206 protein-coding genes and 4 pseudogenes (2 of these 210 only partly in view) are annotated in these 230,686 nt (G+C 44.3%); 145 read left to right on the forward strand and 65 right to left on the reverse strand.

Annotated features, from left to right (window positions below; genetic code table 11):
* From IQ294_RS01380 to IQ294_RS01395, 4 genes are all read right to left on the reverse strand, one after another.
* Positions 1–1,202, reverse strand: partial view of an S-layer homology domain-containing protein gene (locus IQ294_RS01380; RefSeq protein WP_203332226.1) — the 5' portion only. 829 nt of this gene lie to the left of the window's left edge; 1,202 of the gene's 2,031 nt are visible here — the first part of the coding sequence; it begins with the start codon at positions 1,200–1,202; the stop codon falls past the left edge of the window.
* Positions 1,203–1,260: 58 nt separating this feature from the next.
* On the reverse strand, positions 1,261–3,126 hold the full coding sequence (locus IQ294_RS01385) for an N-acetylmuramoyl-L-alanine amidase (RefSeq protein WP_203332227.1): 1,866 nt from the start codon (positions 3,124–3,126) through the stop codon (positions 1,261–1,263).
* 255 nt (positions 3,127–3,381) lie between these two features.
* The gene (locus IQ294_RS01390; protein ID WP_203332228.1) at positions 3,382–4,293 is read right to left on the reverse strand and encodes a C40 family peptidase; all 912 of its coding nucleotides are present in this window, start codon (positions 4,291–4,293) and stop codon (positions 3,382–3,384) included.
* Between the two features lie 242 nt (positions 4,294–4,535).
* Positions 4,536–4,709, reverse strand: a complete 174-nt coding sequence (locus IQ294_RS01395; RefSeq protein ID WP_203332229.1) for a hypothetical protein — start codon at positions 4,707–4,709, stop codon at positions 4,536–4,538.
* Positions 4,710–5,142: 433 nt separating this feature from the next.
* Between IQ294_RS01395 and IQ294_RS01400 the strand changes: the two genes are divergently transcribed.
* The 4 genes from IQ294_RS01400 (at position 5,143) to IQ294_RS01415 (ending at position 11,362) form a co-directional block, all read left to right on the forward strand.
* Positions 5,143–6,294 (forward strand): polysaccharide pyruvyl transferase family protein, encoded by a 1,152-nt coding sequence (locus IQ294_RS01400; RefSeq protein ID WP_203332230.1) that lies wholly within the window; start codon positions 5,143–5,145, stop codon positions 6,292–6,294.
* Positions 6,291–7,385: a glycosyltransferase gene (locus IQ294_RS01405; protein WP_203332231.1), complete on the forward strand. Its 1,095-nt coding sequence runs from the start codon at positions 6,291–6,293 to the stop codon at positions 7,383–7,385. The genes IQ294_RS01400 and IQ294_RS01405 overlap by 4 nt, the downstream gene beginning before the upstream one ends.
* Positions 7,378–8,865 carry a murein biosynthesis integral membrane protein MurJ gene (murJ, locus tag IQ294_RS01410; protein WP_203332232.1) on the forward strand — a complete coding sequence of 496 codons (1,488 nt, stop codon included), beginning with the start codon at positions 7,378–7,380 and terminating at the stop codon, positions 8,863–8,865. Before IQ294_RS01405 ends, murJ begins: the two co-directional genes overlap by 8 nt.
* Before the next feature lie 307 nt (positions 8,866–9,172).
* On the forward strand, positions 9,173–11,362 hold the full coding sequence (locus IQ294_RS01415) for a 5'-nucleotidase C-terminal domain-containing protein (protein WP_203332233.1): 2,190 nt from the start codon (positions 9,173–9,175) through the stop codon (positions 11,360–11,362).
* Between the two features lie 224 nt (positions 11,363–11,586).
* On the opposite strand, the gene IQ294_RS01420 is transcribed toward IQ294_RS01415, so the two are convergent.
* Positions 11,587–12,924 (reverse strand): O-antigen ligase family protein, encoded by a 1,338-nt coding sequence (locus IQ294_RS01420; RefSeq protein ID WP_203332234.1) that lies wholly within the window; start codon positions 12,922–12,924, stop codon positions 11,587–11,589.
* Positions 12,925–13,028: 104 nt separating this feature from the next.
* Positions 13,029–13,781, reverse strand: coding sequence for an acyltransferase family protein (locus IQ294_RS01425; RefSeq protein WP_203332235.1), 753 nt, complete (start codon positions 13,779–13,781; stop codon positions 13,029–13,031).
* Positions 13,782–14,714: 933 nt separating this feature from the next.
* On the opposite strand from IQ294_RS01425, the gene IQ294_RS01430 reads away from it, so the two are divergent.
* From IQ294_RS01430 to IQ294_RS01445, 4 genes are all read left to right on the forward strand, one after another.
* Complete coding sequence (locus IQ294_RS01430) at positions 14,715–16,058, forward strand: S1C family serine protease (protein ID WP_203332236.1); 1,344 nt, start codon at positions 14,715–14,717, stop codon at positions 16,056–16,058.
* Between the two features lie 1,801 nt (positions 16,059–17,859).
* Positions 17,860–18,879: an acyltransferase gene (locus IQ294_RS01435; protein ID WP_203332237.1), complete on the forward strand. Its 1,020-nt coding sequence runs from the start codon at positions 17,860–17,862 to the stop codon at positions 18,877–18,879.
* Between the two features lie 1,172 nt (positions 18,880–20,051).
* On the forward strand, positions 20,052–23,681 hold the full coding sequence (locus IQ294_RS01440; RefSeq protein ID WP_203332238.1) for a S8 family serine peptidase: 3,630 nt from the start codon (positions 20,052–20,054) through the stop codon (positions 23,679–23,681).
* Between the two features lie 218 nt (positions 23,682–23,899).
* Positions 23,900–24,124, forward strand: a complete 225-nt coding sequence (locus IQ294_RS01445) for a hypothetical protein (protein ID WP_203332239.1) — start codon at positions 23,900–23,902, stop codon at positions 24,122–24,124.
* A gap of 123 nt (positions 24,125–24,247) precedes the next feature.
* On the opposite strand, the gene IQ294_RS01450 is transcribed toward IQ294_RS01445, so the two are convergent.
* Both IQ294_RS01450 and IQ294_RS01455 read right to left on the reverse strand, forming a co-directional pair.
* Positions 24,248–25,168, reverse strand: a complete 921-nt coding sequence (locus IQ294_RS01450) for an LCP family glycopolymer transferase (protein WP_203332240.1) — start codon at positions 25,166–25,168, stop codon at positions 24,248–24,250.
* A gap of 822 nt (positions 25,169–25,990) precedes the next feature.
* On the reverse strand, positions 25,991–26,911 hold the full coding sequence (locus IQ294_RS01455; RefSeq protein WP_203332241.1) for a hypothetical protein: 921 nt from the start codon (positions 26,909–26,911) through the stop codon (positions 25,991–25,993).
* 1,203 nt (positions 26,912–28,114) lie between these two features.
* On the opposite strand from IQ294_RS01455, the gene IQ294_RS01460 reads away from it, so the two are divergent.
* The 20 genes from IQ294_RS01460 to IQ294_RS01555 all read left to right on the forward strand — a co-directional run bounded on the left by IQ294_RS01460 (position 28,115) and on the right by IQ294_RS01555 (position 50,569).
* A complete protein-coding gene (locus IQ294_RS01460) occupies positions 28,115–28,882 on the forward strand; it encodes a tyrosine-protein phosphatase (RefSeq protein WP_203332242.1) in 768 nt (255 codons plus the stop codon).
* A 191-nt stretch (positions 28,883–29,073) separates the two neighbouring features.
* The gene (locus IQ294_RS01465) at positions 29,074–29,802 is read left to right on the forward strand and encodes a YveK family protein (RefSeq protein WP_203332243.1); all 729 of its coding nucleotides are present in this window, start codon (positions 29,074–29,076) and stop codon (positions 29,800–29,802) included.
* A gap of 3 nt (positions 29,803–29,805) precedes the next feature.
* Entirely contained in the window at positions 29,806–30,510 is a 705-nt protein-coding gene (locus IQ294_RS01470) for a CpsD/CapB family tyrosine-protein kinase (protein WP_203332244.1), read from the forward strand.
* Positions 30,511–31,017: 507 nt separating this feature from the next.
* Entirely contained in the window at positions 31,018–32,856 is a 1,839-nt protein-coding gene (locus IQ294_RS01475; RefSeq protein WP_203332245.1) for a nucleoside-diphosphate sugar epimerase/dehydratase, read from the forward strand.
* A 45-nt stretch (positions 32,857–32,901) separates the two neighbouring features.
* Complete coding sequence (locus IQ294_RS01480; RefSeq protein ID WP_203332246.1) at positions 32,902–34,014, forward strand: DegT/DnrJ/EryC1/StrS family aminotransferase; 1,113 nt, start codon at positions 32,902–32,904, stop codon at positions 34,012–34,014.
* A gap of 2 nt (positions 34,015–34,016) precedes the next feature.
* A complete protein-coding gene (locus IQ294_RS01485; RefSeq protein ID WP_238942580.1) occupies positions 34,017–34,673 on the forward strand; it encodes a sugar transferase in 657 nt (218 codons plus the stop codon).
* Positions 34,670–35,230, forward strand: a complete 561-nt coding sequence (locus tag IQ294_RS01490) for a GNAT family N-acetyltransferase (RefSeq protein WP_203332247.1) — start codon at positions 34,670–34,672, stop codon at positions 35,228–35,230. Before IQ294_RS01485 ends, IQ294_RS01490 begins: the two co-directional genes overlap by 4 nt.
* A 2-nt stretch (positions 35,231–35,232) precedes the next feature.
* Complete coding sequence (locus tag IQ294_RS01495) at positions 35,233–36,300, forward strand: DegT/DnrJ/EryC1/StrS family aminotransferase (RefSeq protein WP_203332248.1); 1,068 nt, start codon at positions 35,233–35,235, stop codon at positions 36,298–36,300.
* A 34-nt stretch (positions 36,301–36,334) separates the two neighbouring features.
* Positions 36,335–37,396: a GNAT family N-acetyltransferase gene (locus IQ294_RS01500; RefSeq protein ID WP_203332249.1), complete on the forward strand. Its 1,062-nt coding sequence runs from the start codon at positions 36,335–36,337 to the stop codon at positions 37,394–37,396.
* A 74-nt stretch (positions 37,397–37,470) separates the two neighbouring features.
* Entirely contained in the window at positions 37,471–38,574 is a 1,104-nt protein-coding gene (locus tag IQ294_RS01505; protein ID WP_203332250.1) for a glycosyltransferase family 4 protein, read from the forward strand.
* Between the two features lie 89 nt (positions 38,575–38,663).
* On the forward strand, positions 38,664–39,983 hold the full coding sequence (locus IQ294_RS01510; protein WP_203332251.1) for a glycosyltransferase family protein: 1,320 nt from the start codon (positions 38,664–38,666) through the stop codon (positions 39,981–39,983).
* Positions 39,984–40,112: 129 nt separating this feature from the next.
* Complete coding sequence (locus IQ294_RS01515; RefSeq protein ID WP_203332252.1) at positions 40,113–41,174, forward strand: EpsG family protein; 1,062 nt, start codon at positions 40,113–40,115, stop codon at positions 41,172–41,174.
* Positions 41,175–41,299: 125 nt separating this feature from the next.
* Positions 41,300–42,448, forward strand: a complete 1,149-nt coding sequence (locus tag IQ294_RS01520; RefSeq protein WP_203332253.1) for a glycosyltransferase — start codon at positions 41,300–41,302, stop codon at positions 42,446–42,448.
* A gap of 80 nt (positions 42,449–42,528) precedes the next feature.
* Positions 42,529–43,554 (forward strand): nucleoside-diphosphate sugar epimerase/dehydratase, encoded by a 1,026-nt coding sequence (locus tag IQ294_RS01525; protein WP_203332254.1) that lies wholly within the window; start codon positions 42,529–42,531, stop codon positions 43,552–43,554.
* Complete coding sequence (locus IQ294_RS01530) at positions 43,551–44,663, forward strand: polysaccharide biosynthesis C-terminal domain-containing protein (protein WP_203332255.1); 1,113 nt, start codon at positions 43,551–43,553, stop codon at positions 44,661–44,663. Before IQ294_RS01525 ends, IQ294_RS01530 begins: the two co-directional genes overlap by 4 nt.
* Before the next feature lie 2 nt (positions 44,664–44,665).
* Positions 44,666–45,790, forward strand: a complete 1,125-nt coding sequence (wecB, locus tag IQ294_RS01535) for a non-hydrolyzing UDP-N-acetylglucosamine 2-epimerase (RefSeq protein WP_203332256.1) — start codon at positions 44,666–44,668, stop codon at positions 45,788–45,790.
* 43 nt (positions 45,791–45,833) lie between these two features.
* Positions 45,834–47,165 (forward strand): nucleotide sugar dehydrogenase, encoded by a 1,332-nt coding sequence (locus tag IQ294_RS01540; protein WP_203332257.1) that lies wholly within the window; start codon positions 45,834–45,836, stop codon positions 47,163–47,165.
* Positions 47,166–47,203: 38 nt separating this feature from the next.
* The gene (locus IQ294_RS01545) at positions 47,204–48,139 is read left to right on the forward strand and encodes a glycosyltransferase (RefSeq protein ID WP_203332258.1); all 936 of its coding nucleotides are present in this window, start codon (positions 47,204–47,206) and stop codon (positions 48,137–48,139) included.
* A 17-nt stretch (positions 48,140–48,156) separates the two neighbouring features.
* A complete protein-coding gene (locus tag IQ294_RS01550) occupies positions 48,157–49,569 on the forward strand; it encodes a lipopolysaccharide biosynthesis protein (RefSeq protein WP_203332259.1) in 1,413 nt (470 codons plus the stop codon).
* A gap of 376 nt (positions 49,570–49,945) precedes the next feature.
* Positions 49,946–50,569 (forward strand): DUF7686 domain-containing protein, encoded by a 624-nt coding sequence (locus IQ294_RS01555; protein ID WP_238942581.1) that lies wholly within the window; start codon positions 49,946–49,948, stop codon positions 50,567–50,569.
* Between the two features lie 2 nt (positions 50,570–50,571).
* On the opposite strand, the gene IQ294_RS01560 is transcribed toward IQ294_RS01555, so the two are convergent.
* The 5 genes and pseudogenes from IQ294_RS01560 to IQ294_RS01575 form a co-directional block, all read right to left on the reverse strand.
* Positions 50,572–50,808, reverse strand: coding sequence for a hypothetical protein (locus IQ294_RS01560; RefSeq protein ID WP_203332260.1), 237 nt, complete (start codon positions 50,806–50,808; stop codon positions 50,572–50,574).
* 134 nt (positions 50,809–50,942) lie between these two features.
* Entirely contained in the window at positions 50,943–51,548 is a 606-nt protein-coding gene (locus tag IQ294_RS01565; RefSeq protein ID WP_203332261.1) for a transposase, read from the reverse strand.
* A 6-nt stretch (positions 51,549–51,554) separates the two neighbouring features.
* Positions 51,555–51,962 (reverse strand): magnesium chelatase subunit ChlI family protein, encoded by a 408-nt coding sequence (locus IQ294_RS01570; protein ID WP_432419944.1) that lies wholly within the window; start codon positions 51,960–51,962, stop codon positions 51,555–51,557.
* Positions 51,960–52,162 (reverse strand): annotated as a pseudogene (locus IQ294_RS16470) (ATP-binding protein); the annotation flags it as partial. The gene IQ294_RS01570 and the pseudogene IQ294_RS16470, both read right to left, overlap by 3 nt.
* Positions 52,163–52,206: 44 nt before the next feature.
* The gene (locus IQ294_RS01575; protein ID WP_238942583.1) at positions 52,207–53,178 is read right to left on the reverse strand and encodes an ATP-binding protein; all 972 of its coding nucleotides are present in this window, start codon (positions 53,176–53,178) and stop codon (positions 52,207–52,209) included.
* Between the two features lie 113 nt (positions 53,179–53,291).
* On the opposite strand from IQ294_RS01575, the gene IQ294_RS01580 reads away from it, so the two are divergent.
* Together IQ294_RS01580 and IQ294_RS01585 are read left to right on the forward strand one after the other, a co-directional pair.
* Entirely contained in the window at positions 53,292–53,597 is a 306-nt protein-coding gene (locus IQ294_RS01580; protein ID WP_203332263.1) for a DUF7713 domain-containing protein, read from the forward strand.
* A 161-nt stretch (positions 53,598–53,758) separates the two neighbouring features.
* Positions 53,759–53,902, forward strand: coding sequence for a hypothetical protein (locus IQ294_RS01585; protein WP_203332264.1), 144 nt, complete (start codon positions 53,759–53,761; stop codon positions 53,900–53,902).
* A gap of 138 nt (positions 53,903–54,040) precedes the next feature.
* Here the strand turns inward: IQ294_RS01585 and IQ294_RS01590 are convergent, their stop codons facing one another.
* A complete protein-coding gene (locus IQ294_RS01590) occupies positions 54,041–54,493 on the reverse strand; it encodes a VanZ family protein (protein ID WP_203332265.1) in 453 nt (150 codons plus the stop codon).
* Between the two features lie 550 nt (positions 54,494–55,043).
* Here IQ294_RS01590 and IQ294_RS01595 point away from each other — a divergent pair.
* Positions 55,044–55,616 (forward strand): competence protein ComK, encoded by a 573-nt coding sequence (locus IQ294_RS01595; RefSeq protein WP_203332266.1) that lies wholly within the window; start codon positions 55,044–55,046, stop codon positions 55,614–55,616.
* A 1,286-nt stretch (positions 55,617–56,902) separates the two neighbouring features.
* Here the strand turns inward: IQ294_RS01595 and IQ294_RS01600 are convergent.
* Positions 56,903–57,676, reverse strand: coding sequence for an acetoin reductase (locus tag IQ294_RS01600; protein WP_203332267.1), 774 nt, complete (start codon positions 57,674–57,676; stop codon positions 56,903–56,905).
* Between the two features lie 420 nt (positions 57,677–58,096).
* Between IQ294_RS01600 and IQ294_RS01605 the strand changes: the two genes are divergently transcribed.
* The 5 genes from IQ294_RS01605 to IQ294_RS01620 all read left to right on the forward strand — a co-directional run bounded on the left by IQ294_RS01605 (position 58,097) and on the right by IQ294_RS01620 (position 63,192).
* On the forward strand, positions 58,097–59,449 hold the full coding sequence (locus tag IQ294_RS01605) for a ribonuclease E domain-containing protein (protein ID WP_203332268.1): 1,353 nt from the start codon (positions 58,097–58,099) through the stop codon (positions 59,447–59,449).
* Between the two features lie 28 nt (positions 59,450–59,477).
* On the forward strand, positions 59,478–61,625 hold the full coding sequence (locus IQ294_RS01610) for a hypothetical protein (protein WP_203332269.1): 2,148 nt from the start codon (positions 59,478–59,480) through the stop codon (positions 61,623–61,625).
* A 12-nt stretch (positions 61,626–61,637) separates the two neighbouring features.
* Positions 61,638–62,222 (forward strand): class D sortase, encoded by a 585-nt coding sequence (locus IQ294_RS01615; RefSeq protein ID WP_203332270.1) that lies wholly within the window; start codon positions 61,638–61,640, stop codon positions 62,220–62,222.
* 47 nt (positions 62,223–62,269) lie between these two features.
* Positions 62,270–62,395, forward strand: a complete 126-nt coding sequence (locus IQ294_RS16390; RefSeq protein ID WP_255536163.1) for a hypothetical protein — start codon at positions 62,270–62,272, stop codon at positions 62,393–62,395.
* A gap of 341 nt (positions 62,396–62,736) precedes the next feature.
* The gene (locus IQ294_RS01620; RefSeq protein ID WP_203332271.1) at positions 62,737–63,192 is read left to right on the forward strand and encodes a hypothetical protein; all 456 of its coding nucleotides are present in this window, start codon (positions 62,737–62,739) and stop codon (positions 63,190–63,192) included.
* A 501-nt stretch (positions 63,193–63,693) separates the two neighbouring features.
* Here the strand turns inward: IQ294_RS01620 and IQ294_RS16395 are convergent.
* Entirely contained in the window at positions 63,694–63,822 is a 129-nt protein-coding gene (locus tag IQ294_RS16395) for a hypothetical protein (RefSeq protein WP_255536164.1), read from the reverse strand.
* A gap of 228 nt (positions 63,823–64,050) precedes the next feature.
* On the opposite strand from IQ294_RS16395, the gene IQ294_RS01625 reads away from it, so the two are divergent.
* Positions 64,051–65,436 carry an alanine/glycine:cation symporter family protein gene (locus tag IQ294_RS01625; protein ID WP_203332272.1) on the forward strand — a complete coding sequence of 462 codons (1,386 nt, stop codon included), beginning with the start codon at positions 64,051–64,053 and terminating at the stop codon, positions 65,434–65,436.
* A gap of 488 nt (positions 65,437–65,924) precedes the next feature.
* Positions 65,925–66,128 carry a hypothetical protein gene (locus tag IQ294_RS01630; protein WP_203332273.1) on the forward strand — a complete coding sequence of 68 codons (204 nt, stop codon included), beginning with the start codon at positions 65,925–65,927 and terminating at the stop codon, positions 66,126–66,128.
* 148 nt (positions 66,129–66,276) lie between these two features.
* On the opposite strand, the gene IQ294_RS01635 is transcribed toward IQ294_RS01630, so the two are convergent.
* From IQ294_RS01635 to IQ294_RS01650, 4 genes are all read right to left on the reverse strand, one after another.
* Positions 66,277–67,236 carry an NERD domain-containing protein gene (locus IQ294_RS01635; RefSeq protein ID WP_203332274.1) on the reverse strand — a complete coding sequence of 320 codons (960 nt, stop codon included), beginning with the start codon at positions 67,234–67,236 and terminating at the stop codon, positions 66,277–66,279.
* Positions 67,237–68,083: 847 nt separating this feature from the next.
* The gene (locus IQ294_RS01640) at positions 68,084–69,748 is read right to left on the reverse strand and encodes a formate--tetrahydrofolate ligase (protein ID WP_203332275.1); all 1,665 of its coding nucleotides are present in this window, start codon (positions 69,746–69,748) and stop codon (positions 68,084–68,086) included.
* Between the two features lie 417 nt (positions 69,749–70,165).
* Positions 70,166–72,463, reverse strand: a complete 2,298-nt coding sequence (locus IQ294_RS01645) for an MMPL family transporter (RefSeq protein WP_203332276.1) — start codon at positions 72,461–72,463, stop codon at positions 70,166–70,168.
* A gap of 33 nt (positions 72,464–72,496) precedes the next feature.
* A complete protein-coding gene (locus IQ294_RS01650; RefSeq protein WP_203332277.1) occupies positions 72,497–73,105 on the reverse strand; it encodes a TetR/AcrR family transcriptional regulator in 609 nt (202 codons plus the stop codon).
* A 1,754-nt stretch (positions 73,106–74,859) separates the two neighbouring features.
* Here IQ294_RS01650 and IQ294_RS01655 point away from each other — a divergent pair.
* Both IQ294_RS01655 and IQ294_RS01660 read left to right on the forward strand, forming a co-directional pair.
* Positions 74,860–75,891 carry an S-layer homology domain-containing protein gene (locus tag IQ294_RS01655; RefSeq protein ID WP_203332278.1) on the forward strand — a complete coding sequence of 344 codons (1,032 nt, stop codon included), beginning with the start codon at positions 74,860–74,862 and terminating at the stop codon, positions 75,889–75,891.
* A 121-nt stretch (positions 75,892–76,012) separates the two neighbouring features.
* Positions 76,013–77,500 (forward strand): glycine betaine uptake BCCT transporter, encoded by a 1,488-nt coding sequence (locus IQ294_RS01660; RefSeq protein WP_203332279.1) that lies wholly within the window; start codon positions 76,013–76,015, stop codon positions 77,498–77,500.
* 115 nt (positions 77,501–77,615) lie between these two features.
* On the opposite strand, the gene IQ294_RS01665 is transcribed toward IQ294_RS01660, so the two are convergent.
* Positions 77,616–78,308 (reverse strand): response regulator, encoded by a 693-nt coding sequence (locus IQ294_RS01665; protein WP_349291313.1) that lies wholly within the window; start codon positions 78,306–78,308, stop codon positions 77,616–77,618.
* A 545-nt stretch (positions 78,309–78,853) separates the two neighbouring features.
* Between IQ294_RS01665 and galU (IQ294_RS01670) the strand changes: the two genes are divergently transcribed.
* On the forward strand, positions 78,854–79,735 hold the full coding sequence (gene galU, locus IQ294_RS01670; protein WP_203332280.1) for a UTP--glucose-1-phosphate uridylyltransferase GalU: 882 nt from the start codon (positions 78,854–78,856) through the stop codon (positions 79,733–79,735).
* A gap of 62 nt (positions 79,736–79,797) precedes the next feature.
* Here the strand turns inward: galU (IQ294_RS01670) and IQ294_RS01675 are convergent, their stop codons facing one another.
* Positions 79,798–81,162, reverse strand: a complete 1,365-nt coding sequence (locus IQ294_RS01675) for an aspartate kinase (RefSeq protein ID WP_203332281.1) — start codon at positions 81,160–81,162, stop codon at positions 79,798–79,800.
* 124 nt (positions 81,163–81,286) lie between these two features.
* Between IQ294_RS01675 and IQ294_RS01680 the strand changes: the two genes are divergently transcribed.
* The 8 genes from IQ294_RS01680 to galU (IQ294_RS01715) all read left to right on the forward strand — a co-directional run bounded on the left by IQ294_RS01680 (position 81,287) and on the right by galU (IQ294_RS01715) (position 89,557).
* Positions 81,287–82,579 (forward strand): homoserine dehydrogenase, encoded by a 1,293-nt coding sequence (locus IQ294_RS01680; RefSeq protein ID WP_203332282.1) that lies wholly within the window; start codon positions 81,287–81,289, stop codon positions 82,577–82,579.
* The gene (gene thrC, locus IQ294_RS01685; RefSeq protein WP_203332283.1) at positions 82,576–83,637 is read left to right on the forward strand and encodes a threonine synthase; all 1,062 of its coding nucleotides are present in this window, start codon (positions 82,576–82,578) and stop codon (positions 83,635–83,637) included. Before IQ294_RS01680 ends, thrC begins: the two co-directional genes overlap by 4 nt.
* On the forward strand, positions 83,634–84,539 hold the full coding sequence (gene thrB, locus IQ294_RS01690; RefSeq protein ID WP_203332284.1) for a homoserine kinase: 906 nt from the start codon (positions 83,634–83,636) through the stop codon (positions 84,537–84,539). Before thrC ends, thrB begins: the two co-directional genes overlap by 4 nt.
* A 162-nt stretch (positions 84,540–84,701) precedes the next feature.
* The gene (locus tag IQ294_RS01695; protein WP_203332285.1) at positions 84,702–85,523 is read left to right on the forward strand and encodes an alpha/beta fold hydrolase; all 822 of its coding nucleotides are present in this window, start codon (positions 84,702–84,704) and stop codon (positions 85,521–85,523) included.
* Between the two features lie 593 nt (positions 85,524–86,116).
* Entirely contained in the window at positions 86,117–86,518 is a 402-nt protein-coding gene (locus IQ294_RS01700) for a hypothetical protein (RefSeq protein ID WP_203332286.1), read from the forward strand.
* Positions 86,519–86,596: 78 nt separating this feature from the next.
* Positions 86,597–86,749, forward strand: a complete 153-nt coding sequence (locus IQ294_RS01705) for a hypothetical protein (RefSeq protein ID WP_203332287.1) — start codon at positions 86,597–86,599, stop codon at positions 86,747–86,749.
* A gap of 240 nt (positions 86,750–86,989) precedes the next feature.
* On the forward strand, positions 86,990–87,940 hold the full coding sequence (locus IQ294_RS01710) for a ribose-phosphate diphosphokinase (RefSeq protein ID WP_203332288.1): 951 nt from the start codon (positions 86,990–86,992) through the stop codon (positions 87,938–87,940).
* Between the two features lie 738 nt (positions 87,941–88,678).
* Positions 88,679–89,557: a UTP--glucose-1-phosphate uridylyltransferase GalU gene (gene galU, locus IQ294_RS01715; RefSeq protein WP_203332289.1), complete on the forward strand. Its 879-nt coding sequence runs from the start codon at positions 88,679–88,681 to the stop codon at positions 89,555–89,557.
* Positions 89,558–89,610: 53 nt separating this feature from the next.
* Here galU (IQ294_RS01715) and IQ294_RS01720 read toward each other — a convergent pair whose 3' ends face one another.
* Positions 89,611–91,476, reverse strand: a complete 1,866-nt coding sequence (locus IQ294_RS01720) for an LTA synthase family protein (protein ID WP_203332290.1) — start codon at positions 91,474–91,476, stop codon at positions 89,611–89,613.
* Positions 91,477–91,728: 252 nt separating this feature from the next.
* Between IQ294_RS01720 and IQ294_RS01725 the strand changes: the two genes are divergently transcribed.
* From IQ294_RS01725 to IQ294_RS01745, 5 genes are all read left to right on the forward strand, one after another.
* Complete coding sequence (locus tag IQ294_RS01725; RefSeq protein WP_203332291.1) at positions 91,729–92,670, forward strand: glycosyltransferase family 2 protein; 942 nt, start codon at positions 91,729–91,731, stop codon at positions 92,668–92,670.
* Positions 92,667–94,406, forward strand: coding sequence for a DUF6020 family protein (locus IQ294_RS01730; RefSeq protein WP_203332292.1), 1,740 nt, complete (start codon positions 92,667–92,669; stop codon positions 94,404–94,406). Before IQ294_RS01725 ends, IQ294_RS01730 begins: the two co-directional genes overlap by 4 nt.
* Positions 94,399–94,737: an EamA/RhaT family transporter gene (locus tag IQ294_RS01735; RefSeq protein WP_203332293.1), complete on the forward strand. Its 339-nt coding sequence runs from the start codon at positions 94,399–94,401 to the stop codon at positions 94,735–94,737. Before IQ294_RS01730 ends, IQ294_RS01735 begins: the two co-directional genes overlap by 8 nt.
* Positions 94,724–95,068, forward strand: coding sequence for an EamA family transporter (locus IQ294_RS01740; protein WP_349291315.1), 345 nt, complete (start codon positions 94,724–94,726; stop codon positions 95,066–95,068). The genes IQ294_RS01735 and IQ294_RS01740 overlap by 14 nt, the downstream gene beginning before the upstream one ends.
* Before the next feature lie 214 nt (positions 95,069–95,282).
* Positions 95,283–96,338 carry an S-layer homology domain-containing protein gene (locus tag IQ294_RS01745; protein WP_203332294.1) on the forward strand — a complete coding sequence of 352 codons (1,056 nt, stop codon included), beginning with the start codon at positions 95,283–95,285 and terminating at the stop codon, positions 96,336–96,338.
* 100 nt (positions 96,339–96,438) lie between these two features.
* Here IQ294_RS01745 and IQ294_RS01750 read toward each other — a convergent pair.
* The 3 genes and pseudogenes from IQ294_RS01750 to IQ294_RS01760 all read right to left on the reverse strand — a co-directional run.
* Positions 96,439–96,819 (reverse strand): annotated as a pseudogene (locus IQ294_RS01750) (alpha-L-glutamate ligase); the annotation flags it as partial.
* 131 nt (positions 96,820–96,950) lie between these two features.
* The gene (locus IQ294_RS01755) at positions 96,951–97,631 is read right to left on the reverse strand and encodes a hypothetical protein (RefSeq protein WP_203332295.1); all 681 of its coding nucleotides are present in this window, start codon (positions 97,629–97,631) and stop codon (positions 96,951–96,953) included.
* A 2-nt stretch (positions 97,632–97,633) separates the two neighbouring features.
* Positions 97,634–97,894 carry a hypothetical protein gene (locus IQ294_RS01760; RefSeq protein ID WP_203332296.1) on the reverse strand — a complete coding sequence of 87 codons (261 nt, stop codon included), beginning with the start codon at positions 97,892–97,894 and terminating at the stop codon, positions 97,634–97,636.
* Between the two features lie 170 nt (positions 97,895–98,064).
* Here IQ294_RS01760 and IQ294_RS16400 point away from each other — a divergent pair, with 170 nt between their 5' ends.
* The 4 genes from IQ294_RS16400 to IQ294_RS01775 all read left to right on the forward strand — a co-directional run bounded on the left by IQ294_RS16400 (position 98,065) and on the right by IQ294_RS01775 (position 101,210).
* The gene (locus tag IQ294_RS16400; RefSeq protein WP_255536166.1) at positions 98,065–98,193 is read left to right on the forward strand and encodes a hypothetical protein; all 129 of its coding nucleotides are present in this window, start codon (positions 98,065–98,067) and stop codon (positions 98,191–98,193) included.
* A 459-nt stretch (positions 98,194–98,652) separates the two neighbouring features.
* The gene (locus tag IQ294_RS01765) at positions 98,653–99,381 is read left to right on the forward strand and encodes a YveK family protein (protein WP_203332297.1); all 729 of its coding nucleotides are present in this window, start codon (positions 98,653–98,655) and stop codon (positions 99,379–99,381) included.
* A 6-nt stretch (positions 99,382–99,387) separates the two neighbouring features.
* Entirely contained in the window at positions 99,388–100,071 is a 684-nt protein-coding gene (locus tag IQ294_RS01770) for a CpsD/CapB family tyrosine-protein kinase (RefSeq protein WP_203332298.1), read from the forward strand.
* A 41-nt stretch (positions 100,072–100,112) separates the two neighbouring features.
* Positions 100,113–101,210 (forward strand): glycosyltransferase family 1 protein, encoded by a 1,098-nt coding sequence (locus IQ294_RS01775; RefSeq protein WP_203332299.1) that lies wholly within the window; start codon positions 100,113–100,115, stop codon positions 101,208–101,210.
* Between the two features lie 158 nt (positions 101,211–101,368).
* Here the strand turns inward: IQ294_RS01775 and IQ294_RS01780 are convergent, their stop codons facing one another.
* Positions 101,369–102,376 carry a GNAT family N-acetyltransferase gene (locus IQ294_RS01780; protein ID WP_238942584.1) on the reverse strand — a complete coding sequence of 336 codons (1,008 nt, stop codon included), beginning with the start codon at positions 102,374–102,376 and terminating at the stop codon, positions 101,369–101,371.
* 397 nt (positions 102,377–102,773) lie between these two features.
* On the opposite strand from IQ294_RS01780, the gene IQ294_RS01785 reads away from it, so the two are divergent.
* The 9 genes from IQ294_RS01785 (at position 102,774) to IQ294_RS01825 (ending at position 112,417) form a co-directional block, all read left to right on the forward strand.
* Positions 102,774–103,694 (forward strand): glycosyltransferase family 2 protein, encoded by a 921-nt coding sequence (locus IQ294_RS01785; protein WP_203332301.1) that lies wholly within the window; start codon positions 102,774–102,776, stop codon positions 103,692–103,694.
* A gap of 61 nt (positions 103,695–103,755) precedes the next feature.
* Positions 103,756–104,868 (forward strand): DegT/DnrJ/EryC1/StrS family aminotransferase, encoded by a 1,113-nt coding sequence (locus tag IQ294_RS01790; protein WP_349291316.1) that lies wholly within the window; start codon positions 103,756–103,758, stop codon positions 104,866–104,868.
* 12 nt (positions 104,869–104,880) lie between these two features.
* Positions 104,881–105,768 carry a glucose-1-phosphate thymidylyltransferase RfbA gene (gene rfbA, locus IQ294_RS01795; RefSeq protein WP_203332302.1) on the forward strand — a complete coding sequence of 296 codons (888 nt, stop codon included), beginning with the start codon at positions 104,881–104,883 and terminating at the stop codon, positions 105,766–105,768.
* Positions 105,769–105,782: 14 nt separating this feature from the next.
* Positions 105,783–106,796 (forward strand): dTDP-glucose 4,6-dehydratase, encoded by a 1,014-nt coding sequence (gene rfbB / locus IQ294_RS01800; RefSeq protein WP_203332303.1) that lies wholly within the window; start codon positions 105,783–105,785, stop codon positions 106,794–106,796.
* A 46-nt stretch (positions 106,797–106,842) separates the two neighbouring features.
* Positions 106,843–108,117 carry an O-antigen ligase family protein gene (locus IQ294_RS01805; protein WP_203332304.1) on the forward strand — a complete coding sequence of 425 codons (1,275 nt, stop codon included), beginning with the start codon at positions 106,843–106,845 and terminating at the stop codon, positions 108,115–108,117.
* A 61-nt stretch (positions 108,118–108,178) separates the two neighbouring features.
* Positions 108,179–108,919: a WecB/TagA/CpsF family glycosyltransferase gene (locus tag IQ294_RS01810; RefSeq protein WP_203332305.1), complete on the forward strand. Its 741-nt coding sequence runs from the start codon at positions 108,179–108,181 to the stop codon at positions 108,917–108,919.
* Positions 108,920–109,039: 120 nt separating this feature from the next.
* Positions 109,040–110,335, forward strand: coding sequence for a lipopolysaccharide biosynthesis protein (locus tag IQ294_RS01815; RefSeq protein ID WP_203332306.1), 1,296 nt, complete (start codon positions 109,040–109,042; stop codon positions 110,333–110,335).
* A gap of 205 nt (positions 110,336–110,540) precedes the next feature.
* The gene (gene galU, locus IQ294_RS01820) at positions 110,541–111,431 is read left to right on the forward strand and encodes a UTP--glucose-1-phosphate uridylyltransferase GalU (protein ID WP_203332307.1); all 891 of its coding nucleotides are present in this window, start codon (positions 110,541–110,543) and stop codon (positions 111,429–111,431) included.
* Positions 111,432–111,496: 65 nt separating this feature from the next.
* Positions 111,497–112,417, forward strand: coding sequence for a glycosyltransferase family 2 protein (locus IQ294_RS01825; protein ID WP_203332308.1), 921 nt, complete (start codon positions 111,497–111,499; stop codon positions 112,415–112,417).
* 94 nt (positions 112,418–112,511) lie between these two features.
* On the opposite strand, the gene IQ294_RS01830 is transcribed toward IQ294_RS01825, so the two are convergent.
* On the reverse strand, positions 112,512–112,832 hold the full coding sequence (locus IQ294_RS01830) for a hypothetical protein (RefSeq protein WP_238942585.1): 321 nt from the start codon (positions 112,830–112,832) through the stop codon (positions 112,512–112,514).
* Positions 112,833–112,867: 35 nt separating this feature from the next.
* Here IQ294_RS01830 and IQ294_RS01835 point away from each other — a divergent pair, with 35 nt between their 5' ends.
* Positions 112,868–113,014, forward strand: coding sequence for a hypothetical protein (locus IQ294_RS01835; protein ID WP_203332762.1), 147 nt, complete (start codon positions 112,868–112,870; stop codon positions 113,012–113,014).
* A 101-nt stretch (positions 113,015–113,115) separates the two neighbouring features.
* Here IQ294_RS01835 and IQ294_RS01840 read toward each other — a convergent pair whose 3' ends face one another.
* The 4 genes and pseudogenes from IQ294_RS01840 to IQ294_RS01855 form a co-directional block, all read right to left on the reverse strand.
* Complete coding sequence (locus IQ294_RS01840; RefSeq protein ID WP_203332309.1) at positions 113,116–114,066, reverse strand: ATP-grasp domain-containing protein; 951 nt, start codon at positions 114,064–114,066, stop codon at positions 113,116–113,118.
* 12 nt (positions 114,067–114,078) lie between these two features.
* Positions 114,079–115,137, reverse strand: a complete 1,059-nt coding sequence (locus tag IQ294_RS01845; RefSeq protein ID WP_203332310.1) for an LLM class flavin-dependent oxidoreductase — start codon at positions 115,135–115,137, stop codon at positions 114,079–114,081.
* Positions 115,138–115,814: 677 nt separating this feature from the next.
* Positions 115,815–116,633: pseudogene (locus IQ294_RS01850) on the reverse strand (nuclease-related domain-containing protein); the annotation flags it as partial.
* A gap of 295 nt (positions 116,634–116,928) precedes the next feature.
* Positions 116,929–117,789 carry a metallophosphoesterase family protein gene (locus IQ294_RS01855; RefSeq protein ID WP_203332312.1) on the reverse strand — a complete coding sequence of 287 codons (861 nt, stop codon included), beginning with the start codon at positions 117,787–117,789 and terminating at the stop codon, positions 116,929–116,931.
* A 180-nt stretch (positions 117,790–117,969) separates the two neighbouring features.
* On the opposite strand from IQ294_RS01855, the gene IQ294_RS01860 reads away from it, so the two are divergent.
* The 3 genes from IQ294_RS01860 (at position 117,970) to IQ294_RS01870 (ending at position 119,211) form a co-directional block, all read left to right on the forward strand.
* Entirely contained in the window at positions 117,970–118,140 is a 171-nt protein-coding gene (locus IQ294_RS01860; protein WP_203332313.1) for a hypothetical protein, read from the forward strand.
* A gap of 40 nt (positions 118,141–118,180) precedes the next feature.
* Positions 118,181–118,750: a DUF488 domain-containing protein gene (locus IQ294_RS01865; RefSeq protein WP_203332314.1), complete on the forward strand. Its 570-nt coding sequence runs from the start codon at positions 118,181–118,183 to the stop codon at positions 118,748–118,750.
* Between the two features lie 134 nt (positions 118,751–118,884).
* A complete protein-coding gene (locus tag IQ294_RS01870) occupies positions 118,885–119,211 on the forward strand; it encodes a hypothetical protein (protein WP_203332315.1) in 327 nt (108 codons plus the stop codon).
* Between the two features lie 70 nt (positions 119,212–119,281).
* Here the strand turns inward: IQ294_RS01870 and IQ294_RS01875 are convergent, their stop codons facing one another.
* Positions 119,282–119,749, reverse strand: a complete 468-nt coding sequence (locus IQ294_RS01875) for a ribosomal eL19 family protein (RefSeq protein ID WP_203332316.1) — start codon at positions 119,747–119,749, stop codon at positions 119,282–119,284.
* A gap of 178 nt (positions 119,750–119,927) precedes the next feature.
* Between IQ294_RS01875 and IQ294_RS16475 the strand changes: the two are divergent.
* Together IQ294_RS16475 and lexA are read left to right on the forward strand one after the other, a co-directional pair.
* Positions 119,928–120,737 (forward strand): annotated as a pseudogene (locus tag IQ294_RS16475) (UvrD-helicase domain-containing protein); the annotation flags it as partial.
* A gap of 63 nt (positions 120,738–120,800) precedes the next feature.
* The gene (lexA, locus tag IQ294_RS16480; RefSeq protein ID WP_432419945.1) at positions 120,801–122,348 is read left to right on the forward strand and encodes a transcriptional repressor LexA; all 1,548 of its coding nucleotides are present in this window, start codon (positions 120,801–120,803) and stop codon (positions 122,346–122,348) included.
* A gap of 53 nt (positions 122,349–122,401) precedes the next feature.
* Here the strand turns inward: lexA and IQ294_RS01885 are convergent, their stop codons facing one another.
* The gene (locus IQ294_RS01885) at positions 122,402–123,778 is read right to left on the reverse strand and encodes an LA2681 family HEPN domain-containing protein (protein ID WP_203332318.1); all 1,377 of its coding nucleotides are present in this window, start codon (positions 123,776–123,778) and stop codon (positions 122,402–122,404) included.
* 184 nt (positions 123,779–123,962) lie between these two features.
* Between IQ294_RS01885 and IQ294_RS01890 the strand changes: the two genes are divergently transcribed.
* Complete coding sequence (locus tag IQ294_RS01890) at positions 123,963–125,753, forward strand: S9 family peptidase (RefSeq protein WP_203332319.1); 1,791 nt, start codon at positions 123,963–123,965, stop codon at positions 125,751–125,753.
* 263 nt (positions 125,754–126,016) lie between these two features.
* On the opposite strand, the gene IQ294_RS01895 is transcribed toward IQ294_RS01890, so the two are convergent.
* Positions 126,017–127,684 carry a DUF2207 domain-containing protein gene (locus tag IQ294_RS01895; protein ID WP_203332320.1) on the reverse strand — a complete coding sequence of 556 codons (1,668 nt, stop codon included), beginning with the start codon at positions 127,682–127,684 and terminating at the stop codon, positions 126,017–126,019.
* A gap of 263 nt (positions 127,685–127,947) precedes the next feature.
* Between IQ294_RS01895 and IQ294_RS01900 the strand changes: the two genes are divergently transcribed.
* Complete coding sequence (locus tag IQ294_RS01900) at positions 127,948–128,925, forward strand: GNAT family N-acetyltransferase (RefSeq protein ID WP_203332321.1); 978 nt, start codon at positions 127,948–127,950, stop codon at positions 128,923–128,925.
* Between the two features lie 144 nt (positions 128,926–129,069).
* Positions 129,070–129,540 (forward strand): VanZ family protein, encoded by a 471-nt coding sequence (locus IQ294_RS01905; RefSeq protein WP_203332322.1) that lies wholly within the window; start codon positions 129,070–129,072, stop codon positions 129,538–129,540.
* A 59-nt stretch (positions 129,541–129,599) separates the two neighbouring features.
* Here the strand turns inward: IQ294_RS01905 and IQ294_RS01910 are convergent, their stop codons facing one another.
* The gene (locus IQ294_RS01910) at positions 129,600–130,097 is read right to left on the reverse strand and encodes an antibiotic biosynthesis monooxygenase family protein (protein ID WP_203332323.1); all 498 of its coding nucleotides are present in this window, start codon (positions 130,095–130,097) and stop codon (positions 129,600–129,602) included.
* A gap of 205 nt (positions 130,098–130,302) precedes the next feature.
* Between IQ294_RS01910 and IQ294_RS01915 the strand changes: the two genes are divergently transcribed.
* The 7 genes from IQ294_RS01915 to IQ294_RS01945 all read left to right on the forward strand — a co-directional run bounded on the left by IQ294_RS01915 (position 130,303) and on the right by IQ294_RS01945 (position 136,591).
* Positions 130,303–130,458 carry a hypothetical protein gene (locus IQ294_RS01915; protein WP_203332324.1) on the forward strand — a complete coding sequence of 52 codons (156 nt, stop codon included), beginning with the start codon at positions 130,303–130,305 and terminating at the stop codon, positions 130,456–130,458.
* A 399-nt stretch (positions 130,459–130,857) separates the two neighbouring features.
* A complete protein-coding gene (locus IQ294_RS01920; protein WP_238942622.1) occupies positions 130,858–131,511 on the forward strand; it encodes a sugar transferase in 654 nt (217 codons plus the stop codon).
* 17 nt (positions 131,512–131,528) lie between these two features.
* Entirely contained in the window at positions 131,529–132,317 is a 789-nt protein-coding gene (locus IQ294_RS01925) for a WecB/TagA/CpsF family glycosyltransferase (protein WP_203332326.1), read from the forward strand.
* Positions 132,318–132,351: 34 nt separating this feature from the next.
* A complete protein-coding gene (locus IQ294_RS01930; protein WP_203332327.1) occupies positions 132,352–133,362 on the forward strand; it encodes a glycosyltransferase family 2 protein in 1,011 nt (336 codons plus the stop codon).
* Between the two features lie 99 nt (positions 133,363–133,461).
* Positions 133,462–134,481, forward strand: coding sequence for a UDP-glucose 4-epimerase GalE (galE, locus tag IQ294_RS01935; RefSeq protein ID WP_203332328.1), 1,020 nt, complete (start codon positions 133,462–133,464; stop codon positions 134,479–134,481).
* A gap of 106 nt (positions 134,482–134,587) precedes the next feature.
* A complete protein-coding gene (locus IQ294_RS01940; RefSeq protein ID WP_203332329.1) occupies positions 134,588–135,913 on the forward strand; it encodes a UDP-glucose dehydrogenase family protein in 1,326 nt (441 codons plus the stop codon).
* Positions 135,914–136,039: 126 nt separating this feature from the next.
* Positions 136,040–136,591: a DUF4126 domain-containing protein gene (locus tag IQ294_RS01945; RefSeq protein WP_203332330.1), complete on the forward strand. Its 552-nt coding sequence runs from the start codon at positions 136,040–136,042 to the stop codon at positions 136,589–136,591.
* 111 nt (positions 136,592–136,702) lie between these two features.
* Here IQ294_RS01945 and IQ294_RS01950 read toward each other — a convergent pair whose 3' ends face one another.
* Positions 136,703–137,926: a LysM peptidoglycan-binding domain-containing protein gene (locus IQ294_RS01950; RefSeq protein WP_203332331.1), complete on the reverse strand. Its 1,224-nt coding sequence runs from the start codon at positions 137,924–137,926 to the stop codon at positions 136,703–136,705.
* 425 nt (positions 137,927–138,351) lie between these two features.
* On the opposite strand from IQ294_RS01950, the gene IQ294_RS01955 reads away from it, so the two are divergent.
* Positions 138,352–139,389 carry a WxL protein peptidoglycan domain-containing protein gene (locus tag IQ294_RS01955; protein WP_203332332.1) on the forward strand — a complete coding sequence of 346 codons (1,038 nt, stop codon included), beginning with the start codon at positions 138,352–138,354 and terminating at the stop codon, positions 139,387–139,389.
* A 415-nt stretch (positions 139,390–139,804) separates the two neighbouring features.
* On the opposite strand, the gene IQ294_RS01960 is transcribed toward IQ294_RS01955, so the two are convergent.
* Positions 139,805–142,960: an efflux RND transporter permease subunit gene (locus tag IQ294_RS01960; RefSeq protein ID WP_203332333.1), complete on the reverse strand. Its 3,156-nt coding sequence runs from the start codon at positions 142,958–142,960 to the stop codon at positions 139,805–139,807.
* Positions 142,961–142,972: 12 nt separating this feature from the next.
* Positions 142,973–143,791 (reverse strand): TetR/AcrR family transcriptional regulator, encoded by an 819-nt coding sequence (locus IQ294_RS01965; RefSeq protein ID WP_203332334.1) that lies wholly within the window; start codon positions 143,789–143,791, stop codon positions 142,973–142,975.
* Positions 143,792–144,059: 268 nt separating this feature from the next.
* On the opposite strand from IQ294_RS01965, the gene IQ294_RS01970 reads away from it, so the two are divergent.
* Positions 144,060–144,581, forward strand: a complete 522-nt coding sequence (locus IQ294_RS01970; RefSeq protein WP_203332335.1) for a GyrI-like domain-containing protein — start codon at positions 144,060–144,062, stop codon at positions 144,579–144,581.
* 243 nt (positions 144,582–144,824) lie between these two features.
* Here the strand turns inward: IQ294_RS01970 and IQ294_RS01975 are convergent, their stop codons facing one another.
* Positions 144,825–145,292 carry a competence protein ComK gene (locus tag IQ294_RS01975; protein WP_203332336.1) on the reverse strand — a complete coding sequence of 156 codons (468 nt, stop codon included), beginning with the start codon at positions 145,290–145,292 and terminating at the stop codon, positions 144,825–144,827.
* 238 nt (positions 145,293–145,530) lie between these two features.
* Here IQ294_RS01975 and IQ294_RS01980 point away from each other — a divergent pair, with 238 nt between their 5' ends.
* Positions 145,531–146,034, forward strand: coding sequence for a sigma-70 family RNA polymerase sigma factor (locus IQ294_RS01980; RefSeq protein ID WP_238942587.1), 504 nt, complete (start codon positions 145,531–145,533; stop codon positions 146,032–146,034).
* Between the two features lie 89 nt (positions 146,035–146,123).
* Positions 146,124–147,392 carry a sensor histidine kinase gene (locus IQ294_RS01985; protein ID WP_238942588.1) on the forward strand — a complete coding sequence of 423 codons (1,269 nt, stop codon included), beginning with the start codon at positions 146,124–146,126 and terminating at the stop codon, positions 147,390–147,392.
* Between the two features lie 64 nt (positions 147,393–147,456).
* Here IQ294_RS01985 and uvsE read toward each other — a convergent pair whose 3' ends face one another.
* Positions 147,457–148,338, reverse strand: coding sequence for a UV DNA damage repair endonuclease UvsE (uvsE, locus tag IQ294_RS01990; RefSeq protein ID WP_203332337.1), 882 nt, complete (start codon positions 148,336–148,338; stop codon positions 147,457–147,459).
* Between the two features lie 99 nt (positions 148,339–148,437).
* Here uvsE and IQ294_RS01995 point away from each other — a divergent pair, with 99 nt between their 5' ends.
* Entirely contained in the window at positions 148,438–148,926 is a 489-nt protein-coding gene (locus IQ294_RS01995) for an SRPBCC domain-containing protein (protein ID WP_203332338.1), read from the forward strand.
* A 120-nt stretch (positions 148,927–149,046) separates the two neighbouring features.
* Here the strand turns inward: IQ294_RS01995 and IQ294_RS02000 are convergent, their stop codons facing one another.
* Positions 149,047–149,811: an NRDE family protein gene (locus IQ294_RS02000; RefSeq protein WP_203332339.1), complete on the reverse strand. Its 765-nt coding sequence runs from the start codon at positions 149,809–149,811 to the stop codon at positions 149,047–149,049.
* Positions 149,812–150,069: 258 nt separating this feature from the next.
* Here IQ294_RS02000 and IQ294_RS02005 point away from each other — a divergent pair, with 258 nt between their 5' ends.
* The 14 genes from IQ294_RS02005 to IQ294_RS02065 all read left to right on the forward strand — a co-directional run bounded on the left by IQ294_RS02005 (position 150,070) and on the right by IQ294_RS02065 (position 164,395).
* Complete coding sequence (locus IQ294_RS02005; protein ID WP_238942625.1) at positions 150,070–151,746, forward strand: putative bifunctional diguanylate cyclase/phosphodiesterase; 1,677 nt, start codon at positions 150,070–150,072, stop codon at positions 151,744–151,746.
* 109 nt (positions 151,747–151,855) lie between these two features.
* Entirely contained in the window at positions 151,856–153,523 is a 1,668-nt protein-coding gene (locus tag IQ294_RS02010) for a sensor domain-containing protein (protein WP_203332341.1), read from the forward strand.
* Between the two features lie 252 nt (positions 153,524–153,775).
* Positions 153,776–157,081 (forward strand): ATP-binding protein, encoded by a 3,306-nt coding sequence (locus IQ294_RS02015; RefSeq protein WP_203332342.1) that lies wholly within the window; start codon positions 153,776–153,778, stop codon positions 157,079–157,081.
* Positions 157,078–157,773 carry a response regulator transcription factor gene (locus tag IQ294_RS02020; protein WP_203332343.1) on the forward strand — a complete coding sequence of 232 codons (696 nt, stop codon included), beginning with the start codon at positions 157,078–157,080 and terminating at the stop codon, positions 157,771–157,773. The genes IQ294_RS02015 and IQ294_RS02020 overlap by 4 nt, the downstream gene beginning before the upstream one ends.
* A gap of 129 nt (positions 157,774–157,902) precedes the next feature.
* Complete coding sequence (locus IQ294_RS02025; protein ID WP_203332344.1) at positions 157,903–159,054, forward strand: YeiH family protein; 1,152 nt, start codon at positions 157,903–157,905, stop codon at positions 159,052–159,054.
* A 154-nt stretch (positions 159,055–159,208) separates the two neighbouring features.
* On the forward strand, positions 159,209–159,706 hold the full coding sequence (locus IQ294_RS02030; RefSeq protein ID WP_255536167.1) for a polyphosphate polymerase domain-containing protein: 498 nt from the start codon (positions 159,209–159,211) through the stop codon (positions 159,704–159,706).
* Entirely contained in the window at positions 159,646–159,960 is a 315-nt protein-coding gene (locus IQ294_RS16405) for a VTC domain-containing protein (protein ID WP_255536168.1), read from the forward strand. Before IQ294_RS02030 ends, IQ294_RS16405 begins: the two co-directional genes overlap by 61 nt.
* Before the next feature lie 13 nt (positions 159,961–159,973).
* Positions 159,974–160,654, forward strand: coding sequence for a DUF4956 domain-containing protein (locus IQ294_RS02035; protein ID WP_203332345.1), 681 nt, complete (start codon positions 159,974–159,976; stop codon positions 160,652–160,654).
* Positions 160,655–160,713: 59 nt separating this feature from the next.
* On the forward strand, positions 160,714–161,043 hold the full coding sequence (locus tag IQ294_RS02040; protein ID WP_203332346.1) for a hypothetical protein: 330 nt from the start codon (positions 160,714–160,716) through the stop codon (positions 161,041–161,043).
* Positions 161,044–161,168: 125 nt separating this feature from the next.
* On the forward strand, positions 161,169–161,474 hold the full coding sequence (locus IQ294_RS02045; RefSeq protein ID WP_203332347.1) for an antibiotic biosynthesis monooxygenase family protein: 306 nt from the start codon (positions 161,169–161,171) through the stop codon (positions 161,472–161,474).
* Positions 161,471–161,824 carry a hypothetical protein gene (locus tag IQ294_RS02050; protein WP_203332348.1) on the forward strand — a complete coding sequence of 118 codons (354 nt, stop codon included), beginning with the start codon at positions 161,471–161,473 and terminating at the stop codon, positions 161,822–161,824. The genes IQ294_RS02045 and IQ294_RS02050 overlap by 4 nt, the downstream gene beginning before the upstream one ends.
* Positions 161,825–161,840: 16 nt before the next feature.
* Positions 161,841–162,488, forward strand: coding sequence for a cobalamin B12-binding domain-containing protein (locus IQ294_RS02055; protein WP_203332349.1), 648 nt, complete (start codon positions 161,841–161,843; stop codon positions 162,486–162,488).
* Positions 162,475–163,257 carry an STAS domain-containing protein gene (locus tag IQ294_RS02060; protein ID WP_203332350.1) on the forward strand — a complete coding sequence of 261 codons (783 nt, stop codon included), beginning with the start codon at positions 162,475–162,477 and terminating at the stop codon, positions 163,255–163,257. Before IQ294_RS02055 ends, IQ294_RS02060 begins: the two co-directional genes overlap by 14 nt.
* 127 nt (positions 163,258–163,384) lie before the next feature.
* Positions 163,385–164,395, forward strand: a complete 1,011-nt coding sequence (locus IQ294_RS02065; RefSeq protein ID WP_203332351.1) for an LLM class flavin-dependent oxidoreductase — start codon at positions 163,385–163,387, stop codon at positions 164,393–164,395.
* A 97-nt stretch (positions 164,396–164,492) separates the two neighbouring features.
* Here the strand turns inward: IQ294_RS02065 and IQ294_RS02070 are convergent, their stop codons facing one another.
* Complete coding sequence (locus IQ294_RS02070) at positions 164,493–164,666, reverse strand: hypothetical protein (protein WP_203332352.1); 174 nt, start codon at positions 164,664–164,666, stop codon at positions 164,493–164,495.
* Between the two features lie 151 nt (positions 164,667–164,817).
* On the opposite strand from IQ294_RS02070, the gene IQ294_RS02075 reads away from it, so the two are divergent.
* Positions 164,818–165,609: a serine hydrolase gene (locus IQ294_RS02075; RefSeq protein ID WP_203332353.1), complete on the forward strand. Its 792-nt coding sequence runs from the start codon at positions 164,818–164,820 to the stop codon at positions 165,607–165,609.
* 40 nt (positions 165,610–165,649) lie between these two features.
* Here the strand turns inward: IQ294_RS02075 and IQ294_RS02080 are convergent, their stop codons facing one another.
* From IQ294_RS02080 to IQ294_RS02095, 4 genes are all read right to left on the reverse strand, one after another.
* Positions 165,650–166,537 carry a hypothetical protein gene (locus IQ294_RS02080; protein ID WP_203332354.1) on the reverse strand — a complete coding sequence of 296 codons (888 nt, stop codon included), beginning with the start codon at positions 166,535–166,537 and terminating at the stop codon, positions 165,650–165,652.
* 189 nt (positions 166,538–166,726) lie between these two features.
* The gene (locus IQ294_RS02085) at positions 166,727–167,449 is read right to left on the reverse strand and encodes an ATP-binding cassette domain-containing protein (RefSeq protein ID WP_203332355.1); all 723 of its coding nucleotides are present in this window, start codon (positions 167,447–167,449) and stop codon (positions 166,727–166,729) included.
* Positions 167,442–168,101: an amino acid ABC transporter permease gene (locus IQ294_RS02090; RefSeq protein WP_203332356.1), complete on the reverse strand. Its 660-nt coding sequence runs from the start codon at positions 168,099–168,101 to the stop codon at positions 167,442–167,444. The genes IQ294_RS02085 and IQ294_RS02090 overlap by 8 nt, the downstream gene beginning before the upstream one ends.
* A gap of 78 nt (positions 168,102–168,179) precedes the next feature.
* A complete protein-coding gene (locus IQ294_RS02095; protein ID WP_203332357.1) occupies positions 168,180–168,950 on the reverse strand; it encodes an ABC transporter substrate-binding protein in 771 nt (256 codons plus the stop codon).
* A gap of 166 nt (positions 168,951–169,116) precedes the next feature.
* Between IQ294_RS02095 and IQ294_RS02100 the strand changes: the two genes are divergently transcribed.
* Complete coding sequence (locus IQ294_RS02100; protein WP_203332734.1) at positions 169,117–169,773, forward strand: pyroglutamyl-peptidase I; 657 nt, start codon at positions 169,117–169,119, stop codon at positions 169,771–169,773.
* Between the two features lie 21 nt (positions 169,774–169,794).
* Positions 169,795–169,995 (forward strand): hypothetical protein, encoded by a 201-nt coding sequence (locus tag IQ294_RS02105; protein ID WP_203332358.1) that lies wholly within the window; start codon positions 169,795–169,797, stop codon positions 169,993–169,995.
* 57 nt (positions 169,996–170,052) lie between these two features.
* Here the strand turns inward: IQ294_RS02105 and IQ294_RS02110 are convergent, their stop codons facing one another.
* Positions 170,053–170,718 carry an HAD family hydrolase gene (locus tag IQ294_RS02110; protein WP_238942589.1) on the reverse strand — a complete coding sequence of 222 codons (666 nt, stop codon included), beginning with the start codon at positions 170,716–170,718 and terminating at the stop codon, positions 170,053–170,055.
* Between the two features lie 138 nt (positions 170,719–170,856).
* Between IQ294_RS02110 and IQ294_RS02115 the strand changes: the two genes are divergently transcribed.
* Positions 170,857–171,147 carry a hypothetical protein gene (locus tag IQ294_RS02115; protein WP_203332360.1) on the forward strand — a complete coding sequence of 97 codons (291 nt, stop codon included), beginning with the start codon at positions 170,857–170,859 and terminating at the stop codon, positions 171,145–171,147.
* A 228-nt stretch (positions 171,148–171,375) separates the two neighbouring features.
* Here IQ294_RS02115 and yhfH read toward each other — a convergent pair whose 3' ends face one another.
* Genes yhfH through aceA form a run of 3 tightly spaced genes read right to left on the reverse strand, consistent with a single transcriptional unit; the run spans position 171,376 to position 174,418 of the window.
* Positions 171,376–171,507, reverse strand: a complete 132-nt coding sequence (gene yhfH / locus IQ294_RS02120) for a protein YhfH (protein WP_203332361.1) — start codon at positions 171,505–171,507, stop codon at positions 171,376–171,378.
* A gap of 19 nt (positions 171,508–171,526) precedes the next feature.
* The gene (gene aceB / locus IQ294_RS02125; RefSeq protein ID WP_203332362.1) at positions 171,527–173,119 is read right to left on the reverse strand and encodes a malate synthase A; all 1,593 of its coding nucleotides are present in this window, start codon (positions 173,117–173,119) and stop codon (positions 171,527–171,529) included.
* A 6-nt stretch (positions 173,120–173,125) separates the two neighbouring features.
* The gene (gene aceA / locus IQ294_RS02130) at positions 173,126–174,418 is read right to left on the reverse strand and encodes an isocitrate lyase (protein WP_203332363.1); all 1,293 of its coding nucleotides are present in this window, start codon (positions 174,416–174,418) and stop codon (positions 173,126–173,128) included.
* 173 nt (positions 174,419–174,591) lie between these two features.
* On the opposite strand from aceA, the gene IQ294_RS02135 reads away from it, so the two are divergent.
* Together IQ294_RS02135 and IQ294_RS02140 are read left to right on the forward strand one after the other, a co-directional pair.
* Positions 174,592–175,242: a LytTR family DNA-binding domain-containing protein gene (locus tag IQ294_RS02135; RefSeq protein ID WP_203332364.1), complete on the forward strand. Its 651-nt coding sequence runs from the start codon at positions 174,592–174,594 to the stop codon at positions 175,240–175,242.
* 71 nt (positions 175,243–175,313) lie between these two features.
* Positions 175,314–175,808, forward strand: coding sequence for a cupin domain-containing protein (locus tag IQ294_RS02140; protein ID WP_203332365.1), 495 nt, complete (start codon positions 175,314–175,316; stop codon positions 175,806–175,808).
* A gap of 591 nt (positions 175,809–176,399) precedes the next feature.
* On the opposite strand, the gene IQ294_RS02145 is transcribed toward IQ294_RS02140, so the two are convergent.
* Positions 176,400–177,824, reverse strand: coding sequence for an NAD-dependent succinate-semialdehyde dehydrogenase (locus IQ294_RS02145; RefSeq protein WP_203332366.1), 1,425 nt, complete (start codon positions 177,822–177,824; stop codon positions 176,400–176,402).
* Between the two features lie 224 nt (positions 177,825–178,048).
* Here IQ294_RS02145 and IQ294_RS02150 point away from each other — a divergent pair, with 224 nt between their 5' ends.
* The 6 genes from IQ294_RS02150 (at position 178,049) to IQ294_RS02175 (ending at position 182,163) form a co-directional block, all read left to right on the forward strand.
* Positions 178,049–178,345 (forward strand): MarR family transcriptional regulator, encoded by a 297-nt coding sequence (locus IQ294_RS02150; RefSeq protein WP_203332367.1) that lies wholly within the window; start codon positions 178,049–178,051, stop codon positions 178,343–178,345.
* 384 nt (positions 178,346–178,729) lie between these two features.
* Positions 178,730–179,395 carry a YveK family protein gene (locus IQ294_RS02155; RefSeq protein WP_203332368.1) on the forward strand — a complete coding sequence of 222 codons (666 nt, stop codon included), beginning with the start codon at positions 178,730–178,732 and terminating at the stop codon, positions 179,393–179,395.
* Positions 179,396–179,591: 196 nt separating this feature from the next.
* On the forward strand, positions 179,592–180,440 hold the full coding sequence (locus tag IQ294_RS02160; protein ID WP_203332369.1) for a GNAT family N-acetyltransferase: 849 nt from the start codon (positions 179,592–179,594) through the stop codon (positions 180,438–180,440).
* Positions 180,441–180,480: 40 nt separating this feature from the next.
* Positions 180,481–180,945 (forward strand): hypothetical protein, encoded by a 465-nt coding sequence (locus tag IQ294_RS02165; protein WP_203332370.1) that lies wholly within the window; start codon positions 180,481–180,483, stop codon positions 180,943–180,945.
* Positions 180,946–180,979: 34 nt separating this feature from the next.
* Complete coding sequence (locus IQ294_RS02170; RefSeq protein WP_203332371.1) at positions 180,980–181,303, forward strand: MGMT family protein; 324 nt, start codon at positions 180,980–180,982, stop codon at positions 181,301–181,303.
* Positions 181,304–181,428: 125 nt separating this feature from the next.
* Positions 181,429–182,163, forward strand: coding sequence for a gamma-glutamyl-gamma-aminobutyrate hydrolase family protein (locus IQ294_RS02175; RefSeq protein ID WP_203332372.1), 735 nt, complete (start codon positions 181,429–181,431; stop codon positions 182,161–182,163).
* Positions 182,164–182,254: 91 nt separating this feature from the next.
* Here the strand turns inward: IQ294_RS02175 and IQ294_RS02180 are convergent, their stop codons facing one another.
* Together IQ294_RS02180 and IQ294_RS02185 are read right to left on the reverse strand one after the other, a co-directional pair.
* On the reverse strand, positions 182,255–182,755 hold the full coding sequence (locus IQ294_RS02180) for a hypothetical protein (RefSeq protein WP_203332373.1): 501 nt from the start codon (positions 182,753–182,755) through the stop codon (positions 182,255–182,257).
* Positions 182,752–184,059, reverse strand: a complete 1,308-nt coding sequence (locus IQ294_RS02185) for a helix-turn-helix domain-containing protein (protein ID WP_203332374.1) — start codon at positions 184,057–184,059, stop codon at positions 182,752–182,754. The genes IQ294_RS02180 and IQ294_RS02185 overlap by 4 nt, the downstream gene beginning before the upstream one ends.
* Positions 184,060–184,432: 373 nt before the next feature.
* On the opposite strand from IQ294_RS02185, the gene IQ294_RS02190 reads away from it, so the two are divergent.
* Positions 184,433–185,041, forward strand: a complete 609-nt coding sequence (locus IQ294_RS02190; RefSeq protein ID WP_203332375.1) for a YflT domain-containing protein — start codon at positions 184,433–184,435, stop codon at positions 185,039–185,041.
* 130 nt (positions 185,042–185,171) lie between these two features.
* Entirely contained in the window at positions 185,172–186,200 is a 1,029-nt protein-coding gene (locus IQ294_RS02195; protein ID WP_203332376.1) for a YflT domain-containing protein, read from the forward strand.
* A gap of 104 nt (positions 186,201–186,304) precedes the next feature.
* On the opposite strand, the gene IQ294_RS02200 is transcribed toward IQ294_RS02195, so the two are convergent.
* The 4 genes from IQ294_RS02200 to secA2 all read right to left on the reverse strand — a co-directional run bounded on the left by IQ294_RS02200 (position 186,305) and on the right by secA2 (position 190,294).
* Entirely contained in the window at positions 186,305–186,493 is a 189-nt protein-coding gene (locus IQ294_RS02200) for a CsbD family protein (protein ID WP_203332377.1), read from the reverse strand.
* 100 nt (positions 186,494–186,593) lie between these two features.
* Entirely contained in the window at positions 186,594–186,902 is a 309-nt protein-coding gene (locus tag IQ294_RS02205) for a hypothetical protein (protein WP_203332378.1), read from the reverse strand.
* Positions 186,903–187,037: 135 nt separating this feature from the next.
* A complete protein-coding gene (locus IQ294_RS02210) occupies positions 187,038–187,937 on the reverse strand; it encodes an accessory Sec system S-layer assembly protein (RefSeq protein ID WP_203332379.1) in 900 nt (299 codons plus the stop codon).
* Complete coding sequence (secA2, locus tag IQ294_RS02215) at positions 187,937–190,294, reverse strand: accessory Sec system translocase SecA2 (RefSeq protein WP_203332380.1); 2,358 nt, start codon at positions 190,292–190,294, stop codon at positions 187,937–187,939. The genes IQ294_RS02210 and secA2 overlap by 1 nt, the downstream gene beginning before the upstream one ends.
* Positions 190,295–190,538: 244 nt before the next feature.
* Between secA2 and IQ294_RS02220 the strand changes: the two genes are divergently transcribed.
* Entirely contained in the window at positions 190,539–191,615 is a 1,077-nt protein-coding gene (locus IQ294_RS02220) for a glycosyltransferase family 4 protein (protein ID WP_203332381.1), read from the forward strand.
* A gap of 81 nt (positions 191,616–191,696) precedes the next feature.
* On the opposite strand, the gene IQ294_RS02225 is transcribed toward IQ294_RS02220, so the two are convergent.
* Entirely contained in the window at positions 191,697–192,737 is a 1,041-nt protein-coding gene (locus IQ294_RS02225; RefSeq protein WP_203332382.1) for an LCP family protein, read from the reverse strand.
* Positions 192,738–192,890: 153 nt separating this feature from the next.
* Complete coding sequence (locus tag IQ294_RS02230) at positions 192,891–193,526, reverse strand: YigZ family protein (protein WP_432419940.1); 636 nt, start codon at positions 193,524–193,526, stop codon at positions 192,891–192,893.
* A 155-nt stretch (positions 193,527–193,681) separates the two neighbouring features.
* Here IQ294_RS02230 and IQ294_RS02235 point away from each other — a divergent pair, with 155 nt between their 5' ends.
* From IQ294_RS02235 to IQ294_RS16270, 6 genes are all read left to right on the forward strand, one after another.
* Positions 193,682–194,827 carry a sensor histidine kinase gene (locus tag IQ294_RS02235; protein WP_238942590.1) on the forward strand — a complete coding sequence of 382 codons (1,146 nt, stop codon included), beginning with the start codon at positions 193,682–193,684 and terminating at the stop codon, positions 194,825–194,827.
* Positions 194,828–194,854: 27 nt separating this feature from the next.
* Entirely contained in the window at positions 194,855–195,529 is a 675-nt protein-coding gene (locus IQ294_RS02240) for a response regulator (RefSeq protein ID WP_203332383.1), read from the forward strand.
* A gap of 137 nt (positions 195,530–195,666) precedes the next feature.
* Positions 195,667–196,224 carry a YybH family protein gene (locus IQ294_RS02245; protein WP_203332384.1) on the forward strand — a complete coding sequence of 186 codons (558 nt, stop codon included), beginning with the start codon at positions 195,667–195,669 and terminating at the stop codon, positions 196,222–196,224.
* An 88-nt stretch (positions 196,225–196,312) separates the two neighbouring features.
* Positions 196,313–197,149, forward strand: coding sequence for a DegV family protein (locus IQ294_RS02250; RefSeq protein ID WP_203332385.1), 837 nt, complete (start codon positions 196,313–196,315; stop codon positions 197,147–197,149).
* Between the two features lie 74 nt (positions 197,150–197,223).
* Entirely contained in the window at positions 197,224–198,552 is a 1,329-nt protein-coding gene (locus IQ294_RS02255) for an ATP-dependent helicase ComFA (RefSeq protein WP_203332386.1), read from the forward strand.
* Positions 198,549–199,205 carry a ComF family protein gene (locus IQ294_RS16270; RefSeq protein ID WP_238942591.1) on the forward strand — a complete coding sequence of 219 codons (657 nt, stop codon included), beginning with the start codon at positions 198,549–198,551 and terminating at the stop codon, positions 199,203–199,205. Before IQ294_RS02255 ends, IQ294_RS16270 begins: the two co-directional genes overlap by 4 nt.
* A 38-nt stretch (positions 199,206–199,243) precedes the next feature.
* Here the strand turns inward: IQ294_RS16270 and IQ294_RS02265 are convergent, their stop codons facing one another.
* Complete coding sequence (locus IQ294_RS02265) at positions 199,244–199,951, reverse strand: SDR family NAD(P)-dependent oxidoreductase (RefSeq protein ID WP_203332387.1); 708 nt, start codon at positions 199,949–199,951, stop codon at positions 199,244–199,246.
* A gap of 129 nt (positions 199,952–200,080) precedes the next feature.
* Here IQ294_RS02265 and hpf point away from each other — a divergent pair, with 129 nt between their 5' ends.
* From hpf to IQ294_RS02325, 12 genes are all read left to right on the forward strand, one after another.
* Positions 200,081–200,647 (forward strand): ribosome hibernation-promoting factor, HPF/YfiA family, encoded by a 567-nt coding sequence (gene hpf / locus IQ294_RS02270; RefSeq protein ID WP_284699712.1) that lies wholly within the window; start codon positions 200,081–200,083, stop codon positions 200,645–200,647.
* Between the two features lie 350 nt (positions 200,648–200,997).
* Positions 200,998–203,511 carry a preprotein translocase subunit SecA gene (gene secA / locus IQ294_RS02275; protein ID WP_203332388.1) on the forward strand — a complete coding sequence of 838 codons (2,514 nt, stop codon included), beginning with the start codon at positions 200,998–201,000 and terminating at the stop codon, positions 203,509–203,511.
* Between the two features lie 65 nt (positions 203,512–203,576).
* A protein-coding gene (gene prfB, locus IQ294_RS02280; protein ID WP_203332739.1) for a peptide chain release factor 2 occupies positions 203,577–204,678 on the forward strand; the annotation gives its coding sequence in 2 pieces (ribosomal slippage) (positions 203,577–203,648 and positions 203,650–204,678; 1,101 coding nt in all).
* Positions 204,679–205,037: 359 nt separating this feature from the next.
* Positions 205,038–205,862 (forward strand): YitT family protein, encoded by an 825-nt coding sequence (locus IQ294_RS02285; protein WP_432419946.1) that lies wholly within the window; start codon positions 205,038–205,040, stop codon positions 205,860–205,862.
* Between the two features lie 45 nt (positions 205,863–205,907).
* Positions 205,908–206,243 carry a cytochrome c551 gene (gene cccB / locus IQ294_RS02290; RefSeq protein ID WP_203332390.1) on the forward strand — a complete coding sequence of 112 codons (336 nt, stop codon included), beginning with the start codon at positions 205,908–205,910 and terminating at the stop codon, positions 206,241–206,243.
* Between the two features lie 274 nt (positions 206,244–206,517).
* Entirely contained in the window at positions 206,518–207,204 is a 687-nt protein-coding gene (gene ftsE, locus IQ294_RS02295) for a cell division ATP-binding protein FtsE (RefSeq protein ID WP_203332391.1), read from the forward strand.
* On the forward strand, positions 207,194–208,078 hold the full coding sequence (gene ftsX / locus IQ294_RS02300; RefSeq protein WP_203332392.1) for a permease-like cell division protein FtsX: 885 nt from the start codon (positions 207,194–207,196) through the stop codon (positions 208,076–208,078). Before ftsE ends, ftsX begins: the two co-directional genes overlap by 11 nt.
* A 77-nt stretch (positions 208,079–208,155) precedes the next feature.
* Positions 208,156–209,463 (forward strand): murein hydrolase activator EnvC family protein, encoded by a 1,308-nt coding sequence (locus IQ294_RS02305; protein WP_203332393.1) that lies wholly within the window; start codon positions 208,156–208,158, stop codon positions 209,461–209,463.
* A 195-nt stretch (positions 209,464–209,658) separates the two neighbouring features.
* Positions 209,659–210,234 (forward strand): redoxin domain-containing protein, encoded by a 576-nt coding sequence (locus IQ294_RS02310; RefSeq protein ID WP_203332394.1) that lies wholly within the window; start codon positions 209,659–209,661, stop codon positions 210,232–210,234.
* 12 nt (positions 210,235–210,246) lie between these two features.
* Complete coding sequence (locus IQ294_RS02315) at positions 210,247–211,353, forward strand: trans-sulfuration enzyme family protein (protein ID WP_203332395.1); 1,107 nt, start codon at positions 210,247–210,249, stop codon at positions 211,351–211,353.
* A 120-nt stretch (positions 211,354–211,473) separates the two neighbouring features.
* Positions 211,474–212,628: a PDZ domain-containing protein gene (locus IQ294_RS02320; RefSeq protein WP_238942592.1), complete on the forward strand. Its 1,155-nt coding sequence runs from the start codon at positions 211,474–211,476 to the stop codon at positions 212,626–212,628.
* Between the two features lie 49 nt (positions 212,629–212,677).
* Positions 212,678–212,935 carry a DUF2198 family protein gene (locus IQ294_RS02325; protein ID WP_203332396.1) on the forward strand — a complete coding sequence of 86 codons (258 nt, stop codon included), beginning with the start codon at positions 212,678–212,680 and terminating at the stop codon, positions 212,933–212,935.
* A 12-nt stretch (positions 212,936–212,947) separates the two neighbouring features.
* Here the strand turns inward: IQ294_RS02325 and IQ294_RS02330 are convergent, their stop codons facing one another.
* Positions 212,948–213,253, reverse strand: a complete 306-nt coding sequence (locus tag IQ294_RS02330) for an AzlD domain-containing protein (RefSeq protein ID WP_203332397.1) — start codon at positions 213,251–213,253, stop codon at positions 212,948–212,950.
* A complete protein-coding gene (locus IQ294_RS02335; RefSeq protein ID WP_203332398.1) occupies positions 213,253–213,945 on the reverse strand; it encodes an AzlC family ABC transporter permease in 693 nt (230 codons plus the stop codon). Before IQ294_RS02335 ends, IQ294_RS02330 begins: the two co-directional genes overlap by 1 nt.
* A 395-nt stretch (positions 213,946–214,340) precedes the next feature.
* On the opposite strand from IQ294_RS02335, the gene IQ294_RS02340 reads away from it, so the two are divergent.
* The 7 genes from IQ294_RS02340 to IQ294_RS02370 all read left to right on the forward strand — a co-directional run bounded on the left by IQ294_RS02340 (position 214,341) and on the right by IQ294_RS02370 (position 226,332).
* Positions 214,341–214,949: a TVP38/TMEM64 family protein gene (locus IQ294_RS02340; protein WP_238942593.1), complete on the forward strand. Its 609-nt coding sequence runs from the start codon at positions 214,341–214,343 to the stop codon at positions 214,947–214,949.
* 74 nt (positions 214,950–215,023) lie between these two features.
* A complete protein-coding gene (gene addB, locus IQ294_RS02345; RefSeq protein WP_203332400.1) occupies positions 215,024–218,500 on the forward strand; it encodes a helicase-exonuclease AddAB subunit AddB in 3,477 nt (1,158 codons plus the stop codon).
* On the forward strand, positions 218,478–222,095 hold the full coding sequence (addA, locus tag IQ294_RS02350) for a helicase-exonuclease AddAB subunit AddA (RefSeq protein WP_203332401.1): 3,618 nt from the start codon (positions 218,478–218,480) through the stop codon (positions 222,093–222,095). The genes addB and addA overlap by 23 nt, the downstream gene beginning before the upstream one ends.
* Positions 222,096–222,106: 11 nt before the next feature.
* The gene (locus IQ294_RS02355; protein ID WP_203332402.1) at positions 222,107–223,285 is read left to right on the forward strand and encodes a DUF418 domain-containing protein; all 1,179 of its coding nucleotides are present in this window, start codon (positions 222,107–222,109) and stop codon (positions 223,283–223,285) included.
* 42 nt (positions 223,286–223,327) lie between these two features.
* Positions 223,328–224,227: a fumarylacetoacetate hydrolase family protein gene (locus IQ294_RS02360; RefSeq protein ID WP_203332403.1), complete on the forward strand. Its 900-nt coding sequence runs from the start codon at positions 223,328–223,330 to the stop codon at positions 224,225–224,227.
* Positions 224,228–224,296: 69 nt separating this feature from the next.
* Complete coding sequence (locus IQ294_RS02365; protein ID WP_203332404.1) at positions 224,297–224,671, forward strand: YisL family protein; 375 nt, start codon at positions 224,297–224,299, stop codon at positions 224,669–224,671.
* Between the two features lie 197 nt (positions 224,672–224,868).
* Positions 224,869–226,332, forward strand: coding sequence for an alpha-amylase family glycosyl hydrolase (locus IQ294_RS02370; protein WP_349291321.1), 1,464 nt, complete (start codon positions 224,869–224,871; stop codon positions 226,330–226,332).
* 89 nt (positions 226,333–226,421) lie between these two features.
* On the opposite strand, the gene IQ294_RS02375 is transcribed toward IQ294_RS02370, so the two are convergent.
* Both IQ294_RS02375 and IQ294_RS02380 read right to left on the reverse strand, forming a co-directional pair.
* Positions 226,422–227,276: a DegV family protein gene (locus tag IQ294_RS02375; RefSeq protein WP_203332406.1), complete on the reverse strand. Its 855-nt coding sequence runs from the start codon at positions 227,274–227,276 to the stop codon at positions 226,422–226,424.
* A 16-nt stretch (positions 227,277–227,292) separates the two neighbouring features.
* On the reverse strand, positions 227,293–228,102 hold the full coding sequence (locus IQ294_RS02380; protein ID WP_203332407.1) for a Cof-type HAD-IIB family hydrolase: 810 nt from the start codon (positions 228,100–228,102) through the stop codon (positions 227,293–227,295).
* Positions 228,103–228,257: 155 nt separating this feature from the next.
* Here IQ294_RS02380 and IQ294_RS02385 point away from each other — a divergent pair, with 155 nt between their 5' ends.
* The 3 genes from IQ294_RS02385 to IQ294_RS02395 all read left to right on the forward strand — a co-directional run.
* Positions 228,258–229,037 carry a serine aminopeptidase domain-containing protein gene (locus IQ294_RS02385; protein WP_238942594.1) on the forward strand — a complete coding sequence of 260 codons (780 nt, stop codon included), beginning with the start codon at positions 228,258–228,260 and terminating at the stop codon, positions 229,035–229,037.
* Positions 229,038–229,105: 68 nt separating this feature from the next.
* Positions 229,106–229,414, forward strand: coding sequence for a metal-sulfur cluster assembly factor (locus IQ294_RS02390; protein WP_203332409.1), 309 nt, complete (start codon positions 229,106–229,108; stop codon positions 229,412–229,414).
* A gap of 196 nt (positions 229,415–229,610) precedes the next feature.
* On the forward strand, positions 229,611–230,686 hold the 5' portion of the coding sequence (locus IQ294_RS02395; protein WP_203332741.1) for an ATP-dependent Clp protease ATP-binding subunit. The gene runs 1,006 nt beyond the window's last position; only the first 1,076 of its 2,082 coding nucleotides appear in the window; its start codon is at positions 229,611–229,613; its stop codon lies beyond the right edge, outside the window.

A 230,686-nucleotide genomic window follows, 5' to 3' on the forward strand; every position in this document is an offset into this window, starting at 1 on the left:
TCATAGCTGTAATGTTTAACGCCTTGTGCCATTTCTGCAGGAGCTGGTCCGATGGAATGTGTCGCCCCGGATTTATTGACATAGTTATATTGGTAATGCTCTAATGTACCCCACTTGTTTTTTATATAATAATCACGATTCGTAATCATTTCATAAGGGACAAAATTCACTTCGTTCTGCTTCACATAGCCGATAGTTCCACCAGCCTGTACTTTTACATAGTCCGCGTTCGAGCTGATATACCGCAGTTCGCGGCCATGTTCAATGTAAGTGGCTTGCTGTGTGAAACGAGTGTCATAATAGACTGTAGTGACTTGTTTGACACCATTTCTCACTGAATCTCCGTAAAGAACACCACTCTTGATCTGGATAATATCATTTCCTTTGATGATGGCTTTGGCAGTCGGTGTGCTGCTGAATGATGATGCAGCGTCTGCGTAGTCTTTATGGCCATATTCCTGCTTCACTAATTTGCCATCCACTACATACCCAAGGTGAAAAAGGTTGCTTTCAACCGGAGTTTCAGGTTTTTCCGGCTCTTCTTCCGGCTCTTCCGGAGGTTCCGGGGCAGGGCGCTCACCCAGAGCTGCAGCCAATAAACGTGAAGTGACAGATGCTGCGTGGCCTCTCGTTGCGTTTTCGAGAGGACGGAAATAAACTTTGCCGTTGATGGTTTCACCATGGAAAATGCCATAGGCCACATTATTGCTGATGGCTTCCTGATAAGGTTTTATAAGGGTGGAGATGTCTTCAAAATTCATTGTTGCGGGTTTTTCTCTCATCTGCAGAAAAACCATGGCCCGCTTCACCAATACTGCCATGTGCATACGGGAGATAGGCGCGTCGGGTTTAAATGAACCGTCAAGATATCCCGTGATCAGTCCGACGTTGGCAGCAGCCAAAACTTCGTTATAGACACCGGATCTTTTAGTGAGATCTGTAAAGGAGATGCCTTCCGGAGCAGGCTCCAAATTCAATGCGCGGGTCAGAAGTGCAGCGAATTGACCGCGTGTAATATCTGCATGGGGCTTGTAAATACCATTGCCGTAACCATTCATAATTCCTAAAGCGGCCAATTCACGGATTTCCTTTTCATGCGTATTGCCGGTAATGTCATCTGTGGCCAAAGCCGATTGGGCAAAAGATGCAAGCAGTAAAGTGAATACCAGGAGAGTCGTGAAAATCTTTAATCTGGCTGTCATATGAAAACTCCTTTTTCAAAAAAATTTTCCCGCCGGATTTAAGCCGGCAGGAATGGGGTTATGGTGCTGAATAATATTCGATAATCCCGTCATAAATTGCCTGAGCGTACTTATCCAGGTAAGCGGAACTTGTCAATTTCGCAAAGTCAGGAGCGTGAGTCAGGAATCCAAGCTCGACAAGAACAGCTGGGATGTCCTGGTTTCTGATGACATGGTAATTGCCGTCAGCTACCCGGCGGTAATGCATATCTGCATATTGAACGATTTTATTCTGGATATCCAAAGCCAGATATTTACTTTCAACTGCATTGGCATTCTGTGAATTGTAAAAGACTTCGGAACCTTTCGCGGTGGAGTTACTGAAAGCATTCACATGGACACTGACAAAAACCTCTGCATAATTCTGTCTGGCAAAGTTGACGCGGTCCTGCAATGAAGGGAATGCGTCCGTTTTTCTTGTCATCAGGACATTGGCGCCTGCTGCTTTAAGTTTTGTCTCTACGCGTTTTGAAACGTCAAGTACGATATTCTTTTCCATTACGCCGTTTTTTGCAGCTCCTGGATCTGATCCGCCATGACCGGCGTCAATCACGATAATGCGGTTTTTCAGTATATGGCCAGCGTTGTTCAGCAATTTTAAATACGATTTATGGGCATAACCCGTAACTGAGCCGAATTTGACCTTCGCCCAGTATCCATCGATGGACAGAACCGTCACTTTATCACCTGTATTAAGTTTGCCTACAATGGAAGAAGTGGCATTGGCCTGGCTGCGCACATTCAAGGAGTTGACCGTCACTTTGCCTGTCACAGTGTTATTCGTTACAGGCGTTACAGGCTTTGTCGCATTATAATTTACAGTATAGCTTTTGCTGATATAAGCGGGCATGTCATTGAATAAAACGAGATACCAGCCATTTGTTTCACCGTGGACTTCAATGATATCGTTATTCTTGAATTTCCCCATATATGTAGCAGAAGCATTCGGTGCATTCCGTACATTCAATTCAAAGGTGTTGATTTTGACGAAATGAGTGGCAAGTCCGACAGGCTTTAAGTCAGCGTCCAGAAATTCGATAAACCCTTTATGGACATAAGCAGGACCTGTAGAATAAGCAATCTCAACCCAGTCTCCATGGTCTTTGACGACAGAAACTGCTGCGCCGTTTTTCAGCTCGCCAAGAATTTTACTGGAATCCGCAGGTGTGGAACGGACATTCAACGTATCTCCGGGAATTGACAGTTTCACTTTTCCTCTGGCAAGTTCCGTTTGAGAAGATGCGGAAACGGGTAAAGTGAATTTCGGTGACAATGCGCGTGCCAGGAACATGGAAAATTGAGCACGGGACAATGAATCCGAAATCATGAATTTCCCCTGATCTCCACGGGTAATTCCTTTATAGTACAATCCGTTGATTTTAGAAGCATACTGATTGCCTGCAGGGACATCGCTGAAAGCTAGTGGCTTAGCGGATGTGACAGCCTCGTCGATTTTAAAGGCATTGGCAAGGACCTTGCTCATCTGGCCTCGTGTCAGAGGTTCATTAGGTTTAAATGTTCCATCTGGATAACCTGAAAAGTATCCTAATTTAACTGCCTTGCTGATGTAGGAATAGGCTTCCAAATTTTTGTTGACATCTTTGAACGAAAGAGCAGATCCCTGAATGTTTTCATTCCCTGTTGCAATGACCAGCATTTTAGCGGCTTGGGCTCTTGTTACTGCATTTTGTGGTTTAAAGAGGCTTTTTCCGTTTTCCTGGTATCCTTTAATGATTCCGAGATTATGTATGTAAGCAACTTCCTCGGTGTATTCGGCCTTGGCTGGAATGTCAGTGAACACAGTGTTTGCACTTACCGATGATGCTGTTGAGAAGAAAACTCCTCCGGTAAGCAGAAAAGCTAGAAGAACGCAAACCTTTCTCATTATTACTATTACCTCCCAAATGTCTGTCTATATAAGATAATAACAATATAAGTGAGCAATTGCTATCATACATTTATCCTCCTTATTACCTGAAAATCAAACTTTCCGCATTGAAACTGCGTAAAAAGGCTTGGAAGATAAATGATTCTTATATGTGAAAATATGCAGAAATTGTCATCGATATAAAATAGAAGAACATAGATTCAGTTTGTTGTAGAAAAAAACCTTTTCCCGCACTTGGGAAAAGGTTTTTAATTAATTGGCGCGATCCATGAACTTGCCGAATTGAACTTTTGATACATTCTCATTCAATCCGTACGTGCCTTTTTTATCGCCGATTGTATAGCCGGTTGTAATTTCATTAGCGTAAAGAGTCGAAATGTAATCACTTGCCCAGTGGCTCTTGCTTACGTCTTTAAAGTTTGGATCCTTTTGACCTTTTAGATTATATGCTTCAACTAAAACTTTGGCCATGTGTGCACGTGTCAATTTGCTGTTCGGATTGAACTTGCCATTCGAACCAGTGAAAATTCCTGCTTCATACATAGCATTGATGTATTTGATCTTCGGATGAGTTGAATAGACATCCGAGAAGTACGTTCCGTTATAAGTACTAGATAGACCCAACTCTTTTGCAATTGTTTCTGCAATCTCAAGTCTTGATACATCATTATCAGCTTTAGCAGGTGCTTTTGCTGAAGTTTTAACCACTTCACTTGCTCCGAAGTTCTTCACTCTTTTAGCGCCGATATATTTGCTGCCCCAGTAGTAAGGGTCGTTAATGGAAGAAACCATTACGCCTTTGCTAGTGGAAGCGTGGATGAAGTTGTTGCTGCCGATGTAAATTCCGACGTGTGATACGCCTTTACCGGAAGTATTGAAGAAAACAAGGTCTCCAGTTTGCAGGTTGCCTTTTGAAACTGCAGTTCCAGTGTTGAACATAGCGCCGGTTGTGCGTCCAAGTGATACGCCGTTTTTCGCGAATACAAATTGTACGTAACCAGAGCAGTCAAAACCGGCTGTAGTTGTGCCGCCCCATTTATATGGAGTACCCAGATATTGTTTAGCTGTTGAAACCAGTTGGTTTGATGTTGAAGCTTCAGTGGCAGTTGGTAAGGTTGGAAGTATCAGGAAGACCGCTAGCAACGAGAGTAGTAGACGTTTCATACTTTTACATTTCCCCTTAATGATTTTTATTTTTCTGTCTTATATTTCTAAATTTCCTGTTTGAAGCATAGCATAATCGGGTATTACTTTAGGTTACATTTGTGTAACAAAACAATTACACCCTGAAATAAAGCGCTACAGAGCCTGTTCTCATGCGATTTATGTTAGTGTGAAATAACTTGTGATTTGTGATGATTGGATCAGAGAAATTTCAAAACAGGGAAATTTTAAATCGATATTCCTCAAATCAACTTCGCTTTCCAGCGGGCTTCCGTCCAATCCTCCTCGTCCGCTGCGAAAAGCGATGCTCCACCAGCGCTATGCGCTTCGTCGGAGTCTTCGTTGTTTTGCTCCATATCTTTTGACATCTCTCTTAACATCGACTGGATATATTGAATGCTATTATTTAAGTTCAACTTACATAACCCTTCTGGAAATCCCGTTCCTATTCTATGAAATCAAATATTATCTGCTTTTAGAGGGTAACCAAAAGAGGTTTGCGCTGATCAAACTCGGACCTTTGTCCGAGTGGGTGTTCCATAATATGCCGCCATTTAGGGGAGTCTTTGCTGCTTCACTTCAACTTTAGAAGTGGACCCCAGCGAAGGAGCGCCGCCGGACCGGCTGGAGCAATAAGACGAGTGTTCTTCTCGGCTTATTGTGGGAAGCAGGTCCAAGCGACGAAGCGAAATACAAATATCGTTTTGAAATTTAATTTATATAGAAGAAACCCCCCCTCAATCATGCACTAGAGCAAGAGTCCCATATTGTGGCGTAACCTTTCCACTTATGCGACAATGTGGTATATTGTAAAAATAATAATAGGTTTACTAAAGGAAGATTTCGATAATGAGAATTGGTATCGTAGGAAACTATGGCAATAACAATAATGGCGACGAAGCGATCTTGGCTGGCATCATTGTGCAGCTCGAGGAGTTCTATAATATTCCAAAAAAGAATATTGTTGTCTTCAGCAATAATCCGCCGCAGACTTCCAATCGTTTTGGGGTCAGCTCATCGCCTCTATACTATAAAAGGTCCTCTGCAATTTTGACATTCATGGAGACCATGAAGATAAACTCTCCACTGATCCGGGAACTCGATTTTCTCATCATCGGCGGTGGGGGTATTTTAATGGACTTTTATAACCGTGAAGCGCAACTCTTCGGCTCTTACGGCATGATGGCAAAACGTGCAAAAGTACCATACATAATCTACAGCTGCGGCGCAGGCCCGCTGAACTCTACAATGGGGAAATGGTTTATCAGACATCTGCTCAGCAATGCGGCAAGTGTTTCTGTCCGTGATCCGAAATCCCGTCAGCTGCTCAAAGCCATCGGTGTCAAAAGAGAGATCGAAGTGGTGGGGGATCCTTCATTCGCGTTGGTCCCGGTCCGCACAAAAGCACCTACTCCAGGCATCAAAAAAATCGGCGTCACCGTCGTCCCTTACTATAATCTGGCATACTGGCCGGAAGCGGATCATATCAAATACGATAATTACGTACAGAGCATGGCGACCAATCTTGACGCGCTGATCGAAAATCAGGATGTCGAAGTTACGCTGTTTTCAACAAAATATCCCCACGATGTCGATGTTACTGAAGACGTCTTTAAACGCATGGTCCACCAGGAAAAAGTCAGTATCAACCGCGACAACCTGACACCGCAGGAACTGATCGAAATCAGTGCGGAGCAGGATCTTGTCATCGGCACCCGTCTGCATTCCGTCTATCTTGCGGTCAACGCAGAGACGCCGGTCGTTGCCATCGCGTATCACCATAAAGTGCGCGATTTCATGGAAATGGTTGAGCTCGGTGACAATTGTGTGAGAATCGAAGATCTGATTAAAGACGATACGATTCTGTCGAAGAAAATTGACAACATTAAACTCGACTGGCAGGGGACCAATGATAAAGCTGTTGAACTAGCAGCTATGATGAAAGCGAAAACGAAACTGGGAATGACCCAATTCATCCCGGATCCAGAGGAGAAGCTATGAAAAGGATTGTCGTTGCGAGTAATATGTTTCCTTCCGAAAAACATCCGACCTATGGCATCTTTGTCCACAACCAGGTGGAGCTGCTGCGCAGGAATGGTGTAGATGTGGCGGTCATCGCCAATGCCAACCCGGACAAAGGGAAAGCGAATCTTCTTCGTAAATATGCAAGCTGGTTCATGGACTACATGAAATACGTATCTGCCAACCGGAAAAGCATTTCGGCAGTGCATGCGCATTACATTTTCCCGTCAGGCGTCCTCGCGATGCTGTCGAAGAAAATCTGGAATATCCCATATGCAGTGACGGCTCACGGCGGCGATCTCGATCAGATGCCGAACAAGAGCCCGCTGATCCGAAAACTCACGGCATCCATCATGAAGAATGCGGATGAGTTCATCGTTGTCGGCGAAGCGTTGAAAGACAATGCCCTGTCACTCCAGCCGGTTCCAGAAGACAAGCTGCACGTCATCTCGATGGGCGTAGATACGGAAATCTTCAAACCGCTTCCGGCACCTGAAACGGCGGGTCTGATTCCGTCGGCTGGCCCGGCAATCCTCTATGTCGGCAATATCATCCGCGCTAAAGGCCTGCTGGAACTGGCGGATGCATTTAAAGCCGTCCAGGCCCAGACGCCTGAAGCTGCGCTCTATTTGATCGGGTCGCGTAAAGACACAGGATTCACAGAAGAGCTGACCCAAAAAATCGGGGAACTCGGACTGAACAACGTCCGCTTCATCGACCCGCAGCCGCAAGCCGAGATCAACCGCTGGATGAACGCGGCGGATGTTCTGGTGCTGCCTTCGCACATAGAAGGATTCGGACTGGTGGCGCTGGAAGCGATGGCTGCCGGTTTACCGGTAGTGGGTTCGGAAGTCGGGGGACTCAAATTCCTGCTGGCGGAAAAACGCGGTGTTTTATTCCAAAAAGGGGATTCTGAAGGTCTTGCCGCTGGAATCCAGTCGGTTCTGACAGATAAAGAAATGCACCTCGATGAAGAGAAAATCCAGGAAGCCGTTCAGGAACACAGTTTCAGCACGATAGTGGCGAAACTCCTGCGCCTTTATAAAGGGATGGGTTCTTCCAATGACTAAAGCAAATATTTTAAAAGCGATTGGGACTGTAGCGGTGATCAACATTTTGGCCAGGTTACTCGGTTTTATGCGCGAATTGGCGATCGGTTACCAATTCGGCACGAGTGATGTGGCTGATTTGATCATCACCGTTTATACAGTACCCAATTTTTTGTATATCGTCGTAGGGGGAGCGGTCACGACCGCCTTCATCTCGATCTATATGTCCGTCACGGACGATAAGGAGAAATTCCTGGGTGACTCCCTGAAATTCATCGGCACGATCGCTCTGATCCTGACTGCCGGTGTATTTGCCGTGCTGTGGATTTTCCGCGGCACCCTGTTCAGCTCTTATATAGAAGAAAACGAAATACTGCTGAACGGCTTATTGCTGTGGATGATCCCGTCGACGTTCTTCCTGATCATCTCTACATGGATGAACGGTGTGCTCAACAGCCGCCAGAAATTCGGCATTTCGACGTTTTCATCATTGATCTTCAATCTGGTGTTCCTTTTGGCCGCCGTCGGATTGAGTTTCCTCATCGGCCCGATTGCATATGGCATCGGGGCGCTGGCCGGCGCCATCTTCATGGTCTTTTACCTGAACCATCATATCGGTCTGAAAAAGATTTTGACGCCGTTGGAGCGCCTGACGATGACGCCGGAAATCAAACGGATGGTGTGGCTCGCCCTGCCGATCATCCTCGGCGGTGCAACAGTCCAGTTCTATTTCCTGATCCACCGTTATTTTTCGCTTCAGCTGACAGACGGTTTTGTAGCGGCAGTGAATTATGCATCCAAATTGACGCAATTCCCGCAGGCGCTGCTCATGACGATCGTGACGACGGTCCTTTATCCACTGATCGCAAAGGGCGTGAAACAAGGCGACAAGCTATTCGTGTCGTCCGTCTATTTCCGGGGTTTGCGCATGCTCGGCTTGCTGCTGATACCGGCAGCGATTTTCCTCTGGCTGTTTGGTACGGAGCTGGTCCAAGTAATCTATGAATACGGCAATTTCACTGAGGAAGCTACAACCATGACTGCGCCGCTGCTGAAAATTTTCGGCTTATCGCTGTTCTTCATCTCGGCGAACACGTTCATGACCCGATTCTTCTATGCAAATGAAATTTCAATGACGCCCGTCCTTATCTCGATCTCCTCCGTCTTTGGCGTCAATATCCTGGTGATCCTTCTGTTCATCGATCAATACGGAGCGGCGGCCATCGCCTGGGCGACCGTCATCAGCAGCGGGTTCCAATTCATCCTTCTGCTCTTTTTCTCATTCCGGATGCTCGGATTGAAGTCGGCAGAAAATGCATGGCTCCTGAAAGACCTTGTATTATTTGCGGGAATACTAACGGCATCACTCCTGTTTAACCACTTTGCAATCTTCGAATCTCCCTATATCACAGTAGCTGGCGGCCTTCTGGTTCTGCTTTTGGCATTTCTTTTAGGCATTAAGATACTGAGAATTCAAATTAAACAAATACTTAACAAATAATTTACGTAGATTCTTCTGAAAATATGCTAAAATGGAATCGAATGGCTGTTCATCCCGGTTTATGGCATAGAGAAGAATTACCTATATGTGTTGGAAATTTTATATCGGCATGTGAAATCGCTTCTGCGCAAATGGATTAAAACAGCAATATCAGCCAGGAAATTTCGATTTCTTGGTGGCTTATTGTCATTGCGGGTAAGCGGTTCGAATAAGCTGATAATTCTTTTTAACTTACATACCTTATTTACACAGCCGCCCGATAAACAGGGAATCAGCAGTTATTAAAAAAACACAAGGATGGTGTCCAATGAAAGGGAAAATGTTTAAATCAGCTGTAGTTGCTACTTTGGCAATCAGTGCAGTCGGTATTCAGTCACCATTAGCGGCCAAAGCAGCCGAAGGGGATTTCAACCTGACGATCATGCACACGAACGACACGCACGCAAACTTGGATAATGTAGCCAAGCGCGTAACGCTCGTCAACCAGATCCGTGAGGAAAACCCGAACAACCTCTTGCTTGATGCAGGGGACGTATTCTCAGGCACGCTTTACTTCAATACTTATGAAGGTCAAGTCGATCTAGAGTTTATGAACCTCATGAAGTATGACGCTATGACATTCGGAAATCACGAGTTCGACCTTGGGGCAAGTGATGAAGGGCATAAGGCACTTGGTGAATTTGTCGGCGGTGCAGACTTCCCTTTCGTAGCAGCTAATGTGGATTTCTCAGAAGATGAGTATTTAGGTGATTATGAGAATAATACGTATACGGCAGAGTTCAATAATGGTGAAATTTATAATGGAATCATTAAAGAAATTGATGGAGAAGAAATCGGCATTTTTGGTTTAACAACGGAAGAAACTGCTAATATTTCAAGTCCAGAAGCTATTTCCTTCTCGAATTATATCGAAGCGGCAGAAGAAGCGGTAGCTGCTTTTGAAGCTGCCGGGGTAAACAAAATTATCGCATTGACACATATCGGCTACAACGATTCAGCTGCATATGATAACGACTTGCTTCTCGCTGAAGCAGTTGAAGGTATCGATGTGATAGTTGGAGGGCATTCGCATACTGAATTGAAAGAGCCATTCATTTACTCGGTACGCGAAGAACCTACAGTAATCGTACAGGCTAACGAATACAATAAATTCTTGGGTCAGTTAGATATTACTTTCGACACTGATGGAGTCATCACTTCAAACGAAGGACAATTGCATAATGTTGGCGAAGCGGTAGCGGATGAAGCAGCAACAGAAAAGCTCGCTCCATTTAAAGAAGAAATTGAAATCATTAAAGAAACTTCAATTGGAGTTGAAGCTTTAGTCCCGTTGAATGGAACAAGAAATGCTGGAGGCGTTCGCGCATCCGAGACAAATCTTGGGAACCTTATCACTGATGGGATGTTAGCTACTGCTAAGAAAATCGATCCTGATACTGTTATCGCCGTACAGAATGGGGGCGGTATTCGCGATTCAATCAATGCTGGTGACATCACAATGGGTGAAGTCCTTAAGGTAATGCCATTTGGTAACGCGCTTGCAATTATGGATGTTACAGGAGCGGAGTTACTTGCAGCTCTTGAACATGCAGTTAAAGACTATCCAGCAGAACATGGCGGATTCCTTCATGTATCTGGCATGAAATTCTACTTCAATCCAGCTGCTGACTCTGGTTCTAGGGTTACAGAAGCTTTCGTTGAAACTGAAAATGGTCTTGTTGAGCTTGATCTTGAGGCGAACTATAAAGTAGCAACAAATACATTTATTGCTCAAGGCAGAGATGGATTTGCTTCATTTGGTGAAGCATACAAAGACGGCCGCGTCAGCGAACCAGGGAACATTGATTTCCAAATGTTTGTAGATTATCTTCAAACTTTTGATGCGGTAAACCCACAAATGGAAAATCGCATCAACCCGGTTTATTCACCATTCAAAGATATTTATACACACTGGTCGAAAGAGTATGTTGAAGATCTTTACCTGCGTGGTGTTTTCAAAGGGACTTCACCTGAAACTTTCTCACCAAATCTTTCATTAACTCGTACACAAGCAACTTCTATAATTGTGCGCGCATTGGACCTGGATGTTGAAAACGCACCAAAATCACCATTTGGAGACATTTCGAGTTATGCGTCTGAAACACAAAAAGAAATCGACGCAGCTTATGACGCAGAACTTGTAAAAGGCATCGACAATAATTTCATGCCTAATAAGAATGTAACCCGCTCTCAATTTGCGTTAATGTTATACCGTGCAATGGAATACATGGGATATGAATATGAAATGGGCGAAATAGCCGATTTCAAAGACATCAGCGGATATGATACCGAAGCACAAACAGCGATTACAATGCTGTATGATCTTGAAATTGCAGAAGGTATCGATCGGAACTTCCTTCCAGGATACTCAGCCAGCCGTGCCCATGCAGCGAAAATGCTTTCCAACTTCATCGCTAGCTTTGAAGAAGAAGATGCAGCAGAAGAACCAGCAGAATAATATTAAAGCCTGAAGCTCCCGAGCTTCAGGCTTTTTTTATCGGGCAAGGGCGTACGTGGAAGCCGACTCGTGAGATAAAATGGGTTATCCGTTAAACAATTCGCGCTATCCGTGAAACAAATCGAACCATCCATGAAATACCCACACTCCATTCAAGATCTAGCAACAAAAAGAAGCCTGCCTCAAGGAGGCAGGCTTCAATCACCACATGATTTATTGATTTATTAGAGTTCCTCTGCAGTCGGATCCAGCTCACGCTCCGCTAGGACTCCCAGCAGCGCCAGGCCGATGACCAGGTAGATAGCGACGCCCGGTGCGAAGATTACATGGCCCGCTATGAACGAGATACCGAGGATCAGGATGATCGACAGCAACAGCGAATACATGAAGCTGTTTTCTTTGCGGCCGGAAATGCGCTGCCAAATGGCTTTCAGGATGCGCACTGCGGGTTTGAAGAATGCAGCAATCGTGAGCAGCAGTCCTACTATGCCGAATGAGAAGAAGAAGTCGAAAAAGTCCATTTCGGTAATTTTTGCTTCTTTATCATAGTCGGCTGCGTACCCCATGCCGAATGCGATGCGCGCAGGATGTGCCTCGATGTACTTTTCATAGTGCTGGATAACAAAGAGGTCACGCGAAGAAACGATTTTCGTAATCATCGGATGGCTCAATGTTTTCAGTCGCTCAATTTCTTCGAGCTTCTGTACCTGTTCAGCATCATAAATTTCATTTCTGTTTTCAAAACGCTGTTCTCTCGCTTCAAGGTCAACCCGGACATTTTCGATATTCTGGACGGCAGGCGCCTGGCTGATTGTCACCAGCAACACGAGTAAAGGAATGAAAACAATGAAGAATGGCATGCTTAGGCGGAATCTATTTCTCGCCAGAATATAAACAGAGAAAATGACAAGCACCAAGATTGCAGAACCTAATGACACTTTGGTACCGATCAGAAAGGCGGTAGCTATTGCTGCAAAAATTGTGGTGATTCCAAGCCAGCCCGTTATTTTCTTATACATGCCCCATATAGCAAGCGGTGTAAGGAAAGCGACGATGGCACCGATTTCATTGGCGGCATTGAACCAGCCGATTGTTCCTTCGTAGTATTCGTTGTAACTTTCGAAAGAAATGTTGAAGATGGTCGGTAAAATAATGAAAGCCGATATCGCGAGTAAGTTGATTGTCATCAATTGCACAATCTTTTCCTTAGTCAGCCATATATTTTTTACAAGTATGTAAAAGACAAAGAATAACTGGACTGGATAGGCAGTTTTGGCGAGAAATTCTGCTTCTGCCATAAAGCTGAAACTATCTTTAAAAAGGAAGTTGACGATAAAATTCAACGCAAGATATCCATAAAGCGCAAGATTGAAGAGCATCAGCTTCTTCTCATTATGCTTCAGGAAATAATTCATGGCGAACAGCAACGAAATTGCCAGGAAAATCATGCGTACGACAACGCCGATCGTAACCGGGAAATCAAAATTCTTCAGGATGAAGTTTGTGGCTACATCCAAAAACGGTTGTAAAAGTATAAAATATATCCATATATTTCTCTTCAAAAGCTCACCTCTAATTTTCTCACCTAATTCTATATCGTTTTCCAGGTGATTTCAATTGATACTTCTATTTATTTCCGAAATTTTATAAAAATCAATTCCTGTATTTACATATTGCCTGCTTTTATTTCCAGAAGAGCGTAGCTTTCTTCGGAAGTTTTCGAAAAAGGAACAAAGCGGTGGAACGCCCATATCGTGAAATAACAAAAAACGATGGTCAGTACGTAATGCAATGGGAACATCGAATGCCAGGATAGTCCAAAATCCCGGATTGGCAAATACAATTCTATTCTCGTAATGATGAAAGGATGAACAAGGTAGAAGCCAAACGAATAAAATGCCAGTCTTTTCACTTTTTCAATAATAGAATCTTTCAAATGGAGCACCAGCTGTTCCGATAAAAAGATGAAGAAAAAGCCGTCAACTATTAGAAAGGAGATATCTAGAAGTTTATGTACTTCGGCTGGAATCAATTCGATACCGTTATAAACTATTTCATGGCGCAATAAGATGTTAGGAATGGCGAATAATAAAGTAAGTACACCAGTCAAAATCACTTTTGACTTCGTCGCAAGCGCTGCAACTTTTTCATAATGAAGTCCGATCCAAGCACCTAATAAAAATGGACTTAAAATGGTCATGAAGAAAGGCGCAGTAGTAAAGCGGTATTCCATGTTCAGGAGATAATAAACATATTCAGCTACAATGCCTACGATCCACAGGTATTTTCTTGAAAATGCGGATTTCTTCACTATGTAAAGAAAAATCGGGAAGAGCAAGTAGAATTGTACCACCAGGGAGATGAAATGGAGTTGGTATTTACTGTTACCGGTAAGTATATTGTTGACAATCGCATTCAAATCGAATTCCCGGGTGTTTCAGTAAATAGCGTCACCCTCATAAATCAGAGACCAAAGTATATACGGAATCAATATAAAGACAACGTGGTTTCTAAAATATCTCAACAACTCCGAGGCAGTCATTTCCCTGTTCGGGTAACTATAGAAAAAGACAATTCCGATAAGCATGATAAAAATCCTGCTTCAACGTGGACGATTCTATTCAGAAAATGATAACCCATATGCTGGATCGTCTCTGTTTCAAACAATCACCCGAAAGGTGTGGTGGTATGAACCAGCAAAACCATCAATATTGCAAAAACTATTATAAAGTACACCGATTTTATTTCTTTCCTCAAAGAATCCCTCCAATAATCGGCCGGTATATATAGCAGAATCCAATTTCTAATAAATCTCCAAATAATATCTTATCACAACTTATTACGAAATAGCATTCGTATCCAAAGACACTACATTTGTAATGGAGCAAGCAGGAAAATAATGTGGAATTTGATCGATTTCCTTCTATAGAATATATAAAATAGATTGTGATCATATAATAAGAAACTACTCTCCTCAAAATGTGAGTGGAATTTTTTTAGGGAAAATTAAAAATTCATAAGCTAAGAACCTTGAAGCGTAAGTAACCGTCTTTCTAGCCAGTCCCGCGTAGTGGGCTGCTTTCCATCTGACTGCACTTTTCTTATAGAAGAAACTCACTCAAAGAGGGACTCGTTAGATAAAATCCGCTATCCGTTAAATAAACCATGTTATATGTTAAATAAATCCCTTCATCCGTCAAACAAACTCTGTTATCCATCAAACAAACCACCGCACGCTCACAATCGGGATCCTTTTTAACATTCCTGTAATCTTTTGAAAAGTTTTTGAAACTATACTTACGGTTCAACCGTCTATATAATAGGCAATGAATGAGAAAAGAGAGTTGATGACATGAATTCAAGAGTGGATATGAAAAAAGGTAAATCCAAACGGATCAAAGCGGTCCTTGTTTCTATATTATTTTTAGCGGTGATCGGTATTATTCTGGCGAGTTATTTCCCGGGAAATAATGAAAGTGCGGAAGTTGCCAAGGAGTCACTTGAGAAGACTTCCTTCGAGGGGCGCGGATATAACAGCCAGCCGGAAATCGAGGTTCCGGGGAATATTTCCACTGATGAAGAAACAAATACGGAAGGCACTGTGACCAATAATATCGTTGGCGAGGCAGAACTGGAACTTTCAACTGAGGTCGAAGAGATCACGGAGGACTCTGACGTCGTCATTCCGGATGAAGAGGAAAAGATTCAGCCGGTCAATCTTGAGACGCTGATCGAGAACTCGAAATCGGCGGTTTACACGGTTTATACCGATTATGAGCAGGGTTCAGGATTTTTATTCAATCAAAAAGGTGATATTGTCACGAATGCGCACGTTGTGAAAAGCTCGTCTTATGTAACGGTGATGAGCAGCAACGGCGAATTTTATGATGGCCGTGTGCTCGGGATTTCCGACACGACGGATATTGCTTTGATTCGCGTGGAAGGCCTGGCGGGGAAAAATCCGCTGTCGATGGAAATGAACCCGGTCCCAGTGAATACACCGGTATTCACATTGGGCAGCCCAGGGAATGTCAATAATACATCTACCATCGGGGAAATCACGGCTGTCGGGAAGAATTTCTCGGATGTCTATCAATATGATGGATTATATGAAATAAGCGCTGAGATCAAACTGGGATCGAGCGGCGGGCCGCTGATTTCTGCGGTTGATGGAAAAGTGCTGGGCATCAATTCGATCGTCCTCACAGAGAATCCGAAAATCGGCTTTTCCATTCCGATTTATTCCGTTAATGCACAGCTGGAAGAGTGGGCGGCACTGGATGCGCCGACAGATTCGGGCGAAGTTGTAGTTCCTGATATCCAGGAGGCGGAACTTACGGAAGAATTGCTGCGCAGTTTCATGACGGATTTCTATGATCTGATTGCGCCGTCATTGGAATACCAGGAAGGCAAGTTCTATAAATTCTTCCTGCTGTCAGGCAGCCAGGCGGAGACGGCGGTAGTGGAAATGGTCGAGTCCATGAAGACGGAAGACCGGATCTTCCAGTCGGTCGAGTCGAATATCACGGATGTGAAGGTCAACGAATTCACTGCGGAAGTTTCCGTTTCAGGGAAATTCACATTCATCGACAAAGCGGATGGCACATTGGTGACGATCAATCACAGTTTTGTCTACGAAGTGGTCATTGACCAGTTCGGGGATTACCAGATCCAGTCCATCCGTAACCAAAACTAATAAATACGAAGCGCCGCGGCATATTGCCGGTGGCGCTTTTTCTTTTCTAAAAGAATATTTTAATACTGGTAAAAATGAAGGAGGGGTGTTAATGGCGCTTCGTCGCTTTGGACCGCCTTTTCACAATAAGCCGAGAAGGGCACTCGTCTTATTGCTTCAGACGGTCCGGGCGCGCTCCTTCGCTGGCGTCGTGTTCTGGAGGTGATAGGAAGTTGAGATTTTTCTGTATTAAGTGAAGGGGAAGATGTACTCGGACCACGGTCCGAGTGGTGAAGTCGAATAGAAGGGGTTTTGTGAATAGTCCGCTTCGTCGCTTTGGACCGTGCAAAGATTGTGCTCCACCGCTGCGCTCGTCGCAAAGGTGGGCCATCCATGTATGGCGACCTTTCATTTCACAATAAGCCGAGAAGGGCGTTCGTCTTATTGCTTCAGACGGTCCGGGCGCGCTCCTTCGCTGGCGTCGTGTTCTGGAGGTGATAGGAAGTTGAGATTTTTCTGTATTAAGTGAAGGGGAAGATGTACTCGGACCACGGTCCGAGTGGTGAAGTCGAATAGAAGGGGTTTTGTGAATAGTCCGCTTCGTCGCTTTGGACCGTGCAAAGATTGTGCTCCACCGCTGCGCTCGTCGCAAAGGTGGGCCATCCATGTATGGCGACCTTTCATTTCACAATAAGCCGAGAAGGGCACTCGTCTTATTGCTTCAGACGGTCCGGCCGCGCTCCTTCGCTGGCGTCGTGTTCTGGAGATGAGAGGAAGTTGAGATTTTTCTGTATTAAGTGAAGGGGAAGATGTACTCGGACCACGGTCCGAGTGGTGAAGTCGAATAGAAGGGGTTTTGTGAATAGTCCGCTTCGTCGCTTTGGACCGTGCAAAGATTGTGCTCCACCGCTGCGCTCGTCGCAAAGGTGGGCCATCCATGTATGGCGACCTTTCATTTCACAATAAGCCGAGAAGGGCACTCGTCTTATTGCTTCAGACGGTCCGGCCGCGCTCCTTCGCTGGCGTCGTGTTCTGGAGATGAGAGGAAGTTGAGATTTTTCTGTATTAAGTGAAGGGGAAGATGTACTCGGACCACGGTCCGAGTGGTGAAGTCGAATAGAAGGGGTTTTGTGAATAGTCCGCTTCGTCGCTTTGGACCGTGCAAAGATTGTGCTCCACCGCTGCGCTCGTCGCAAAGGTGCGCCATCCATGTATGGCGACCTTTCATTTCACAATAAGCCGAGAAGGGCGTTCGTCTTATTGCTTCAGACGGTCCGGGCGCGCTCCTTCGCTGGCGTCGTGTTCTGGAGATGAGAGGAAGTTGAGATTTTTCTGTAATAAGGGAAGGGGAATATGTACTCGGACCACGGTCCGAGTGGGGAAGTCGAAATAAAGGCGCTGTGAACTGAACTAATCTGCTTCTAGAAAAGAGTGAAGGCATAATGACTTCCAAGAGTGGTGGCTTATACTTGAGCACCCACTCGAGGCGGGAGCCTAAGTTAGTGCGAACAAGTTAAGTGTGCCATCTAATATTCCTAAGCTACTTGAAGTAAAAGCCGGCGACGCTTTTTCTTTTCGCTAGTTTCACTCGTAAACCTAGAGGGAATATGGGAGTAACCCGAAAATACTCAATAGAACCTTCTATTGAAAAGACACTTAGATATGGAGCAAAAAGGCCCTGACTCCTAGGATAAAACGAGTCAGCCGAGACCCCGCAGTGAACGAAGTGAGCGAGGAGGCTTGGATGCGAGTCCGAGGAAAGCAGGGCCGTTTTGCGGAATATCGATTTAAAAAATGATCATTTATTAAGAAGGAGTCCCCCATGACAAAAAGGCTTGAATATATGGACTGGCTCAGAGTGATATCGATCTTCGTCGTCGTCGGCGTGCATGTCGTTTCGAAGATCATCAATACCGGCCACGTGGATGAATGGGAATGGCAATTCGCGAATGCGATCGATTCCGCCATCCGTTGGTGCGTCCCGGTCTTCTTTATGCTGAGCGGCGCGTTGCTGCTCACGTTGAAAAGGGAAGACCCGATCGGCGAATTCCTGAAGAGGCGGCTGACAAAAGTCATCATTCCGCTTATTTTCTGGAGCGGCGTCTACATCGCCTATAAAATGTTCGAACAGGGCGAGTCCTATACAGTCGGCCAGATGTTCGAAATTTTCTTCACCGACGATGTCTATTACCATCTCTGGTTCCTGTACGTCATCATCGGCCTCTATATCATGGCGCCTTTCCTCAAAATACTCGTCAAAAACATGGATCAGAAAATCTTCGTCTATTTTCTGGCAATCTGGTTCATCTTCGCCGGCGTGCTGCCGTTCGTTCCGAGATTTCTGGAATTCACCCCAGCACTCGACCCGGGATTATTCCAGCCGTATATCGGCTATTTCCTGCTCGGCGCATATCTCGTCCGTTATCCGCTGCCGAAAAAGTGGTTGTGGCCGATGCTTTTCCTTTCGATCATCTCCTACATCATCACCGTCTACGGCACGCATTACCTGACGGAGCAAAGAGGGGAGCTCGACGAATTCTTCTATGAACATTACCGGCCGACGCAGATTATCATCTCGGTCTTCATCTTCTCACTGTTCCAGCATCTCGCGCCGCGCCTGAAATCGAATCCGATCATTACGCAGCTCAGTTTAGCGACACTTGGCATCTACGTGATCCATCCGCTGGTGCAGTTCTATCTGAATAAATTCTTCAATATCAATGAAACGACAGTCAATGCGTTAGTAGGCGTTCCACTCGTATGGATCCTGATTTTTGCCATTTCATTTTTCATTGTCTGGGTGCTCCGAAAGATACCCGGTGCTAAACAAATCATTCCTTAAAGGACTGTCCCAAAAGGTCTTGAAAAATGACTTTTACCCTTTCACTTTGAAAAGTGAAAGGGGTTTTTGGTTGTCGGGAAACCGGAGTGTGTTCTAATTACCGACGAAATGCGGCGAGGACGGATATTGGCCAGCTGATGGCGGATATATTCTCTCAATGGCGGATATAACCTCTCATCGGCGGATATAAATTCTCAATGGCGGATATAATCTCTCATCGGCGGATATAAATTCTCAATGGCGGATATAATCTCTCATCGGCGGATATAAATTCTCAATGGCGGATATAATCCCGCTGCCACGCAATCGTGGTGAAAATCACTGCCTCGCTAACGAAAAAACGCTAATAATCACATTAAACACCACTCTTCCTCTGCATCCGATCACTCTTCTTCCAAAGCCCAACCCAACCTCGCTAAACGGATGCTTTTCGCAGGCGAAAAGCGAAAAAACAGGCTGAGTTACGCTCGATGGCGGATATAATTTCTCATCGGCGGATATAAATTCTCAATGGCGGATATAATCTCTCATCGGCGGATATAATCTCCCAACGGCGGATATAATCCCGCCGCCCCCAAATCACCCTCCAAATGCATATCAATGAAACGACAGTCAATGCGTTAGTAGGCGTTCCACTCGTATGGATCCTGATTTTTGCCATTTCCTTTTTCATGGCCTGGGTGTTGCGCAAAATTCCGGGTGCCAAACAGATTATTCCATAACTTAGGGACCTTCGCTTGTTGAAAAGCGAAGGTTTTTAGAGTTATTTTAAATACTCTATAGTCCTTTTAGAGCGTAAATATGATTTTTTATTATATATATAGTATAAAAATTCAATAAATCAAAATAATGAGAGAAGATTCTTAACATTCACTTAAAATTACTAAATAGCTGTTTCAATCGATTTATTTTATTGGAAATATGGTCTTAAAACCGGGAATATTGACCAGGACTAAAGATTAATCAAAGTTAAAAAACACAGAAAAAATAAAAATTTTTAATCATATTCCTAATTATTACTATTAAAAACAGGAACTTATTATAATTATTCATAGGTGAAAAAAGGGTACTATAAGTATTTTATACATAAATATACATATGTATGCTATTCTTTTAATGTCATACAATTCTGACTTGTGTGAACGAAAAAATTCGAAAAGGGGAAATGAAGATTGAATAAGAACAATTTCATCAAATTCTTCACCACGATTGCAGCCCTTGTATTGGTCCTGTCTCTTCTGACACCGTTCTCGGTATCGGCCAATAACAATGCGCCGTTCAAATCGGGCCAACAAACAGAAAGTGAACTTCTGGCCAAAGCTGCGATTGCTGAACAGCTTCGCCTGATCGAAGGTAAGCCACGGCTTCACGAAAAATTACAGAATCTTTCCGGCGAGCAGGAAGTAAATGTTATCATCCATTTATCTGAAAAGCCTGTAGGCCTGGAAAGAGGAATTCAGAAATCGAAAGGCAAGGCGCTTTCAAATGCCAATGCCGATAAAGTGAAAGCGAATGTTCGCGCACAGCAGGCGACTGCTAAAAAAACGATGAAGGCGAACAAACTATTAGTGAAAGAAGGTTTCTCGTACGATACAGTACTGAATGGCTTCTCGGCAACAGTAAAAGCAAAAGATCTTGAAAAACTTTTGAAAGTCAAAGGAGTTACATTAGTAGAGCCGGACGTTGAAGTCCATGCTATGGAAGCTCCAGTTAAAAAAACGGTGAAATCACCGATCTCTAAAACTCCAGTAACTGGAGATATTGAAGCAGCAATGGCAACAAGCATTTCATTCCTTGGAATTGAAAGACTTTGGGATGAAGGACTTGAAGGGCAAGGCATCAAAGTTGCTGTACTTGATACAGGAATCGATGCTGACCACCCTGAGTTCGAAGGAATCTATAAAGGCGGAAAGAACTTCGTGCCGCACGATTCCAAATACTCTAGAGACCGCGCTGACGATGATGCATCTGAAACACTGCCATCTGAACGCGCTGCAGGAACACCTGAATTCAACTCAAACGGAAGCTCTTTCTATACTTCACACGGTACTCACGTAGCTGGAACAATTGCGGCAATCGGCGCGAATGAATTCGGCATCAAAGGGATCGCACCGAAAGTCGACCTATACGCTTACCGCGTACTTGGGGCTTACGGAAGCGGATCGACTGCCGGCATCATCGCAGCGATCGAAGAATCGGTTGTTCAAGGAATGGATGTCATCAACCTTTCCCTTGGCGGCGGATCTAACACTGAAGCGGATGCTGGCTCATATGCGATCAACAACGCTATGCTGTCAGGCGTAATTTCTGTAATTGCAACTGGTAACTCTGGCCCGAACCGTGGAACGATGGGAACGCCGTCTACAGCACCATTCGGAATTGCAGTTGGTAATACAACGAACCCTGAAGCGATGTATGACGGTCAAGTCAACGTTGCTGCAGGTGATTACTCACTTTCACAACAGCTTAATCTGATGGGTACGACTTTCGGTCAAAACCTGTCTGACCAGCTTTCAGGCGAATATGAAGTCGTAGCAGTACCGGGCCTGGGCGCTCCTGCTGACTATGCTAACATCGACGTCGAAGGAAAAGTTGCATTGATCGTCCGCGGTGAAATCGCATTTGTCGATAAGATCGCAGCGGCGAAAGACGCAGGCGCAATTGCTGCGATCATCTACAACAGCGCTTCTGGATCTGGCGCGCCGGGACCTTCCGGAACATTCCTTGGTGATGCTTTCGAATTCATCCCGACATTCGATATGTCGAATACGGATGGCGTAGCATTGCGCGCAGCGCTTGCTGACAACACTGGAACAGTCACTTTCGGTAATTTCAATCAAGAGTTGACTGAAGGGGACGAAGTGAATGATTCAAGTTCACGCGGACCATCTGTTCCAAACTTTGATATCAAGCCGGATGTATCTGCACCGGGAACGAATATCATGTCGACAATCCCGATGTATAAAACAGATTTCCCGGATGCTGAGTATGACGAAGCTTATTCACGCAAAACAGGAACATCTATGGCGACACCACATGTCGCTGGTATTGCTGCATTAGTTAAACAAGCGAACCCTGACTGGGATGCATTTGACGTAAAAGTGGCAATGTCCAACACAGCTAAGATTCTGGATACATCCAAATACGATGTATTCTCCCAAGGTGCAGGGCGCGTTGATGCATATGCAGCTGCACATCCAGAAATTCTGGCGTATGCCCTGGACTCTGCAATTCCGGATCAAGGCGCAGCGGCAGTCGAAAACCGTAAAGGTACGTTGACATTTGGTCCCCGTGATTTGAACCAGGGTGCTGTCAACGTTACGAAACAAGTACGAGTGAAAGACATTGCGGGTAATGGCGGAAATTATAGCGTCACTGTCGATGTCAATAAAACATTCGGTGACGCAAAAGTGACAGTCGATCAGCCTTCTTTCACGCTTTCAGGTGAAGAAATGCTGAACTTCACACTTACGGCATCAGAGGCAGCGTCAAAAGCTGGTGATGAAATCACAGGATATATCCATATTACGAACGGCGAAACAGATATTTCATTGCCATTCGCAGCTGACTTCGGCGGCGTGGCGGCAGCCGGCATAGAGAACTTCACGATCACTGAAACAGACTTGTCATTTGACGGTGACGGTGTACAGGATTCAGCTGTTCTTTCATTCACATTGACGGGTGACGTAACGACAAACTATATCGAACTTTGGGATATCATGAACCCGGAAGGCGGCACGTATGGTGACGGTTATATCGGTTACCTGCATGCTGGAGCAGCGCTTGGTGCAGGTTCTTACACATTAAATGTGGGCGGTCAGTACCAGCCTTGGGACGGAACAGCAGCTACTACGATTCCGGACGGCCTTTACACGATTGACTTCACAGGAGTTGCGGCATCCGGCGTCATCCAGGATTACGTAGGTCCGGTGGTAGTGAAAACGACAGATCCTGAAATCGCAGGGACTGTTGAAGCAGGTCAGGCATCCGGGCAGGTCACAGACAAGTACATCGAATACAATGAAGAATTGTATTTGTACGGCCTTGACTATGACTTGAATGAGAAATTGAATGCTTCTTACGTTGTTACTGAAAGCGGTAAGGAAGCGCAGCCGGTTGAATTCGACCTGGCACAGGATGGATCTTTCACATTCCCGGTAACAGAAACGACAACTAAAGTGACAGTTATCGTAACTGACGCAGCAGGAAATGGTTCTGAAGAAGTAATCTTCGAAAGAGAAGAAGCGGAACCGGTTGTCACACTGTCAGTCGATCCGTCTGAACTTGGTTTGACGGTGGGCGACAGTGAGCAATTGACTGTTACGCAGACGACTACACCGGAATTCGGTGAAGCTGTAACTGAAGACGTAACTGCTGAAGCGGTTTACACAGTTGCTGATGGCTCTGTTGTTTCTGTTCAAAACGGAGTGGTAACTGCTGAAGCGGCAGGTACTACGACAATCACTATCGCTTACGGCGGTAACGAAACATCAGTGAACGTTACAGTCGAAGCACCAGCTCCAGAACCTGAACAGCCGGAAGACAACACAAGATTGACGGTCAATAAAGAAGAATTGACGATCAATGGCCAAAAAGGCAAAGTTGTCGTATGGCATGAAGCGGTTCAGCCAAACGGCAAAACGAAAAAATCGAATGTCACAAAAGACGCAACTTACACAGTTGCCGACAACTCGATCGTTTCAGTAAAAGACGGTTTGATCACGAAGAAGAAATCAGGCAAAACGACTGTCACGATTTCTTATAAAGGTGACGAAGTGACAGTTGAAGTGACTGTCCGCTAATAAAATCACAGAAAAGAGCGAGGGAGAATTCTCCTTCGCTCTTTTTGCGTTCAGTTTTAGATGGATATAATCAAAAACAATATAAAAAACTAAATAGTCTAAAAATTATTTTTTCACATGCTAAAAAGACTAGTCAAATCCACTTGAACTGTTTATAATGAGTTTACTGGAACGAATAATTACCTATTTTTAGCTATGATCATTAAGAAGAAAGTAGGGTGAAGCAAGTGCATCCATATGAAGAATACATCAAACAGCTTGAAAAGAAATATAATAAAAGTGCAAAAGAGCTGATTTACCATTATTACATTAACCTGAACGAAGGTCCATCCGTTACAGCCAGAGAGCTTGACATCCCACGGAAGGCCGTTCTGCATTTCATCTATGAATATGAGCTGCGGCAGCTGAAGCACCAAAATGTCAAAAGGAATGCGACGATGTAATTTTAAATGATTCATCACCGATAATCCGCCCCAACCACCGGAAGAAAAGGTGATTGGAGCGGTTTTATATTTTTAAACAGAAGATACAATTATCCTCCAATTCTGCGCTGTCCATTAGCCTGCTCACATCTCCAAATGCTCCTTCAAAACCTCCTGGATCCCACGAAGTTCTTCTTCATCCATCAGGTAATACCAGGTGCCATCCTCCATCACGCCGTAACCATCCTGGACAGGCAGCTGTTCGATCGATTCGAATGCTTCACTGTAATGCTTCCGTACTTCCATCATCTCGTTGAAAGTCATGTTCGTCCGTAAATTCGGGCCCAGGGCATTGAAAATATCTTTATAGGACACAAGGCTGTTCATCGACAGACCTTGATCAATAATGCCTCGGATGACTTGCTTCTGCCTGTCCTGCCGGCCGAAATCACCGCGTGGATCCTCCATGCGCATCCGCACGAATTCCAGTGCGTCCTCACCGCTCAAATGGATGACGCCGGCAGGGAAGCTGTCAAATGCGAGCGCATTTTCAACCCGAACGCCGTTGACGGAATCCACGATATCCTTGAAGCCTTCCATATTGATCTGTGCCACATAGTCGATCGGAATATCCAGCAGATGCTCGACCGATGCCATCGACATTTCGATGCCGCCGAATGCATAGGCGTGATTGAGCTTGTCCATCGTGCCGCGTCCGATAATCTCGGTGTACGTATCACGCGGAATAGACACCATCTTCGTCGTCTGCAGTTTCGCATTCACGGTCAGCACGAGCATCGTATCCGAACGTCCACGGTCGCCTTCACGTTCGTCGACACCTAGCAGCAGGAGGGAAAACGGATCTTTCTCGTCCAATTGTGCTTTCTCGACCACATATAAAGGGGAAGCGGAGCGGACGATCGGCTCGTAGATTTCATCCATCATGATCGTAAAATCGTTATAGAAGCTGAACAGATAACTTCCGATTCCGAGGCCGAGCAATCCTAGGATATTCACGATCCACAGCCACTTTCTTCTTAGGGGTTTTCCTGGGCTCCTTTTCATCTGATTTCCTCCATCAGCCACGGTGGCCATTTATTGACGAACGCTTTTGTGATGGCAGCAGTTTCTATCTATAAAGGAAAGGGCAGTATCTTACTATAAGTAGTGATTTCGGATGAACTGATAAGCTTATTATAGGATAAAAGAATGAAGAATACAATAATATATCTGAAAATTCAGAACTTGTTTAAGGCAAATAGACTAGGCAATAGGATATATATAAATAGATGAAATAAAAAAAGAACCGCAAACGCAGTCCTGTAAAAATAGCCATAAAAAAACCGAAGAAAATGTAAATTTTCTCCGGCCTTCCTATATCGACTATAGGACGCTTTTCGCCAGCGAAAAGCCGGGATTAGAGAAAAACCTAACATTAAAAACAACTAAAGAAGCATTTCGCTCGCGAAATGCATCCATTCGGTTCGGTTTTGACTTGGGTTGAGCGAGACTCGTCGGCGGAAGACACAAAAGCCCTCCAATTTGTGTCTTCCGCGTTTTCGTCCCTGGGACAGACCCAAATGTTCTGTATTTGGGGCTGTCCCAGGGTCGTGCTCCTAAACTATCTATCACCATAAACATGAAAAAAGAACAACACCGCCCGTGAACTGTGTTCCTGCTATATAGAAAGAACCCAAAACCAAGTTTAAACCCAACCCCTCCAATAACCCATTTCGCAAAACACTTCTTCAGTTCCGATCCGATCTATCATCACGACCCAGGGAAAGTCACAATTTGAGGAACAATTGTGTCTTTCCCTGGGACGAAAAAACCCCCAAAAAAAACCGAAGAAAATGTAAATTTTCTCCGGCCTTCCTATATCAACTATTAAAATCCAGCTGCCTGTTTAAGGATGCTGCTCTTGCGTGCTTCTTTTCTCTCTTCATATTCGGAAACCAGCGTGTCGGCATGTGATTCAGCCAATCCATTCGATTTCAATTCACGCTTCATTGCACCGAGAACTGCGTAGAATGCCGAATCTGTACGTTCTTCAAGATCTGTTGCTGCACCCATGTATTTATTATAGAAGTAAGGGTAGCTGATCGATTCGCCGGCGCTTTGCTTCGCAGTATACTCTGCTTTGGCGCGGCTGATCAAATTATTGATGCGGCCGTTTGCCTGGTCTTCGATATTGGCCATAGTCGGCTCGTATTTCTGTTTGATCTGAGCCACCGTCACTTTGCCGCCGGAACCATTATCCGAACCGCCGGAACCATTTCCACCAGACCCGCCAGAACCGTTGCCGCCAGAGCCGGATGTACCGCCGCCGGAACCTGTTGAGCCCGTCCCGTCAGAACCATTTCCGCCAGAAGGGGAAGTCGATCCGTTATTGCCTCCAGCAGAACCATTGCCTGAAGAATCGGTTGATGTGCCGCCGGTAGAACCTGCAACGCCAGAACCGCTTGTGCTGCCGGCAGAATCTCCGGAAGCGCCGTCTGTCGATCCGTCTGCATTGCCTGAGCCATCCGTTGTGCCTGTTGAAGAATCGGAACCTTCTCCGCCAGTTGCGGCTCCGTTTTCGCCGGCCGCGCCTTCACCTGCTGCCTGCTCCACGACATTGCCGTCTTCATCTATGATGATGACCGAACCGTCAGGCAGTTCGATTTCATAGGATTCCCTCGTAATCGCCGTTACTTCCTCATCCGCGACTTCGTATTCCTTGAACTGGAATAAATACACTAAATAACCTGCGACGCTAAGGAGAATAAGTCCTAATACCAATACTATCTTTTTCCAATGCTTCTTCATAAATCGTCCTCCTAAAATCTATCGCCTTTTCAATCGGCATTTCCTTATTTTCACGGCAAATTGAAAATTTCAAATATTTTACATTTACTAAGTTGTCGTTCTATTTCTCTTCAGTTATAATAAAACAATACCATAAATTAGTCTTAACGTAACAGCAATAACCAAAAACGAGTCTTAGGACATAGGGTGTATACAGAAGGCAGGGCTTAATGGACAACAATTATTCATATCCAATACAGGGCATGAATAAATATCATTCCAATCGTTTTGCTTCCCGGGCTCTACTTCCTATAATTCATCAATATGAAATAACTGGCAGCCCATATAAGTACTGCACCCACTTGGAACATCGTCCGAGTGGATTTAAATGTGTTTCTTTCTTATAGAAATAAATGAAGCGGCACCCGGAATCCACCTGAAACGAATCTTTTCCCATACAAACTCATTACTATACTTATCAGCTGAACGTCTCAGCTGAACGTCGCGACACCCCCGGACAATCGGCCGGGGAGATTCCACCCAATCGCTCCCTATAGAAGAGTCTTCGCTTTCTTTCAGATCCAGAAGATGACACCAGCGAAGGTACGCCAAACGAAGATGGCGCACCTTTGCGACGAGCGCAGCGGTGGAGCCCAATCTTTGCACTGTTTTAAGCAATAATGCGACACCCCCGGACAATCGGCCGGGGCGATCCCACCTAATCGCTCCCTGTAGAAGAGTCTTCGCTTTCTTTCAGAGCCAGAAGATGACACCAGCGAAGGTACGCCAACCGAAGATGGCGCACCTTTGCGACGAGCGCAGCGGTGGAGCACAATCTTTGCACTGTTTTAAGCAATAAAGCGACACCCCCGGACAATCGGCCGGGGAGATCCCACCTAATCGCTCCCTGTAGAAGAGTCTTCATTTCATTCTATATACAGAAGACGAATCTAGCGCCGGCGCGCCTATGGACTGGCTGGAGCAATAAGACGAGTGCTTTTCTCGGCTTATTGTGGGAAGCAAGGTGCGCCATGAACTTGCGGCGCCTCCTTTGCGACGAGCTGTGCGCAGGAGCATAATCTCTGCACTGTCCTTAGCGACGAAGCGGCTTATACAATAATTTCTTCTTCCCTACTATAAATACTTTATGACAAATATCCACTAACTCGATCCACCCACTAAACCTGCTTACGGAACCGGAAAGCATTTAACGGAGGAAACACCATGATAGATACCCATGCACATATACTTGCAGGTCTGGATGATGGAGCTCAAACGTTCGATGATACAAAACGGCTTCTCGAAAAAGCGGCCGAAGAACAAATTTCTAACATCATCGCGACACCGCACGCCTTTCACCCAAACTTCCCGACAAACCTGGCAGCCCTGAAAAATCAGCTGGCCATCACCCAGCAATATATAGAAGACCAGCAAATTCCCATCAAACTCTACAGCGGCCAGGAATGCCGCTTGACAGAAAAATTGCCGGAACTGCTCGCAGCAGAGGAGGCATTGACCTTAGCCAATTCACGCTACGTCCTGCTCGAGCTGCCATCTTCCGGTGTGCCGAACTATACGGTGCCCCTCATCCAGCAGATCATCACGGGCGGCCACGTGCCGATCATCGCCCATGCCGAGCGCAACCAGGGCATCATCGAAAAACCGGAGCGGCTCCGCAGACTCCTTCTTCACGGCGCCCTTGCGCAGGTGACGGCCGGTTCCGTCTCCGGCAGTTTCGGGAAAGCGATCCAGAAAACCGCGCTTGACCTGATCGACGCCAACTTGATCCACGTCTACGGCTCGGATGTTCATAATATGGATAAGCGCCCATTCCACTTTAATGCAGGGCTCGACTATCTGGAGAAAAAGAAACGCCACGAAATGGTCGATGTCTTCCTCGAGAACAACGAACGCATCATCTTGGATGGCCATCTGATCGTCCTGGAACCTCAGGATATACCGAAACCGAAATGGTGGAACGTCTTTGCGTAGCAGCGCAGAGGCGTTTTCTCTGTCTGAGTCCTGGCCGCTGCGAAAATCTCCTCACGCCTTTTAGGGTGAATTCACCCTTCATTTTTTCAAACGGTCGCTTAGTCCTAATAAGTTTTCCAAATAACCCCTCATTAAGCAAAGACTTCATGCTATACTAATAAAAGAATTTTTTACTAAAGGAGTCACAAAACATGGAAGAAACCATCTCGTTACAGGATTTATTCGCTACATTGAAAAAGCGATTGGGTCTGATTGTCATCCTGACCATCCTTGCAGTCATCATCGCAGGCGTCGTCAGCTATACCTTGATGACACCGATTTATCAGACATCCACACAGATCCTCGTCAATCAGGAAAAGACGGATGCGTCCCAATTGACCAACCAGAATATACAGACCGACCTCCAATTGATCAATACGTACAGTGTCATCATCAAGAGCCCGGCCATCCTGGACGAAGTGTCCCAGCAGCTTGACCTCGGCTTGAGTGTGGAAGCGCTGATTTCCAAAATCACCGTCTCAAACGCGGAAAATTCACAAGTCGTGAATGTCGCGGTCCAGGATCCGGATCCTGCGATTGCGGTGGATATCGCGAACACGACGGCAGACGTGTTCCAGGAAAAAATCTATGAATTGATGAACGTGGATAACGTATCGATCCTGTCGCCGGCTGTATTGAAGGACGATCCTTCACCGGTCGCTCCGAACCCGATGCTGAACATGGCCATCGCGGGAGTCATCGGCCTGATGCTCGGAGTCGGTATTGCCTTCCTGTTGGAATACCTGGATACATCGATCAAGAGTTCACAGGATATCGAGGATGTGCTGGATATTCCGGTTCTCGGATTCGTTTCTCCGATTCAGGAAGAAACGATTGTTGCAGAACGCGCGAATACACCATCCAGAAGGAAGCGGGGGTAAACCATGGCTAGAAGGAAGAAAAAGGAACTGCAGGAAACGGCAAGAAAAGTGGTTGCGCATACGAATCCCCGCTCTATTGTCTCTGAACAGTTCAGAACCTTACGTACGAATATCAATTTCTCATCACCGGATGCAGACATCCGTTCACTGATCGTCACTTCCGCTGCACCTGCAGAAGGCAAGTCGACCATCAGCGCCAATTTGGCGGTCGTATTTGCGCAGGAAGGCAAGAAAGTCCTGCTGGTCGACGGAGATATGCGGAAACCGACGACGCATTACACATTCCATATGGGGAATGGCCAGGGCCTGTCGAACGTATTGACGCGCCAGGCAGATGTGAAAGAAGCGATCCGCCCGACTTCCGTCGAGAATCTGGACCTGCTCACATGCGGCCCGATTCCTCCGAATCCGGCAGAATTGCTGGCATCGAAGTCGATGGATACGCTGATCGAGGATTTGAAACTGCAATATGACCTGGTCATTTTCGATGCACCTCCGTTATTATCGGTGGCGGACGGCCAGATTTTAGCGAATAAATGCGAAGGCACCATCCTGGTCGTAAGTTCCGGTAAAACGGAGAAAGATCAGGCAGTCAAAGCGAAGGAAGCGATCGCTTCATCGAAAAGCCGCCTGATCGGCGCGGTATTGAATAATTATGAGATTCCTAAAGACAGCTACTACTATCAGTATTACGGACACCAAGAGTAAAGAAGGGCGACCGTCGCCTTTTTTTACTTTTTATTTTGAAAGCTGAATGTATATGGCATATGAATGCTTATGTATAAAAAATAAGAAATAAGATACACGTACTTTCCTCAGGTAAATCAAGCGGTAATAGTAAATATATGATAAAATGAATGAATTAAAATAACTTTCAATTATGGGAGGTATTTCCTCTTATAATTTCAGGGTTCTCTTTTCAAGAAACCAGTCATTTGTGGAAAAAAACAGACAATCGCTGCATAGACGTTAGGGAAATGGACGAAGATATCTAGCGTGAAAATTGAAAGGCCTTTCAACCTATGGAATATCCAAATTTATAGTATAGCTGAAAATTGCTTAGCGTTTTCATCCTATAGTCATGTTTTTGCGACACAATCGACAAAATCCGACAATACTTTAGGCGATTAGTCGTGTTATGATTAAGGCAGTTTTTTGCACCTATTAATTTTTTATAGTATTAATTATCACTTCTTTATAGAAAAGAGCGATTCTATGACCTTGAAAAACAGAACATCTTTACTTGCGCTAGTGGACTCTTTGATAGTCTTCTTTTCTATTTTCATCGGGTATTTCCTGTTGCACCCGGTGACGAACCCGTTTGAAAACAATTTCCTTCTTGCTTCAGCCATCACGATTTTTGCTGCGCATCATGCACTTGCCTGGTATTTCGGTTTGTACCGGAAAGTGTGGGAATATGCATCGATCGGCGAATTGAAATTGATCTTCAAGGCAGTCACGCTGTCCATCATAGCAGTCGGACTTGTACAATTTCTGTACAGAGGCGATGTGCTGCTGCGCGCGCTCGCCATCACCTGGATGCTGCATCTCCTCTTGATCGGCGGGTCGCGTTTATCCTGGCGCATCTTCCGGGATACGAAATTCCGGGACAAGCATGCCAATATGAAAAAGACGATGATCATCGGTGCCGGCCAGGCCGGCCAGATGGTGGCTCGGCAATTGCTCACCAATCCGGAGAATGGCTTGAAGCCGGTGCTGTTTCTGGACGATGATACGAAAAAGCACGGCTATGAGATCCACGGCATCCGGGTGGCAAGCGCAGGAACCGATGCGATCGAAGAAATGGTGAAAGACAATAACATCGAACATATCATCGTGGCGATCCCTTCACTCAGCCGTTCGGAAAGCGCAGACCTCATGAAGCGCTGTGTCGATACGGGCGTGCGCACACAGACCATCCCGATGATCGAAGACATCATGACGGGCAAAGTGTCCGTGACGGATATGCACGATGTAAAGATCGAGGATCTCCTCGGGCGTGACGAAGTGCAGCTGGACATGAATAAAATCGCGAATCAATTATCAAGTAAGACCATCCTCGTAACAGGCGCAGGCGGTTCGATCGGTTCGGAAATCACCCGCCAGATCATGCGTTTTGGTCCGAAGAAGCTGCTTCTTCTCGGACACGGCGAGAACTCGATTTACCTCATTAATATGGAATTGCAGAAAAACAAGACACCGGATACGGAAATCATTCCGATCATTGCAGACATTCAGGACAGAGACCGGATGTTCTCGATCATGGAAGAATACAAACCGGATGTGGTCTACCATGCAGCAGCGCATAAGCATGTGCCGCTGATGGAAGGCAATCCGATGGAAGCGGTCAAGAATAACATTTTCGGCACGAAGAACGTCGCGGACGCGGCACATAACAGCGGCGTCGGAAATTTTGTCATGGTATCAACGGATAAAGCCGTCAACCCGCCGAACGTCATGGGCGCGACGAAACGTTTTGCCGAGATGCTGGTCCAGAACCTGGCCAAACGAAGCAACACGAAATTCGCAGCTGTCCGTTTTGGCAACGTATTAGGATCAAGAGGATCGGTTATTCCGCTCTTCAAGAGACAGATTGCAGCAGGCGGCCCGGTGACAATTACGGATTCGCGTATGACAAGATTCTTTATGACGATTCCGGAAGCATCGCGACTGGTCATCCAGGCAGGTTCGCTGGCAGAAGGCGGAGAAGTCTTCGTGCTGGATATGGGCGAACCGGTCAAGATCGTAGACCTCGCACGCAACCTAATCCGACTGTCCGGATATACCGAGTTGGATATTCCAATAAAAGAGACGGGAATCCGGCCGGGTGAAAAGCTGTTTGAAGAACTTTTGAATGCAGATGAGATCCAGAGCGAGATGGTGTTTCCGAAGATTTACGTCGGGAAGGCGAATCCGGCGGCAGAGCTGGAGTTGAAGTTGCTGCTGGAGAAGTTGCCGGAGATGGATAGTGAAGAAGTGAAGAGAGTTTTGATTGGGTTGGCTAATCGGAAGAATGTTGAAAATAAAAATAAATTCTTAGCAAATGCAAAATAATATAATGGTACGTATTATCGTGGAGCAGGAAGGATGCATCATTCAATGAAAGAAAGAATCTTTTTATCTTCACCGCATATGAGCGACGAAGGATATGAACAGCATTACGTAAAAGAAGCATTTGATACAAACTGGATTGCTCCTCTTGGAACAAACGTCAACGAGTTTGAAAACGAACTGGCTGCCAAAGTCGGTTCAAAAGCGGCAGCAGCATTATCATCCGGCACTGCAGCCATCCACTTGGCATTAAAAGCTGCTGGGGTTGAAAAAGACGACATCGTATTCTGTTCAACCCTGACGTTCTCAGCAACAGCAAACCCGATCATTTATCAAAATGCCATTCCGGTTTTCATCGACAGTGACTATGAAACATGGAATATGTCACCAAAAGCACTGGAAGAGGCATTTGAAAAATATCCTCAAGTAAAAGCGGTGCTTCTCGTACACCTTTATGGTTTATCAGCAGATATGGATCAAATTACCGCGTTGTGCAAGAAACATAATGTGGCATTGATCGAAGATGCGGCAGAGTCTTTGGGGACATATTACAAAGGCCAGCATACAGGTACTTTCGGAGACTACGGAATCTTTTCTTTTAATGGAAATAAAATCATCACGACTTCCGGTGGTGGAATGCTTGTTTCCAATGATGAAGAACGGATTGCCAAAGCCAGATTTTGGGCTACCCAGTCGAGAGACCATGCAAGACATTACCAGCACAGCGAGCTCGGTTTCAATTACCGGATGAGCAATGTGGTAGCTGGAATTGGCAGAGGACAGCTGAAAGTATTGGATGACAGAGTGGCGAAAAAGAATTACATATACGACTTCTATAAGAGAGAGCTTGACGATCTCGAAGGAGTAGAGTTTATGCCGAGCAATGAGTGGGACCAGCCGAATTATTGGTTGAGTGCGATGACATTGACAGGTAAGGTGCGGCCGATCGATGTGATGGAAGCACTCGAGAAAGAGAATATCGAATCGCGTCCAGTATGGAAGCCGATGCATATGCAGCCTTTCTTCGAGAAGTATGATTTCGTTGGCACGGATGTTTCGGAGAGATTGTTCGAGACTGGGGTTTGTCTGCCGAGTGATACGAAGATTACGGATGAGCAGTTGGATAGAGTTGTAGAGATTATTAGAGGGTTGTGGGGATAAGTATGGAAATGAACAAAGGCGGTATATATAGAAGGTTTTTCAAGAGACCGATGGATTTTGTGCTTTCTTTGATAGCAATTATTTTACTTAGTCCTGTATTTCTTGTAGTAGCTATTCTGGTAAGAACCAAACTTGGGAGTCCGATTTTGTTTAGACAGAAGAGACCGGGGTTGAATGAAGAGATATTTGAGATGTATAAGTTTAGGTCGATGACTAGTGAGAAGGATTCTAATGGGGATTTGTTGCCGGATAGTGTTAGGTTGACGAAGTTTGGGAGACTTTTGAGATCTACGTCATTGGATGAGTTGCCTGGACTATTTAATATTTTGAAGGGTGATATGTCGATTGTTGGGCCGAGACCATTAGCAATTGAGTATTTACCCTACTATACTCCCGAAGAAAGAGTGAGACATTCAATTAGACCAGGATTATCAGGCTTAGCGCAAATTAACGGAAGAAATACAGCGACCTGGGAACAAAGGTTTTACTATGATATTGAATATATAAAAAATATATCTTTTGCAAATGATATGAACATAATACTAAAAACAATATTAAAAGCTGTAAATAGGAGCGATATTGGGGAACGTGGAGTCGATGTTCCACAAGATTTTCATACTTACAGAAAAAACATTCTTGAAAGGGAAGATGCTAAATGAATATCTCGGGAAAAGTAGTTACTTTGAGGGCAATTGAAGAAGGAGATCAAGAATTACTAAGGGATATGGTAAATGATCCTGGCATAGAAAAAATGGTAGGTGGTTATTCTTTTCCAGTTTCAAAAATACAGCAAGAAAAGTGGTTTTTAGCAAACACTAATACTCAAAATGATATTAGACTCATAATAGAAACAAATGAAGATGGAGCAATTGGATTTGCCAACATTGTGGATATTGATTGGAAAAATCGATCTGCATTTCATGGAATAAAAATTGCTAATAAAAAATTCAGATCAAGAGGTATTGGGACAGATACCGTGATGGCAGTTATGAGATATGCTTTCGAGGAGCTGCAACTTAATCGATTAGACGGAACGATTATTAAATATAATGAACCCTCTACTAAATTATATTGTGATAAATGCGGATGGAAAGTAGAAGGAATTAAAAGAAAAGCTGTATTTAAATCGAACGAATATCACGACGAATTAATGGTAGGTATTTTAAAAGAAGAGTATATAGAACTGATTGAGAAAAATAATTATTGGGAAATTTAATAATGACAAGAGAAATTGGAAGTGAATTCTGGTTAGAAAATATGCCCGAGAACTCAATATGTAATTCTCCAAATTTTTTAGGAGAATATAAGAATATTAATTTAACATCATCAGGAAGGGGAGCCATAACTCTTCTATTACAACAGATAAAACCAAAAAGAAAATCTGCGCTTTTACCGGCGTATATTTGCGAATCAGTAATTATACCTTTTATAGAAATGTGTTATGAATGTAACTATTATGAAGTAGATGAAAACTTGATTCCATCTATAAAAAGTATAAGTGAATTTAAAGATGTTGGAGTGTTTTTACACCTTGGGTACTATGGTTTTTCAACGAATTCTAATTTGAAAAATGTCTTAAAATCTTTTGATGAGAATTCAACTATCATAATTGAAGATGTGACACATAGTCTTTTTTCCGACTATGAAAGATCCAAGTTTAATCATTTTTATATTGGTAGTATTAGAAAGTGGTTTGGTATACCAAGTGGAGGGTTTTTAGCATCGAAAGGGACTCTTAGTAGTAAACTTGATGAAAAACCTTCTTTTTCAGAGAAAAGGCTTGAAGCACTTATAAGTAAAAAAGATTATATTGAGACCGGCAACATAGAATTGAAGAGCAGGGCATTAAGTCAATTCTCCGAAGCAGAAAACAATTTAGATGAAGATTTTTATCCCTACAAAATTGATAGTTTATCATATGAAATTATAAATACTATAAATGAAGAAGAGCTTATTAGAAAACGAAGACAAAATTATCTCATTTTATATAATGGCTTAAAAGAGATTCCTTATCTTCATCACCCATCTCTACCACTTGATGAAAATACATGCCCCATGTTTTTTCCTGTGCTAATAGAAAAAGAATATAGAACTGTGGTTAGAGGTAAACTAGCTGAACAAGGTATATACTGTCCGATTCATTGGCCAGTTCCACCTCAAATTAATACAGATATTATGGATACTACTAAAAGTATTTACGACCGGATTTTATCAATTCCGTGCGATCAAAGGTACGGTGAAGAAGACATGGAAAGAATAGTGACAGTACTTAAATGCATATGCTAACTAAATATTCAGTATTAAATAAGGAAGTGGATTCATGATTTCACTAATTACAAATGATGAAACAGAAAAGTGGAATAAGATAGTAAAAGGATTTAAAAATTTCGATATTTATTATTTAGCTGAATATACAAAAGCATTTGAGGTCCATGGCGATGGAGAACCTATTCTTTTTTATTTTCAAGGAGATGACTGTAAAGGTATTAATGTTGGTATGAAAAGAGACATTGCCTTAGATGAGAAGTTCGAAGGAAAAATCCCGTTACAAACTTTCTATGATATTACTACTCCATATGGATACGGAGGGTTTTTGTTAGAGGGAAAAGTAACAGAAGAAAATATTAATCTGCTAAATAAAGAGTATAGTACCATCTGTGTTGAAAATGGTATAGTAAGTGAATTTGTTCGTTTTCATCCTCTTTTAAAGAACTCAAATAGATTAACTTCTGTATATGAAGTTATAGATCTTGGGAAGACAATAACTGTGAACTTGCAGACTCAAGAACAAATATGGAATGATTTGATTGGAAAAAATAGAAATGTAATTAGAAAAGCCAGAAATGCTGGTGTGAAAATTTATTGGGGGTGTAACTCTAAGCTTATCGAAAATTTTATCGAAATGTATAATGCAACAATGGACAAAGATAATGCTAAAGATTACTACTATTTTAAAGAAGATTTTTATGCAAGCGTACTTGAAGATTTAAGATATAATTCAATGATATTTTATGCTGTTTATGAAGAAAAGATAATATCGATGTCAATGATATTGTTTTCAAATACTCAGATGCACTATCATCTTTCTGCTTCAGACAAAAATTTTCAGCACTTGGCACCTACAAATTTGTTGTTATATGAGTCTGCATGCTGGGGGGCAGAAAATGGCTATAGAACTTTCCACTTGGGCGGCGGTCTTGGTAGTCAGGAAGATAGCTTATATAAATTTAAAAAAGCATTCAATAAAGATTCGACAACTAAATTTTCTATTGGTAAAAAGATTTTTAGCGAAGAAATGTATTTAAAACTAATAAGCCTGCGTAACGAAAAAGAGATGAAAGCTAAAAACTTGAATTTTTTCCCGGAATATAGAGTGGAATAAATAATGGAAAAGTAAAAAAATATTATCTAATTCTTTATATTAGATTCTTTAGAAGAATGTCGGGAGAGTTATTGATGAAGATATTATATGTAACCACTGTGTCAAGTACAATGGTATTTTTTACATCTCACATAAAAATGTTGTTAGATCAAGATCACACTGTTGATATAGCCTGTAATTTCGACTTGCCAATTAATGAGGAATTAGTAGAACGAGGGTGTAAAGTTTTTAATATGGATTTTGATAGAAATCCATTAAGTTTTAAAAATTATTCCGGATATAAGCAATTAAAAAAGACTATTATTCACGGTGAATATGATTTAGTGCATACGCATACGCCTATAGCTTCCGTAATAGTGAGAATTGCTTGTAAAAATTTAAAAAATGTAAAAGTTTATTATACAGCACATGGTTTTCACTTTTTTAAAGGGGCACCACTTCAGAATTGGTTAATTTATTATCCTATAGAAAAATGGTTATCGAAATATACTGATGTTTTATTGACGATAAATAAAGAGGATTACACACGAGCAAAAAAATTTTTCAAAGCAAAAAGAATAGAATATATTCCTGGCGTAGGATTAGATATAAAAAAATACAACAATTTTGAAATAGAAGATTTAGTAAAGCAGCGTGAATTGGGAGTGCCTGAAAATGCATTTGTAGTTCTTTCTGTGGGAGAACTAAACAAGAATAAAAATCATGAAGTTATTATAAAAGCTTTAGCGAAATTAAAGGACCCTAACATCTACTATTTGATCTGTGGACAAGGACCTTTAAAACAATATTTAGAAACAATATCGATTGAAAACGGAGTGAAAAAACAAGTTATTATGCTAGGATACAGAAAAGATATTGCTGAAATTTGTAAAGTAGCTGATATTTTTGCTTTTCCTTCGAAAAGAGAGGGCTTGGGTTTAGCTGCTCTTGAAGCAATGGCATCTGGCTTACCCATAGTGACATCTAATATTCATGGGATAAAAGATTATTCAGAAGATGGAAAATCTGGGTTCTCACTTGATTCAGGAGATGTTACAGGATTTTCAAAAAAAATAATGATACTAAAAGATAATTTACAACTTAGACATAGTATGGGTAAGTATAATATGCAAGTTGTAAAAAAATACAGTATTGAAAATACTCTGGAAAAGTTAAATGAAATTTATAATAATTTTTAATTTGTTAAGTTATATATAACTCTCCAAGTGAAAAAATAATAATATAAGGATATAAATTTATATGTTCTATTGAAAAAGGATGATTACAATTGACTGTCAACACATATCCTAATGTTTTAATAATCTCAGATGCAACATGGTCAAATAATAATAACATTGGTAACACATATTCCAATTTATTCGGCGATTGGCCTGAAGAAAAAATCTCAATCATTTATACTAGAGGAGATTTGCCTGAGAACGACGTTTGTACTCAATACTTTCAGATTTCTGAGAATAGATTAATCAAGAATATTTTCGATAGAAAAATAAAAACCGGTCAAAAATTAACTGGTAATTTTTCAGGAGATATTGATGTTAAATTGTTAAAAGATCAGGAATCAGGAAAAAAAATGTACGATTTTTTTAAATCCTTTAGATTAAATATATTTTTAAATGCTAGAAATCTTTTATGGAAGTTTTCTAACTGGAAATCAAAAGAATTAGATGACTTTTTGGAGAACGTTAATCCGGATGTCATATTTTTACTAGGCAGTCCCGAAACTTATTTAAATAATCTGCAAAGATATGTAATAAAAAAAACCGATAGAGAAGCAGCTATATATTTTGTTGATGATATATATTCAATGAAAAGATTTTCATTATCTCCTTTTTTTTGGATAAATAAGCTTAAAGCTCGTATAAACATAAGAAAAACAATAAAACTATGTAATCTAATGTATACAATAGTGCCAAAACAAAAAAATGAATATGAGAAGAACTTTCATATAAAAAGTAAGCTATTAAATAAAGGGGCGAAATTTGAAAAACAGTTTCCTTTAAAAGAAGTTTTAAGTACTCCTTTAGAAATGGTTTTTACAGGAAATATTTATGCTGGAAGATGGGAAACTTTATCAGAAATCGGAAGCGTATTAGATGGTTTGAATAAGAATCACTTAACCGCTGTACTTAAAATTTATTCTCAAAACAAATTAGATAATAAAATGAAGAAGGCTTTTGATAGTCATAAAAGCATTAAATTTATGGGTGGAGTACATGTAAGCGAAATTAAAGAGATACAAAAAAAAGCGGATATTCTAGTCCATGTAGAATCTTTAAAATTAAATGAAAAATTATTAACTCGATTATCATTTTCGACTAAACTTGTTGATTATTTTGAAAGAGGTCGTTGTATATTTGCTGTTGGTTGGGATGAATCCGCTTCAATGGAATACCTTAAATACAATGATGCTGCAGTGACAGCAAGTAGTATAAGTGAAATGAAATATAAATTAAAAGATTTATTGACCAGTCCTGATAGAATTAAAGAATATAGTGACAAAAGTTATAAATGTGGATATGAAAACCATAAGATTACAAATATTAGAGAAAATATACTTCAGGACTTAATAAGAATTTCTGAAAAATAATTCATTATTTTAAGTCAATTGTTGCTCTAAATTATGTATAATCTTAAAAGTATTTGAGAACGTTATTCCAAAAATATTACATTAGGCAATAACAATATTATTATTTATGTGAAAGATAGGAGAAACTCTGTGCTGCTAATTATAATTTTATTATTAGTGATGACTATAGTAAAACTTATACTTTATAAAAGAAGAAAATCTATGATATTTATTTTCATAATGTCGGTACTATTGTTTTTAATAGCTTCTTTAAAGAGCGTTAAATTTGCACCAGATGTTATAAATTATATTAATCATTTTAACAAAATTGGAAATCAAAGTACTTTGTCCATATGGACAAATTTTTTAAATGGTTCAGTTAAAGATCCGTTTTTTGATTTTCTTTTAAAATTATTTAGCAATTTAAACATAAATCACTTTACGTGGTTAGCTTTATTTTCATTTGTCTTTTTAGTATCTATTGCTATCTTAATATACCGGTATTCAAGTGATTTTTATTTAAGTTATATTGCTTTTATCTCATTAGGATATTTCTTTTTTTCTTTGACAGGTTTAAGGCAATCGTTGGCAATGGCTTTTATTATTCTGTCGTATAAATATCTAAGAGAAAAAAAATTTATGCCATTTTTGTTTATTGTATTATTTGCATCTTTATTTCATTCCTCAGCTCTGATTTTTCTAATAGCTTATCCTTTATCTTTTGTAAAGATAGGCATTAAACATTTGATAACATTATTAATTACTTTACTTACTGCAGTCTTTTTCGGAGACTTTATTAGATCTCTAATAAATAGTGTGGGTTGGAATGATTCTCTAATTAGTTACGCTGAAAGGGAAGTAACTTTAAATTACTCGGGTTTCATTATTCAATTAAGCATTTTTATTTTTTGTTTAATTTATAAAAATAAGATTATTCAGCAGAATCCAAAAGATATCACCTTTTTCAACTTAATTTTTATAGGCTTAATATTTCAAAGCTTTACCATCGTTGTTGCTGAGTTCTTTAGAGTAAGTCTATATTTTAGTATTTTTAATATTATATTAATAACGAAAGCTATAATGTTAGAAAATGATAAAAAAGCTCGAGTACTAATTTACTTTCTAATTTTATTTGCACTAGTAGTTTATATATTTTGGAGTGGAACATTTTTTTCTTATGAATTTTTTTGGAACGATTCTTTCTATATGTAAATGTAAAATTTAATCGATTTAATATGATTTGAAAATGATGCAGGTAAATTTAAAGGATGTGTATAGTCATTAAAATTCTACAAATTAACGCTGTTAATAGTATTAGAAGTACAGGGAGAACTACGATGGAAACTTCTGTTTTTTTAGAAGAATCTGGTCATGAGAGCTTTGTGGCGTTTGCTTCTGGATACTCTAACGAAAAAAGTTTAAAAATGAGTTCGGTGGCGGACTCTATGTTACATGGTTTTTTTTCTAGATTAACTGGTAAACAAGCTTATTTTTCAATGAACGAAACTAGAAAACTATTGAAATTTATCGATGAAATAAAGCCAAATGTAGTTCATTTAAGAAATTTGCATTCAAATTATATAAATTTGAACACCTTATTAAAGTATTTAGCTCTAAACGATATTCCAACCGTTTTAACTCTGCATGATTGTTGGTTTTATACAGGGAAGTGTACACATTACACATTAGACAATTGCTATAAATGGAAGTCAGAATGTAATAATTGTCCAAGGCTCAAAAAAGATAACCCTAGCTGGTTTTTTGATAAAACCACTGAAATGTATTCTGATAAAAAGGAGAATTTCGGAAATATTAAAAGACTCGCAGTTGTCGGTGTTTCAGATTGGATCACTAATGAAGCGAAAATGTCTTTTTTATCTAATTCTAAAATATTGAGGAGAATATATAACTGGGTTGATTTAGATATATTTAAACCGTCAGAAGTAGGAGATATAAAAAGAAAACTAGGCATTGAAAAGAAATTCGTGATCTTAGGTGTAGCAAGCCGCTGGAGTGAAGAAAAAGGTCTGAATACATTTATCGATTTAGCAAATAATGTTTCAAAAGATATAGCTATTGTTTTAGTTGGAAATATTGAAAGCAGTACAGTTTTACCCCCTAACATAATATCTATACAAGAAACCCATGACATAAAAGAACTAGTTCAATATTATTCTCTAGCAGATGTTTTTTTGAATCTTTCGCTTGAAGAATCTTTTGGAAAGGTAACTGCTGAATCTTTAGCATGCGGAACTCCGGTGATTGTACTCAATTCAACAGCAAATCCCGAATTGGTAGGAGATGGATGCGGAGTTATTATAGAAGATAAAGATATACAAAACTTAGTAACCAGCATAGAGAACATCAAATTAAATGGAAAAAATATGTATAAAGACAAATGTATTGACTTTGCTCACAAAAACTTTTCTAAATATGACAGATTAAATGATTATCTAACTTTATATAAAGATATTACTAATTCATGAGATTTGGTTTTTATATAAAAGTACCAGCTCTCAAATGTTTCATTTATCAAATGACGAATTAAATTTTAGGAGGTATGAATATGTTTAGAAATAAAATATTATTAATTACTGGTGGTACAGGTTCGTTTGGAAATGCAGTACTTAATAGATTTCTAGATACAGACATTAAAGAAATTCGTTTATTTTCAAGAGATGAAAAAAAGCAAGAAGACATTCGTAAAAGATTAAATAATCCTAAAGTTAAATATTACATTGGTGATGTAAGAGATATAAACAGTATTAATACTGCAATGAATAATGTAGATTACGTATTCCATGCTGCTGCATTAAAACAAGTTCCATCATGCGAGTTTTTCCCGATGGAAGCTGTTAAAACTAATGTTTTAGGTACTGAAAATGTACTTAATGCCGCAATCCAAAACAATGTCAAAAAGGTTATCTGCTTATCAACTGATAAAGCAGTATACCCGATCAATGCTATGGGTATTTCCAAAGCAATGATGGAAAAAGTTACTGTGGCAAAATCGAGAACAGTAAGTGTCGATGATACAAATATTAGTGGTACACGTTACGGTAATGTTATGGCTTCCCGCGGCTCAGTAATCCCTTTGTTCATCAACCAAATTAAGACTGGAAAACCATTGACAATAACTGATCCAGAAATGACAAGATATTTAATGTCGCTGGAAGATGCGGTTGAACTAGTTCTATTTGCGTTCCTAAACTCAAATCAAGGAGACATCTTCGTTCAAAAAGCTCCTGCTTCTACGATTGGTGATCTAGCTCAAGCACTTAAAGAGTTATTTAAAGTTGATAATCCTATTGAAGTGATTGGTACACGTCATGGGGAAAAATTATATGAAACTCTCCTTACTAGAGAAGAAATGGCTGTTGCTACAGATATGGGAGGCTATTATCGCATCCCGGCTGATAACCGCGATTTAAATTATAATAAATACTTCACTGAAGGTGAAGAAGAAATCTCAGAAGGATGGGAGTACAACTCTCACAATACACATCGTCTATCAATGCAGGAAATTAAAGACTTGCTCCTGACACTTGATGTTGTTAAAGAAGAACTGGAAAATATGGGTGTCATACAATGACAAAAATTTTAGTGACAGGTGCGAATGGATTTGTCGGTAAGAACTTGGTGGCGGAATTAAGAAATCAGGGTCATGAAAAGTTATATCTATTTAATAGAGAGAACTCTTCTGTGGACCTTGAAGAATTTACAAAAGACTGTGACTTCGTTTTTCATTTGGCAGGAGTTAACCGGCCCCAAAATGAAAGTGAGTTAATGGAAGGGAACCAGGCTTTAATATCACAATTGCTCGGTTTTCTAATTAAAAATGAAAACAAAGCTCCAGTATTAATTACATCCTCGATTCAAGCAGAAAAAGAAAACCCCTATGGTCAGAGCAAAAAGGCCGGCGAAGACGAAGTGTTTGCATATGCAAAGGAAACAGGTGCAAATGTATTTGTTTACAGATTGCCAAACTTATTCGGCAAATGGAGTAAACCGAATTATAATACAGTAGTTGCAACATACTGTTACAACATTGCTAGAAATATGGATATTCAAGTTAATAATCCAGCTGCTCTTTTAGAATTAGCTTATATCGATGATGTGATGGAAGAGTTTTTAAAAGCACTTGAGGGAACTCCGACTATCGATGGAGATTTTTGTGTTATTCCAGTTACACATAAAGTTAAGTTAGGTGAATTAGCTAACCGTATCAGAAGTTATAAAGAAAGCAGAATCTCTTTGGCTGTTCCTGAGATGAGCGACGAACTGAACAAGAAATTATATAGTACTTACCTAAGCTTCTTACCTGAAGACGATTTTTTATATGATTTAAAAATGAATGTTGATAATCGTGGGTCGTTTACGGAATTCCTCCGCACACCAGATCGCGGTCAGGTGTCAGTTAATATCTCTAAACCAGACATCACTAAAGGAAATCACTGGCACCATACAAAAAACGAGAAGTTTCTAGTAGTCAGTGGTAATGGTTTAATCAGATTCAGAAATATTTATTCAGAAGAAATTATCGAATACTACGTTAATGGTGATAAATTACAAGTAGTAGATATTCCTACAGGCTACACACATTCAATTATAAATGTAGGAGAAACAGATTTAGTTACAGTAATGTGGGTGAACGAAAGCTTTGATCCAGAGAAGCCAGACACTCATTATTTGGAGGTTTAAAGATGAAGAAACTAAAAGTAATGACTGTAGTGGGAACTCGACCAGAAATCATCAGACTTTCAGCAGTCATCAATAAATTAGAAGAATCAAATGCGATTGAACATATCCTTGTACATACGGGGCAGAACTATGATTATGAATTGAATGAAGTTTTTTTTGAAGATTTTAATCTGAGAAAGCCGGATTATTTCTTAAATGCAGCCAATGGTACCGCTGTAGAAACAATCGGAAATATTCTTGTTAAAATTGATCCTATTTTGGAAGAAGTAAAGCCAGAAGCATTATTGGTACTCGGTGATACAAATAGCTGTCTATGTGCAATAGCTGCAAAGAGAAAACAGATTCCTATTTTTCATATGGAAGCAGGAAATAGATGCTTTGATCAGCGTGTCCCTGAAGAAACGAATCGTAAAATTGTTGATCATACTGCTGATATTAACTTAACTTACAGTGATATCGCTAGAGAGTATCTATTAAGAGAAGGCTTACCGGCAGATCGTATTATCAAAACAGGCAGCCCAATGTTTGAGGTTCTCAACTCAAGAAAAGATGATATTGAAAAATCAACTATAGTAGAGAAACTGAACCTTGAAGAAGGTAAATATTTTGTGGTTTCTGCTCACCGGGAAGAAAACATTAGTTCTGAAAAGAACTTTATGGACTTGTGTGAGAGTTTAAATGCAGTTGCTGATCAATATAGTATGCCAATAATTATTAGTACTCATCCTAGAACTCAAAAAATGATTGAAACTAGAGGGATAAGATTTAACTCTTTAATTAAGACTATGAAACCTTTAGGCTTTATTGATTACGTGAAACTTCAAATGAAAGCTAAAGCTGTACTAAGCGATAGTGGAACTATTAGTGAAGAGTCTTCTATACTTGGTTTTAAATCGTTGAATATAAGACAGGCTCATGAGCGACCAGAGGCGATGGAAGAAACTTCAGTTATGATGGTGGGCTTAGAAAAAGAAAGAGTTTTACAGGGATTAGAAATTTTAGAGAATCAAAAAGAAAATACTTTAAGAATAGTAGAAGATTATAGTATGCCAAATGTTTCTGATAAAGTGTTAAGAATTATACTGTCATATACAGATTATATTAATAGAACTGTGTGGAAGAAGTAAAACGACATTATATTATATTAAATTTAAGATAAGAGGGTTAAAGATGGATAACTTGAATAAAAGAATAAGTGCAGGACAGGAAAAAATTGCTGTAATCGGATTGGGATATGTGGGGCTACCACTAGCAGTTAGTTTTGCTAAACATGTAAACGTAATTGGCTTTGATATTGATTCTAATAAAATAGAAAAATACACTAACGGAATTGATGTTACCAAAGAAATTGGCAATGAAGAAATTAAAAATACTAAAGTGATTTTTTCTCATAATGAATCAGACCTTAAGTCTAGCAGATTCCTCATCGTTTCAGTCCCCACGCCAGTAAACTCTAACAAAATTCCAGATTTAGCACCAGTCATTAGTGCAAGTAGAATGATTGGTAGAAATTTGCAAAAAGGTTCAATTGTAGTATATGAATCAACAGTTTATCCAGGGGTAACAGAAGAAATTTGTATTCCTATTTTAGAAGAAGAATCTGGATTAAAATGTGGAGTTGACTTCAAAATTGGCTATTCACCTGAACGCATTAATCCTGGAGATAAGGTAAATACTTTAGAGAATATTGTTAAAATAGTATCGGGAATGGATGAAGAAAGCCTAGAAATCATTGCTAAAGTCTACGAAATTATTATTAAAGCAGGTGTATATCGTGCAGAAAGTATTAAAGTGGCAGAAGCTGCGAAAGTAATTGAAAATTCACAGCGAGATATCAATATTGCTTTTATGAATGAGTTAGCTATGGTATTTAATAAAATGGATATAGATACTAATGCAGTATTAAAAGCAGCTGGGACGAAGTGGAACTTCTTAGATTTTAAGCCGGGTCTTGTAGGTGGACATTGTATTAGTATAGATCCATATTATTTTATTTATAAAGCTGAAGAATTAGGGTATCATTCTCAAATCATTTTATCGGGAAGAAAAATAAATGATGGAATGGGAAAATATGTTGCAGAAAATATTATTAAAAAAATTGTTAAAAGTGGAAAAGACTTAAATAATTCAAAAGTAGCCATTTTAGGGTTAGCTTTTAAAGAAGATTGTCCAGATGTTAGAAACTCTAAAGTCTTTGAAATAATTCACGAATTAAAAGAATATAATGTTAAAACCACAGTTATAGATCCGTTAGTTGACAAAAAAGAAATAGCCCAAGAATATAATATTGTAATTGAAGATTTTGAAAATATTTTTGATATGGATGCAGTTGTATTAGCAGTTCCTCATTTAGAATTTAAAAATTTAAGTTTAGAGGAATTAAATTCCTTATTTGAGAGTCATAATAAACTTGAAAATAAAGAAAAGATACTAATCGATGTAAAAGGTGTGCTTGACAAAAATAAAGCTCTTGATAACAATTTCATATACTGGAGTTTGTAATTGGAAAAAGTTTGTGTTCTGAAGTCAGGAGAATTGATATGTTAAAATTTTTGTATTCCATAAAATTTCATTTAAAAATTAGTGCCGCAAGAAACTCCTTTTTTAGAAAGTTGCTTAATCTTTTAATTATATTTTTATCTCTAACTGCCAATGTCTGGGTGAAAATTGATTTTAAAATAAATAAAAAAAGTTCTGGAATTAATCTTCTAGATGTAAGGGAAAGAAAAGTAGTTGTCAGTTTAACTACTTTTCCCGCTAGAATTGACACGATATGGATTTCAATCGAATCAATATTTAGACAAACATACAAGCCGGATATAGTAATATTATGGCTAGCAAAAAGCCAATTTAAAGACATACAAAGTCTTCCTCATAATTTAAAAAAATTACAGAAGAAAGGATTAGAAATTAGATTTTGTGATGATTTGAGATCGCATAAAAAGTATTACTATGCATTTAAAGAATTTTCAAAAGATATTATTATTACAATTGATGATGATGTTATTTATCCTGAAAACACTATAGAAGCTTTAATAAAACTTCATAAAATATATCCCGAATATATATGTTGTAATAGAGCACATTTAATTACAACAACTAAGGGGAACCAAATAAAGTCTTATGAAGAATGGCTACAGAATCCCCTCGAAATCACAGACCCTACGGAAATGCTTTGTCCAACTGGTGTAAGTGGAGTTTTATATCCACCTAATTCAGTTAATGAGGAAGTTTTTAATAAAGAAAGTATTAAAAAGCTGTGCTTTCACGCAGATGATTTATGGTTAAAAGCAATGTCCATAATAAATAATACTAAAGTAGTGAAGTCTACAGAATTCCCAAGTGAATTTTTTGTAGTAAGCTCGAGTCAAAAGGAGTCATTGGGACAAATAAATATTATTCAAAATCAAAACAATAAACAACTCCAAGCAATAATTAAGGAATACAATATTGAGTTTTCAAATAGAACAATTTAAAAGTAGGTTATATAATAATGAAAAATGCCATTCTCAGTAAATTTTTGAATTTTTCTTATGGAAGTTGGGTAGGATTAGTCATAGGTTTATTAACAACTATGATAGTTACAAGAATACTTCCAGTCGAAGCTTTTGGAATGGCTTCTATGTATATTTTATTCATCCAAGTAGGAATGATAATTACTATTTTTGGGACTGATCAAGCGTTCGTACGTTTCTTTTATGAAGAAACAGAAGATAAACGCGGTATGCTTTTATACAATGTATTAAGATTTCCCTTTTTAAATAGCATAATAGTAATTATAATAGTTCTTATTTTTTATAGACCCATATCTTTATTTTTGTTTGGTTTCGAAAGTATTTTCTTAGGTTTACTATTGGTCTTTGGGATAGTAATGCAAATATTACTACGCTACAGTCAGCTAGTTATTAGAATGCAACAAAGAGCAAATTTATTTTCAATTCTTCAAATCATTCAAAAATTCTTAATTTTAATATTCACTATTCTATTCTTTTACTTTTACAAAGAAAGTTTTATAATTTTAGTTTACTCAGAATTAGTCTCATTAATCATAATAGTTATAATTTCAATTGTTTTAAGTCAAAAATACTGGAATATTAGTAACATTAAAAATAATAGTATGAAACATACTCAAAAGGATATTTTAAAATATAGTATTCCTTTCATGTTTACCATATTAATTACCTGGCTTTTCGAAGCATTTGATAAAATAGCTTTGAGACAATGGAGTAATTTTGAAGAATTAGGATTATATACAGCTGCAATGAAGCTTGTGTCTTTAGTTTTAGTTCTAAAAGGAACTTTTTCTACATTTTGGACCCCAGTTGCATTTGAGAAATTTGAGAACGATCCTGGTAATCTAGATTTTTTTCGGAATATTTCAGTTGCAGTTTCGTTTGCTATGTTTTTTGTAGCTATCATAAGTATTGCTGGTAAAGATTTAATAATAATTTTACTTGGCAGCGAATATAAAGAAGCTGCATTAATCATGCCATTTTTAGTTTTCATGCCAGTCCTTTATACAATATCAGAAACAACTGTTATTGGAATCAATTTCTATAAAAAAATAAATTGGCATATTTTAATAGCTCTTATATGCTGTATTTTTAATATCTTCGGTAATTGGTTGCTAGTGCCTGCCTATGGAGCAGTTGGTGCGTCGATAGCTACTGCACTTTCATTTGTCATTTTTTTTAGTATTAGGACACATATTTCTTTGAAATATTTTAAAATCAAATATCCGTTAAAAAGAATCTATTCAATGATAATTGTGATTTCTTTATACGCCTCCGTCTCTATAACTTTAGAGAACATTTGGACAAACTTTTTTTATGGGGTAATTGCAATGACTGTTTTAATTTTATTATTTTACAAGGACTTAGTGGATTTTTACAAAATTCGTAAATAACTTTAGGTAGTGTCGCGCCCCTGTGGTTTGTCCCCCTTTTTTTGGACAACTTAAACGACTGCTTTTAAGACTGTAAATGCGCCTCTGAAAATCGCGACCCTGTGTTCAAGACGATTCAGTCTATTCAATACAATTGCATGCAAAAAGTGTAAGAGCCTGGAACCGCAAGGATTTCAGGCAAAGGTCTGTGTATAATTATCAGAATTTTCGAATAGTCATAAATGCTTGAAACACAGGGACAATCTGGGAACTGCTGGATAAAAGTAAAATACAGTAAGTTGAATATAATCATTGAGGGAAACAGGCTGCACCTAGCAATTCATTTTCCTATTTACATTTCACACCGATCTATCTTAAAGGGAAGAGAGGACAATCGATGAACTTGAAAGAAGTGGCGGCAATGGCACTGTGCCAACGATGCGGAAACGAAAATTCTTATATTCATTTAACTTCAGACTCTCAAACAGAAAGGCTCTGCTTACGATGCTACAATAGCCTGATGGCAGGTGAATTCGGCGTGGAAGCTGAGAGCTATCCGGAGGGAATGACCATCCGGGACGGTAAGGGAACAGCTCATCATTTTGAGATTCGAAAGCGGCTGGATCCACTCCACATCTTCATGGAAGCGATGGAAAAGAAACAAGGCGGCTATGATTTTAAAGTGATGGGCGATTTGTACACTGATCAAGGGGAGCTTCTCCTGCAGTTGATTGCCAAAGCCGAAAGGGAAATGGCCGAGTCCTATGTCGAAGAAGGAACTTTTCCGGATGGTCAACGCTGCCACTCGATCCGGAGCGGCCGTCTGGCAGGCAGGGTGGGGTGGAATCCGGCGGGTGGAGATGTGCCGCTGCTTGCAATAGACGGCAAGTCCTATACGTGGGATGAATTTGGTAAGATGCTCCTGCATTTTGAAGGGTTTCAGCGGAAGCTTGAAATGCTGGATCTTTTTGAAGAAATTGAATGGAATAATAGCAAACAGAAAAAAGAGCAGGGACAGTGAAATTACTGTTCCTGCTCTTTGATTGTTTTACTCTCTTTTTCAACTTCTTTTTCAAACATCAGAAGGATCTTTGTCTCGTCTTCAGAGCGGGGACGCTGTCTGCCCGGCTTTAAATCAGAAATAACTTCTTCTGTCCTCTCTTCTAAAGTTTTCAGGAAATCATCTGGCAGCGTCGACTTGGAATTACGACGCTCCTTCATGGCTATGCTAGCTATTTCCAGTTTGCGTTTAGAACCCATTGTCGATCACCTCTTTCTTCTATAAGAGCATATTTTTGCTGTCGTCAATATAATTATGGTTTTGAGAATTCGGAAATTCATCACTAGGTCAAAGACGATTCAACCTATTAGCGATAAACGTTTCACCTGTACCCCTACATCACCGGCGGCTCCATCTCCTCCGCGTGCTTGTCTTCCTCCGCATTCTGCGCATACGTCAGGCAATACATGCAATACGCCGTATTGGTCTTCTCAAACGGCTCCGGCAGCAACTCCCGCAACAGCTCCCGGTCCAAAAAGGGCGGAGCGGGAAGCGATTCATCCCAATATAGCGGAAACGAACTATACGGATATTCTTTCAGCTTCTCGACCATCGGCTTCTTCGTCTGGATCGGATTCCGGTGGATATAGCTGCTGACGGTGAGGAGCCCTAGCCGGGAATCGACCTCTTTTGCAAAATAGCGTTTCTGGTAAATGCGCCCGATGTGGCTGCGGCGCTTTGCATACGACAGACTGTAGCGCTGTTTGACCAGGCTCATGATCTTATGGAGCGGATCCCGCAGCGGTTTGATCAGGATATGGTAATGGTTCGTCATAAAACACCACGCCAGAATCGTGAAGGGATGATGGGCATGGACTTCAATGAAGACACGCTTAAGCTCGTACATGTCCTCTTTTGTTCCGAATATCGGCTGCCGGTCATTGCCGCGCATAATCACATGGTAATAGGAATTGGACTTAAATTCACGCCGTCTCGTCATCGCCACTCACCGCATCAACGAATTCTGCGCCGGCGCAGCGGAGATCTTCCACGCGAGCGCTTCATCCACCGCCACATCCGACACCTCGTCTTCATTCCTTACATCCGCAATCGTCCGCGCCAGCCGCAGAATTTTCAGCGTCGACCGGCTGCTCAGATTCTCATCAAAACTCGCCGCTTCAATCCGCGCCAATTGAGCAGGACTGAATGCCACTTTCTCCTCGAACAGCTTGACCGGCACAATCGCATTCGTATAATTCGAACCGTAGCGCAGCCGCTGCCGCTCACGGGCCAGCGTCACCGTCTCCCGCAATTCTTCGGAAGTCGCCGCCGTCGCTTGTTCGAACACGCTCTGACTCTTCAGCGACAGGACGAAGTCAATCCGGTCGATGATCGGGCCGGTGATTTTCTGCATATACTTCAACCGGATCTTGTCGCTGCAGACGCAGTATTTTTCCCGCGCGCCGTAATAACCGCACGGGCACGGATTCGTCGCGGCGATCAAATTGATGCTTGTGGGAAAACGGTCTGATCCTCGACCCGGTTGACCACCGCAAACCCCGACTCGAGCGGCTGCCGCAGCGTATCGATGACGCGGCGCGGGAAATGTCCCAGCTCGTCAAGGGATACAGTGAAACTTCATTCAGTAGGGGGTTATCCTACTGAATGTTAGTTGAACCAATCGGGCTTTTATGGTCAGTAGATCTCTCGCGAAAGCGAGAGTCGTACTGCCCGTTAATGCGGGATAAAACACCGCGATGCGCAAGTGACATCTCGCCCGGTTTCGGATAACGCCCGCCGCCGACAATCGCCCCTTCCGACGAAGAATGATGCGGCGAGCGGAAAGGGGGACGGCCGGACAGGCTGCGCGCCAGTTTCGCCAGCTGGTAGATGCTGTAGACTTCCAGAATCTCTTCATGCGTCAGATCCGGCAAAATCGTATGGAACGCATTCGCAAGCAGACTTTTGCCGCAGCCGGGCGGACCGCTCATCAGCACGTGATGGCCGCCGGACGCTGCCAGAAGCAATGCCCGTTTCGCATCCGCATGGCCGCGGATGGCCGAAAAGCAGATATGAGGTGCTTTTTCCGTTTCTTCATAAACTGTTTCATTCGCTAAAAGAGTGATGTCATCATCGAAAAGAGAAGGCTGACCCCTGAGGTGGGCCAGTATGGAGGGCATGTCCGGCATGCGGATCAACTCGATATCCGCAGCTTTCGCAAAAAGGGAGATTTCAATGGGTGGAATGTAAATGCGCTTAAAACCGAGCAGAATCGCCTGATGGATCGTCGGAATCATACTGTGGAACGTCGTCAGCTTGGCATCCAGTGTCAGCGCAGCTATGAAACACGTCTTCTCCGGTATCTTCACCGGATTCTTCTCCATCGCCTGCAGCACCGCCAGCAACATCGCCGCATCGTACGACGTGCCCTGTTTCCGCACATCCGCCGGAGACAAATGGATCGTAATCTTTTTCATATCAATATCTTTGCCGAGCGCATGGAGGCAATTCAAAATCCGCTCCCGCGACTCCTTGATCGACACATCCGGCAAGCCGATGATCACACACGACTCCTTATCCTCCCGGACCGTCGCTTCAACCTGGATAACCTGCCCGGCAAGCCCGGACATCCCGACACTGTAAATGTAATTGCTTATTGGAATCCCTCCCTTTGAATAAAATGTCTTTCCCTATCATTGTAGTGGAAGCAATGTTAATTGTCTAAATAATTAGTTAACATTAAATGAAGCTGCAATTGATCGCCAAAGCCGAGCGTGGAATGACCGAGAAGTATGTGGAGCAGGGAACATTCCCGGATGGCCAAAGCTACAGCTCACTCCGGGATGATCGTTTAGCCGGGAGAGTCGAGTCCGACTTAACGGAGAATCGCATGCCGGTCATTTCTGTCGATGGCAGGTTCTATACATGGGATGAAATCGGGAGGATGCTGATGCATTATGAAGGGTTCCAGTTGAAGCTGGAGATGATGGATCCTTATGGGGAGATTGAGTGGGAAGACAATGAACAGGAAAAAGGGCAGGAACAGTGAAATTGCTGTTTCTGCTTTTTGATTGTATTGAAGAAAACATTGGTTGATAAAAATCTTTAATTTAGCATTGATAGCCTCTCCATGTTTATTGCCGGGAAAGGATGGGAATAAATAGGGTATGCACAAGAGCTAAAGTAAATTTCAGTTTTGGAGGAATTGGGATGAATAATAATATGTTGGCGAACGCCGTGGAAGAACAGCAAGTGATTTTTTGCAAGAGCCAGGAGGAGTTTGCAAGAACGTTGCGTGAAGTCGCGGCAACAAGCGAGGAAAATGGATTTATGGACGAATTGGGTGAAGAATAGTAACGAAGCGAAGCAACTTCGGTGGGAGGGGCTTTTTTGTTTGGAATGAAAAAATATGTACATTAAAAAATCCCATGAAGATTGAATTCATGGGATTTTCGTTTTGAAGGTTTATACAGGATGTAAAACGGCCGAACTTCAGGGCGCATCTATTCTCTGCTTAATGCGAAGAACTCCGTCCAATCCGCCTTGCTTTTGTATATAGTTCTTCAACCGGTATGCCAGATAAATGCCGCTGATATCAATGAGGACATCCGACAATCTTCCGCTGCGCTCGAAGAAGAGTTGGAGGATTTCCGTAGATAAAGCAAAAAGGCTGCAGATTATTATAGCTTTTCTGCTGTCGGCGATATTCCAGCTTAGCAATAAGAACAGGACGCCAAAGGAAATCGCATGTCCGATCTTTTGGAACACATAAGTTTTGCTGTCCAGATGGATATCGCTCATGATGAACAAATCGGAGAAGTCCGGGAAGAGGAGAATATTGAATTTTATGTCCTGGGCGAATAGCAGCGCCTGGAAATTATAATTGCTGGTGGCGAGCAGAATCCACAGAGCCCACAGGATGCCGATCATGTATCTGGCTTTCAAAATGTTCTTCCCTTCCGTAGCATATGGAAATCCGATCACGATATTGAATCCATATATGCTGAAAATAGTATACTTCAGTATAGTATAGAATGGGTTATTGTGGGAAAAGAATTTGGGGTAAAATCATGTTTCTATATATTGGACCATCATCGAAATGCTGTTGCGTTTTGGTGGTGGTTTTTCTGATTATGACCATCAGCTATAATTTTTTATGATAAATTGCTGACAAATCCAGAAGTCCAAATAATTACCTGAATAGTAGGAAAATAGTTATAGCTTTTATTTATTCCTATGGATATAATTAACGAAATGAGACTGATTAATTGTTTATTGCCACTGTAAGGAAGGTGAGAAGTTCTTTAGTCTCAGCTGAAACTTAAAGGAGGTGAGTTGGATGTGAGCGGGAAATTGACGTCAAAAGAAAACCCCCGGGTGTGATAGTCGTGCGGACATCACCCGAGGGAAACAGTTGGAGTGTACCAACTAACTGTTAGTATACTCCATTTTTATTTAAAGTTTAAGCTTTAAATTAAAAAGGGGGAACAGGACAATGAAAAATAAGACGAAATATACGATGAAGCCGGAATACGCGATCAGTTCGGAGACGATTATGATTGTGCCGAATTTTGAAGAGAACGGGTTTTTGCATTCGCTGGTGGGCAAGAAGGACGGCGTTGCCAAGACCGCTCTGAGCCCTTATAAACTGATTGATACGAATTTACGATTCCGCGGCTCGAGCATGCGCGGGGCGCAGGATGGATCCAAGGCGATACTGGACACAGTGAGGTCGAATCCGCTGATTCTGGACAGGGAAACGGACATCATCCTGTTTCCCTGCGTGTCGCCGATCCGTCCCGACTGTGTCTGGCTGTCGCTCAAGCACGTCAAAGATTATAGAAGTGCCGGCAAGGGCCGCACGCATGTAGAACTGAGCAACGAAAGCACCATCGTCCTCAACGTCAGCAACCAGTCATTCACCCTGAAAATCCAGCGGGCCTACGAACTGCGCTACAAGATGCGCGCGCGGGCGGATGAGTTTGAAGCCAGGGCGATGGAAAAGGGCGCCACATACCACCTGGACAAGGGGGAGGATGAGTTGAATTATGGGGATGGGGGTGAGTAGCACTTCCTTGGCTTATTGAGTAAGTATTCAGCATATAATAGATAAGACCTCGCAAATTGGCGGGGTTTTTCTTATGTCTCGGATCGAAGCTAGTACAAACTTGGCAACTTCTTTTATCAATGTGTTTTTATCGCTTTTCGCCTGCGAAAAGCATGCAATGTGGGGTTGAGGGGTTGAGGGGTTGAGGGGTTGGAATTGGGTGGAGGAGTGGAGCTTGCCTGACGGATATCCGCCGATGAGAGATTATATCCGCCGTTGAGGAAATATATCCGCCGATGAGCGATTATATCCGTCGATGAGAAAATATATCCGCCGTCGCCAAAAATCCGCTTGGTTTTATCGCTTTTCGCCCGCGAAACGCATGCATTATGGGGTTAAGGGGTTGAATTTGGGTGGAGGAATAGTTCGTTTTGTGTTTTGGGTGGGTTTAGAGGGGGAGAGTGTGTGGGGAGGGGCTTGCCTGGCGGATATCCGCCGATGGGAGATTATATCCGCCGTTGAGGAAATATATCCGTCGATGAGCGATTATATCCGTCGATGAGAAAATATATCCGCCGTCAAAAAATTATATCCGCCGTCGCCAAAAATCAGCTTGGTTTCTTCGCTTTTCGCCTGCGAAAAGCATGTATTATGGGGTTAAGGGGTTGAATTTGGGTGGAGGAAGGGATGGTTTTGTGTCTTGGAAGTGGTTTTAGATGGAGAGGGGGTATGGGGAGGGGCTTGCCTGGCGGATATCCGCCGATGAGAGATTATATCCGTCGATAAAAAAATATATCCGCCGTCGCCAAAAATCAGCTTGGTTTCTTCGCTTTTCGCCCGCGAAAAGCATGTATTATGGGGTTAAGGGGTTGAATTTGGGTGGAGGAATGGATGGTTTTGTGTTTTGGAAGTGGTTTTAGATGGAGAGAGGGTATGGGGAGGGGCTTGCCTGACGGATATCCGCCGATGAGAGATTATATCCGCCGTTGAAGAAATATATCCGCCGTAAAAAAATTATATCCGCGCTCAGCATTTCGCACGCAAAAATATCCTTTTCGCCTGAGATAAAATGACCACTATTTTTCTTGGAAGAGTCGTCGCTATATCAAACCCAACTCAGCAGCCTCATAACAAATAATAGAAAAGAAGCAGGATCCAAAACCTCCATAGGTTCTGAATCCAGCTTCTCTATATTTATTCGCACGTTTTATTGGTCATAAAAGTTTGCGGCGCTGGACCATCTCAGAACAGCCGCCTCACAGTATAAGTCGGACCTAATACAGTTTTCTTCTATTAGAATAGATTGCTTATCTGAATACCAGTCCACCGTCTGTTACGATAGCCTGGCCGGTAATGTAATCTGCGTCATCGGATGCAAGGAACGACACCAGGTTTGCCACATCTTCGGGTTCCTGTGGACGGCCGAGCAGGATATTCCCGGAGAATTGTTTAAATGCATCACCCGGTTCCATATCGTCATAGTACTTCACCATCTCTTCGTCGATACGGTCCCACATTGCGGTGCCGGCAACTCCAGGGCAATAGGCATTGACGCGGATATTGTGCTTTGCCAGCTCCTTGGCCGAGGAATGGGTGAACGATTTAACGGCATGCTTTGTTGCCGAATAGGTGGAAAGCATTTCGTATGACTCATGGCCGGCGATGCTGCAGGCATTGATGATTTTCCCTTTGCTTTCCTGTTTGATGAATTGTTCGGCAGCGGCTTGGGTACCGAAAACCACACCGTTGACATTAATGGAAAACGCCCGGTTCAACTGGTTTTCATCCACATCCAGAAACGGCGTAACAACGTCGATTCCGGCATTATTGACAAAAACATCCAAGCCGCCGAAAGCATTCACGGCTTCCGCCACCAGCTTAAACTGATCGACGCGTTTTGACACATCCCCTTTGACTCCGATTGCGTCATAACCTTCATTCTTGAATTCCTCCAAAGTAGGATTCAGCAGCTCCTCGTTGATGTCATTCAAGACAATCTTAAAGCCGTCTTTTGCCAGGCGCTGTGCAATCCCTTTTCCAAGACCACCGCCAGAACCTGTAATGATCGCAACTTTTTCCATAAAACCCCTCCTCATAATTAGATACAACTTAGTTATAGCAATCTGAAATTTAAATAGCAAGAATATTTGCTTAACGTGGGTTTTGTCGCTTTTCGCTTGCGAAAAGCATGCAATATGGGGTTAAGGTTTTGACTATGGGTGGATGAGAGGGGCTTGCCTGACGGATATCCGCCGATGAGCGGTTATATCCGCCATTGAGGAAATATATCCGCCGTCAAAAAATTATATCCGCGCTCAGTATTTCGCACGCAAAAAAATTCGTTCTTTCGCTTGCGGAAGGGATTAATAACTATGCCAGAATAGAATAAAAATAATTATTTAGAAAATATATACAAATTAGTTTATATATTAAATAAAAAGGGAATCAAATTTATACTATATGCGAATTTTTTGATAAATCGCATCCAAGGAGGTGAAAATGTGAAGAAGAGCATGTTTTCATTCATAATAGGAGCCAGTTTGTTGATGGCTGCCCCTTTCATCGTCCATGGTGAAGATCTGGAAGGGAAAGAAGATGAAGAACGCAGCGGTTTACTTAGCGGGACCTTGAAAGTGCTTGGCGATACAGTTGGAAATGTTGGTGAGCAGGCCGGAAACTCGACTGGCGCCATTTTGGCAGAAACGACACAAAGCGTCGGCAAAACGGTGGAAGATGTGATTGATTTTACGGAAGGGACTGTGGAGAAATTAGCGGATCCTGTGGACAATAAAATTATCACCTCTACAGTAAAAGATGCCGGATCACTAGTGGAGAAAACAGTAGGGAATACGACGCCTGCAGTGAAAACAACGGTGAAGGAAGCCACTGGCACGGTAACGAAGACGACTTCGGAAGCGATTGGCGCGGTCGATAAAACGGTGGAAAATCTGCCCGCAGTTCCTGTCGTGACGCCGATCGTCAAAGAAGTCAACAAGACGGTGCAGAAAGTGACGCCAAGTGTACAGGATACTGTTGAAAAAACTGCGGATGCTGTCAATGAAGCAGTCGAAGTGGTAACGGATACGACCGAAAAAACGATTGAAGAAACAGTTGACGTTGTAGATGAAGTGGCGGATCTGCCGTATGAAGCAGAAAAACCGGCGACCGTCAAACCGGAAAATCCTGTCAACGAACAGCCTGCAAAGGAAGTTGTGTCACGCCCTGCAGTTCCGGTAACGCAGCCGCAAGCACCGCCTGCCCCGGAAGCTCCGGTGGAAAATGAACTTCCTATTGAAGACACGGTTCCGGTTGTGGGTCAGCCAGTGGTTGAAAATGCATCCTCGTCTGCGAGTCAGCCAGCTCTTGAAAACGTCATTCCGGCAACAGAGGCAGCAGTGCAGGAAAGACCTTCTCAGGAATCAACACCTGTTTTAATGGAAGAAGTTTCTGCACCACAGCCGATCGTTGAAAGCGACAGCGGCCAACCATCGACTGAAGCACCGGTTACTTCCGTAACTCAATTGCCGGTTGCTGAAAACGTAACGGACAATAATGCAGCCGCAGAAGAAACGTTCGAAACTTCAGAAACACCTATTTTCCCAGAGGAACAGGATGGTAAACACGCATTGGCAACAGTTCCTGTTCAGCCAAACGTGCCATCTCCTGCTCAGTCCGCGGGTTCATTTGCCGGACATAGTACAGATTTTGGCTACGGCACCATTACGCTGTCGGAAATTTTTAGAGGATCTGCTGAAAAGCTTTGGTATCACAAAAATAGCTATGCGATCATTCAATGGATTCATACCCCTTTGAGGAAGCCTCCCGAAACAACTCCTTTTTTATATGTGGCATAAACCATATTAAAAAAGGAGAGGAAAACTAATGAAAAAATCATGGATAACTTATACTGGAGCCGCTTTAGGAATTTTTGCAGCGATGAGCATCGCCCCTTCGTTCGCACTGGCTGGAGAAGATGATTCGGGTCTGCTTGATCTGAATGTTGAAGTGCTGGGGGAAAATGAGATTTTGGATGTTGAAGTAAATGACCTTCCGCTTTTGGGAGATGTCAATGTTGAAATTCCGACTGAACAAAATGAAGAGAAGTCTGGTGAAGGTATAAGTGAAGCTGCAGCAGTGATTTCACTTGAGGATTCCATTGCAGACGACGTAAACATTGAAGTTCTAACTGCAACGGAAACCACAGTTTCTGAAGAGTCTGCAGTTGTGGGTGTAACGGTTGAAGATGCGATTGTTGCGGAAGACGTGGCTGTGGAAGTACTGAAAGAAGAAAACTCTTCGACGGCAACAGAAACTGCATCTGAAGGAGCGGCAGGCGACGTGTCACTGGAAAAGACGCCAGTCGATGGAGTGGACATCGAAGTAGTGACCGACAAAGAATCTGCGACAGAAACTGGTGCAGCTGAAGAATCTGCGGTAGTGGGTGTAACGATTGAAGATGCGATTGTTGCGCAAGACGTGGCTGTGGAAGTACTAAAAGAAGAAAATTCTTCGATGGCGACAGAAACTGCATCTGAAGGAGCGGCAGTCGACGTGTCACTGGAAAATACGCCAGTCGATGCAGTGGACATCGAAGTATTGACCGACAAAAAATCTTCGACAGAAACTGGTGCAGCTGAAGAATCTGCAGTTGTGGGTGTAACGGTTGAAGATGCGATTGTTGCGGAAGACGTGGCTGTGGAAGTACTGAAAGACGAAAGCTCGTCAACGGCAACAGAAACTGCAGAAGAACAAGCTGCAGTTGATATTACCATTGACGAAACTATCGTTTCAGAACAAGTAAACGTAGAAGTATTGGTCGATAAAAATACGGAAGCCGCAGAAGAAAACAGTTTCCAGGCAGTCAGCCATATTGAATCAGCAGAGCTGCCTTTATTGGGTACCGTCCATGTGGGGCTTTTTGAAAATCAGGAAAGTGACACGGAAACTGGTTCTTCTGAAAACTCACATCTTCTGAATGTAGGCCTTACAGATGGTTTATTGGATGGATTGGATCTTTCTGTGCTGCCGAGCAGTCAAAATGCAAGCGGCGACAGTGCCGATCAATCGGATGCATTGCTGGGAGTGAACCTGGGAGATCTGCTTGTTGACGATCTTCAAGTGAATGTTCTGGAAAACAGCAGTTCGGTGAATGGCGACGATCAGCAACAAAGTCGCGACGCATTGGCCAGTATCGGTCTGACAGACAATAACCTGGGAGATCTGTCTTTGGATGTACTGCTTTCCGAATCAAATCAAAACGGTGACAGCCAATCAACGAACAGCGGATTGATTGAAGTCGCAAGTGAAGATTTACCGCTGCTCAATGATATCCACATCGGCGTATTGGACGAACATAACGCTTCTGACGGAGAAGAGAGTTCGTTCTCGGAAGGATTGGTGCAAGTCGATTTGATCTCTGATCTAGTTGATGAAATCGGATTGGATGTATTGACCCGTGAAGGGTTCACGAACAGTGACGGAACTTACGTGAAAGACAGTGGTGTATCGTTGGGAATAGCGGATGACTTATTGGGAGACATCGGAATCGATATCTTGGTGGAAGAGTCATTTATTGCTGCACCACCTGTAGTTGTGCCGGGTAATCCGGGTGGAGACACGCCAGGAGACACACCGGGAGACACACCTGGTGAGACACCAGGAGACACACCGGGAGAAACGCCGGGAGATACACCAGGTGAAGAAACGCCAGGCAATGACGGATCATTACCTGGAAATGATGGGAATGGAACAAACGGCGGCAATAATGGCAACAGCGGTTCAGGCGGCTCGAATGATGCCAATACGGATTCGGCTCGTGACTCGCTGGAAGGAATGACGGCATCAGCAGGTGGAGATTATTCCCGTCTGATGACTTCTGCATCGGCTGCTCCAACAGCTGCTTCAATGGACAGCGGTAATGATATGGGTGCTTCTTTACCGAAAACAGGAGGCCCGCTCAACAGCATGCTGATTATGCTGATGGCATTGGTTTTATTGGCAGGCGGAATCAGTATTCGCCGCTTTGCCTAAAGGAAGTTGCTTATGAAACGAGTGAAAAAGTGGATTGGAAATGGGCTGATTATGGCCGGCCTTGCCATGCTGATCATGCTGGCACTCGGCATGAAGACGACCCATGACCATCAAACGGGTTTAATCGAAGCTTTTGAAGCGGTGAAAACGGAAGCCAGTGTAGGCGCACCGGCTCAAACTGAAGCGGCTGGACTGCCCGACGGGGTAGAAGGCATATTGACCATTCCGGCCATTGAACTTCAGTCACCCGTTTTGCAAGGTGCCACACCGGACAATTTGAATCAGGCGCTCGGTGCTATCGAAGGGTTGAATCGTCCGGGGGAAATGAACGGAAGTTATGCAATCGCCGGGCATCAATCCCATGTCTTCGGACAATTTTTCAACCGGTTGGATGAACTGCAGATAGGTGAGCGTCTTGAATATGAAACGCTGGACGAAACCTTCAGCTTTGAAATCATTGACATTCAGATAGTGAAGCCGCAGGAAGTGGAAGTGCTCAATCCCCAAAAAGGAATGGCATTGCTCTCCCTCGTCACCTGCTATCCAGAAAACTCCAGTGAATTCAGACTGATTGTCCAGGCCAAACGAATAAACTAAAAAGAACCTTCTTCAAAAGCTGATCACTTTTGAAGGAGGTTTCTTTTATGGTGATGAATCAGCTGCAGCATCGGTTTTATCGCTTTTCGCCTGCGAAAAGCATGCAATATGGGGTTAAGGGGTTGAATATGGTTGGAGGAATAGGTCGTTTTGTGTTTTGGGAGTGGTTTTAGAGGGAGAGAGTGTGTGGGGAGGGGGTTGCCTGACGGATATCCGCCGATGGGAGATTATATCCGTCGTTGAGGAAATATATCCGCCGTCCAAAAATTATATCCGCGCTCAGCATTTTATTGAATGAAAAAACCAATTTTAAAGAGCATCGAAAAATTTCTCTCTATCTCGACTTCAATCCGGGTCAGCCCCACTCCTTTACACCAAATATCTCAGGCAAACGCGTTCCAACGTTTCCTTCCCCCTCAAATACGATAGAATAGGAAAGAGTTCATTTGACGAATTTAATTATATTGAAAAATTTAATGGATAAAAGACGAACTGAAAAGGATGGTATAGCAAAGTGAACAGATCCGTAGAGAATAAATTGAAAGAGATACTCGAAGTATTCAACAGTCTTCCAAATTGCAAGGTTGAACAGGATGAAGTCGATCGATTTTTAATTGCCAGCCATAAACCGGTTCCGTGGAGCGATTCGCTTGAGGAGGGGGACGTGAAGATGGCGCATAAAATCGGCTACATCACTCCTCATAAAGCAGCGTTGGGCCTCTATATCGATTTCCCGCATGATCATTTGGAGATTGACCAGCTCGATGACATCATCGATCCCGAATTTACATTGACTTATTATGAGCCGGGCACCAAGCCTTCAAACGTGAAAAGCTGGTGGCGCTTCCGGTCGGATGAGAAGTTCGACAGCCTCCACCTGGTTTTGAGAAAGACAGAGCTCGACTTGTACGATTTCAAGCGGGAAGAATGGGTGCAATTGATGAAAGAGATAACGGACGTTCATCAATAAAAATTAGAATCTGCCACACCGGAATCGCTAAGGAGATTCAGCGATTCCGGTGTGTTTTCGGTTTTGTCGCTTTTCGCTGGCGAAAAGCATGCAATATTGTTGTTTTGGTCCCGGGTTGGGGAAGATGTCGGCTTTGGAAGCTGAATATAGCAGGAATGGAGGGACGCGGAATAGCTGACTGGGCGGATATCCGCCATTGGAAGATTATATCCGCCGATGAGAGAATATATCCGCCGATGAGGAAATATATCCGCCGATGAGGGATTATATCCGCCGATGAGAAAATATATCCGCCGTCAAAAAAATATATCCGTCCTCAGCAATTTTTCCCACGCTCCGCCATATCAAAAACAGCCGATTCCAGGAGTAACCCTCCTGAAAGCGGCTGTTCTGCTATTCTGTATCCTCGTCATCACTCTTCCGAAGTTCGCGCTCTTTTTCCTCATCATCTTTCGGTTTGTAATCTTCCTTGTAAAAAGCCTGCTTGGCCCCTGAGATGATTTACTGAGCTGCATTTACATCCATTTCATCGCCCGTCAAGTCTTCATCCAGCTTCTTCTTATCGCTCATTCCGGCAGCTCCCTTCGATAAATCAGTTTGGTATTTCATTTCCTTGTAGGCTGATTGCATAAGCGCGCTTACTATTTACCGAAACCCATTACTATAACGGAATAACACTTCAAATAATAAGAATCACTAAATTTACTAAATCCAAATTTTCCTCCTATATTCATATTCCCCGAATTGTAATATTTCGCCGTTATACAAGAAATTTATATGGAATTCCTTTAATCCTGTTTAGCTCCATTTTTGGAAGGGAATTAGTTTTTATCTGAATTAATTATAGGGGGAAAACAATTGGAACGATTTTTAGAGGGAATCGCTGATTTTTCAGCATGGTTATGGGGCATTCCGCTCATCACCTTATTGCTGATCTCAGGTCTTTATATGACATTTAAACTTGGCTTTTTTCAATTCCGTTATTTTGGCTATATCATCGGACAAACATTCGGCAGAGTATTTAAGAAACCGAAAGGCGAAGGGACGGTCACGCCTTTCCAGGCGCTGACGTCCGCGCTTTCTTCCACGATCGGGGCGGCAAATATTGTCGGTGTGCCGGCGGCGATCATGTTCGGCGGACCCGGAGCGGTCTTCTGGATGTGGGTCATCGCGCTGATCGGCATGGCACTCAAATTTTCTGAGAGCGTACTGGCGGTTGAATATCGCGAGAAAAACGGCAACGGCGAATTTGTCGGCGGGCCGATGTATTACATGACGAAAGGCTTGAACATGAAGTGGCTGGGTATCTGGTTTTCATTCGCGTTGATGATCGAATTGATCCCGAGCATCATGGTGCAGGGGAATTCCATCGCCACGACAGTGCGGGCGACATTCGATATTCCCGTCTTATGGACGGGCATCATTACGGCCATTCTTGTTTCCATCGTCGTATTCGGCGGCATCAAACGCATCGGGAAGGTCACTGAAATTTTCGTTCCGTTCATGGCGCTAGTTTATGTAGGCGGAGCCGTGGTGATCCTGTTCATGAACGTCAGCGCCATCCCGGAATTCTTCATGCTGATTTTCGACAACGCATTTTCACCGGCACCCGTCATGGGCGGATTTGCCGGCGCAGCCATTGTCGAAGTCATTCGCTGGGGATTTGCCCGCGGCCTTTATTCGAATGAAGCCGGACTCGGTACAGCGCCTATCGCCCACGCAGCTGCCATGACGGACCATCCCGTCAGACAAGGCTTTTGGGCAGTCGTCGGCGTCGTCGTAGATACGCTGATCGTCTGTACGGCAACCGCGTTTGTAGTCCTGTCGTCCGGTGTCTGGACAGAAGAAGGGGCAATGGAAAATTCCTCCGCCTTGACAAGTCTGGCATTTGAATCCTATTTCGGTGAATTCGGCGCCATCCTCGTCACCGTCGCGCTGATATTCTTCGTCTTATCGACAATCCTCGTCGTCATCTTCTACGGGGCCAAACAGGCCGAATTCCTATTCGGCACGAAAGCGTCCTACGGCATGCAGGTGGTCTACATCCTGGCCGTCGTGCTGGGCGCGGTCGGCGCAGCAGAAGTGATCTGGGGCTTCCTCGACATCATGCTGGCGGCCATACTCATCCCGAACGTCATCGCCATCCTGTTGTTAAGCAATAAAGTCAAGGCATTGACGACCGAGTTCTTCACTTCCGATCAATACTATAAGAAAGACCGGAGAGAGAAGAAGGCGAAATCTTAACTGGATCTCTATTTATATAGAAGAAAGTTGAAATTAAGGGACGCTGTTTTCAGGAACCGTTGGGGTTTTTGGAGGCGGCTTCTTTTTTGTGTGGGGAAGGTTTTCGACGGCGTGGGCGGCGGATATCCGCCGATGAACGATTATATCCGCCGATGAGAAATTATATCCGCCGAGGAGCGATTATATCCGCCGATGAGAAGATATCTCCGCCGATGAGCGATTATATCCGCCATTAACAAAGACACCGCCCGGTTTTATCGCTTTTCGCCCGCGAAAAGCTTGCGACCAGGGTGTGGGAGTGAAAAGGAGACAGCCATGGGTATTGAAAGTAAATCGAAGGGGAGCGATAGGGGGAGAAAACGGCGTCGTCGGCGGATATCCGCCGATGAGCGATTATATCCGCCATTAACAAAGACACCGCCCGGGTTTATCGCTTTTCGCCCGCGAAAAGCATGCGACCAGGGTGTGGGAGTGAAAAGGAGACAGCAATGGGTATTGAAAGTAAATCGAAGGGGAGCGATAGGGTGAGAAAACGGCGTCGTCGGCGGATATCCGCCGATGAGAAAATATATCCGCCGGTGAAAAAATATATCCGCCATCAGCAAAAACACCGCCCGGGTTTTTCGCTTTTCGCTGGCGAAAAGCATGCAATATGGGGTTGGGGTTGGCAAGGAGGTGGTAGTGGGTTTTAAAGTAGAGCAAGGGGTAGTGATGGGGTGAGAAAACGGCGGCGGCGTGCGATGGGCGTGCGGCGACCGATATCCGCCGATGCGAGAATATATCCGCCACCCAAAACTCACCCACAAAAAAACACCGCTTATCAGGCGGCGCAACAACAAGCTAGTCCTTCAATCGGTAGCGGCGCGCTTTATTATCGCCGGAAACTACAAAATCATATTGCCGCAAAATCTTGTTGGCGACATTAGCTGACTCCAGCGAACAAAAATTCCGCAATTCTTTATTCGTGATCGAGTCATTCACGAAAGTGAAATATTCCTGCAGCGCAAAATGGTGCGCGGTCGTATTCTTGCTGCTGCATTTGCGGCAAATCCAATTCCGATGCCGCCGCACCATCAGATATTCGTGGCAATCCGCGCAGTAAACACCTTTCCGCAAATCCTCATAGCTGATCTGATAAGTTTTGCAAAGCGGCTTCCGGACATAAGGGCTATCATTCAATTCCAGCAAACGCCTGATTTTATTAATATTCAAAGGTGTGCGATCTTGAGGAATGGATTGCAGGAGGTCGTACAGATGCGCATTCATCTGGTAAATCTTACACAGCCGCGCCCCAGGCGGCTTCGAGTGGAAAATGCAGTTGGCAGCCGTATATACAATCAACCCAGTCACCTCCACGTCCAAGCCAAATTGCTTGAACCACAGCGTCAGAAACTGGATATTCTTCTTCAACTGATACACCGGGTCCTGCAGCACCAGCCGCTCACCCTTAGCATTTATGCGAATAAACTCGCCAGTCTCCCGATTGAAATACAGATCATCGCTGACATTTTTTGACTCCAAAATAACGACGCACTTCTCAGTGACGACGAGCCCATCGAATTGCGTCTGCCATTCGCCGAGCTTCAGGCCGATATCCCAAAGTGCAATATGCTCCTCTTCCAGATAAAACTCCCTAAACTGTTTCTGCAGCTTACTTTCCCCGCGTTCACCGGCAGTCTTCCGGTGATGCTGATTTTCCAGATACTTTCTCTGAGGATGCTCCTCAGGCAACCTGTTCATAAAAAATTTGATGGCCAGCGCCGGCGGCAAAAGCTCAATCTTCTCCTTAATAATCGTCACCCCTAACTCTAAAGTAAATAAATTATATCACTAAGAGTGATTTTAGTCAGAAAATTCTAAAATATATAGATGCGACAGGTTTAAAAGGAGTAGAGGGGAGTTAGCGGGGCATGGCTAGCGGCGTGTGGCGGCCGATATCCGCCGATGAGAGAATATATCCGCCATTGAGAAGATATATCCGCCGATAGCCTCGGCAGTCCCAATTATCTCCTCGAAAAACAGCAAAATCGAGAAAATGCCGCCACCGATCGAAGGTTTTGCACTTTCGCTTTTCGCGAAAGCGAAAAGCAACAAATCTGAAGTTGGTTTTGGGTTAAAAGTAGATCGGGGAGGAGTGACGGCGTGAGAAAACGTCGGCGTGCGGCGGCCGATATCCGCCGATGAGAAGATATATCCGTCGATGAGAGAATATATCCGCCGATGAGAAGATATATCCGTCGATGAGAGAATATATCCGCCGTCAAAAAATTATATCCGCCGATAGCCTCGGCAGTCCCAATTATCTCCTCGAAAAACAGCAAAATCGAGAAAACACCGCCACCGATCGATGGTTTTGCACTTTCGCTTTTCGCGAAAGCGAAAAGCAACAAATCTGAAGTTGGTTTTGGGTTAAAAGTAGATCGGGGAGGAGTGACGGAGTGAGAAAACGTCGGCGTGCGGCGGCCGATATCCGCCGATGAGAAGATATATCCGTCGATGAGAGAATATATCCGCCGATGAGAAGATATATCCGTCGATGAGAGAATATATCCGCCGATGAGAAAATATATCCGCCATCACCCAACCCAACCCACACCCCCACAAAAAAGGCCAGAAAGCGCACGCGCTTTCTGGCCTCCCCCTTACTTTAAAACAACCCCATCGCCGATCCATCATCCCCGACATCCATCTTCAATGCCGCCGGCTGCTTCGGCAGACCCGGCATCGTCATGATGTCGCCCGTCAGGCATACCAGGAAGCCGGCGCCAAGTTTCGGCAGAATCTCTCGGATCGTCACCGTGAATCCTTCCGGCCGGCCGAGCAGTTTCGGCTGATCCGACAAGGAGTATTGTGTTTTTGCCATGCAGATCGGCAATGCGTCCCAGCCGTATTTCTTCAACTCGACCAGCTGCTTCTGCGCCTGATCGGTTAATTGTACATCTGCTCCGCCGTACACCTTCTGCACGATCGTCCGCAATTTTTCTTCAACGGAATCTGTTTCGTCGTATAGATGGGTGAAATTCTTAACACGCCCCAATTCCTTCTTCACCAACGCGGCCAATTCCAGGCCGCCCGCGCCGCCTTGTTCCCATACATTCGTCAACGCAATCGCCACGCCGGCCGACGCAGCCCACGCCATGATTTCCGCAATCTCTGCATCACTGTCCGTCACAAATCGGTTCAGTGCCACGACCGGCTCGATGCCGAACTGGCGGATCGTGTCCACATGCTTCGCCAGATTCACCATCCCGCGCCGTACTGCATCCGCATCTTCTTCGCCGAGCAGCGATTTCTCAACGCCGCCGTGCATTTTCAGCGCCCGCACGGTTGCCACGATCACAACGGCATCCGGGTGGAATCCGCCTTTACGCGATTTGATATGCATGAATTTTTCGGCACCCAGATCTGCGCCAAATCCCGCTTCCGTCACCACAATGTCCGCCAGCCGCCGCGCCGTGTTCGTTGCCATCAGCGAGTTGCAGCCATGCGCGATATTCGCAAACGGTCCTCCGTGGATGATGGCGGGCGTGCCTTCGATCGTCTGCACCAAATTGGGTTTGAACGCCTCTTTAAGCAATAAAGTCAGAGCTCCTTCAACACCCAGATCGCGCACAGTGATCGGCAAACGGTCATATGTATAGCCGATCACCATCTGCGCAAGGCGCTCCTTCAAATCAGCCAGCGACGTCGCGAGGCATAGCACCGCCATGATTTCAGATGCCACGGTGATATCGAAACCGTCCTGCCTTGGAATCCCTTGGCCCGGTCCGCCGAGCCCGATCGTGACTTGGCGAAGTGCACGGTCATTCATATCAAGTGCGCGTTTCCAGGTGATCCGCCGGGGATCGATCTGGAGCGCATTGCCCTGGTGAAGATGATTGTCGATGAAAGCGGCCAGCGCATTATTGGCGGAAGTGATGGCATGGATGTCGCCGGTGAAATGCAGGTTGATGTCTTCCATCGGCAGCACCTGCGCAAATCCGCCGCCGGTCGCGCCGCCTTTGACACCCATGACAGGGCCGAGGGAAGGCTCGCGCAATGCGACAACCACCTTTTCATCCATTTGATTGAAGGCATCAGCCAAACCGACTGTCACCGTCGATTTTCCTTCGCCGGCCGGAGTCGGGCTGATCGCCGTCACCAGCACCACTTTTCCGAGCGCCGTCGCAGGCGGCAGTGCATTGGCATCAATTTTCGCTTTGTATTTTCCGTATAACTCAAGCGCCTCGTCTGGAATCCCGGCTCGTTCGGCTATTTGCTGGATGGGTAAAATCTTCGCTTCTGAAGCAATCGTCAAATCCGTAAAGGCCATTCATTTCCCCAACTTTCAATTTTTTCTTCTATTATAACCTGACAGCCAAACGGAATAGAATCAAACCGGTCTTTTTCCAGCAAAAACTCTGACTGCATAAAAAGGGTTTGGGTTGTTGGTTTTGAAGGAGAATGATAGAAGGGAGAGTGGATGTTAAAAAGTTGTTTTTTTTAGTGGTTATTTGTTTGCGAGAGAGGCTTAAAGTCGCAGGAGATTGGGTTTTGAGATTATATCCGCCGATGAGAAAATATATCCGCCGTCGCGTAAAATCGCCTGGGTTTTTTGCTTTTCGCCTGCGAAAAGTATGCAGAATCCGACTTGGCATGAAGTATACGACTCTATGGGGAAACCAAATAAATCCAAAAGAATAAACCGCCGGAAAAACTCCCGGCGGTTTAAAAGTGATCGATCACTGATTTAGTTTACCTTTTTCATTTTCTCTTCTTTTTCCAGATCCTGCAGAAGTTTTTCGCCTTCGATATCGAGGTCCGGCAGAAGCTTATCCAGCCACTTCGGCAAATACCAGATTTTGTCGCCGAACATGGACATGACGGCTGGCACGAAAATCATGCGGATCAGGAATGCGTCGATCAGGATACCGAACGCCAGGGCAAATCCGATCTGCTTGATCATGATGTCATCTGTGAAGATGAATCCGGTGAATACGGAAACCATGATCAAGGCAGCAGCGACCACAACTTTACTCGCTGTTTTATAGCCGGTGACGATTGCCCGGTCGCCTTTTTCACCGTGGATATAGGCTTCGCGCATCGAAGATACGAGGAAGACCTGGTAATCCATTGCAAGTCCATACAATATACCTGTCACCAGGATCGGGATGAAGCTCAATAACGGGCCACCCGTGTCGATCCCGAATACAGATCCCAGCCAGCCCCACTGGAACACGGCAGTCGTAGCACCGAATGTCGCCATGATGCTGAGCAGGAAACCGGCAGTTGCTTTGATTGGAATAAGGATGGAGCGGAACACGACCAACAGAATGAGAAGGGACAGCACCACGATGATCGCGATGTAGATCGGGAACACTTCAGACAATTTCTCCGAGATGTCGATATTGATCGCGGTCAGCCCGGTCACACCGATTTCAGCATTCGTGTCTTCGGTGGCTGCTGCGTCTGTGCGCAGGCTCTCCACCAATTCTTTCGTCGCATCGTCCGTCGGTCCTTCAGTCGGGATGATCGAAATGATCGCAATCGTCCCGTCTTCATTGAATCCGCCCGGAGTCACTTCCGCTATCCCATCAAACTGTGAAATGTTGGCGAGCAATTGGAAGTATTCCTCCGGATTCACTGCCGCTGCGTCCTGGTCTTTCGCAACGACTAATAACGGACCGTTTGAGCCTTCACCGAATCGATCGGAAATGATGTCATAACTTTGCCGCGTCGGTGTATCTTCATTGGCGCTTTCGCCTGAAGGCATGCCCAGGTTCATCTGTGTGACCGGAATCGCAAGCGTACCAAGGACGGCGATGACAAGCAGCACTGCGACCCATTTCATTTTCAAAAGGGTTGTAATCCAGCCTTGGGCAAAGCTCCGTGTGGAAGCTTTTTTCGCTGCTTCTTTATTTCTTGCTTTCACTGTCACAATCCGTTCACCGATCAGCCCGAGCAAGGCCGGGAGAAGGGTCAACGCGACGAGCACGTCGATCAGGACAGTCAGCGCGGCGACGATCGCCATGCTGCTAAGGAATGAAATACCGATGATCACAAGTCCGCTTAACGCGATGATGACAGTCAGTCCGGCGAAGAATACCGCGCTGCCTGCTGTACCGATCGCACGGGCAGCCGCTTCTTTAGCGGACAATTTCTTCTCGATGATCAAATTCCGCTGTCTGTTGACGATGAACAGGGCATAGTCGATTCCGACAGCAAGCCCGATCATGAGAGCGAGTACCGGTGTCAGCGAGTTGATCTCGAACATACTCGACAAAGCTAATGTTCCGCCGACACCTGCGCCGACGCCGATCAATGCGACGACAAGCGGCAAACCGGCTGCGATCAGTGAGCCAAGAGTGAGGACCAGAATAACACCGGCAATCACGAGGCCGATGATTTCATGTGTGCCGCCGATCGGAATATCCACGCCCTGCAGCGTGCCCGTCGGGATGACGGTAATGGAAGAATCTTCTTCCGAAACGGCCGCGGCATCAGCGAGTTCTTCGCGTTCCGCTTCACTCAGATCTTCCGCTGTTTTCGTCAGCTGGAATTGGAAGAGGGCAACCGTGCCATCCTCTGATATCTTGACGCCAGGGACCGGCATCTCCTGTACGACGAACGGGCGATGGCTGACTTCTGGAAGCGGAAGCTGGCTCAGCATGCCCTGCAGTTCCTGCATCTGCGCCATCGCAGCAGGATCCTGCAGCATTTCCATCGGATTTACGACGTGATCCAATGCATAAATTTCGTTCGCCGCCATTGCAAGTGCTGCGGCATTTGCCGGATCGTCAATCGTTTCCCCCTCCGGAACTTCAAAAAGATAACTTCCCTGACCACCGGATACGGCAGGATATTCTTCCGCCAGCTCATCAAGGACATCCTGTGCGGCGGTTCCGTCAATCCGGGTTTCGGAACTCATGTTCACGCCATTCGTTACAATTCCCCCGATGATGACCGCCAAAATGATCAGCCATGCGGCAATGAAAAGCCAAGGCTTTGAGTATGCAGTTTTTCCTATGTTGTATAAAAGTCTCGACACATGTGCAACTCCGTTCTTTAATTGGAATAAATCTTACTTGAATCCTTTGCGTAAGTGGGCAAAAACAATATCCATATACTGATTGAATTCATTGCCTGCTTCGTTTTCTTCATCTTCCGGTAAATTGACATCGAAACTCCCGTCAATGACCGGAAGGACGGCACCGAATACCGCACCCATCAGAATCGGATAATATTCTTCCGGATAATCGCTGCCATACGCATCCGCAATGCCGCGGGCTGCAAAATCCTGCATCTCCATCAGCGCGCCGGTGACATACAGCCGGAGCGTCGGGTGTTCCCGTGACAATGAAATCAGCCCTTTCAGCCGCTTCAATTTGTTGATGGTGAAGCTCCGCCGGATAAAAACTTCGATCGTACTCAGCGGCGTATGGTCTTTCAGCGAAAATGAAAACTGGTCGCCCGGCTCCATATAATCATTCAGGCTCAAGGAATTCGCAATCGCATCTTCCTTGCACGTGAAATAATTGGCGAACGTCCGCCGCGAGTAGCCGGCTTTCACGCCGATATCCTCCACTACAAACCCATCTACACCGTGTTCGACTGCCAGTTGGAAAGCAGCTTCAGCCAAGGCTTGCCGGGTGGCTACCTTCTTCTTATCACGCAACCCATGGTCTGACATATCCTCACCTCATTTTAAAATACTTTAAAGTTATATCACAAAAATGCACAAAGGGCAATTTTTCCCTTTGTGCATTTTGGGGTTTTATTTGTTTACGGCTTTAATGGGAGACTGAAGCAGAAAGAAGCATCAGCCCGCCCGTCAAAAACTAGGGTAATAAGGCATCCGGATTAAGTCTCGCAAACTTGAAATCGGCTCTTCTATAAGAAAAATTGCTTCTATATAATAGCTCCGCCGATGAGAAGACATATCCGCCGATGAGCAAATATATCCGCGATGAGCAAAATGACGGCAGGTTTTGTCGCTTTTCGCTTGCGAAAAGCATGCAATATGGGTTTGGGTTTGCGGAAAGCGGTTGCTGGTTTTTAGAAGTAGGGTGCGGAGAAGTAATGGGGAGAGAGGCGGCTTGGGCGGCGGATATCCGTCGATGAGCAAATATATCCGTCGATGAGAAATTATATCCGCCGATCAGCAAAATGACGCCAGATTTTGTCGCTTTTCGCTTGCGAAAAGCATGCAACATGGGTTTTGGGGGGAGAAAAGCGGTTAATTGGGTTTTAGAAGTAGGTTGCGGAGGAGCGATGGGGGGAGAGGCGGCTGGGGCGGCGGATATCCGTCGATGAGCAAATATATCCGTCGATGAGAAATTATATCCGCCGATCAGCAAAATGACGCCAGATTTTGTCGCTTTTCGCTTGCGAAAAGCATGCAACATGGGGTTTGGGGGGAGAAAAGCGGTTAATTGGGTTTTAGAAGTAGGTTGCGGAGGAGCGATGGGGTGAGAGGCGGCTTGGGCGGCGGATATCCGGCGCTGAGCGAATATATCCGCCGATCAGCAAGATGACGCCAGGTTTTGTCGCTTTTCGGTTGCGAAAAGCATGCAATCTGGGGTTGGGGGTGGAGAAAAGCGCTTATGGGTTTTTAGAAGTAGGTTGCGGAGGAGCGATGGGGTGAGAGGCGGCTTGGGCGGCGGATATCCGGCGCTGAGCGAATATATCCGCCGATCAGCAAGATGACGCCAGGTTTTGTCGCTTTTCGCTTGCGAAAAGCATGCAATCTGGGTTTGGGGGTGGAGAAAAGCGGTTATTGGTTTTTAGAAGTAGGTTGCGGAGGAGTAATGGGGAGAGAGGCGGCTTGGGCGGCGGATATCCGTCGATGAGCAAATATATCCGTCGATGAGAAAATATATCCGCCGATGAGAAAATATATCCGCCGATGAGAAAATATATCCGTCGATGAGCGAATATATCCGCCGATGAGAAATTATATCCGCCGATCAGCAAAATGGCGCCAGGTTTTGTCGCTTTTCGCTTGCGAAAAGCATGCAACATGGGTTTGGGTTTGCGGAAAGCGGTTATTGGGTTTTAGAAGTAGGTTGCGGAGGAGAAGTGGGGAGAGAGGCGGCTTGGGCGGCGGATATCCGTCGATGAGCGAATATATCCGCCGAGGAGAAATTATATCCGCCGATCAGCAAAATGACGCCAGGTTTTGTCGTTTTTCGCTTATGAAAAGCAGGCAATCTGGGGGTTGCCCTAAGTTTTGAAGAGGATATAGGGAGGCTGTCATTTTAAATCAAGATCAGCAAGCTTGCGAGCGGCGTTTTGTGAGGGTTTTCAGGGGGGAAAAGAAGATATCGGCCGTCAGAAAAAGATAGCAGCCTTTCAGCTATCTCCGTTAAAGCTTCGCAACCCGCGCGAAATACGCTATACTAAAAAACGTATTAAAAAAACATAAAAATATCAGAGGAGGCAACTATGACCGACACCCCGATATACTTCTTCAGAAAGATTTCATTCATTGCCATCATCTCGATCCTGTTCTTGGCGTTTACAGCAACGACATCGCTGGCGGCGCCGTCGTTCAAGGACGTGCCGAAAGACTATTGGGCCTACACGGAAATCACTGAACTGGCGGAAAAAGGAATCATCAAAGGCAAACTCGATGGAAGTTTCGCACCAGTGGAACCTGTCACACGCGCGCAGAGCGCGATGATGATCGTGCGGGCACTTGGTATTCCGACAGCCGGCAAGCCGAATCCGAATTTCAGCGATGTGAATCGAAATACTTCCGGCTATGCCGAAATTGCGGCGCTCGTCGATATGGGCGTCTTCATGAAAGCGGAGAAGTTCAATCCCCTGCAGCCTGCTTCACGGGCTCAGATTTCAAAAATTCTTGTCGCCGCGTTTGAGCTGCAAGGAAGCAGCAGTAAAGTAAATGCGTTCAGGGATGTGCCGAAGAACGAATGGTTTTACCCGCATGTTGATAAGCTCGTGGCGAACTCCATTACAACCGGTACATCACCAACCACTTTCAGTCCATATGATAACGTCACCCGCGTACAGATGGCTGCTTTCATCCACCGGATACTTGAAGCCCAGGATCCATCAGCCCTGGACGGCGAAACGGCAATGATGGCTGAAGTTCTTACTTTAGTCAATCAGGAACGGGCAAAAGTCGGCGCACCGGCATTGGCGCTTCATACGGGATTGCAGCGTGCGGCGTTGCTCAAGTCGAAAGACATGGCGGATAAGAATTATTTCGACCACCAATCCCCGACGTACGGCAGCCCGTACGATCTGCTTCGATCACAGGGAATTTCCTTCAGCGCTGCAGGCGAGAATATTGCTGCGGGCCATCGTACCGCTGAAAGCGTCATGGAAGGCTGGATGAACAGCCCGGGGCACAGAGCGAATATCTTAAGCAGCGACTTTACACATATCGGCATTGGAATTTACAGAGGCGGTTCGTATGGGATCTACCATACCCAGCTTTTCATCCGACCTTAATCGTTAAAAGCCGTTTCAGCAGTGAAATGGCTTTTATTTTTGTACTATAGCGATTTGACTATAACGTCGCATTTCGGTATTCTTAACAACTATGTAATAAAAAAAGTTTAATGGAGGCAATATGAAGAAAGCAACGAAAGTATTTTATATCACATTCGCGCTCGTAATATTAACCGTCCTGATCGGGGTTGCCGCGCCGGAACTGTTTGAACGGACAACCGGCAATATCCGCAATTTCATCAACACTGCCTTTGGCTGGTATTATCTGGTCATCATGGCCGTTTTATTGATCCTTGTTTTTGTTATCATTGTCAGCCCCTACGGCAAAATCCGTCTCGGTAAAGACCGTGACCGGCCGGAGTTTTCAATGATCACGTGGCTGGCCATGCTGTTTTCAGCTGGGATGGGAATCGGCCTGGTGTTTTACGGAGCATCCGAACCGCTATCGCATTTCGCGGTCCAACCGGCGACTGCCGAGGCCGGCACCGATGAAGCGTTCAAGGAATCCCTTCAGCGCACGTATTACCACTGGGGGATCCACGTCTGGGCCATGTACGGGATCATCGCATTATCCCTGGCCTTTTTCCAATTCCGGAAAGGTGCACCCGCATTGATTTCTTCCACATTGAGACCGATCTTCGGTGACCGTGTGAATGGGCCGCTCGGAACGGTGGTCGACATCCTGGCCGTGTTCGCAACGGTTTTCGGTGTCGCCACTTCGCTCGGGCTTGGCGCCATCCAGATCAACGGGGGCCTCGCGTACCTGTTCGATATCCCGCAGACGTCATGGATGCAATTGCTGATCATTGGCGTCGTCACTCTCCTGTTCATCATTTCCGCCTGGTCGGGACTGAATAAGGGAATAAAATATCTGTCGAACACCAATATGGTGCTGGCAGTCGTCCTGTTATTGCTCGTCGTGATCCTGGGGCCAACGCTACTGATCATGAATATGTACACAGAAACATTCGGCGCTTACATTCAGAACCTGATCAGCCTGAGTTTCGAGACGGCGCCGCTGAATGCTGAAAATCGCGGCTGGCTTGACGGCTGGACGATTTTCTACTGGGCATGGTGGATTTCATGGGCACCATTTGTCAGCATGTTCATCGCACGTGTCTCAAAAGGCCGTACCATCCGTGAATTTTTAATCGGCGTGGTACTGGTACCGACGCTTTTCGGTTCGTTCTGGTTTGCCGCTTTCGGCGTTACTGCAGTCGATATGCAGAAAAGCGGGATCGACCTGACCGGGCTTGCGATTGACCAGACCCTGTTTGGCATGTTCAATGAAATGCCGATGGGAATGCTGTTGTCGATTCTGGCTATTTTACTGGTCAGCACGTTCTTCATCACCTCTGCCGATTCGGCGACTTTCGTTCTGGGGATGCAGTCGACGAACGGTTCACTTCTGCCAAGCAATCAAATCAAAGTTCTTTGGGGCGTTGCACAATCGATGGTTGCTGCAATCCTCTTGTGGGTCGGCGGTTTGGAAGCTGTGCAAAATACGATCATTGTTGCAGCGCTGCCATTTTCCGTCGTCATGATCCTGATGGTAGTGGCTCTCTTCAAAGCGCTGAATGCAGAAATGGCTTTGATGAAAGGGAAATAAAAACAGTTTTGCTGCATTAGATGCATAAAAAATGATTGCCTTTGATGCCTGTACTTTATCTCTTTTCAGTGAATGGAGATGACGGAACGGGTCAGGGGCAGTCATTTTTTATTTTCTATACAAGCTCTACCCATCCCATCTTAATCGCATGGACAACAGCTTGCGTCCGGTCATTCAGGTCCATTTTCTTTAATATGGTAGAAACATGGTTTTTGACAGTTTTCTCACTGATACTCAAAACTTCACTTAATGATTTATTGGTATGGCCTTCCGACATCAGCTGCAGGATTTCTGCTTCCCTGTAAGTCAGCAGATGGTAAGGACGCCGAATTAAGGATTGGATATAGGCATCCTCGGTTTCACGAGGGATAAGTTTCATATATTCAGCTAAAAATCCGGCTAAAAGATCCGGATGTAAATAAAATCCGCCTTTGACCACCTCTTTAATCGCTGCAGCAATCGAATCTGCCTCCATTTTTTTCAATAGATAACCCACCGCTCCAGCTTTAAAAGCTTTCAGCACCGCATAGGAATCATCAACTACCGAAAAAAGAAGAACGGCCGCTGAGGGATATTGCTGAATGAGGCCCTCCAATGCCTGAACGCTACTTTTGTCCGGAAGATTGAATTCCAGCAGGACAATATCCGGTCTATGCCGCTCATATAAAGGAGCGAGCTGATCCCCATTTTCCCCTTGAGCTACAATATGCAAATCAGGATCCATCTCCAAGATCCGCTTTAACCCTTCCCTGAAAAGGGGGTGCGGATCCACAACCAATATGTCGATTTGTTTTTGAGAGAGCTTCACAAATATAAAACCTCCAGTTCTTTTATGCTACTATTAATATTACTTAATACCTATTCCTCTATTTTAGACTAATAAACCTATATTGTTGCCATTTTCTATCAAATAATTGGTTGGTAATAAAATAATATAGTTTTTTTCGCTTTTTCAAATCGTAAAGATGAGGTGAGAAGAGGGTATGGCGGCGGATATCCGCCGTTGAGAGATTATATCCGTCGATAAGCGAATATATCCGCCGATGAGAAAATATATCCGTCGATCAGCAAAATGACGCCGGGTTTGTCGCTTTTCGCTGGCGAAAAGCATGCAATATGGGTTTTGGGGTTGGAGAAAAGCGGTTATTGGGTTTTAGAAGTGGGGTACGGAGGAGCGATGGGGTGAGAAAGGAGCTTCGTCGGCGGATATCCGCCGATCAGCAAAATGACGCCGGGATTGTCGCTTTTCGCTGGCGAAAAGCATGCAATCGAGCCCGCCCCGGATTGCAAAACCCCACTAATGGGTATGGGTAGTAGAGACCAAACAATAATCACGATAAGAAGGTGCCCAAGATGAGAGTGAAAAAAGCGATTATCCCGGCAGCGGGACTCGGGACCCGTTTCCTGCCTGCGACCAAAGCGATGCCGAAAGAAATGCTGCCGATTGTGGATAAGCCGACCATCCAATACATAGTGGAAGAAGCGATTGCGTCCGGGATCGAAGACATCATCATCGTGACCGGGAAAGGGAAGCGGGCTATTGAAGATCATTTCGACCATGCTTTCGAATTGGAGGAAACTTTGCTCCGTAAAGGCAAGACTGATATGCTGGATTCCGTTTTACAGACCTCGAGCGTCGAAATCCATTATATCCGCCAGAAGCAGCCGCTTGGTTTGGGGCATGCCATCTGGTCGGCGCGGAAATTTATCGGCGATGAACCTTTTGCCGTGCTACTCGGCGATGACATTGTTGAGAATGACGCGGAGCCTGGCCTTCTTCAATTGGTGGATCAATTCAATAAAACAGGCCAAAGTGTCATCGGCGTCAAACAGGTATCGGAAGAAGATACACAGCGCTACGGCATCATTGATCCGGGAGCGATTGATGGAAAACTGATCGATGTCAATAAATTCGTGGAAAAACCCGAGCCAGGAACGGCTCCTTCAAATTACGCCATTATGGGGCGCTATGTGCTGACGCCGGAAATCTTCAAGTTTTTAGCTGAACAGGAACCGGGTGCCGGTGGAGAAATCCAACTGACCGATGCCATCCAAAAATTGAATGAAGTGCATTCTGTCTCCGCCTATGAATTCGATGGCCGCCGGTTCGATGTCGGTGAAAAATTCGGGTTCATTGAAACGACGATCGAGTTTGCGTTGAAGCGTCCGGAGCTGAGAGGGCAGTTGCTTCAGTTGTTCAGAGAGAAGCTGGATGAGGAAGAAAGAAATAAATAATAACCCAAAAGGTGCAATGCGGATATCCTCCCGCACTGCACCTTTTTCCATCCTCCACAAGTTCAATTCACCAACGCCGCTTCAAAAAACTCCTTATATAACTCCTGCAAGATTTTCGTCTCATCCTGTTTCAATACGCCGAATACCAGACTGACTTCGGATGAACCCTGGTTGATCATTTCGATATTGGCGCCGGTCCGGGCGATGGCAGTGGCAGCGCGGGCGGCTAGGCCCGTCGTCAGTTTCATGCCTTCGCCGACCAGCACGACCATGGAGAAATCTTTGCGGATATAGACTTCGTCGGCGTGCAATTCGGATTTGATGCGGCCGGTGATGCGCGCTTCTTTTTCGGGAGTCAACCGGTGGCTGCGGATGATGACGGATAAATTATCGATGCCGGACGGAATATGTTCATACGAAATTTCGTCATCTTCCAGAATCTGCAACAGTTTCCGGCCAAAACCGATTTCCCGGTTCATCAGATACTTGCTCACATACAAGGTGGAAAAACCGCTGTCGGCTGAAATTCCCGTCACCGGACGCCGGCTGTAATCGCGCTCCGCGACTATCATCGTGCCGGGAGCGGAAGGGTGGTTCGTGTTCTTGATGCAGACAGGGACGGATGCTTTGAAGGCAGGCATCAGGGCTTCGTCATGAAAAACGGCAAATCCCGCATAGGCGAGCTCGCGCATTTCCCGGTATGTCATGGAGTCGATTTCAACCGGATTTTGAATGATATGCGGGTTCGCCGCAAACACACAATCGACGTCCGTGAAGTTTTCGTATAAATCGGCTTTTACAGCTGCCGCCAATATGGAACCGGTGATATCCGATCCACCGCGGTCGAATGTCCGCAGGACGCCGTCTGCCGTGTAGCCGAAAAATCCGGGGAATACGTGGATCGTCTCAGAATCCTCTAGCGCCGCGAGCCGCTCATATGATTCCGGCAGCGCCTGTGCCCGTTCCGGCAGATCATTCACGACCAGTCCGGCATCCTGCGGATTGAGATAAGCGGCTTTCATCCCGAGCGAAGTGAAGTACGCGGCGATCAGCTTTGCCGAATTGTCTTCACCGCTCGCTTTGATGCAGTCCATATAAAGTTCTTCATTGGATTTATCCCCAGCCAGCCGGTTCAGCAGGTCGATTTTAATCGAATCAAGGATGGCACCGTCCAGATTCAATCCGTCTGCAATTTCGGAATAGCGTTCCCACACCCGCTTCAGCGGCGCTTCCACCGCTTGGCCGGCAAGTGCGGCCTGGCCAAGGCTGATCAGCAGGTCCGTCACTTTGATATCCCCGACGAACCGTTTGCCGGGAGCGGAGACGACGACGATTCTGCGGCTTGGATCGCTTTGGATGATCGCCGTCACTTTTTGGATTTGCTGGGCACTTGCTACGGAAGTGCCGCCGAATTTACATACCTTCATAAGATCAAATCCTATCTTTTATTAATTGTTTAAGGGTTGTTTAAAGATTAATATAATACTATAATGTCCATGTACATAAAACAAATGTATTTTTACAGTGTACATAGTACAGGGGGGATCGTCAATGAAAAATGCAATTTCAATCGGATTATTAGGGTTTGGCACAGTCGGTCAGGGAGTCGCAAAAATTCTGCATCAGCACCAGCAGGATTTGAACCATAAATTAGGCGCAGAAGCGATCATCAAAAGAGTGCTGATTAAAGATAAGAACAAAGAGCGGATTACCACACTTGATCCTTCCGTCTTTACTGTTGATATAGATGAAATCCTGAATGACCCTTCCATCGATATCATCGTCGAAGTGATGGGCGGCATCCAGGAAGCGGAAGCTGCGATTGAAGCGGCATTGAAATCCGGTAAGCAAGTCGTGACAGCCAATAAAGATGTGATGGCGGAATCGGGCAATGAGTTGATGAAACTGGCTGATGAACAGAAATGCGACTTATTCTATGAAGCAAGTGTGGCTGGCGGCATTCCGATCATCCGGACATTGCAGGATGGCCTAGCATCCGACCGCATCACCAGTCTGATGGGCATCGTCAACGGTACGACGAACTTCATCCTGACGAAAATGAAGAAGGAGAATATGACTTACGATGATGCGCTGGCTGAAGCGACGCGACTCGGCTATGCGGAAGCTGATCCGTCTGCAGATGTAGACGGTTTGGATGCTGCCCGGAAAATGGTCATCCTGTCTTCCTTGGCATACTCGACAGTTGTCGATCTTGCAGATGTGCGTGTGCGCGGCATGAAGGAAATCCGTGACGGCGATTTGGAACTCGCTGCTCAGTTCGGCTATACGATGAAAATGCTCGGCTCCTCCAAAAAGGATGAGGCCGGAATCGAAGTGGCAGTGGAGCCGGTTTTGCTTCCGGATTCTCATCCGCTCGCATCAGTCAACAACGAATTCAACGCTGTTTATATCCACGGGGATGCAGTAGGCGAAACGATGCTTTACGGTCCCGGCGCCGGTTCACTGCCGACCGCGACATCGGTCGTATCGGATATTATGGCAGCCTGCCGCAATCTCCAGCTCGGAGTCAACGGCAAACGTGGCCATGCGCCGCAGCATGAACGGGTCCTCAAACCGGACAGCCATTGTGATGCGAACTATTTCTACCGGCTGCTGATTAAGGATGAAGTGGGCGTGCTGGCCCGTATCACTAATATTTTCAGCCATCAAAATGCCAGCCTCCAGTCGGTCATGCAGCATCCGTCAGAAACTGGAGACCACGCAGAATTGATTTTATTGACCCATCGGATTTCAAGGCAGCAGCATCTGAATGTTATTGGAAAATTGGAAGGCATAGCTGAAATCATCAGCCATTACCGCGTTGAAGGGGAGGAATCAGCATGAGATGGCCAGGACTGATCGAACAATATAAAGAATGGCTGCCGGTGACAGAAAAAACGCCGGCGCTCACGTTGCAGGAAGGAAACACGCCGCTGGTCCACCTGGAGAAATTATCCGCAGAATGGGGCATCCGCTTATATGCGAAACTGGAAGGGGCAAATCCGACAGGCTCTTTCAAAGACCGTGGCATGGTGATGGCGGTGGCGAAAGCGAAAGAAGAAGGCAAAACGGTGCTGATCTGTGCATCCACCGGCAATACTTCCGCGTCCGCTGCAGCATACGGTGCGCGGGCAGGCATGCGGACGATCGTCGTCATCCCGGAAGGACGCATCGCCCTCGGGAAATTGGCGCAGGCTAAAATGTACGGCGCTGAAATTCTGGAGATCAAAGGGAATTTCGACGAAGCGCTGCGGATGGTGAGGGAAGTCGGACAGGAAGCGGGCATCGCGCTCGTGAACTCGGTCAATCCGTATCGCCTGGAAGGGCAGAAAACGATTGCGTTCGAAGTGATCGACCAATTGGGGGCTGTGCCGGACATCTTCGCACTGCCGGTCGGCAATGCCGGCAACATCTCTGCGTCCTGGAAAGGGTTCAGTGAATATGCGGCGAGAACGGGGACGAAACGTCCGGAACTTCTTGGTGTGCAGGCGGCAGGAGCGGCACCGATCGTCCATAAGAAAGTCGTCGACAATCCCGAGACTGTAGCGACAGCCATCCGCATCGGCAACCCGGCGAGCTGGCAATTGGCACTCGGTGCACTGGAGGAGTCGTCCGGAACTATATTGGCGGCGACGGATGAAGAAATTCTGGAAGCGTATCAACTGCTCGCATCAACTGAAGGGGTTTTCGCAGAGCCCGCATCCTGTGCTTCAATTGCGGGGATCAAAAAGCAGGTGGAAAACGGCTTGCTCGCAAAAGGGGCGACTGTTGTGGCGGTGTTGACGGGCAATGGCCTGAAGGATCCGGAGACGGCAATTTCCGTCAATGAACAGAAGGCGATGCTGATGCCGGAAGATATGGAGCGGTTTTGGGAGGAGTTAAAGAAAGGGGTGGAGGTATGAGCGGTAAAGCCTTTTCGGTAAAAGTGCCGGCATCCACTGCCAATTTAGGTCCAGGCTTCGATTCAATTGGTCTGGCGCTTGACCTTTACTTGACTGTGCATGTCTCAGGAGCGTCCGTTCCATCGGTTGAATATCTGGATGAAAATTATAGCTCCCTGTCTGCCGGATCCGATAATTTATTGTTCACTACCATAGAATTCACCGCAAGCCGCTACAGCAAAAAGGTGCCGCCGGTAAAACTTGAAGTCGAAACGGAGATTCCGCTCGGCAGAGGCCTCGGCAGCAGTGCATCCGCCATAGCGGCAGGAATTGAAATCGCCGATCGGCTGCTCGACCTGGACTTGTCGATGCAGGAGAAGCTTGAAATCGGCACGGAGTTGGAAGGGCATCCGGATAATATTTCGGCCTCTCTGCTCGGAGGATTGACGATTTCTTATTGGGACGGGGAAGGGCTCACTGTCAGCCATACAGCGGCAGTGGATATTGGGGTCATCATTCTCGTGCCGCCGTCAGAATTTCTGACTTCCGAGTCGAGGGGATTATTGCCCGGTGAATTATTGTATGCTTCGGCTGTTCGGAGCAGCGCGGCGGCCAATGTATTCTCGGCAGCAGCAGCGCGCGGTGACTGGACAACGGCAGGACGGATGATGGAAAAGGATGAATTCCACGAACCTTACCGCAAAAACCGGTTTCCGCACTTTGATGATATCCGGGAACTGTGCACGGAAAACGGTGCCTATGGGTCAGCCATCAGCGGGGCAGGGCCCTCTCTATTCATCGCCGTAGAACCAGGCCGGGAAGATGGATTATCCGAACTGCTGGAAAAACGCTTCCCGCATTACGGATGCCTGGTGACCAAACCGGCTGGCAAAGGAATAAAATATAGTGAAAAGGTGATTTGAAGGAGGACAGTCTATGGAAAATCATGGACTGTTTTGCTCGAGGAGGAATATGCCCTGCTTCTATTGAATAAGAACTGAATGCGGAAATTTGCAGGAATTCATTATAAATAGAGGATCCAGTGTTAAGAAGCCGTTTCATCAACTATGTGAGGAGTGGTTCCATTGACAAAAGAGAAATTCATCGAAGTATCGCCTGGTATTGAACTTTCCGTGAAAGATGCGGGGAGCGGGGATGCACTTGTGCTTATTCCTGGCTGGACATTCGGGGCAGATGTATTTCACCAGCAAGTCGAATATTTTTCGAAAACGCATCGGGTGGTCGCGATCGATCCGCGCAGCCAGGGAAAATCGACCATTTCGCTGCAGGGCAATGATTACGTAACACACGCCCGGGATGTAGCCAAAGTGTTGGAAGAACTGGACCTGAAGAATGTGACACTGCTGGGCTGGTCATTCGGTTGTCTGACTGTCTGGGAATATGTAAGGCAATTCGGTCTTGAAAATGTGAAAAAGGCCGTTCTAGTCGACTTGTCGCCGAAGCCGTTATCTATCGACCATAAAAACGACTGGGTCGAAGGTTCGCTGGATGATATCGCAGGTGCCTATACTTCGTCTCTTCGTTCACCGGCAGGGCAACGGGCGTTCATCACCGAATATGCTACTGAAGTGATGGTGCAGCGGGAACTGGATGCGGCCGAATTGGACTGGCTGGTCGGGGAGTCGATGAAGACACCTTATTATGTGGCTGCCAACCTTTTTGCAGCGGGGATGTTTTCCGATTACCGGGCGGAAGCGGAGCGGGTGAACAATTCGATTCCTGCACTGACTGTCGCAGCCGAACATTGGGGAGAAACAGCGCGTGCCTTTATGGAACGGACGGCGCCAGGTTCTCAACTGGAAATTCTCGGCGGCCATTTGATGTTCTGGGAACATCCGGATCGTTTCAATGAGCTGCTTGAAACGTTTTTGAATAAAGAAGAATAAGATACATGCATTTTATAAGCATGGAGCTCTGTAATTTCAGAAATGAAATCGGGGTTTCATGTTTTTTTGTTTTTACCTGAACATCGTAAGCCCAAAAACCACGTTACTTTTAAAAATTTAGCGAAAAAAATTTTAGAAAAAACATTATTTCATCCTACTTTTAAGTAAAGCTGCGCGAAAATTAGTTTATATCAGAAGCTTCTTTTAACAAGAAGTGGTACATAGCGGTCCTTTGCAGCATTTTTCCTTTGATTGATAAAAAGTGAAGCTGGGCATAGGGTGGACCAGCTTCAAAAAAGCGAATGAATGCTTGCTCTTCTTACTATTGTATTATTTTGAAATGTCTTCCATTTTAAATTTAACGTTTTATGAATAGAGGTCTGACAACGCAAAAGTATAGGAGAAAAATAGTATGATTTCAGAATAAAAAGAGTATTTTATAAGTACTTTACATTTTTTGGGCTGTCATATAGGTTTATTGTAGTTTTAAAAGTTTATTACTTAATAATTTTTTGCTCGTTGCCATTGGAATTTTGTGATAGTAATTACAAATAAATAATGGGTCAGTCAGGCAGTTAAAAGGAGTGGGCGGAGTGACAGGCACGGATCCCCAGGTAATGACAGAAGATAAGGCGATCGGAATTATAGCTGCTGAAGCGGAGCCAAGTTCCGAGTTCGAGCTATTAATAGAAAAGCGGATGTTTAAAATTAGCGGTTTTGGCGAGAACAGGCATGGGGGGACAACGGACATTTCAGTTCCTTTGAGATTATTCCATGATGGGCGAGAAGGGGATAATGAGGCCATCGTCTTTTTGCTGGCAGAAGAATTGCCGGTTTTCATACAGGCTTTGATCGATCATCCGATTTTGCTTCCAACCAGTTATTCGCAGCAAGTGAGCATGGAGCGGGGCATGTCCTGCCTGCAGCTGAAGACGCGAGAGCCTTTCGAGGATTTCAAGGCACGCCTTTTTAAAGCGCTTACAAAGCTGGGCTGAAAATCCATTTGCTGGAGTTCCAACTGCTGAATTACGGATTTTTTATAAGATTTACTATACCCGAGGAGGATGAAAAGAATGACTGTTTTCACAAAAGAGGAAAAAAGATTCGATGCCATGCCTAAAAATTACCTGCAGGTGTATAAGGAATTCATCAATGGCTATAAACAATATAAATTGAACAAGGTTTCACAGTCCATGTCCATGACGGCTGCGAAACAATCCAAATAAGTGTCCGATAGTCTCTGAGGAGCTGAATCCGTATACCGATTCAGCTCTTTTTCTGCAACGAAAATTTAGAAGAATGGAAATATCGTTTCGGTAAGGAATTGTGTCTCTAACTGTTGGCTATTGGGCCGGCGACGCGGTATCATTAACGTAACTGCTGAAAAGTATTATGGTGCAGGAAAGTTTATCATATACCAATCAGCTGACAGGTTTCATAACCAACTACCGGAGGGGGACTGGCAATTGTCTTATCAATTACGAAAAAACTTTAAGCTGTTCACCTTGAATTCCAACCCAGAGCTTGCTGCAGAGATTGCGGACCACCTTGGCTGCCAGCTTGGAAAAAGCTCCATCACCCGTTTCAGTGACGGGGAAGTACAGATCAACATTGAAGAAAGTGTCCGCGGAGCGGATGTCTTTTTAATTCAGTCGACTTCACAGCCTGGCAATGAAAATGTCATGGAACTGCTGATCATGATCGATGCATTGAAACGGGCATCGGCAAACTCGATCAACGTCGTCATTCCGTATTACGGTTATGCGCGACAGGACCGGAAAGCTGCATCCCGTGAGCCGATCACTGCAAAACTGGTGGCCAATATGCTGGAAAAAGCAGGGGCGACCCACATCATCACGATGGATCTGCATGCACCGCAGCTTCAAGGTTTCTTCAATATGCCGGTCGATCAATTACTTGGCGGCACGATTTTGTCGAAGCATTTCACGGACAAGGCATTGGATGATGCAATTGTCGTTGCGCCAGATAATGGCGGTCTGGGCAGAGCACGGAAACTGGCCGACCAGCTGGATGTGCCGATCGGCTTTATCGATAAGCGCCAGATGAAGCCGGATGAACCTGAAACGGTGAACATCGTGGGAGATATCAAAGGCAAAAATGTCATCATCATCGTTGATATCGTCGATACGGCAGTGACTGTTTCAGCAGCAGCCGATGTGCTGATCGAAAACGGTGCGAAAGCGGTCTATGCCTGCTGTACACATGCCGTCCTATCCGGCCAAGCGGTTCAAAAACTCGAAAACTCGGCACTCACAGAATTGATCGTCACCAACACCATTCATGTGCCTGAAGAAAAACGCATCGAGAAACTGACGATACTTTCAGTTGCGGCATTGTTGGCGGAAGCTATTGAACACGTCCATAACGAAAAGCCGGTAACCCCTTTATTTGAATAAAACATGAGTGTTAGCCGCAGCCATCCCAAACAGGGGAATTGGCTGCGGCTTTTTAGTTTTCAATAGTATGAGTATGTGATGGATTTATAAAGTGAAACTTGTTGACTGCAGGTGGTAGGGAAGAAGCAAATCTTAAACCGAAAGCTGATGACAATTGAATAATTCAGCGATACTCAGAGAATGATTGAAAAGCCAAAGTTCAAAGTAAAATTGTTTCTTTTAGTAAATTGTATCTGCAGACTTTCATTAGTCGGTGATGCTGTTTTAAATTTGAGTTCCTTCTATAGCATATATAGAAAAAACGCTTAAATAGACTGATTATTCAGGTTTATATATGTCTATTTTCGGTAAACAGGTTTATGATAAAGGTAAAGGAGGAGGAGTAATTATGGAAGCAACATTTGCGCTGATTCCCATGCTGATCCTTTCGCTGATCGCCGTAGTCGCTATCCTGGCTTATTTTTTCCTTCACCAATGGCCGAGTAAATAGAAAGACTAACGAATCCTGGTTAGAGCAATATAAGATTGTTGCGCCAGAAATCTGAGGATTTCCGGCTTTTTTCTATTTAAGAAGTTTAAATTTCTATCATTGAAATACTTTTAGTCAGAGGGTTATGCGTGCCGCAGTTAAGCAGGATATGGTAAAGTAAAATGGACACAATCAGTTAGATTAAAATGTGCAAGAGAATGTGAAAAAGAGTTTGAACCGAAAATATTAAAATAGAGAAGGTGTTATTGATGCAAATAAAAAAAGCGATAATTCCGGCTGCGGGGCTTGGGACCCGATTCCTGCCGGCTACCAAAGCGATGCCCAAAGAAATGCTTCCTATTGTCGATAAGCCTACTATCCAATATATTGTTGAGGAAGCTATTGCTTCCGGTATTGAGGATATCATTATCGTGACTGGTAAAGGTAAACGGGCAATCGAAGATCATTTCGATCACGCTTTTGAATTGGAAGAAACCTTATTGAGAAAAGGGAAAACTGATATGCTGGATTCTGTTTTACAAACATCCAGTGTGGAGATCCATTATATCCGTCAGAAACAGCCGCTTGGTTTGGGGCATGCAATCTGGTCAGCCCGTAAATTTATCGGAGATGAGCCTTTTGCTGTCTTGTTGGGTGATGATATTGTAGTTAATGATGAACCTTGTTTAGCACAGTTGATGAAGCAGCATGAAATTACAGGTAATAGCATCATAGGTGTGCAGCAGGTTTCTCATGAAGATACAGATCGATATGGTATCATTGATCCGGTTACAGTGGATGGCAAATTAATCAAAGTCAATAAATTTGTGGAGAAGCCTCCAGTGGGCACTGCTCCTTCCAATTACGCAATCATGGGAAGATACATATTGAACCCTGAGATTTTTGACCTTCTTGGTGAACATCAGATCGGAGCAGGGGGAGAGATCCAGCTGACTGACGCCATCCAGAAGTTAAATGAACTCCAGTCTGTTTATGCTTATGAATTCGATGGCCAGCGTTTTGATGTGGGTGAGAAATTTGGCTTTATCGAAACTACCATAGAATTTGCACTTAAGCGCCCGGAGCTTAGAGATAAGTTGTTGGAGTTGTTTAAAGAAAAGCTTCAGGATGCCGAAATTCAAAAATGAAAATCCCTTGCACGAGCTTTTTGGCTCAATGTGCAAGGGATTTTCCTCTATTTTTACTTAGAGCTACTGAATAATTTTTCCAGCGAGTATTGTTCTCCGAAGAGCAGATCATACTGTATCAGTTCATACATGCGTTTCGTCGCTTCTACGTCGTCTGGTGTGACTTTGTAAAGATTACCGGCAACGTCAAGTTTGATGGCGTTCGTGTAGCCCGGCATTTGGGATTTGAAATCTTCAAGAATATAATGGTAGAGCGGCTTGTCGATCCCTGCTACATCTAATATTAGAGGGGAAAGGAAAGACGTGCTAATGGTTCCGAGCTCTGGGATTTCGGCATCGTAATTAGTCCAGACCGCCAGCGGTGTAGTTTTCATTTTCAGCTGATCCTCGAGCCCCCAATTCGTTTCTCCGGCACCATCCGGTACATAGCCAGTCTGTTTGAAGAAAGCATAGTCATGGCCGATCGCTGGCAGATGGTCTCCGAAAAAGACAACGACTGTCGGTTCATTCGAGGTTTCATAATGCTCTATTAAACTCTTCAGCGCTGCATCTGCATCCACGACTCCTTGTGAATAAGCGCGGATCAACGGATCGAAAACTGGTTTGACTCCTTCAGGCATTACTGTTTCTACAGTATAATCCTCGTACTTATCTGCTTCATAGCCTGTATGGTTTTGCATAGTAACGGCATAGATGAAACTTGGCTCTGTGCTTGCCTCGATTTCTTCTATGATAGTTTCTGTCACTTGTTGATCCGAGACAAACGGACCTTTATAGACAGGGTTCTCAAAACCATCAATGTCAATGAATTTGTCGAAACCAAGATGTTTGTAAACTTCCTCCCTATTCCAGAACCATTTAGGATAAGGGTGGATTGCTGTTGTTCGGTAACCGAGGCTATTCAGGTAGTTTGGCATGGCTGGAAGTGAATCCTTGATATATTGCTGGTATGGGACTGAGCCTGGCGGGAGGAACATGTTGGAAAAGCCGGTCAATACTTCGAATTCCACATTGCTGGTGCCTCCACCAAAAGTAGGCGACAGAACTTGGCCTTTCTGCAATTCTCTTACAGTCGGCATTGGATCTGCAGTGAACTGCATTCCTTCGATTAAAGTAGGATCCCAAAAGGATTCACTCATGATGACGATGATATTCGGCTGTTCCAAACTTTCTCTGACCTCATAATCCTGCTCCATCTCTTGCAGATCATCTACAATTTCCAAGATATTATTTTCATTGTAACCTCTTGGCGCCAAAACTATAGCACTCTGCATATTCAACAAAAACGTCAGAAGGAAACCATTTGTCTTGTAATTGCGGCTTTGGTCGAATGTCATGTTCGTGACGCCTGCTTCTTTCAGGGTAGCTTCCGCTTCAGGAATTGAGCGGTAGAAGATGAAAATACTTAAATAACCGGTTCCGAGAACTACAAAAAGCATTCGCACCCAAAGGTTCAATCGTATCCATCGCTTCGGTTTCTTTACGATGAGAAATGCGGAAAAGGCGGAAATAATAATTAGGACAGAAATAAACACGATGATTACCTGTGTCATATTTATGGCATCGTAAAGATTAGGCAATAAATTCAGTACATTATTATAAAGCATCAAGTCCCAAGGGTATAAGAACTCTCCAAGAAAGCTGAATTTATAAAAGCTGAATACGGCAAGGAGAAATACGATTACATTCGTTAGTAAGAAACTTATGAAATAGCGATTGAATATACCTAATAATACGATGAATAGACTGAAAACAATCATATAGTTAAAGAAAAAGGCTTCTTTATTTTCGCTTCGCCAAAGAGCCCGTTCTTCATAACTTTCGTTTAAATAGGTTTCAATACCATTTATCAGTAAATAAAAATAAACCATGGTGGCAACCATTACCAGCACGGGTTTATAGCTCCATTTGATTTTCATCCCAATCACCTCAAAGATCCATCATTCTATAAGCTTTAAATTATAAAAGTAATTAGAACGTTATGTCTATAAAGTATATGTCATGTTTCTTGAGCACGCAAATTGATGTAGATATTACGAGGTATCATGTCTCTTTGGGATTCCTGGATATATTAATACATTACTCAGGAATCTATGAATTTTATACAATAAAACAAGCATTTATGATATGATAGCTTAGTTAATGTTTGAATTTAAAAGGAGAACATGTCTATGAAAATTGCAGTATTATTGCCCTGTTATAACGAAGAAATGACGATTGGCAAAGTGATTGATGACTTCAGAAGAGAGCTTCCTTCTGCCGATATTTACGTCTACGATAACAATTCAAAAGATAAAACTACCGAAGTTGCACTCGCGCACGGAGCAATTGTCCGGCAGGAACCGCGTCAAGGGAAGGGAAATGTAGTACGTTCCATGTTCCGTGAAATTGATGCGGATGTTTACGTTATGGCGGATGGAGATGATACATACCCTGCTGAATTCGTCCACAATATCATTAAGCCGGTAATTGACGGTGAAGCTAACCTTGTAATTGGCGACCGCCTATCCAATGGGACTTACTTTAATGAAAATAAGCGGAAATTCCATGGATTTGGCAATACGCTCGTTAAAAAACTGATAAACAGCTTATATAAGAGCCAAATCACTGACATAATGACCGGTTACCGGGCATTTGATCGCTTGTTCGTTAAATCATTCCCTGTAACAAGTCCTGGATTTGAAATTGAAACTGAGATGAGTATTCATGCTTTGGATAATAAGTTTCTCATCAAAGAAGTAGCGATCGATTATCGCGACCGTCCAGAAGGAAGCGAATCGAAACTTAACACTATCCAGGATGGCATTAAAGTCCTGCGGATGATTTTTACATTATTCAAAGATTATAAGCCATTATTATTTTTCAGTTGCTGGGCAATCTTATTTTTCGTCCTCGGACTGGCTGCTGGTGTTCCGGTAATTGTGGAATACATTCGGACAGAATTTATCACACGGGTGCCATCAGCCATTCTGGCTGTCGGATTGATGATGCTCTCTACGCTTGCATTCGCTTGCGGATTGATATTGGATACAGTTGCCGGGACTCACAGGAAACAATTCGAACTTGAATTGATCCGGATCAGCGACCGTGTGAAAGGTGAGAAACTCCATTGAAAAAGACGTACCTGACAGGTGCTGCATATTTTGTTGCAGCACTTTTCCTTGCATTTACGGCCATTTTTTATTTTCAGCCAATCCGCGATGCCCATCCTGTACTAATCGGAGCAGTCGTACTTGTTCTTTTTGGGCTTTTTCTTTATATACATCCTTTTTTATGGGCGATCCGGGAGTGGCCAAAAGGTAAAAAAGTCAGCTTAGCTATATTTTTACCATTGTTTTCAGTATTGGCCGGGCTGAGCTTGCTTGGCAACCAGTATTATCTGGATGATAATCATTGGCTATTAAAAATTGCAGTATATATTGGCTTATTTATTTCTGTTGCCGTTATCGTTATGGCTTTCATCAAATTGATGCTTCATATCAAAGTGCCGCAAGGTGAGCAGCAGATTTCTCCATTCTATGTGATCCTGTACATGCTGCCGATGCTGACATCTTCTCTTTTGATGTTCTTTGCGTTTTATCCAGCCGCTATGACACCGGATTCGCTGTCTCAATGGGAAGAATCTGGAACGAAGGGTTTTTCGAATTGGCATCCGGTCATGTTCACTTGGCTGATTATGTTCCTGCGGCAAATCTGGGATAACCCAGGCGTAATCGTATTGATGCAGTCGGTTGCACTGGCTCTCACTGTGGGCTATATGGGTTATATAATGAAGCGATTTAAAGTGAATTCGTGGATAATTTGGGTTGTTTTAATCGTCATGGCTCTTATCCCAGTCAATGCCATCATGTCGATTACGATTTGGAAAGATATACTTTACAGCACTTCACTGTTTTTCTTTTCCATGCTGATATTCCTTATCGTCAAAACGAAAGGAATGGAAGCGAAAAAAGTTTCTTTCATTCTTATATTCTTGCTGGTTTCCTTCGTGCTTGTATTTTTCCGCCACAATGGCTTCCCGGTTTTCCTGATTACTATGATTGCAGTTCTGGTCATGTACCGTAATATGTGGCGACAATTGCTGCCAATGGCACTTGGAATCATCATCCTTCACCAGATCATTACGGGACCGGTTTATACAGCGCTGGATGTTACCCCTTCGGATCCCCAGGAGGCCCTCAGCATTCCGACACAGCAAATTGCAAATATTGTTGTCAATGATGGTGATATGACTTCTGAACAGCGTGATTATATTGACAGTATTCTGCCGCTTGAATTATGGCGGGAAAAATATAATCCCGTAAATGTCGACCCGATAAAGTTCTCTTGGGAAGAATATGACCGGAACGTAATTTATGATGATTATACCGGTTATTTTAAACACTGGGCAGGATTGGTGGTACAAAATCCATCTCTGGCAGTTGAAGCTTTCTTAAACCAAACGTCTCTGGTATGGCAGATGCGGCTTCCGGATGATGCTGTGATGAGCCGCTACGTCACCAATATTTATCATGGCAATCAATTCGGGCTAGTCAATAAAGTTATTTATGAAGACCTTACACTTTATATGCGGCAATATCTTGAGGTGGATACCGAGGCGGAAGAGTACCTCTGGCGCCCGGCGGTATACCTTTTCTTGATGACTTTATTCATTTACATCACTTATTTGCGGAATAATTGGAGAGTATGGTTAATCCTGTTGCCGATTTCCTTAAATACAGCCGCAGTTATGGCGACCATGCCTGCGCAGGATTTCCGATATTTGTTCAATACCTCTCTTTTTGTATATACAGCTTTCCTGATAAGCCTGATTAATTTTTGGCCTAAAGGCGGTCTGGACAATGAATAAACCGGAAAAAACAGCTCCGATCGGGATTTTCCTGATGATAGCGGCAGCTGCTTCGACGGCAACCGGTCAATTGTTCTGGAAACTGTCTGATGCGATATTGGACATACCTATGCTTTTGGGTTTTATTCTCTACGGTATGGGCGCAGTCTTAATGACTACTGCTTTTCGGTTCGGCAGATTATCTGTGCTTCATCCGTTGATGAGCTTAGGATATGTAATTGCAATTTTCTATGGCGCAGCATTTTTGAATGAGGCGGTCACTCTCAATATTTCACTCGGTACATTGCTGATTTTAGTCGGGGTTATTGTCATAGGGGGTGAGGGCGATTAACATACTTCTGATTTTGCTCCTCATAGTGATGACATGGATCGGTGCTTTTGGTGGCTATTATTTAAAAAAAGCTTCCAGCTTCAATATCAATCTGGAACGCAAGGAATTTATGCTGAGGCTTATGTTCGGCGCTTTTCTGTACGGAGCCAGTGCCATCCTGAATATACTCGCTTTAAAGTTTTTGCCCTATACAGTAGTATTCCCGTTAACTTCGATTACGTATATCTGGACGATGCTCATTTCCTTTTTTCTTTTGAAAGAGCGGATCAGTGGGCGGAAGATAATTGGCGTACTTCTGATTGTGACAGGAGCATTTGTATTGGTAAGTTAATAGTTCAAAAATCCAGCCTTGAGATATTCCCTCATGGCTGGATTTTTTATTTTGGACAGTAAATTTTATGTAATAAAGTGAAGAAAAAGAATATATGCCTGAGTCATCCATTTTATAGAGCATAAATATTCATTTAAAATTCAGAATTTTCAATGTAAAAAAGAAGGAATCATGATAAAATAATTTGGTAAGAAAAAAATGGAGGAGTGAAGCGATGAAAAAGTTGTTTGTACTTTTTATTATGCTCTTATCTTTTGCCTTGGTTCTGCCAGTTTCCGCTGCAATTGATGTACCGAAAAATCATCAGTTTGCTGATGAAATCGAATATTTAATGGATAAAGGAGTAGTCCGCGGGTATCCTGATGGCACATATAGACCGAATGTTCCTGTAACCCGAACCCAAGCAGCAGTTATGATCGGCCGGCTGATGAAGCTTGATGACACAAAAAAAGCGACACCGTTCCGTGATGTCCCGGCTGCACATCGTGCCAGCGGCTATATAGCGGAAGCTGCTAAAGCGGGTTATATCAAAGGTTCTGAAAATGGAAACTTCCGTCCGAATGATCCGATCATCCGGGGTGAAATGGCGCTGATTTTAGAACGGGTCTTTAATCTGGAATTCGTCTCCAGGTCGTTTACTGACGTTCCTGAAGACGCTTACTATGCCATGGCAATCAGAAAGATTTCAGCTGCCAATATTACAAAAGGTTATCCGGATCACACATTCCGTCCTCGCCAGAATGTGACGCGCGGCCAATTTGCCGCTTTCCTTTCGCGTGCATTGGAACCGGAATTCAAGAATGATGCAGTCATCGAAAACTCTTATCAAAAAGATAAAACCAAAACCTATGCGTATCAATCGGCAGATGGCGGAACTGCAGTCCACCGTTTTGTGGATGTTCCGGACCGGAATGGTCTGAGAATGGGCTTCATGTGGACGGTTGAGACTAAGGGCAACAGCTATGAATATTTCGAAATGGAAGATCATCAGGTGTTTGCTATTGGCTATCCTTATTCCGAATTTGATATCCAACTGGTTTACCCGGTCCAGGTCGGTAAAACTTTTGAAGTCGGTTTGGGAGATGATCCTGTCGAGTACACGATCACCGGCATCAATAAAACCGTGGAAACTCCTTACAGGACATTCACGGATGCGACAGAAGTGACGATTCGGGGAGGCGCTAAATATTATATGGCCGAAGGATATGGCACAGTCAAATCCATCAATGCCCAAGGGGTTGTAGAAGGTGAACTGGTAAGTGTAAAGTAGGCTGATTATAAAAAACAAATAAACCGTATCCCGGAAGCTGCAGAGATACGGTTTATTATTTTGGAGATTTTACGATTCAAGTCAATTGGCGAAGAGCCTGTTAACCGACAGCAACCGTCTTCTTCAATTCCTGGCCCAGCAATTTCGCCAATTCCAGCATGCCGTATTTCCCGGCAGCTGCTTCTGCGTCCGAATTGTAATTCGTATTGGTGTTGACGTCGTATGTGAAGATTTCTCCTGCAGCGTTGCGGATGAATTCGATGCCTGCCACGGCGATATCGTTCCGGCGCAGGAATTCTTCATATTTCGCGATGATCGGATCATCGAATCCGTCGACAATCTGGAATTTCGGTTTCTCTTCAGGCTGCTCACCGACAGGGCAGAACAGGTCATCGATGCGGCAGGCATCTGCCGGCCATAACTCAAATCCTTCGGAGGTATCCACTTGCACCGCGTAGACGAATTTTCCTCCGACAAAATCATCCAGGCTCAAATTGCTGATGGGAATATCCAGTATCATGACATGGTTATGAGTCATTACAATCCCCCTTCTTGGAAACAGGTATGATGAATTTTTATAGTTGATGGAGACCAAAGGGCAGCAGGCGATTATCAATTATCTGTGATTTTAAAGCCAAGATTTGAATTTATTGTTGTGTAGAAATTGAATATCCGTTTGTCATATTCGACCTGTTCGGGTCGAAGAATACTGAGTTTCCGGTAAACATCATAGCGTATAAATATTAAGAAACTGGCGCTAGGCAACTTTTCAAGTGTTGCAGCCGGAATCGCGATGCTGCTGTTGCCGTCGGAATCCGGGTGGAAAGGAAAGGCGATTTCTTCGTTTACATCCCTTCGGTTACGGAATACGAGTTCTTCGATTTTTTCAGTTTCTTCACCAAAGGTCTTCACACTCAATTTATAGGAATCCCCTTCAAAATAACCGCTCTGATAAATGGCAAGCAACGGCACTCTGATATGCTCTGCTGATGTAGCGGTAAAAGGGGTTTGCATATATGGAAGAGTGTCTTTTACAAGATACTGCTTTAACTTTGTTTTTTTATTCCAGCGAATTAGGTCCTCCATCAGCTGGAAATTGTCTTCTATGAATAATTGATGAAGAGTCCGGTTGAAGGTATGGAAAAAATTGTCAGATACCCCGTAATTCAAATCTGTTGCAGTCTCCAGGACTTTCCGGTATTTGGCGAAATAGTTCTCTTTGTTTTTGTTTTTCAGGAAATGTTGGCGGTCAAATAGGCGTGTGATGCAATCGAATTCATAAAGCTGGTTCAAAATCATTTTCTTCTGGTTTTCCGGCAGATTTTTTGCTTTACATAATTAATCACTTGGATATTGGCATCCGTTTCTTCCATAACCGTCGTTTTACTTGTAAGAGAGTTATCGTTTTCGTCCAGCCGATTGAAAAAATAAATGACCTTTTTAGTCGTGGAAATGGTTGGGCAATGAATCAGCACATCGATGAAGAATTGCTTGTCTTCCGCAAATTTCAGATGCGGAAAGCGGATATTTTGATCAATCAGCAGCTGTCTTTTCATTATCCGGGCAGTCTGACCGAGATGCTGGAAAATATGTTTGATGGAAAAAGGGGAAACACTTCTTCTTTCATAGAAAGCAAAACTCCTTCAAATAGACTGACTATTCAGATTTTAATATATCTATTTTCGGTAAATGGGTTTATGATAAAGGTAAAGGAGGAGGATTAATTATGGAAGCAACATTTGCGCTGATTCCCATGCTGATCCTTTCGCTGATTGCCGTAGCCGCTATCCTGGCTTATTTTTCCTTCATCAATGGCCGAGTAAATAAAGCGGATTTGTTTAATGAAAGGGTTTGAATAATCCAGAACCAAAGACCTGAAATCCTAGGATTTCAGGTCTTTTTATTTTTGGAGATTTATCGTTCATATAAAGCGGCTTTTGTATATTGGACCATTACAGCCCGTCAAGTCTCCGCCAATAGATGCGTTGATGGTTATACTGGGAAGTCGTGGTCGAATAAGGTCATTATTATAATGTTCGCTATGGGATCTATTTTTGAAATGAAATTGACACTGGTGATTCAGTTTTTACTTTCATTTCGAATAAGTGGGCTGAAAAAATTTGTAAGAGTAAAGCAAACCCAACTATAAGCATAAAGTCTTGGTAACAAAAAATAATTTTAGAATTATTAGAATTTTTAGTCCAAAATATTATGACATAGGGTATAATGGAGTAGAAATTTAGAAAAATAATGTTTTTAAAAGTTTACTTATGTAAATGTTACTATGATTCTTTTAGAGGAAGGATGAAATAGGATGGAGAAGAGGCTGGATATACACGGAATTATCGGAATATTAAAAAAACGTTTCAAGTTTATTTTGTTCTTTACTTTTTTTGGAGCAGTCATCGCAGGAGTTATTTCTTATTATGTTCTGATACCAAGCTACGAGACCTCGACACAAATACTTGTCAATCAGCAGACGCAGGGGACGGGACTTACGAGTGATGCAGCTGTTCGATCGGATTTGCAATTCATCAATACCTACAACGAGATTATCAAGAGTCGCGTGATTATGGATATCGTCATCGATCAATTAAATCTGGATATTAACGCCAGAGAGTTGACGTCCATGATTTCTGTCTATTCTTCCTCGGAATCCCAGGTCATAAATATAGGAGTGCAGAGTCAGGATCCGGAACTGGCAGTGCTGATAGCGAACAGGGTGGCCGAAGTATTCCGGAATGAAATAACTGGTATCATGAACGTGAATAACGTGACTATCCTGTCTCCTGCTGTGATGGAAGAGGATCCTGTACCGGTAACCCCTCCTCCGTTATTAAATATCCTAGTTGCGGCTATTGTAGGATTTATCTTTGGAGTTGGGGTGTCATTCTTGCGGGCTTATCTTGATACAACCATTAAAGATGAACAAGATATTGAGGAAGTGCTTAATGCTCCGCTGCTGGCTGCTATTTCACCGATATATGAAAAAGGACACTTTCAGCAATCGCCCGAAAAGAGTTGGAAAGAAAAGGAGGCATGAATAAGGATGGTAAAGAAACTTAAAGGAAACCGTGCAGCGAATAAGTTAGTGGCTTATACAAGTCCGCGGTCGATGGCGGCGGAGCAATTTCGGACATTAAGGACCAATATTAATTTTTCTTCCCCGGACGACGTGATTAAGACGATCGTCGTCACTTCAGCTTCCGCTGCTGAAGGGAAATCTACGACAGCGGCGAATCTTGCTGTGGTTTATGCTCAGGACGGGAGGAAAGTGCTGTTGGTAGATGGCGATATGAGAAGGCCGACTGTACACCTCACTTTCAATATTCAAAATGTGATTGGTCTGTCGAATCTTCTGACCCGGCAAAACAGTTCAGAAAATGCAATCAGATATTCAGGGATCATAGGGTTGGATTTATTGCCTTGTGGACCGTTGCCGCCGAATCAGGCTGAATTATTAAGTTCCAAATCAATGGATAAACTGATCCAAAAACTGAAAGGCATATACGATATTATTATTTTCGATGTTCCGCCAATACTGTTGGTTACAGATGGGCAGTTACTTGCGAATAAATGTGATGGTTGCATCCTGGTTGTAAATTCAGGAACCACGGATAAGCGTAAAGCACTTAAAGCAAAAGATGCTATAACAATGTCCAAAAGTAAATTGATTGGGGTTGTGCTCAATAATTTTACAGTTTCAAAAGAGCATATTTATTATGCGAATTAATGTGGAATCATAAATATCTGGAGTCTGAATTGAGGGATGTCATGAATATATTAATCGTTTCTACAGGAAAGTTCGATTTGGACGGAATCACAAATGTTATCCTCAATTATTACCGGGCACTCGATAAGTCGGGTATGCATATTGACTTCGCTTTTCCTAATGAAATCAGGAAGGACTTAAGGGAGGAATTGGAAGCTGGAGGCAGTGTGATCCACCGGATTAAAGGGAGGAAGAAAAAGCCGCTTACCTATATGAATAAGCTGACGAAACTTATTAAAGAGAATAAATACGATATTGTACATGCTCATGGCAATAGCTGCACACTGGCTTTAGAGACTTATGCGGCTTACCGTGGCGGAGCGAAAGTACGGATACCGCACAGCCATAATTCGACCAGTAACTTCAAATTTGCCCACTGGACATTGAGGCGGTTATTCCATGCTACTTACACCCATGGCTTTGCTTGTGGGAAGTTGGCGGGTGAATGGTTGTATGGTGGAAAGCCTTTCGAAATTATCAACAATGCCATTTTTCTGGATGATTTCAAATACAATGCAGAGGTGCGGAAAGAATACCGGAACAAGTATCATTTCGCGGGGAAAAAGGTTGTGGGCCATATCGGACATTTTACTTTTCAAAAAAACCAGGATTATCTTGTGGAAATATTTAAAAGTCTGGTCATGAAGGATCCTGATTACAGACTGCTTTTGATCGGCGATGGCGGCTTGAAAAGTGAAGTTGAAAAGAAGGTTCAGGACCTCGGCCTTGCAGATAAGGTGGTATTCACGGGGAAGAGTATGGAGATTCCAGAATTGCTCCAGGCAATGGATATCATGGTTATGCCATCCCGTTTTGAAGGAATGCCTTTGACTTTGGTGGAAGCCCAGGCTGCCTGTTTGCCTTGTCTGATTTCGGATGAAATTTCGAGAGAAGCTGAAATTACCAGCCTGGTAAAATTTTCATCTTTAAAAAGCAGTCCGGAAAACTGGGCGAAACAGATTTTAGAAATGAGTATAGTGGATCGCGAAGAGCTGAAATCTGTCATAGTGGAGCAGATTAATAATAAAGGCTATAACATAGTGGTAAATTCTGAAAAGATGAAAGCTCTTTATGTCTCTTATTTAGAAGAGCAACAATAAGTGGAATTATTGCTTTGCAAGAAAGGTCCTAAGGGAAAACCGATGGCAATATTGGGAGGTGCTTTAATGTGCACCTTGTAAAAAGCAAAGGGCAACTAATCTGCAAAAAGAAAAGTTGCCTGGAGTTTTTTTGAATGATATTGATCTGCCTGTTGCGGTCAACGAACCGGTAAGAGTGAATCTAAGCGGTATGCAGGAAAGAAATCCGCATCTTCGGCTGAACCAGCAATTTTGCATAAATAATCATAAATTTGTTCATTCCATATTTTATGGCCGGCATAATATTCGAAATCAGTATTTCTGCCAAATTGTTTTTTGAATTGGTAGAGCTTGTCGTCAGGTTGGCCAGTTCTGCCGCCACCATCATGGATAAGCCGATAGCCGTTTTCTTTGCCCCATTTCGCTAAGGCATACTGGAGGATATAAGCAGGTGATAAATGATGATAATCCGCCAAAGTACCGGATAAATAAGTGTGGATGATTCGATTGTAAGCGATATTCAAGCCTGCTCCGATCACTTTTCCATTATGGAGGACTTCGATCAATACAGCATGTTTTCCAAGTAAAGAAATGAAGTTTGAGAAAAATTTTTCATCAAAAAAATAGATGGAGTCTGCATTGTTTCGCTCCATAGTGGAGTGATATAAGGCGATAAAGTTTTTTAAGCATTTCGGTTGTTCGATGATATTGTAAGTGACGCCAGCGTCTAAAGATTTTCTGATGTTTCTCCTGCAGGATTTAGAGAACTCGTTTTGTATCGGATCTTCAAAATCCTTGAGATTTGTACCTGTGGTTAACCTCCTGAATGAGAGTTCATATACATGCTTAAAATCTTTCGCGTTCTCTAGAACTGGATGAAAACGGATGAATTCACTGACGATATTATTATCGATGCAATATTTTTGGAAGGCTGCTTCAAATGACTCGACCAAGTTTTGTTTCTTATTTTCAATGAACTCCGTAATGATGGGGCCTCCATATCCATATGGAGATGTCAGGTCATAGTATATAATGCCATTTACTTTAAGTGGGATCTCTTTTTTTATGAATAGTTGTCTGATCGAACCGAAGGAGCTTTTGAACTCATATACTTCACACCTGCCTCCTTCAATCTCTTCATATAAGCAGCCATATGCTTTCCTGGAAAAAATATCATCCAATATCATAACCTCTTTTCTTATAATAGTTTTTATTAATCATATACTAGCTATTATAAGACCATATCACTAAAAAATCGACAAATTATTTAAAATATTCATAAATTTCGGAATATAATCTAGTTTTGTGTAATTTTTTAAACTTTTAAGAATCAATAATATGATTGTTAAATTTCATTTTAGAAAAAAATATAGGAGTAAAGAAAGGGTAACTTGTTTTAAATTATCTAAATTATCTGTCAATAAAATATAAATGTATGTTAGAATGTTTTATATGTCAAAAATATAAGCATTAAGTATCGGGAAAAGATTATTCATTCTTTAAAAATATCGATTTGTATGATTTAAGGACCATTTTCAAGTTTCTGATAATATTTTACATTTTTCATGAAGGAGACGAATTGATTTGGAAAAAGAAATTATCGTAAGCATAGACTGCGCTAGTTATAACCATAAAGATTATATAGCCCATACGATTGAAAGTTTTTTAATGCAAAAAACAAGTTTTCGATATGAAATACTCATTCATGATGATGCATCTGATGATGGGACCGCAGAAATCATTGCTGAATATGAGAAGGAACATCCTGATTTGATAAAAGTTATATACCAGACAGAAAATCAGTATTCGCAAGGGGTAAGAGTAGAACAATTCAATCATGAGCGGGCAACAGGGAAGTATATTGCTATTTGTGAAGGAGATGATTATTGGACGGATCCATATAAATTGCAAAAACAGGTGGAATATATGGAGAAACATCCGGAATGCAGCTTATGTGTCCATGGAGCAAATCGTGTTTCTGCAGTTACAGGTGCTGTACTTTCCCGGATAAGGCCAAGGCGCGGGGATGGTCTTCTTTCAATGGAAGAAGTGATTGAGGGAGGAGGGGCATTTTTTGCAACCAATTCGATGATGTATGTAAAAGATAAAGTTCTGTCTTTGCCTTCGTTTTATGAAGATACCGGAGTGGGTGATTATCCGCTTACTATATACTTGGCCCACAAGGGAACAATTTATTATATCGATGAAATTATGTCAGCATATCAGGTTGATGTAAAAGGCTCATGGACAGAGCGTGAATTCTCTCAAATACCGAAAAAAATAAGACATTATGAAAAAATTGCAGTTATGCTGGATGAATTCAACCGATTTACAGACTTCAAATACAGTGATGCCATAAAAAGGGCGAAAATGCGCAACCATTTTTATCTTTTGCTGGAACAGCGGAAATTTCTTGAATGCTTTAAAGGAGGTTACGGGGAGCTTTATTTAAAATTTCGCTTTTTAAGCAAAGCTGTCAAGAAAAGGGTTTTTAATTTCCTTTAAATCTATATAAATCCTATTCATTAAGAAGTATAACCAGTTTCAAAGAGAGAAGGTGATTACAGTGATTAAAGAAAATTCTTCTGGAAGGGCGATTCAAGTAACCAGGTCTTCTTTGCCGCCATTAGATGAATATATCGAAGAAATCAGAGATCTATGGGATAGCCGGTGGCTGACAAATTCTGGAGTGAAACACAACGGCTTAGCAGATGCTTTGTCGCGCTACCTGAATGTCCCGTATACGGCGCTCTTTACGAATGGCCATCTCGCCCTGGAAAATGCGATAGCTGCGTTTGACTTGACGGGGGAGGTAATTACCACGCCATTTACATTTATCTCAACTACCCATGCCATTGTAAGAAACGGTTTGGAACCGGTGTTCTGCGACATCGAATCAGACCATTTCACAATGGATCCTGCAAAACTGGAAAGCCTGATAACAGATAGAACCTCAGCTATAGTACCAGTTCATGTGTATGGACATCTATGTGATGTAATAGAAATCGAGAGAATTGCAAAGAAATATAACCTTAAAGTTATATATGATGCTGCACACGCTTTCGGTTCCGCTGCCAAAGGAATTGGTGCCGGGAATTTCGGGGATGCTTCTATGTTCAGTTTTCATGCAACCAAAGTTTTTCATACAATCGAAGGAGGGGCAGTGACTTCAAAGGATCCGCAGCTCATAGAAAGACTGAATTATTTGAAAAATTTCGGTATAAATGACGATGGCGGTGTGGAATCTATCGGAGGCAATAGTAAGATGAATGAATTTCAGGCAGCCATGGGCTTGTGCAATTTACGTTATGTAGAAGACTCTATTTTGAAAAGAAAGATGATTTTTGAAAGGTATACCGAAAATTTAAAGGGAATTCAGGGAATCAGGTTGCCGCAAGCCCAAAAGGATGTAAAACCGAATTATGCTTACTATCCGGTAGTATTTGAAGATTACAAATATAACAGGGATGAAATTTATAAGAAACTTGCGGACGAAAATATATTTGCCCGTAAATACTTTGCTCCTCTTACGAATCAAATGGTCTGCTATCAAGGGCAATACACGGAAGCGGTTACGCCAAATGCTGAATATATCTCGGAAAGGGTGTTGACTCTTCCTTTATACGCTGAGTTATCGCTTGAAACAGTAGATGAAATTTGTATGTCCATTAAACGATAGGGGGAAATGGGGATGAAAGGAATTATTTTAGCAGGTGGAACAGGGACGAGACTCTATCCATTGACAAAATCGATTTCGAAACAAATGCTTCCCGTTTATGATAAACCGATGATTTACTATCCGCTTTCGGTTTTAATGCTGGCAGGAATAAGGGAAATATTGATCATTTCTACTCCTCGTGATATTGCTGGTTTTTTAAGTTTATTAGGAAATGGCCAGAAACTAGGGATAAAGCTCGAATACGCGATACAGGAAGAACCGAATGGACTTGCTGAAGCGTTTTTAATTGGAGAAAGTTTCATTGGCGATTCATCGGTGGCTTTGGTACTGGGGGATAATATCTTCTATGGTTCCGATTTCGGTAATCGGCTGCAAGAATCCTCAGGTTTGACTAAAGGCTGTGTTATTTTTGGTTGTCATGTTGCTGATCCCAGAGCATATGGAGTAGTAGAAGTGGACGAGAACATGAAAATTCTCTCTATTGAAGAAAAACCGGACAAACCAAAATCATCCTATGCAGTTCCAGGATTATATTTCTTTGACAATCAGGTAATTGAAATTGCGAAGACGATAGTACCCTCTGAGCGAGGGGAAAAGGAAATCACTTCTGTAATTGAAGAGTACAGGAAAAATGGTGACTTGGAAGTCAATATTATGGGCAGGGGACTCGCTTGGCTGGATACAGGAACGCATGAAGCGCTCTTAGAGGCTTCAAACTTTGTTGAGGCGATACAAAAAAGGCAGGGGTTGTATGTAGCTTGCCTGGAAGAAATTGCCTACAGAAGAAAATATATTAACCGCAATCAATTATTGGAGCTGGCTGAGCCGTTAATTAAGACAGATTATGGAAAATATTTAAAGGATATCGCGGAGGAAAAAGTACTTCAACCCAACTCATAATAAAGGAGAAGAATATGAAAAAAATATTGATTACTGGTGGAGCGGGGTTCATAGGCGGCAATTTCATTCATTATATGGCTGATAAATATCCAGAATATGATTTGGTCAATCTTGATCTTCTGACATATGCAGGTGATGTTTCCAAACATGAGAAACTTGGAAAAAACAGTAATTACACTTTTTATCAAATGGATATTGCGGATCGTGCATCTGTTTTTCAGCTTTTTAATGAATCTGCATTTGATTATGTGGTTCACTTTGCTGCGGAAAGCCATGTTGATAGGTCAATTATTGATCCAAGTGTATTTATTCGGACCAATGTCCTTGGAACCCAGGTACTGCTAGACGCTGCGAGAGAATCAGGAATCGAGAAATTTTTGCACGTTTCAACCGATGAGGTATATGGAGAATTGGATTTTGAGACGGATAATCTGTTTACAGAAGATATGCCGTTAAATCCGAACAGTCCCTACAGTGCCAGCAAGGCGGCTTCAGATTTACTGGTAAGAGCTTATCACGAAACTTATGGTATGCCGGTCAATATAACCCGCTGTTCAAATAATTATGGACCATATCATTTTCCGGAAAAATTGATACCCCTGGCAATCTCGAATGCTTTAAATAACCAGGCAATACCTGTGTATGGAAGAGGCAATAATGTTCGCGACTGGTTGCATGTCCAAGATCATTGTTCAGCTATTGACCTGCTTCTGCATAAAGGTGAAGCTGGAGAAGTTTATAATATTGGCGGACACAATGAAAGGACAAACCTGGAAGTTGTCCAGACAATTATTAAAGCTTTAGACAAAGAAGACAGTTTGATTGAATTTGTGGCAGATCGCCCGGGGCATGATAAGCGCTATGCAATTAACCCATCAAAGCTGGAAAAAATGGGATGGAAACCGAATTTCGACTTTGATACAGGTATCAATGAGACGATCCGTTGGTATCAGGACAACAGAAAATGGTGGGAACGGTTAAATAATGATGAACAGCTGGCTCAGAAAACTTTATCTGTAACAAAATGAGTCATGGAGTATTGTAGTTGCAGCTGAAATAAGGTGGTGAATGTCATTGGCTATATTGAGTGATGGAAGTCTCGATTCAGCGAGATTTAGAGGAAATAGGAAGGATCGGAAATTAGGTAGCGAATCTTCATTTTTAACTAGTAAACTGTTTATTTTCTATATGTTATGGCCAATCATTATCACGCCGAAAGAAGTGCAATTTGTTGTGTTTACAATAATTGCTCTCGTGTTATTGGCGAAACATGAAATATTTTTTGATTCTATAAGTTACTTTCTCTTTTCTTATATATTGGTATACGCCTTATCCATTTCCTATAACCTTATTCAAAACTCCTATGAAATGACCCGTATTCTGGCTACAGTCAATTCATTTGGAATCTGGATAATAGCGTTTATCCTGTTTTTGGTCTACAAAGAAATCGACTTAAGAAAAACGGATTTAATCAAAATCATCTTTGTGAATTATTGTATTTTGTTAGCGGTTTGGGCTGTCAGTGCAATCTTATCTTCACTTACAGGCCTAACTAGAATCAGATTTATGGGCAGTGAATTGTATTATAGCGAAACATTCAATGGAGATGTTGTTGTCAGGTTTGTAAGTTTTATGGAATATCCGAATTTGGTGATCATGTTCTGTATTTTCTTTTACCCGTTTTTTTATTTGCAACTGCGCAAGTTCAGCAGCAAGATTTTCCAGGTAACATTAATGGTGGCAGGTGTCCTGCCTGTAGTGAGTACTTATTCCAGAAGCGGTTATCTGGTATTTTTTTTAATTGTTGCTTTAGCTACGGTCTATTTGATTTACAGATTTTCAAGCCGTGAAATCTTTCTGTTTTTGGCCTGTGCCATTCTTGCGGTTGCAGTTCTTGTTTTTACTTACACCAATTTGACGGAAGTAGTTATATTGAAATTGGAGGAATTGGCAACTGCACGTGCAGGAAGCAATGACAGCCGGCAGATTCTTATTGCGGAAAGCTTCAGTCAGGCATGGGATAATTCACGCTGGATTGGCATGGGCATCAAAGATGCATCCTCTATCGGATATCCCCTGGGTTCGCATTCGACACTGCTCGGTTTTTTTTATAAGACCGGCATAGTCGGTTTTCTGCTGGGCTGTATGTTATTGATCCAGATTAATTTTAAATTGCTATTGTTGACTGGTGACTTAAGCCGGATGCTTTTGCGCATTGCGATTATCATGATGCCGTTTTTATTTATAGTTGAAGACATGGATGGCTCAAATTGGCTTATAGTGATCTATTTTATCTTTGTGGGACTGCTATTGAACGATAAGATCTGGGAGACTGATGGATTGCGATAAGGCAAAGCAGCACTAAACGTCTGGAAATCAATTGATAAAACACGGATAAAGGATGATGAGTATGAATAAATACATCGAAAAAGATTTATTCCTTGGAACTATGAATGAACTGTCATCACATATTCTAACCAATACAGACAATAGGAAGAAAAAAGCTTATTACGCAATGAATCCGGATTGTATGCTGAAATATTGGAAGGACAAAGAATACAACAGGATTATTAATCAGGAAGACAATCTGGTATATATCGATGGGATGGGGATCATTTTCTCGCAGAAATTACTCAAGCTGCCGGTAGGGCAAGAACGAATTGCTACGACTGATCTGTTTCCGGCTTTACTGAAGAGGGCGAATGAACAAGGAGGCAGAAAAAGGGTCTATTTACTTGGCAGTAAAGGGGATACCGCTGAGCGGGTGAAAAGGAATTTCATGTGGAAATACCCTAATGTTAATTTTGTCGGCACACATCACGGTTATTTTGACAAAAAAGACAGCCAGTCCGTAATCAGTCAAATTAATGAAAAAGATGTGGATATTCTGTTTGTTGGATTTGGGAATCCCGAACAGGAAAAGTGGGTAGATGCAAATTATGATGATTTGAAAGTTACGACGATTATAACGTGCGGTGGTCTTTTTGATTATTATTCAAATAATGTCAAGAGAGCCCCGCTTTTTTTACAGAAAATCGGAATGGAGTGGCTGTTCAGGTTGCTGCAGGAACCAAGAAGGCTTTTTAAGAGGTATGTATGGGGAAATTTAACTTATATATATAAAATAGCTCAATTGAAAATCATCAAATAAAGATTGCATAATCTATGGCGTATTAATCTTATCTTGCTTTGAAATTTAAGTAATGACCGCACGGAAACACAGAGAGTAAGATATCAGGCAGGCAATTTTGCCTTAAGGGGACTGAGTAGCATGCATGCCAAAGTCATACAATTTGCAGAGAGGCCATTCATACGTAACGTAATGATGTTAGGAAGTGGATCAGCAGCTGCCCAATTGATCACACTTCTCTTATCGCCGTTTATCACCCGGCTCTATGGTCCTGAAGCATATGGCATGATGGGTGTATTCATCTCTTTCACTTTCATCATCATCCCTGTTGCTGCAATGACATATCCCGAAGCCATGATACTGGCGAATAATTCAAATGAGGCAAGTGGATTGGCGAGAATTTCTATGATTTGTTCACTTGCAGTAGCAAGTGGTATAGGTCTGCTTCTATTTTTATTCAATAAAGAAGTAATAAGCCTATTTAATCTGCAAGGGATAGGGAATCTGCTTTATCTTATTCCCGTTATCGTCATTTTTTCAGCCTATCTGGAAATTATTGAATCCTGGCTAGTCCGGACAAAGCAGTTTGGTGTAAAAGCGAAAGTGGAAGTCGTCCAGGCTTCCTTATTGCAGGGGAGCAGGTTGGGAATCGGCTCTTTCTATCCACTGTCACTGATACTGATTATTTCCTGGTCGCTGGGGATAGCAGGAAAAGCATTTCTTTTATCGAGTTTCTCCTCAAATGAAAAAAAATTAAAGTTTTCCTGGAATCTGAATCAGGGAACATCTTTGAAAAAAATAGCTATAAGTTACAAAGACTTTCCTTTATTAAGAGCACCTCAAACAATTTTATATGGAATTTCTGAGGGGCTGCCGGTGCTTCTGCTAGCCGGTTTGTTTGGGCCTGCTTCAGCAGGGTTCTATTCGATAGGGAGAACGGTATTGAGTATGCCGACGAACTTGATCACCCGTTCAGTAGGAAGTGTTCTATATTCCAAGTTTGTGGAAACGGCAACTAATCATGGAGATCTGAAAAAGATTCTTTTGAAATCTACATTGGCGCTTGCCGCGATAGGAGCATTTCCATTTGGCATCATTTGCTTATTCGGACCTGAAATTTTTGTATTGGTTTTCGGGCCGGAATGGCTGATGGCCGGTGAATATTCGAGATGGATCGCAATTTGGGTATTTTTCCTCCTAATTTCAAATCCCAGCAGAGAGTTGATGCCTGTATTATCTTACCAAGGTTTTCATTTGAAATTTACAATTTTGTCATTGATTACCGGCATTTGCAGCTTGGGGTTGGGAGCTTACATTTTTGCAAGTGAAATAGCGGCACTTGCTATTTTCGGTATTTCTGCTGGTATCTTAAATCTAATGTTCATCATTATCACGGTATTTCTCTGTAAAAATTTTAAATTTCAAGAAAGAGTATAAAATAAGTTCTAATTACCTACTTTATTAAATGAAATTTAAATATTCAGAAAAATTACTTTTATTTTAGGACTATAGATGTTAATATTAAGTAAATTGATAGACTTATTGTACTGTAGAGCTCAAATTCATTGGAACAATCGAAATCATGATATGAAAGCCATTTAATACTTTTGGAAAAGGTACTTCACAAAAGGAGGATATTATAATGGAGAGAAAAATTACGAAAGCAATCATTCCGGCTGCAGGATTAGGGACACGTTTCCTGCCTGTAACAAAAGCGATGCCAAAAGAAATGCTTCCGATTGTAGATAAGCCGACTATACAATATATTGTGGAAGAGGCGGTTGCTTCCGGGATAAAGGACATAATTATTGTAACCGGAAAAGGGAAGCGGGCAATTGAAGATCATTTCGATAAAAATTTCGAGCTGGAAGAAACCTTATTCAGAAAGGGTAAGTTCGATCTATTGGATAAAGTCAGAGCATGTTCGAATGTTGATATCCATTACATCCGTCAAAAAGAGCCGCGTGGATTGGGACACGCAGTATGGACGGCACGCAATTTCATCGGAAATGAACCTTTTGCCGTCTTGCTAGGTGATGATATCGTTCGTGCAGAAAAACCGTGTCTTAAACAATTGATTGAGCAATATGAAGAGACACATTCTTCCGTTATAGGTGTTCAGCAGGTACCGGAGGATCAAACACACCGTTATGGAATTATTGAACCGAGTTCTGTCAACGGACGTTGTTATGGCGTGAAAAATTTTATTGAAAAACCGAAAGAGGGCACCGCTCCATCAAATCTTGCGATTATGGGACGCTATATTCTGACGCCTGAAATTTTCAGTATTCTGGATAACCAGGAGGTTGGAGCAGGAGGCGAAATTCAATTGACAGATGCTATCCATCAATTAAATAAAATACAGAAAGTCTGTGCGTTTGATTTTGAAGGAAAACGATATGATGTGGGGGAAATGCTAGGGTTTATTCGCACAACAATCGAATTTGCGCTGGACAGTAAAGAATACGGGACGGATACAGTGGAACTGATGCAAAATCTATTACAGCAACGGGCAATGACATCTCTGATCTGACAGAGCGAAAAAATGTTTTATTACATTAAAGTGGAAAGCCTTTTAAGCCGAAGGAGTGGGTTGCTTTGAACAGTTCAGCTCCAGCCGTAAGTGTGGTTATTCCAACTTACAATAGGGCCCAATTTATAGAAAGGACTATCAATTCTGTGCTTCAACAGACATTTGGGGATTTTGAAATCATTGTTGTTGATGATGCATCGAACGACAATACAGAAGAAGTGGTGAAGAATATAAACGATAGCCGGATCAGGTATGTAAGGCTGCCGAATAATACCAATGGGACCAGACCTAGAAATTATGGAATTGAACTGAGTACAGGGAAGTTTATCGCTTTTTTGGATTCTGATGATGAATGGATGCCGGAAAAATTGGAGAAACAATTAAATTTCATTCTTGCTTCAGTAAAGGGGATTGACAACATTATGTGTTTTACGGGACTCGTATTGGACGATGAATTTTCCCGTATAACAAAAAGAAATAAACCCTATATTAACGGAATGGATATTATGAGTTATATTTTTCTGGGTGGGAATACTGTTCAAACAAGCACATATATGGTTTCAAGTTCGCTTGCGAAAGCAGTTAAATTCGATTCTGACTTGCGAAAACATCAGGATTGGGATTTTTGCTTACGACTGAGAAATAATCGTGCCGAGTTCCTTTATCTAGATGAATGTTTGTCAATTTGGCATGTTGGTAATAGAAAGGACAGGCTCAGCAACGCCAACTCAAACGGAAACAGTTCGTTGGAATGGCTGGAAAGTAAAAAGGGCCAACTCTCTTTATCAACTCAGAGCATCTTTCAGCTTATAGTAACGGTAGATGATCTGGTGATGAAAAAAAAATATAACAGAGCAGCATTATTAGCGATCAAAAGTTTAGTCAAACGGAAAATAGGTTTCTTTGCTTTTCTTAGAATTACAGCCAGAATAGTCTTGCCAAGCCATCTACGTTCAGAAATCAGCAGTGTTCTCTCCAGATTTTAGTATGACTTGGTTCTATTCATTCTCGGAAAATTGAATATGAAAAATCCAGCCAAGAGAGAATCTCTCACGGCTGGATTTTTATTTTGCTACATCGTTAAATCGTCCACCGGTCATTGATGATCGCAACCAATACCCGTTTTCCGCTGCCGTCCTTCTCGAATACCATATTCAGGATTTGCCAATCCATCTGATTATACTGGGCTGTGCCTGGGAAATAGAATTCGATGATGGTTGCTGCCGGATACAGCTGATGGATAAAATCATAAGTGGTGGGCTGCATAGTGCGTCCATATTGAGTTTTGGCATTATATGACGCATCCATCAGATATTCATCGTAATATTCAGCAGGCGTTAAACTGATTTCAAAACCTGTATCGTCTTCATATCCCCATAAATAATCATTGGAGTTGGTCATGAAGCCGGGAAGCTGTGCTTTCGTGAAATAAAACCGTGGAAACTCCTTACAAGACATTTACGGATGCGACAGAAGTGACAATTCGGGGAGGCGCTAAATATTATATGGTCGAAGGGTATGGTACAGTCAAATCCATCAATGCCCTGGGGGTTGTAGAAGGTGAATTGGTAAGTGTAAAGTAGGCTGATTTTAAGAAAACAAATAAACCGTATCCCGGAAGCTGCAGGGATACGGTTTATTATTTTGGAGATTTTACGATTCAAGTCAATTGGCGAAGAGCCTGTTAACCGACAGCAACCGTCTTCTTCAATTCCTGGCCTAGCAATTTCGCCAATTCCAGCATGCCGTATTTCCCGGCCGCTGCTTCTGCATCCGAATTGTAATTCGTATTGGTGTTGACGTCGTATGTGAAGATTTCTCCTGCAGCGTTGCGGATGAATTCGATGCCTGCCACGGCGATGTCGTTCCGGCGCAGGAATTCTTCATATTTCGCGATGATCGGATCATCGAATCCGTCGACAATCTGGAATTTCGGTTTCTCTTCAGGCTGCTCGCCGACCGGGCAGAACAGATCGTCGATGCGGCAGGTATCTGCCGGACATAACTCGAATCCTTCCGAAGTATCCACCTGCACTGCGTAAACGAATTTTCCGCCGACAAACTCACAGCGCGTGATGAACGGTTCCGGCGCCTGGATATATTCCTGGATCAATGTGATGCCGTCGATCGATGGCTCAAATTCACCGCCGTCCAGATATTCTTTTAACGCTTCGATAGAATGAAACAGGCGGACGCCGAGCCCCTTGCCAGCGCGGTTATGCTTGGTGATGAAGGAAGGAGCGTCCAATTTCTCAGCGGCTGCAATAATCCCTTCGCGGCCATTCGCCGCAATCGTTTTCGGCGTCCGGATTCCTGCGGCGTTCAGCGCCATATATTGATTCACTTTGCTGACTTCCAGGCGTAGTGCGCGCGTGCCATTGAAAATAGTCCGATTGTGGTGTTCAAGCCATGCGAGCAGCGTATCCGCCATTTCCGGTGCGAAACGGTGTCCTCTCGTGTGGGAAGAGGCACTCATCCGGCTGTAAAAAACACCTTCAGGAGGTGTCGCGTTCAAATCGACCACTCCCTCGTTGATAAACCAGTCTTCATAAGGCAATTGAAGTTCGTCCAGCCGCTTGAATAGATGCGTCGTCCATTCTTCGTTTTCATGGATTACATATATTTTCTCAGTCATTTCACCGTCTCCTTATTTAGCAAGCGTTTCAAGCGCTCTTCGTTTTTCTTCCACTAATGGCATAACCTTTTTCGAAAACCGCTCCATTTCCTCCAATTGTGGAGAAAATTGCAAGAGTAATAAATCGAGACCGGCTTCTTCGTAAGCAAGGATACGATCGGCGATCTGTTCCGGCGTGCCGATCAAGTTCGGGCGCAGGCCGCGGTTCGACACTGAATAATCCTCCAGCTTCACTTGTTGCTCGAGCTGTGATTTGCTGACGAAATCGTTATAGCCGACATAGCCGCTGGAATCTTTCATATCCACAATGCGGGCATATTCCGCCGCAACTTCTTCTTCGGTATCGCGGCAGACGATATACGCTGCCATCCCGAATGACTGAAGCGGCGTTTTACTGGCTGCTTCACGCAATGCTTTCATATCATCGATCTTCGCTTTGATTTCTTCGACGGTGCCGCCATGCATCACGTACGCGTCGCAACCTTCGACAATCGATTTCTTGCCGCGCGGACTCTCGCCGCCTGCGTACAGGATCGGATTCGGACGCTGGACGGGTTTCGGTTCCAGACGGGCGTTCTGGATATCATAGTATTTCCCTTTAAATGAAAACTCGTCTTCCGTCCACATGCCTTTCATGACTTGGAGAAACTCATCCGTCCGGTCGTAGCGCTCATCATGCTCGGTGAATTCGCCGCCGTACTGGCGTGCTTCTTCCGCCCACCAGGCCGAGACAACATTCAACGTGAAGCGGCCATTCGAAATCCGGTCGATATTCGCTGCCATTTTCGCTGTCACCGCCGGGTTATGGAAAGCCGGCCGGATTGCCGTCATGATCTCGATCTTCTCCGTCACTGCCGCAAGCCCCGCCGCCGTCGTCCACGCCTCCAGCGAATCAGCTTCCATCCCTTTGATATCATTCAAATTCAGTTCAGCGATCAAGGTCGTATCGTAGCCCCATTGTTCCGCGGACTGAACCACTTTTTTCGCATAGTCAAAAGTCGCCGGCATGTTCTCATCTTCCACATTGCGCAGCCATCCGCCGAATATCGGCAGCCAAAATCCATATTTCATCTATAATCGATTCCTTTCATCAAGAAATTTCAATCTCAAATAATTCACTCTATTAGAGCGTGAAATCATTATACAATAAAACCTATAATCCTTACTAGTGAACTTGGTTATAAATTCGAAATAATTTCCTGTAAGCTAATAGCTTAAAATTGTGTTTGGGATTGGGTGTAAGCAGGGATTTAGAATTGGCGAGTGGAGACTTCTTCTATATAGAAGAAAAGTGGAAGAAAGTTGAGTTTTTTAGGTTTTTAAAGGCTTTTGTCGCTTTTCGCAGGCGAAAAGCTTGAAATTGTGGTTTGGGGTTGGTTGTGAGAGTGGATCCGGATTGTAATATGGAGATGGCGTTTGTAGCTTTCTTGTATATACGAGAAAAGCGGAGAGAAGTGAAGATTCTTAAGTATTTTTGGAGGCTTTTGTCGCTTTTCGCAGGCGAAAAGCATGAAATTGTGGTTTGGTGTTGGTTGTGAGAAGGAGATTTGCTGTGGAAGGCGAGTTGGGAGATGTTTTTAGGGAGGGAAATCAGCTTATCTAACATATATCCGTGTTCAAGAAATTATATCCGCGTTCAGGAAATTATATCCGCGTTCAAAAAAATATATCCGCGTTCAGAGGATTATATCCCCGTTCGGCAAATCGCATATAAAAAAACGCCGTTTCATCAAACGGCGTTTCAGAAGTTACTCTTTTATTCGATAGCGCCTCCCTTTATTTTCACCGGAGACCTCAAAGTCATACTGCTTCAAAATCCTGGTTGCTATATCAGCAGATTCCAGCAAGCAAAACTCCCTGAATTCCTTATTCGTGATACTGTCGCCCACGAAAGAAAAATACTCCTGCAGTGCAAAATGGTGAGCCGCCAAATTTTTCGTCCCGCACGCGTGGCATACCCAATTGCGTTTCACCCGCGCCATCCGATATCCCTTGCAAGCCGCGCAGTAGACGCCTCTTTGCAGATCGCCATAGTCGATATGATATCGTTCGCAAAGCGGCTTTCTTTTGAAAGGCTTGTGGTTCGACTCGAGCAGCCGCTTGGTTTTATTGACTTTTAACGTTCCGCCACCCTCCGGAAGGGACCGAAGAATTTTGTAGAGATAATCGTTCATCTGATACGTTTTGCACAGCAGCGCGCCAGTCGGCTTCGAGTGGAACATGCAATTGGCCGCCGTGTAAACGACCAGGCCCTTTACCGTCACATCCAGCTTTCTGAGCTGAAGCCACTGCCGCAGGAACCGGATATTCTTGTTCAGCTGAAACGCCGGATTTTCAAGGACCAGGCGTTCACCTTTCGGATTCATGCGAATAAATTCACCCGTTTTCTCATCGAAATGCAGGTCGTCGCTGACATTTTTCGAGTCCAAAATAATGACACACTTCTCTGTCAGTACAAGGCCGTCAAATTGTGTGATCCAATCGCCCATCTCCAGGCCGATATCCCACAGTGCAGTGTAATTATCGCCGAGATGAAACTCCTTGAATTTCTTCTGCAATTTATTTTCTCCTCGCTCGCCGGCCGTTTTCCGGTGAAGCTAATTTTCAAGATAGACTTTCTGCGGATGCTTCTCAGGAAGCCTGCCGATAAAATGAAAAATTGCCTGTGACTGCGGTAAAAGCTCAATCGGTTCTTTTATAAGTCCTGCACCTCTTTTTCTTTTTACATAAAGTATAGCATTCAAAAAAGATATTGATCGAATAATCTGATAATAATTCACATAGTCCACCGGTTAAAAACTTAACCACCAAGAAGCAAATTAAAAAGCTTTCGCAGAGGGCGAAAGCTTCTTATAGTTCGTCTCACATAATGATTTTCATTTCTTCCGCACGGGCCCGGGCAGTCAAAGGAATCGCATATTTCACGTCGGCCTGCGTCCCGAGCGGATGCGGATTAAGATTGAAATGATCGATGGCAGTTCCGATTGTGCGTGCGCGCTGGCGGAGCTCGGGATCGGCGAACGGAACATAATCGATTGAAATCATCGCTTCTGAGATTTCGATGACGCGTACTGCCTGCTCGTCCAGCACAGCCGCGATTTGCAGAAATGTCCACTGGTCCCGCGCCGCGATGGAATTGAAATGGTTATGGCCGTTGACATACAGGCCGGCATTCCTTTTTTTATTCAGTAAATCCCACATCGGAATGTCGGGTGAGATCGAACGTTTTTCCAGACTCGAATTTTTAGTGGTGCCGTATACAGGGTGGTGGCCAAAAACGATCAGCGGCAGGTCGCCGGATTTTTCCACGACATCAGCGAGCCATTTTTGCTGTGGCAGATCGAGAGTGCCGCCCCAGTCTTCATAATCCTGTTCTTTTGCCGTGTCGAGGAATGCCAGTACAGCGCCCTCGGTCAACAGGGAATGGTACCGCTCCTGATGGGTGATGTCCAGCACTTCATCGCGGCTCATCGCATAGACATCATGATTGCCGAGCACATGGACAAACGGCTTGTGATGCTGGTCGATGATCGCATAGATTTCTTCCAGTTCATCCTGTGTGCCGAAATTCGTCAAGTCTCCGATTGAAACATACAGGTCTGCAGGGATCGAGAAAAAATGCGCCATAAAGCTTTCGTAAAACAGCTGCCGTTCCCTTTTCGACAAAGCATACTCATCTTTCACCGTCGGATAATGCAAATCGCCGATCACTGCAATTTTCATGAATATCTCCAGCTCCTCTCATTCTCAACGCCTCCATTATCCCGCACGATTGTGAAGTGCGTGCAAAGTGCAGATTAAGGATTGTAAAGAATTTATTCACATCAATAAAATAAAGGGCTGCTTATTTTAATTGGCACAGGGTAAAGAAAGGGTAATAAAAAATAAAAGGAGTGTTGACACATGGCGGATAAAGAAAAGCGCAACGAAGAAAAGGTCATTGAAAACGAACACGGCAATGCGCCGGATGAAGGAAAAGAAGATGTGCCCACTGAGGATAAGATCATCCGGGATCCTGAGACGGGCGAAGAAACCTTCATCAAGAACGATAATAAAAGCTGGAAACTGAAATAGGCTGCCTGCCTGGTGACAGGGCTTAGACAGGGGGAGGACCATGGAAATTTACACAATAGGACACTCCAGTCATCCGAAAGAGTTGTTCAGGAAGATGCTGAAAGAGCATTCAATCGAAGTGCTGGCGGATGTGCGGGCTTTTCCCGGCAGCCGCAAATGGCCCCAATTTTCAAAAGAGGGGTTTCCTGACTGGCTGGAGACTGAAGGCATCCACTATCAGCATTTTCCGAAGCTCGGCGGAAGAAGAAGAAAATCCAAAGAAATTGAAAGTCATATAAACGCTGGATGGAACAATCAGTCATTCCATAATTATGCCGACTACACGTTGACGGAAGAATTTCAGGAAGGAATCGTGGAGTTGCTGGCGATCGCAGCAGAACGGCGTGTCGCCTATTGCTGCTCGGAACGCCATCCTGCCCGCTGCCATCGCCTGCTCATCAGCAACTGGCTGACGGCGAACGGCCATAAAGTGCTGCATATCATTGATGGGAAACATGAAAGCACTGAGCTTGTGGAGCACGAGGTCGGCAGGTGGGGAGCAGAAACGTGCGTAAAAGATGAAGCGGACCGCATTGTGATTTACCCGGCAAGGGAAGAAGCCGATAAATAAATGATTAAAAGCTGTGAAAAGCAAACGGATTTTGCTTTCAGGGTTTATTTGGCGTGGATTTAGAGAATACAGAGTAGAGAGGGCTCCTGGTGAGGGAGCGATAAAAAAGAGAAACGAAAGGGGAAGATGGAAATATGAGTATGCAGGATATCCAGACGAATGATTTGGTGAGGGATGAATACGGCAACCATTACCTGGTGGTCGGGACGACTGAAGATGAGGGCAGGCTGAAAAATATTCAGGTGTCGAACTTGTGGTATGAGCAGGCATTCCGTGAGAATTTTGATGATGCGGCGGCAGGCAAGCCGGTCGGCATCCAGCTGCAGGACAAAGTGAATGCTTATATAGAAGAAACGGAGCGCATGGAGCGTCCGATTTATGGCATCCGCGATCTGATGGTCAATCGCATTGACGTATACGCAGTGGATGTTACAAAACCACATCCGAACAGTGTTTTATAATAGGATATCTAAGTTGAACCAGTGCTCTTTTCAGTGATTTCCTGCTGAAAGGGGCTATTTTGTTTGGTGTTTACGGGCGGGCCGCCTCTTTGTGCGCGGGAAAGGCACGGTTGTGCGCGGGCGCGAGGGGTTTCTGCGCGGGAAAGCCACGGTTGTGCGCGGGAGGGAGAGGTTTCTGCGCGGGAGAGGCACGGTTGTGCGCGGGCGCGAGGGGTTTCTGCGCGGGAAAGGCACGGTTGTGCGCGGGAGAGAGGGGTTTCTGCGCGGGAAAGGCACGGTTGTGCGCGGGAGAGAGGGGTTTCTGCGCGGGAAAGGCACGGTTGTGCGCGGGAGAGAGAGGTTTCTGCGCGGGAGAAGCAAGTTTGTGCGCGAGTTGATAATAATCGACGACGCATGCTAATAATATGACCGACAAAAAACAGCCAGTATCGTCCCATTTTGACACACCTAAAATCAGACCCCTGATATGGATGCTTTTCGCCTTGCGAAAAGCGAAAGGGCAGAAGCCGAAGTTTTTCACCTTGCGAAAAATATCCACTTTTATAGAAAAGCTTCCGCAATTTGCAGAAGCTTTTTCTACTACTACTTTTTAGAGCGATTGGGACCAGTTGACTAGCTCATAGTTTTTATTATCATCTTCTTGCTATTTTATGACAATATTCATAAGATATAGGTAGAAGATGTAAAATAAGGGGGTGCGTATTGTGAAACTGAATGTGGAGCAGCGCAGGATAGTGGAATTGGAGCCGGCCGGGCCGATGCTGGTGAAAGGCGTTGCTGGATCCGGCAAGACGACGGTTGCAATTCGCCGCATTAATTTTCTTAGAGATCATTATAGCCATGAAGAGGACGATCGGATTCTTTTGGTTACATATAATAAAACATTATTGAATTACATAAAGCATCAGTATGGCCGCATGGCGGATGTGGAGCAGCTGGAAGCGGAACAATTATTTTCTTCGAACGCTGAAGTGGAAATTACGACAATCGACAGTTTGATGTACAGGGAATTCGTCCGCTATCAAAAGCGGATCGGCAAGAAATTCGGGATCGCTTCCCATGAACAGGAAAGGAAAGCGATGATCTTCGCCATTCATGAAGTGAAGAAGTCGTTTGAACAGGTGAAATTGTTATCACCTAAAAACAGTAAGTTTCTGCTTGACGAAGTGGAATGGATCCTGGCTTGTGCGATCAAGGATGTAGAAGCCTATCAATCAGCAGATCGTGTGGGACGTGCATCGGGGGACGGGGGCACACCGCAGAAGTTGATGAAGAATTCCCAGCTACGCGCGGCAATATTCGAAGTCACCCACCGGTTCATGTATATTCTTGAAAAAGAATCCCTGGTGACATTCAAGCAGATGAATCTGCTTGCGCTGGAAGAGATGCGGAGAGGGAATGCGAATCGATATACACATATCATCATCGATGAAAGCCAGGACTTGACCCGTGTCCAGCTGGAATTCCTGAATGGGCTTTATAAAGAAAAAGCTCATTCGTCGCTGATGTTCGTCGCCGATAATACGCAGAGCATCTATCCGCATTCCTGGCTTGGCAAAGGCCGTGCCTATACGACAATCGGCTATGATATGAGCGGGAAATCTCGCACGTTAAGTAAGAATTACCGGACGACGACAGAAATTTCCACAGCTGCGTTCAATTTGATCGAAGCGGATGAGACGATCCAGTCGAATGTGGATTTTGTGAAACCGGCCTTGATCGACCGCCATGGACATCCGCCGATTTACCGTTTTTTCCGGAAACCCGAACAACAGGCTAAATTCATTGCAGACGAAATCGCTCTGCTCAGGAATGATTTTGCGCTGTCGGATATTTGTATTGTCGCCCGCGGCAATCGCCAAATCGAAAGTGCAGCAACCGATCTTGCAGAAGCTGGTATTGATTGTGAGATTTTACAAAGCCAAAATCCGGATTTTGAATCAGATAAAGTCAAGTTGGTGACGATGCATTCCATCAAAGGCCTTGAGTTCAAAGTCATTTTCCTGATCGACCTGAATAAAGGCTTGATTCCGAGAGAGCTGTATGAAGACGCTGATGATCAGAAAACAGTGGATTCAGATGAACGGAAATTGCTGTATGTCGGAATGACACGGGCAAATGAGCTGTTGTACATGTCGTCCGTCGGTGCGCCATCCAAATTCATCAAGGAAATAAATATGAATCATATGCGTATGAAAAAAGACTCGGCATTGCGTCCATTCGAATCCATCAGCATGGCCAATTACAGGCTGACAGATGGACTCGTGGATTTTCATTCGAAAGAAGAAGTCGTACGGCAGTGGCTGATCCGGGAATTGAATGAAGTTTATAAGTTTCCTTTGGAATTAATGGAATTAGAGTATAAAGTGCAGCAATTTTCGAGAACAGGCTATTGTGATATTGCGATCAATGTCTATACAGATGGAGAAGCCCGCCCGTATATACTTGCTGAAGTGAAATCTTTTGGCAGTGGGATCGAAGATGCTGCAGTTCAGCTGAAATCATATATGGAAGCAGAGAGCCGTGCTATATATGGTATCGTGACAGATGGACTCGAAGTTAAAATCATGGACCGCAAAGGGGAGGAGCTTCAGGATATTCCAAAATGCCATCCTAAATTCCTGCCGGATACTAAAAATAAGAGAATCTATATGAATCTGAAAAACGGCAGACAATATGAATATGCCGTTGAAAAAGACGCAGCTGATCAAATTGATGTTAAAGAAGTTGGACAGGATATCCTGTTGCAGATACATGAAACGGTTGAAGTGCCCTTGATCGGGAATGTGGCGGCCGGCCTGCCGATGCTGGCTGCTGAGGAATATGAGGATACCCATATACTGCCCCGAGATTGGGTAGTATCCCCGGCAGAGACGTTTTCCCTGACTGTGACTGGTGACAGCATGATTGGTGCCCGAATCGATAAAGGTGATATCGTCGTCATCCACCAGCAAAATACAGCGGTCAATGGTGATATTGTCATCGCGGTAATCGATGAAGAGGCGACGATGAAAAAGTATATGCCGATGGGCAGCAATATCCTGCTGGTTTCCGAAAATCCAGAATATGAACCGATCCTGATGAGGAGCGAAGACGTCCATATCAATGGCCGGGTAATAGGAGTCCTGAAGAAATAAAGTTAATACGCAAAAAAAACCGCCTCCCAAATCCGGAGGCGGCTTTTTGAATCTTATACCCTTTTTTCCACGCCGACTGCAAAGCTTAAATACATTAAGGCGTTGCGGGCTTTGAATGTGGTGGACATCGCCAGGCGCTCGAGTTCGGCCAGGCTCATCTGGTATTTACGAAGGTCGCCGCTTGTGGCGAGTTCTTCCTGTTTCGTGATGACCTGTACGAAGCTGCGCTCCATTTGATCGCGTAATTGAAGTGCGCGGATCATGGCGATATTCTGGGCATCCGAACGCTCGTAGCCGTACATTTCCTTGGACAGCCAGTACAGCGCTTTGAGGGCGCCGTTTTTCGTGTCGCGGATGAATGGCTTGAGGTCATTTTGCGGATGTTCTTCTTCGAACCAAAGACGCTGCATGCCGGCACGCTTATCTTTCACTTCTAATTGATAATAATGATTCAGGAATTGCGTTGTTTTATTGAACAGTGAAAATGACTGGCGGAAGACGGATTTTAGCTGCTCATTGCGGACCGGATTTGAAGCATCAAGTTCGAGTGCTTCGAACAACTGCTCGCGGTAAGCGGTATATTCCGATAGGAGCGCATCCATGAACGCTTCAAGCAACGCACCTCGGTCCTTGTCCGTTCCTTTAGAGCGGAAGCGCAGCGTATCCATTTTCATCATGCCTTCCGGATCGATTTCATTGTCATGATTCAAGAGCAGGTGATTTTTAGCGCACCAGTCGCGGTATTCTTTTTCACGGCCTTCGAAAAAGTTCGGTTTATAATTGGCTGTGACATCGATCGGCCCGATTTCGTCCAGCATTTTTTGTGCGAGTTTCAGGCGGTCAGCATAGAGCGCTCGGCCATTCGCATCAGCGATCGTTTCCGCTCCTTGACTGAGTAGTTCGCGGGATTTATGAAGCGCATCGGCTCTGTCTTCTTTATCAGTAAGGAACGTCGAATAAAACAGTAATCCCCAGCCGCGTTCCGCATCCTTTCGCTGATAGGAAGGGTCGCTGTCGTCTTCGGTCATCTGCTCAAGCGCATGGAGTCCGTCGATGGAACGTCCGACGTAGATCAATACTTCTGCATAGTTCAGGCAAATCTGATTCCACACAGTTGTCGGGACTTTCCCGCGGTATTGGAAAAACAAGCTTTCAAACAAGTACAACTGCCGCTGTTTTATCGGGCTGTTCCAGTCTTTCTGCAATTGATGGCGGATGCCGAGCTGGCTTGACTCGAGGAGAATTGCTAGCGGATAAGCCGCTTGGCCTTTCAAACGTTCTTTCAAATGATCGATTATATGATTCAGCTTTTCAGGTTCCGTTTTCGTTTTCTGGAATTCCTGCAGAAGCAATTGAGTGGCTTGGTATAATTCCTTTAATTCGTATTGCCCGTAGTCCTCTGACTGGGCAACTTCCTGTAGATTCGTCATGTGGGTAACCTCCTGGGTGTTTGATTGTTCTGTATATTGTACTGCCTCTTCCATTGTATCGAAAAGAGCGGTCGCGGTCACCCAAAGATTTTCATGAAAATTATGAATTTGATGTATAATACTATTTGTAGACATAACTTTCAGTCAATTTGAAATAAAAATGAAACATACAGGGGGCAATAAAATGATCAAGTTTCCAAAACCGACAGTGGAACAATTTTTCCGTACATATTCCATTTCAGATTTTACCGTAAGCCGTGATGAAAAAAGGCTGATTTTCAGTTCGAATTTAAACGGGAATGTGAACTTATGGGCAATGGATCTGCCAGGAGGCTTCCCTTATTTATTTGCGCAGCACGACGAATCCGTCAGTTTCATCAAAATCGATCCGGAAAACCGCTTTGTGCTGACGGGCTATGACAAAGATGGGGATGAAAACCATCAGATCTATGCGTTGCCGTACGAAGGGGGCTTGCCGCAGCCACTGGTGACGGGCGAACCGAATGAGAAATACTTCTTTTCGCATCTAAGTGAGGACGGAAAACGACTCTATTACATTACGTCAGACGGCAATCCGATGTTCCTGAATACGCGTATGCGAAATCTGGACGACGGCACGGATCTGCTTCTACTGGAAGGAGCGGATGGTTCCACGGAACTGGCGGCAGTTTCGGACAATGAAGAAGCGTTTGTCTATTCACGGGCTTTCGCCAACACTTACGTAACGTCATTCGTTAAAATCGGAGAGGAAACCTATAACCTGACGCCGGATGCCGCTAAAGTGCATATTGCATCTGATCCGGTATTCACCGATGATAATACCATCCATTTCGTGACCAATTACGACAGTGAATACAATTATGTGGCAAAATATGAAATCGGTTCGAAGCAATTTTCACGTGTTGTGGAAATTGAGGGAGAAAGTGTCGAAAGCCTGAAGTGGCATAAGGATAGCGGGACTTTTTATATTGCAACCGAAAAAGGGGTTTCGGACTCGCTGTACCGTTTTGGTGCGGAGAATGAAAATCCGGAAAAACTGGAGATCCCGGTTGCCATTATCGACAAGCTTCAGGTCGCGAAGTCCGGGGCTCTTTATCTGCTGGGCCGGAGCGCGACCATTCCGATGAATATCTTCTGTCTGGAGAACGGGGGAGACTGGAAGCAGATAACGAAGAATAATGTGCTCGGCCTGGAATCTGACCATATGGTGGAGCCGGATGTCGTCACGTATAAATCATTTGACGGCATGGAAATCGAGGCTTTATTGTTCAAGGCAAAACCGGAAAATGACAATGGACATACGATTTTCTGGCCGCATGGCGGGCCGCAGGCGGCGGAGCGCAAGATTTTCCGCTCAATGTTCCAATGCTTCCTGAACCGGGGCTATTCGATCTTTGCGCCGAACTTCCGAGGCAGCACCGGCTACGGCGCATCGTTCGTCAAATTAGTGGAACAGGATTGGGGCGAAGGGCCGCGACTGGATTGCCTTGCCGGCATCGAATGGCTTTTTGAGGAAGGCATCAGTGACCGGGAGAAATTATTCCTGGTCGGCGGCAGCTACGGGGGCTATATGGCGCTGCTGTTGCATGGCCGCCATCCGGAATATTTCAAAGCCGTTGTCGACATCTTCGGTGTATCGGATCTGTTCACGTTCTATAATTCGGTGCCTGATCACTGGAAGCCGATGATGGAACGCTGGATCGGCAATCCCGAGCGTGATAAGGAACGCTTCATCAAAGACACGCCGGTGACTTACCTCGACGGCATGATCAAGCCGATGCTGGTCATCCAGGGGGCAAAAGATCCGCGCGTCGTCAAGGAAGAGTCGGATCAGATTGTCGAGAAGCTGAAAGCAGCGGGCCGTGACGTCGAATATCTGGTGCTGGAAGACGAAGGGCACGGCTTCTCGCGTAAAGAGAACGAGATAGCCGTTTACAGCCGGATGCTGGAGTTTTTGGGCAAACATCAAGGGTAATGAAAGAAGGGAATCGGTGGCGGCAGAAATTTCTGTCACCACCGGTTTTTTATGTGGGTGGTGCGTGTTTATTGTGCGGTGAGCTGGATTTGTGAGAGGTGAGATAGATTTATGTGCGGTGGGCCGGATTTATGAGCGGTGAGCCGGATTTATGTGCGCAGTGATAGAAATATGCTCTCGAAGCGAATCTTTATGATGGAATTTTGATATCCATTCCATAGAAAAAAGGCTCCGCATAAAGGGAGCCCTCAATCCGTCAACTATTAGAATGCACCTGATCCGCCGCCACCGCCGCCGACTCCAGTACCGGATCCAGGGACGCCGCCGCTTGCGCTGGCAGTCGTCGTTGAACCGGCGGTTACAAAGATGGCCGTCATGAATACAGGGTTCATCACAAAACTTGTGCCGTCCGCCTCGGAATCGGCGGCTGTGAAGACGTTCGCTTTCCGCTCGGCCGTTTTCGAATCGGAACCGAGGAGGTATGCATAGGCGCGTTGTTTCTCATCCTTCGTCAATTTATCCCATTGTTCCGAAGGCAATTCTTTCATAGCCGTTTTCAATTGCCGCCAATTGTAACGCAGTTCAAGACCTTCATGTGTAATCGGCGAATAGCTGATGGCGAATCCGAATGCCGCCAAGGCGAGGACAATCGATGCAGCCATCCACGGGAAAAGTTCGTATATGCCTGTGTAGATGGCGAGTCCGATGAACAGGAGGCTCATGAAACCAGCCGTCCAGCGTAAGACAGGATGCTTCTCGCGGAAACCTTTTTCCTTCACTTCGTCGCTGATGTATTTGTTCCATGCGGCTATGGAATCGTTATACGCTTCGTGATTATCTTCATTTTTGGTATAGGCTTCGACCTGTTCGAGTGTAAATTCCTGGCCGTCACCGATTCGGTCAAAAAGCAGGTTGATCAATGTGTCTTCATGCGGATGGTCGGTCTTTCGGTCGAGCAGCTCAAAATGATCTTCCGTCAGCTGTCGGATATTGCCTTTTCGCATCAATTCCATGATCCCGGCTGACATGGCGGTCGGCGACAGGATGGAAGAATTAGTGAAAAACAGCAACGCTGGAATACTCATCGTTTCTTTCGGGACGAAAAATTCGTAACGCTCATCCCGGAACTCGCGTTTGCGGCGGAATGCGCGGAACCAGGCCAGGAATAGACCGGCCAGCAGCAAGATGCCCGCAGCCACAATCACTGGAATTCCGAAGTCTCGTGCCGTCTGCTGATTTTTGGCAAACAGGGCCGCTTCATTTTCCTGCTGTTCCCGGTCATCTGCCACTTGATCCCGTATAGTTCCTGTCGAAGCCGCAACTCCCGGGAATAATCCAGCTTCAAAAACAGCGCGGACATCGCCTTTTTCTCCGTCCGGCACATGGCCGAGTTCGAAAATGACAGCTCCGTCATTCGTGATGCGTTCCTTGCCGAAGGCTTCGTCATAGCCGAGCGCTTCCGTTTGGGAAGAAGGAGCGGGCGGCGTGACGCTGATCGTCATATTCCCATATTCACTTTCGTTGTTCGTATCGAAGAACGCCCAGTAAAACTGTGCTCCGTCCTCGAATTTCTCAACCGCCCCGCCGATTTCATAATTCAATACGACTTGAACGGTTTCATCGTCTTCACCTTCACGATAAATCTTGTAAAGACCATCTTCCACTTCGACTTTCAACGGATTACCGTTTTCCGTAGCCGAGAAATTTTCAATCGATGTGTTTTTCTTAGCAATCAATCCGCGGGTGATCCCTTCGAAATCATCCTCGAATCTATACGTGAACTGTTCGGTGACATCAGCAGTTCCATCTTCAGTTAATATCGCATCAATCTGAACTTCTGAAATCTCAAAATCGACAGCATAAGCCTGCGATGGGATCAACAGCACCAAGACGAAAGCCAGTAAATAGGGCAGGTTTTTTTTGCTTCTCATGATTTATCACCTCTTGAGTCATTATACGTATGAGTCGATGAGAGGTTTCATAATATTTGGACTTGAACTGGAAATTCATTCTAACAGCAGCGGACAACTCTTCGTACAAAGATAAATGCCCAGTAACTTGGAATTTATATTAATTATATAAAAAGTGACTAAGTATTTAGAATTATCTGTTAAATTAAATGCTTTAATGCTAGAATATCAATGTAAAAATGATTTTATCGGATTTTCTATAAATAGGAAGGAGTAGAGAAGCATTGAAAGATATATACTTTGAGAAGGAATATGGGCAGTTATATGAAGACGTTGAAAATGGGACGTGTGAAGTTTTTGAATTTAAGCATGAACTGGGGAAAGTCCGTCATTTATTTATTAAAAGATCCATACCTCACACGCTTTCTTCCGAAATTCTATATGATTTGACAACTCCTTACGGATATGGCGGTCCATTGGTGCTGGAATTTAAAGAAGGTAAAAAAGATGAACTGATCCACTCGTTTTATGAAGCTTTTAAACAGTATTGCGAAGCAAATAAAATAATTAGTGAATTCATCAGGTTTCATCCGCTTCTTAAGAATGAAAAAGACTTCAAAAATTATTATGACATTATTTTTAAGCGTAATACTTTGCTCACCGTCCTGTCGGATACAGAGGATGTTTTTCTGAGAGAATATTCTGCGTCCTGCCGACGGGATATACGTCTTGCCCTAAAAGCTGGAGTGGAATTCAAAGTGATCTTGGAACCTGACGATCTTGAGAAGTTTAAAGAATTATATTATTCCACAATGAAAAGAGTTGATGCAGAGACCATTTACTTTTTCAGTGATAAATACTTTTCCGAGTGTCTTAAACACTTTAAGAAGAATATCATCCTGATCGAAGTTATCTACAAAGGTCAAACAATCGGGATGAGCTTGAACTTTATTTATAAAAATTTGCTTCATGTCCATCTGACAGGAACATTGCAGGAGTTTCATCATTTGGCGCCTGCTTACGTCCTTCAATATGCCTTGGCATCATGGGGAAAAGAAAATGGGGTTTATGGGATTCATCTGGGGGGAGGGAAGACTGGAGAAAAAGATGATAAGCTTTTCCTGTTCAAGAAAAAATTTGCCAAAAATAAAGAATATGATTTCTTTATAGGCAAGAAAATTTGGAATCCGCAACTTTATCAAAAACTTTGTGAAGCTGCTGATAGAAGTGTTGAATATCCAAGTTTCCCGGCTTACAGATAAGCATCATATTAAAAAGTAGGTTCAAAGAAAACTTTTTCATATAAGCGGGTTGAAAAGCTTTTGCGACAGCAAAGGCTTTTTGTTATGGAGGGGATTGATGGTATAATTGTGCCTGATTGATTTTGGGGAAAAGGGGCCGTAAAGATGCTGAAGAGAAATAAGTTAGCCTGGACAGCAGCCGCGGCATGGATGGCTGTTATTTTTATACTGTCCCACCAGCCGGCATCTGTCTCAAGCGGACTCAGTTCGGGAATAACTGGATTTATATTGGATTTATTTAATGGCATTTTCCCAGGGATGGATACAGAAATACACGAAATCCATTTTCTGGTCAGAAAAAATGCACATTTCTTCGCTTATCTGTTCCTGGGGATTCTATTGATGAATGCCATAAGAAAAAAAGGGGGGCTGCAGCTAAGGGAGATTCTTTTAGCCTTCATCGCCTCTGTTCTATATGCGATTTCGGATGAAGTCCATCAGCTGTTTATCGATGGCAGAAGCGGTGAAGTCCGTGATGTGCTGATCGACAGTGCCGGAGCTGCGACGGGGATAGCGTTGTACTGTGGGATTTACAGGCTTTTAGATAAAGTGAAGGAACGAAAGCCGGCGAAATGAACAGGAAAAGGCATCGGAAAGATAGTCCGATGCCTTTTATAATAGAACAAACTCATTTTTTATCGTTTGTAGGTCGTAACAAACGACGGGCGGGGGAAAATATTCGGCCGTTTATCGATGCCTTCCGTTGTGCCTCTTTTTGCATGGGCACTGCCGTATGCTTCGGATTCCTGCCAGTTTTTAAAGTCTTCTTCACCGTTCCAGACCGTCAAGATGACATACGTATCCGAATTGATCGGCCGCAAGACCCGGATGGCCGCAAAGCCGGGTTCTTTTTCCACCAGTCCAGCCCGATTGGAGAAGCGGGATTCAAAAAGCTCCCGGCCTTCATCGCTTACAGGAATATTATTGAATACGGCAAAATAGCCGCTATTGATATCCCCGACGGCATTCAACATGTGATATGCCTCTGCATCCGGAAGTATGGTGCCGCCTGCCGATTCATGGAGAAGCACAGATTCATCATCATTAATGAGATAGATAAGCCGTGAATTCGGAAGGGACGCCATGATCTGCATCGCTTCGTCTTTGTGTCCTTGCCATTTATATAATTCCATTTCTGCACCTCTTTCGATTGATCCTTCTTTTTCATCTTATCTTTTTTAAAATCAGGATGCCAATAATAGGTCGCTGCAACCTGAAAGCGCTGGAACCCTTGACTTTATCGGCCGATTGATATAAATTAACTCAATGGCAAAATTAAGGAGGGTTTCACATGGGCTCGAACCTGTGAAAGCCGTCCGGGATGATGGGGAAGATAATATGTGGGCATTAATCATAGCGGGCTTCTCATTTGTCGCGGCGATCATACTTTCTTTGGGCAAAGTCAGTGAACGCGGAAATGATATGGCAGCAGCACATCGTGAAGAATTGCTTTCAAGAAAGACTGAAGAAAATGAAAGCGATCAGGATAGGTAGTCTTTAATACATAATAGAGAATGTTTTTACCCCCAAGATATTTTTCTGGGGGTTTTTGACATGTTGTCGATAATCTATCTTTTCCTGGATTCTATTCCATGTTTATACTTTTACGCTATTTTTCAATTTTTAATAAGTAATAAGAACCAATTATATTTTTTTAACTTTTATTTAACATATTAAAGGTATCTTTTAGACTAGAACTTCATCTGATGAGTGACTAACAGACTAATTACCGGTTGAAAAGACTGTAAATTCAGAAATTACAAAGCAGCTAAACTTTCCTTCATCTTCTTCAAGGGATAACGTATGGCACGGAATTAATTTAGGGCGGTGATTTTAATGGTTACTTCAAGCAGCAGAAAAGAAGAAGTTCAAGTGAGTGCTGAAGACCCCCCAATGGAGATTCTTGATGATTTTCAAACAATTGAATATGGAAACACAGATGCATTTTATTTGCTGACGAAAAGGTTGTTGGATGTTGTCATTTCTATCGTTGGAATTGCTGTTCTTTTACCGTTATTCCTTTTAGTGGTCCTAATGATAAAGGTGGAAGACCCGGAAGGGGAAATTTTTTTCCGGCAGCAAAGAGTCGGTAAGGATGGAACACTTTTCAAGATGTATAAATTCCGGTCGATGGTCAGTAATGCGGAAACATTGAAAGCGGCATTGATTGATAAAAATGAAGCTGCAGGCCCGGTATTCAAAATCAGATTTGATCCAAGAGTAACAAAAGTTGGTGCTTTCATCAGGAAGACGAGCATTGATGAATTGCCGCAGCTCATCAATGTATTGAAAGGTGAAATGTCATTGGTTGGACCGCGTCCTGCGCTTCCGGATGAAGTTGATAAGTACACGGATTTTGAACGGCGGAGAATAGCGGTGGTTCCAGGTCTGACTTGTTACTGGCAAGTCAGTGGCCGAAGCAATATAGGCTTTGACGAATGGGTGAAATTGGACTTGAAATACATTAAAGAACGGAACACATTGGTCGATTTAAAACTGATTTGCCGTACCGTTTTTGTGTTGTTTGGATCAAAAGATGCCTTTTGAAAAAGGAGGCGGATATTATGCTGGATATGAATCAGGAATTTTGGGGTTCGAATGAAAATTATTACGGGTACATGGGCAATATAAAATTATTGAAGATGGAAAAACGGAAAGTCTTGGAAGAATTGCGGCATTGTTTTTTAACACAAAAAAAAGCGCGGGTTTTCTTTCTCGATGCCTATGGCTTTAACCTGGCACAAATAAATCCACACTACCTAAGGAACATGAATGCAGCAGAATTTGTGCTTAACGACGGTGTAGGGATAAGGCTTGCGGCTAGAGCTTTTAATATTACTTTAGAAGAGGACTTTAACAATAAGGAATTCATTTCTGAAGTTCTGGAGATAATAAATGAAGAAAAGATGAGTCTATCTTTACTTGGAGCCGATATCAAAGTAACGGAGCAGACAGTTGAACTGATTACTGTTGAATATCCAGACATCAACATTTCAGGAATCCACGAAGGTAACTTCACTGATCCGATTAAATTGCTTTACAACATTAACCAGGAAAAGCCGGATTTATTGTTGGTGGGGTTGGGGACGGCGATACAGGAAGGGTGGATTTCTCATTACTTTGATGAACTCGACACTACTATAATCATGGCGGTTGGTCGACACTTGGATCCTAACGCCCCTGGCATAACCGCGACCCCTTCCTCAAGAAGCAAATTACCGGTCAAATGGAGTCACCGCTATATTTCTGAGTGGAAAAAGATATTCAGAAAATACATTGTTGAGAATGGAATTTTCTTCAGTAATATCATGAAGCTTGCTAGAAAAAGGCAATCTGAACAACGGGAATTATAGGTTTGTATATTGAAGCAATGGAGGAGCATATTATATGGAATCGATGGTGAGTGTAATTATTCCCACATGTAAAGGGTCGGACAATTTGCCGCGTGCACTTAACAGTATTCTCGAACAAACCTATAAATCGTTGGAAGTTATCGTAGTGGACCATAATGAGCCAAGATCTCCAGCGCGGCAAAGGACGGAGGAAGCCATGAGGGAATATCTGCATTTGAATCATGTGAAGTATATCAGGTCTGCAAAAACTCAAGATCGGTCAGCTGCCCGTAATATTGGCATCACTGAATCGATTGGCAGCTATTTATGCTTTTTGAATGATGACGACTTTTATCTAAAAGAACGCATAGAAAAGTCTGTAGAGCTGTTGGAGGAGAATCCAGGATACGAAGGCATTATTTGTGGAGTTTTAATCACTGATGAAAAAAGAGTGAAGTATTTATTAATCCCTGAAAATCCAATAAAACAAAGAACCCTCTTAATAAATGAATCCATTCTGTGTATGGGCAGCAATCTATTCCTGAGCCGCCATGCAGTGGAAGTTGCTGGAGGATTTAATGAATTGTTCAACCATCATGACATTAATGAATTCATGCTGAGAGTATTAGAGGATTTCGAAATTCTGCATTTGGAAGATATATTGATTGTTAAATCCGATGCAGGTAATAGTGACCAGCCCAATTACAGGTATTTAAGAAAATTGAAAGAGCTTTATATGCTCAGATTCGAAGAAGTGATTGAAAGGCTTGATCCTATTGAGCGCACCAGATTCTATATAACACAATATGAGGAGTTATTTTACGCAGCGCTTTATTCCGGCAAGAAAGAATATATAGAGCAAAGTCTCCGTGAATTAAAACTCTTCAGGGGAATTACCCTGAAAGACAGGTTCAATATCCTGTTTAACGAGAAACATTTAAGCAGAAAGAAAATCTTTAGAACGCGAGGGCCGTTGTATGATCGCTCCAAAAAAAGAGTTATTTCAAAACAATTGAAAAATCATATGGATCCAATGGTGAAAGAGGATATTTTAAACATTATTTAAAATGCAGAAACGTTTAAGAAATCACAAAAGGATTAACTATAAGAAGCTGAAACCTAATGGAAATGACATGCCGTCAACATAGGAAATGGGGGATTCAACATGATTTTAGTAACCGGTGGAGCAGGCTATATCGGGAGTCATGCTGCAGTGGAATTATTGGAGAATGGCTACGAGATTGTCATATTGGATTCTCTTGCCAACAGCAGTTATGAATCGATTCTAAGGATAAAAGAATTGACAGGCAGGAATTTCGAATTTTATGAAGTTGATCTGTTGGAGACTGAAAAAGTCGAAAACTTGTTCCGTATGCACAATATAAAAGCAGTCATGCATTTCGCCGGATTGAAATCTGTAGGCGAATCTGTATCATTCCCGCTTGATTATTATGGAAATAATATTGCCGGAACTTTAAATCTCTGCAAAATAATGAGCAGATTCAATGTACGTGAACTGGTTTTCAGTTCATCTGCAACGGTTTATCGGACAATAGGCAATCAGGCACTCGAGGAAAGTTCGAGTTTAGGTGCAAACAACCCATATGGCCGTACAAAATTGGTGATCGAAGAAATGCTGCATGATCTGTATCGGTCAGATCCTTTTTGGAAAATCGTGATTCTTCGCTATTTTAATCCGATTGGTGCACATGAAAGTGGAAAAATTGGAGAAGATCCAGCTGGAATACCTAATAATCTGATGCCTTATATAACGCAGGTGGCCATCGGCAGAAGACCGGTACTGCAAGTGTTCGGAGAAGACTATGACACACCGGACGGTACGTGCATAAGGGATTACATTCACATATCCGATTTGGTGAAAGGTCATTTGAAAGCACTGGAATACCTTACGGGTCCGCCAGGTATAGAAACATTCAACTTGGGAACTGGGAAAGGTTATAGCGTCCTTGACTTAGTGAAGGAATTTTCCAGGGCATCAGGGATTGAAATACCGTATCAAGTGACCGATAGACGCGAAGGAGATGTGCCAATATGTTATGCGAGTGCTGAAAAAGCTAGAAATCGGTTACTATGGGAAGCGGAAAAGGACTTATTCGAAATGTGCCAGGATGCCTGGAGATGGCAAGCGATGAACCCGTATGGATATGGAGTGATAAAAACCTGATCATCAGTGGGGCAATACGTAAAAGCAGTAGAAATATTATATGGTCTGCAAGCTGTCGACTACTAATTCTACCAAGACATTACTCTAAGTGATAGGCGGGATTGAAATGAAGATTGCTGTTATTGGCACGGGATATGTTGGACTGGTTACAGGAGTGACGTTAACTGAAATTGGCAGAAAAGTTGTATGTATCGATATTGATGAACAGAAAGTTGAGCAATTGAAAACAGGCCGATCTCCTATTTATGAACCTGGATTAAGTGAAATGATGAAGAAGAATATCGAAGCCGGACTTCTTAGCTTTACATCAAGCCATCGTGAAGCTTTAAGCCAGGCAGACATAATTTATATTGCTGTCGGTACTCCGGAAAAAGAAGACGGTTCAGCAGATCTCCGTTATGTGGAAAGGGCATGTAAAGATATCGCCTGGAATATCACACGGAATACAATTATTGTGACTAAAAGTACCGTTCCCGTAGGCACCAACCAGTGGATTCATGAGACTATATTATTGAATCTTCTTCATGATGTCCAAATTGATGTAATATCAAACCCTGAATTTTTAAGAGAAGGTTCTGCCATTGCCGATTCTTTCGACGCTGATAGAATCATCATCGGATCGAACTCAAAAAGAGCGGCGTCTATTATAGAAGAAGTCAACAGACCATTTGGAGTTCCAGTTTTCCATACAGATATCAAAAGTGCTGAAATGATAAAGTATGCATCAAATGCATTCCTGGCGACAAAAATCAGCTTTATCAATGAAATTTCGAATATTTGTGAACTGTTAGGCGCGGATGTTGAAAACGTATCTGAAGGTATGGGATTGGATAAAAGGATTGGCCGGCAATTCCTGAAAGCTGGGATTGGTTATGGAGGTTCCTGTTTTCCAAAAGATACAAAAGCGTTGATCCAGATTGCAGGAAACGTCAATTATGAATTCCAGCTTTTGAAAGGTGTAGTAAATGTGAATATTAAACAGCAGAGTATTCTGTTGGAGAAACTAAAAGCCTGCATTCCGGATTTGACAGGTAAAAGAGTAGGTATACTGGGATTAGCTTTTAAACCTGAAACAGATGATATGAGGGAAGCGGCATCAATTATCATTACTGAGGAACTTATCACTCAGGGCGCGACAGTAATAGGCTACGATCCGGTTGCTACGAGAAATGCAAAAAACGTCCTCAATCCTCTAATGACTTATGCCGAGAACATTGCGGAAGCGATTGAAGATTGTGATGCGGTACTGATACTTACTGAATGGAATGAAATTAGAGAACTGCCACCAGTGGTTTTCCGCGCGATGAAAAGACCATTGGTAATTGATGGGCGTAATTGCTATTCGTTGAAGGAAATGCAAAATCATGAGATCGAATATCATTCGATTGGCAGGCCTCCTGTGAATGAGCAGGTCGCTTCCGTATTAGCGTAAAATTTTTAGTAAGTTGAACTTTGTTCCAGGATATACCAGACGAAGAGCTCCCGAATCCTTTTCCGCGCTGTAAATCCAGTTAGTGTATAATGATGGAAATGTTCGCGGAAAGGAGTGCAACCTGCTATGGAAACTGTGCTGGCAATATGTATCGGCCTGGCTTTGAGTGCGACAGTAGGATTCCGGATTTTTACACCTTTGCTCATAACCGGTATTTTTGAAAGAGTGGATTGGATCACGCTGACGGAAGGCTTCAATTGGCTTGGCAGCACTCCTGCACTGATCGCTTTTGGAGCAGCCACTTTTTTTGAAGTTGCTGTCAACTATATCCCTGCGCTTGGTTCCTTCATGAAAGTTATCGCCACACCGATTGCAGCAATAGCAGGAGTCCTGCTGACAGCATCGTTTATCGGGGATATGAGTCCGTTTCTGGAATGGAGCATCGCAATCATTGGTGGCGGTGGAATCGCTACAGCTTCACATACGGCAGTCACTGCCGTCAAAGGTGTTAGTGAAGCAGCCTTTCTCAGCCCGGCAGTCGCAGTTGCGGAAGATGCAACTGCGACACTTGTGCCGATTGCAATTTTTCTGATTCCTGTGCTGGCAATAGTTTTCCTGTTACTTGTTCCGCTGCTTATCATCTTCTTCTATAATAAGCGGAAGCAACGGATTGCCTAGCCGTTTTCATTGAGATGTCATGGGCACCCGGCAAACTATCGCAGGGGATATCTGCAGCATAAAGAAAAAAGAACCTGGCGCTTTGCGCCGGGTTCTTTTCGGATTCAGTAATTAACGTGGAATCACCAATACCTGTCCGATCCGAAGCACGTTGACGTTCGTAATTTTATTGGCTGCGGCAATTTTAGCGACGGTAGTTTTGTGGCGTACAGCGATGCCATATAATGTGTCGCCTGCTTTAACGGTATATCTTACGGCAGTGGCTGGTGGCGGTGTACTGCTGGTGCCAGGGATCTTCAGGACCTGCCCGATCCGCAGCAGGTTGACGTTGACAATATTATTGGCGCTGGCAATTTTGGCGACAGTGGTATTGTAACGTTTAGCGATGGAGTACATGGTGTCACCGGCTTTGACGGTATAAGTTGAAAAAGTTGCCGGCGGCGGAGTTGGAGCAGGAGCGGGCGTTGTACTCGTACCCGGAATTTTCAATACCTGCCTGATCCGCAGCAGATTGACATTTACGATATTATTGGCAGCAGCAAGTTTAGCGACAGTCGTATTATATCGTTTGGCGATTGAATACATCGTATCGCCAGCTTTGACGGTATAGGTGGTTCCACCGGCTGCTGGAGGTGCAGAAGGCAATTTCAGTAACTGGGAGACAGTGACAAATGAGTAGCCTTTCTCTTTTAACTTCTTGATGATCGTTGGCAGAGCGGTTGGCGTACCGGATGCTCTGGCGCCGGTGTGCATCAATACGATAGTGCCGGGCACGATGTTATTGACGACCTTATTGGTGATGGTGGTGGCAGAATCCCCGCGCCAGTCAATGGTGTCAATATTCCACTGAATGGTGTAACCATATCCAGCTGCTCCGACTCCGGCCAATACACTGCTGTTAACGGAACCATAAGGTGCACGGAAAATCGGCTTCGTCGTCTTCCCCGTGAGATTTTTGACGATCGTTTCGGTACGGTCCAACTGCGACTTCATCTGTGCGGCAGACAGGGTCCTGAAGTCTGGGTGGGAGTAGGAATGGTTGCCGAGTTGATGGCCTTTAGCGGCAATATTCTTTATCGCCTGCGGATGTTTTTCAGCGCCTGATCCCGTAAGGAAAAAAGTCGCTGTCACTTTATGCGTTGAAAGGATGTCCAGGATCTTATTGATGTTCGTGCCATCAGATCCGTCATCGAATGTTAACGCAACTGCCTTGCCGGATGTATTTCCTTTCGTAATGTAAGTTGAATTCGCTGCTTCGGACTGGCCGCTGAATGAAAACAGACTGAATAGAACCAATAGCAGAACAGCTGCAATCTTACCGGTTTTCGTGCCCACAAAACTCACCCCTTTTTTTATTTACACCAACGAGCCATCAGTGTATGTATAGCATTTGTGGGCTTTATCAGCTGTTTTTTAAAGTGAAATTGCATAAGTTCTTTACAGTGATTATAACACATGTCAAGACAATATGATATAAGTTATTTAAATATTCAGATAAATTAATTTGGTAGATGATTCTATTTAATCATGAGGACTGGAATAGCATTAAGAACAAAAAATAGCTAAATAGCTTGATTTATTATTACATTCATTGTAATATAATTGTAATATAAGCATTGATGGCAATAAAGATGAAATGAAGAGATAAAGAAAACTCATACATTATGCCAGGCTGTACTTACAAATTCAATATAAAATGCAGCTGTGTCAGAGTGGCACAGCTTTTTATTTTGTAAGAATAATTTAGTGGGGGAACAATTATGTTGTTTCGTGTTCTTGTTTTAATTTCGATGATGTTTTTAATTCCGGTGACGGCCAATGCAGCCGAACCGGTCAACGACTTTCAGGTTGAAGTGCTTCCTGCAGAAAACCAGAAAAACTTTTCGGAAGGTTTTTTTCATCTGGATTCCATGCCGGGAGAAACTATGTCCTTGAAATTCAGGGTGATGAACAACAGCTCTGAAACGATCCAGCTTCAACTGCAATCGGTGAACGCTCATACAGCTGATACGGGTGGGATTATTTACAGCGCAGAAGCAAAGGAAAATGGAATCGTGGATATGGCTGAAGCGATCGATGTGCGCGATTCTGTGAAGATCAAAGCCGGTGATTCGGAGAATGTAAATGTTAAAGTGAAGATTCCGGACACTGCCAGCGGTACGCTTCTTGGAGGCGTGCTCCTGACGGCTGAAGGAACACCGGATAATGTTTCTTTGGACGCTGTGAATGAAGGCGGAAGCAATTATGCTGCTGAACAGCCGGGGCAACGGCTTGTCGCGGTCAAGGTGGACCTTCCTCAAAAAACCTCTGCTGGCTTGACAGTGGATCGAGCAGATTTCGACTCATTCAATAATCATGTGGCCATCGAAGTGAAAAATGGCGATGCCGCAGTCTATGAAACGGTCCAAGGCACTTTTACAGTGATGGATAAAGACGGTGAACTTCTGCTGAACGGTGTCCTCAGCCCTTTCGCTATGGCTCCGGAATCCAAGATTGCCTTTCCTATCGATCTCAACGGCATATTGCTTGAACAGGGCAGATATGTCCTGATGATCAAAGGGCGTGCAGATGAAAAAGAATTCTTCGTCGAAGAAAAATTCACTGTAACGGAATCGCAAGCGGCAGGAGTAATCACGACATCCGTTGATTCTGCTCCTCCGAACGATTCAGAAAGCTCTTGGTTGATAATATCATTTGTATTGGTTTCGCTTTTGCTGCTGGTTCCGCTTATCCTGAAACTATATAAAGGGAACAGCAGGAAAACTTATGTGAAGCTGTCTGAAAAAAATAACCTGTGATGGAAGAGCTGCATCTGTAATTTACAGGTGCAGCTCTTTTTATTTGGTTCCAGTTGAAAAGGGGGAAGTCATCTGGAAATATTATCTATATTTATTTCGTGAAAAGGTCGGGGTGCGGTTCAAGCCATTTGAGGTGCGGTTTATTGGGCACGAGGTGCGGTTCCAGCAGTCCGAGTTGCGCTCAAGGCCAATTGTGTTGCGGTTGGAATGAAAAGAGAGCTTTTTTCACTTAGAATCTCTTTTAGATTAATAAAAAGAAATTTTAATGTATAATTTTTCCTCTAGATCGTTGCAGCACAGCAAAATCCACCTACAAAAAAGGAGCCCTCCAACCGGAGGGCTCCTTTCATCTTATTTTGAATTTGAAAATGACCTTTAAGGTGCCGCCAAATCCAAATTTCATCCTAATTGTTCATTAGTCTTCAATCTTTTCTTTGCGTTTGAACTTCGCAGTCACTTCATAGACGATCGGCACAATCACCAATGTCAGCAAAGTGGAACTGATCAGTCCGCCGATGACGGTTATGCCAAGCGCCTGGGAAATCAATCCGCCGCCATCGCCTTCTGCACCGATCGCAAGAGGAATGAGTGCACCGATTGTCGCAAGTGCCGTCATCAGGATTGGACGAAGGCGCGTTACACCACCTTCGAGAAGGGCTTCGCGTGTCGAAAGTCCTGATTTCTCCATGCGGATGACCCGGTCGATCAATACGATCGCGTTTGTGACAACGATGCCGATCAGCATCAAGACACCGATCAATGCGTTGACACTCAATGCTTCACCGGTAATCCACAATGCCACAAGTACACCGATTACCGTGAATGGCAGTGAGAACAGGATAGCGAATGGCGCGAGTGCTCCGCCGAATGTTACGACCAATACGAAGTAAACGATCGCAATGGCTGCAAGCATCGCCAGACCAAGCTGGGAGAACGATTCGTTGATCTGTTCTGTGATGCCGCCGTGGTCGGTTGTAATACCCGCCGGCAACTCAAGTTCTGTAATTTGTTCATCGATTTCAGCTGTGATTTCAGCTGCGTTATTGCCAAGAACTTCTGCTGTCAGGGAAGCGTACATCTGACCGTCGCGGCGGTTGATCGTGTCCGGAGATTTTCCTTCTTCGACTTCCATCACATCGCCAATTGTAACTGTAGTCCCTAATGCAGTTGGAATTTCAACGCTTGTCACGTCATCGATATCCGTGTATTCAGCTTCTTCAGTTTCAATATAAACATTAATTTCCTTGTCTTCATATTGTACTGTTGTCAAGACTGGGGCTTCACCGACATCACTTAAAGCCATGCCGATCTGGGCAGCAGTCAATCCATTTTCACTCAAGGCCTGCTGGTTGGCAACTAACGTAAATTGATCATATGCTTCCGTCAGGCTCGACTCTGTATTTTCAAGGCCTTCGTGCTCTTCCATCAGCGGCTGGATTTGATCCATCGCTGCTTGGATGTCTTCTAGATCATCGCCATAAACGAACAATTCAAGTCCGCTTGCGCCCATTGCAGCAAAATCAAGGCTGCCCCATTCGCCAGCTTCGGTTGACGCGTTCAATTCTTCGATCAATTTTGTGCTTTCATCGCTGAATGCTTCGAAATCAGAATCATATTCGATGTAGAATAATGCGGAATTGTCTCCGCCTCCGCCCATCGCTGCCATCGGATTGCCGCCGCCAAGCGAATACTGGTACGAAGTGACGCCCTCACGGCCATCGATTGCGCTTTCCGCCTCAAGTGCGATCGCTTCGACGTCTTCACGCGTCTGGCCAGGTTCCGGACTGTAAGTAGCCATGACCATCTTCTGTTCCTGTTCCGGAAGGAAAGTGACTCCGATGATCGGCAGGATGAATAGACTAGCGACAAGAGCTACAGTCGCTCCGCCGAATGTTAGGATTTTGTGGTTCAATGTCCATTCAAGAATGCGTTTATAGCCGGCTGCCATTTTACCTGGTTTATGTTCTTTCTGAACCCCTTTATCGGCACCCGGATTCAATAATTGCTTGCGGTACATCAAATGCGCCATCATCGGCACGATTGTGACTGCTACGATCAATGAAGCGGAGAGTGCAAATACCATTGCCAGTGCAAACGGCAGGAATAGCTCACCGATTTGGCCGCTGACGAGAGCCAATGGCAGGAATACAGCAATCGTTACGACAGTTGATGAGAAAATCGGAAGGAACATTTCATTCGTTGCTTCACGCACCAACGCTTTGCCGCGCAATTTCTCATTTGATAAGCTCATGCGTCGGTATATATTTTCAATGACGACGATGGAATCATCGATGACGCGTCCGATCGCGACCGTCAATGCACCGAGTGTCATGATATTCAAGGTGATATCCATTTGATTTAATAAGAAAATCGCCATCAATAATGACAATGGAATCGAAATGATCGAAATCAATGTCGTTTTAAAGCTGCGGAGGAACAATAGGATGATTACAACCGCAAACAGGATTCCGTATAGCGCTTTGCTGAGCATCGTTTTAACGGATTGTTCAATCGGCTCAGCTTGGTCGAAAGTTGTCGCTACAGTCAAGCCGTATTCTTCTTCGACATCAGCAACGATATCTTTTACTTCATTTGCAACTTCAACCGTATTGGCATCCGGTGCTTTCACAATAGACACCCCGATCGATTCTTCACCGTTCGTACGGGAAATCGATTCAGCTTCACTCACTACTTCGATTTCAGCGAGTTCACTTAATGCAATTGTCGGAATTCCGGCAGCTGCAGGTGTTTGCGGGGCAGGCGTTTCAGCTGGAGCTTCAGGAGCTGCCGGCATTTCACCCGGTGCGCCTGCGCCAGGAGCCTGCTGCGGAATTGCTGGTATCTGCAGGTTGCGCAGATCATCGACGGTTGTAATATTACCGTCGATTACCAGGTTTTTGACTTCTCCGCCGAATTCCGTCAAACCAAGCGGGAATGTCAGGTTGGATCCCTGGATCAATTGCTGGATCGTCTCTTCTGTCATGCCGATCTCAGCTAGGGCAGCTTCATCGAAATTCATGCTTACTTTTTGCATGCGCTGCCCAGAAACTTGAGCGTCAGATAATCCTTCGACACCTTCAAGAAGTGGCAGGACATTGGCTTCCACATCAGCAGTCAATTCTTCCAACGAATTTCCTGGACTGCTGATGCTTAAGGCCAAAATAGGGAAGGCATCAATACTTAGCCGGGATACAGTCGGTTCATTGGCTGCCTCCGGTATTGAAATCTGTGATAATGCATCTTCCAGTTCACGGACTGCATCGTCCATATCCACTTCAAAAGCGTATTGGACTTGGATGGTCGAGGCATTGGCCATGGAAGATGACATGGTCAACTCAACGCCATTCATATTCTGGATGCGCTGTTCCATCGGAATCGTGATTTCCTCCATCACTTCATCCGGTGCGGCACCAGGGTAAACAGTTACAACTGTGACAGCAGGCAGCGTGATACTTGGAATGGATTCCTGTTTCATCGTCAATCCTGCATAGAGTCCGGCCACTACGACCATGATGGTCAAAATCCAGATGGCGAACTTATTGTTAATGGAAAAATCGATAATCTTCTTCAACTATGACACTCCTCAGCGATGATTCTTCAATAGAAGAACTTCTTTTTCAATTTGTTTTTCCTGTCTTAAATAGTCAGTCAGTGCATCCACAAGAAATTCACGTGGATTTTCCTCCTGCAGCTCACGGTGCAATAATTCCAGCGACCCCAGCATTTCGGAAGTGTTTTTTGAATGCAGTTTGATCTTGATTTCAATAGCAGCAACTAAGCTGTCAATTGAAATTACATCTTCATCATCCCCAGTTATTACTGCATCCATGGAATGAAGCTGCATCGTAATGGCTTCGATTGAAGATGCGATGAAATGGCTCAGGCGCTCAATGGATAACTGGCGATTTTCGACAATGATGGTGAGCATGTACTCCTTCAGGATACCTTCGGCGACAATTGTCAGATCATCAAGAAATGGCCTGATTCCAGAGCCGAATGCTTCCAGAAGCATATCTTTGTGATATCTGGAAGAAGAGCTGCGCATCTCCTGCATCAATGTGGTCAGCTGTTCATTACCGTCTGTCGGCATATCCTTGAATACCATGATGAAGAAATCCCGATCCCCCAGAATGCTTTCAAGTTCGAACGCCAGTTTCCTGGCAAAAGCTTCTTTGGGAGAGAGGTCGGGAGAAATTTCAAGATGATTGAATCCTTTGATCGTTTCATCATGATATCGATGCAGAATACTGACGAGCAGACTTTCCTTCGAATCGTAATGTTTGTAGAATGCCCCCTTGGAAATATCCACAGCGTGTGCAATCTCCTGAACTGAGGTTTGATGAAAGCCTTTAATGGAAAAAAGGTGTACCGCGGCATTCATCAATTCCTGCTTTTTATCCATTGGACTCCTCCTCATAACTCAGCGGTCACGAATAGTGACTGATCGGTCATAATTAAAAGCATAAGGTTTAGGAATTTCAAAGTCAATTTAGGCCGCTTGTTATTTTATGTATTTTTTGTGTCTGGGGAATAAGCTTTGTCTCGACGGTTCCTCCGGGAGAAAAGATGATGCAAGTTTTATAGTTCCTCTGGCATTTGAAGACTAATCAGGGGGAAAAAGGGTAGTTCAATAACAAAGGCTCGGAATATAAAAGGAGAGGAGGCATGGGATGGCGCAGCGATACTTTGAGAACCCTGAAGTGAAAATGAAAATAGAACAGCCATATGCAGCGATCCCCGTAGTAAGGGGAGTGTTGGATCGTGTAGAAATTGCTGCATTGGTCGAAGAGGTTTACAGTTGGCTTGAACGTCGCGGAATTGAAGCGGAAGGCAGGCCCTTTTGCCGTTTCTGGGTGATGGGTGGAGTGGAAGAGCAATTTCATATCGAGGTAGGTGTGCCGATTGCGCGCATGACTGCTGGGGATGATAGAGTGCTGGGCAGTTTTATCCCCGGTGGCACTTATGCAACGGTCATCCATAAGGAAACAGCAGCTTATATGGAAGGAACGTGTCATGCATTGCAGAAATGGGCCGAGGAGGAAGGGCTCGAACTGGATAAACGGTATGAGGAAGATACGGAAATCTGGAATGGCCGTTTTGAATTTTATTCTTCCATTCCTGTGGAGGATGTAGAAATTGGCGGAGCAGGCACAGAAATCGCTTTTCTGTTGATGAGGGATGCGGCTGCTTGAGAATTTAAATAAAGAGAAAAAGAACCGGAACTCATTAAAGCCTAATGAGTTCCGGTTCTTTTGCGTATGGACTGTCGGAGCTTAGCGGGCACGGTCGCTTTTCCCTGTCCAGCCTCCCGTTGCCCAGCCCCTCGAGTCGCTTCGGTCTTATCAGCAATGGCAAAGGACGCCATTACTTCCAAGCCCTCCAGCGCTTGTCGGAGCTTAGCAGGCACGGTCGCTTTTAATATTTCCCCGGAAATATTAGTGTTTAAGCCTGCTTCTGAGGGTTGTGTAGAAGTAAAGCATCTCTGGCATTCGCATTTTCTGCTTTTTCAGTATGTTGACTGATACGTTAACGTCGATCTGGACAGCCCAGCGGTCGTAATGGATCCGGGTGCGGTTTGGACCCAACGATTCAAACCGGTTGTCATGGTTGAGGATCCACACACAATCGGGATGGTTCGGAGAATGGGTCGGATAGCCTGACAAGCCTTCCCGGATGGACAATGTGGTTTTTTTGAAATGCTTCAGGTTGTGGCGATTGGCTTTGATCCTGCCCTCATATGTCGATGCAGCCAGCATGCATGCTTGATCGATCAGCGACAGAACAGAGTCGCGTGAATAATACACACTATGCTTCGTAACTATTTTTGATTTTTTTTCAGTCTCAAATGCGGATAGAACGAATAACACAGATTGATCGATAAGATTTTCAACTGGTCTCTCCACCAACAAACACCTCTTTCTGGTTACAAGAAAAGTCTACCATTCAAAGGATTGGCGGGCAGTACCATTTTCAGAAAATATTGTGTTTTTTGACATTTTATATCCAGATATAAAAATTCTCTATAAATCATACCTTCCGTTTGTTGGCAGGAAACGGTTTTTACGATGATTCGCTCCTCCGGACGCTTAAGGCTATTCTGGCATTACCCGGGAATAACCGAACGTTCAGAAGGAATGAAAAATGCAGGATTTTATTGGAATGAACGATTTTGAAGAAGTGGAAGAGCAGTATGCGCCTATGATTTCAGCGATGATCCGGAAGCTGCATATTTACCGTGAGCACGAGAATTACCGGCAAGCAGGAAAAATTGCATTATGGCAGGCGTGGACGCGATTTGATGAGAAGAAAGGTGATTTTACACCCTTTGCCTATCGGTCCATCCGTGGAGCGATGCTTGACGAATTGAAGAAGGACGGCCGGTATATGGAAATTTTCCTGCTTTCTGAAGGAAGCCATTTTGAAGAGCTGGCAGCACAAACGGCCGATGAACAATTGCCGGAATGGGTGGAGGAAGCTGGGCTGAGCGGAAAAGAACACCATTTGCTCCAAGGACTGTTCATTGAAGACAAATCAATCAGGCAATTGGCGGAGCAGTATGGAATTTCAATCGCAGGCATGAAAAAAAGGAAATCCCGATTACTGGAAAAGCTGAGATTAAGTGAGTCTTTCCGGAACCGGGAATAATTTCAGCTGTCGAAAATTCAGAAAAAGCATTTTTTGTAAGCTGTTTTCCTGTATAATAAATTTTCTGAAAGGACTCTGGAAAGCTGGTGATGAATATGTATGAAATGATGACTGGCATGATCAACAATATCTTTTTCATAATATTCCCGATCGTACTCTATCAGATGCTTGCGGCAGGTTCGAAACGCAATTTCTTTGTCGACTACAGGGTTACGATGACCATCCTTTTTTCATTGTCCATTATCCTGTGCATGCAATTTCCATACCAATTTCTGACAGATGATTATATTTTCGATTTGAGGCAAGTCCCGATGATCGTCGGGGCCCTATACGGAGGGCCAGTCATATCTGCAGTGCTGTTCATCGTCTCGGCGATCTACCGCATCCTCATTGGAGGGGATGGCATGTATATTGCCATTCTCAACCAGTTCGTCCTAGCTGCCGGCGTCCCGCTGCTGCGGCCTGCATATATGCGTATGCAGCGAAGCATGAAAATTTTGGCTGTGTTCGTCATTTCGATTCTTTCATTGATCTTCAATATGGTCGCGGGTCTGCTGCTGTTCGGGGATCCGATCCACGATATTATCGGAATCTGGCTCATGCTCATGCTGAATCAGGGGGCATTGATCGCATTGACCGCCCTTCTGATCGAACACATCATCAGACAGGAAATGCTGCTCAATACTTTGATGAAACACGAAAAGCTTGAAAGTGTCAGCCATTTTGCAGCATCGGTCTCGCATGAACTCCGAAATCCGATCCAGAGCATCAAAGGGTTTATCCAATTGATGCAGACATACGATTACAGCCGTGATAAACAGCTCGATTTCCATCGGATCATCTTAAAGGAAATCGAAGCGGCGGAAAGTTTGATCGACGATTATCTCATATACGCCAAACCTGTATATGGTGAGCTTGAGCGGATGCCGGTAAATGAAGAGACGTGCGGAGTCATGAAATTGCTTGGGCCATATGCCAATAGCCGGAACGTCGAATTTTTCTGTGACAAAGCTGATCCTGAAATTTTTATCAGGGGAGACCGTCAAAAGTACCGGCAAGCGTTGGTCAATATCATCCGAAATGGAATCGATGCGATGCCGGATGGCGGCGAACTGCATGTACGCATCATTCCACAGCCTGCAAAGGTCATCATTGAGATAGAGGACCAGGGCATAGGGATGACCAAAGAAGAAGTGGAACGGCTTGGTGAACCTTATTTCTCGAATAAAATCAAAGGCACAGGTCTGGGGCTGATGGTAACGTATAGCGTGATTCATCAGATGAAAGGGACTATCATTGTCAACTCGGAAAAAGAGGTTGGCACTGTTTTCCGGCTCGTACTGCCGAGAATAACCTAAGTTTTCTAAACAAAACAAGACCGTTGGAAAAGAAATCTTTCCAACGGTCTTAGCATTCCCGGATTCATTCCACTGCTTTTTCTTTCAACATTTTCACGAAAGGCAGCACGGACTGCTCTTTTAACTTGGCTTCGAACATGATGTCGGCATCCGTTCCGCCAAGGAGAAGAAGCAGTTCCTTGAAATCCCTTTCTGAAACGAGTTCATGGTGACGAAGATCAGTAAACCCTTCTTTCCCTGTACTGATATGGATTTTCGGCGTGCCGAACCCCTTCCAGGTCGCCAGAATTTCAGCAAAATCAACGGCTGTTCCGTCGTTATTGCAATTATGATGGTGGATATCGAAACAAATAGGCACTCCGCAAAGTTTGTGGACATCCAAAACATCACGGATCGTGAAGGTTTTATCGTCATTTTCAAGTCGCAGCCGTTTTCTGATCGTTTCCGGCAGCTTTAGATAAGTATCAGCAAATTGCTGTTTCGCTTTCTCTTTATCGCCGTAAGCACCGCCAGTATGGAGGATAATGTCATTGCCGCCCAGCAGCTCAATCAGTTTGTCATGGTAGACAAGGTCCTGGATCGATTTTTCGACTACTTCAGGCTTCGGCGAATTCAATACGGTATACTGTCCGGGATGTACGGAAATCCTCATCTGATGGGTTTCCACAATATCCCGGATTTGTCCGGCAATGAACAGGAAATCATCGTCTTCCCACCAGATCCAGTCGTTTATGGGGTGTGTAGACAGTGGAACGATCGAACTGGAGGCGCGATAGAAGTAAATGTCATTGGCCAGATTCCAGTTGACGATATCCAGTGTTGTCTGCATATTTCGTAATGTCAGCTCTTTGATCTTGGCGGTGCCTTCCGTTTCCGCAGTAGCGACCCGCAGTGTACGGAACACCGTTTTCAATTCTGTATTCATGCATGCATAGCCTAATCTCATCGAATTCAACTCCTTGCCGTTCCTATACCCGAAACTTTGTTACATTATCCACCGCGCAGGGTATAAAATTATATGGCAGGAAAAATCGGAGGGATATGGATGAGAGCGGAAATCACTCAATTGGATAAAGGATATAAAGCGGTCTTTGAAAGGGAATCAGCGCACGGACCGGAGGAAGTGTGGAAGATGCTGAGTGATAATCGCCGCTTGAAGCAATGGTTTGATGAATTGCAGATGGCGGAACCTGTCAAAGGGGGGAAGATGCTCTTTGATATGGGCGATGGCACAGTCGAGGAATTAGCCATTACCGATTTTGAAGAGGGCAGAGTTCTAGCTTTCCAGTGGTGGACAGACCACGTGCGTTTTGAAATCACTCAAAAGGAAGACGGAGGAAATCGGCTTACATTGATCGAAACGATTGATCGGATCACTCCGCAGACGGCTAAGGACCTGGCAGGCTGGCATGTTTGCCTTGATGTGATCGAGAGCATCCTGAACGGAGATCAGGTTGAGCGCGGCAGTGGATGGCAGCACTGGCTCGAAGAATATGAACGTCTTATAGACAGCATGACGGTGGAATTCGAATAATTAGACAAAAATATCCAGCCTCTTTATCGAGGCTGGATATTTTTTTGGAATTTCGGGATTCATTTTTAGCGAGGTACGGTCACTGTCAGAAAGACGAAAAAAAGAACTGAACTCAGGTCTCTAAACAGTATCTGCCTGGAACCGGAAGATTTTTTGTCCGGCGAATTCCCCTTTTTCATAGGTTCTTTCTGCAAAAGTAATATTATTCTCATAATCCATCAATAGCACTGTCGCAGAACGGGTGCCATATTCCGGTGATTTGATGAAAATCGGTGACAGCATCCGCTCGAATTCGAGCCCTACGCCGGTGATCGGCAGATGGGGGGCAGGCGCCTGTTCGGAATCGAGCAGAATTTTAAACAGCTCATCAGGGTCTGCTTCATTGGTGGAAACCAAATACTCTTCAAGGTAAGTTTTGCCTTTAATGACTTTCGGCCAGGGCGTGTTCAGGAAATGATTGCTTAATCCGTGTGTGCCGGTTGGAACTTCAGTAATTTCCTGCTGTATATTATTGAAGTAATATAGCTTTTCCGTATCACCGAGCAGAACATTGAATCCTATATAAGCGTCCGGTTCCAGCACTTGCAGAAATTTTTCGGGTGGCAGGGTGGAAGCCAGGTAATCGCGGACTAATGCACCTCGTGAAATTTTTCCTGTTTCCGGCAGTGAAGGATCCCTGAAATTAGTCAGGGCAGCGAATCGGCCAGATTTCGTCACGCCAAGCCATGTGCCCATTTGCGATAAATCACGGCCGGCGAGAATGTTCGGGTGATCTTCCCAGAAAGTTGCTTCCCGCGCACGGCGTCCGTAAAATTCATCACGGTTCGCAGCGAACACCAATTTGTATTTTGGATGCTGTTTAAACTGGAAATTGATCAGACACACGGCTGCCGCCTCCTTTTTTCCTATTATATAGAAGAAGGCTTCAGGAATGAAGGATCCGGCTTATGGGCAAAGCAAGAGAAAAATTAACTAAAAAGTCTGATTGGTACAAAAAGAATGATATTTACACATTAATAGTAAAAAATAACCGTTTATTTTCTTTAATTTAGATATATAATTATTAATCACAGCATATTTAGCAGATTTTTTACATAGGACGAATTAGAATCCATGCCATTTATATGGGAGAGTGCTGGAGTGATGGAGGAAAAGGATAAGGTGGCCAATGGGATTGAAACGATCAAAACTGCGACCGTAGTAGAAAGTATGACCGATGGTTTTTATTTGCTGGATGATCGTATGATTTTGAAATATATCAATGGCATTGCGGAGAAAATAACCGGCAAACGTATGGAGGAGATAGTTGGAAGACCTGTGTTGGAGGCCTTTCCGGCTCTGGTGGGAAGCCATACAGAACGAATGATTCTGCAGGTTCTGGAAAATAAGGGGAGCATGGAATTCGACGAGAATTTTTCAGATCATGGCGGTTGGTATCATATAAAGTTGATATCGATTGAAGAAGGAGGCTTCGCAATCTACTTCCAGACCATTGAACAGCAGAAAAGATTGGAAGAGAAGCTGACCGATTTTGCTTATTTTGATTACCTTACGGGTCTGTCCAATAGAAGGCGGATGACTGAAATCGCTTTTTCCTTGAAAGAAAAAGGCGAAGAATATTCCTTTTTCTACATCAACCTTGATAATTTGAAATTTATCAATGCACTTTATAATTATACTTCCGGCGATAAGGTGGTAGTCAGCGTTGCAGAAAGGCTGCGGACATTCTCTTGTGGCAACCGGCATGTGGGCCGGCTGGAGGGGGATGAATTCATCATCATTCTGGAAAAAGTGCCAAAGGAAGAGCTGAAAAACTTAGCATCGGAGCTGCTGGCCCTCTTCAAAGAACCGTTTATTCTTGCAGATTTCCAGACTGCGTATGTTACAGCGAGTATCGGTATCGCATGCAGTCCGTATGACACGGAGCGACTAAGGGATCTTGTGGCCTATGCACAAACAGCTATGTATGAGGCGAAAAAGATTAAAGGCCCGTCTTTTGCCTTTTATATGCCAGCGATGATGGCCAGCCGGGAACGCCGTGTATTGATTGAAAAAAGTTTAATGGACTGCCTTGAAAATTCCGGATTCTATTTTACAGTGCAGCCTCAGATTTCAGGGGGCGGAACAAATCTGTCAGGCGTGGAAGTTTTAGCGAGATGGAATCATCCCGTACTTGGGGAATTATCACCGCTGGAATTCATCGAAGTGGCTGAACAGACCGGCACCATTGCACATTTGACAGTCCATTTGCTTAAAGGGGTGCTCCAAACAATCAAACAATGGGAATCCCAATACGGCTGGGATACGAAAACCGCGATTAATATGACCCCATCGCTCTTGGCGAATTCTGCCTTTTTTGACGAATTCTTTAGTTTGCTGGAGCAATATAAGATCAAGCCTTCCTTATTGGAAATCGAATTGACGGAACACGCTGAAATGGCCTATTCGGAAACGACAATAAGAAATTTGGAATTGTGCCGCGATAAAGGCATTTCCATCGCGATTGACGATTTTGGCACCGGATTTTCAATGATATCCTACCTGACGCAGTTTCCAATCAATAAAATTAAAATTGACCGCTATTTCATCCAGAAAATCGGGGAAGATGCAAAATCGGAAGCTGTTTTAAAGTCCTTGATTCATTTGGCGAACAGCATTGGATGCGAGCTCTTGGCGGAAGGTGTGGAACGGTCTGAAGAAATTGTCTTCCTGAAAGAAAACTCCTGTACTAAATTCCAAGGGTATTTTTATGATAAAGCGATGCTGCTTGAGGATTTTGAGGAAAAATATTTGAAGGAAAAGGTTATTTCAAGCAAATGAACAAAAAGATTTTAATAGGACTATTGATACATTGTATGTATAAATCTGATAAACTGATTGTAAGCGGTTATTTCGGTAATGAGTCGGAACGGGGCAGGGGGGCGCATTAATGATACAGGGGATATCTTCACTCTCGTTGGAAAAAGCTTTGATGGATGGCATCCAGGAGATGGTATTCATTGTTCGTGTAGAAGGAAAAGGCATGTATTATGAGTTCCTGAATAAGTCGGCTATGAAAAATACGGCCATGGATATTTCTGCATTAGGAAAAACATTCAGGGAGACACAAGCTGCGGAATTAGCAGATAGAGTAGAATACCAATACACGAAAGTATTGCTGAACGGCGCCCAAGTCAGTTATGAAGACAGTTATATACATCCAGAAGGGTCGCTGCGCTTTTCCAAGACCTGTCTGACTCCGATGTTCAATGATGACGGCGACCTTACCCATATCGTCAGTATTGTCCAGGACATCACGAATGAAGTAAAAGCGAAACAGGAAAGCATGGAGGCGTGGAAAAGTCTTGAAGAGAGCCGCACTTTATACTATTCCCTCTTTGAACACAACGGTGATGCGATTTTGACACTGGACTTGGATGGCCATATCCGCGAAGCGAATCCGATAGGGCAGATGCTCAGCGGTTTTACGATGGATGAATTGATAGGCCGCAGGGTAATTGAATTGATCGTACCGGAAGATCGGCTGAGAACCTTGAAAAATTACCATAAAGCGAAAAAAGGCATCTATTCAAACTTCCGTATCACTTTCACCCAAAAGAACCGGTCCCGAATAGGCGCATTGGTGAAATTCATCCCAATCAAAATCAAAGATGCCACTACCGGATTTTATGTACTTCTTAAAGATATGCGCGAACTGGATCAGATGGTCGAGCTATATATGGAAAGTGAAAAGAATTTCCGGATCATTGCAGAAAACGCCAACGATGTAATCATTCTAATCGACCGGAAAAAAGAGTACCTGTATATTTCACCTTCAATAGAGGAAGTTTTTGGTTTTACCCCTGATGACTATAAAGAAAAGCCCGCCTTCCATAATATTCATCCCGAAGATGCCGATAGGCTGTACGAGACTCTGAGCGCATCCATCAGGAATAGGGAAATCTGCAAAGTCAGAGTCCGGGTAGGCCATAAAAGCGGTTCATGGATCTGGTCGGATTTAAGCGGTACGCCGGTATCAGATGATGATGGTAAATACAGCCATATGGTCATGATCGTCCGAGACGTTTCTTTGCAAAAAGATTATGAAACAAAACTGGAGTTTTTTGCTTATCATGATCCACTGACTGCGATGCCGAACCGGCGTTATTTCCGGGAATCCCTGGAGAATGCGCTCTCCCGCTATCAGACCAATGGCGGGAATTTCGCTGTATTGCTTCTTGATATCGATAAATTCAAAGGCATCAATGACAAATGGGGACATGAAACCGGCGACGCTGTGATCCGCGAATTCGGCAGAAGGCTGGAGGCATGTGTCGGCAAAGGCGACATTGCTGCAAGACTTGGAGGCGATGAGTTCGTCGTCCTGTTGTCTCGCATCGATTCTGTAGAATCCGGCATGGCTGCCATGGACAAAATCAGAGAAGCCGTCATGCAGCCGTGGGAACTGGGAGATATCCGGATGACAGTTTCTACGAGTATCGGCATGACCATGCCAAATGGGCATTCGACGATTTCATCAATTCTTAAAGAAGCAGACAAAGCGATGTATGAGGAAAAGGCAAGAAAAAATAATAAGTATGAACAGGACCGTCTCTAAGGCTGAATGCTTTGGAGGCTTTTTTTATGTTACATTACATATTTTTAAATATTCAGAATTAAAAGTTCACATTATAGGGAGTAGGTGGTATGATGTGAATAACTTATAGTCCTACTTAATATTCATTTAATGGGATAAAAACATTATTTTTTAAAAAATAGAATATTTTATATAAGCCTTAATAACTATTATTATGTTTGGTAATGATAATTTCTGCTTTATGCTTCTTCTAGTTGGATTGAGGTGAAAAAAATGAAGACTTTACTCGATAAGTACGAACCCTTGCTTAAAATTTTGATTGCTGTTCTGCTGGTTTTTTTCATCTTTTATCCTGATGGAAAAGAAAGTGAACAAATAGGCAGAAGCATCAATCTGGAAAATATTGAAGAAGCATATGACATCAGAAATGATGTCATGATCCTGAAGGACCCCGAAAGCAATTTTGAAATCGGGGATATCTCTCAAGCGCCAGGAATCTGGGGGTTTATGCCGGTTGATCTAAAAAAACTTGGAAGCGATTTTGGAGCATCAGTTTTTTGGCTCGAATTCACAGTCCAAAATACAACTGGCTCAAGAGAGCGCCTGCTGGTGTTGCCGCGCTCTTCCATACGGACCGCGACGCTGTATACTCCTGCAGCTACAGGAGGATTTCTTGCAGATCATTTCGAAGAAGCGGATCCGGTTGAGAGGACTGGATTTTCCCCAAAAGACATTGTTTTCAACCTGAGAACGCCTGATCTGGAAACCGGCACATTTTATATGAAACTGGAGTCGGACAAGGCTGTTCAATTTTCTTTGACCATATGGGATGAATTTTCTTATAGGAAGACATATGAAACGAATCTGGTTTTAACGGGCATCTTTATAGGTGCATCATTATTGCTGATTCTTTATTATATTCACCGTTATACAGAGCGGAAGAATAAAATTCATCTGCATTTTCTGTTCTTCGCTTTAATTATCTTATTATTAGCCGGGTTAATGACGGATTATACGATCCTGAATGTTTTTCCATCCCTTATTTTTGCAGATGAAAATATAATGCTGTTGGTGCTTGGCGCCGCAAATATTTTAGGGTGTCTCTACTTGTCTTCGTTCCTTGAAAAAACTGCAGTTGATAAAGTTATTAAAAAATATCTCAGCAGTATTCTTTTCATAGCGCTGGCAACAATGGCTGTTCAGTTAGTTTCTTTTTGGATTGCTGCTGTTTCGCTTTTCACCCTGACAGCGGCCAATCTCATCTATTCCATACTGCTGATACTGAAAAGCAGGAGGATAAATAAAAAATACATGAAGGTCCAAGTTGGATCGTTCGTTATATTCTTTGCTAGTTTAATCCTATTTGGCTTAGCCGAGTCGAATGTGATCCCTTATTATGGATTTTTTGAAGCAGCCATTTTGTATACGATGACAGCTGGCATCTATCTGTCTTCACTGGCTTTGCACATAAAAGATAAAACATTGGCAGAAGAACAGATGGTTCGTGAGAATAAAGCGGTCCAGCGTTTGCAGTTGGAGCTGGAATCGGTTAAGAAAGCGGATGCTGACAAGGATGAATGGATGAAAGTGACGGCCCATGGGTTGCGGACCCCTTTATACGGGATGATTGGACTGGCGGAAGGTCTGATGGAGGAAAGCCGGTTGCGCTTGTTTCCCCATCAGGCGAAACAGATGGAGGCCATCATCGATTACGGAAAGAAAATGGCACGCCAAATAAATGATCTAACCGATATTTCATATATAAAACAGAATGAACTGGATATCTACGCCGAGTCTGTCGGTATCCACCAACTGGTGGAGGAAGTTATTGAAATTTGCAGGCCATTGCTTAAAAATCAGGATATCCGCCTCTACAGCACTTTGACCAAGAGCTTGCCGAATGTTGTTGCCGACCCTTACCGGATTCAGCAAATCCTCTATAATCTCGTCGATAATGCCATCAGATATACGCAGAATGGGGAAATCGTCATTTCTGCAAAAAAAGCAGGTGATGAACTGGCTGTTTCCGTCAGGGATACAGGATCAGGAATTGACAAGAACGAGCTGCAGACGATATTTGAATCCGGAAAAAGAGGAGAGGAAAGCGACACAGTAATAGGGTTGGATATCAGCAAAAGACTGATAGAACTGCACGGCGGATGGTTGAGAGCTGAATCTCAAAAAGGCAGGGGCAGCACTTTTACGTTTTCACTGCCGATTTTTCAAGATGAAAAGAAAGGTGATCTATCAAGCGCTTTTCCGACAATCGAAGAAATTGGTGAAGAGGAGTTTAGAAAGTCCCTGGGGATGAATATACGGAGCAATAAAAAAGTAAAAGTCCTGGTTGCAGAAAAAGAGCCGCTGGATCGAAATATCTTGATCCAGCAGCTTCAAAAGCACAATTTCGAGGTGGTGGGCACCGACTCGGGCTGGGAAGCATTTGAATTATTGGAAGACCAGCGAATCGACTTGGTCGTATTGGACTGGACATTGGAAGATATGGGCGGCAAGGAGCTCTGCAGAAAAATCAGAGAGCAGTATGTGATGACGGAGCTCCCTATTTTAATGTTGTCCACAAGAACCGGTTTGCAGGAAAAAATGGATGCATTCACTGCTGGGGCTAATGATTATCTGGTTAAACCATGTGACAGGGAAGAGTTTTTGCTGAGAGTTGAAACACTTTCGAATTTAAAAGCATTGACAGAAGAAATCACGGATATGAATTACGTGTTGGAACGCAGTGTAAAGGAAAAAACGATGGCGCTTGAAATTACAAATATGAATTTAGTGACAGTCAATGATGAGATCCAGGAAATCGAAAAATCAAGAAATGAAATGCTGTCGTCCATTTCACATGAACTGGGCACGCCAATCACATTGATCCATAGTTATATCCAAGCAGTGCAGGAAAGTCTGATCGACGAAAAGAATCCAAGATATCTGGAGATGATCCATAAAAAACTGTTATTGCTTGAACGTCTTACGGAAGATCTAGTGGAACTCGGAAAATACAAAACTGGAAACATGACCCTGCGTTTTGAAAATATCACCTTCCAAACCTGGTTCAAGAAAATAATAGCGGGATTCGAATCCGATATCCGGCAAAGCGGTCGGTTATTCGAGTACAGTGACCTTGAAGTTTCCCCACTCGAAATTGAACGTTTTCTGATAACCGTGGATGAAGACCGCATTGATCAGGTGTTCTCCAATATTTTATGGAATGCAGTTAAAAACACTTCATCAACAGATGGAAAAATTGCAGTTAGCGCACAAATTTGTACCCTTGCTGTTGAAGCAGGATCAATGGAGGAAAATCAGGCGGATGCAGAAGTCGTTTTCAGAATTTCAGACACTGGCAACGGCATCCCGGCAGAAGTCTTACCTCATATTTTCGACAGATTTTTCAAACTTGAAAATAATTCCGGGAAAAAAGGCAGTGGTTTAGGGCTGGCGATAGCAAAAGAAATCGTGCTGTCACATAAAGGAAGGATATGGGCTGAAAGCGAAGTGGGAGTTGGCAGCTCCTTTTTCATTGCCTTGCCTTTATACACAATTAAGCAGGAGGAGGATGTAAAATGACAGAAGCAACGGTATTGATCGTGGAAGATGAAGAAGGCATCCGTGAACTTTTACATTTATTTCTTGCTAAAAAGGGGTATAAGGTATTTGAAGCTGTAGATGGCTACGAAGCACTGGATATTGTAGCTAAAGAAAAGCTGGATTTAATCCTGCTGGACATTGAAATGCCTGGTATCAATGGATTGGAGACATGTGAACAAATTCGGCAGCTGGTCCGTACACCGATCCTGTTTGTCAGTTATCTAAAAGAGATGAGTTATAAAATTGAAGGATTTGATGCCGGAGCCGACGATTATATCACTAAACCCTTCGACTTTAATGAACTGGATGCGAGAATTCGCGCGGTTCTGAGGCGGAACAGCTGGACGATGAATGAGGAGAAGAAATTGGAAGTCCTGAAGTATGACGACCTCCACATCCATCTGGATGCGAGGGAACTCTATATAGGCGGTAAACTGGTCAAGCTTTTTCATAAAGAGTTTCAGCTGCTGTTATTGCTGGCGCAGAATCCAAACAGGGTCTGGACGGCCGAGCAATTATATGACCGAATCTGGGGTTACTATTCCGAGGGTGAAATACAAACGGTAAAAGTACACATCAGTAATTTGCGGCGCAAAGTGGAAAAAGATCCGGCGCATCCGAAGTATATCCATACGGTAAGAGGGTTTGGCTATAAATTTGCGAAGCGATAAGGACATTCCTGCTCAGGAAACGGCTATAATTGCGCAGTTTTATCGATCATGCAGCTATTTGTTTCGCGTGTTTTACAGACGAATGGTATTATGGGTGAAAGTACAGATGTAAATCCGGGAGACAATAGCATGGTTACTACTAAAAATACACATCCTAATCGAAAGAATATCATCCCGGGACTCCTGGTCAGTGCAGGTGTCATGTTTGCCGGAATTTTTGCGGCTGATTTAATCGGTGAACTGCTGGTGGAGAGCGGCATTATGCCTGAAGGAAGCGGGAGCCCCGTGTCCGGAATTTTCACCGCAATCCTGCTCGGCATCCTGATCCGCAATTTGATCGGGATGCCGGCAGTTTTTGATGCAGGCATCAATTTTGCATTGAAATACGCATTGCGAGCGGGGATCATCCTTCTGGGTTTGCGACTCAGCATCAGCGAAGCGCTGAAACTTGGCGCCTGGGGATTGCCGCTGATTGTTGCGTGCATTTCAACGGGGTTATTCATCACCCTGTATTTCACGAAGAAATTGAACCAGTCCATGCGGCTGGGTACCCTGATTGCCACAGGCACAGGCATCTGCGGAGTCACCGCCATTATGGCAACAGCGCCAGTGATCAAAGCGAAGGAAAATGAAATCTCTTACGCGGTTGCCAACATCACTATTTTTGGCCTGATCGGCATGCTGTTCTATCCGTATCTCGCTCATTTCTTTTTTGCGGACGAACCGGTAAAAGCCGGGTTGTTTCTGGGGACTGCCATACATGACACTGCACAGGTGACAGGAGCCGCACTGATCTACGCACAATTATTCGATGCCAATGAAGTCATTGATGTCGCAACGATTACAAAACTGACCCGCAATGTATTTATCATCGTGGTCATTCCGTTCGTTTCTTATCTATTTTTCCGCAGCCGGAGAGGAAATGGAGAAAGTGCAGGTGGTGAACTGCCGAAATGGTATCGATTATTCCCTTTATTCATCCTTGGCTTTTTGCTGCTGTCGGTATTGCGTTCCATCGGCGATGCAACAGCTGCATCCACGGGACAGGCTTTTGGCATACTGGCGCCAGCTAGCTGGCAGGGATTCCACAGTTTCTGGAGTTCTTTCGGTTCCACTTATATGCTTGGACTGGCCATGGCGGGTGTCGGATTGTCGACCAACCTTCGGGCTTTTAAGGGTATGGGCATCACGCCATTCTATATCGGCCTTATCGCAGCGATAGCTGTCGGTTCTGTCAGCCTCTTGCTTATTTCGGTTTTCGGCGACCTGGTGACGCTATAAATTTGATAGCCAATTTATTGACAGCAGCAACTCATCCCTCGAGTTGCTGCTGTTTTTTTCTAACCATATTCTAATAGGATTCTCAGACCTTTCACAGAGCCCGGGGATAAAGTGGAGATATACCAAATACATAACCGAAAAGGAGATGTCAGCAATGGCTATTGAAATTTTCAGCAGAAAAGAACAGAAGTATTTGATCACGCGAAAACAATACACTGAACTGGTCCGGGAACTTGCTCCTTATATGCGGAACGACAGGAATGGAGAACAGGGGCGTTATACGGTCAGCAGCCTCTATTTCGATACACCGGATAAAACGATTTACTTTGAAACGAAAAACAAGGTGAAATATCGTCAGAAATTAAGGCTGCGAGTGTACGGTGAAGTTGAATCCGGCATGAAATCCTTTTTTGAGATCAAGCAAAAACACGACAAAGTGGTGCATAAACGCCGGCTGACAATGCCGCTGGATGAAGCGAACCGCTATTTGACGGCAGGCGCAGGGGGACCGCTTTCCGGCTACCGGGTTTCGATTTGCAGGTGCTGCGTGAAATCGATTATTTCATCGGTTTCTATGATCTGCATCCGGAGATGGTCGTCAGTTACGATCGCCATGCATTGCATGGTCATAATGATGCCAGCCTGCGGATGACCTTCGATTTCAATCTGCGTTGCAGAAGAGAAGAACTGAATCTCTCCAAAGGTTCACACGGAGAATTTTTCATCGATCCGGATCTGGCTGTGCTGGAAGTCAAAGTCGATCACAGTGTGCCGCTCTGGCTGGCACGGATTTTGCAGAGGCTGGAATGTGAGCAGCGGAGTGCTTCAAAGTTCTGCGTCAGTACGGAAATGCTGGCTGAAGAACTGGTATGTGGAGATGCTGAAAAAGAAACGATCGAAATTTAAGGAGGAATAGACGATGCAATTGATCCATGATTTATTTGCAGTGGATACTGCGACCGGCGAAGCGACGATCTGGATGAGTGTGATGGGAATGGTGATTGCCCTGATTCTCAGCCTGATCATCACCCAGGTGTATCAATGGACATTCACGGGTGAAAGTTATTCACAGGATTTTGTTCATACCATTGTTATGATGAGTGTTGTCGTGTCTGTCGTGATGAACGTGGTAAGCGGCAATGCCGGAGTGGCATTCGGCCTGTTTGCCGTCTTCTCCCTGATCCGATTCCGGAGTGCCGTGACCAATGCCAAGGATATCGCCTATATATTCTTCGGCCTTTGCGTGGGAATGACAGCCGGACTGTTCCAGTTTCAGCTGGCGATTCTCCTGACTCTTTTCGCCTGTACCGTTTTTTATTTCCTGTTCAAATATAATTACGGGGAAGGGAAGGATACCCAGATTCTAAAAGTGACGGTGCCTGAAAACCTGAATCATGAAAATCTGTTCAATGATATTCTGGCTGACCGGACGGACGATTATAAATTACGCCAGGTCGAAACGACGAATCTTGGGACGATGATTCAATATACATTTGCCATCCGTTCAAAAAAAGAGACGAACGACCGTGATCTGCTCAATGAAATCCGTGAGCGCAACGCCAATTTGAAAGTGTCTATAGGTTATTTGAAAGGAAGTTAACGTTTTTGGTATGGCCTCCACGGGTATGGATATGCAGAGCGTACGAGGAGGGAATTCACATGGAAATTCAAGCAGGACGGGATTTACTGAAAGATGATTATGGGAATTATTATATCGTCTCCAATGCATCGGGCGATTCGCTGACGATCATCAATGCGGCTTTGTATTATGCGTTTAATCAGCTGATTGACGAAGAGTTTGTCAATAAAGCCCGCAAGATGTATCCGAACGAAGTGGCGTGCGGCAAGTTTTTCGCAGATCAGGTGATGCAGCATATCGAGGAGCTGGAAAAACCGGATTCCACCGGGAGCATCTTCCCGATTGAAGAAGTGAAAAAGCGGTACGATCTTCATGTTAAACCAATTTACGATGATTCATTCCATATGTAGGAAAGGGCCTTTGCGGATGCAGGGGCCTTTTCTTTTGGGGGATTGCCGGACCGTTGCGATTCTTTTAATTCGACTTGCGTAATGTTATACTTTATGAATTGAATGTAAAATGGGAGGCCCTAAAAATGTATATTGTTACGTCTACGGTTCTCGTTTCACCGGAAAAAGCGGATGAGGTAATCGATATTTACCGGAACCGATCGAAGCGTGTGGATCGGAATGAGGGGTTTCTTTCATTTAAACTGATCCAGAATGTGAAAAAGAAAAATGAGCTGACTGTCCATATGGAATGGGAGTCTAAAGATGCTTATCTGAACTGGGCAAGAAGCCAGGAATTCAAAGAGATCCATGATATGGAGAAGAATTATCCGGATCAGGAATTGGCTGGAATCATTCCGACAGTCCGCCAGTACGAGGTGGTTGCCGAATGAAACTGGAAGCGAAGCAATCAATAGCAGCTGAAACGGCAAAAAGTATATATGAAGCTTATCCGGATCTGTGGGAGCGTTTTGGCGAAAAAGGGTTCATCCACACTGAGAAGGATAATCATCATCATTTGGACCATTTGGAAACTGCATTCGCGATGGAAGACGAAGCGATTTTCCTGGATTATACAAAATGGCTGGAGTCAGTGCTGCGCAGCCGGGGAGTCGAAACGGCGCTCATTATTGATAATTTCGAACGCTTGATGGCAATTCTGCCGGGGAAAGTTGAAAAGAAAGAAGAATTGTTTATGCTTAACTGTTTGGAAAAAGCGAATCATCTTTTAAGGCAGGCTTAAGCAAGAGGAGGCTGGCATGACGATACAAGCAAAGGACCTGGCTGAGATTTTTCTGACAGGCGACGACGAAAAAGCATTGGAAATTGTTCTTGGCTATCTGGAAAACCATTCGCACGACGAGTTGTACCATGATTTGCTGACGCCAGCGATGTACCTGATAGGAGATTGGTGGCAGGAAAACCGTATTTCAGTGGCCGATGAACATCTGGCGACTGCTATTTGTGATTTTGTCGTTTCCGCAGCTGAATTGAAGCGCAAACCGAAAAATGGCATTCAGCGGAAAGCGATGGTCCTGGGTCCCGAGGGAGAGGACCATTATATCGGGTTGAAAATGGTATCTTCCTTATTTAAAGAGCACGGCTGGGAAGTCCAGTACATGGGGCCGAACCTTCCATTGGAACCGGCCATCGAATCTGCGCTCCGCTTCCGTCCGGATGTAATTGCGATGTCAGCTGCACTGGCCTATCGGCTGCCTGCATTGAAAGCTTATTCTGAAGCGTTCCGCGCCCTTGAGTTTAATCCGACGATACTAATAGGAGGCCGTGCTGTCTCAACGGCTGATATTTCAAAAATGCGCTCTGAAGGAATATTGGTAGTAAAGGATTTGCTCCAATTAAAAGAATGGCTGCAAACCGGAAAGGAGGCTGAACATGAATTCAACTGATTTATTTGCCGGCTGGCCGCTGCCGGCTTTCCAATTGACGAATGAGCTGGATATTGTGGCATCTTCAGAAGCTGCTCAAAACATGTTTGGAAAAGCCTCCTCGATCCTTGAGATTCTGGATGAGGGAAGTGCAGCGAAAGCAGAAATGTTTCTTACTGATGCCGGTTCGAATGGTCCGGTCGAACTGGATTTTAAAGGCAACGACGGTGTAACGAAGCTTTGCGACCTTTATTGGAAGACGGCTGGAGAAACGGATCTCATAGTCACTGCCGTGCCGAAAGATAAAGGGATTTCAAAAATTTCTGCCCAGCTGACGAGTCTCCGAAGCCGCCTGAGCGATACCAATTACAATCTATTGCTTGAAAAAGAGCGGACAGAACGTTTACTACAGCGCGTCAGGGAATTATCGGCCCCTACGATCGAATTGGGATACGGCCATTTGCTGATACCGTTTTTCGGGGATTTGGATTCCGGGAAAATTGAATCGATCCAGAACCATATCCTGAAGGATGTTTACGAAAAGCACGCTGAGACTGTTATTCTGGATTTGACTGCGATGGACCAGATAAGCCTTGAAGGCATGAATTATTTGGAATCACTGCTGGAAACATTCAAGATCATGGGGACTGAGAGCATCATCACTGGCGTAAAGCCGGAGCATGCAAAACAGCTTAATGGATTGAAATCGACCATCAACTTGAATTTCGAATCTTCTCTGGCAGCTGTTTTATCCGACCGCCGGCTGACTCATAAAACAAGCGATATATGATATTGTATTTAGCGGAAGCCGGGCGGGTGCGCCGGCTTTTTTTAGTTGAATTTGCTTTCTCAGGCTAATAAAGTGTCACAATAAAGGATATTCGCTACAATTGTGGTGAGAAGGAGTGAAGATAGTTATGCCAGTAAAGAAATTCAATGATATACCGCTGGCTGTGCTGGATCTGGCGCCGATCAATGAGGGCGATGGAACAGCACAGGCATTTAAGAATAGTGTCGATTTGGCCCAGCATGTCGAAAAATTAGGCTTTAACCGTTTTTGGCTTGCAGAACATCATAATATGCCGGGGATCGGCAGTTCAGCGACATCCGTCCTGATCGGCCATATTGCCGGCCATACAGAGTCGATCCGTGTCGGCTCCGGCGGTGTGATGCTGCCGAACCATGCGCCGCTCGTCATTGCGGAACAGTTCGGAACGCTTGAAACGATCTATCCGGGCCGCATCGATCTTGGACTCGGGCGTGCCCCGGGCAGTGACCAGGGTACGGCTTATGCTCTTCGCCGCACGCTCGGCACGACTGGAGATGAATTTCCACAGCTTGTTGCGGAACTCGAGAACTATTTCTCAGCGGATCCGAAAGGCCGCGTTAAAGCATACCCCGGAACCAATCTGGATATTCCGATCTGGCTGCTGGGTTCAAGTGGATTCAGTGCTCAGCTTGCTGCATTAAAAGGGCTGCCGTTTTCATTCGCGAGCCATTTTGCACCAGATTACATGATGCAGGCACTGCAATTATACCATCAGAATTTCAAGCCGTCGAAAGCGTTGGATAAGCCGTATGCCATGCTTGGTGTCAATATCATTGCAGCTGATACACAGGAACGCGCTGAATGGCTGGCCACTTCCCAGCAGCAGCAGATGTTCAGTTTGATGCGGGGTGAACCTACTACATTCCAGGCACCGATTGACGATCTGGAATCGGTATGGACGCCCCGTGAAATAGCGATTTTCCGTGAAAAGCTGAATTCGGAATCGACGATGGTCGGCACCCCGGACGTCATCCGTGAAAAATTGAATGCATTCATCAATAAGACAAGAGCTGACGAGCTGATCGTCAACTCCCAGATCTTCCATCACGAAGACCGCCTCCGTTCTTATGAAATCGTAGCGGACATGATGGAAAAATAAAGTAAAGGAAAACCCCGTTGAATCACAGCGGGGTTTCCCCATGGAAATTTTCATCATCTATGGAGAAAAGGATTAATCTAAAAGAAAGCTGCTTCTGTCAATGCAAATCTTTCGCTTTAGTTTCACTGCGTTTCATCTCAGCCGGAGCATCATCTTCTTCATTGAATGGTGCATATTCAGGGGCCCCTTCGCCAATCATATTCAACGCTGCGTTATAATCCTCATCCAATCGAAGTTCCATTTCCTTTATATCCAGAAAATTTCTTTCCATTGTTATCAGCCTCCTTCTGAATTAGTATGAAGCACCTTCGGAAGATGAATTTCCCTTCACTTACATTATACTGATTTTTCAGATTATTTAAAGTATCCACAACCAAAAACTTAGGAAACTTTATCGTATAATAGAATGAGGGAGGTGCAGCATGCAAAAAGATCGATTGCTCCAATCTACTATAGAGAATGCCATTCATCGTTTTCCGGGAAAAGCTTCAGCAATCATTGAGACGGCCCGCAGCCGGATCGATATAAATGGGCATCTGAAGATGAGGTCTGCAAGTACGATCAAATTGGCCATCTTGCTGGAAGCATATCGGCAGATAGACCGCAATGAATTGAAGTTGCATGAATCAGTAAAATTCAAACCGGAAGATTTCACAGAAGGGTCGGGCGTCTTATTCCATTTGAATTCGGTAAAGGAGATGTCGATGGAGGACTTATTGACATTGATGATCATCGTGTCCGATAATACAGCTTCCAATATGGCCATCCAGAGAGTCGGAATCGATCATATCAATGCATTGATGGATGAACTCGGATGTTCGGAGACGGTGCTGGAACGTGGATTCATGGATGTCGATGCAATCAGGCAGGGACTGGATAATTATACGTCTTCAGCGGACCTGGTGGCCATGCTGAAAGCTGTGGATTCTGGGGATCTGTTATCGGCAGACAGCCGGAAACGTGTGCTGCACGTATTGAAGCAGCAGCAATTGCTGGCCAATCTGCATGGCCGCATCGATGAAGACGATGAAGTAACGGTCGCTTCCAAATCCGGTGGTCTCCCAGGAGTGGTGAACGACGCAGGGATATTCGTGTATCGGGGCCATAAAGTCTATGCTGCCGTCCTGCTTGATGAGTCGCCGAATAACCATACCGGCCAGGAACTGATTGCTGAAATTGGCGGCTATATTTATGACTGGCTGAAAACCGAATAAAACCCGGCTGAATTTGAAATCAGCCGGGTTTTGTCTATTTTCAGTTGGCCTCTGAAGCCTCTGCATTCAGGAGCATCGTTTCGAAAAAGAAGGAAGGCGATGTTTCATTCCATTCCTGTGAAGCTGGATCTGCCGTCCGTTCGTCAATATAGCCGTAGGCAAGGGCAGTGCGTGGATCATCCGTGATCGGCAATTTGACAAGAGGGCCTTCCGGCGTCAGCCAATTCAATTGCTGGTAACGATGATCGAGGGCAAATTCGATCCATTGATCTTCTGTTGCTTCATCAGCAAAGAACGGTTCGTCTGCGATCATCATCCAGGTGTGGACATAATGCTTCGGCGGGAGCCAGAAACTTTTCTCCATCGCGCCTTCTTCGATTTCGAATTCCGGATTTTCTGTCCGCAGTTCATATGCCTCGCCGTTGTTTTCCTGCGGAATGATGCGGGATACATATAAATTGCCGTGCAGGAAATGCTTAGCCCCAGCCGTAACGGTGCCAAAAGGGTTGCTGGTCGGGTCTGCTCCAAAGACATCATCAGCCTCTGCCAGGACTGGACGTGGATTCCACGATTTAACTTCCGGGTCTCCAAGGCCTGGATGGATCAAGGTGACGGCAACCGGCATCCAGCCATCATTATGCATTTCATCGAAAATGATGACGGCGCCGTTTTCCAGTTCACGCTTGGTCATCGTATAGGAGCCCATGTCGAGCCCAAGGAAAGTCAAGTTGTGAACAAGGGTCTTATCCGTAGCTTCTTCTGTTATTTCAGGTTCACCGAGTGTGATGAATGTCGGTTTTTTGATAGCCAATTCAACGCCGTCTTCATCATAAATCGTTTCTTCGTTCGTCAAGAACATGACAGCTGTAAATACAATCATGGCCATGAAAAATAACACCAGCAGGAGAATCATTAATTTTCTGAACAAAATTTCCACCTCAAATTTCTTCGTGACGCATTGCCATAAGTATAACATGGCATCTTCAGCTATGCGGACGGCAGTTTTGAGCAATAGATGAACATTCAAGACGCGGACTTTCAATGGGAAATAAAAAAGCCAGTGGAAAAGGGGATCCACTGGTTATATAAGTTGAGCTAAAGAAATAATAGAAATATCTTATAGCACTTTCTCCAAAAAGCCACGCGCACGCTCTGTTTTCGGATTGGCGAAAAAGGAGGCCGGCGGACCTTCTTCGACGAGGCTTCCGTGGTCGAGAAAGATCACACGGTCGGCGACTTCCCGCGCAAAGCCCATTTCATGTGTAACAACAACCATCGTCATGCCCGATTTTGCGAGATCTTTCATAACATCGAGCACTTCCTTAACCATCTCCGGATCGAGCGCGGAGGTCGGTTCATCGAACAGCAGCAATGCCGGTTCCATGGCAAGTGCCCGGGCAATTGCTACACGCTGTTTCTGGCCGCCTGATAAACTGGCGGGATAAGCGGCTGCTTTATCGGATAAGCCGACACGCTTCAGCAATTCTATCGCTTTTTGATTGGCTTCCGGCCGCTTCAATCCTTTTGCTTTAACCGGTGCATACGTCAGGTTTTCAAGCACGGTCAAATGCGGGAACAGATGGAAATGCTGGAAGACCATGCCGATCTGCTGCCGGCTTTTATTGATGTTGGCGCCTTTGGCAGTCAGGTCGACATCATTGATCAGGATTGTTCCGGATGTCGGGGTCTCGAGTAAATTCATGCACCGGAGGAACGTCGATTTGCCGGACCCCGATGGACCGATGATCGATACGACCTCGCCTTGCTGAATCGTGGCTGAAATGTCATTCAGCACCAAATTTTCACCGAATTTCTTATAGAGTTTTTGTACTTTAATCACTTAACTTCAGCCTCCGTTCCAACATTCTTCCGATGACAGTAAGCACCATCACCATGCACCAGTACAGGAATCCGACAAACAGCAGCGGTTCGAAATTGCGGAACAGGTCGGAGCCGACGACTTGTGCGCGGCGCATCAGATCAAGATAGCCGATCGTCGAGACGATGGCCGACTCTTTTGTAAGGGTGATGAATTCGTTCATCAAAGCCGGCAGGATGTTCTTCAGCGCCTGCGGTAAAATAATGTCTTTCATCATGTCGCCATATGAAATGCCAAGCGCCTGAGCCGCTTCCAGCTGGCCTTTATCCACAGCCTGTATGCCCGCTCGGATGATTTCAGAAATATAAGCGGATGAATTCAGCCCGAATGCGAGTACGGCGGACATAAAGGGGTTGATATCATAGCCTGTCAGCTGAGGAACGGAATAGTAGATGATCATCAGCTGAAGGATCAGCGGCGTGCCGCGGAACACCGACGTATAGCCTTCCGCGAACCAGCGAAGGGATTTGATGGAGCCGATCTTGAACAAGGCGAGTACAGTTCCGAGTATGGAACCGAGTATGATGGCGACGAAGACGAATTGAAGCGTAGTCCAAATCCCTTTCAGCATGAACGGGATATAAGGGACGATTTGTGCAAAATCGAGATTCATGGGAAACAGCTCTTTTCCGGTTAAAGATTTTGATAAAGGAAGAATCCAAGGATAGGGATCCTCAGATTCGGTTTGATTTTATTTTTCTTCGCTCAGCCATTTGTCCTGAAGCTCTTTCAAGAATCCGGTATCCTCCGCTTCTGCCAGCACTTCATTGACGTCATCCACCAAGTCGCTGCCTTTAGGGAATGCGACAGCCATACCCGGCGAACTTGTTGTCGGGTCATCAAATGCATCGAGATCCTGCTGTGCCAGATAGCCGAGTGCCACTTCCTTATCCATATAAGCGACTTCGATGCGGCCGGAAAGGATTTCCTGGATCAATGCTCCTGAGTCATCCAATGCTTTCAGTTCAAAATCGAGGCCTTCTTCTTCAAGGATTTTCTTCGCGCCTTCTTCCTGGATCGTGCCGAGCTGAACGCCGACTTTCTGTCCTTCAAGATCTTCAAGGCTTGTTACATCAGAACCTTTCGGTGTAACGAACATTTCTCCGGAATGATTGTATTCAGTAGAGAAATCAACATTCTTTTTGCGTGAATCGGTAGCCGACATTCCAGCAAGGACCATATCTACCCGGTCGTTTTGAAGCGCACCAATCAATCCGTCAAACTTCATATCCTTGATCTCCAGTTCATATCCCAGTTCATCCGCTATGTAATTGGCGAGATCGATATCGAAACCGACGATTTCACCTTGTGGATTGCGTGATTCAAATGGAGCGAATTCTGCAGATGTCCCCATTTCAAGTACTTTCTTTTCCGCTTCGCCGGCTGCAGTATCATCCCCGCATGCCCCTAACACCAAAGCACTGGACACCAATAAACCAAAAATCACCGAGTTCTTTTTCATTTGTTTTCGCCCCTTATCAGTATTTTTATTCGTTATACTGTATAATAAGTCATAAAATATGCATTGTAAAGGGTAATTATGCTTTTAAATGAATAATTATGTATTTTGATTATTCTGCATTTAACGCAATTTTATTGTATGATTAACTAGAGGTGGGGATATGGCTTTGAAGAAATTACTGTTGACAGGATTTGAACCGTTTCTGGATTTCTCGGTGAACCCGACGATGAGGGTGGTTGAAGATCTGGATGGTACCATTATCGGTAATTATGAGGTGATTGGCGGAATACTGCCTGTCGATTTCTCTATTGCCGGCAGAATGCTGGTGGAGATGATTGAAGAAATAAAACCGGATGCCGTCGTATCGCTTGGATTGGCTGCAGGCCGTTTCAAGATGACGCCGGAACGCATCGCCATCAATTTTAAATATGGGCCAGTGGATAATATAGGCAACAAGCCGGTGGATGAACCGATTCAAAAGGAAGGGGAAGCGGCATATCTGTCGACGCTCCCGATCCGGAAGATGGTCACTCGACTGAAAGAAGAAGGATTGCCTGCCGATATTTCCAATACTGCCGGTGCATATTTATGCAACAATATTATGTATGAGGCATTGCATCATGGAATTATTCATAAGAAGGAGGTTCCATCCGGGTTTATTCATATGCCCGCTTCACATGAGCTGGCCATTGAACATGGCAATGTGCCAAGCTGGCCGCACCGGGATTTGGCGAAGGGTGTACGAATTTGTCTGGAAGTATTGGCTGCTGAGGAAATGGAAGCCACGGACAGTGAGGCGACGGGACTGTCCACTGAAAGTTGAATTCAAAAAGGTGGGGATAGGATGAGGAAAGTGAAAATACACTCATTCATATTGGCGGCGCTGCTTTTCAGTTCCATCGCTATGGCTATGTATGCTTACCAAAATTTTAGTATTGATGAAGTGGGCTACGGAACCGTATTTGCAATTTTATGCCTGTTCTTCGTCGGCTTGGTTATTTTTGGTGTCATGAAGAACCGGGAAACAGCCAAAGAGGATAGTTAAGGAATGAAAAAGCAGATGAACGTCAGGGGTTAGACCTGACTGTCATCTGCTTTTATTTTATAGGATTTCCCAGGAACGCTGTTCAGCAACTGAACGGAGACGGGGTTCTGGTTGAACGGCGACCGGATTGCCGACCAGTTCGAGCACAGGCAGGTCGGAAAAGCTGTCGCCATAGGCAAAGCTGTTCGGCCAGTCGATTTCCTGTCCATCCAGAGCTTCCCGGATTTTCTCGGTCTTCAGGGAGCCCTGTATATGTGTGACAGGTGTCCGGTGATCGAGGATGCCGTCTTTGTAATGGATTTCCGTGCCGATGATTTTCTCGATCGGCAGCTTTTGTGTGACTGCCCGGAGCAACGGCAGGAAAGCGCCTGACACCAGCATGACATATACATTGTCGGCGACATGCTGGCGCAGGCGTTCCACCACGCGGCTATTCATGTCGTCATGCATCTTGTCAGCTATTTCGCTGAAATAGTGTTCCAGTTCCGTCTGGCTGAATGTTTCAAGTGCCATCAGGTAAGCCTGGACAGAACGTGCACGCATTTTTGCTTCCGGATAAATCTTGAATTTATGGCCAAGATAAGGAGGCATGATGGCACGATAAAAACGGCGATAGCGCAAACTGTGTTCCGGATGATTTTTTAAATGGGTCATCATCAATTGAAAAGTTTCTTTCGAGTACAGGGTTCCGTCAAAATCGAATATTGCTACACGCACAGTCATCACTCCGGTTTCATGGAATATCTTTTCTTTATCATAACGGAAATCAGAGGCGCCTTCCAGTTCCCAGAAAATGTTTATGGAATTTCCCGGGCAGGGTATAGGAGAAGAAATCGGATTAACTTGACTGGAGGGATGAACATGCAAAAGCAGCGAATAACAGTTGGCTACGTCGAGCTGACGATCGAGGAGTCGGAACAGCTTTTTGATAAAGTACAAAAAGATAAGGGAATTGAAGGTTATGCGGAACTTCAGGGGCTGATGGACGATTTTGATTCACGTGTCATCGAGCCCGTGATGGAACCGCTGAAAGATGTGATCGGCGATGAGGCGCCAGCTGAAGAAAGTGGCAAAGGCACCCGCTACATTGAAGTCTTCAACAAACTGGAAGAGGATTCGCGTTACCGCATCAAATCTTCCAAACAGGAATAGTATCTTTGACAGCCAGGCAGATGATGCCTGGTTTTTAAATGTGATCTTCGTGTTGAATTACCAATTATTTGGATATACTATCCGGATTGGCCCAAATACTATCCGGATATGAAAAATACTGTCCGGGTTAGCCGAAATACTGTCCGGATATCAAAAATACTATCCGGAACCAAATTCTCCCATAAAAAAAGACGGACCGCACCCAGCGGACCGCCTCCTCAAAAAGCTCTATTCCTCACCATGTCCCATGCAGCGCTCGCATTCGTAGACGATCGATTCCCGCTGTTCCTGGATCTCAGCTCCACATTCGCGGCATTCTTTCTTATGGCGTATCCCGTAAGTTGTCTGCATGTTTTTCATCATGATCTCCTCCAATAAATTAGTTTAGTTTGTCATACCCAGGCAGTGTCAGAAACTCAGCAAAATCATTTTCCAATGTCAGCTTTGCAAACAATTCCCTGGCAGCGGCATAATTACCCGAAACATAAACTTCTTCACCGACCAGATTTTTGATCTTATCGGTTTCTTCATCAAGAAATTCATGGAATAAACTTACATTGATCATACGGCCATCTTCAAGGATTCCCTTTGGATGGCGGATCCATTGCCAGACCTGGGAGCGGGAAATTTCAGCAGTCGCAGCGTCTTCCATCAGATTGTTGATGGGAGCGGCGCCATTGCCGGACAGCCAGGACGCGATATATTGGATGCCGACCGAGATATTGGAGCGTAAGCCTTCTTCGGTAATCGTACCGTGTGGAACTTCAACAAGTTCGTCAGCGGTGACGTTCACATCTTCACGCTGTCTGTCAATCTGGTTCGGCGTCGGCATATGTTCATCGAATTGCTCCATCGCAACACCGACCATTCCTGGATGGGCGACCCAAGTGCCATCGTGGCCGTCCGTCACTTCGCGGCGTTTGTCTTCAGCCACTTTTGCGAAAGCCGCACGATTGGCTCTGTCGTCACCTTTAACGGGAATCTGGGCAGCCATGCCGCCCATCGCCGGTGCGCCTCTGCGGTGGCAGGTTTTGATGCAGAGCAATGTATACGCTCTCATAAATGGCACCGTCATCGTCACCTGGGAGCGGTCCGGGAAGATGTAATCGGGATTGCCGCGCATCCGTTTGATGACGGAAAAGATATAATCCCAGCGGCCGCAGTTGAGGCCGGCGGAATGGTCACGAAGTTCATACAGGATCTCATCCATTTCAAACGCTGCAAGAATCGTTTCGATCAGCACCGTTGCGCGGATAGAACCGTAGGGAATGCCCAGCTCTTGCTGCGCGAAGACGAAAACATCATTCCATAGACGCGCTTCGAGATGGCTTTCAAGTTTCGGCAAATAGAAGTAAGGGCCGGAACCGCGGCTGATCAATTCTTTCGCGTTATGGAAGAAATACAATCCGAAATCGACGAGGCTGCCGGAAGCGGCGCGACCGCCGATTTCAATATTCTTCTCCGGCAAATGCCAGCCGCGGGGGCGTACCATCAATACGGCTGTTTCTTCATTCAAGGCATATTTTTTGCCTGTTTCAGGAATCTCGAAATCGATTTGACGGCGAACCGCATCGTATAGATTCACCTGGCCGTCGATCACATTGAACCAATTCGGCGCAGTGGCATCTTCCAGATCCGCCATGAACATCTTCGCTCCGGAATTCAAGGCATTGATGAGCATCTTGCGGTTCGTCGGGCCTGTTATTTCAACTCGCCGGTCTTTCATATCATCCGGCAGGGGAGCGACGGTCCAGTCATCTTCCCGGATGTGCTGCGTTTCCGGCAGGAAATCGAGCTTCTTGCCGGCGTTCAATTCTTTCTGGCGAACTTGTTGCCGGTCCAGCAAATCGCGGCGGCGCTGGTCGAAATTCACGTGGAGCTTCTCGACGAATTGGAGCGCTTCCGGCGTCAGGATCTTTTCCATGTCCGGTGTAATATGTGCAGTGATTTTAATAGCCGATTTGGTAATCAAACTGCATCACCCTTTCACCGTCTGGAATTGAGCTGTTTCAGTAGACCCTTTCATTGCGGTAGTCGAGCTTGTGCCGCCGGAAATGATCTGTGATACTTCGTCGAAATAGCCTGTGCCGACTTCGCGCTGGTGGCGTGTCGCCGTATAGCCTTTTTCTTCGCTGGCGAATTCAGCCTGCTGCAGTTTCGAGTAGGCGGCCATGCCGTGGTCTTTATAATCATGGGCAAGTTCAAACATGCTGTGGTTGAGTGCATGGAAGCCTGCCAGCGTAACGAACTGGAATTTATACCCCATCTTGCCGAGTTCGACCTGGTATTTCGCGATGGTCTCTTCATCTAGTTTCGCTTTCCAGTTGAATGAAGGAGAACAATTATACGCCAGCAACTTACCGGGATATTCAGCATGGATGGCATCCGCGAAAACTTGAGCTTCCTCGAGATTCGGATGCGACGTTTCACACCATACCAGATCTGCATACGGCGCATAAGCGAGTCCGCGGGCAATGGCCTGGTCGATGCCGGGGTTCGTACGGTAGAAGCCTTCCGGTGTGCGTTCGCCCGTGATGAAACGGTGGTCGGCAGGATCGATGTCGCTTGTGATCAAGTCTGCCGCATCCGCATCTGTTCTTGCGATCAGCAAAGTCGGAACACCCATCACGTCTGCCGCAAGCCGGGCAGATATTAAATTTCGCACGGCATTTTGTGTCGGCTGCAGCACTTTGCCGCCGAGATGGCCGCATTTTTTCTCTGAAGCAAGTTGATCTTCGAAGTGGACGCCGGCTGCACCCGCTTCGATCATCGCTTTCATCAATTCGAAAACATTCAGCGGGCCGCCGAATCCAGCTTCCGCATCTGCGACGATCGGTGCGAACCAGTCGATGCCTTCCGTGCCTTCGACATTGTCGATCTGGTCGGCGCGCTGCAATGCCTGGTTGATTTTCTTGACGACATTCGGCACGGAATCGACCGGATATAAACTCTGGTCCGGGTACATCTGTCCCGATGAGTTGGCATCGGCTGCCACTTGCCAGCCGCTCAGGTAAATCGCCTGCAGGCCTGCTTTGACCTGCTGTACTGCCTGGTTGCCAGTCAACGCTCCAAGTGCATTGACAAAATCCGTTTCGTGGATGGAACGGAAAAGACGTTCGGCACCGCGTTTTGCGAGGGTATATTCGATTTGGACGGAGCCACGAAGTTTCACTACATCTTCTGCCAAATAAGGGCGGGTAATGCCGTTCCATCTGCTGTCCTGTTCCCAGCTTCTTTTCAATTCTTCAATTTGCTGCTGCTTGCTGACCATCAAACCATTCCCTTCGAATAAAAAATTTTTTATCACTGTATTAATACAGTTTGTTTTGTTGTATATTAATATATAACAGAAAATTCCCTCCGTCATGAAAATCGGATGAACGGTTTTACTGGGGGATAAAAGAGGATATATCGCGACAAACACATTTGGAAGGGGAATCGGGTATGGAAACAGCTTTCATTGAACAAATGGGTTTCATCATGGGGGATTGGATTCCAAAAGACGCATCAATAGCGGTCGCAGTCGGCGGCCGCTACGTGTATTTCAAAGCGGGCGCACATGATCTGCAGATTCTAAAGGGTGAGAAGGTTCAGGAAGGAAGCATCGCTGAACTCGCATATAAGGAAGGGGAACGGGTAGAAAAGCTGGTGGAAGAATCCGTATTGGGTTCCGCTTATTATGGCATCGGATACCCTGTTGATATTAAGGGGCAGTCTGCTGTCATCGTCGTCATTCTTCCGCAGGACTTCCTTATCCGCAGCAAACAGCCCTTGCGCTTCCTGACGGGAAAACTGGAGGATAACTGGCGGCCGGTGAAGATCGACCAAGTTTCGCATATTGAAAGCAGCCAAAAAAAGACCTGGTTCTATGCTGATGAGGAAACCTATTGCGCCATCCATACATTGAAGAATTTAAGATATCAATTGCCGGATTATTTTCTGCCGGTGCACCGATCTTATATTGTGAATATCAATTATATAGAAGAAATCGCACGCGACGTTTCTTCAAATTATGTGCTGACCATGAAAGACGGCTCACTGCTGCCGGTCAGCCAGAACTATGCCGCCTCCATCAGGGAGCGATTAGGGTTCTGACACTCCATTGGCCTGATTAATTTCCTGCAGGCAGGGTAAAGTCCTGTAAAAAGCTTTGGAGTGATCGACTGATGGAAAAGATGAAATTCATAAAATTTGAAGATGATGGCATGATTCCGAACAATGAATCGTTAGCGGTGGCAATTTATCCGGGAGCATTCAAAGACAATCCGGAAACAATCGAAGAGACGTTCAATAAGAATGGCTGGACGAACAGCTGGACAAACGGAGTATTCGATTACCACCATTACCACAGCAATACCCATGAAGTACTGGGTGTTCGTTCAGGATCGGCCTTACTGTTGCTTGGCGGGGAAGAGGGACAGGAAGTGGAAGTGCACACAGGCGACGTAGCGGTTCTGCCGGCAGGCACCGGTCACAAAAAAATTTCTGCCAGCGCTGACTTTCAAATAGTCGGCGCATATCCGGGAGGGGTCAGCCCGAATAAGAAGGTCGGGGATATCGGTGAACGCCCATATGTGCTGGAAGATATCCAGAATGCACCATTGCCGAAAACAGACCCGGTTTACGGCAATGAAGGGCCGTTATTAAAAGAATGGACATAAAAAAATATGGATGATTTGATTTTGACAGAAAAATATCCCCTGGCCACAATAATTGTGGGCAGGGGATATTTCTTTAGTTTAGGACTGTCGGGATGGAGTGTTTTCGTGTCCAGACTCCAGCGACCCAGCTCCTCGGGTCTTAAGCCGGCCCAGCTATGCAGCAAAGAACGCTGCTCCGCTATTCCGTCTTATGCCTTTCGGAGCGAAACGGGTGCCGTCGCTTTTCTGGTGTCCAGACTCCGGCGACCCCGCTCTTCGGGTCATAAGCCAATCCAGCTGCCGTGGCCAAGGCCACTCTGCTGTTCCGTCTTATGCCTTTCGGAGCTAAACGGGTGCCGTCGCTTTTCTGGTGTCCAGACTCCGGCGACCCAGCCCTTCGGGTCATAAGCCAATCCAGCTACCGTGGCCAAGGCCACTCTGCTGTTCCGTCTTATGCCTTGCAGAGCTAAACGGGTGCCGTCGCTTTTCTGGCGTCCAGACTCCGGCGACCCAGCTCTTCGGGTCATAAGCCAATCCAGCTGCCGTGGCCAAGGCCACTCTGCTGTTCCGTCTTATGCCTTGCAGAGCTAAACGGGTGCCGTCGCTTTTCTTTTATAACTGGATCGAAATATACTTCGTTTCAAGGAAAGCTTCAAGACCTTCCTGGCCGCCTTCACGTCCGATACCACTCTCTTTCATGCCTCCGAAAGGCGCTTGTGCGGCGGACGGCAATCCGTCATTCCAGCCGACGATGCCGTAATCCAGATTTTCTGCGATATAGGTTCCGCGGGACATGCTTTCCGTAAAGAAGTAGGCCGCGAGCCCAAAGCGTGTATCGTTCGCGAGTTTGACAGCTTCTTCATCCGTCTTAAAGCTCATGATGGGAGCAACCGGCCCGAACGTTTCTTCATTCATGACAAGCATATCAGGGTTTGCATTCAACAGGATCGTCGGATTATAGAAATAAGCCTCGTTTGCAGTCTGGCCATCGCCGCCTACAAGGACTTTTGCTCCTTTACCGACGGCATCCTGTACATGCTTCTCCACTTTTTCATAGCCATCTTTATCGACAAGCGGTCCGATTTCCACGCCTTCATCCAGTCCGTTGCCGACTTTCAATTTGCCTGCAGCTTCCTGCAATTTACGGGAAAATTCATCGACAATCGATTCCTGGACGTAGATCCGGTTACCGCAGACGCATGTTTGGCCGGCATTGCGGAATTTGGATGCCATGACGCCCTTGACGGCTGAATCAATATCGGCGTCATCAAGCACGATGATCGGCGCATGGCCACCAAGTTCAAGGGACAGGTTCAGCATCGTTTCCGAACTTTGCTTCATCAATTCCTTCCCGATTTCCGTAGAACCCGTAAATGTCAATTTGCGTACAGCCGGATGGCTGGTAAATACTTTCCCGATTTTGCCGGCACTGCCTGTCACCAGGTTGATGACACCTTTCGGAAATCCAGCCTGTTCGGCCAATTCATAAATTTTCACAGCAGTCAGCGGTGTAAGTTTTGCTGGCTTGGCCACAAATGTACAGCCTGCCGCGAGAGCCGGTGCCATTTTCCGGGCCATCATGGCGGCCGGGAAATTCCATGGAGTAATGGAAACGACCACACCGACAGGCTGCTTGATGATCTGGATTCGTTTGGAATCCTTGCTTGCCGGAATTGTGTGGCCATAAACACGTTTTCCTTCTTCGGCGTACCAGGAGATGAAGGAAGCGGAATATTCGATTTCACCGATGGCTTCTGCCAGTGGTTTCCCCATTTCTTTCGTCAGGATCTCCGCGACTTCCTGTTTGTTTTCCAATAATAGATCGTGCCACTTCATCAGCAATTCTGCACGATGATAAGCGGTAGTTTTCGACCATTCAGGAAAGGCTGCCTCAGCCGCTTCAATGGCTTTTGTCGCTTCAGCTTCTCCGCCATTCGGTACTGTTCCGAAAAGTTCACCGGTTGCCGGGTTCCGGACATCTATGACTCCGTCACCCTCTGTTGACCATTCACCGTTGATATAATGTTTCCCTTCCATATAAAAACCTCCTCAAAAGTCATTCACCTATCTCTATACCCGTGATCCGAAAATTTAAAAGAAGATGGCTCCAATAATAAGTCATTATTAACATTTCCAGTAAATAAGTAAAAAAATATCATTTTATTGTACTTTTTTGATTGCAGATGTCTAATGGACTAGCTATTGGGTATATGTATAAAGAATGTATTGGAATGATACGATCCCGGAGGAGGTTGAGATTCATGGAAATCAGCGAAAGCAGAAAATCAGCATCCAATCTGTTTGCGGAACGGACGATAGAAGAAATATGCAAAGACTGTTTTTCTTCTGAATCTGAACGTATAGCCGAAATTGGAGAAAGGTTCATTGTGTACTTTGCGAAGAACGCATCTGCAGATGGAGTCCTATTTAAAACCATAAAAGAAATTACTGAGGATATTAACATACCCCATCAATCGCTTTCAAAAGTATTGAAAGTACTGGAAGATAAAAAAGTGATTTATCGGAGAAACGGCATCATCGGGTTATGGAATATGTAGCCACCGCCATACTAAAAATTATTTTCGATATTCTAATATAGATGAAAAGAATTAATCCGATTAAATATTACAGAATCTTTTTTGAGTGGTAGTTGTTTTTTATAATTCACACATGAAAAAAGCCTCTGACCGTAATGGCAGAGGCTTTTTAGTGTTTAAAATTATTAAGTTTATATAGAACTAAAGACCTTATTCTGTAATAAGTGTAATAATTGTTAATTATTTTAGGAGACTATTTACGCATCAAATGATATTATTTGTTCTTATTTGATAAAAAAACAGTAGAATTGCTTAGGGGAATGTGATATAAATGAACTATAATATTCTGAATTTTTAGACGTTATGATTCATAAAATCATTTCTTTCTAGTAAGGAGAGATTTTTATGGCACAGAAAGCTGTGGTTTTTAACATATTGAAGAGTCTAAAGAATCATATGAAATTGATAGGAAGCATTGCAGTCTTATCGATGGCTGGGGTTTGGGCACTACTTGCGTTTATATTGACCCCCGATTACCAGGCTACCAGCCAGCTTTATATGAGTCAGTTGTCAGCGGGTGCATCCGATTTGATTTATCTGGAGAAGACAGCCGATCCACAGATAGCGGAAGCTTACGAAGCTGTCATTAAAAGTGGTGAAGTTCTAACAGAAGCCATTGAATCGACCGGAAGCAAGCTGACACCGGTGGAATTATTTGATGAAGTGACAGTTTCGATTCTGCCGTCTTCGCAAATAATCACTATTTCCGTTGAAGATGGAAATAGTAGAATGGCGGCAGAAATGGCGAATGCATTGGCGGAAGCTGCAGTAATTGAGGCGCAGAAGCGGATGAAAGTGGATAGCTTGAGTGTTATTGCCAAAGCTTCCGTTGAAGGCAGTCCATCAATCCTGAAAGAAAATCTGCTGTATGTATTGGCAATCGGGGGGTTTGTCGGAACAGTCGTCGGAATTCTCTTGGCATCCATTATAGAGTTATTCAATATGCTGTTTAAAACAGGAGTCCTAATAAGGAAGAGAAAACAGTCTGATCTGCAGACTGTATTTAAATGATCGAGTTTTAATGGGGGGCAACGATATGCATGAACTTGTGACTGCGAGCCAGGCAAGGCGCTGGGAGCAAATCCTGAATCTATTCAATATTACGGATATCTTTTACTCACGTGAATATATACTGAGCGCACTCAAGCTTGATCCCGGAGAAGCGCTTCTATTTTATTATATTGACGATGCAGGGGAAGGGGAAATTATGTACCCTTTCATCAAACGTAAGCTTGCCAGACCTGGAGCATTTTATTATGACATCACCAGTCCATTCGGTTATGGCGGTCCTGTATTCAAAGTAAGAAAGGATGGTTCTAAACTTGCTGCAAGTTTTCTTGCCGCTTTTTCGATTTACAGCAGAACAGAGAAAATTATCGCTGAATATATCCGTTTCCATCCATTGCTTCACAATGCTGAACTCATGAAAGAGGGGCTAAAACTGCTCCCTGTTCATGACACCTATACATTTAAGCTGAATTACGTCAATAAAGATACAACAGAAGACAGATACAATGGAACCCTCGCTGAAAAGGAATCTCCCTATTCAGTGAAAAAAATGGGGACAGTCAAGCATATGTTTGACTTTCTGGTTCTCTATTATTCAACTATCAGAAGAAATGAAGAAACAGACAGTTATTATTTTTTCACAAATGATTATTTTGAGTCATTAGTCAGCGAACTGGGACCCAATCTACATCTTTTTGGGATTTTTAAAGGCAACCGGTTGTTGGCAGCCTGTTATGTACTGGCTAAAGGAGAAGTGCTTTATCATCATGTGAGCGCCAATCTTGTGGAGGAGAAGGAGTCTGATGCGGAATCTAAATTGATGGCAGCCATCGCGCAATGGGGAGCTGATAATAATTACAGCTGCTTTCATCTGTCCGGGGGCCAGGCGTCACATGTATCTCCATTAACTGCTGCATTAGGACTCGAAACTGATAAAGTAGAGATTTCTTCTTACGATATTGCGGTACGTGTGCACGAACCGGATATATACAAAAAACTTCAGCCTATGGATGAAGTCGGGTTAATTAAGCGTTATGGCAATAATTAAATAGTATCCGCCATTGGCAGAATCAAGGGGAGGGGTCAAGATGAAATATATTCAGTATAAAGGCGTAATTGAGAGAGAATATAATATGTCCTTAAAGAAGATCATGCATCAGTTATGTGTGGCTGAAGGACTGAATGCCGCAGAAGGCGCAAAAAAGCTGGGGATTGCAAAACAGGTCTTTGTTTATTGGAGACAGCACTTCAGACTTGAAGAAAGACAGTTGTTCTTTGATCGGACTGTGGATGAGCTTATGAACTTGAAAAGCCGATATTCTGTGGTGACAGAAACCACCCATGACCATGCGGCAGATGACTCGTCGCAAAATACACTGGATGACCTGGAAGATGTAGTCGAAGGTCTTATCAAGTATTATAAACATATCCATTACAGCAGTGAAGGTTTTTCACTGAAAGCCGCGAAGTTGCCTTTGTATACATTCAGCAAGGTGGTTATCGGCAATTATAAAAAAGGTGAGCTTTCAAAAGAGTTGCAGGCTGAATGTTGAAGCTGCGGAAATATAAGAAAAAGGAAGATCGCGATTGGAATCATTTACGCAACAGGTGATCCGCCTGATTCAGGGAATCCCGCCTGGTAAGGTGATGACCTATGGACAAATTGCATCCTGTGCAGGCAATCCGAGAAGCGCCCGGCAAGTTGCAAGAGCACTCCACACAATGACCGCAAAATATAGCCTGCCCTGGCACCGTGTCATCAATGGTGAAGGAAGAATTTCGATTCAAAATGATGGGCACCGCCAACTGCAAAAAGAACTTTTGGAGAGTGAAGGTGTGGAAATAATAGGGGGCAAGATTGATTTGGTCAAATTCCGGTTTGATCCGGGACAGGGTGCAAATGAAAGATAAAAACGTCAAAATCGTGAGGTAATCCTCTCTGTTAAGAGACTCCTGCAATGCTTTATGTTTAATGGTGCTTAACATAAGGGTATGCCAAAAGAGAAGATTTTTTAACAAGAAAGAGGTACCGATATATGACGAATAGAAATAAACCTGTAATCGGGATTACAGCAAGAGTAGAAAAAGATCAGACATATACATTAGATCCAGTATACGGCAAGGCGATCCTGCAATCCGGAGGGCTGCCCTTGATCGTGCCAATCGTGGACGAAGAAGATATTCCCTTATTATGTGAAAGACTTGATGGCTTGATCGTAACCGGAGGAGGGGATATCAATCCGCTGCTTTACGGTGAAGAGCCACATCCAAGCCTCGGGGCAGTATATCCGGGAAGTGACAATTATGAAAAAGAATTGATCGAAGAATTTTTAAAACTGGATAAACCGTTCATGGGAATGTGCCGCGGTCTTCAGATGCTGAATGTGACCCTCGGGGGAACCAATTATCAGGACCTGGAAGCTGAATATGAAGGGAAATTATATCAGCACCTCCAACTGGCGATGCGGACACACCGCACTCATTCGGTAGAGCTTGAAGAAGACAGCCTCCTGTATGAAATCATGGGAGAAAAGAAATTCAATGTAAACTCTTTCCATCACCAAGGGGTCAATAAAGTTTCCGATAAATTGAAGGTCGTTGCCCGTGCCGCGGATGGAATGGTTGAAGCGCTGGAAAGTAAAGACTACCAGTTCGTCATCGGCATCCAATGGCATCCAGAAGAATTTGCCTTGCAGAATGATCAGGCATCCATCAACATCTTTGATAGATTTGTTAAGGAATGCCTGAAAGACAAACAGCAAAATCAATAATGTGTTAGTCAAAAGAAAAGGCCGCTCACATGAGCGGCCTTTTCAGATAGTAAAGGGACTTTATCAAATTGGACCAAGTGTTAGTATCTTTTTAAGCTAATTGTTTAGCATCAAAAGCCTTGAACCAGGGGTGAGGATGCTTTTCAGCAACTTGTTTTACGTCAAAAGCTTTGAACCAAGGGTGAGGATGCTTCTCGGCAACTTGTTTTACGTCAAAAGCCTTGAACCAGGGGTGAGGATGCTTTTCAGCAACTTGTTTTACGTCAAAAGCTTTGAACCAAGGGTGAGGATGCTTCTCAGCTACCTGGTTTGTGTCAAAAGCCTTAAACCAAGGGTGAGGATGCTTCTCAGCAACTTGGTTTGTGTCAAAAGCCTTAAACCAAGGGTGCGGATGCTTCTCAGCAACTTGTTTTACGTCAAAAGCTTTGAACCAAGGGTGAGGATGCTTCTCAGCAACTTGGTCTACTTCAAAAGCTTTGAACCAAGGATGCGGATGTTTTTCAGCAATTTCTACCGAGGAATTAAAACCTGTTGCAATAAATAATAGTGTGGCCATTATTAAACCCGTAGTTAATTTCACATGCTTTTTCATTGTTCTTCCAACTCCTCATTTATAGTGATAACTTTTTTGAACGCTTCATTAGATTCTTTTAAAGCAAGTGAAGCTTTTAATGGTTCATTTCTTTTTATATAGGTATTTCCTAATAAAGTATAATAGAAACCTATTTCAAAATGTTTATTTTGAGCGGCAAATATGGGTTTGAGATTTTCATTAAGAATATTTTCAAATGCATTAACTTCGTCATTCAATAAGTATGAGAGGCTCATGAATTCTGTATACACTTCTTTGAATAAATCATTTGACGGGCTAGATAAACTTAAATTTTTTTCATTAATAATAGAATGTCCTTTATCCAATAATTTTCGGGCATTCTCTAAATCGTTTAATTCAATATAGCATTTTAACATTACACAATAACACAGCAAGATATCAGATATATATTCGTAAGGTTTGTAATGTAATGCATTTTTGAAATGGGTTAATGCCTTTTCAAAGTTTTGAAACTGAAAATAAAAGTAACCATAGTTATATTCGGTATCAAATTTTAAAGGGTCGTAATCGAGTTTATTGCTTATCATCAGAGCATTCTTGAAATGTTCTTTAGATTTTTTGAAATTACCCATTCTTTTTTCATTTATTGCAATTGTGAGATGGCATTCTACTATTCTTCTTGGTACAAATTCTTGTTGGTATATTTTTAAAGCCATTTCGGTATACTTCTTAGCTTGATTTATATACCGGCATTGGGAAGCTGTAAGACCTATTGAATAATAAAGATCTCCTAATTCAGAATTAGATATAGTAGAAGGGACGATTTTATCGGCTGTAAGATAAGTTTTATGAGCTTGCTCTAGGTCGCCCAATATATAATTATAGTTCCCTAGATATTTATAAAATAAATAAAATTGTTCTTGATTCATGAATTCTTTAAAACGTTCGATTTCTTTAATTTTTACTTCTGCATTATCTAAATCTCCAGTAATAATGCAATATCGAATTTGTTGAATGCCATATTCTAATTCGATTTCTTCATTAGCGCTTAGTAAAGGATGATCATGAATGTCAGCATATTGTTCCATGATGTGAGCTCGGTTTTTAGGATGAAGCAATGAACTTTTAAAGTTTTTAACTAAGACTTTACCTACCGGATTATCTTTAGTAGCTAGGGGTATCTCCAGTTTTTTACAGATTTTTTGAAGATCATCCAGCGAAGGTTCTTTTAATCCGGATTCGATCTTTTTCAACTCGCGTACAGGAAGAATATTTGAAGCCAAATCTTCTAAGCTCATTCTCTTTTTGATACGGTTATATTTAATCCGCATTCCCGTGTCCATGGATTCTCTCCTTTCCGTTTGCATGGGCAGAATATCAACCATCCATGTAGGAGAGTTACTTTCAAACGTCTCCGAAACTTTTGAGATGTTTGAAGTAGAAAGATTGCTTAATACGATAGTTTCCGCCTCCACATCTTAAGTATACTTTTATTATATCTCTTTAATTACCATCTTAGCATCAATTTTCAAAATAAACTGCTATTTTTATTATCTATGATTCGAGATATAACTAAAAGTGAAAGAATACCTATTTAACAGGAAAGTAAGCGCAATGTAAGGCTCATATTCCTTTTGATTTTTTTAGGAAAGTTTAGCATTTCCCGGGAAATGGGTAAAGTACACTTAAGACTATTATCTTTTGGAGGTTCTGATTATGAGTGGAGAAAAGAAAGTGTTGGCTGTCGTATTCTCGGAAGAGGACTTGAATAAGAAGATTGAGACCTTAAAGGCTGAAGGGTATAGAGAACAAGATTTGCATCTGGTGGCCGAGAGCAGCGACCGGTTGGCATCACTTGAAAATATGACTGGAGCGGAAGGCGAAGAAGTGAATTCGTTCAAAGATAAATTTAAAGGATTCATCACGGGAGAAGGCAGTATCCGTGAAGGTGTCAAATCGCTTGGTTTGGATGAACAGGAGACGGAGCGCTATACCTCGGATCTTGCTAAAGGCGGCATTCTGATTTATACAGAGACAGAACGGCAAGGTATTTTAGAAGCCATCAAAGCGGGAGAATTGAAAAACAACGGCAGGGAAACTCCTGAAGAGCAGCAGAATCGAGAGTTTGTGAACTCGGTTGATAATAGCTTTGATGAGCAGGAAGACCGTTTTGCACGAGGTGAAACTTTCATGCAGGATCCGACTTTGGTGAAAGATGAAAGGCATGTCTCGTTTACTACTCAACAGGATTCACAAGTTGAAAAAGCTAGAGGCGGCACAAGCGAAGCCGAGAAGCATTCAAATAGTGACAGTAAATATAAATGAGTGGAGCCCTTCCTTGCTAAAAGGAAGGGCTTTTATATTACAGACAGTTTTAGTTATTGGGCCAGGTTTTATTTTTCCGAAGTTTCGGGTAAACAAGAGGAAAGACGAATAAACAGGAGGCTGATATGGAATGGAATCGACGAATAGAGAATTCGAATTGGTGTACAGCCAGGAAGAAATGGAACAACGCATAGAGCAATTGAAAATGCATGGGTACAGTGAGAAGGATATTCATGTGCTTGCAAGGGATAAAGATATATTTAATTCTTATCCAAGCAATTCTGATGTGGAAAAACATGGAGCTGAGTCATTCGGCAGCAAATTCAGATCATTCTTCAGTGGGGACGATGCGGTGCACACGCAGTTAAGAGGTTTGGAACTCGATCAGACATCCATCGACAGATTCAGTGAAGACATTAAGAGAGGGGCCATCCTGCTTTATACGGAAGGCGGTTCCTACAACCGTGAAAGAGAAAATACATCCTCTTTCGGTGATGATACGAGAGGTGTGGACAGCGACGCAGATAAACGCAATACAGCGTTTGCCCCATTTGGCAGAGACATCGAACGGGACGGCGAAAGATTCAATGACGATAAAATAAGGGACAAGGATGTAAGGGCTGACCTTAAAAATGATGAAAGAGAAGAGGCACCCGGAATTTCGCCTCGTACGATCCAGGAAGATTCTGATAAAATCTATACTACCGAAGTACGCCGTGAAGATCAGCACGGTGAACGCGGATACAGCCATCAGTCGAAAGACTCGAGATTGGATGGTGAAAATATTCATCCGACTACAGATGCAAAACCCGAAGATGAAGGGTCTATCAAAGAAAAAAGCTTTGATCATGAACCTCAATTGGAGTCGGATGCCCAACAGGACGACTTAAATCGGGAAGATGGCATTAACCGACGTCAGGACGAGCCATCGCCTGGAGTAGATCCGAACCTGGGGCCAGCTCCTTTCGGCAGAGATTCGGAAGAAGAGAAGTTAATCAGGGATTCTTATGACGACAGCGATAGAGGCGTCGATGATCCGAAACATACACTGGATGGCCATGACGATGTCGATAATCGCCATAATCCTCGTGATGTACGCCCATTCCACGAAGATGTCCAAAAGAAAACATCCACACCACCAACACCAAGATTGTATTAATGGACAGTTACTGCGATAGTAAAAAGATTCCACTCATGTACGTGAGTGGAATCTTTTTTGCCTGAAAATAGAAAGAAGAACCGGTCGCAGGGACCGGTTCAATCTTATTTATCTTTATTCATTTTATTTTTAAAATCACCGACAGCTTCCTGGAAGTCGCCTTTGGTTTTATCCATTTTTCCTTCACGCTGCATCTTCTTGTCGTCGGTTGCATTACCGACTTGATCCTTCAATTCACCTTTGCCTTTACTGACGGCACTTTTTACTTTATCTGAAAACCCATCTTTGCTCATCTATTTTTCCTCCTCATAATACTATTACCCTTTATATACCCTTTTTTCCGGCAGTTAAAACGTAATAGCGCTGGAATGAAAATAAAAGGACTATCAGTTTTCACTGATAGCCCTTTTTTACAGGCTGGCTGCTAATGGCATTTAAGGTTTCCTTAGCGGTTTTCTGTATGCTGATGCAAAGATCTTCTTCTGCTAATCGATGCAAAGTTGTGAGTGGTGTGAACGAGTTTTTCGCGACACTTTCTCTGACTTCGGCATGCTGGTCCATGGATAGGTCGACAAGTAATCCTGCACTAGTAATAGATTTTGCGAGTTCGGCGCGTTCTTTTGCCGTCATTTTTAAGACAGCTGCTTCATCCCGACCTGTCCAATCCGTTAACTGAGTGTAAAATTGCATATTACCATTCATGCGTTGAAAGCACCCCTAAAATTCATAATATTCTTACTAAGGAATATTATAGCACGTTATCATTAAAAAAGCATCAAATGATTATGCGAAATTGCCTAAGGACATCAAAAAAATATTGGGACTCAAGGCATTGGGTTATTTTTGGATGAGCGATGCTTTCCAATTGGACATATCAGGCTGAGGATCGAGCAAATTCTCCTTAGGGAAGATGAACGTCCAAGGCTTTGAAGTATTTCTTTTAACAATAAAATCTTTTAAATCAAAAACGCCTTTGGCCACTACAGAGTCACTTGCATCTCTTACTTCGAGCGGGAATTTAATCAGTTGGATGTTCTTTTTACTGCCATTACTTATAAACAATGAGATGGCAAGGCCGCCTTCTTGTGTAAAATTTGATTGGAAGCCTGTGATATTCACCTGATTTTTTTTCAGTGGTGGCAACGAATCTACCAGATCAGCTAATTTTTTTTGATCATCAACTGAAAGCTTTTCTTTCCATTCATTGTCTAGGTCCAATGAATGCGCCTGCAGAGCTGTTAAATCAAAAGCTAGTTTCCAGCCATCAGAAGGAATTTCGTCTACTGTAATACTGTGTTCCGGAAACTCAAATACCCAAGGAACATTGGAATTTGCAGGGATCTCCCCAATTTTTGATAGGTCAAATTCATGGGAAGCCACAATATTCTCTTTTTTATCCAATAATAATAGTTCAGTGGTACCCAGGTTAATAGACTGGTTTATAGAGGAACGAACAAAGGCTTCGATGTTCCAGACTTTCCTCTTTGAACTGGTGTTGATCGAAATACCGTCCAATGAAATTTGGCTAGGTTTTAAAGGTGGAAGTTCATTTGATAGAAATCGTAATACATATTCCTGCTCTTTTTCGAACTTCCATTCAGATGGAAGATAGAGTGAAGGTTTTATTGATTCTTTATCTTTATGAGATTCGACCACATCATCCATCAAACTTGAAGAATCCAGAGTCGAACCTACTCCCGTCTTTTCCTTTTTATTAAAAAATGGAAATAAGTTCATTAATTTTCCTCCTTCTTTCTTGCTGCTAATTGGCGCATGGTTTTCAAAGTCACTGAAACCACTTGATAACGGAAATTTTCAAAGTTTCGGGTAAAAAGTTCAAGTCCCTCGCGTTGGTAAATGCGCATTGGATCTTCTTGCTGGTAATGACGCAGTCCAATCCCTTCTTTTAGATGGGTCATGCTTTCGAGATTTTTCACCCACATGGCATCGATTTGAGAGACAGATGCTCTTGTAAAAATCTTCAGGAAATTTTCATCATTTTCATAATCAGATGCCATATCCAGACCCTCTTTCACACATTTATCTGCAAGAGTAATAATTTGTTTTCTAGTTGGTTTTTCATTTGGGATGATTACAGGCTGGCTATATAATTCCTCTAAAGAACGTTTAAGGAGTTTAATGTCGTCTTCTGTAAAATCTTCAGGCAAAAGTTTGAAAATCTGGTATTCTGTGCTCCCTTTTAACATTGATTTTAATACAGCTGTAAATTCATGGCCGGATAGAAGGCGGTCTCGCAAATCAAACACGATTTTTCTTTGTTCATTAATGACATCATCGAGTTTAAGATTATATTCCCTCATAGAAAAATGGGATCCTTCTACAATCCGTTGAGTTCTTTCGATCAACTCGTTGACATTTTTGTTTAAAATTTTGCCGCTTTCATCGAATGACATTTTCTTTTTGAACTTTTCAATATCGTCTTTGGCAAACCTTCTGAACATATCGTCTTCCAAGGAAATCAAAAATTGAGTGGACCCGGGGTCACCCTGACGGCCAGACCGGCCTCTTAACTGATTGTCGATTCGTCTGTTCTCATGTTTTTCTGTGCCGATTACATGGAGGCCACCGATTTCAGCGACGCCTTCCCCAAGTACAATATCCGTTCCACGGCCGGCCATATTGGTGGCAATGGTTATTTGTCCTTTTTGCCCAGCCTGTGAAATCAAGTGAACTTCCTGCTCGACACTTTTCGCATTCAATAGTTGAAACGGTAAATTCGCTTCACGCAGATATCCGGCTGCATCTTCGGATTGTAAAATGGATGTAGTCCCGATTAAAACTGGCTGTCCAACCTTGTGTTTCGATTCGACTTCTTTGACTAAAGCTTTATACTTTTGATCAGCTGTCACGTAGACTTCATCAGGCATGTCAACCCGGGCACGCGGTTTATTAGTTGGAATTTGAACTACATCCATGTTGTAAACTTCCCGAAACTCCTTTTCCTGAGTTTTGGCGGTTCCTGTCATACCGCATAGCATAGGATACATTCTGAAATAATTCTGTATTGTAACTTGGGACATGGCTTTGTTTTCCAGTGTATTTTCAAGATTTTCCTTCGCTTCGATTGCCTGATGGAGTCCATCTGACAATGTGCGGCCTTCCATGGTTCTTCCAGTGAACATATCGACTAAGAGTATTTTACCTTCTTCAATAATATAGTCTATGTCACGTTTGAAAATCACGTGGGCACGAACAGCATTTATCACATAATGATAGAGTGTCTGATGTTCCAGTTCATATAAGTTTTCAACCCCAAAGGCAGCTTCAACTTTTTCGATGCCCTTATCAGTCAATGAAGTAGCTTTTGTTTCTTCATCAAAATCAAAATCCTCGCCCACTTTAAATCGTGAAGCTAAGATGGAGGCGATTCGATGCAACTCTGTATTAGCTGGAGTCTGACCAGCAATGATCAATGGAGTCTTGGCTTCATCTATCAGCACACTGTCAACTTCATCGATTATCGCAAAGTTGAATGGACGCTGTACTTTTTGGGAAATGGATTCCACCATATTGTCCCTTAAATAATCGAATCCGAATTCAGTGCCGACACCATATGTGATGTCCGAATTATATGCCTGCTGTTTTTCTGTTTGATCCATAAGAGGGAGATTCAATCCGATTGTAAGACCCAGAAAATCATGGATTTTGCCAATTTGATCGAAATCTCTTTTAGCGAGATATTCATTCACTGTGATGATGTGGACGCCTTTGCCTTCCAAAGCCCGGGCATAAGCAGGGAGCGAAGCCACAAGCGTTTTACCTTCTCCCGTAGGCATTTCTGCTATATTTCCTTCGGCTAGTGCAAGGCCACCCATCAATTGGACATCGAAATGACGCATATTCAGTACCCGTTTTGACGCTTCGCGGACAACTGCGAACGCGTCAGGGAGGATTTGAGGGAACTTCTTGCCATTCTTTAAGTCCTCTTTAAATAGAAAAGTCATATTCCGGAGTTCTGAATCCGACATTTTTTCATAATGGGCTTCGAGAGCATTGATCTTCTTAATGATGGATTCATATTTTTTTATATTTTTAAGTGCGGGATTGTTTAAGCGGTTTAAAATAGACAGCATTAATATTTCTCCTTTTTTAAGCACTGATGCTCAATTATTTTAACAAACATTTCTTATTAACACCATAGCGCAACTATAAACTGAAGCTTTTAATTTTCAGAATCGACTAAAAGGAAAAGGAGGGGTAGAAAGACACAGCAAGTTGTCCGAGATTAAAGTTTATTTATTACCCGATTTGTGATATCATTATTGTGAATTAATATGTAATTTTTAATATGATGAAGTTATTTTAAGGAGGAAAAACATGCTGTACCTTACATTGGTCCTGGCATTTCTCGCTTCGATTGTCTTGACTCCAATTGTTAAACGGCTTGCTTTCCGTATCGGCGCAGTTGACCGGCCGAATTACAGAAAGGTGCATGCCAGAATTATGCCAAGGTTGGGCGGATTAGCGATATTCGGCTCGTTCCTTATCGCATATTTTGTGTTAAGACCTGTTGATCCGATATCCAATGCAGTTGAACCTGCTTTCATACCGATTACGACCGCCATCATCATAGGGGCGTTCATCATAATTATCACCGGTGTTCTGGACGATATGCTCGAAATTACTGCAAAAGCCAAAATGCTCGGCCAATTACTTGCGGCTTCGATCGTGGTAATCGGTGGAGGGCTTGAGATTTCATTCATCAACCTTCCGTTTGGCGGAGAAATCGGTTTTGGTTATTTCAGTATTCCATTGACCATCATCTGGATCATTGCCATCACCAATGCCATCAACCTTATCGATGGTCTGGATGGATTGGCTGCCGGCGTTTCGACAATTGCGCTCATTACTTTATCAGTTATGGCATTTATCATGGGGGATATTTTCGTCATGTCGACAGCTGCCATTCTAGCGGCGAGTTCGATGGGCTTCCTATTCTATAATTTCCATCCCGCTAAGATTTTCATGGGGGATACAGGGGCGTTGTTCCTGGGCTTCATGATTTCAGTACTGGCCCTGATGGGTTTCAAAAACGTCACAATGGTGGCATTGATCATTCCGGTCATCATGCTCGGCGTTCCGATTTCAGATACGTTCTTTGCAATCGTGAGGCGTGTTCGTGAAAAGCAGCCGATTTCCGCTGCAGATAAATCGCATCTTCACCATTGCCTGTTGAATATCGGTTTCTCCCATAGGCAAACGGTGTTGATCATCTATGGAATTGCAGCTTTGTTCGGCCTTGCAGCTCTGTTATTCTCACAAGCGACTTTGTGGGGAGGGATTCTTTTATTAGGTGTCATGCTTCTCGCGATTGAAATATTCGTGGAAGTTGTAGGCCTTGCAGGAAAGAATTATCGTCCATTGATCAACTTGGTTAAAATGATGGGAAAATAAAAAACTGACCGCAAAGCGATTTGTGGTCAGTTTTTTTATGGCAATAAAAAGAGGCTGCCCGTTTGGGGCAGCCTCTTCTGTTTATTCATTATTATAGGATTCATTGCCTAATTCGATGCCACTGATATCGGATAATGTAGAAGTATCGGGTTTCAGTCCCAGGTGGCTTTGGAGTATATCCTGAACTTCTTTCAATGATTCCTCGTTCAGCTGCCAATAGTAGATGCCTGTTGACATATCATCATAACCATCCAAAGTGATTGCTTCAACGTCAGGCTTGCCGCCTTTCGCATATTCAAAGAATGCCTGCATTTCTTTGAAAGTAAGGTCAGTTTTCATATTATCGCCAACTGCCTCGATCACGTCTGCATATTTTGTTATTGAAGTGGCAGAAAGGGTTTTATTCATAATCGCCTCTAAAATCACCTGCTGGCGTTTACCGCGTTCGATATCGTTATCGTAATGTCTCGTTCTGGCAAGTGCCAAAGCTTCTCTGCCGTCCAGCGTCTGAAGTCCTGCTTGAAGCTTGATGGCTCCTGATATATCATTCTCGTCCTTTTCCTCTAAGTCATAGGGAACATCGACTCTGATGCCATCCAGTGCATCGATCACATCGATGAATGCATTGAAGTCCATCCGCACATAATAATCGACAGGAATCTGCAAAAGGTTCTCCACGGATTCGATCGTTGAATTTGGACCGTCGTATGCATAGGCATGTGTAATCTTATCTTCTATTCCGGCATCCGGAATATAGGTGTAAGTGTCTCGCGGAATGCTGACAAGTTTGACGGATTTATCTTCATTGTTCAGTGTAGCGAGCACCAATGCATCGGATCTGATATTGCCTTCGGGCTGATCTCGGGCTGCACTGTCATCGACCCCGATGAAAAGAATGGAAATATCATCGTGGAGAGGTTCGACTTTTTCAGTGCGCAATTCGGAAATTTCCCGATCACCTGCAGTTTCGAACGCTCTGTCAGCGGCATTTTCTGCTTTCTTTATCAAATAAATGCCGAATGCAGAACCGCAAAGCAGGATGGATACTGCTAAGGTCAATAATACTTTAATGACAGTCTTTTTTTTGGATGATTTGGTTTTACGGTAAGTTTTACGGTTCATGGTTATAGCTCCTCTGATTGTGAATGGGCTAACCGATTAAAAATCAAGTTTTTCCAGTCTCTTTCTTCTATTATAATATGATACAGCTAGGTCATCATAATATACTAATCAATTTATTATACAGTGTTTTGGGCATATAGTAAATATAACAGCTCAGAAGACCGGGAATTCCAAATACTCCTTTTTAACGGATTTTATGGAAGATTGCCCATTGGTCATTTCCATTATCCAGTCTATGAACTGCTGTTCATCGGCCACAGGGACATAAGCATAGACATTAACTCCTTCAGTATATTCGATTTCTTTCAGTGGATATACGGATTGCCGGATTTCATTTTCGACTTTACCGAGCCAGGTGTAGTCAATGGTCACTTTGATAATTGCATGAAGTCGTCTTTCGACAATGCCTGCCGCTGCAAGTGCTTCTGAAGCGGATTTTCCATATGCCCGAATCAAGCCGCCGCTGCCTAGTTTAATGCCGCCGAAATAACGTGTTACCACAATCACGGTGTCCTTTAAGTCCTTCTTTTTTAGGACTTCAAGGATTGGAACGCCGGCGGTGCCGCTAGGTTCCCCGTCGTCATTCGCTTTTTGGATGGAATTCTGTTCGCCGATCATATAGGCCGAACAATTATGGTTGGCGGAGCGGTGCTGTTCCTTTATTGAATTGATGAAGTCCAGTGCTTCCTGTTCCGTTTCAGCTCTGGCGGCGAACCCGATGAAACGTGATTTTTGTATAAGTATTTCAGTGCTGGCTGAACTGCCGGCAGTCATATAAGATTCTCGCAATTTAAGACCCCCTGTTGTAAAATGATATCAGATAATTTGTAATGTATATTTAATATAACCGTACTTATATAGTGATATACTTGTAAAAGCCTGCACAGGCACAAAGAAGCAAAGAATATACGAATGCTTGAAGTTTATCTAAGGCGGTTATTATCATGTCCAGAAAAAACGATGGAAAAGAACTTGATTCCATTTTTGATGGACTGCTGGCCACGATGGAGCAGTCGAAGAAAGATATCTTTATTATAAGCGAACAAAGTCGCCAAGATTATGAAGAAATGAAGGACGAACTTGAAGACATCCGGTTAAACATTTCAGCTATCATTAAAAAAGGCGATTTATTGGAAGAAAAAACAAGGGCTGCACGAAGACGCCTTGCGGAAGTTTCAGGTTCATTCACTTCCTATTCAGAAGAGCAGATTCGGATCTCCTATGAAAATGCGAATGATCTGCAGGTGAAACTGTCTGCCAACAGAACCGAAGAAAAAAAATACCGTCAAAAACGGGACCGGCTTCAGCGCCGTCTGCAGACGCTTCTGCAGACGATTGAACGGGCGGAAAGGCTCGTCAATCAGCTGAACGTCACGATCAATTATTTTATCTCTGATTTTGATAAAGTGGAAGAAGCGATTGAAAAGCCTCAGTTAAACCAAGATTATAGCCTTCGGATCATCGAAGCGCAAGAAGAAGAAAGAAAGCGGCTGTCCCGGGAAATACACGATGGGCCTGCTCAAATGATGGCGAATGTGCTGCTCAGGTCGGACCTGATTGAACGTACTTATCGGGAAAAAGGGCCGGAACTGGCATTTCGGGAAATTTCTTCCCTTAAGGAAATGGTGCGCCACGCCCTGACGGAAGTCAGGAGAATCATTTATGATCTCCGGCCAATGGCGCTGGATGATCTTGGATTGGTGCCGACATTGCGTAAATACATGGAAACTACACAGGACTACAACCCTGGAACACATCTTTCTTTCGGGTCCCACGGAACTGAGAGAAGGCTGCCACCCAGTTATGAGACCTCAATTTTCCGTTTGGTGCAGGAAGCGATCTCCAACGCGATACGCCATGGGAAAGCGACTGATATTGACGTGAAATTGGAATGGGTGAAAGAGCGTGTTAATATTTCCGTGGGTGATAACGGTACCGGTTTCGATCCTAAAACTGTGAAAAATCAGTCATTCGGACTGATCGGCATGCAGGAAAGGATAGAATTGATAAAAGGGGAATTCATTATAAATTCCAGTCTCGGAGAAGGGACGATCCTATTGTTTCAAATCCCATATGAACAGGGTATATAAGATACGGTATTCAAGGAGGACAATGTAATGACAAAAATTATAATCGTAGACGATCACCAATTATTCCGTGAAGGAGTAAAGAGAATTCTTGATTTTGAAGAGACTTTTGAAGTCGTTGCTGAGGGCGGCGATGGCACTGAAGTCATCAAATTGTATGAAGAGAACAATCCGGATGTCATATTGATGGATATCAATATGCCGCAGAAAAACGGAGTGGAAGCGACTGGGGAGTTAATGGAAAAACACCCGGATGCAAAAGTCATTATGCTGTCGATCCATGATGATGAATCTTATGTTACCCATGCACTTAAAACAGGGGCACTGGGCTATATGCTGAAAGAAATGGACGCAGAAGCAATCATCCAGGCGATCAAAGTCGTGGCGAAGGGCGGTTCATACCTGCACCCGAAAGTTACACGCAATCTGGTGATGGAATTCCGCCGTTTGAGCGAACGTGAAAACAAAGGCTCATTCCATCAGACAGAAATTCGCCGCCCTTATCATCTTTTAACGAAGCGTGAGAGTGAAGTATTGCAATTATTGACTGATGGTCAAAGCAATCGCGTCATTGGTGAAACGTTGTTTATCTCTGAAAAAACAGTGAAAAACCATGTTTCCAGTATTCTTCAGAAAATGCAGGTGAACGACCGTACACAAGCGGTGGTAACTGCTATTAAAAATGGCTGGGTTGAAGTAAGATAATCCGGAATTCAAATGCGCGACGGCATAAAGCCCTCGCGCATTTTTTATTTTGAACAAAACTCCAAGAGATAATGACACAGATTTTTCATTGAAATTTTAGAGGTGCTATGTCAGAATGAGCGCAGGAGGTATGCCTGATGAAGAAAATATTATTGATTGCAGGTTTGCTGCTGCTGTCTGCGTGTTCGGAAGATGACAGTTCTGTCGAGAATTCGAATTCAGCGAATGACAGCAATCTGGCTAATGAAAATAATGCCATCGACCATGGCATGGAAGATAAATCAGCCGGTTTTACCCTTAACGGTGATGGGGAAGTAATTGAAGCGGATGTGCCGGAAGATGAGGCTGCTGCGATAATGGCTGCCCATAAAGAGTATATTGAAGCATTCAATGCTGAGGACCTGGACCGTTATATGGCAGTAATTGCGCAAGAGCCGGAAGGGTTTGACCGTGCAGAAGACCAACAGGCACTTGAAGCGGCATTTGCTTCTTATGATACAACTTATTCACCGTCCAATGAGACAATCGTGAAATATGAGGCGGAACGTGCAGAACTGTTTGCTGAAATCAAAGTTGATGTGAAAGATGCCGAATCTGGCGGAATAACAGAAGAATCCGGAAGACAGGTTGTAATTTTCAAAAAAGAAGAGGATGGCTGGAAAGTCAGTGGCCTTCACTTTATAGGCAATCGATAAGGCACTTCCCGTTTTTTTCGGGAAGTTCTTTTTACGTCTATTCATTTCGGCAATATTTGTTAAAATTATAGAAGGGGGATGATTTGTCATGAACACGGCTATAGTTACAGACAGCACAGCTTATTTAACAGCTGAGGCCAGAAGAAAACACAATATACATATGATTCCGCTCCAAGTGACGATTGGCATGGAATCATTCGAAGAAGAGCAGGAATTGACTGTAGAAGAATTCTATAGAAAATCAGCAATCGAAATGCCTAAGACTTCACAGCCGCCGATAGGGGAATTTATCCGCCTATATAACAGGCTGGCTGAAAATCATCAGGAAATAATATCGATCCATCTTTCCAGCGGCATCAGCGGCACATACGCCGGAGCCATCCAAGCTGGGGAGCTGGTGGAAAATGTGAATGTCCATGCGTTCGATTCTGAAGTTTCCTGCGCCATGCAGGGATTTTACGCAGTAAAGGCAGCCGAAATGGCGAGTAATGGCGCTTCTGCTGCAGAAATAATGCAGGAACTTGAAAAAATGAAGAAAACGATGCAGGCTTATTTTATGGTGGAAGATTTGAAGCATCTTCAGCGCGGCGGGCGACTGTCGGGCGCACAGGCAATTGTCGGAGGCATGCTTCAGATTAAACCGATCCTGCATTTCCATGAAACGAAAATCATTCCTTTTGAAAAAGTCCGGACGCGTAAAAAAGCGATGAACCGTATTGTTGCGCTGCTGGAAGAAGATTTGCGTTCGGGTGGCTCATATAAAGCGGCGGTCATCCATGCAAACCGGGAAGAGGATGCAATTCAGTGGAAAAAGGAATTGGTTGAGAAGTTCCCTTCAGTAGAATTTGAAATTTCTTATTTCGGACCGGTGATCGGCACGCATTTAGGAGAAGGCTCGATGGGTCTTGGCTGGGTAAAAAAATGACCTGCCAAGGCTTTTTCTTTAGCATTTTAATTTAATTGATCAGATCTGGATGAAACCTATTAAGGAGATGAACTATGAAGGAATTACAGGATTTTCTGGCCGGCAGGATCTGGCTGCGCGATTTTACTCCTTTTTCCAGAGAGGTGATCGACAAAGCTGTTAATGATGGATTCATTGCTGTGCGAAAAGGAATTACTGAAAAAATGGAATGTGCCAGGTGCCTGAACAATTCGGAAGATACAATTGTCGCTTTCGATTGCGCCAGGTGTGGTGGAATCTGCCATTACTGCCGGCACTGCATCCGGATGGGCAGGGTTAGTTCCTGCACAGAATTGATCACGTGGAAAGAACCTCTCGAAATATCCTCTTATTCCCATTCATTCTTATGGAATGGCGAACTTACAAACCTCCAACAACAGGCTTCCGATGAATTGAAGGAAAGCTTGCGGCGCAATGAACCCCATTTAGTTTATGCTGTTTGCGGAGCCGGAAAGACGGAATTATTATTTCCGCCTCTGCACGCAGCGCTTTCGTCAGGTAAACGCATCTGTATCGCGGCACCGCGAACCGACGTCGTTCTTGAGCTGTCTCCACGGCTGAAGTCCGTTTTCCCCGGGACGATCATCCATACCTTATACGGCGGATCGCCTTCTGAAGAAGGTTTTGCCCAGCTGGTGATTGCGACAACCCACCAGCTTTACCGATTTGAAGAGGCATTCGATCTGGTGGTGGTGGACGAAGCGGACGCATTTCCTTATTCCTATGATCCGGCATTGGCACGGGCCGTAAAAAAATCGCTGAAAACCGCTGCGCCGGTAGTCTATGTGTCTGCGACACCTTCAAAAGAATTGCTCAAAACAGTGTCGAACCAATCGAGAATTTTCAGGCGTTTCCACGGCCATCCGCTTCCGGTACCGGCCTATCAACCGTTGTGGAGCTACCGGAAATCGTTTCATTCCAATAAAATTCCTGTGAAATTGGTCGAATGGGTGAAGACCCAGCTGGAATCGCAACAGCCCTTCATGATTTTTTTTCCTACAATCGAAATGATCAAGCAAGCAGAGCCGCTGTTCAAACAGCTGGATCCCCGGATAAAAGCCGTGCATTCAAAAGATCCCGACCGCAAGGAAAAAGTGATGATGCTCCGTAACAAGGAGATTCCAGGAATTTTGACCTCGACGATATTGGAGCGGGGCGTGACAATCGAAAATGTGCAGGTGGCAATCGTCGGAGCAGATGAGGAAATTTTTGAAGCGTCGGCGCTGATTCAGATGGCAGGCAGAGCCGGGCGGTCCCATGAATATCCGCAAGGCGATGTCATCTTTTTTCATAATGGCATTTCCCGCCAGATGGATAAGGCACGGGATCTTATAAAATCCTATAATCGGGAGGGATTTCGTTGAATTGTTATTTATGTGAAAATCAGCTCGAACTCAAACCTTCCTGGAGGGATCTGTTTTTCGTGGACAGGCAAGAAACAATCTGCAGTACATGCCGGGATTTATTCGAACCGATCAAGGGGGGATGTCCGATATGCAGTTCGTCAGGAAGTGAATTATGCACTGACTGCAGCAACTGGGAAAAGACGGAATTCCGCGGTGCCCTTGATGGCGGGAAATGTCTTTATGCCTATAACGCTGCAATGAAGGATTTTTTTCATCAGTTCAAGTTTCTGCAGGATGCCATTTTGGCTGAAGTTTTTGCGGATGAATTGGCTGCAGCGCTCAAAAAGACGCCAGCAACGATAGTGCCGATTCCGATGAATCCTCATAAATTGAAGGTCCGGACCTTTTCTCAGGTTGACAGTATGCTGAATGCTGCCGGCGTACAGTACCTTCATCTGCTTGAAAAAAATGAAGAAGTCCAGGGAGAAAAAAACCGGCAGGAGCGAATGGAGACCCGCGATTTATTTACGTTAAACGGTAATTTAACACCAAAAAGAATTGTCCTGGTGGATGATATGTACACGACGGGGACGACTTTGCGACTTGCAGCTAAACTGCTGAAGGATGCAGGAGCGGAGGAAGTGAATTTCATAACATTGATCAGAGCATGAGGATCCAGAAGAAAAAGCGGGCAGTGCTGCCCGCTTTTTCAATGTTCATAGATCATTTTTTTCGTCATGCCGCCGTCGATTGTCAGGCACTCAGCGTTGATAAAGGAATTTTCAGGATGACAAAGGAATAGGCATGCCCGGGCGATATCCGCTCCATCACCCACGCGGCCGCTCCAATGCTGCTGATGGTCGATATCTCTCAATTCTTCTTTGTTTCCTGTATGGATCCAGCCTGGCGCAATGGAATTCACCCGTATCCCTTTTTCGCTTAATGTAGCTGCAAGCGAATGGGTTAAAGCGAATATGCCGCCTTTGGATGCTGAGTATAATTCAGTGTGTGCTTCGGACATGAATGCGCGTGTGGAAGCCATATTCACGATTGATCGCTGGTCGCCGGTCATGTAGCGGGCGGCTTCACGGCTGCAGATGAAGACCGATTTGAGATTCGTGTCGATAACATGATCCCAGTCACTTTCGGTCACATCCCATATCGACTGGAATTCAGAAATGCCGGCATTATTGATGAGGATATGGATAGCTCCATAATTCGAATGGATCTTTTCCATCGTTTCCGTCACCTGGGTAAAATTCCCGACATCGCATTGCATAAACTCCACATCATTAATGGCTGCTGTTTCCAGGTCTAGGCCGATAACCTTTGCCCCTTTTTCTGCGAAATGTTCAGCGATATCTTTTCCGATTCCTTGAGCTGCACCTGTGACGACAACCGTTTTATCAGTAAACATTGTCTTCACCTCCCTGTCATATAGTTTACCTGGAATTCATCTTCCTGAAACTATTTACGTTTTAAGCAGGACTCTTAAGGGAACATGTAGAAATGTAACAGTGTAAGAGATTAAGAAGGAGGAGTTAATATGCTGCAATTTAATTTTAAAGGTGACAACATTGAAGTAACTCCAGCGATTCGCGAACATATCGAAAAGAAAGTAGAAAAAATTGAACGTTATTTCCCTGAAGGGACCAACGCAAACGCAATGGTCAACCTGAAGGCGATCAATAACAGCCAATCCAAAGTTGAAATTACGATACCGATGAAAAATCTGACTTTACGTGCTGAAGAACGGCATGATGAACTATATGCTGCAGTCGACCTGATTGTCGGAAAGCTTGAACGCCAGATCCGTAAATATAAAACAAAAGTGAACCGCAAATTCCGTGATCGTGAACCGATGGGGCAGGCATTCGCTACATTCAATAACGATGCAAACGGCGCCGCTGAAGACGAGGGCGATGAAGATTTGACAATTGTACGCACGAAGCAATTTGATCTGAAGCCGATGGACGAAGAAGAAGCAGTTCTACAGATGAATATGCTTGGACACAATTTCTTCGTATTCACCGATGCAGAAACAAACGACACGAATATTGTCTACAAACGTAAAGACGGCAGTTATGGGCTGATTGAAACCAGCACATCTTAATAAGAATCTGATTGCAGCTGGCCAGACATGAAGCCAGCCGACTAAATAGATGAATGAATGAGCTCTGCAGATCCCGATTTCTGCAGAGCTTTTTTCTATGGTTCGATAAAATCGACAGTAATTAAATCGCTGATTATTGGCCGGGAAGAGTGGAACACCCGGGTTATTCCCGCTCTTCTTTGTTTGCACGCTTTTCTTTGCAGTGTTAAAATGAAGAATGAGATTTTTCGGAAATTGCCAGATGTTCCGGATAATTACTGGAGTTTAAAATTTGCGAGCCAAACGACACATAAATAACAGCATAAGCGTTCAGGCAGATCCAGCCAGAACCTGTGCAAGGAGCGGTATAAATGTTAGGAGTATTAAATAAAGTTTTCGACCCGAATAAAAGGGATTTAAAAAGACTCGAGAAAATAGCAGATACAGTGGAGGTGCTGGCAGCTGATTATGCAGCACTTTCCGATGACGCGTTAAAGGCTAAAACTGAGGAATTCATCGCCCGCCATGCAAAAGGTGAAACGCTTGATGCGCTATTGCCGGAAGCATTCGCAACAGTACGTGAAGCTTCCAAGCGTGTACTTGGCATGTATCCATTCCGTGTCCAGCTGATGGGTGCCGCGGCACTTCATGAAGGCAATATTGCCGAAATGAAAACCGGTGAAGGTAAAACCTTGACTTCCACTATGGCTGTTTATCTGAATGCACTCAGTAAAAAAGGTGCTCATGTAGTAACTGTCAACGAATACCTGGCGAGCCGTGATGCCGAAGAGATGGGCAAACTTTATACTTGGCTTGGATTGACTGTCGGATTAAACACCAACAGCATGACCAAGGAAGAAAAGCATGCTGCTTATCAGGCAGATATCACATACAGCACGAACAATGAACTTGGTTTTGATTATCTGCGTGATAATATGGTTCTTTATAAAGAAGAAATGGTTCAGCGTCCCTTAAATTTTGCTGTAATCGACGAAGTCGACTCCATCCTGATTGATGAAGCGCGTACACCGCTGATCATTTCAGGACAGGCTGCAAAATCGGCACAGCTTTATATGCAGGCGAATGCCTTTGCCCGCATGCTGCAAAAAGATACGGATTACGCTTACGATGAAACGACTAAAGGCGTCGTGCTGACTGAGGAAGGAATTGAAAAAGTCGAGAAGGCTTTCAATATCGAGAACCTTTTTGATATCACTCATGTCCGGTTGAACCATGCGATCAACCAGTCGCTGAAAGCCCATGTTACGATGCATAACGATGTCGATTATGTGGTCCAGGACGGCGAAGTGGTCATTGTCGACCAATTCACGGGACGCCTGATGAAAGGGCGCCGTTATTCTGACGGACTCCATCAGGCAATCGAGGCGAAAGAAGGCCTGGAAGTTCAGAACGAATCAATGACGATGGCGACCATCACGTTCCAGAACTTTTTCCGTATGTACGATAAATTGTCAGGGATGACGGGTACGGCAAAAACGGAAGAAGAGGAATTCCGCAATATCTACAATATGTATGTTATCGCCATTCCGACAAACAAACCGATCATCCGGGATGATCGCGTCGATTTGATCTATGCGACGACTGAAGGGAAATATAAAGCGGTCGGGGAAGATATTGCCGAGCGCCATAAAAAGGGGCAGCCGGTTCTTGTCGGTACAGTGGCCATCGAGACATCAGAAATCATTTCAAATTTCCTTACGAAAAAAGGCATCAAGCATTCTGTATTGAACGCTAAAAATCATGCGCACGAAGCGGAAATCATCCTGAATGCCGGACAAAAAGGCGCAGTTACCATCGCGACGAACATGGCCGGCCGCGGTACGGACATCAAGCTTGGCGAAGGTGTGGTCGAAGCAGGCGGTTTAGCCGTCCTGGGTACGGAACGCCATGAATCTCGCCGTATCGATAATCAGCTCCGTGGACGTTCCGGACGTCAGGGAGACCCGGGTGTCACTCAGTTTTACCTTTCTCTGGAAGATGATCTGATGCGCCGTTTCGGTTCAGATGCAATGCGCAATATGATGGGCAAACTTGGCATGGACGATTCACAGCCGCTGCAGTCCCGCATGGTGACGCGGTCTGTTGAATCTGCCCAAAAACGTGTGGAAGGCAATAACTTCGATGCCCGTAAACGTTTGCTTCAATATGATGATGTACTTCGCCAACAGCGCGAAATCATCTATAAAGAGCGTATGGAAGTGCTTGAAACCGACAATATGCGCGGCTTGGTCGAAAAAATGATCGATAGCGTGATCGAGCGGGTGGTTTTGTCCCATACAGCTGATGAAAAACCGGAAAATTGGTCACTGAAAGCACTCGCTGATGTGCTGGCTGCGAATCTGCTGCCTGAAAACACGGTGACGGAAGAATCCCTCCAGGATAAAACACAGGATCAAATTATGGAACTTGTGAAGTCTGAAGTGAATAAATATTATGATGATAAAGAAGTTGAAATGACGCCTGAACGGATGCGTGAATTTGAAAAAGTGGTTCTTCTCCGTTCGATCGATACGAAATGGATCGATCATATCGATGCAATGGACCAGCTGCGCCAAGGGATCCACCTGCGTGCATATGGCCAGAATGATCCGCTTCGTGAATACCAGAATGAAGGGTTCGCGATGTTTGAGGCAATGGTCCAGGCCATAGAAGATGACGTTGCAAAATATGCAATGAAAGCGGAAATCCGCAATAACCTGCAGCGTGAAGAAGTTGCAAAAGGACAAGCGATCAATCCGAAGGAAGGCGATGAAGCTCCTAAGAAGAAAGCGCCTGTCCGCAAAGAAGCAACTATCGGACGGAATGATGCATGTCCGTGCGGCAGCGGTAAAAAATATAAGAATTGTCACGGTGCGTCCGCTTAAGGAGCGCCGAAATACCGAAGAGCCTCCAGCTCTTCGGTGTTATTTTGAGGAGGAAATTTATAATGATGGAATTAGCAGATATTCGAAATGAGCTTGAAAAATCTTCCGCGAAGCTTGCGGACTTCAGGGGGTCTCTTTGACTTAGAAAACAAAGAGGCACGTATTCAGGAACTGGATGAAATGATGCTCGATCCTGATTTTTGGAATGATCAGGAAGCCGCACAAGTCGTTATTTCTGAACTGAACGGTTTGAAGGATATCGTCAATACGTATCATGATTTTGTGGGTTCCCAGGAAAATATGGAAATGACACTTGAATTGCTGCGTGAAGAAGACGATGAGGAAGTCCACACTGACCTTACGGAAGAGTTGACGGAATTTAAAGCCAAACTCAGTGACTATGAACTCCAGATGCTGTTAAGTGAACCATATGATAAAAACAATGCGATCCTCGAATTGCACTCTGGCGCAGGCGGAACAGAGTCGCAGGATTGGTGTTCGATGCTGCTTCGCATGTACACGCGCTGGGCTGAAAAACGCGGATTCAAAGTCGAAACACTCGATTATCTGGCTGGGGATGAAGCCGGCGTCAAATCGGTCACGCTCGGCATCAAAGGTCATAATGCATACGGCTATTTAAAAGCCGAAAAAGGGGTCCATCGACTTGTCCGGATTTCACCGTTCGATTCATCAGGGCGCCGCCATACATCCTTCGCATCATGTGAAGTGATGCCGGAATTCACAGGCGATATCGAAATCGATATTCGGACAGAAGACTTGAAAATCGATACGTATCGTGCAAGCGGAGCTGGCGGTCAGCACATTAACACGACTGATTCGGCTGTCCGCATCACCCACCTTCCAACGGGGGCAGTGGTCACTTGTCAACAGGAACGTTCACAGATCAAAAACCGTGAAAAAGCGATGCAGATGCTGAAAGCAAAACTTTATGCGTTAAAAATCGAAGAGCAGGAAGCACAGCTTCTTGAAATCCGCGGTGAACAAAAAGAAATCGGCTGGGGCAGCCAGATCCGCTCTTATGTCTTCCACCCTTATTCAATGGTAAAAGACCACCGGACGAACTATGAAACCGGTAATCTCTCTGCCGTTATGGACGGAGACATCGATGGCTTCATCAATTCGCTATTGCGTTCGAAGATGCAATAGAGAAAAGGGACGGCACCCGTTAAGCTCTGAAAGGTATAAGACAGCCCAGCGAAGTGGCCTTGGCCGCGCAGCTGGGCTGGCTTATGACCCGAAGAGCTGGGTCGCCGGAGTCTGGACAGAAAAAGCGACGGCGCCCGCTTAGCTCTATCTAATAGAAGAAAACCAAAATCCCGTATGGCTTCGGCCATGCGGGATTTTTCGCTTTATCCGGATGAAGTTCACAAGTCGCACCGGTTTTGGTATACTCTGACAGGGCTTAAAGTTAATCACAGCCGATTGAATTCATAATAGGAATGAGGAAACACAATTTTATGGCTAAGAAAAATCATCGCAACAGAAAAGAAGCACATCCGTTTTTAATGGAATTAATGGATTATATATATGTCCTGATCGGATCAGCGTTGGTCGCAATCGCATTCAACGTTTTCCTGTTGCCGAATGCTGTAGCATCCGGAGGCGTCAGCGGGATCAGTACCATCCTTTTTGGTGTATTCGAATGGAAGCCGGCTTTTGTGCAATGGGCATTCAATATTCCATTGTTTATCGCCGGAGTCATATTGCTTGGCAAGAACTTCGGATTGAAGTCCGCAGTGGGAACTATTTTTCTGCCGTTTGTCGTATTCCTGACGGAAGACTGGGAAGCATGGACAATGAATCCGCTGCTCGGTTCACTATTCGGCGGTATATTGGTAGGGCTTGGACTCGGTATCGTATTCCGCGGCAAGGCATCTACGGGCGGAACAGATTTGGCGGCGCAGATCATTACGAAATTCACAGGTTTAACGCTGGGCACCAGCATCGCTTTAATCGATGGGATAATCGTCATCGCGGCTGCGATTGTTTTTGATATCGAGAGAGGCCTCTACGCATTAATCGGCCTGTATGTCACATCTAAAACAATCGATCTGGTTCAAGTCGGTTTTGGAAGATCCAAATTGGTCTATGTCATTACGACGAAACAGGAAGCAATGCGGGATGCGATTTATGAGGAAATCGACCGCGGTGTGACGAAGTTATCGGCGACAGGCGGCTATACGGAATCAGAACGGCCATTGCTTATGGTTGTTGTCCACCAGACTGAGTTCACAAAGTTGAAACAAGTTGTAAAAACCATTGATCCGGCTGCATTTGTTATTGTTTCGGACGCATCGGAGGTCTTGGGTGAGGGTTTCAAAAGAGCGTAGCTAAGGTATACTTCTAATAGAAGACTGTTGTGAGGAGGAAATGTAATGAAAAAAAGTTTAATGGCTTTATTGTTTGGTACTGCATTGATGCTTGGTGCATGCGGAGGCGATGATACAGCGGAAGAAACGCCTGCTGATACGCCGCCTGGCGATGAGTCGGCCATTGATGCAGAACAAGTCGTTCAGCAGAATTGTATTTCCTGCCATGGTGAAAACCTTGAAGGCCAAGGCAATTTTCCGGCACTGAATGATGTTGGATCCAGACTTTCCGAAGATGAGATTCTTACAGTTATTCTTGAAGGCAGAGGTGCCATGCCTGCAAAAATCATCCAAGGTGAAGAAGCTGAAGCTGTAGCTGCATGGCTGTCAGATCAGCAATAAACCGCGAAACCGGCTGAAAAGCCGGTTTTTTCATTGCAAAAATTATATTACAATACAGCATTAAAATTAAAAGCTATTACGAACGCCTGGGTAAAAAGTTATTGTGAAATTTCAAAAACATATCAAATTGCTTACGGAATATTTCAAAATGCACGTTTAATTGATACATAACTGTAATATTATTTAGGTTTTAAAAGTGCTACAATTGGTTTGCTGGATTTTTAACGAACTTAAAGTTTTTGTGAAATACAATTTATATAGGTGGTTAAAATAGATGATACAAATGAAGAACGTCTATAAAAAGTATCCAAACGGCATCGTTGCTCTCAACGGCATGAACGTTGAGATCAAGCAAGGTGAGTTTGTGTATATAGTAGGCCCAAGTGGAGCCGGCAAATCGACTTTCATCAAAATGATGTATCGAGAAGAAAGCCCGACTTCTGGACAGATGCTTGTCAACGGAGTGGATCTTGCGAAGATCAAACGAAAAAATATACCATTGCTTCGCCGTCAGATCGGCGTGGTGTTCCAGGATTTCAAATTGCTGCCAAGATTGAATGTCTATGAAAACGTGGCATTTGCATTGGAAGTAATTGAGGAAAAACCGGAATCGATCCGCAAGCGGGTGCTTGAAGTGCTTGATCTTGTGGGCTTAAAACATAAAGCACGGATGTTTCCGCGGGAATTGTCCGGCGGAGAGCAGCAACGGATATCTGTAGCCCGGTCAATCGTTAATATGCCCAAAGTGGTGATTGCTGATGAGCCGACGGGTAACCTTGATCCTGAAACGTCATGGGAAATCATGAATCTGTTCGAACGCATCAATGCCAGCGGAACAACAATTTTAATGGCGACCCACAACCGGGAAATCGTGAATACGATGAGACACCGGGTCATCGCAATCGAAGGCGGGCTTATTGCCCGTGACGAAGCTGGAGGTGACTACGGCTATGAAGGTTAGGACATTAATGCGCCATTTCAGAGAAAGCTTGAAAAGCCTTGGCCGTAACGGCTGGATGACATTCGCCTCCGTAAGTGCTGTAACTGTCACTTTGCTGCTTGTCGGAGTCTTTGTCCTGATCATGATGAACTTGAACAAAGTAGCAGATGATCTCGAGAATGATGTTGAGATCAAATCATTCGTTTCACTGGAAGCTGATGAAGCACGTGTAGCTGAAATCGAAACGGCCATCAAGGGTTTATCCGGAGTAGAGACTGTTGATTTCTCTACAAAAGAAGATGAACTTTCGGACCTTGTCCTTGATTTCGGAGATGAATTCAGCTTATTTGAACAAAGTAACCCTTTACTGGATGTCTTCTATGTAAAAGCGACAGAGCCGCAGGAAACTGAAAATGTGGCGAAAGAAATTCTTGCGCTTGACGGCATCGAAGAAGTTAAATACGGCGAAGGTAAAATCGAAAAACTGTTCTCGTTCCTGAACACCGGCCGAAATGTTGGCCTCGTTTTAATCCTTGCCCTATTGTTTACCGCAATGTTCCTGATTTCAAACACGATCCGCATAACAATTGTTGCGAGACGCCATGAAATCGAAATTATGAAGTTGGTTGGAGCTACAAACTGGTTCGTCCGCATTCCATTCATTCTGGAAGGCATGTGGCTGGGACTTCTTGGTTCGATCTTGCCGATCGGATTAATCGTAGCCCTATACTATAACGTAACTGAATTTGTTCAGCCTAAATTGAGCGGAGAGCTGGTTCAGCTGCTGGATTTCGCTCCCTTCATCTACCAAGTAAGCGCGCTGATCCTTCTGATGGGTGTTTTCATCGGAGTATGGGGAAGCTTTATGTCAATCCGCAAATTCCTGCGTGTTTGATCAAATAAATGAACGAGAGTCGTAGAGAGATAAAAGACAGATAGAAAAAGAACGTATACCGGAAGGGGAAAACGAACTTGAACTCGAAGTCGAAATGGATGTTGTCTGCTGTTTCATTTTTATTGGCGATTACGTTGGTCATGCCTTCAGTAAGTGCCAGTAATCTGGACGAATTAAAAAAAGAACAGCAGGAAGCTGAAAGAAAAAAAAGCGAATTAAATTCGAATATCAATCAAAAAGCGAATGAAATCAGCGAAAATCAATCTACACTTGAAAAGATCATTGCTCAAATCAATGAGCTGGAAAGCAAAATCACTGAAACCGAAGATAAAATGAATGCGGTGCAAGGTGAGATTGACCAGACAAAAATTGAAATCGATGAATTGAAAAAATCCATCGAAGAACTAGAACACAAAATTGCAGAACGCGAAGAATTGTTGAAAGACCGTGCACGTGCGATTCAGCTGAGCGGCGGTTCAGTTGACTATATCGACGTGTTGCTTGGGGCAAACAGTTTTGTGGACTTCATCGATCGTTTCTCAGCAGTCAATATGCTGATTGAAGCGGACCGTGAAATCATGCGTGAACAAGCGGCAGACAAAGAGCTGCTTGCAGAACAGAAAGCTGAAGTTGAAAACAAACTGGCAGAGCAGGAACAACGCCGCGCAGAACTTGAAAAGCTAAAAGCTTCGCTGGATGGACAAAAGAAAGAGCAGGCTGGTTTGAAAGCGGATCTTGAAGCAGAGCAAGACCGTCTTGCTGAAGAGAAATCCGTTTTGGAAGAAGAACAGGCTGAAGTTATCGGAGTCAGCAACGACCTTGAAAAGAAAATTGCTGATGAGCAAGCGCGTTTAGCGGCAATCGCCAAAAAAGCTGAAGAAGAGCGCAAGCAAAAAGAAGCTGCAGAACGCGCAGCAGCACAAAAAGCTGGAGCTGGCAATACGCCTTCATACAGCAGCGCACCGATTAAAAATAGCGGAGGCTTCATCCGTCCGGCATCTGGGCGCCTGACATCAGGCTTCGGTTACCGTAATATCGGTGCAGGCACTGAATTCCACAGAGGAATTGATATTGCCAACAGTGTTGGAACTTCCATCAATGCAGCAGCTGCAGGATACGTGTCTTATGCCGGCGTCATGGGCTCTTATGGTAATGTCGTGATTCTTACACATTCGATCAACGGACAAACACATGCTACCGTATATGCACATCTTAATTCGATTGGTGTTTCAGTTGGCCAGTCCGTATCACAGGGCCAGCTTATTGGAGGAATGGGCAGCACGGGGCGTTCAACCGGTTCCCACCTGCATTTTGAAATTCATATCGGCGCTTGGAACGGTTCACGTTCGAACGCTGTCAATCCGAGCAATTACATCGGTGGATAAGGCTTCATTCAGTGGGGCTGTCAACCGCTGACTGTTGGCTGATCCAATCGGCATTTTCATGATACGAGGTAAAGAAGTGGCCGGCATCGATAAAGATGCCGGTCTTTTCATGGTTTTTTTTGAAACATACTGCGTACAGTAGCTAAAAGAACGGAATTTGTCGTATGATAATAACCGAATGGAGTGAAAGTTTCTATGAAAAAAACACTGGGTTTATTGCTGGTGGGAGCTTTGATCGCTGCCCTGATTCTTGGGATCGTCCAGAATAATGCTGAAGAGAAGCAGGCGACGGAACGATTGAATCCAGGAAGTGATGTAGATTTCCTTCCGACTGACGAAGGTTTGGCTAAAGGGGAAACGGCTCCGGACTTCGAATTGACTACACTTGACGGAGAAACAGTTCAACTGTCGGATTACAGGGGCAAAAAAGTGATTCTGAATTTGTGGGCGACCTGGTGTCCGCCTTGCCGGGCAGAAATGCCGGATATGCAAAAATATTATGACGAACAGGCACAAGATGAAAATGTGGAAATTTTGGCTGTCAACCTTACGACCGAGGACAGGGGAATGGATAAAATAAACGCATTTGTGGAAGAATTTGCACTGACTTTTCCGATTCCAATGGATGTCGATGGTGATGTGGGTGACGTCTATCAGGCTGCTACCATTCCGACTTCCTATATGATCGACACGGAAGGCCGTGTGCAAAACAAAATTGTCGGACCCATGAATGAGGAAATGATGGAAGACTTTATCGAAAATATGGAATAAGGGGCCTTGATCATGACAACAATCAGAACGAAATCGGTTCACACTGCACAAATGGAAGAACGGACGATCCGGGCAAAAGTGATGCCGATCTATCAGACATCCGCTTTTGCATTTTCTTCACTGGAAGAACTGGAAGGCTATTATGAAGGAAATGGCACTTACCTCTATTCCCGGACAGCTAATCCGAATACCGATTCTCTGGGGCAGACAGTGGCTGTTCTGGAGGGCGCTCCAAAAGGGATAGCGGCTTCATCTGGAACTTCTGCCATTCTTGCGGGCATTCTTTCAGTCGTTAAACACGGCGATCATATCCTGGCAGCAGAAGATGTCTATGGAGGCACATTCCTTCTGTTGAAAGAAGAACTTGCGCTGATGGGCATCCAGGTCCATTTTGCGGATTTCTCGGACGCCAGCGCAATCGAGTCTCTTCTGGTTGATTTTCCTGAAATAAAGCTCATCTTCAGCGAGTCGCTTACAAACCCGTTTCTGCGTGAGGAAAACATGGAAAAGTTAACAGGTTTAAGCAATCAATACGGCTGCAAAATCATGATTGATAATACGTTTGCAACCCCTTATACGGTTCAGCCATATACGCAAGGGGCCCATCTGGTGGTCCATAGCGCCACCAAATATCTCGGTGGCCACAGTGATGTGACTGCTGGAGTCCTGGTCGGTGATGAGGAATTGATTGCGGCAGCTGAGAAACGAGTCGTTAATATGGGATTGAACCTCAGTCCGTTTGAAGCTTGGCTGACTTTGCGGGGCATCAAAACTTTGGCGCTTCGGATGGAAGCCCAAACAGCAAATGCACAGGCAATTGCCGATTTCCTGAGAGAACGGACGATCGTATGGTATCCGGGCAAAGGGGCAATCGTCAGTTTTGAAGTACCGGAGACAATCGAAGTTTCATCCTTTTTCTCTTCCCTCGGCTGGATTAAAATAGTCCCGACATTGGCAGGGGTGGAAACGACAGTATCATATCCATACGGCAGCTCCCACCGGGCACTGTCAGCGGAAGAAAAAGCACGAATCGGCGTAACGCGCCGAATTGTCCGCCTGTCAGCAGGCATCGAAGGAATTGAAGATATTCTCGGTCAGCTGGAAACTGCATTTAAATAGAAGGAATTTTTTAAAATAGGATCCCTGCAGAGGCTGGTTCAAAAAGAAGTACAGCTTGCAGGGGTTCTTTGGTACAATGGAAGGTAACGTCAATAGCCGGTGAATGGAAGGTGAACAAGGATGGTCATGGAAGCATTAATGGACGCGGGCAGATTTTTTATCAACCCTCTTTTATACATAGCATTGATTGCAGCAATTTTACTTGGTTATTTCAGGGTCAAAAAGGAGAGGAAGCTGTTCCGCAGCCGAATCGTCTGGGGCGGAAGGGAATTCGGTGACTGGCTGAAAGATGGCATTCTTTTCGCCTTATTATTGTCTGTCCTGTTTTCCGGGATCGGGCTCACAGTGCCGCTCCAATGGCTTGTCGCGTTAAGTCTGGTGAGTGCGGTCATCGTCATTTCCGGAATCTATCAATTGGGCTCATTTGTCTATCTGGCAATTGGCGCCGTCTTTTTTGGCTGGCTTCTGAATCATTACGGTTGGACCATCCCGTTCGGATTATTCGATTTTGGCGGTTATGCCGTCGCCTGGGACTGGTTACTGCCTGTCGGCCTTATTACCGGCGCACTGGTATTTGTGGAGGGCTGGCTGGTCGCTAGACGTGGCAGTGAAGCTTCTTCACCGAGAACCGAGAAAACGGCACGCGGATTGACCGCTGTCTATTATAAAACAAAACGTTTATGGCTGATCCCTTTACTGGTGGTTGTGCCTGGTGAGTTTATGGGATCCTACTTGCCATACTGGCCGCAATTTCCAATCGGTGAAAGCAACTTTTCATTCATCTTATTCCCTGCGGTAATCGGTTTTGGAAGCAGGGCACGCAGAACGCTGCCGGGCTATCTTTATCCGAAACACGGAAAACGGATCTGGCTGCTGGGTCTCGCCATCATCACGCTGGCATTATTCTCATTCATATGGGAGCCGATGGCGCTGATCGCTCTGGCTGCCGGAGCCGCAGGCCGCGCTGCCATATCATTACTGACGATGTTCAATGAAAATAAAGGCAATCATGCTGTAGCACCCCAATCCTCCGGTGTCATGATCGTAGATGTGCTGGCAGATTCACCTGCGGAGAAAATGGGTCTTGTACGGGGAGAAATCATCCGTAAAGTGAACGGACTGACAATAAACAACGAAACAGAACTTTATGAAGCGATCCAAGTAAACGCGGCCCATTGCCGGCTTGAAGTGCTGGATCATAATAACGAATTGCGGTTGAGGCAGCATGTCATCTTCAGGCATGACCATTATCGTCTGGGATTGATCGTCGTATAATCGCTAATTGCTGATCAAAATATAAAAATCCAGTTTAGGAGATGATTCTTTGGAATCGGAGATCACCAAATTTTTTCTGTCACTGCTAGTTCCGGGACTTCTGGTAGTTCTGTTCACGCGTGTGACATTTCACCATATTGTCGGTCTCGTCCTGACTGTTGCGCTGATCGCTGCAGCCGTTTATGCCGGCTATACGAATACCTGGTTCCTCTACGTCGTAAATGCTGCCTCTTTGACTGCAGGTTTCTGCTACGCCTCCAATATGTATAGAAAAGGGAAAAAAGCCGACATTCATGAAAATGAATGACGGCTTTTTCTTTTAGATGAACAAACTGTAAACTGCAAGGACAGCAATGGAACCAAGAACGACAATCATGACATTCGCTCCTGTTATGGCGATGCCGAAAGCAGCTGCAGCCCCGATGATGCCGTACCAGATATTGTCCTGGATGAAAAAAATAGCAGGAAAGATCAGCGCTCCGAGAACCGCATAAGGAATATTGCGCAATACATTCTGGATGGCGGGCGGAAGTTCACGCCCTTCCAAAAATGTAAGAGGCACTGCCCTGGGAATATAAGTGACGATTGCCATACCGAGAATGGTCCACCAGATCCATGAACCCATTATGATTTACCTCCTTTTGAAGCGATCAATTCAATGATGACGGCAGACGCCAAAGTGGAAACGAGGATTGCCCATCCTGTAGACAGCCAGCCGGTGAAGTAAAAAAGCGAATTCAGCAGCGCTGCTATTGCAGCAAGACTAACAACTTTTCGGTTGCCGCGCATCGAAGGCATCAGAAGACCGACGAACATGGCATACAATGCAATCGACATGGCGGCCTGCAGAAACTCAGGGAGGTTTGCGCCGATGAGATGGCCGACAGCTGTGAACAGGACCCAGCTGCCATAGGAAATGGTAATAACTCCCGCAGCGAATGAAGTGCGCAGATTTTCTCCTTTTTGGATGGCCAGTACCGAAAAAGATTCGTCAGTGATGCCAAAAGCATACAGTGCTTTTTTCCACCGGGCATCCGGCTGCATCTTTTCATTGAGTGACGCCGTCATAAGGAAGTGGCGGATATTGACGATGAATGTGTTCAGGATGATGACAGCTGGAGCTACTCCTGCGGTAATCAAGGATAACGATATGTACTGGGCTGCGCCGGCGAAAACGAAAATACTCATAGCAGTGGCTTCCCACAGGGACAGTCCTGTCGTTTTAGCGAGAAGACCGAACGTCAAAGCGATAGGGAAATAACCAATCGCAATACTGAAGCCTGCTTTCAGCCCCGCAGAAAATCCGCGTTGGTCCATTCTTTTCTCTCCTTATGTAAAAAAGTAATTCTCTTTTCCAAATGTGGGTAAAGAGTGTAAAGTAGTTATAATAGCATATCATAAGAAAAGCGACAGCGCCCGCTAAGCTCTGAAAGGCATCAGGCGGAATAACATAGCGGTCTTGACCGCGCAGTTAGGCTGTCTTATGACCCGAAGAGCTGGGCCGCTGGAGTCTGGACAAAGAAAAGCGACAGCGCCCGCTAAGCTCTGAAAGGCATAAGGCGGAATAACGTAGCGGTCTTGACCGCGCAGTTAGGCTGACTTATGACCCGAAGAGCTGGGCCGCTGGAGTCTGGACAAAAAATCAATTAATGAAACCAATCATGATAAATCTTGCAACCAGAAGGAATGAGTTTATGTCGGATTTCTTTTCCATGGATAATATTACAGCATTATATGAATCGTACCGGTCCATTGGGCCGTTCATCGGATTTTTGCTTCCGTTCATAGAAGCATTTCTTCCGTTTCTGCCTCTGTTTGTATTCGTATTTGCGAATGCCGGAGCATATGGTCTGCTGTTCGGTTTCCTGCTGTCACTCGCGGGTTCAGTGGCAGGTTCCTATAGTGTGTTCCTGTTGATCAGGAAGTATGGGCGTGCCAGATTTTTGAATTTCATGACAAAACATCAGAAAGTGGAACGGCTGATCCTATGGGTTGAACGGAACGGTTTTGGACCGCTGTTCCTGTTATTATGTTTTCCTTTTACACCATCGGCGCTCGTAAACCTGGTTGCCGGATTGTCCAATATCAGTAAACACTATTATTTATGGACGCTGATTGCGGGGAAAACGGTGATGGTATTCATGATTACATACGTCGGGTATGATATACGCGCACTATTCACGAACCCGGTAAGAACGATCATCGTTATAATTGTCATCGTGCTTCTTTATATAGTAGGAAAAATTATTGAAAAAAGATTGAACAAAAAAGTTGAAGCGGATTTTCGAGAAGCGGCAGCCAAAAAACCTTCAGGGGAATAATGGAGCTGTGACTGGCCCGGCAGGATCAATTCATGTAAAATAAGAACAGACGTTCCATTCGGGAGGGTGTTTATATGTCGTTAAGAATTATCTATGGTCGTGCAGGATCCGGAAAAACGAGTTTTATAATAGATGAAATTGTAGAAACTTTGAAAGGGCAGGCGGACGGTGATCCCATATTTTTCATAGTGCCCGATCAGATGTCTTTTTCTACTGAATATCGGCTGTCATCGGCAGATGGGATGAAAGGGATGATCCGTGCGCAGGCGGTCACATTCAAACGGCTTGCCTGGCGTGTTCTTCAGGAAGCAGGTGGCATCAGCCGCAAGGAAGTCGACAGTTTCGGCTACCGGATGCTTATCCGCAGCCTGTTGGAGGAATATAAAGAGGATTTCCAGCTTTTTCGCCGTGCAGCGGGAAAACGGGGATTTACCGATCAGATCGAACAATTGATCAAGGAGTTTTCAAGATATTGCGTCGACTGCGGGGAGCTGACGGATATCAGGACGTCACTGGCTGAAGCCGGTGCGCCGCGGACCCTGTTGGATAAGGCTGCAGATCTCGAGTTGATCCTGGCGGAAATCGAAAATCGTCTGGGTACGGTATTCGTCGATTCGGAAGGCCACCTGGCTTTATTATCCGAGAAAATCCGTTTTTCCGAACAGGTCAAGTCAGCTGATATTTATATCGATGGCTTTGTAACATTTACGGCACGCGAGTATGAAATCATTTTCGAATTGATGCGCCATGCAAAATCCGTGACGATCGCTATGCCGATGGACGGCGCTGCCAGTGCAAACGATGAACAGGCGCTGTTCTTCCAATCGGCGAATACAGCACGGCGCCTTGTAGACCAGGCGAAATCAGATGGCATCGAAGTGGAGAATGGCATCCATATGCCGTCACCCCAGCGGTTCACAAACCGCGAACTGGCGCATATCGAGAGACATTTTGACGATTATCCCCTGGAAAAGTTGGCAACGGAAGGCTATGTCAATCTGGTGGAAGCTTCAAACCGGAGAGCAGAAGTGCATGCGATGGCCAGGTCAATAAGGGAGCAGGTCAGGGCTGGCATCCGCTACAATGAAATTGCCGTATTATACCGTCAGCCTGAAGTCTATGATGAATTGATCAATACGATATTCCCGCAATATGAATTGCCTTATTTCATCAGCCAGAAAAAATCCATGCTGCACCATCCGCTGATTGAATTCTGCCGTTCAGTGCTGGAAGCGGTTCAGTCGAATTTTTCATACGAACCGGTTTTCCGGGCTATCAAAACCGATTTATTTTTCCCGCAGGGCAGTGTGGCAAAATGGCGTGAACGAAGCGATGTGCTGGAGAATTTCGTCATTGCAAATGGTATTTATGGGGAACGCTGGTTTGAAGAAAAACGCTGGTTCTATAAAAAGTACCGGGGTCTGGAGTTTCATACCGGCATTCAGACGGACGAAGAAATCGCATTGCAGACGGAACTTCATGCAGTGAGGGATCTGGTGCGGGAACCCTTGACTTCATTGAAGGAACGCCTGGAAAACTGCAGAAGCGGCAGGGAAATGGCGGAAACACTGTTTTTATTCGTGGAAGATATGGGGATTTACGATAAGATCCTGGACCTGAAGGAAAGGGAGGAAGCAGAACACAGGCTATTGGCTGCAGCTGAACACGAACAGGCATGGAAACAATGGATCGGGGTATTGGATCAGTTTGTGCTGATGTTCGGTGACAAGGAGCTGGAGTTGTCTGCAGCCGTTAAAATCCTCGATGAAGGTTTTGAAACCCTGGAATTTTCCAGGATTCCACCGTCTCTCGACGAGATTACCGTTTCAACCATCGATTTGGCAAGGCTGATGGATATCAAATCTGTTTTTGTCATCGGCGTAAATGACGGCGTATTGCCTAAACGGATCGACCAGGAAGGCTTGCTGACCGATTTGGACCGGGAATGGTTTGCAAAAATCGGGTTTGAGCTTGCACCAAGCAGCAAAACCCGGCTGCTTGATGAGACTTTCATGGCCTACCGGGCGTTCACGTCTGCTTCCGATTTTCTGACAGTGTCGTATCCGATTGCAGATGAAGAAGGGAAAGCGTTGCTGCCGTCGATGTATATCCAGAAATTCGTCGATATGCTCGGCGTGGAATTGACCCCGGCGGTAGTCGATCCTGAAGAGCTGCATGAACCCGACTACATGAGTTATATCTCACATCCGCGCGCATCCCTGGCGTACCTTGCCTCCCAGATCCGCAGCGGTACACTGTCCCCTGAGTGGCAGGCAGTGCTGTCCTATTACGAAGAAGATCCGCTCTGGTCTTCAGTGGTGGAGCGGATACTGGAACCATCGAAGCCTAATATCGCCGATCCATTGCGGGAGGAAATCGCCGAGCCGTTATATGGTTCACCGATTGCATCCAGTGTATCGCGCGTTGAAACGTTTTATGGCTGTCCATATGCCCATTTCACGGCTTATGGCTTACGGCTGGAAGAAAGAAATCAATACAAATTGGCGGCGCCGGCAATGGGTGACCTTTTCCACGCGGCCATCAAATGGATATCTGATGAAGTCAACAGGCTGGATGTATCATGGTCTTCTCTCAGCAGCAAAGATTGCAGGGAACTGGCGAAACAGGCGATCGAGCAGTTATCTCCTTATTTCGTCAACCATATCCTCATCAGTTCGCATCGCTACCGTTATATTCAGCATAAACTGGAAGCCATCATCAGGCAGACCGCTGTCATGCTCAACAAGCATGCAAAAGTGACGGGATTCCGTCCCGTCGCATTGGAAGTGGGGTTTGGCACAAAAGAGACGATTCCACCTCTTGATATCCCGTTAAAAAGAGGTCGCAAGATGAATATACGCGGCAGGATCGACCGCATCGATTCAACCGATATCAACGGCAAACCGTATATTCGCGTTGTCGATTACAAATCTTCAAAACAGGGATTGGACCTAGGTGAAGTCTATCACGGCATTGCGCTGCAGACATTCACTTATCTGGACGTCGCATTGACGCACTCGGACCGCTGGCTCGGTGAACAGGCAGAACCGGCTGGTGTGCTGTATTTCCATATGCACAATCCGATGTTGAAATCGACGAAACTGATGACGGCGGAAGAAGTGGAAGAGGAAATGGCCCGCTCATTCAAGATGAATGGCCTTGTCGTTGAAGATGAAGAAATCATCAGGGCGATGGATACCGAAATCGACGGATTCTCGAATATCATCCCTGTGCGCATGAATAAGAACGGCAGCATTTCAAAGTCGCAATCGCGTACGGTAAGCAAAGAAGATATGAACATCATCCGCAGATTTGTGCGCAATAAACACCAGGATGCCGGAAATGGCATATTGGACGGCGTAACATCCATTACGCCCTATAAAGTCAAAGATGACACACCTTGCCAATTCTGTTCCTACCGCTCGATCTGTCAATTCGATCCATCAGACCCGGAACAGACTTACCGCAAGCTGCCGTCTTTATCTGCAGATAAAGCGGTTGACCTGATCAGAAAGGAGACTGGCGAACATGATTCCGACGAAACCGAATGATGCGACATGGACCGATGAACAGTGGCGGGCCATTTGGGCAAAAGGGCAGGATATGCTGGTTTCGGCAGCGGCAGGATCCGGCAAAACAGCTGTCCTGATCAACCGGATGATCGAAAAAGTATTGGATGAAAAAGATCCCATCTCTGTGGATGAACTCCTGGTCGTGACATTCACGAATGCATCTGCTGCCGAAATGCGTCACCGGATGTCGAAGGCGCTCGAAAAAGCGGTCGCTGAAAATCCCGAGTCGAAACATCTGCGGCAGCAATTGCGGCTCATCAATAAAGCGCAGATTTCCACGCTCCATTCTTTTTGCCTTTCTGTCGTGAAGCAGTATGCCTATCTCCTGGAAATCGATCCCGGCTTTAGGATTGCAGGTGATACAGAAGCTGCACTTCTTCGGGATGACGTGCTGGAGGCAGTGCTTGAATACGCTTATGAAGGTGATGGGGCTGATGCTGTTTACCGCCTCGCCGACAGTTTCACCTCTGACCGCAGCGACCAGGCGATGGAAGTGCTTGTCAGCAAGCTATACGATTACTCACGGGTCCATCCGGATCCTGAGCAATGGCTGCAGCAGGTTCCGTTGCTGTATGATGTCCCGGAAGATACTCAAATCGATGAATTGCCGTTTACGGCAGATTTGAAAATGACCATTCGCCATGCGTTCGAAGAAGCCCTTCAGCTGACATTGGACGGCTTGGATCTGACTCAGCAAGCGGACGGACCGGCAGCATTGGCGATAACATTTGAAATGGATGCAGAATTGATCAGGTCCGCTATCGCGGCGCTTGATGAATCGTGGAACAGCATTTACGAATTTTCCAAACAGATTCTCTGGCCGAAAGCGGCGAGCATCCGCAAAGATTCCTGTGATCCGGCACTCGCCGATGAAGCAAAAGCGCTACGGAATGAAGTCAAAAAAATTGTCAAAGGCATCACGGATGCTTATTTCACACGCAAGCCTGAAAGATTGATCCAGGAGATGCGTGAAATGGCTCCTCTGATGCAGACATTGGTGGATTTGACGAATCAATTTGCAAAACAGTATAAAGCTTTGAAAATCGAACGGGCCATCGTTGATTTCTCGGATCTTGAGCATTATGCACTTGAAATCCTGAGTGAAGGCGGGGAAGCCTCAGCCATCGCAATGGACTACCGCAGCCGCTTCAAGGAAATCCTGGTCGATGAGTATCAGGATACGAATATGCTGCAGGAAACAATACTCAGCTTTGTCAAATCCGGCGGAGAAGCGGACGGCAATATGTTCATGGTGGGAGACGTAAAACAATCGATTTACAGATTCCGTCTGGCAGAGCCCATGCTGTTTCTCGGGAAATATGGACGCTTTACAGATAGAGCGGAAGGAACAGGCATGAGCATCGATCTGAACGCGAATTTCCGGAGCCGCAAAGAAGTCCTCGATGGTACCAATTATATTTTTTCACAGATAATGGGAGAGCGCGTCGGAGAGATAGAATATGATGAAGCGGCGGCGCTGAAACATAAAGCTCCCTATCCTGAAAGTGATCTGCCGATTGAACTGACCTTGATCCACGAGCCGGAGGCAGACGAAGAAGATGTGGACGATAACGGGGAAGACCTGTCGAAATCCCAATGGGAAGCACGGTTCATCGCTTCTAAGATCCGTGCGCTGATGGATGCTGGCACCTATGTGCACGACCCTTGGTCAAATGACAGACGCCCGCTTGAATATCGCGATATAGTCGTATTGATGCGCTCGATGACCTGGTCAGGCGATTTTGATGATGAATTCAAACAGGCGGGTATTCCTTTATATACGGAACTGTCGGGAGGCTATTTTGATGCACTCGAAGTGATGATCATGATGAACACCCTCCGTGTCATCGATAATCCTTATCAGGATATCCCGCTCGTTTCCGTGTTGCGTGCACCCTTTATCGGTCTGCGTGAAAATGAACTCGCCGAAATTCGGTTGGCCGCGCCGCAGGCAACTTTTTATGAGGCAGTAAAGACATTTATCCGAAGCGGTACAGGGATCGACAGAAAAGCGGCTGAAAAATTACAGCGCTTCATGCTTCAGCTGGAGGATTGGCGTAACCTTGCTCGGCGGGGCTCGCTTGCTGAATTGATCTGGCAGGTTTACCTGGAGACGAATTATTATGAAATGGCCGGTTCCATGTCAAACGGCAAACAGCGCCAGGCTAACCTTCGCGCGCTGCACGACCGGGCATTGGAATATGAAAAAACATCATTCCGCGGACTGTTCCGTTTTCTCCGCTTCATTGACCGCATGCGTGAACGGGGAGATGATCTCGGCACGGCCAAATCGCTCAGCGAAAAGGAAAATGTCGTACGTCTCATGACAGTGCATAAATCGAAAGGGCTTGAATTCCCTGTCGTCTTTTTTGCGGGTACTGGCCGGGCGTTCAATGAAATGGACTTCCGGAAATCCTATATGTTCGATCAGGATTATGGACTGGCGGTAAAAGCGGTTAATCCCGATACGCGGGTCGAGTACACTTCCTTGCCGTTTCTTGCCGTAAAAGAAAGAAAACAATTGCAGATGAAAGCGGAAGAGATGCGCGTCTTATATGTAGCCATGACACGAGCCAAGGAACGGCTGTTCCTGACGGCTTCCGTCAAAGATCCGGAATCGCTTTTCGAACGCTGGAAAACATCTGCGTCGGAAGTCCGGCTGCCTGATTTTGTCCGCTCACGGGCAAAAGGCTATCTGGATTGGATAGGCCCGGCAATCGCACGGCATCCTGATGCAGATGAATTGATGAACCGGTCGGGTGTATTCCTGCCCCATCATTCAAAATTCAAAGTGGAATTGATCGAAAGCCAATCCTTGTTGCCAGCGCCATTGATCTTTGAAGAGATGGCAGTAGCTGAGGGGGATGTACAGAAACTACAGGAAGAAGTGAAGAATCGTTTTGATTTCCGTTATCCTTATCAGCGCTCCGTGGAGAAGCGGTCCAAACAATCAGTATCCGAGATGAAACGATTACAGATGCTGCAGCGTCTGGATGAACCGGAGTCATTTATCCATAGTGTCGGCCCTTCCAAACGGACGCTGCACGACAGACCGGATTTTCTGCAGGAAAAACGGCTGGCTGCCGCCGATATCGGAACGGCTGTCCATTCACTGATGCAGCATATTCCGCTGGACAGAAAATTGACGGCTGCAGAAATAAAAGAACAGATCGAGACCTTGGTAGGCATGGAAATCCTTTCGCCTGAAGAAGGCAGTGCCATCCGTGTCCCTGAAATTGAGGCTTTCTATTCGAGTGAGACGGCTGCCCGCCTGATGAATGCGCAGCATATCAAACGGGAAGTTCCCTTCACATATGCCAAACCGGATGCGGAAGGGGATTACCAGATCATCCAGGGAATCGTTGATTGCCTGTTCGAAGAGGAAGACGGTTGGGTGCTGCTGGATTATAAAACGGACCGGCTCTATCAAGTAGAAGATGTTCAAACTGAGATGGAAAACCGTTATGAAGTCCAATTGAATGTTTATACGGAAGCCGTAGAGGAAATCCTGAGAGTATCAATCAAAGAAAAAATGCTGTATTTGTTTTCAGCACATAAAGAGATAATGATTTAGGGGGATTTTATGTGAAATTAGAACCTGTGACTCTGGATGAACGAGTCGAGTCCATCGATTTGATGAGAGGGGTCGCCTTGCTCGGCATCCTTCTTGTCAATATGCTGGCATTCCACTCGCCTTTTTCCTATATAGATCCGTATACGTGGTTTGATGCAGCGGGAGATCAAACCACGTATGCATTCATCGATGTTTTTGTACAAGCCAGTTTTTACCCGTTATTTGCTATGTTGTTCGGGTATGGACTGGGAATGCAATTCCTGAGGGCCGAATCAAGGAACCGGCCTTTTGCGCCAATGGCGGTAAAACGTCTGGCGATTCTGCTCCTGTTCGGTATTCTGCATGCATTTCTGCTTTGGTTCGGGGATATTCTGATCACCTATGCGATCATGGGCTTTTTACTCATCGGCATGATGAGGCTCGATTCAAAATGGCTGCTGACTTTGGGGGTGATCATCTACGCGGTGCCGCAGGCTTTATTGCTGTTGATCCTGTTCGCTGCAGTAGCAATGGATTCGAGCTTCTATGTCGGCATACAGGAAGTCCAAAATTCCGTTGCAGCTTATGGTGGAGGCACCTATGCAGAAATTTTCAGGCAGCGGTTCGACGATTGGATGTACAGCAATAATCCATTGAATTATATTGTGCTGATCGTGACGATCCTGCCGTTTACGATGGTGGGGGCTGCTGCAGCAAAATGGCGGTTGATCGAACGCACCCGTGAAATGAAAAAGCTATGGATCGGCCTTGCGGTAGGCGGCTTTGTAATCGGGCTGCTGCTGAAACTTACCCCTTATCTGATTGATAAGAATATTGCGATGACTTATCTGCAGGATATTTTCGGGGGCCCGCTGCTTGCTGTCAGCTACGCTGCTGCCATTGCGCTGATATCGCAGAATCTGAAGGCAGCCAAAATCCTGCGCCCGCTGGCGAAAGCCGGGAGGATGTCACTGACTACCTATATCACCCAGTCGGTGATTGCGACGACGATCTTTTATTCGTATGGGCTGGGCCTTTATGGCCAGGTCAGTGTTCTGGCAGGTACCTTGCTGGCACTAGGTATTTTCGTCATCCAATTGATATTTGCTGAATTGTGGCTGACGAAGTTTAACCAGGGGCCGCTTGAAATGCTGTGGAGAAAGATTACATACGGATTAAATTTCACGAAAACCAACAATTCGGATAATTAATGTGTATAATTAATGGAATCAAAGAAAAGGAGTGTTTACTAAATGAAGCTGTTATCATTTCGCTATGAAGGAAAAGAAATGTTTGGACCGAAAGTGAAAAAAGAAGAAGCCGTATGGGATGTCTTGAAGATCCAGGAAGAACTTGAGGTTCTCCCATCTTTTCCGGCACAGCTGATTGAAGGAATCTCACAGGGAGTCGAATTCGTCGAACAGGTCCGTAAATTAGCGGATGCTGCAGCGGGTTCAGAAAATCCTGCGGAATACAAACACTCTTTTTCGGATATCGAATGGCTCGCGCCTATTCCGAGAACGCCGAAAAACGTATTATGCATAGGCAAGAACTATGCCGAACACGCAAAAGAAATGGGCGCGGAAGCACCTGTGGATCTCGTCGTCTTTACAAAGTCACCGGCAGCCATTGCGGCGGATGAAGAGACAGTGCCAGTCCATAGTGAGTTGACGGATGCTTACGATTATGAAGGTGAACTTGCGGTGGTTATCGGAAAAAGCGGAAGTGCCATTCCGAAGCAAATGGCCTACGACCACGTCTTCGGTTATACGATCGCCAATGATATGACGGCACGCGATCTGCAGACCAAACACCAGCAGTTTTTCCTCGGCAAGAGTTTGGTGAAATCATGTCCGATGGGACCTTATATCGTAACGAAAGATGAAATTCCGGAATCCCAGAATCTATCCATTGTAACGAAAGTCAACGAAGAGATCCGCCAAAACGGAAACACGAAAGATATGATCCGTCGGGTAGACGATCTCATTTCAGAAATCTCGAAGTATACGCCGCTTGAACCCGGCGATGTTATATTAACCGGCACTCCTGCTGGCGTGGGCAAAGGGTTCAACCCGCCAAAATTCCTGAAAGCTGGAGATACGGTGAAAGTTTCCATCGAATCCATCGGCACGCTTGTCACACATTTGTCATAGGGCTCCGCTGCTATTCAAATTCAAAGTTATGGTAGACTAGAGGAGAACTATATTAAATGAGGTGACGAATTGGACTTTTTAACTGAAACTACACATTTACACATCACAACATGGGTCATCGCAATTCTGCTGTTTTTGGCAGCGGCATTTATGAACCCGGAAAGCAAGGGACGCAAAATTTCACATATGGTCCTGCGCTTATTCTACATTTTGATCATCATTACCGGACTTGCGCTGTTTATCGAATGGTCTTCTGCAGACCCGATGCAATACGGGATTAAATTCCTGTTCGGCATACTGACAATCGGTATGATGGAAATGGTATTGGTACGCAGTAAAAAACAGAAGCCAGTGACATTGTTCTGGATCCTGTTTGCAGTATTCCTGCTGGTAACGATGTTCTTCGGCTTTAAATTGCCGATCGGTTTCAATTTCTTGGCTTAATACCTGATAAAAGATGTCCGCATGCCGGACATCTTTTTTTTTGCGTGATTTTCCAAGCGTACATTCACAGTTTAGACGAAACTGGCTGTCAGGAAAGTGTTTTGCCTCATCTTTAAATAGCAGGCAGGGCAGGAGTTTGTTAAAATAGACCGAGTGGAAAGCATTATACCTCATTGAAGGAGGACCTAAGATTGAAAGTGAAATGGATTTCCGGCATCTTGAGTGCCGCTTTGCTGCTGAGCCTTACCGCACCAGCATCAGCTGAAGAAACAAAAGAACTGCAAGATGAAAGCATATACGACGTACTGGTCGACCGGTATTTCAATAAGCAGATTGAAAATGATTTCGAAGTGGTTGCAACAGACCCCGAAGCGTTCAACGGTGGAGATTTCGAAGGCCTTGCAAGTGAACTTCTGCATATCAAAGACATGGGCTTCACCGTCCTGTCCATTGGTCCGGTTTTCGCAACAGCTACATATGATGGCAAGCAAGTCATGGATTACAATCAATTCGAACGTCATTTCGGCACGGAGGAAGATTTCGTCAATCTAGTGGACACAGTCCATGAAAATGATATGAAATTGATGATCGATATTCCGACGCAAAAAATGAGTGCCGAACATTTTTGGGTCAATGATCATCCGGAATGGTTTGTTGAAAATGAAGATGGCACTTTCGCCTTGGATACTTCCAATCGGGATGCACAGGAAGCGCTGATTGAATTTGCCAGCGGCTTTATCCAAAAATATGAAGTGGACGGTTTGAGGCTTCAGGAAACTGAAAAACTGGATCCGGCTTTTATTGCTGACTTTTCCGAAGAAATCAAAGCGCTTCGGGATATCTATCTGCTCGGGGATGCAGAAATGGAACCCGTGGAAGGCCTCGACGCAGTGGTCATGCCGGGAGTGGAAGAAGCACTTCGAAGCAGCTATATGAATTTTGACCAGGACACATCCGCCTTGCCTGCATTTCTTGAAAATGCGGAGGGGAGCCTGATACAGGCAGATTCGCTGCGTGGCCCCCGGGTCACTTCCGATATCGTCAGTGTCAATGGGTTCCCTCCGACTCGCATGCGCCTGCTGATGACACAGATTTTCACGATGCCTGGCGTCCCTGTCATCCAATATGGTACTGAAACCGCAATGAGCGGTGTAACAGCCCAGGAATCCCATCAACTATTGAACATGGCTGTCGAAGCGGAATTGATCGAGCATATCGGCAATTTGAACTCGCTCCGGAACTCTTCAGATGCATTTCGTAATGGAAAGTTGGAAATGATCCACGAAGAAGACGGCTGGCTGATTTATAAAAGGTCGGATGACGAGGAAGCCTGGATCATCGCCATCAATAATTCATCGAGCACGAGAAATTTCACTTTGCCCGTTGAATTGGTCGGCAGTGACAAGGAACTTCGCGGCCTGTTTGAAAATGACATCGTCAAACAGGAAGCAAATGGCAGTTATAAAATCACACTTGACCGGGAAATCGGTGAAACGTTCCATATAATAGAAGAGCGTGGATTCAATAAAGCGTATATCGGAGCTTTAATTGTATTGTATGTCGTATTTATGTTCTTCCTGTGGTTTGTCTGGAAAAAAGGACGTCAGCGGAAAGCGGATGAAGCGGCAAAATCGACGAATGACGAACAGTCGTCCAAGTAAGAGGTAATCCTGGTAAACCACAAAACCCGCCAGCGGAAATTTTCATTTCCGCTGGCGGGTTTTTATTCAGGAATTTTGTAAGGGCAGCCTCACGCATTCAATTTATTCGAAAAGAAGATGGCAAGTGTGCCAGGACCAGTATGGGCGGCAATGACAGAGCCGATCATATAGATTTCTATGCCTTTCGGATGGAATTGCTCTTCGATGGCGTCTTTCATCAAATTGGCGAATTCTTCATCATTGCCGTGGCTGATGGCGATGACCTGCTTATCCAGCTGCTCTCCGCGTTCCTCCATCAATTCGACGATGCGTTTGATGACTTTTTTCCGTCCGCGCAGTTTTTCGATCGGCACCAATTTTCCGTCTTCCACATGAAGAAGGGGTTTAATGTTCAGCAGACCTCCAACGAATGCGCTGCCTTTTGAGATGCGGCCGCCTTTCGCCATATAATCGAGATCTTCTACAGTAAACAAACTTTCTACGTGCGCTGCCATCCATGTAACCCGTTCGATGATCTCTTTTAATGGATGCCCCTGTGAACGCAATTTCACCGCTTCTTTGACGAGCATGCCGTAACCAAGGGAAGCGGCTTTCGTATCAAGGATCGTCAGCTTCAAGTCCGGATATTCCTCGCGCACCTGGTCGGCGCTCATCATGGCCGTACTGTATGTACCTGACAGTTCAGAAGAAAAAGCCATATAAAATCCTTCTTCGCCTTCTTTCGCCAATTTTTCAAAAGCATTCAGCATTTCATCAGGTGAAACCTGGGATGTTTTTGGGTGAATGCCTTCGCCGATTGCTTCATACACTTTCAGTGAGTTTATCGTCCGGATATCCTCGTACTCATCATTGCCGATGTGGACCCTCAATGGAAACAATTCTACATTCTCAGTTTCAAAAAACGCTTTTGGTAAATCTGAAGCACTGTCAGCAAATAATCTCATTCCAATTCCCCTTTTCCTATTTTAAATTTAAGCGGTCGATCAATAATTCTGCTATCCCATCTTCATTATTGCTCAAAGTGATTTCATTGGCTATATTTTTTAACGGATCGATGGCATTGCCCATGGCTACTCCCACTCCAGCAAAGTCGATCATCTCGAGATCGTTGTCTTCATCCCCGAATGCAATGATATTCTCTCTCGGGATCCCGAGGGATTTTGAAACCTGATCAAGCCCGACAGCTTTGCTCAGGCCGCTTTTGACGATTTCAATGACATGCCACGGAGCTCCCCATCGTCTATGGTCGATCACTTCCGCATGCACCTCATTCAAATGTTCGTGAATCAGATCAACTTTTTCAAAAGGAGCATGGATCAGCATGGAGGTGGGTTCGACTTTCAAATAATTGCGCAAGTCGCCGGTCGTAATTGTCGGATCCCCAAAATTGAAGATGTCCAGAAGTTTTTCATCATGGTGGTGGACGTAAACATCATCCAATACTTCAGCTACGATATTATGAAAATTATATGCATGCATCGACTCAACGACTTCATGGACGGTATTCAACCCAATCGGTGTATGGAATCTTCCCCAACTGTTGTCTGTGGGATGGTGGACAAACGCACCATTGAAGTTGACGATGGGTGTCTTTAAACCGAGCTGTCTATAATAAGGTTCACTTGAGCGGTAAGGACGGCCGGTGGCGATCATTACCTGGTGCCCCTTTTCCATTGCTTTGGCCAATACCATTTCGGTCTTTTCTGAGATGACTTTTTGATCTGTCAGCAGCGTTCCGTCCAGATCAAGTACGATTAAATGCTGTTTCATTTAAACCGTCTCCTTTCTATCTATATACAGTTTAGCGATAACAGCAAGGGTTAGTCAAAAAATCTTGAGTTCAGGCCATTCGAATAAAATCCTGAAAAAGATCATATCATATGAAAAATCGGCTGATTATTGGTAGGATTAGATAAAAAGGAGGGATGCAGCAAGTGAAAATCATTCATGAATTATGGGAAAACATACCGTTGCTGCATGTGGTTCCAGACGACGCGGAAGGCAAGAAACTTCCGACAGTTATTTTTCTTCATGGCCATATGAGCGCAAAAGAGCATAATCTCCATTATGCCTACCAATTGGCCGGGAAAGGAATTCGTGTATTATTGCCGGATGCACATCTGCACGGTGAGCGGGAAGAGGGGCAGGACGCGATCCAGATGAGTCTCCGTTTCTGGGAAATCGTTTTGACTTCTATAGAGGAAATCGGGAACATACATAGAATGGCAGAGGAAAAACAATTAGTGGAAGGTGAACCCGCGGTCGCAGGAACTTCTATGGGAGGGATCACCACGCTCGGCGCATTGACAGTCCATCCGTGGATTTCCACTGCCGCAATCATGATGGGATCAGCAAGTTATGTCGATCTTGCAAGCGCGCAGATGAGCCAGTTTGAATCACGCGGGTTCACCTTGCCGATTACTCCAGAGGAACGTGCCGGTATGCTGCGGACACTTGCTCAGTTCGACGGCACAAAAAAAATAGATTCCTATGCAAAACGTCCATTATTCTTCTGGCACGGGGAACAGGATATCATTGTGCCGTTTGCTCCGACTTTTGATTTTTATAAAAAATTGGAAGCGGCTTATGGAGAAGAGGCGGAGGAAAAACTCCGGTTCATCCGAGAAAAGGAAACAGGACACGCTGTAAGTCGACCGGGAATGCTCGCTGCGACCGAATGGCTGGCTGATCATTTAAAGAAATAAGCGTGTCAATTTCATTTCAGCCGAAAATTTGTTAAGATGGCACTAACAGTAAAGAAGGAGGGATCGTCATGGATCAAGATATGAAAGACAGTATGATGGGAGCACTCGAAACAGTAATTGACCCTGAGCTGGGTGTCGATATCGTCAACCTGGGCCTTGTATATGATGTCGAATTGTCAGAAGACGGATTTGCAGTGGTTACAATGACTTTAACTTCAATGGGATGCCCAATGGGACCTCAAATTGTTCAAATGGTTAAACAAGCATTATATGAATTGCCTGAAGTGGAGGAAGTCGATGTTAAAATCGTCTGGCAGCCGGTCTGGGGCAAGGAACATATGTCGAGATACGCTAAAATGGCGCTCGGCGTCAGATAAATGGGCCAAAACCTTTTCGGAATCGAATTTCCGAAAAGGTTTTTTTCATGGGCGGCGAAAGTTGCGCAGAAGGAGGATATTACTTATAATATAATTAGTCAAAAAAGGTCAAAGAAATGTAGGAGGGAATCCTTTGGTTCAATTCAATACAAACAATGAAGAACAAAAATCTCCTTTGGAACAATATGGACGCAATATGGTTGAGCAGGCCCAATCAGGAAAAGCCGATCCAGTGATTGGCCGTGATGAAGAAATCAGGAATGTCATCCGCATCCTGTCACGTAAAACCAAAAATAATCCGGTGCTGATCGGTGAGCCCGGGGTTGGTAAAACAGCGATTGTCGAAGGGCTGGCGCAACGGATTGTCCGTAATGATGTGCCGGAAGGCCTGAAAGACCGCATCATTTATGAACTCGATATGAGTGCGTTGATTGCGGGAGCAAAATATCGGGGAGAGTTTGAAGAGCGCTTGAAAGCGGTGCTGAAGCAGGTGAAGGATTCGGAGGGCCAGATCATCCTGTTCATCGATGAAATCCATACCATCGTCGGAGCCGGAAAAACCGAAGGCGCGATGGATGCCGGGAATATGCTGAAACCGATGCTCGCGCGCGGGGAATTGTATTGCATCGGAGCGACTACACTTGATGAATACCGCATGCATATCGAAAAAGACCCTGCTCTTGAACGGAGATTCCAGCAGGTGCTGGTCCGTGAACCGTCGGTCGAAGATACCGTATCGATCCTGCGCGGATTGAAAGAGCGATTCGAACTGCACCATGCAGTCCGTATCCATGACCGCGCGATTGTGGCAGCAGCGGCTATGTCAGACCGCTATATCACGGAGCGCTTCCTGCCGGATAAAGCCATCGATCTGATCGATGAAGCCTGTGCCATGATCCGTACGGAAATCGATTCGATGCCACAGGAACTTGATCAGGTGACGCGCCGGCTCATGCAATTGGAAATCGAGGAACAGGCATTGACGAAAGAAAAAGACGCGGCCAGCCAATCGCGGCTGGAAACATTGCGTGATGAGATCAAAGAGTTAAAAGATTCTTCTTCCGGAATGAAAAATCAATGGGAAGAAGAAAAGGCAGCTTTGAAAAAAATCCAGGAAAAGCGTGAGCAGCTTGGTGAATTGCGCCATAAGCTGGAAGAGGCAGAAAACAATTATGATTTGAATGCAGCGGCTGTGCTTCGCCATGGCCAAATACCCGAACTCGAAAAAGAAGTGGCTGGCCTTGAAAAAGAGCTTGCAGCAGGAGGCGCCCA

Origin of the sequence: Planococcus beigongshangi, assembly GCF_016820495.1 — a bacterium.
GTDB classification, from domain to species: Bacteria; Bacillota; Bacilli; order Bacillales_A; family Planococcaceae; genus Planococcus; species Planococcus beigongshangi.

What these genes read in the sequence shown, in the direction of transcription:
- IQ294_RS02200 (WP_203332377.1), bottom strand. Translation starts at nt 186,493, where the DNA reads ATGAGCAAAGATGGGTTTTCAGATAAAGTAAAAAGTGCCGTCAGTAAA.
- IQ294_RS01455 (WP_203332241.1), bottom strand. Translation starts at nt 26,911, where the DNA reads ATGAAGAAGCATTGGAAAAAGATAGTATTGGTATTAGGACTTATTCTC.
- IQ294_RS01895 (WP_203332320.1), bottom strand. Translation starts at nt 127,684, where the DNA reads ATGAGAAGCAAAAAAAACCTGCCCTATTTACTGGCTTTCGTCTTGGTG.
- IQ294_RS02165 (WP_203332370.1), top strand. Translation starts at nt 180,481, where the DNA reads ATGAAATATATTCAGTATAAAGGCGTAATTGAGAGAGAATATAATATG.
- thrB (WP_203332284.1), top strand. Translation starts at nt 83,634, where the DNA reads ATGAGCGGTAAAGCCTTTTCGGTAAAAGTGCCGGCATCCACTGCCAAT.
- IQ294_RS01890 (WP_203332319.1), top strand. Translation starts at nt 123,963, where the DNA reads ATGATCAAGTTTCCAAAACCGACAGTGGAACAATTTTTCCGTACATAT.
- rfbB (WP_203332303.1), top strand. Translation starts at nt 105,783, where the DNA reads ATGAAAAAAATATTGATTACTGGTGGAGCGGGGTTCATAGGCGGCAAT.
- secA (WP_203332388.1), top strand. Translation starts at nt 200,998, where the DNA reads ATGTTAGGAGTATTAAATAAAGTTTTCGACCCGAATAAAAGGGATTTA.
- IQ294_RS02385 (WP_238942594.1), top strand. Translation starts at nt 228,258, where the DNA reads ATGCAGCAAGTGAAAATCATTCATGAATTATGGGAAAACATACCGTTG.
- IQ294_RS01500 (WP_203332249.1), top strand. Translation starts at nt 36,335, where the DNA reads ATGATTTCACTAATTACAAATGATGAAACAGAAAAGTGGAATAAGATA.
- IQ294_RS02360 (WP_203332403.1), top strand. Translation starts at nt 223,328, where the DNA reads ATGAAGCTGTTATCATTTCGCTATGAAGGAAAAGAAATGTTTGGACCG.
- IQ294_RS01530 (WP_203332255.1), top strand. Translation starts at nt 43,551, where the DNA reads ATGACAAAAATTTTAGTGACAGGTGCGAATGGATTTGTCGGTAAGAAC.
- IQ294_RS01780 (WP_238942584.1), bottom strand. Translation starts at nt 102,376, where the DNA reads ATGATATTGGATGATATTTTTTCCAGGAAAGCATATGGCTGCTTATAT.
- IQ294_RS16395 (WP_255536164.1), bottom strand. Translation starts at nt 63,822, where the DNA reads ATGCAATCAGCCTACAAGGAAATGAAATACCAAACTGATTTATCGAAG.
- IQ294_RS02285 (WP_432419946.1), top strand. Translation starts at nt 205,038, where the DNA reads ATGGAATTAATGGATTATATATATGTCCTGATCGGATCAGCGTTGGTC.
- IQ294_RS01675 (WP_203332281.1), bottom strand. Translation starts at nt 81,162, where the DNA reads ATGAAGGTATGTAAATTCGGCGGCACTTCCGTAGCAAGTGCCCAGCAA.
- IQ294_RS01765 (WP_203332297.1), top strand. Translation starts at nt 98,653, where the DNA reads ATGGAGAAGAGGCTGGATATACACGGAATTATCGGAATATTAAAAAAA.
- IQ294_RS01680 (WP_203332282.1), top strand. Translation starts at nt 81,287, where the DNA reads ATGAAAAATGCAATTTCAATCGGATTATTAGGGTTTGGCACAGTCGGT.
- galU (WP_203332289.1), top strand. Translation starts at nt 88,679, where the DNA reads ATGCAAATAAAAAAAGCGATAATTCCGGCTGCGGGGCTTGGGACCCGA.
- IQ294_RS01915 (WP_203332324.1), top strand. Translation starts at nt 130,303, where the DNA reads ATGTGGGCATTAATCATAGCGGGCTTCTCATTTGTCGCGGCGATCATA.
- IQ294_RS02250 (WP_203332385.1), top strand. Translation starts at nt 196,313, where the DNA reads ATGAACACGGCTATAGTTACAGACAGCACAGCTTATTTAACAGCTGAG.
- IQ294_RS02110 (WP_238942589.1), bottom strand. Translation starts at nt 170,718, where the DNA reads ATGACTGTGCGTGTAGCAATATTCGATTTTGACGGAACCCTGTACTCG.
- IQ294_RS01870 (WP_203332315.1), top strand. Translation starts at nt 118,885, where the DNA reads ATGAGTATGCAGGATATCCAGACGAATGATTTGGTGAGGGATGAATAC.
- IQ294_RS01430 (WP_203332236.1), top strand. Translation starts at nt 14,715, where the DNA reads ATGAATTCAAGAGTGGATATGAAAAAAGGTAAATCCAAACGGATCAAA.
- IQ294_RS01540 (WP_203332257.1), top strand. Translation starts at nt 45,834, where the DNA reads ATGGATAACTTGAATAAAAGAATAAGTGCAGGACAGGAAAAAATTGCT.
- IQ294_RS01400 (WP_203332230.1), top strand. Translation starts at nt 5,143, where the DNA reads ATGAGAATTGGTATCGTAGGAAACTATGGCAATAACAATAATGGCGAC.
- IQ294_RS02035 (WP_203332345.1), top strand. Translation starts at nt 159,974, where the DNA reads ATGCAATTGATCCATGATTTATTTGCAGTGGATACTGCGACCGGCGAA.
- IQ294_RS01840 (WP_203332309.1), bottom strand. Translation starts at nt 114,066, where the DNA reads ATGACTGAGAAAATATATGTAATCCATGAAAACGAAGAATGGACGACG.
- hpf (WP_284699712.1), top strand. Translation starts at nt 200,081, where the DNA reads ATGCTGCAATTTAATTTTAAAGGTGACAACATTGAAGTAACTCCAGCG.
- IQ294_RS01985 (WP_238942588.1), top strand. Translation starts at nt 146,124, where the DNA reads ATGAATATGTATGAAATGATGACTGGCATGATCAACAATATCTTTTTC.
- IQ294_RS01545 (WP_203332258.1), top strand. Translation starts at nt 47,204, where the DNA reads ATGTTAAAATTTTTGTATTCCATAAAATTTCATTTAAAAATTAGTGCC.
- IQ294_RS01475 (WP_203332245.1), top strand. Translation starts at nt 31,018, where the DNA reads ATGACCTTGAAAAACAGAACATCTTTACTTGCGCTAGTGGACTCTTTG.
- IQ294_RS01610 (WP_203332269.1), top strand. Translation starts at nt 59,478, where the DNA reads ATGAAAAAATCATGGATAACTTATACTGGAGCCGCTTTAGGAATTTTT.
- IQ294_RS01830 (WP_238942585.1), bottom strand. Translation starts at nt 112,832, where the DNA reads ATGACCAACTCCAATGATTATTTATGGGGATATGAAGACGATACAGGT.
- IQ294_RS16390 (WP_255536163.1), top strand. Translation starts at nt 62,270, where the DNA reads ATGGTGATGAATCAGCTGCAGCATCGGTTTTATCGCTTTTCGCCTGCG.
- IQ294_RS01865 (WP_203332314.1), top strand. Translation starts at nt 118,181, where the DNA reads ATGGAAATTTACACAATAGGACACTCCAGTCATCCGAAAGAGTTGTTC.
- IQ294_RS16400 (WP_255536166.1), top strand. Translation starts at nt 98,065, where the DNA reads ATGGAAGCAACATTTGCGCTGATTCCCATGCTGATCCTTTCGCTGATT.
- rfbA (WP_203332302.1), top strand. Translation starts at nt 104,881, where the DNA reads ATGAAAGGAATTATTTTAGCAGGTGGAACAGGGACGAGACTCTATCCA.
- IQ294_RS02010 (WP_203332341.1), top strand. Translation starts at nt 151,856, where the DNA reads ATGATACAGGGGATATCTTCACTCTCGTTGGAAAAAGCTTTGATGGAT.
- IQ294_RS02330 (WP_203332397.1), bottom strand. Translation starts at nt 213,253, where the DNA reads ATGGGTTCATGGATCTGGTGGACCATTCTCGGTATGGCAATCGTCACT.
- IQ294_RS01390 (WP_203332228.1), bottom strand. Translation starts at nt 4,293, where the DNA reads ATGAAACGTCTACTACTCTCGTTGCTAGCGGTCTTCCTGATACTTCCA.
- IQ294_RS01735 (WP_203332293.1), top strand. Translation starts at nt 94,399, where the DNA reads ATGAATAAACCGGAAAAAACAGCTCCGATCGGGATTTTCCTGATGATA.
- IQ294_RS02060 (WP_203332350.1), top strand. Translation starts at nt 162,475, where the DNA reads ATGAATTCAACTGATTTATTTGCCGGCTGGCCGCTGCCGGCTTTCCAA.
- IQ294_RS02245 (WP_203332384.1), top strand. Translation starts at nt 195,667, where the DNA reads ATGAAGAAAATATTATTGATTGCAGGTTTGCTGCTGCTGTCTGCGTGT.
- IQ294_RS02375 (WP_203332406.1), bottom strand. Translation starts at nt 227,276, where the DNA reads ATGAGATTATTTGCTGACAGTGCTTCAGATTTACCAAAAGCGTTTTTT.
- IQ294_RS02145 (WP_203332366.1), bottom strand. Translation starts at nt 177,824, where the DNA reads ATGGAAGGGAAACATTATATCAACGGTGAATGGTCAACAGAGGGTGAC.
- IQ294_RS01920 (WP_238942622.1), top strand. Translation starts at nt 130,858, where the DNA reads ATGGAGATTCTTGATGATTTTCAAACAATTGAATATGGAAACACAGAT.
- IQ294_RS02390 (WP_203332409.1), top strand. Translation starts at nt 229,106, where the DNA reads ATGGATCAAGATATGAAAGACAGTATGATGGGAGCACTCGAAACAGTA.
- IQ294_RS01940 (WP_203332329.1), top strand. Translation starts at nt 134,588, where the DNA reads ATGAAGATTGCTGTTATTGGCACGGGATATGTTGGACTGGTTACAGGA.
- secA2 (WP_203332380.1), bottom strand. Translation starts at nt 190,294, where the DNA reads ATGCTGTCTATTTTAAACCGCTTAAACAATCCCGCACTTAAAAATATA.
- IQ294_RS01925 (WP_203332326.1), top strand. Translation starts at nt 131,529, where the DNA reads ATGCTGGATATGAATCAGGAATTTTGGGGTTCGAATGAAAATTATTAC.
- IQ294_RS16405 (WP_255536168.1), top strand. Translation starts at nt 159,646, where the DNA reads ATGGTCGTCAGTTACGATCGCCATGCATTGCATGGTCATAATGATGCC.
- IQ294_RS02115 (WP_203332360.1), top strand. Translation starts at nt 170,857, where the DNA reads ATGCAAAAGCAGCGAATAACAGTTGGCTACGTCGAGCTGACGATCGAG.
- lexA (WP_432419945.1), top strand. Translation starts at nt 120,801, where the DNA reads ATGAGCGGGAAATCTCGCACGTTAAGTAAGAATTACCGGACGACGACA.
- IQ294_RS01600 (WP_203332267.1), bottom strand. Translation starts at nt 57,676, where the DNA reads ATGGAAAAAGTTGCGATCATTACAGGTTCTGGCGGTGGTCTTGGAAAA.
- IQ294_RS01885 (WP_203332318.1), bottom strand. Translation starts at nt 123,778, where the DNA reads ATGACGAATCTACAGGAAGTTGCCCAGTCAGAGGACTACGGGCAATAC.
- IQ294_RS01815 (WP_203332306.1), top strand. Translation starts at nt 109,040, where the DNA reads ATGCATGCCAAAGTCATACAATTTGCAGAGAGGCCATTCATACGTAAC.
- IQ294_RS02040 (WP_203332346.1), top strand. Translation starts at nt 160,714, where the DNA reads ATGGAAATTCAAGCAGGACGGGATTTACTGAAAGATGATTATGGGAAT.
- IQ294_RS02090 (WP_203332356.1), bottom strand. Translation starts at nt 168,101, where the DNA reads ATGAATCTCGATTTTGCACAAATCGTCCCTTATATCCCGTTCATGCTG.
- IQ294_RS02005 (WP_238942625.1), top strand. Translation starts at nt 150,070, where the DNA reads ATGGAGGAAAAGGATAAGGTGGCCAATGGGATTGAAACGATCAAAACT.
- IQ294_RS02050 (WP_203332348.1), top strand. Translation starts at nt 161,471, where the DNA reads ATGAAACTGGAAGCGAAGCAATCAATAGCAGCTGAAACGGCAAAAAGT.
- IQ294_RS01555 (WP_238942581.1), top strand. Translation starts at nt 49,946, where the DNA reads ATGAACTTGAAAGAAGTGGCGGCAATGGCACTGTGCCAACGATGCGGA.
- IQ294_RS02075 (WP_203332353.1), top strand. Translation starts at nt 164,818, where the DNA reads ATGCAAAAAGATCGATTGCTCCAATCTACTATAGAGAATGCCATTCAT.
- IQ294_RS01855 (WP_203332312.1), bottom strand. Translation starts at nt 117,789, where the DNA reads ATGAAAATTGCAGTGATCGGCGATTTGCATTATCCGACGGTGAAAGAT.
- IQ294_RS01570 (WP_432419944.1), bottom strand. Translation starts at nt 51,962, where the DNA reads ATGCAGAAAATCACCGGCCCGATCATCGACCGGATTGACTTCGTCCTG.
- IQ294_RS01965 (WP_203332334.1), bottom strand. Translation starts at nt 143,791, where the DNA reads ATGGATAAAAAGCAGGAATTGATGAATGCCGCGGTACACCTTTTTTCC.
- IQ294_RS01580 (WP_203332263.1), top strand. Translation starts at nt 53,292, where the DNA reads ATGAAGCTGCAATTGATCGCCAAAGCCGAGCGTGGAATGACCGAGAAG.
- IQ294_RS01485 (WP_238942580.1), top strand. Translation starts at nt 34,017, where the DNA reads ATGGAAATGAACAAAGGCGGTATATATAGAAGGTTTTTCAAGAGACCG.
- addA (WP_203332401.1), top strand. Translation starts at nt 218,478, where the DNA reads ATGATTCCGACGAAACCGAATGATGCGACATGGACCGATGAACAGTGG.
- IQ294_RS02220 (WP_203332381.1), top strand. Translation starts at nt 190,539, where the DNA reads ATGCTGTACCTTACATTGGTCCTGGCATTTCTCGCTTCGATTGTCTTG.
- IQ294_RS02105 (WP_203332358.1), top strand. Translation starts at nt 169,795, where the DNA reads ATGAGGAAAGTGAAAATACACTCATTCATATTGGCGGCGCTGCTTTTC.
- IQ294_RS02195 (WP_203332376.1), top strand. Translation starts at nt 185,172, where the DNA reads ATGGAATCGACGAATAGAGAATTCGAATTGGTGTACAGCCAGGAAGAA.
- IQ294_RS01705 (WP_203332287.1), top strand. Translation starts at nt 86,597, where the DNA reads ATGACTGTTTTCACAAAAGAGGAAAAAAGATTCGATGCCATGCCTAAA.
- IQ294_RS01660 (WP_203332279.1), top strand. Translation starts at nt 76,013, where the DNA reads ATGAAGAAAGCAACGAAAGTATTTTATATCACATTCGCGCTCGTAATA.
- IQ294_RS01435 (WP_203332237.1), top strand. Translation starts at nt 17,860, where the DNA reads ATGACAAAAAGGCTTGAATATATGGACTGGCTCAGAGTGATATCGATC.
- IQ294_RS02025 (WP_203332344.1), top strand. Translation starts at nt 157,903, where the DNA reads ATGGTTACTACTAAAAATACACATCCTAATCGAAAGAATATCATCCCG.
- IQ294_RS02335 (WP_203332398.1), bottom strand. Translation starts at nt 213,945, where the DNA reads ATGGACCAACGCGGATTTTCTGCGGGGCTGAAAGCAGGCTTCAGTATT.
- IQ294_RS02240 (WP_203332383.1), top strand. Translation starts at nt 194,855, where the DNA reads ATGACAAAAATTATAATCGTAGACGATCACCAATTATTCCGTGAAGGA.
- IQ294_RS01980 (WP_238942587.1), top strand. Translation starts at nt 145,531, where the DNA reads ATGCAGGATTTTATTGGAATGAACGATTTTGAAGAAGTGGAAGAGCAG.
- IQ294_RS02095 (WP_203332357.1), bottom strand. Translation starts at nt 168,950, where the DNA reads ATGAAAAAGAACTCGGTGATTTTTGGTTTATTGGTGTCCAGTGCTTTG.
- IQ294_RS01480 (WP_203332246.1), top strand. Translation starts at nt 32,902, where the DNA reads ATGAAAGAAAGAATCTTTTTATCTTCACCGCATATGAGCGACGAAGGA.
- IQ294_RS02205 (WP_203332378.1), bottom strand. Translation starts at nt 186,902, where the DNA reads ATGAATGGTAATATGCAATTTTACACTCAGTTAACGGATTGGACAGGT.
- galE (WP_203332328.1), top strand. Translation starts at nt 133,462, where the DNA reads ATGATTTTAGTAACCGGTGGAGCAGGCTATATCGGGAGTCATGCTGCA.
- IQ294_RS02210 (WP_203332379.1), bottom strand. Translation starts at nt 187,937, where the DNA reads ATGAACTTATTTCCATTTTTTAATAAAAAGGAAAAGACGGGAGTAGGT.
- IQ294_RS02020 (WP_203332343.1), top strand. Translation starts at nt 157,078, where the DNA reads ATGACAGAAGCAACGGTATTGATCGTGGAAGATGAAGAAGGCATCCGT.
- IQ294_RS02340 (WP_238942593.1), top strand. Translation starts at nt 214,341, where the DNA reads ATGGATAATATTACAGCATTATATGAATCGTACCGGTCCATTGGGCCG.
- IQ294_RS01810 (WP_203332305.1), top strand. Translation starts at nt 108,179, where the DNA reads ATGAATAAATACATCGAAAAAGATTTATTCCTTGGAACTATGAATGAA.
- IQ294_RS01520 (WP_203332253.1), top strand. Translation starts at nt 41,300, where the DNA reads ATGGAAACTTCTGTTTTTTTAGAAGAATCTGGTCATGAGAGCTTTGTG.
- IQ294_RS01525 (WP_203332254.1), top strand. Translation starts at nt 42,529, where the DNA reads ATGTTTAGAAATAAAATATTATTAATTACTGGTGGTACAGGTTCGTTT.
- ftsE (WP_203332391.1), top strand. Translation starts at nt 206,518, where the DNA reads ATGATACAAATGAAGAACGTCTATAAAAAGTATCCAAACGGCATCGTT.
- IQ294_RS02150 (WP_203332367.1), top strand. Translation starts at nt 178,049, where the DNA reads ATGGAAATCAGCGAAAGCAGAAAATCAGCATCCAATCTGTTTGCGGAA.
- IQ294_RS02310 (WP_203332394.1), top strand. Translation starts at nt 209,659, where the DNA reads ATGAAAAAAACACTGGGTTTATTGCTGGTGGGAGCTTTGATCGCTGCC.
- IQ294_RS02160 (WP_203332369.1), top strand. Translation starts at nt 179,592, where the DNA reads ATGTACCCTTTCATCAAACGTAAGCTTGCCAGACCTGGAGCATTTTAT.
- IQ294_RS01585 (WP_203332264.1), top strand. Translation starts at nt 53,759, where the DNA reads ATGAATAATAATATGTTGGCGAACGCCGTGGAAGAACAGCAAGTGATT.
- IQ294_RS02185 (WP_203332374.1), bottom strand. Translation starts at nt 184,059, where the DNA reads ATGGACACGGGAATGCGGATTAAATATAACCGTATCAAAAAGAGAATG.
- IQ294_RS02380 (WP_203332407.1), bottom strand. Translation starts at nt 228,102, where the DNA reads ATGAAACAGCATTTAATCGTACTTGATCTGGACGGAACGCTGCTGACA.
- IQ294_RS02235 (WP_238942590.1), top strand. Translation starts at nt 193,682, where the DNA reads ATGTCCAGAAAAAACGATGGAAAAGAACTTGATTCCATTTTTGATGGA.
- IQ294_RS01970 (WP_203332335.1), top strand. Translation starts at nt 144,060, where the DNA reads ATGGCGCAGCGATACTTTGAGAACCCTGAAGTGAAAATGAAAATAGAA.
- IQ294_RS01655 (WP_203332278.1), top strand. Translation starts at nt 74,860, where the DNA reads ATGACCGACACCCCGATATACTTCTTCAGAAAGATTTCATTCATTGCC.
- IQ294_RS01945 (WP_203332330.1), top strand. Translation starts at nt 136,040, where the DNA reads ATGGAAACTGTGCTGGCAATATGTATCGGCCTGGCTTTGAGTGCGACA.
- ftsX (WP_203332392.1), top strand. Translation starts at nt 207,194, where the DNA reads ATGAAGGTTAGGACATTAATGCGCCATTTCAGAGAAAGCTTGAAAAGC.
- IQ294_RS01505 (WP_203332250.1), top strand. Translation starts at nt 37,471, where the DNA reads ATGAAGATATTATATGTAACCACTGTGTCAAGTACAATGGTATTTTTT.
- IQ294_RS01725 (WP_203332291.1), top strand. Translation starts at nt 91,729, where the DNA reads ATGAAAATTGCAGTATTATTGCCCTGTTATAACGAAGAAATGACGATT.
- IQ294_RS01650 (WP_203332277.1), bottom strand. Translation starts at nt 73,105, where the DNA reads ATGTCAGACCATGGGTTGCGTGATAAGAAGAAGGTAGCCACCCGGCAA.
- IQ294_RS01720 (WP_203332290.1), bottom strand. Translation starts at nt 91,476, where the DNA reads ATGAAAATCAAATGGAGCTATAAACCCGTGCTGGTAATGGTTGCCACC.
- IQ294_RS02320 (WP_238942592.1), top strand. Translation starts at nt 211,474, where the DNA reads ATGGTCATGGAAGCATTAATGGACGCGGGCAGATTTTTTATCAACCCT.
- IQ294_RS01910 (WP_203332323.1), bottom strand. Translation starts at nt 130,097, where the DNA reads ATGGAATTATATAAATGGCAAGGACACAAAGACGAAGCGATGCAGATC.
- IQ294_RS02045 (WP_203332347.1), top strand. Translation starts at nt 161,169, where the DNA reads ATGTATATTGTTACGTCTACGGTTCTCGTTTCACCGGAAAAAGCGGAT.
- IQ294_RS02055 (WP_203332349.1), top strand. Translation starts at nt 161,841, where the DNA reads ATGACGATACAAGCAAAGGACCTGGCTGAGATTTTTCTGACAGGCGAC.
- IQ294_RS01745 (WP_203332294.1), top strand. Translation starts at nt 95,283, where the DNA reads ATGAAAAAGTTGTTTGTACTTTTTATTATGCTCTTATCTTTTGCCTTG.
- cccB (WP_203332390.1), top strand. Translation starts at nt 205,908, where the DNA reads ATGAAAAAAAGTTTAATGGCTTTATTGTTTGGTACTGCATTGATGCTT.
- IQ294_RS02175 (WP_203332372.1), top strand. Translation starts at nt 181,429, where the DNA reads ATGACGAATAGAAATAAACCTGTAATCGGGATTACAGCAAGAGTAGAA.
- IQ294_RS02065 (WP_203332351.1), top strand. Translation starts at nt 163,385, where the DNA reads ATGCCAGTAAAGAAATTCAATGATATACCGCTGGCTGTGCTGGATCTG.
- IQ294_RS01560 (WP_203332260.1), bottom strand. Translation starts at nt 50,808, where the DNA reads ATGGGTTCTAAACGCAAACTGGAAATAGCTAGCATAGCCATGAAGGAG.
- IQ294_RS01770 (WP_203332298.1), top strand. Translation starts at nt 99,388, where the DNA reads ATGGTAAAGAAACTTAAAGGAAACCGTGCAGCGAATAAGTTAGTGGCT.
- IQ294_RS02030 (WP_255536167.1), top strand. Translation starts at nt 159,209, where the DNA reads ATGGCTATTGAAATTTTCAGCAGAAAAGAACAGAAGTATTTGATCACG.
- IQ294_RS01460 (WP_203332242.1), top strand. Translation starts at nt 28,115, where the DNA reads ATGATAGATACCCATGCACATATACTTGCAGGTCTGGATGATGGAGCT.
- IQ294_RS01595 (WP_203332266.1), top strand. Translation starts at nt 55,044, where the DNA reads ATGAAAAATAAGACGAAATATACGATGAAGCCGGAATACGCGATCAGT.
- IQ294_RS01405 (WP_203332231.1), top strand. Translation starts at nt 6,291, where the DNA reads ATGAAAAGGATTGTCGTTGCGAGTAATATGTTTCCTTCCGAAAAACAT.
- IQ294_RS01385 (WP_203332227.1), bottom strand. Translation starts at nt 3,126, where the DNA reads ATGAGAAAGGTTTGCGTTCTTCTAGCTTTTCTGCTTACCGGAGGAGTT.
- uvsE (WP_203332337.1), bottom strand. Translation starts at nt 148,338, where the DNA reads ATGAGATTAGGCTATGCATGCATGAATACAGAATTGAAAACGGTGTTC.
- galU (WP_203332307.1), top strand. Translation starts at nt 110,541, where the DNA reads ATGGAGAGAAAAATTACGAAAGCAATCATTCCGGCTGCAGGATTAGGG.
- IQ294_RS01905 (WP_203332322.1), top strand. Translation starts at nt 129,070, where the DNA reads ATGCTGAAGAGAAATAAGTTAGCCTGGACAGCAGCCGCGGCATGGATG.
- IQ294_RS02265 (WP_203332387.1), bottom strand. Translation starts at nt 199,951, where the DNA reads ATGTTTACTGATAAAACGGTTGTCGTCACAGGTGCAGCTCAAGGAATC.
- IQ294_RS02135 (WP_203332364.1), top strand. Translation starts at nt 174,592, where the DNA reads ATGGAAACAGCTTTCATTGAACAAATGGGTTTCATCATGGGGGATTGG.
- IQ294_RS02225 (WP_203332382.1), bottom strand. Translation starts at nt 192,737, where the DNA reads ATGAACCGTAAAACTTACCGTAAAACCAAATCATCCAAAAAAAAGACT.
- aceA (WP_203332363.1), bottom strand. Translation starts at nt 174,418, where the DNA reads ATGGTCAGCAAGCAGCAGCAAATTGAAGAATTGAAAAGAAGCTGGGAA.
- IQ294_RS01845 (WP_203332310.1), bottom strand. Translation starts at nt 115,137, where the DNA reads ATGAAATATGGATTTTGGCTGCCGATATTCGGCGGATGGCTGCGCAAT.
- IQ294_RS01860 (WP_203332313.1), top strand. Translation starts at nt 117,970, where the DNA reads ATGGCGGATAAAGAAAAGCGCAACGAAGAAAAGGTCATTGAAAACGAA.
- IQ294_RS01775 (WP_203332299.1), top strand. Translation starts at nt 100,113, where the DNA reads ATGAATATATTAATCGTTTCTACAGGAAAGTTCGATTTGGACGGAATC.
- galU (WP_203332280.1), top strand. Translation starts at nt 78,854, where the DNA reads ATGAGAGTGAAAAAAGCGATTATCCCGGCAGCGGGACTCGGGACCCGT.
- IQ294_RS02015 (WP_203332342.1), top strand. Translation starts at nt 153,776, where the DNA reads ATGAAGACTTTACTCGATAAGTACGAACCCTTGCTTAAAATTTTGATT.
- IQ294_RS01575 (WP_238942583.1), bottom strand. Translation starts at nt 53,178, where the DNA reads ATGTCCGGGCTTGCCGGGCAGGTTATCCAGGTTGAAGCGACGGTCCGG.
- IQ294_RS01490 (WP_203332247.1), top strand. Translation starts at nt 34,670, where the DNA reads ATGAATATCTCGGGAAAAGTAGTTACTTTGAGGGCAATTGAAGAAGGA.
- IQ294_RS01470 (WP_203332244.1), top strand. Translation starts at nt 29,806, where the DNA reads ATGGCTAGAAGGAAGAAAAAGGAACTGCAGGAAACGGCAAGAAAAGTG.
- IQ294_RS01760 (WP_203332296.1), bottom strand. Translation starts at nt 97,894, where the DNA reads ATGAAAAGACAGCTGCTGATTGATCAAAATATCCGCTTTCCGCATCTG.
- IQ294_RS02070 (WP_203332352.1), bottom strand. Translation starts at nt 164,666, where the DNA reads ATGGAAAGAAATTTTCTGGATATAAAGGAAATGGAACTTCGATTGGAT.
- wecB (WP_203332256.1), top strand. Translation starts at nt 44,666, where the DNA reads ATGAAGAAACTAAAAGTAATGACTGTAGTGGGAACTCGACCAGAAATC.
- thrC (WP_203332283.1), top strand. Translation starts at nt 82,576, where the DNA reads ATGAGATGGCCAGGACTGATCGAACAATATAAAGAATGGCTGCCGGTG.
- IQ294_RS01465 (WP_203332243.1), top strand. Translation starts at nt 29,074, where the DNA reads ATGGAAGAAACCATCTCGTTACAGGATTTATTCGCTACATTGAAAAAG.
- IQ294_RS01495 (WP_203332248.1), top strand. Translation starts at nt 35,233, where the DNA reads ATGACAAGAGAAATTGGAAGTGAATTCTGGTTAGAAAATATGCCCGAG.
- IQ294_RS02140 (WP_203332365.1), top strand. Translation starts at nt 175,314, where the DNA reads ATGGAAAAGATGAAATTCATAAAATTTGAAGATGATGGCATGATTCCG.
- IQ294_RS01550 (WP_203332259.1), top strand. Translation starts at nt 48,157, where the DNA reads ATGAAAAATGCCATTCTCAGTAAATTTTTGAATTTTTCTTATGGAAGT.
- IQ294_RS02155 (WP_203332368.1), top strand. Translation starts at nt 178,730, where the DNA reads ATGGCACAGAAAGCTGTGGTTTTTAACATATTGAAGAGTCTAAAGAAT.
- addB (WP_203332400.1), top strand. Translation starts at nt 215,024, where the DNA reads ATGTCGTTAAGAATTATCTATGGTCGTGCAGGATCCGGAAAAACGAGT.
- IQ294_RS01615 (WP_203332270.1), top strand. Translation starts at nt 61,638, where the DNA reads ATGAAACGAGTGAAAAAGTGGATTGGAAATGGGCTGATTATGGCCGGC.
- IQ294_RS02315 (WP_203332395.1), top strand. Translation starts at nt 210,247, where the DNA reads ATGACAACAATCAGAACGAAATCGGTTCACACTGCACAAATGGAAGAA.
- IQ294_RS02255 (WP_203332386.1), top strand. Translation starts at nt 197,224, where the DNA reads ATGAAGGAATTACAGGATTTTCTGGCCGGCAGGATCTGGCTGCGCGAT.
- yhfH (WP_203332361.1), bottom strand. Translation starts at nt 171,507, where the DNA reads ATGAAAAACATGCAGACAACTTACGGGATACGCCATAAGAAAGAATGC.
- IQ294_RS01955 (WP_203332332.1), top strand. Translation starts at nt 138,352, where the DNA reads ATGTTGTTTCGTGTTCTTGTTTTAATTTCGATGATGTTTTTAATTCCG.
- IQ294_RS02190 (WP_203332375.1), top strand. Translation starts at nt 184,433, where the DNA reads ATGAGTGGAGAAAAGAAAGTGTTGGCTGTCGTATTCTCGGAAGAGGAC.
- IQ294_RS02180 (WP_203332373.1), bottom strand. Translation starts at nt 182,755, where the DNA reads ATGAAAAAGCATGTGAAATTAACTACGGGTTTAATAATGGCCACACTA.
- IQ294_RS01930 (WP_203332327.1), top strand. Translation starts at nt 132,352, where the DNA reads ATGGAATCGATGGTGAGTGTAATTATTCCCACATGTAAAGGGTCGGAC.
- IQ294_RS01995 (WP_203332338.1), top strand. Translation starts at nt 148,438, where the DNA reads ATGAGAGCGGAAATCACTCAATTGGATAAAGGATATAAAGCGGTCTTT.
- IQ294_RS01630 (WP_203332273.1), top strand. Translation starts at nt 65,925, where the DNA reads ATGGGTATTGAAAGTAAATCGAAGGGGAGCGATAGGGTGAGAAAACGG.
- murJ (WP_203332232.1), top strand. Translation starts at nt 7,378, where the DNA reads ATGACTAAAGCAAATATTTTAAAAGCGATTGGGACTGTAGCGGTGATC.
- IQ294_RS01450 (WP_203332240.1), bottom strand. Translation starts at nt 25,168, where the DNA reads ATGAAAAGGAGCCCAGGAAAACCCCTAAGAAGAAAGTGGCTGTGGATC.
- IQ294_RS01640 (WP_203332275.1), bottom strand. Translation starts at nt 69,748, where the DNA reads ATGGCCTTTACGGATTTGACGATTGCTTCAGAAGCGAAGATTTTACCC.
- IQ294_RS01565 (WP_203332261.1), bottom strand. Translation starts at nt 51,548, where the DNA reads ATGACGAGACGGCGTGAATTTAAGTCCAATTCCTATTACCATGTGATT.
- IQ294_RS01415 (WP_203332233.1), top strand. Translation starts at nt 9,173, where the DNA reads ATGAAAGGGAAAATGTTTAAATCAGCTGTAGTTGCTACTTTGGCAATC.